Source organism: Rhizorhabdus phycosphaerae (genome assembly GCF_011044255.1).
In the GTDB taxonomy this organism is placed as follows: Bacteria; Pseudomonadota; Alphaproteobacteria; order Sphingomonadales; family Sphingomonadaceae; genus Rhizorhabdus; species Rhizorhabdus phycosphaerae.
In genome coordinates this window covers 2,344,090-2,564,739 of sequence record NZ_CP049107.1, presented here as the reverse complement: position 1 = coordinate 2,564,739, position 220,650 = coordinate 2,344,090, and the positions used below count along the sequence as shown (strand labels likewise).

At 66.9% G+C, this 220,650-nt stretch carries 231 protein-coding genes, 1 tRNA gene, 1 pseudogene and 2 riboswitches (2 of these 235 cut by a window edge); of the genes and pseudogenes, 111 read left to right on the top strand and 122 right to left on the bottom strand.

Annotation, left to right across the window (positions count from 1 at the left end; genetic code table 11):
• The 4 genes in view from G6P88_RS11850 to G6P88_RS11835 are tightly spaced (at most 52 nt apart) and all read left to right on the top strand, a layout consistent with a single transcriptional unit that may run on beyond the window.
• Positions 1–84 carry the end of a hypothetical protein gene (locus G6P88_RS11850; RefSeq protein ID WP_226946532.1) on the top strand. Its footprint begins 1,344 nt before the window's first position, so 84 of the gene's 1,428 nt are visible here — the last part of the coding sequence; its start codon lies off the left edge, out of view; it ends in the stop codon at positions 82–84.
• Between the two features lie 45 nt (positions 85–129).
• Positions 130–924, top strand: coding sequence for an SseB family protein (locus G6P88_RS11845; protein ID WP_165323346.1), 795 nt, complete (start codon positions 130–132; stop codon positions 922–924).
• 52 nt (positions 925–976) lie between these two features.
• Positions 977–1,978, top strand: coding sequence for a threonine aldolase family protein (locus tag G6P88_RS11840; protein WP_165323345.1), 1,002 nt, complete (start codon positions 977–979; stop codon positions 1,976–1,978).
• Complete coding sequence (locus tag G6P88_RS11835; RefSeq protein WP_226946531.1) at positions 1,975–2,907, top strand: DMT family transporter; 933 nt, start codon at positions 1,975–1,977, stop codon at positions 2,905–2,907. Before G6P88_RS11840 ends, G6P88_RS11835 begins: the two co-directional genes overlap by 4 nt.
• On the opposite strand, the gene G6P88_RS11830 is transcribed toward G6P88_RS11835, so the two are convergent.
• Entirely contained in the window at positions 2,904–3,695 is a 792-nt protein-coding gene (locus tag G6P88_RS11830; protein WP_165323344.1) for a Rossmann-fold NAD(P)-binding domain-containing protein, read from the bottom strand. The two genes, G6P88_RS11835 and G6P88_RS11830, sit on opposite strands and share 4 nt — an antisense overlap.
• A gap of 72 nt (positions 3,696–3,767) precedes the next feature.
• Here G6P88_RS11830 and pepN point away from each other — a divergent pair, with 72 nt between their 5' ends.
• Positions 3,768–6,365, top strand: a complete 2,598-nt coding sequence (pepN, locus tag G6P88_RS11825; protein WP_165323343.1) for an aminopeptidase N — start codon at positions 3,768–3,770, stop codon at positions 6,363–6,365.
• Between the two features lie 64 nt (positions 6,366–6,429).
• On the opposite strand, the gene G6P88_RS11820 is transcribed toward pepN, so the two are convergent.
• The 5 genes from G6P88_RS11820 to G6P88_RS11800 form a co-directional block, all read right to left on the bottom strand.
• Positions 6,430–6,993: a hypothetical protein gene (locus tag G6P88_RS11820; protein ID WP_165323342.1), complete on the bottom strand. Its 564-nt coding sequence runs from the start codon at positions 6,991–6,993 to the stop codon at positions 6,430–6,432.
• 120 nt (positions 6,994–7,113) lie between these two features.
• Positions 7,114–7,755 carry a guanylate kinase gene (gmk, locus tag G6P88_RS11815; protein WP_165323341.1) on the bottom strand — a complete coding sequence of 214 codons (642 nt, stop codon included), beginning with the start codon at positions 7,753–7,755 and terminating at the stop codon, positions 7,114–7,116.
• A gap of 90 nt (positions 7,756–7,845) precedes the next feature.
• On the bottom strand, positions 7,846–8,055 hold the full coding sequence (locus G6P88_RS11810; RefSeq protein WP_165323340.1) for a hypothetical protein: 210 nt from the start codon (positions 8,053–8,055) through the stop codon (positions 7,846–7,848).
• A gap of 68 nt (positions 8,056–8,123) precedes the next feature.
• The gene (fumC, locus tag G6P88_RS11805) at positions 8,124–9,518 is read right to left on the bottom strand and encodes a class II fumarate hydratase (RefSeq protein ID WP_165323339.1); all 1,395 of its coding nucleotides are present in this window, start codon (positions 9,516–9,518) and stop codon (positions 8,124–8,126) included.
• A gap of 88 nt (positions 9,519–9,606) precedes the next feature.
• On the bottom strand, positions 9,607–10,089 hold the full coding sequence (locus G6P88_RS11800; RefSeq protein WP_165323338.1) for an SspB family protein: 483 nt from the start codon (positions 10,087–10,089) through the stop codon (positions 9,607–9,609).
• A 118-nt stretch (positions 10,090–10,207) separates the two neighbouring features.
• On the opposite strand from G6P88_RS11800, the gene hisB reads away from it, so the two are divergent.
• From hisB to hisF, 4 genes are all read left to right on the top strand, one after another.
• A complete protein-coding gene (gene hisB, locus G6P88_RS11795) occupies positions 10,208–10,795 on the top strand; it encodes an imidazoleglycerol-phosphate dehydratase HisB (RefSeq protein ID WP_165323337.1) in 588 nt (195 codons plus the stop codon).
• Positions 10,764–11,411, top strand: a complete 648-nt coding sequence (gene hisH / locus G6P88_RS11790; RefSeq protein ID WP_165323336.1) for an imidazole glycerol phosphate synthase subunit HisH — start codon at positions 10,764–10,766, stop codon at positions 11,409–11,411. The genes hisB and hisH overlap by 32 nt, the downstream gene beginning before the upstream one ends.
• A gap of 130 nt (positions 11,412–11,541) precedes the next feature.
• Entirely contained in the window at positions 11,542–12,273 is a 732-nt protein-coding gene (gene hisA, locus G6P88_RS11785; RefSeq protein WP_165323335.1) for a 1-(5-phosphoribosyl)-5-[(5-phosphoribosylamino)methylideneamino]imidazole-4-carboxamide isomerase, read from the top strand.
• Complete coding sequence (hisF, locus tag G6P88_RS11780; protein WP_165323334.1) at positions 12,270–13,031, top strand: imidazole glycerol phosphate synthase subunit HisF; 762 nt, start codon at positions 12,270–12,272, stop codon at positions 13,029–13,031. Before hisA ends, hisF begins: the two co-directional genes overlap by 4 nt.
• 38 nt (positions 13,032–13,069) lie before the next feature.
• Here the strand turns inward: hisF and gor are convergent, their stop codons facing one another.
• On the bottom strand, positions 13,070–14,416 hold the full coding sequence (gene gor / locus G6P88_RS11775; RefSeq protein ID WP_165323333.1) for a glutathione-disulfide reductase: 1,347 nt from the start codon (positions 14,414–14,416) through the stop codon (positions 13,070–13,072).
• Between the two features lie 119 nt (positions 14,417–14,535).
• Positions 14,536–16,041, bottom strand: coding sequence for a glucose-6-phosphate isomerase (pgi, locus tag G6P88_RS11770; RefSeq protein ID WP_165323332.1), 1,506 nt, complete (start codon positions 16,039–16,041; stop codon positions 14,536–14,538).
• A gap of 169 nt (positions 16,042–16,210) precedes the next feature.
• Between pgi and G6P88_RS11765 the strand changes: the two genes are divergently transcribed.
• From G6P88_RS11765 to rsmD, 3 genes are all read left to right on the top strand, one after another.
• Positions 16,211–17,236 (top strand): cache domain-containing protein, encoded by a 1,026-nt coding sequence (locus tag G6P88_RS11765; protein ID WP_165323331.1) that lies wholly within the window; start codon positions 16,211–16,213, stop codon positions 17,234–17,236.
• 65 nt (positions 17,237–17,301) lie between these two features.
• Positions 17,302–18,186 carry a pseudouridine synthase gene (locus G6P88_RS11760; protein WP_165323330.1) on the top strand — a complete coding sequence of 295 codons (885 nt, stop codon included), beginning with the start codon at positions 17,302–17,304 and terminating at the stop codon, positions 18,184–18,186.
• A 10-nt stretch (positions 18,187–18,196) separates the two neighbouring features.
• The gene (gene rsmD, locus G6P88_RS11755) at positions 18,197–18,718 is read left to right on the top strand and encodes a 16S rRNA (guanine(966)-N(2))-methyltransferase RsmD (protein ID WP_165323329.1); all 522 of its coding nucleotides are present in this window, start codon (positions 18,197–18,199) and stop codon (positions 18,716–18,718) included.
• On the opposite strand, the gene G6P88_RS11750 is transcribed toward rsmD, so the two are convergent.
• Entirely contained in the window at positions 18,693–19,247 is a 555-nt protein-coding gene (locus G6P88_RS11750) for a TetR/AcrR family transcriptional regulator (protein ID WP_165323328.1), read from the bottom strand. The two genes, rsmD and G6P88_RS11750, sit on opposite strands and share 26 nt — an antisense overlap.
• 171 nt (positions 19,248–19,418) lie before the next feature.
• Here G6P88_RS11750 and G6P88_RS11745 point away from each other — a divergent pair, with 171 nt between their 5' ends.
• Complete coding sequence (locus tag G6P88_RS11745) at positions 19,419–19,790, top strand: c-type cytochrome (protein ID WP_206335750.1); 372 nt, start codon at positions 19,419–19,421, stop codon at positions 19,788–19,790.
• Between the two features lie 104 nt (positions 19,791–19,894).
• Entirely contained in the window at positions 19,895–22,111 is a 2,217-nt protein-coding gene (gene katG, locus G6P88_RS11740) for a catalase/peroxidase HPI (RefSeq protein WP_165323327.1), read from the top strand.
• A gap of 76 nt (positions 22,112–22,187) precedes the next feature.
• On the opposite strand, the gene G6P88_RS11735 is transcribed toward katG, so the two are convergent.
• From G6P88_RS11735 to G6P88_RS11705, 7 genes are all read right to left on the bottom strand, one after another.
• Positions 22,188–23,093 (bottom strand): hypothetical protein, encoded by a 906-nt coding sequence (locus G6P88_RS11735; RefSeq protein WP_165323326.1) that lies wholly within the window; start codon positions 23,091–23,093, stop codon positions 22,188–22,190.
• A 473-nt stretch (positions 23,094–23,566) separates the two neighbouring features.
• Positions 23,567–24,172 (bottom strand): DUF938 domain-containing protein, encoded by a 606-nt coding sequence (locus G6P88_RS11730; protein ID WP_165323325.1) that lies wholly within the window; start codon positions 24,170–24,172, stop codon positions 23,567–23,569.
• Positions 24,173–24,260: 88 nt separating this feature from the next.
• Positions 24,261–25,838, bottom strand: coding sequence for an aminomethyl-transferring glycine dehydrogenase subunit GcvPB (gcvPB, locus tag G6P88_RS11725; RefSeq protein ID WP_165323324.1), 1,578 nt, complete (start codon positions 25,836–25,838; stop codon positions 24,261–24,263).
• A complete protein-coding gene (gcvPA, locus tag G6P88_RS11720) occupies positions 25,835–27,205 on the bottom strand; it encodes an aminomethyl-transferring glycine dehydrogenase subunit GcvPA (protein ID WP_165323323.1) in 1,371 nt (456 codons plus the stop codon). Before gcvPA ends, gcvPB begins: the two co-directional genes overlap by 4 nt.
• A 77-nt stretch (positions 27,206–27,282) precedes the next feature.
• Complete coding sequence (gene gcvH, locus G6P88_RS11715) at positions 27,283–27,654, bottom strand: glycine cleavage system protein GcvH (RefSeq protein ID WP_165323322.1); 372 nt, start codon at positions 27,652–27,654, stop codon at positions 27,283–27,285.
• A gap of 4 nt (positions 27,655–27,658) precedes the next feature.
• On the bottom strand, positions 27,659–28,780 hold the full coding sequence (gene gcvT, locus G6P88_RS11710; protein ID WP_165323321.1) for a glycine cleavage system aminomethyltransferase GcvT: 1,122 nt from the start codon (positions 28,778–28,780) through the stop codon (positions 27,659–27,661).
• Positions 28,781–28,831: 51 nt separating this feature from the next.
• A riboswitch (glycine riboswitch) is annotated at positions 28,832–28,943 on the bottom strand.
• 1 nt (position 28,944) lies between these two features.
• Positions 28,945–29,035: riboswitch (glycine riboswitch) on the bottom strand.
• A 117-nt stretch (positions 29,036–29,152) separates the two neighbouring features.
• Positions 29,153–29,800 carry a hypothetical protein gene (locus G6P88_RS11705; RefSeq protein WP_226946529.1) on the bottom strand — a complete coding sequence of 216 codons (648 nt, stop codon included), beginning with the start codon at positions 29,798–29,800 and terminating at the stop codon, positions 29,153–29,155.
• Between the two features lie 196 nt (positions 29,801–29,996).
• On the opposite strand from G6P88_RS11705, the gene ispH reads away from it, so the two are divergent.
• From ispH to rnhA, 3 genes are read left to right on the top strand one after another with little or no spacing between them, the layout of a single operon-like run.
• Complete coding sequence (ispH, locus tag G6P88_RS11700) at positions 29,997–30,947, top strand: 4-hydroxy-3-methylbut-2-enyl diphosphate reductase (protein ID WP_165323319.1); 951 nt, start codon at positions 29,997–29,999, stop codon at positions 30,945–30,947.
• Positions 30,948–30,960: 13 nt separating this feature from the next.
• Positions 30,961–31,926, top strand: a complete 966-nt coding sequence (thrB, locus tag G6P88_RS11695) for a homoserine kinase (protein ID WP_165323318.1) — start codon at positions 30,961–30,963, stop codon at positions 31,924–31,926.
• 9 nt (positions 31,927–31,935) lie between these two features.
• A complete protein-coding gene (gene rnhA, locus G6P88_RS11690) occupies positions 31,936–32,376 on the top strand; it encodes a ribonuclease HI (RefSeq protein ID WP_165323317.1) in 441 nt (146 codons plus the stop codon).
• Between the two features lie 36 nt (positions 32,377–32,412).
• On the opposite strand, the gene G6P88_RS11685 is transcribed toward rnhA, so the two are convergent.
• The 3 genes from G6P88_RS11685 to secA form a co-directional block, all read right to left on the bottom strand.
• Positions 32,413–34,296, bottom strand: a complete 1,884-nt coding sequence (locus G6P88_RS11685) for a PAS domain-containing hybrid sensor histidine kinase/response regulator (RefSeq protein ID WP_226946835.1) — start codon at positions 34,294–34,296, stop codon at positions 32,413–32,415.
• A gap of 168 nt (positions 34,297–34,464) precedes the next feature.
• A complete protein-coding gene (locus G6P88_RS11680; RefSeq protein WP_165323315.1) occupies positions 34,465–34,836 on the bottom strand; it encodes a YbaN family protein in 372 nt (123 codons plus the stop codon).
• A 149-nt stretch (positions 34,837–34,985) separates the two neighbouring features.
• On the bottom strand, positions 34,986–37,718 hold the full coding sequence (gene secA / locus G6P88_RS11675) for a preprotein translocase subunit SecA (protein WP_165323314.1): 2,733 nt from the start codon (positions 37,716–37,718) through the stop codon (positions 34,986–34,988).
• Positions 37,719–37,952: 234 nt separating this feature from the next.
• Here secA and argJ point away from each other — a divergent pair, with 234 nt between their 5' ends.
• From argJ to G6P88_RS11660, 3 genes are read left to right on the top strand one after another with little or no spacing between them, the layout of a single operon-like run.
• Entirely contained in the window at positions 37,953–39,176 is a 1,224-nt protein-coding gene (gene argJ / locus G6P88_RS11670) for a bifunctional glutamate N-acetyltransferase/amino-acid acetyltransferase ArgJ (protein WP_165323313.1), read from the top strand.
• Positions 39,177–39,180: 4 nt separating this feature from the next.
• A complete protein-coding gene (locus G6P88_RS11665) occupies positions 39,181–39,792 on the top strand; it encodes a glutathione S-transferase family protein (protein WP_165323312.1) in 612 nt (203 codons plus the stop codon).
• On the top strand, positions 39,792–40,586 hold the full coding sequence (locus tag G6P88_RS11660; protein WP_165323311.1) for an inositol monophosphatase family protein: 795 nt from the start codon (positions 39,792–39,794) through the stop codon (positions 40,584–40,586). The genes G6P88_RS11665 and G6P88_RS11660 overlap by 1 nt, the downstream gene beginning before the upstream one ends.
• Before the next feature lie 39 nt (positions 40,587–40,625).
• Here the strand turns inward: G6P88_RS11660 and trxA are convergent, their stop codons facing one another.
• From trxA to G6P88_RS11615, 9 genes are all read right to left on the bottom strand, one after another.
• Complete coding sequence (gene trxA, locus G6P88_RS11655) at positions 40,626–40,946, bottom strand: thioredoxin TrxA (protein WP_165323310.1); 321 nt, start codon at positions 40,944–40,946, stop codon at positions 40,626–40,628.
• 57 nt (positions 40,947–41,003) lie between these two features.
• Positions 41,004–44,477, bottom strand: a complete 3,474-nt coding sequence (gene addA / locus G6P88_RS11650; protein WP_165323309.1) for a double-strand break repair helicase AddA — start codon at positions 44,475–44,477, stop codon at positions 41,004–41,006.
• A complete protein-coding gene (gene addB, locus G6P88_RS11645) occupies positions 44,474–47,464 on the bottom strand; it encodes a double-strand break repair protein AddB (RefSeq protein ID WP_165323308.1) in 2,991 nt (996 codons plus the stop codon). Before addB ends, addA begins: the two co-directional genes overlap by 4 nt.
• Before the next feature lie 71 nt (positions 47,465–47,535).
• On the bottom strand, positions 47,536–48,264 hold the full coding sequence (locus G6P88_RS11640; protein WP_165323307.1) for a nucleotidyltransferase family protein: 729 nt from the start codon (positions 48,262–48,264) through the stop codon (positions 47,536–47,538).
• Positions 48,261–49,220 carry an aminoglycoside phosphotransferase family protein gene (locus G6P88_RS11635; protein WP_165325144.1) on the bottom strand — a complete coding sequence of 320 codons (960 nt, stop codon included), beginning with the start codon at positions 49,218–49,220 and terminating at the stop codon, positions 48,261–48,263. Before G6P88_RS11635 ends, G6P88_RS11640 begins: the two co-directional genes overlap by 4 nt.
• On the bottom strand, positions 49,217–49,684 hold the full coding sequence (tsaE, locus tag G6P88_RS11630; RefSeq protein ID WP_165323306.1) for a tRNA (adenosine(37)-N6)-threonylcarbamoyltransferase complex ATPase subunit type 1 TsaE: 468 nt from the start codon (positions 49,682–49,684) through the stop codon (positions 49,217–49,219). Before tsaE ends, G6P88_RS11635 begins: the two co-directional genes overlap by 4 nt.
• On the bottom strand, positions 49,677–52,058 hold the full coding sequence (locus tag G6P88_RS11625; protein WP_165323305.1) for an ATP-binding protein: 2,382 nt from the start codon (positions 52,056–52,058) through the stop codon (positions 49,677–49,679). Before G6P88_RS11625 ends, tsaE begins: the two co-directional genes overlap by 8 nt.
• A gap of 154 nt (positions 52,059–52,212) precedes the next feature.
• Positions 52,213–53,625 (bottom strand): adenosylhomocysteinase, encoded by a 1,413-nt coding sequence (gene ahcY, locus G6P88_RS11620; protein WP_226946528.1) that lies wholly within the window; start codon positions 53,623–53,625, stop codon positions 52,213–52,215.
• A gap of 187 nt (positions 53,626–53,812) precedes the next feature.
• The gene (locus G6P88_RS11615) at positions 53,813–54,373 is read right to left on the bottom strand and encodes a YqgE/AlgH family protein (RefSeq protein WP_165323303.1); all 561 of its coding nucleotides are present in this window, start codon (positions 54,371–54,373) and stop codon (positions 53,813–53,815) included.
• Between the two features lie 71 nt (positions 54,374–54,444).
• On the opposite strand from G6P88_RS11615, the gene G6P88_RS11610 reads away from it, so the two are divergent.
• The 3 genes from G6P88_RS11610 to G6P88_RS11600 all read left to right on the top strand — a co-directional run bounded on the left by G6P88_RS11610 (position 54,445) and on the right by G6P88_RS11600 (position 57,443).
• Entirely contained in the window at positions 54,445–55,401 is a 957-nt protein-coding gene (locus G6P88_RS11610; RefSeq protein ID WP_165323302.1) for a glycosyltransferase family A protein, read from the top strand.
• Positions 55,402–55,483: 82 nt separating this feature from the next.
• Positions 55,484–55,966 carry a peroxiredoxin gene (locus tag G6P88_RS11605; protein ID WP_165323301.1) on the top strand — a complete coding sequence of 161 codons (483 nt, stop codon included), beginning with the start codon at positions 55,484–55,486 and terminating at the stop codon, positions 55,964–55,966.
• A 31-nt stretch (positions 55,967–55,997) separates the two neighbouring features.
• Positions 55,998–57,443 (top strand): AMP nucleosidase, encoded by a 1,446-nt coding sequence (locus G6P88_RS11600; protein WP_165323300.1) that lies wholly within the window; start codon positions 55,998–56,000, stop codon positions 57,441–57,443.
• A 16-nt stretch (positions 57,444–57,459) separates the two neighbouring features.
• Here the strand turns inward: G6P88_RS11600 and G6P88_RS11595 are convergent, their stop codons facing one another.
• Positions 57,460–58,650 carry a GGDEF domain-containing protein gene (locus G6P88_RS11595; protein WP_165323299.1) on the bottom strand — a complete coding sequence of 397 codons (1,191 nt, stop codon included), beginning with the start codon at positions 58,648–58,650 and terminating at the stop codon, positions 57,460–57,462.
• Positions 58,651–58,835: 185 nt separating this feature from the next.
• Positions 58,836–60,689: a M2 family metallopeptidase gene (locus tag G6P88_RS11590; RefSeq protein WP_165323298.1), complete on the bottom strand. Its 1,854-nt coding sequence runs from the start codon at positions 60,687–60,689 to the stop codon at positions 58,836–58,838.
• A gap of 169 nt (positions 60,690–60,858) precedes the next feature.
• Here G6P88_RS11590 and G6P88_RS11585 point away from each other — a divergent pair, with 169 nt between their 5' ends.
• Positions 60,859–61,161: an alkylphosphonate utilization protein gene (locus G6P88_RS11585; protein WP_165323297.1), complete on the top strand. Its 303-nt coding sequence runs from the start codon at positions 60,859–60,861 to the stop codon at positions 61,159–61,161.
• A gap of 13 nt (positions 61,162–61,174) precedes the next feature.
• Here the strand turns inward: G6P88_RS11585 and G6P88_RS11580 are convergent, their stop codons facing one another.
• From G6P88_RS11580 to G6P88_RS11525, 12 genes are all read right to left on the bottom strand, one after another.
• Positions 61,175–61,948 (bottom strand): alpha/beta fold hydrolase, encoded by a 774-nt coding sequence (locus G6P88_RS11580; RefSeq protein ID WP_165323296.1) that lies wholly within the window; start codon positions 61,946–61,948, stop codon positions 61,175–61,177.
• Entirely contained in the window at positions 61,929–62,372 is a 444-nt protein-coding gene (locus G6P88_RS11575; protein ID WP_165325143.1) for a GFA family protein, read from the bottom strand. Before G6P88_RS11575 ends, G6P88_RS11580 begins: the two co-directional genes overlap by 20 nt.
• Before the next feature lie 52 nt (positions 62,373–62,424).
• The gene (locus G6P88_RS11570) at positions 62,425–63,450 is read right to left on the bottom strand and encodes an aspartate-semialdehyde dehydrogenase (protein WP_165323295.1); all 1,026 of its coding nucleotides are present in this window, start codon (positions 63,448–63,450) and stop codon (positions 62,425–62,427) included.
• A gap of 194 nt (positions 63,451–63,644) precedes the next feature.
• A complete protein-coding gene (gene rplS / locus G6P88_RS11565; RefSeq protein ID WP_165325142.1) occupies positions 63,645–64,034 on the bottom strand; it encodes a 50S ribosomal protein L19 in 390 nt (129 codons plus the stop codon).
• A gap of 2 nt (positions 64,035–64,036) precedes the next feature.
• Positions 64,037–64,777 carry a tRNA (guanosine(37)-N1)-methyltransferase TrmD gene (gene trmD, locus G6P88_RS11560; protein ID WP_165323294.1) on the bottom strand — a complete coding sequence of 247 codons (741 nt, stop codon included), beginning with the start codon at positions 64,775–64,777 and terminating at the stop codon, positions 64,037–64,039.
• A gap of 106 nt (positions 64,778–64,883) precedes the next feature.
• The gene (locus tag G6P88_RS11555) at positions 64,884–65,258 is read right to left on the bottom strand and encodes a type II toxin-antitoxin system VapC family toxin (protein ID WP_165323293.1); all 375 of its coding nucleotides are present in this window, start codon (positions 65,256–65,258) and stop codon (positions 64,884–64,886) included.
• Positions 65,255–65,599 carry an AbrB/MazE/SpoVT family DNA-binding domain-containing protein gene (locus G6P88_RS11550; protein ID WP_226946527.1) on the bottom strand — a complete coding sequence of 115 codons (345 nt, stop codon included), beginning with the start codon at positions 65,597–65,599 and terminating at the stop codon, positions 65,255–65,257. The genes G6P88_RS11555 and G6P88_RS11550 overlap by 4 nt, the downstream gene beginning before the upstream one ends.
• Positions 65,600–65,632: 33 nt before the next feature.
• Positions 65,633–65,911: a hypothetical protein gene (locus G6P88_RS11545; RefSeq protein ID WP_165323292.1), complete on the bottom strand. Its 279-nt coding sequence runs from the start codon at positions 65,909–65,911 to the stop codon at positions 65,633–65,635.
• The gene (rimM, locus tag G6P88_RS11540; protein ID WP_165323291.1) at positions 65,908–66,381 is read right to left on the bottom strand and encodes a ribosome maturation factor RimM; all 474 of its coding nucleotides are present in this window, start codon (positions 66,379–66,381) and stop codon (positions 65,908–65,910) included. The genes G6P88_RS11545 and rimM overlap by 4 nt, the downstream gene beginning before the upstream one ends.
• A 148-nt stretch (positions 66,382–66,529) precedes the next feature.
• Complete coding sequence (gene rpsP, locus G6P88_RS11535) at positions 66,530–66,949, bottom strand: 30S ribosomal protein S16 (RefSeq protein WP_165323290.1); 420 nt, start codon at positions 66,947–66,949, stop codon at positions 66,530–66,532.
• Between the two features lie 42 nt (positions 66,950–66,991).
• Positions 66,992–68,470, bottom strand: coding sequence for a signal recognition particle protein (gene ffh / locus G6P88_RS11530; RefSeq protein WP_165323289.1), 1,479 nt, complete (start codon positions 68,468–68,470; stop codon positions 66,992–66,994).
• 270 nt (positions 68,471–68,740) lie between these two features.
• Positions 68,741–70,336 (bottom strand): isocitrate lyase, encoded by a 1,596-nt coding sequence (locus G6P88_RS11525; protein ID WP_165323288.1) that lies wholly within the window; start codon positions 70,334–70,336, stop codon positions 68,741–68,743.
• 252 nt (positions 70,337–70,588) lie between these two features.
• On the opposite strand from G6P88_RS11525, the gene G6P88_RS11520 reads away from it, so the two are divergent.
• The 6 genes from G6P88_RS11520 (at position 70,589) to G6P88_RS20380 (ending at position 77,318) form a co-directional block, all read left to right on the top strand.
• On the top strand, positions 70,589–72,232 hold the full coding sequence (locus G6P88_RS11520) for a putative bifunctional diguanylate cyclase/phosphodiesterase (protein ID WP_165323287.1): 1,644 nt from the start codon (positions 70,589–70,591) through the stop codon (positions 72,230–72,232).
• A gap of 64 nt (positions 72,233–72,296) precedes the next feature.
• Positions 72,297–73,112 carry a diaminopimelate epimerase gene (gene dapF / locus G6P88_RS11515; RefSeq protein ID WP_165323286.1) on the top strand — a complete coding sequence of 272 codons (816 nt, stop codon included), beginning with the start codon at positions 72,297–72,299 and terminating at the stop codon, positions 73,110–73,112.
• Positions 73,112–74,359 carry a tRNA (N(6)-L-threonylcarbamoyladenosine(37)-C(2))-methylthiotransferase MtaB gene (gene mtaB / locus G6P88_RS11510; protein WP_165323285.1) on the top strand — a complete coding sequence of 416 codons (1,248 nt, stop codon included), beginning with the start codon at positions 73,112–73,114 and terminating at the stop codon, positions 74,357–74,359. Before dapF ends, mtaB begins: the two co-directional genes overlap by 1 nt.
• Entirely contained in the window at positions 74,356–75,291 is a 936-nt protein-coding gene (ftsY, locus tag G6P88_RS11505; RefSeq protein ID WP_165323284.1) for a signal recognition particle-docking protein FtsY, read from the top strand. The genes mtaB and ftsY overlap by 4 nt, the downstream gene beginning before the upstream one ends.
• Positions 75,288–75,902, top strand: coding sequence for a septation protein A (locus G6P88_RS11500; protein WP_165323283.1), 615 nt, complete (start codon positions 75,288–75,290; stop codon positions 75,900–75,902). The genes ftsY and G6P88_RS11500 overlap by 4 nt, the downstream gene beginning before the upstream one ends.
• A gap of 108 nt (positions 75,903–76,010) precedes the next feature.
• A complete protein-coding gene (locus tag G6P88_RS20380; protein ID WP_228720434.1) occupies positions 76,011–77,318 on the top strand; it encodes a methyl-accepting chemotaxis protein in 1,308 nt (435 codons plus the stop codon).
• Positions 77,319–77,353: 35 nt separating this feature from the next.
• Here G6P88_RS20380 and G6P88_RS11490 read toward each other — a convergent pair whose 3' ends face one another.
• A complete protein-coding gene (locus tag G6P88_RS11490) occupies positions 77,354–77,983 on the bottom strand; it encodes a superoxide dismutase (protein ID WP_165323282.1) in 630 nt (209 codons plus the stop codon).
• 234 nt (positions 77,984–78,217) lie between these two features.
• On the opposite strand from G6P88_RS11490, the gene G6P88_RS11485 reads away from it, so the two are divergent.
• Positions 78,218–78,784, top strand: coding sequence for a urate hydroxylase PuuD (locus tag G6P88_RS11485; RefSeq protein WP_165323281.1), 567 nt, complete (start codon positions 78,218–78,220; stop codon positions 78,782–78,784).
• Positions 78,785–78,841: 57 nt separating this feature from the next.
• Here G6P88_RS11485 and G6P88_RS11480 read toward each other — a convergent pair whose 3' ends face one another.
• Complete coding sequence (locus tag G6P88_RS11480) at positions 78,842–79,585, bottom strand: glycosyltransferase family 25 protein (RefSeq protein WP_165323280.1); 744 nt, start codon at positions 79,583–79,585, stop codon at positions 78,842–78,844.
• Positions 79,582–80,637, bottom strand: a complete 1,056-nt coding sequence (gene pspF / locus G6P88_RS11475; protein ID WP_165323279.1) for a phage shock protein operon transcriptional activator — start codon at positions 80,635–80,637, stop codon at positions 79,582–79,584. Before pspF ends, G6P88_RS11480 begins: the two co-directional genes overlap by 4 nt.
• 170 nt (positions 80,638–80,807) lie before the next feature.
• On the opposite strand from pspF, the gene G6P88_RS11470 reads away from it, so the two are divergent.
• From G6P88_RS11470 to G6P88_RS11435, 8 genes are all read left to right on the top strand, one after another.
• Positions 80,808–80,954 (top strand): hypothetical protein, encoded by a 147-nt coding sequence (locus G6P88_RS11470; RefSeq protein WP_165323278.1) that lies wholly within the window; start codon positions 80,808–80,810, stop codon positions 80,952–80,954.
• Positions 80,955–81,042: 88 nt separating this feature from the next.
• A complete protein-coding gene (gene pspA / locus G6P88_RS11465) occupies positions 81,043–81,714 on the top strand; it encodes a phage shock protein PspA (protein ID WP_165323277.1) in 672 nt (223 codons plus the stop codon).
• 4 nt (positions 81,715–81,718) lie between these two features.
• Complete coding sequence (gene pspB / locus G6P88_RS11460) at positions 81,719–81,985, top strand: envelope stress response membrane protein PspB (protein ID WP_165323276.1); 267 nt, start codon at positions 81,719–81,721, stop codon at positions 81,983–81,985.
• Between the two features lie 42 nt (positions 81,986–82,027).
• Entirely contained in the window at positions 82,028–82,411 is a 384-nt protein-coding gene (gene pspC, locus G6P88_RS11455) for an envelope stress response membrane protein PspC (RefSeq protein ID WP_165323275.1), read from the top strand.
• A 142-nt stretch (positions 82,412–82,553) separates the two neighbouring features.
• Positions 82,554–82,868, top strand: a complete 315-nt coding sequence (locus G6P88_RS11450; RefSeq protein WP_165323274.1) for a hypothetical protein — start codon at positions 82,554–82,556, stop codon at positions 82,866–82,868.
• A gap of 10 nt (positions 82,869–82,878) precedes the next feature.
• The gene (locus G6P88_RS11445) at positions 82,879–83,136 is read left to right on the top strand and encodes a hypothetical protein (RefSeq protein WP_165323273.1); all 258 of its coding nucleotides are present in this window, start codon (positions 82,879–82,881) and stop codon (positions 83,134–83,136) included.
• A gap of 22 nt (positions 83,137–83,158) precedes the next feature.
• A complete protein-coding gene (locus G6P88_RS11440) occupies positions 83,159–83,407 on the top strand; it encodes a hypothetical protein (protein ID WP_165323272.1) in 249 nt (82 codons plus the stop codon).
• 22 nt (positions 83,408–83,429) lie between these two features.
• The gene (locus G6P88_RS11435) at positions 83,430–83,675 is read left to right on the top strand and encodes a hypothetical protein (RefSeq protein WP_165323271.1); all 246 of its coding nucleotides are present in this window, start codon (positions 83,430–83,432) and stop codon (positions 83,673–83,675) included.
• Positions 83,676–83,721: 46 nt separating this feature from the next.
• Here the strand turns inward: G6P88_RS11435 and G6P88_RS11430 are convergent, their stop codons facing one another.
• From G6P88_RS11430 to G6P88_RS11415, 4 genes are read right to left on the bottom strand one after another with little or no spacing between them, the layout of a single operon-like run.
• Entirely contained in the window at positions 83,722–84,309 is a 588-nt protein-coding gene (locus G6P88_RS11430; protein ID WP_165323270.1) for an ABC-type transport auxiliary lipoprotein family protein, read from the bottom strand.
• Between the two features lie 5 nt (positions 84,310–84,314).
• Complete coding sequence (locus G6P88_RS11425; RefSeq protein WP_165323269.1) at positions 84,315–85,262, bottom strand: MlaD family protein; 948 nt, start codon at positions 85,260–85,262, stop codon at positions 84,315–84,317.
• 7 nt (positions 85,263–85,269) lie between these two features.
• The gene (locus tag G6P88_RS11420) at positions 85,270–86,088 is read right to left on the bottom strand and encodes an ABC transporter ATP-binding protein (protein ID WP_165323268.1); all 819 of its coding nucleotides are present in this window, start codon (positions 86,086–86,088) and stop codon (positions 85,270–85,272) included.
• Entirely contained in the window at positions 86,088–87,185 is a 1,098-nt protein-coding gene (locus G6P88_RS11415) for an ABC transporter permease (RefSeq protein WP_165323267.1), read from the bottom strand. The genes G6P88_RS11420 and G6P88_RS11415 overlap by 1 nt, the downstream gene beginning before the upstream one ends.
• A gap of 104 nt (positions 87,186–87,289) precedes the next feature.
• Between G6P88_RS11415 and G6P88_RS11410 the strand changes: the two genes are divergently transcribed.
• Positions 87,290–87,961: an HAD family hydrolase gene (locus G6P88_RS11410; RefSeq protein WP_165323266.1), complete on the top strand. Its 672-nt coding sequence runs from the start codon at positions 87,290–87,292 to the stop codon at positions 87,959–87,961.
• A 44-nt stretch (positions 87,962–88,005) separates the two neighbouring features.
• On the opposite strand, the gene G6P88_RS11405 is transcribed toward G6P88_RS11410, so the two are convergent.
• Complete coding sequence (locus G6P88_RS11405) at positions 88,006–88,521, bottom strand: CHAP domain-containing protein (RefSeq protein WP_226946526.1); 516 nt, start codon at positions 88,519–88,521, stop codon at positions 88,006–88,008.
• A 201-nt stretch (positions 88,522–88,722) separates the two neighbouring features.
• On the bottom strand, positions 88,723–90,045 hold the full coding sequence (locus tag G6P88_RS11400) for a dihydroorotase (RefSeq protein ID WP_165325139.1): 1,323 nt from the start codon (positions 90,043–90,045) through the stop codon (positions 88,723–88,725).
• A 102-nt stretch (positions 90,046–90,147) separates the two neighbouring features.
• Here G6P88_RS11400 and ygfZ point away from each other — a divergent pair, with 102 nt between their 5' ends.
• From ygfZ to G6P88_RS11380, 4 genes are all read left to right on the top strand, one after another.
• The gene (ygfZ, locus tag G6P88_RS11395) at positions 90,148–90,828 is read left to right on the top strand and encodes a CAF17-like 4Fe-4S cluster assembly/insertion protein YgfZ (protein ID WP_165323265.1); all 681 of its coding nucleotides are present in this window, start codon (positions 90,148–90,150) and stop codon (positions 90,826–90,828) included.
• An 82-nt stretch (positions 90,829–90,910) separates the two neighbouring features.
• Positions 90,911–92,038, top strand: coding sequence for a zinc-binding dehydrogenase (locus tag G6P88_RS11390; protein WP_165323264.1), 1,128 nt, complete (start codon positions 90,911–90,913; stop codon positions 92,036–92,038).
• Positions 92,039–92,048: 10 nt separating this feature from the next.
• Positions 92,049–93,083 carry a catalase family peroxidase gene (locus G6P88_RS11385; RefSeq protein ID WP_165323263.1) on the top strand — a complete coding sequence of 345 codons (1,035 nt, stop codon included), beginning with the start codon at positions 92,049–92,051 and terminating at the stop codon, positions 93,081–93,083.
• Complete coding sequence (locus G6P88_RS11380; protein WP_165323262.1) at positions 93,080–93,610, top strand: cytochrome b; 531 nt, start codon at positions 93,080–93,082, stop codon at positions 93,608–93,610. The genes G6P88_RS11385 and G6P88_RS11380 overlap by 4 nt, the downstream gene beginning before the upstream one ends.
• A 9-nt stretch (positions 93,611–93,619) precedes the next feature.
• On the opposite strand, the gene G6P88_RS11375 is transcribed toward G6P88_RS11380, so the two are convergent.
• The 13 genes from G6P88_RS11375 to G6P88_RS11315 all read right to left on the bottom strand — a co-directional run bounded on the left by G6P88_RS11375 (position 93,620) and on the right by G6P88_RS11315 (position 107,445).
• Positions 93,620–94,951, bottom strand: coding sequence for an MFS transporter (locus G6P88_RS11375; protein ID WP_165323261.1), 1,332 nt, complete (start codon positions 94,949–94,951; stop codon positions 93,620–93,622).
• 87 nt (positions 94,952–95,038) lie between these two features.
• The gene (locus tag G6P88_RS11370) at positions 95,039–96,340 is read right to left on the bottom strand and encodes an Hsp70 family protein (RefSeq protein ID WP_165323260.1); all 1,302 of its coding nucleotides are present in this window, start codon (positions 96,338–96,340) and stop codon (positions 95,039–95,041) included.
• A 59-nt stretch (positions 96,341–96,399) separates the two neighbouring features.
• The gene (locus tag G6P88_RS11365) at positions 96,400–97,524 is read right to left on the bottom strand and encodes a hypothetical protein (RefSeq protein WP_165323259.1); all 1,125 of its coding nucleotides are present in this window, start codon (positions 97,522–97,524) and stop codon (positions 96,400–96,402) included.
• A gap of 114 nt (positions 97,525–97,638) precedes the next feature.
• Positions 97,639–100,323, bottom strand: coding sequence for an aconitate hydratase AcnA (gene acnA, locus G6P88_RS11360; protein WP_165323258.1), 2,685 nt, complete (start codon positions 100,321–100,323; stop codon positions 97,639–97,641).
• 101 nt (positions 100,324–100,424) lie between these two features.
• Positions 100,425–100,856: a DUF6628 family protein gene (locus G6P88_RS11355; protein ID WP_165325138.1), complete on the bottom strand. Its 432-nt coding sequence runs from the start codon at positions 100,854–100,856 to the stop codon at positions 100,425–100,427.
• A gap of 78 nt (positions 100,857–100,934) precedes the next feature.
• On the bottom strand, positions 100,935–102,260 hold the full coding sequence (locus G6P88_RS11350; protein WP_165323257.1) for a bifunctional folylpolyglutamate synthase/dihydrofolate synthase: 1,326 nt from the start codon (positions 102,258–102,260) through the stop codon (positions 100,935–100,937).
• Between the two features lie 45 nt (positions 102,261–102,305).
• Positions 102,306–103,160 (bottom strand): acetyl-CoA carboxylase, carboxyltransferase subunit beta, encoded by an 855-nt coding sequence (accD, locus tag G6P88_RS11345; RefSeq protein WP_165323256.1) that lies wholly within the window; start codon positions 103,158–103,160, stop codon positions 102,306–102,308.
• Positions 103,157–103,972, bottom strand: coding sequence for a tryptophan synthase subunit alpha (gene trpA, locus G6P88_RS11340; protein ID WP_165323255.1), 816 nt, complete (start codon positions 103,970–103,972; stop codon positions 103,157–103,159). The genes accD and trpA overlap by 4 nt, the downstream gene beginning before the upstream one ends.
• A gap of 34 nt (positions 103,973–104,006) precedes the next feature.
• On the bottom strand, positions 104,007–105,224 hold the full coding sequence (trpB, locus tag G6P88_RS11335) for a tryptophan synthase subunit beta (RefSeq protein WP_165323254.1): 1,218 nt from the start codon (positions 105,222–105,224) through the stop codon (positions 104,007–104,009).
• A complete protein-coding gene (locus G6P88_RS11330) occupies positions 105,221–105,865 on the bottom strand; it encodes a phosphoribosylanthranilate isomerase (RefSeq protein WP_165323253.1) in 645 nt (214 codons plus the stop codon). The genes trpB and G6P88_RS11330 overlap by 4 nt, the downstream gene beginning before the upstream one ends.
• A 74-nt stretch (positions 105,866–105,939) precedes the next feature.
• Positions 105,940–106,626 (bottom strand): Crp/Fnr family transcriptional regulator, encoded by a 687-nt coding sequence (locus G6P88_RS11325; RefSeq protein WP_165323252.1) that lies wholly within the window; start codon positions 106,624–106,626, stop codon positions 105,940–105,942.
• Positions 106,627–106,741: 115 nt separating this feature from the next.
• On the bottom strand, positions 106,742–107,188 hold the full coding sequence (locus G6P88_RS11320) for a cupin domain-containing protein (RefSeq protein WP_165323251.1): 447 nt from the start codon (positions 107,186–107,188) through the stop codon (positions 106,742–106,744).
• Positions 107,188–107,445, bottom strand: coding sequence for a hypothetical protein (locus G6P88_RS11315; protein WP_226946525.1), 258 nt, complete (start codon positions 107,443–107,445; stop codon positions 107,188–107,190). The genes G6P88_RS11320 and G6P88_RS11315 overlap by 1 nt, the downstream gene beginning before the upstream one ends.
• A gap of 52 nt (positions 107,446–107,497) precedes the next feature.
• On the opposite strand from G6P88_RS11315, the gene G6P88_RS11310 reads away from it, so the two are divergent.
• The 8 genes from G6P88_RS11310 to G6P88_RS11275 all read left to right on the top strand — a co-directional run bounded on the left by G6P88_RS11310 (position 107,498) and on the right by G6P88_RS11275 (position 112,944).
• Complete coding sequence (locus G6P88_RS11310) at positions 107,498–108,049, top strand: hypothetical protein (protein ID WP_165323249.1); 552 nt, start codon at positions 107,498–107,500, stop codon at positions 108,047–108,049.
• Positions 108,050–108,137: 88 nt separating this feature from the next.
• Positions 108,138–108,515, top strand: a complete 378-nt coding sequence (gene crcB / locus G6P88_RS11305) for a fluoride efflux transporter CrcB (protein ID WP_165323248.1) — start codon at positions 108,138–108,140, stop codon at positions 108,513–108,515.
• Positions 108,512–109,645, top strand: a complete 1,134-nt coding sequence (locus G6P88_RS11300; RefSeq protein WP_165323247.1) for an RluA family pseudouridine synthase — start codon at positions 108,512–108,514, stop codon at positions 109,643–109,645. The genes crcB and G6P88_RS11300 overlap by 4 nt, the downstream gene beginning before the upstream one ends.
• Positions 109,642–110,322: an HAD-IA family hydrolase gene (locus G6P88_RS11295; RefSeq protein WP_165323246.1), complete on the top strand. Its 681-nt coding sequence runs from the start codon at positions 109,642–109,644 to the stop codon at positions 110,320–110,322. The genes G6P88_RS11300 and G6P88_RS11295 overlap by 4 nt, the downstream gene beginning before the upstream one ends.
• Positions 110,319–111,029, top strand: a complete 711-nt coding sequence (locus G6P88_RS11290; protein ID WP_165323245.1) for an ATP12 family chaperone protein — start codon at positions 110,319–110,321, stop codon at positions 111,027–111,029. The genes G6P88_RS11295 and G6P88_RS11290 overlap by 4 nt, the downstream gene beginning before the upstream one ends.
• A 50-nt stretch (positions 111,030–111,079) precedes the next feature.
• On the top strand, positions 111,080–111,493 hold the full coding sequence (locus G6P88_RS11285; RefSeq protein WP_165323244.1) for a SufE family protein: 414 nt from the start codon (positions 111,080–111,082) through the stop codon (positions 111,491–111,493).
• Positions 111,490–111,909, top strand: a complete 420-nt coding sequence (locus tag G6P88_RS11280; RefSeq protein ID WP_165323243.1) for a SecDF P1 head subdomain-containing protein — start codon at positions 111,490–111,492, stop codon at positions 111,907–111,909. The genes G6P88_RS11285 and G6P88_RS11280 overlap by 4 nt, the downstream gene beginning before the upstream one ends.
• 39 nt (positions 111,910–111,948) lie before the next feature.
• Positions 111,949–112,944 (top strand): DNA topoisomerase IB, encoded by a 996-nt coding sequence (locus G6P88_RS11275; protein WP_226946524.1) that lies wholly within the window; start codon positions 111,949–111,951, stop codon positions 112,942–112,944.
• On the opposite strand, the gene G6P88_RS11270 is transcribed toward G6P88_RS11275, so the two are convergent.
• On the bottom strand, positions 112,945–113,472 hold the full coding sequence (locus G6P88_RS11270) for a J domain-containing protein (protein WP_165323241.1): 528 nt from the start codon (positions 113,470–113,472) through the stop codon (positions 112,945–112,947).
• A 217-nt stretch (positions 113,473–113,689) separates the two neighbouring features.
• On the opposite strand from G6P88_RS11270, the gene G6P88_RS11265 reads away from it, so the two are divergent.
• The 3 genes from G6P88_RS11265 to G6P88_RS11255 all read left to right on the top strand — a co-directional run bounded on the left by G6P88_RS11265 (position 113,690) and on the right by G6P88_RS11255 (position 115,888).
• Positions 113,690–114,364 (top strand): DUF6975 family protein, encoded by a 675-nt coding sequence (locus tag G6P88_RS11265; RefSeq protein WP_165323240.1) that lies wholly within the window; start codon positions 113,690–113,692, stop codon positions 114,362–114,364.
• Between the two features lie 93 nt (positions 114,365–114,457).
• Positions 114,458–115,303 carry an AAA family ATPase gene (locus G6P88_RS11260; protein WP_165323239.1) on the top strand — a complete coding sequence of 282 codons (846 nt, stop codon included), beginning with the start codon at positions 114,458–114,460 and terminating at the stop codon, positions 115,301–115,303.
• 120 nt (positions 115,304–115,423) lie between these two features.
• Positions 115,424–115,888, top strand: a complete 465-nt coding sequence (locus G6P88_RS11255; protein WP_165323238.1) for a hypothetical protein — start codon at positions 115,424–115,426, stop codon at positions 115,886–115,888.
• Positions 115,889–115,928: 40 nt separating this feature from the next.
• On the opposite strand, the gene G6P88_RS11250 is transcribed toward G6P88_RS11255, so the two are convergent.
• From G6P88_RS11250 to G6P88_RS11240, 3 genes are all read right to left on the bottom strand, one after another.
• Positions 115,929–117,050 carry a calcium-binding protein gene (locus tag G6P88_RS11250; protein ID WP_165323237.1) on the bottom strand — a complete coding sequence of 374 codons (1,122 nt, stop codon included), beginning with the start codon at positions 117,048–117,050 and terminating at the stop codon, positions 115,929–115,931.
• Positions 117,051–117,164: 114 nt separating this feature from the next.
• On the bottom strand, positions 117,165–117,827 hold the full coding sequence (locus G6P88_RS11245; protein WP_165323236.1) for an SOS response-associated peptidase family protein: 663 nt from the start codon (positions 117,825–117,827) through the stop codon (positions 117,165–117,167).
• A 76-nt stretch (positions 117,828–117,903) separates the two neighbouring features.
• Positions 117,904–118,050 (bottom strand): hypothetical protein, encoded by a 147-nt coding sequence (locus G6P88_RS11240; protein ID WP_165323235.1) that lies wholly within the window; start codon positions 118,048–118,050, stop codon positions 117,904–117,906.
• A gap of 77 nt (positions 118,051–118,127) precedes the next feature.
• On the opposite strand from G6P88_RS11240, the gene G6P88_RS11235 reads away from it, so the two are divergent.
• Positions 118,128–118,982, top strand: a complete 855-nt coding sequence (locus G6P88_RS11235) for a DUF817 domain-containing protein (RefSeq protein WP_425594448.1) — start codon at positions 118,128–118,130, stop codon at positions 118,980–118,982.
• Between the two features lie 57 nt (positions 118,983–119,039).
• Here the strand turns inward: G6P88_RS11235 and G6P88_RS11230 are convergent, their stop codons facing one another.
• Genes G6P88_RS11230 through uvrA form a run of 3 tightly spaced genes read right to left on the bottom strand, consistent with a single transcriptional unit; the run spans position 119,040 to position 122,801 of the window.
• Positions 119,040–119,231, bottom strand: a complete 192-nt coding sequence (locus G6P88_RS11230; protein ID WP_165323233.1) for a hypothetical protein — start codon at positions 119,229–119,231, stop codon at positions 119,040–119,042.
• A complete protein-coding gene (locus G6P88_RS11225) occupies positions 119,218–119,769 on the bottom strand; it encodes a hypothetical protein (protein WP_165323232.1) in 552 nt (183 codons plus the stop codon). The genes G6P88_RS11230 and G6P88_RS11225 overlap by 14 nt, the downstream gene beginning before the upstream one ends.
• Positions 119,766–122,801 (bottom strand): excinuclease ABC subunit UvrA, encoded by a 3,036-nt coding sequence (uvrA, locus tag G6P88_RS11220; RefSeq protein ID WP_165323231.1) that lies wholly within the window; start codon positions 122,799–122,801, stop codon positions 119,766–119,768. Before uvrA ends, G6P88_RS11225 begins: the two co-directional genes overlap by 4 nt.
• Positions 122,802–122,934: 133 nt before the next feature.
• Here uvrA and G6P88_RS20440 point away from each other — a divergent pair, with 133 nt between their 5' ends.
• Positions 122,935–123,069 (top strand): hypothetical protein, encoded by a 135-nt coding sequence (locus G6P88_RS20440; RefSeq protein ID WP_282097759.1) that lies wholly within the window; start codon positions 122,935–122,937, stop codon positions 123,067–123,069.
• 39 nt (positions 123,070–123,108) lie between these two features.
• Here the strand turns inward: G6P88_RS20440 and G6P88_RS11215 are convergent, their stop codons facing one another.
• Complete coding sequence (locus G6P88_RS11215) at positions 123,109–123,678, bottom strand: cob(I)yrinic acid a,c-diamide adenosyltransferase (RefSeq protein WP_165323230.1); 570 nt, start codon at positions 123,676–123,678, stop codon at positions 123,109–123,111.
• A gap of 13 nt (positions 123,679–123,691) precedes the next feature.
• Positions 123,692–123,916: a twin transmembrane helix small protein gene (locus G6P88_RS11210; protein ID WP_165323229.1), complete on the bottom strand. Its 225-nt coding sequence runs from the start codon at positions 123,914–123,916 to the stop codon at positions 123,692–123,694.
• A 209-nt stretch (positions 123,917–124,125) separates the two neighbouring features.
• Here G6P88_RS11210 and efp point away from each other — a divergent pair, with 209 nt between their 5' ends.
• From efp to G6P88_RS20320, 24 genes are all read left to right on the top strand, one after another.
• Positions 124,126–124,689 carry an elongation factor P gene (gene efp / locus G6P88_RS11205; RefSeq protein ID WP_056361879.1) on the top strand — a complete coding sequence of 188 codons (564 nt, stop codon included), beginning with the start codon at positions 124,126–124,128 and terminating at the stop codon, positions 124,687–124,689.
• A gap of 116 nt (positions 124,690–124,805) precedes the next feature.
• Positions 124,806–125,630, top strand: coding sequence for an inositol monophosphatase family protein (locus G6P88_RS11200; protein WP_165323228.1), 825 nt, complete (start codon positions 124,806–124,808; stop codon positions 125,628–125,630).
• Positions 125,631–125,823: 193 nt separating this feature from the next.
• Entirely contained in the window at positions 125,824–126,201 is a 378-nt protein-coding gene (ndhC, locus tag G6P88_RS11195) for an NADH-quinone oxidoreductase subunit A (protein ID WP_165323227.1), read from the top strand.
• Positions 126,192–126,758 (top strand): NuoB/complex I 20 kDa subunit family protein, encoded by a 567-nt coding sequence (locus tag G6P88_RS11190; RefSeq protein WP_165323226.1) that lies wholly within the window; start codon positions 126,192–126,194, stop codon positions 126,756–126,758. The genes ndhC and G6P88_RS11190 overlap by 10 nt, the downstream gene beginning before the upstream one ends.
• A complete protein-coding gene (locus G6P88_RS11185; protein ID WP_165323225.1) occupies positions 126,755–127,534 on the top strand; it encodes an NADH-quinone oxidoreductase subunit C in 780 nt (259 codons plus the stop codon). The genes G6P88_RS11190 and G6P88_RS11185 overlap by 4 nt, the downstream gene beginning before the upstream one ends.
• Positions 127,534–128,754 carry an NADH-quinone oxidoreductase subunit D gene (locus tag G6P88_RS11180; protein ID WP_165323224.1) on the top strand — a complete coding sequence of 407 codons (1,221 nt, stop codon included), beginning with the start codon at positions 127,534–127,536 and terminating at the stop codon, positions 128,752–128,754. The genes G6P88_RS11185 and G6P88_RS11180 overlap by 1 nt, the downstream gene beginning before the upstream one ends.
• Before the next feature lie 26 nt (positions 128,755–128,780).
• Positions 128,781–129,086 carry a nuclear transport factor 2 family protein gene (locus G6P88_RS11175; protein WP_165325137.1) on the top strand — a complete coding sequence of 102 codons (306 nt, stop codon included), beginning with the start codon at positions 128,781–128,783 and terminating at the stop codon, positions 129,084–129,086.
• The gene (locus tag G6P88_RS11170; RefSeq protein WP_165323223.1) at positions 129,086–129,763 is read left to right on the top strand and encodes a complex I 24 kDa subunit family protein; all 678 of its coding nucleotides are present in this window, start codon (positions 129,086–129,088) and stop codon (positions 129,761–129,763) included. The genes G6P88_RS11175 and G6P88_RS11170 overlap by 1 nt, the downstream gene beginning before the upstream one ends.
• Complete coding sequence (locus G6P88_RS11165; protein ID WP_165323222.1) at positions 129,760–129,909, top strand: hypothetical protein; 150 nt, start codon at positions 129,760–129,762, stop codon at positions 129,907–129,909. Before G6P88_RS11170 ends, G6P88_RS11165 begins: the two co-directional genes overlap by 4 nt.
• A gap of 99 nt (positions 129,910–130,008) precedes the next feature.
• Entirely contained in the window at positions 130,009–131,304 is a 1,296-nt protein-coding gene (gene nuoF / locus G6P88_RS11160; RefSeq protein WP_165323221.1) for an NADH-quinone oxidoreductase subunit NuoF, read from the top strand.
• Positions 131,301–131,993, top strand: a complete 693-nt coding sequence (locus G6P88_RS11155; protein ID WP_165323220.1) for a hypothetical protein — start codon at positions 131,301–131,303, stop codon at positions 131,991–131,993. Before nuoF ends, G6P88_RS11155 begins: the two co-directional genes overlap by 4 nt.
• A gap of 13 nt (positions 131,994–132,006) precedes the next feature.
• Positions 132,007–134,016, top strand: a complete 2,010-nt coding sequence (nuoG, locus tag G6P88_RS11150) for an NADH-quinone oxidoreductase subunit NuoG (RefSeq protein WP_165323219.1) — start codon at positions 132,007–132,009, stop codon at positions 134,014–134,016.
• Complete coding sequence (gene nuoH / locus G6P88_RS11145; RefSeq protein WP_165323218.1) at positions 134,013–135,059, top strand: NADH-quinone oxidoreductase subunit NuoH; 1,047 nt, start codon at positions 134,013–134,015, stop codon at positions 135,057–135,059. The genes nuoG and nuoH overlap by 4 nt, the downstream gene beginning before the upstream one ends.
• Positions 135,060–135,064: 5 nt before the next feature.
• Complete coding sequence (gene nuoI, locus G6P88_RS11140) at positions 135,065–135,550, top strand: NADH-quinone oxidoreductase subunit NuoI (RefSeq protein ID WP_165323217.1); 486 nt, start codon at positions 135,065–135,067, stop codon at positions 135,548–135,550.
• 172 nt (positions 135,551–135,722) lie between these two features.
• The gene (locus G6P88_RS11135; RefSeq protein ID WP_165323216.1) at positions 135,723–136,334 is read left to right on the top strand and encodes an NADH-quinone oxidoreductase subunit J; all 612 of its coding nucleotides are present in this window, start codon (positions 135,723–135,725) and stop codon (positions 136,332–136,334) included.
• On the top strand, positions 136,331–136,636 hold the full coding sequence (gene nuoK, locus G6P88_RS11130; protein ID WP_012049195.1) for an NADH-quinone oxidoreductase subunit NuoK: 306 nt from the start codon (positions 136,331–136,333) through the stop codon (positions 136,634–136,636). Before G6P88_RS11135 ends, nuoK begins: the two co-directional genes overlap by 4 nt.
• Positions 136,637–136,754: 118 nt before the next feature.
• Entirely contained in the window at positions 136,755–138,848 is a 2,094-nt protein-coding gene (gene nuoL, locus G6P88_RS11125; RefSeq protein ID WP_165323215.1) for an NADH-quinone oxidoreductase subunit L, read from the top strand.
• A gap of 4 nt (positions 138,849–138,852) precedes the next feature.
• The gene (locus tag G6P88_RS11120) at positions 138,853–140,379 is read left to right on the top strand and encodes an NADH-quinone oxidoreductase subunit M (RefSeq protein ID WP_165323214.1); all 1,527 of its coding nucleotides are present in this window, start codon (positions 138,853–138,855) and stop codon (positions 140,377–140,379) included.
• Positions 140,379–141,818 (top strand): NADH-quinone oxidoreductase subunit NuoN, encoded by a 1,440-nt coding sequence (nuoN, locus tag G6P88_RS11115; RefSeq protein ID WP_165323213.1) that lies wholly within the window; start codon positions 140,379–140,381, stop codon positions 141,816–141,818. Before G6P88_RS11120 ends, nuoN begins: the two co-directional genes overlap by 1 nt.
• Positions 141,819–141,909: 91 nt before the next feature.
• Complete coding sequence (locus G6P88_RS11110) at positions 141,910–142,620, top strand: biotin--[acetyl-CoA-carboxylase] ligase (protein ID WP_165323212.1); 711 nt, start codon at positions 141,910–141,912, stop codon at positions 142,618–142,620.
• A gap of 29 nt (positions 142,621–142,649) precedes the next feature.
• A complete protein-coding gene (locus G6P88_RS11105) occupies positions 142,650–143,432 on the top strand; it encodes a type III pantothenate kinase (protein WP_165323211.1) in 783 nt (260 codons plus the stop codon).
• A gap of 80 nt (positions 143,433–143,512) precedes the next feature.
• On the top strand, positions 143,513–145,093 hold the full coding sequence (locus G6P88_RS11100) for a ribonuclease J (protein ID WP_165325136.1): 1,581 nt from the start codon (positions 143,513–143,515) through the stop codon (positions 145,091–145,093).
• 24 nt (positions 145,094–145,117) lie between these two features.
• Positions 145,118–145,387, top strand: a complete 270-nt coding sequence (locus tag G6P88_RS11095; RefSeq protein WP_165323210.1) for a DUF1467 family protein — start codon at positions 145,118–145,120, stop codon at positions 145,385–145,387.
• 166 nt (positions 145,388–145,553) lie between these two features.
• Complete coding sequence (locus G6P88_RS20320; protein WP_165323209.1) at positions 145,554–146,354, top strand: PEPxxWA-CTERM sorting domain-containing protein; 801 nt, start codon at positions 145,554–145,556, stop codon at positions 146,352–146,354.
• On the opposite strand, the gene G6P88_RS11085 is transcribed toward G6P88_RS20320, so the two are convergent.
• Complete coding sequence (locus G6P88_RS11085) at positions 146,343–147,173, bottom strand: hypothetical protein (RefSeq protein WP_165323208.1); 831 nt, start codon at positions 147,171–147,173, stop codon at positions 146,343–146,345. The genes G6P88_RS20320 and G6P88_RS11085 overlap by 12 nt on opposite strands.
• On the bottom strand, positions 147,170–147,610 hold the full coding sequence (locus G6P88_RS11080; protein WP_165323207.1) for an ABA4-like family protein: 441 nt from the start codon (positions 147,608–147,610) through the stop codon (positions 147,170–147,172). The genes G6P88_RS11085 and G6P88_RS11080 overlap by 4 nt, the downstream gene beginning before the upstream one ends.
• Positions 147,611–147,646: 36 nt before the next feature.
• On the opposite strand from G6P88_RS11080, the gene G6P88_RS11075 reads away from it, so the two are divergent.
• The gene (locus G6P88_RS11075; RefSeq protein WP_165323206.1) at positions 147,647–148,267 is read left to right on the top strand and encodes a TetR/AcrR family transcriptional regulator; all 621 of its coding nucleotides are present in this window, start codon (positions 147,647–147,649) and stop codon (positions 148,265–148,267) included.
• Between the two features lie 3 nt (positions 148,268–148,270).
• On the opposite strand, the gene G6P88_RS11070 is transcribed toward G6P88_RS11075, so the two are convergent.
• Entirely contained in the window at positions 148,271–148,639 is a 369-nt protein-coding gene (locus tag G6P88_RS11070) for a hypothetical protein (RefSeq protein ID WP_165323205.1), read from the bottom strand.
• A gap of 126 nt (positions 148,640–148,765) precedes the next feature.
• Between G6P88_RS11070 and G6P88_RS11065 the strand changes: the two genes are divergently transcribed.
• Positions 148,766–149,767 (top strand): adenosine kinase, encoded by a 1,002-nt coding sequence (locus tag G6P88_RS11065; RefSeq protein ID WP_165323204.1) that lies wholly within the window; start codon positions 148,766–148,768, stop codon positions 149,765–149,767.
• A 54-nt stretch (positions 149,768–149,821) separates the two neighbouring features.
• On the opposite strand, the gene G6P88_RS11060 is transcribed toward G6P88_RS11065, so the two are convergent.
• Positions 149,822–151,345 carry an amino acid permease gene (locus G6P88_RS11060; protein ID WP_165325135.1) on the bottom strand — a complete coding sequence of 508 codons (1,524 nt, stop codon included), beginning with the start codon at positions 151,343–151,345 and terminating at the stop codon, positions 149,822–149,824.
• A gap of 186 nt (positions 151,346–151,531) precedes the next feature.
• Here G6P88_RS11060 and G6P88_RS11055 point away from each other — a divergent pair, with 186 nt between their 5' ends.
• Genes G6P88_RS11055 through G6P88_RS11030 form a run of 6 tightly spaced genes read left to right on the top strand, consistent with a single transcriptional unit; the run spans position 151,532 to position 158,991 of the window.
• Positions 151,532–152,206, top strand: coding sequence for a response regulator (locus tag G6P88_RS11055; RefSeq protein WP_165323203.1), 675 nt, complete (start codon positions 151,532–151,534; stop codon positions 152,204–152,206).
• Positions 152,206–153,222: a sensor histidine kinase gene (locus G6P88_RS11050; protein WP_165323202.1), complete on the top strand. Its 1,017-nt coding sequence runs from the start codon at positions 152,206–152,208 to the stop codon at positions 153,220–153,222. Before G6P88_RS11055 ends, G6P88_RS11050 begins: the two co-directional genes overlap by 1 nt.
• A 45-nt stretch (positions 153,223–153,267) precedes the next feature.
• Positions 153,268–154,383: an efflux RND transporter periplasmic adaptor subunit gene (locus G6P88_RS11045; RefSeq protein ID WP_165323201.1), complete on the top strand. Its 1,116-nt coding sequence runs from the start codon at positions 153,268–153,270 to the stop codon at positions 154,381–154,383.
• A 3-nt stretch (positions 154,384–154,386) separates the two neighbouring features.
• A complete protein-coding gene (locus tag G6P88_RS11040) occupies positions 154,387–157,458 on the top strand; it encodes an efflux RND transporter permease subunit (protein ID WP_165323200.1) in 3,072 nt (1,023 codons plus the stop codon).
• Positions 157,451–157,750 (top strand): P-II family nitrogen regulator, encoded by a 300-nt coding sequence (locus G6P88_RS11035; RefSeq protein WP_165323199.1) that lies wholly within the window; start codon positions 157,451–157,453, stop codon positions 157,748–157,750. The genes G6P88_RS11040 and G6P88_RS11035 overlap by 8 nt, the downstream gene beginning before the upstream one ends.
• Positions 157,747–158,991, top strand: coding sequence for a TolC family protein (locus G6P88_RS11030; RefSeq protein WP_165323198.1), 1,245 nt, complete (start codon positions 157,747–157,749; stop codon positions 158,989–158,991). The genes G6P88_RS11035 and G6P88_RS11030 overlap by 4 nt, the downstream gene beginning before the upstream one ends.
• A gap of 30 nt (positions 158,992–159,021) precedes the next feature.
• Here G6P88_RS11030 and G6P88_RS11025 read toward each other — a convergent pair whose 3' ends face one another.
• The 11 genes from G6P88_RS11025 to G6P88_RS10975 form a co-directional block, all read right to left on the bottom strand.
• Positions 159,022–159,399: a histidine triad nucleotide-binding protein gene (locus tag G6P88_RS11025; RefSeq protein ID WP_165323197.1), complete on the bottom strand. Its 378-nt coding sequence runs from the start codon at positions 159,397–159,399 to the stop codon at positions 159,022–159,024.
• Positions 159,400–159,415: 16 nt separating this feature from the next.
• On the bottom strand, positions 159,416–159,733 hold the full coding sequence (locus G6P88_RS11020; RefSeq protein WP_165323196.1) for a phosphoribosyl-ATP diphosphatase: 318 nt from the start codon (positions 159,731–159,733) through the stop codon (positions 159,416–159,418).
• A gap of 206 nt (positions 159,734–159,939) precedes the next feature.
• Entirely contained in the window at positions 159,940–160,134 is a 195-nt protein-coding gene (locus G6P88_RS11015) for a hypothetical protein (RefSeq protein ID WP_165323195.1), read from the bottom strand.
• A 222-nt stretch (positions 160,135–160,356) separates the two neighbouring features.
• A complete protein-coding gene (locus tag G6P88_RS11010) occupies positions 160,357–162,189 on the bottom strand; it encodes a methyl-accepting chemotaxis protein (protein WP_165323194.1) in 1,833 nt (610 codons plus the stop codon).
• 218 nt (positions 162,190–162,407) lie between these two features.
• Positions 162,408–163,106, bottom strand: coding sequence for a 50S ribosomal protein L1 (gene rplA / locus G6P88_RS11005; protein ID WP_165323193.1), 699 nt, complete (start codon positions 163,104–163,106; stop codon positions 162,408–162,410).
• Positions 163,107–163,110: 4 nt separating this feature from the next.
• Positions 163,111–163,542, bottom strand: a complete 432-nt coding sequence (gene rplK / locus G6P88_RS11000) for a 50S ribosomal protein L11 (protein WP_165323192.1) — start codon at positions 163,540–163,542, stop codon at positions 163,111–163,113.
• Positions 163,543–163,736: 194 nt separating this feature from the next.
• Complete coding sequence (nusG, locus tag G6P88_RS10995; RefSeq protein WP_165323191.1) at positions 163,737–164,276, bottom strand: transcription termination/antitermination protein NusG; 540 nt, start codon at positions 164,274–164,276, stop codon at positions 163,737–163,739.
• A 21-nt stretch (positions 164,277–164,297) separates the two neighbouring features.
• On the bottom strand, positions 164,298–164,495 hold the full coding sequence (secE, locus tag G6P88_RS10990; protein WP_165323190.1) for a preprotein translocase subunit SecE: 198 nt from the start codon (positions 164,493–164,495) through the stop codon (positions 164,298–164,300).
• Positions 164,496–164,643: 148 nt separating this feature from the next.
• Positions 164,644–164,719: transfer RNA gene (locus tag G6P88_RS10985), tRNA-Trp, on the bottom strand.
• A 91-nt stretch (positions 164,720–164,810) separates the two neighbouring features.
• Positions 164,811–165,530 (bottom strand): hypothetical protein, encoded by a 720-nt coding sequence (locus tag G6P88_RS10980; RefSeq protein ID WP_165323189.1) that lies wholly within the window; start codon positions 165,528–165,530, stop codon positions 164,811–164,813.
• A 106-nt stretch (positions 165,531–165,636) separates the two neighbouring features.
• Positions 165,637–167,361, bottom strand: coding sequence for a fatty acyl-AMP ligase (locus tag G6P88_RS10975; protein WP_165323188.1), 1,725 nt, complete (start codon positions 167,359–167,361; stop codon positions 165,637–165,639).
• A gap of 162 nt (positions 167,362–167,523) precedes the next feature.
• Here G6P88_RS10975 and G6P88_RS10970 point away from each other — a divergent pair, with 162 nt between their 5' ends.
• The 6 genes and pseudogenes from G6P88_RS10970 to G6P88_RS20395 form a co-directional block, all read left to right on the top strand.
• The gene (locus G6P88_RS10970; RefSeq protein WP_165323187.1) at positions 167,524–168,072 is read left to right on the top strand and encodes a regulatory protein RecX; all 549 of its coding nucleotides are present in this window, start codon (positions 167,524–167,526) and stop codon (positions 168,070–168,072) included.
• Between the two features lie 148 nt (positions 168,073–168,220).
• Positions 168,221–168,745 carry a cold-shock protein gene (locus G6P88_RS10965; RefSeq protein WP_165323186.1) on the top strand — a complete coding sequence of 175 codons (525 nt, stop codon included), beginning with the start codon at positions 168,221–168,223 and terminating at the stop codon, positions 168,743–168,745.
• 11 nt (positions 168,746–168,756) lie between these two features.
• Positions 168,757–169,227 carry a DUF192 domain-containing protein gene (locus tag G6P88_RS10960; RefSeq protein WP_206335747.1) on the top strand — a complete coding sequence of 157 codons (471 nt, stop codon included), beginning with the start codon at positions 168,757–168,759 and terminating at the stop codon, positions 169,225–169,227.
• A 98-nt stretch (positions 169,228–169,325) separates the two neighbouring features.
• Complete coding sequence (locus G6P88_RS10955) at positions 169,326–169,709, top strand: NADH:ubiquinone oxidoreductase subunit NDUFA12 (RefSeq protein ID WP_165323185.1); 384 nt, start codon at positions 169,326–169,328, stop codon at positions 169,707–169,709.
• Positions 169,710–169,712: 3 nt separating this feature from the next.
• Positions 169,713–170,207, top strand: a complete 495-nt coding sequence (gene mlaD / locus G6P88_RS10950; protein WP_165323184.1) for an outer membrane lipid asymmetry maintenance protein MlaD — start codon at positions 169,713–169,715, stop codon at positions 170,205–170,207.
• Positions 170,208–170,452: 245 nt separating this feature from the next.
• Positions 170,453–170,686: pseudogene (locus G6P88_RS20395) on the top strand (DUF2155 domain-containing protein); the annotation flags it as partial.
• A gap of 35 nt (positions 170,687–170,721) precedes the next feature.
• Here the strand turns inward: G6P88_RS20395 and aat are convergent.
• The 4 genes from aat to crtY all read right to left on the bottom strand — a co-directional run bounded on the left by aat (position 170,722) and on the right by crtY (position 173,793).
• Positions 170,722–171,459 (bottom strand): leucyl/phenylalanyl-tRNA--protein transferase, encoded by a 738-nt coding sequence (gene aat, locus G6P88_RS10940; protein ID WP_165323183.1) that lies wholly within the window; start codon positions 171,457–171,459, stop codon positions 170,722–170,724.
• Between the two features lie 97 nt (positions 171,460–171,556).
• Positions 171,557–171,970: a hypothetical protein gene (locus tag G6P88_RS10935; protein WP_165323182.1), complete on the bottom strand. Its 414-nt coding sequence runs from the start codon at positions 171,968–171,970 to the stop codon at positions 171,557–171,559.
• 53 nt (positions 171,971–172,023) lie between these two features.
• On the bottom strand, positions 172,024–172,611 hold the full coding sequence (locus G6P88_RS10930; RefSeq protein WP_165323181.1) for an LOG family protein: 588 nt from the start codon (positions 172,609–172,611) through the stop codon (positions 172,024–172,026).
• 27 nt (positions 172,612–172,638) lie between these two features.
• Positions 172,639–173,793, bottom strand: coding sequence for a lycopene beta-cyclase CrtY (gene crtY, locus G6P88_RS10925; RefSeq protein ID WP_226946523.1), 1,155 nt, complete (start codon positions 173,791–173,793; stop codon positions 172,639–172,641).
• Positions 173,794–174,045: 252 nt separating this feature from the next.
• On the opposite strand from crtY, the gene thiC reads away from it, so the two are divergent.
• The 4 genes from thiC (at position 174,046) to G6P88_RS10905 (ending at position 178,239) form a co-directional block, all read left to right on the top strand.
• Complete coding sequence (gene thiC, locus G6P88_RS10920) at positions 174,046–175,929, top strand: phosphomethylpyrimidine synthase ThiC (protein WP_425594446.1); 1,884 nt, start codon at positions 174,046–174,048, stop codon at positions 175,927–175,929.
• A gap of 150 nt (positions 175,930–176,079) precedes the next feature.
• Positions 176,080–177,234 (top strand): calcium-binding protein, encoded by a 1,155-nt coding sequence (locus G6P88_RS10915; protein WP_165323180.1) that lies wholly within the window; start codon positions 176,080–176,082, stop codon positions 177,232–177,234.
• Positions 177,235–177,302: 68 nt separating this feature from the next.
• Complete coding sequence (locus tag G6P88_RS10910; RefSeq protein ID WP_165323179.1) at positions 177,303–177,953, top strand: DUF2238 domain-containing protein; 651 nt, start codon at positions 177,303–177,305, stop codon at positions 177,951–177,953.
• Between the two features lie 31 nt (positions 177,954–177,984).
• Entirely contained in the window at positions 177,985–178,239 is a 255-nt protein-coding gene (locus G6P88_RS10905) for a hypothetical protein (protein WP_165323178.1), read from the top strand.
• Between the two features lie 91 nt (positions 178,240–178,330).
• Here the strand turns inward: G6P88_RS10905 and G6P88_RS10900 are convergent, their stop codons facing one another.
• From G6P88_RS10900 to G6P88_RS10880, 5 genes are all read right to left on the bottom strand, one after another.
• A complete protein-coding gene (locus G6P88_RS10900; RefSeq protein WP_206335746.1) occupies positions 178,331–178,741 on the bottom strand; it encodes a VOC family protein in 411 nt (136 codons plus the stop codon).
• Positions 178,742–178,935: 194 nt separating this feature from the next.
• A complete protein-coding gene (locus G6P88_RS10895) occupies positions 178,936–180,465 on the bottom strand; it encodes a sensor histidine kinase (RefSeq protein WP_206335745.1) in 1,530 nt (509 codons plus the stop codon).
• Entirely contained in the window at positions 180,462–181,646 is a 1,185-nt protein-coding gene (locus G6P88_RS10890) for a DUF2336 domain-containing protein (RefSeq protein ID WP_165323176.1), read from the bottom strand. The genes G6P88_RS10895 and G6P88_RS10890 overlap by 4 nt, the downstream gene beginning before the upstream one ends.
• Before the next feature lie 42 nt (positions 181,647–181,688).
• Positions 181,689–182,945 (bottom strand): hypothetical protein, encoded by a 1,257-nt coding sequence (locus tag G6P88_RS10885; RefSeq protein WP_165323175.1) that lies wholly within the window; start codon positions 182,943–182,945, stop codon positions 181,689–181,691.
• Between the two features lie 121 nt (positions 182,946–183,066).
• Positions 183,067–183,366: a hypothetical protein gene (locus G6P88_RS10880; RefSeq protein WP_165323174.1), complete on the bottom strand. Its 300-nt coding sequence runs from the start codon at positions 183,364–183,366 to the stop codon at positions 183,067–183,069.
• Between the two features lie 81 nt (positions 183,367–183,447).
• On the opposite strand from G6P88_RS10880, the gene G6P88_RS10875 reads away from it, so the two are divergent.
• From G6P88_RS10875 to G6P88_RS10865, 3 genes are all read left to right on the top strand, one after another.
• The gene (locus G6P88_RS10875; protein WP_165323173.1) at positions 183,448–185,901 is read left to right on the top strand and encodes a coiled-coil domain-containing protein; all 2,454 of its coding nucleotides are present in this window, start codon (positions 183,448–183,450) and stop codon (positions 185,899–185,901) included.
• 81 nt (positions 185,902–185,982) lie between these two features.
• Positions 185,983–186,681, top strand: coding sequence for a uracil-DNA glycosylase (ung, locus tag G6P88_RS10870; protein ID WP_165323172.1), 699 nt, complete (start codon positions 185,983–185,985; stop codon positions 186,679–186,681).
• 103 nt (positions 186,682–186,784) lie between these two features.
• Positions 186,785–188,074 (top strand): cation:proton antiporter, encoded by a 1,290-nt coding sequence (locus G6P88_RS10865; protein ID WP_165323171.1) that lies wholly within the window; start codon positions 186,785–186,787, stop codon positions 188,072–188,074.
• On the opposite strand, the gene G6P88_RS10860 is transcribed toward G6P88_RS10865, so the two are convergent.
• The 3 genes from G6P88_RS10860 to gltX form a co-directional block, all read right to left on the bottom strand.
• A complete protein-coding gene (locus tag G6P88_RS10860; RefSeq protein ID WP_226946522.1) occupies positions 188,071–188,667 on the bottom strand; it encodes a permease in 597 nt (198 codons plus the stop codon). The two genes, G6P88_RS10865 and G6P88_RS10860, sit on opposite strands and share 4 nt — an antisense overlap.
• 260 nt (positions 188,668–188,927) lie before the next feature.
• Positions 188,928–190,211, bottom strand: coding sequence for a citrate synthase (gltA, locus tag G6P88_RS10855; protein WP_165323170.1), 1,284 nt, complete (start codon positions 190,209–190,211; stop codon positions 188,928–188,930).
• A gap of 66 nt (positions 190,212–190,277) precedes the next feature.
• Entirely contained in the window at positions 190,278–191,702 is a 1,425-nt protein-coding gene (gltX, locus tag G6P88_RS10850; RefSeq protein ID WP_165323169.1) for a glutamate--tRNA ligase, read from the bottom strand.
• 218 nt (positions 191,703–191,920) lie between these two features.
• On the opposite strand from gltX, the gene G6P88_RS10845 reads away from it, so the two are divergent.
• The 4 genes from G6P88_RS10845 (at position 191,921) to G6P88_RS10830 (ending at position 195,449) form a co-directional block, all read left to right on the top strand.
• A complete protein-coding gene (locus G6P88_RS10845) occupies positions 191,921–192,367 on the top strand; it encodes a nuclear transport factor 2 family protein (RefSeq protein ID WP_165323168.1) in 447 nt (148 codons plus the stop codon).
• A gap of 28 nt (positions 192,368–192,395) precedes the next feature.
• On the top strand, positions 192,396–194,480 hold the full coding sequence (locus tag G6P88_RS20435; RefSeq protein WP_282097758.1) for a ComEC/Rec2 family competence protein: 2,085 nt from the start codon (positions 192,396–192,398) through the stop codon (positions 194,478–194,480).
• A 41-nt stretch (positions 194,481–194,521) separates the two neighbouring features.
• Positions 194,522–195,013, top strand: coding sequence for a GNAT family N-acetyltransferase (locus G6P88_RS10835; protein WP_345719154.1), 492 nt, complete (start codon positions 194,522–194,524; stop codon positions 195,011–195,013).
• 61 nt (positions 195,014–195,074) lie between these two features.
• Positions 195,075–195,449: a VOC family protein gene (locus G6P88_RS10830; protein WP_165323166.1), complete on the top strand. Its 375-nt coding sequence runs from the start codon at positions 195,075–195,077 to the stop codon at positions 195,447–195,449.
• A 47-nt stretch (positions 195,450–195,496) separates the two neighbouring features.
• Here G6P88_RS10830 and lexA read toward each other — a convergent pair whose 3' ends face one another.
• The 11 genes from lexA to G6P88_RS10775 form a co-directional block, all read right to left on the bottom strand.
• Positions 195,497–196,162: a transcriptional repressor LexA gene (gene lexA / locus G6P88_RS10825; RefSeq protein ID WP_165323165.1), complete on the bottom strand. Its 666-nt coding sequence runs from the start codon at positions 196,160–196,162 to the stop codon at positions 195,497–195,499.
• Positions 196,163–196,219: 57 nt separating this feature from the next.
• Complete coding sequence (locus tag G6P88_RS10820; protein WP_165323164.1) at positions 196,220–197,407, bottom strand: molybdopterin molybdotransferase MoeA; 1,188 nt, start codon at positions 197,405–197,407, stop codon at positions 196,220–196,222.
• Positions 197,407–197,880, bottom strand: a complete 474-nt coding sequence (moaC, locus tag G6P88_RS10815; protein WP_165323163.1) for a cyclic pyranopterin monophosphate synthase MoaC — start codon at positions 197,878–197,880, stop codon at positions 197,407–197,409. Before moaC ends, G6P88_RS10820 begins: the two co-directional genes overlap by 1 nt.
• On the bottom strand, positions 197,877–198,671 hold the full coding sequence (trpC, locus tag G6P88_RS10810; protein WP_165323162.1) for an indole-3-glycerol phosphate synthase TrpC: 795 nt from the start codon (positions 198,669–198,671) through the stop codon (positions 197,877–197,879). The genes moaC and trpC overlap by 4 nt, the downstream gene beginning before the upstream one ends.
• A 135-nt stretch (positions 198,672–198,806) precedes the next feature.
• Positions 198,807–199,217: a PilZ domain-containing protein gene (locus G6P88_RS10805; RefSeq protein WP_165323161.1), complete on the bottom strand. Its 411-nt coding sequence runs from the start codon at positions 199,215–199,217 to the stop codon at positions 198,807–198,809.
• A 62-nt stretch (positions 199,218–199,279) separates the two neighbouring features.
• Entirely contained in the window at positions 199,280–201,688 is a 2,409-nt protein-coding gene (locus tag G6P88_RS10800) for a TonB-dependent receptor (protein ID WP_165323160.1), read from the bottom strand.
• 333 nt (positions 201,689–202,021) lie between these two features.
• Positions 202,022–203,008, bottom strand: a complete 987-nt coding sequence (trpD, locus tag G6P88_RS10795) for an anthranilate phosphoribosyltransferase (protein WP_165323159.1) — start codon at positions 203,006–203,008, stop codon at positions 202,022–202,024.
• Between the two features lie 2 nt (positions 203,009–203,010).
• On the bottom strand, positions 203,011–203,604 hold the full coding sequence (locus G6P88_RS10790) for an anthranilate synthase component II (RefSeq protein WP_165323158.1): 594 nt from the start codon (positions 203,602–203,604) through the stop codon (positions 203,011–203,013).
• A gap of 65 nt (positions 203,605–203,669) precedes the next feature.
• On the bottom strand, positions 203,670–204,122 hold the full coding sequence (locus tag G6P88_RS10785) for a hypothetical protein (RefSeq protein ID WP_165323157.1): 453 nt from the start codon (positions 204,120–204,122) through the stop codon (positions 203,670–203,672).
• A 33-nt stretch (positions 204,123–204,155) separates the two neighbouring features.
• Positions 204,156–205,430 carry a DNA adenine methylase gene (locus G6P88_RS10780; protein ID WP_165323156.1) on the bottom strand — a complete coding sequence of 425 codons (1,275 nt, stop codon included), beginning with the start codon at positions 205,428–205,430 and terminating at the stop codon, positions 204,156–204,158.
• Between the two features lie 139 nt (positions 205,431–205,569).
• On the bottom strand, positions 205,570–206,187 hold the full coding sequence (locus G6P88_RS10775) for a DUF1826 domain-containing protein (protein ID WP_165323155.1): 618 nt from the start codon (positions 206,185–206,187) through the stop codon (positions 205,570–205,572).
• Between the two features lie 70 nt (positions 206,188–206,257).
• Here G6P88_RS10775 and G6P88_RS10770 point away from each other — a divergent pair, with 70 nt between their 5' ends.
• Entirely contained in the window at positions 206,258–206,692 is a 435-nt protein-coding gene (locus G6P88_RS10770) for a MerC domain-containing protein (protein ID WP_165323154.1), read from the top strand.
• 4 nt (positions 206,693–206,696) lie between these two features.
• Here G6P88_RS10770 and G6P88_RS10765 read toward each other — a convergent pair whose 3' ends face one another.
• The 8 genes from G6P88_RS10765 to hemN form a co-directional block, all read right to left on the bottom strand.
• On the bottom strand, positions 206,697–207,524 hold the full coding sequence (locus G6P88_RS10765; RefSeq protein WP_226946521.1) for an acid phosphatase: 828 nt from the start codon (positions 207,522–207,524) through the stop codon (positions 206,697–206,699).
• A gap of 75 nt (positions 207,525–207,599) precedes the next feature.
• Entirely contained in the window at positions 207,600–208,415 is an 816-nt protein-coding gene (locus G6P88_RS10760; RefSeq protein ID WP_226946832.1) for a choice-of-anchor A family protein, read from the bottom strand.
• Between the two features lie 103 nt (positions 208,416–208,518).
• Entirely contained in the window at positions 208,519–208,881 is a 363-nt protein-coding gene (locus G6P88_RS10755; protein ID WP_165323152.1) for a hypothetical protein, read from the bottom strand.
• A gap of 106 nt (positions 208,882–208,987) precedes the next feature.
• A complete protein-coding gene (locus G6P88_RS10750) occupies positions 208,988–210,658 on the bottom strand; it encodes an MFS transporter (RefSeq protein WP_425594494.1) in 1,671 nt (556 codons plus the stop codon).
• Positions 210,659–210,684: 26 nt separating this feature from the next.
• The gene (locus G6P88_RS10745; protein WP_226946520.1) at positions 210,685–212,019 is read right to left on the bottom strand and encodes a DcaP family trimeric outer membrane transporter; all 1,335 of its coding nucleotides are present in this window, start codon (positions 212,017–212,019) and stop codon (positions 210,685–210,687) included.
• Positions 212,020–212,111: 92 nt separating this feature from the next.
• Positions 212,112–212,636 carry a GNAT family N-acetyltransferase gene (locus G6P88_RS10740; protein WP_165323150.1) on the bottom strand — a complete coding sequence of 175 codons (525 nt, stop codon included), beginning with the start codon at positions 212,634–212,636 and terminating at the stop codon, positions 212,112–212,114.
• Positions 212,637–212,665: 29 nt separating this feature from the next.
• Complete coding sequence (locus G6P88_RS10735; protein WP_165323149.1) at positions 212,666–212,902, bottom strand: hypothetical protein; 237 nt, start codon at positions 212,900–212,902, stop codon at positions 212,666–212,668.
• Entirely contained in the window at positions 212,892–214,211 is a 1,320-nt protein-coding gene (gene hemN / locus G6P88_RS10730) for an oxygen-independent coproporphyrinogen III oxidase (protein ID WP_165323148.1), read from the bottom strand. The genes G6P88_RS10735 and hemN overlap by 11 nt, the downstream gene beginning before the upstream one ends.
• 127 nt (positions 214,212–214,338) lie before the next feature.
• Here hemN and G6P88_RS10725 point away from each other — a divergent pair, with 127 nt between their 5' ends.
• From G6P88_RS10725 to G6P88_RS10710, 4 genes are all read left to right on the top strand, one after another.
• Entirely contained in the window at positions 214,339–214,998 is a 660-nt protein-coding gene (locus tag G6P88_RS10725) for an OmpW/AlkL family protein (RefSeq protein WP_165323147.1), read from the top strand.
• Between the two features lie 110 nt (positions 214,999–215,108).
• Positions 215,109–215,321 (top strand): hypothetical protein, encoded by a 213-nt coding sequence (locus G6P88_RS10720; RefSeq protein WP_165323146.1) that lies wholly within the window; start codon positions 215,109–215,111, stop codon positions 215,319–215,321.
• Positions 215,322–215,545: 224 nt separating this feature from the next.
• Positions 215,546–216,526 carry a magnesium transporter CorA family protein gene (locus G6P88_RS10715; protein WP_165323145.1) on the top strand — a complete coding sequence of 327 codons (981 nt, stop codon included), beginning with the start codon at positions 215,546–215,548 and terminating at the stop codon, positions 216,524–216,526.
• A gap of 25 nt (positions 216,527–216,551) precedes the next feature.
• Positions 216,552–217,256: a hypothetical protein gene (locus G6P88_RS10710; RefSeq protein WP_165323144.1), complete on the top strand. Its 705-nt coding sequence runs from the start codon at positions 216,552–216,554 to the stop codon at positions 217,254–217,256.
• A gap of 9 nt (positions 217,257–217,265) precedes the next feature.
• Here G6P88_RS10710 and G6P88_RS10705 read toward each other — a convergent pair whose 3' ends face one another.
• From G6P88_RS10705 to G6P88_RS10695, 3 genes are all read right to left on the bottom strand, one after another.
• Positions 217,266–218,732, bottom strand: coding sequence for a porin (locus G6P88_RS10705; protein WP_165323143.1), 1,467 nt, complete (start codon positions 218,730–218,732; stop codon positions 217,266–217,268).
• A 119-nt stretch (positions 218,733–218,851) separates the two neighbouring features.
• Positions 218,852–219,019 (bottom strand): cbb3-type cytochrome oxidase assembly protein CcoS, encoded by a 168-nt coding sequence (gene ccoS / locus G6P88_RS10700; RefSeq protein ID WP_165323142.1) that lies wholly within the window; start codon positions 219,017–219,019, stop codon positions 218,852–218,854.
• Positions 219,016–220,650, bottom strand: partial view of a heavy metal translocating P-type ATPase gene (locus G6P88_RS10695; RefSeq protein ID WP_165323141.1) — the 3' portion only. 483 nt of this gene lie beyond the right edge of the window; only the last 1,635 of its 2,118 coding nucleotides appear in the window; its start codon lies beyond the right edge, outside the window; the stop codon is at positions 219,016–219,018. The genes ccoS and G6P88_RS10695 overlap by 4 nt, the downstream gene beginning before the upstream one ends.

Genomic DNA, 220,650 nt, shown 5'->3' with positions numbered 1-220,650 from the left:
GACCGGTGGAAGATGGCGCTGCTTCCTGCGATCCTCGTGATGAAGCTGGAGGTGATCGCGCTTCTCGTCGGTGCCATCGGCTGAACCAAGACCCTTGCCGCACCCGGCCGGGCTCGCCAAACAGGCATCATGCTCGACAGATTCTTCCGCAAGCGGGGCGAACCGCGCGATGTCGGCACCGATCCGGCGGCGGTCGCCGACGAGATCGTCTTCACCCCCGTCAATGCGATCGAGCAGGCGCTGGTCGCCGCCGTGATCGATGCCGGACAGCGGGCGGCGTTCAACCGGCTGCTGATCGACTCGACGCTCTATGCGGCCACCAACGAGCTTCCGGCGATGCGCGGCACGTTGCTGATCAATGCCGATGCGCTGATCCAGCTGCGGACCATCCCCGCACCCGACGGCACGCTGGTGCCCGCCATCTTCACCGCGCCCGAGCGTGTGGCCGAGCGCTTCGGGCGCATGGCCAGCTTCGTCGACATGCGGGTGGAGCGCCTGTTCGAACTCGTCTCGGCCGGCGGGGCCATCCTGAATCCGGGGCTGCCGATCAGCGTCCACTGGTCCCGCGACGACATCGCGGCGCTGCTCGGCCGCCCGGTCCATCACAGCGCGGTCGACGGGGTCCAGATCATCCTGGCGCCGCCCCGCGATGCGCCGCCCGCGCTGGTCAGCGACCTGCGGGCCACGCTCGCATCCGATGGTCGTACGGTGGGCGCCTGGCTCGCCCTGGCGCAATGGCCCGGCCGGAGCGAGCCGTCCTGGCTGCTCGACATCCGCAGCCATGCGAGCCGGGACGATGTGCGGCGCCTGCTTGAGCCCTGCTTCCGCCGGACCGATTTCGGGGGGCGGCGGCTGGAGCTGATTTTCGGCGATCCCGCCGCTGAGCCGGGCGTGGGACTAGCCCTGCTGCCGGCACCCCTCTGACTCCCCCCTAGCGCGGCATTGACTTCGCGGACGCGCCGTTCTCAATCGCGCCATGCGTTTCTTCTCCGACAATGCCGCCCGCGCCTGCCCCGAAGTCATGGCTGCGCTCGACCGCGCGAACAGGGCCGATACCGCTTATGACGGCGATGCCTTCAGCCAGCGGCTCGACGCGGCCTTCTCCGATCTGTTCGGGACCGAGGTCGCCGCGCTTTGGGTGTCGAGCGGCACGGCGGCGAACGGCCTCGCGCTTGCCGCGCTCGTCCAGTCGCACCAGTCGGTCCTGTGTCATGAGGAAGCCCATATCCAGGGCGACGAATGCGGGGCGCCGGAATTCTACACCGGCGGCGCCAAGCTGCTGCTGGCAAAGGGGGCGGGCGCCAAGCTGGATCCGGTGACGACCGCAGCGACGCTCGACGGCCTGCGCAAGGACGTCCACCAGGCGCAGCCCGCCGCGATCTCGATCACCAATGCAACCGAATATGGGCTCGTCTATCGGCCCGAGGAGGTCGCGGCGATCAGCGAGGTTGCGAAATTGCGAAATCTCGGTCTGCATATGGATGGCGCACGCTTCGCCAATGCCGTCGCGACGCTCGGCTGTGCGCCGTCCGACATCAGCTGGAAAGCCGGCGTCAACGCGCTCAGCTTCGGTTTCGTCAAAAATGGCGGCATGTTCGCCGAGGCGCTGATCTTCTTCGATCCGGCGCTAGCGGCTGCGACCCGCTATCGCCGCAAGCGCGCGGGCCATCTTCTGTCGAAGGGGCGTTTCGCTGCGGCCCAGATCCTGGCCATGCTCGACGGTGACGTCTGGCTGCGCAACGCGCGGGCGGCCAACGCCGCGGCCGCGCACATCGCCAATGCCGCGCAGGCCCGGCTGCTCCATCCGGTCGAGGCGAACGAGATCTTCGTGCGGCTCACGCCCGAAGAGGCGACCGCCCTGCGCGGACAGGGTTTCCAATTCTATGACTGGACGCCGGGCGTCGCACGGCTTGTGTGCAGCTGGGACCAGCCTGCCGACGAGGTGGAGGCGCTCGCGCGCGCCATTCGCGCGCTGTGACCGCAGCATCCGCGTCGCCGTGGCAGGGCGGCATGTCGCCGCGCGTCATCCTGATCTTCGCAATATTGGTGCTGATCTGGGGCTCGACCTGGACGGCGATCCGCTATCAGCTCGGCGTCGAGGCACCCGGCTGGTCGATCGCCTGGCGCTTCGTTGCCGCGTCGATCGCGATGGGCATCTATGCGCGGGTCGCGGGGGTGTCGCTGCGGCTCTCCCGACGCGACGTGCCGCTGCTCGCCGGTGTCGCGATGACGCAGTTCGTGCTCAACTTCCTGTTCGTCTACAATGCCGAGCGCTTCATCACCTCGGGTCTGGTCGCGATGATCTTCGCGCTCCTGATCGTGCCCAATGCCATTCTGGGGCGCATCTTCCTCAAACAGCGCGTCGGGCGCGCCTTTCTGGTTGGAACCATGCTGGCCGGGCTGGGCATGGTCCTGCTCTTCCAGCATGAGATTGCTCAGGCGGCGGGCGGCGGGTCGGCAGTCCTGCTGGGTATAGGCCTGTCGCTGTTCGGCATCCTGTCGGCCTCGGTCGGCAATCTCCTCCAAGCCAGCCAGCGTGCGAGTCATCTTCATGCGGCCCAGCTTCTCTTCTGGGCGATGGCGATCGGTGCGGTGGCGAACATGGTGATCGCGCTGCCCATGTCGGGGCTGCCGGTGATCGATCCGCGTCCCGAATATTGGCTGGCGACGCTCTGGCTCGCCTTTGTCGGCTCGGCGCTGACCTTTCCGCTCTACCTCCACGTCATGCGCGCGATCGGCCCGGCGCGGGCGGCCTATTCGAGCGTGCTGATCCCGATCGTGGCGATGCTCTTCTCGACCCTGCTCGAAGGCTATCGCTGGACCGGCACGGCGGTCGCCGGAGCGCTGTTGGCGGGCCTGGGCCTGGTCATCGCCCTGCGGGGCAAGGCAGCCCCGAAACGGGACTAGGCGCCTTCGGCCAGCAAAGCGGCGAGCCCTGCGCTGTAATCCGGGTAGCGCGGAACCCAGCCGAGCAGGCGCCGGGCCTTGCCGTTGGCAACCCGCCTGTTCTCCGCATAGAAGGCCCGCGCCATTGGCGAGAGGCCGGCCTGCTCGATCGGCAGCAGCGGGGGAGGGGCCATGCCCAGCAGGCGGCAGGCGGCCTCGATGACGCTGTTCTGGCTCGCGGGGCGGTCATCGGCGACATTGTAGGCGCCGGGCGGTCCGCGGTCGAAGCTGGCGATGACGGCACCGACGATGTCGTCGACATGGACGCGGCTGAAGACCTGGCCCGGCACGTCGACGCGGTGGGCCTGGCCGGCGCGGACCCGGTCGAGCGGCGATCGGCCCGGTCCGTAGATGCCGGGGAGGCGGAAGATGCGTGCTTGCGGATGCAGCGCCGCCCACTGCTGATCGGCTGCGGTACGAGCGGTCCGCCGGCCCCGACCGACCGGGGTGGATTCGTCGACCCAGGCGCCACCGGCATCGCCGTAAACGCCGGTCGAGGACAGATAGCCGATCCATGCCGCCCGCGCGCCGGCCAGCGCCTCGCCGTGCATGTTGAGCACCGGGTCGACATCACCCTCCGGCGGAACGGAGGAGAGGATGTGCGAGGCCCGGCGGATCGCCTCGCCAACGGCCTGTCGGTCCCGAAGCGCGGCGCGGCCGATGCGTTCGACCACGAAGCCGCAGCGCTGCGCCTCTGCGGCAATGCGCGAGGCGGTGTAGCCGGGGCCGAAGATAAGAAGCGTCGTCATGGCATCGATCTAGCGCGTCGCCCTGCGCTCGCCACCATTGTTTGTCGCCCACAGCGGGATTAGACCAACCGCATGCTCGACGCTCAATCCGCCGCCGCCGCCCCATCCGCCATCCGCCGCGAGGAGTATCGCCGGCCCGACTGGCTGGTGCCCGATGTCCACCTCGATTTCCGGCTGGATCCGGCGAAGACGCTTGTCACAGGCCGGCTCAGCGTCACGCGCAACGGCGAGCATGGCCGTCCGCTGCGCCTGAACGGCGACGGGCTCACCCCGCTCCAGCTTCTGATCGACGGAGAGCCGCAGGCCGACGCGTGGCGGATGGATGGGCCCGATCTGCTGATCGACCTTCCGGGAGACAGCCATGTCGTCGAGACTCAGGTCGAGATCGCGCCCGAAGCCAATTCGCAGCTGATGGGGCTCTATGCCTCGGGCGGCAATCTGTGCACCCAGTGCGAGCCCGAAGGCTTCCGCCGGATGATCTTCGCAGTCGACCGGCCCGATGTGCTCAGTCGCTATGTCGTGCGGCTCGAAGCCGATCGCGAGCGCTTTCCGGTGCTGCTGTCCAATGGCGACCTGACCGACAGCGGGTCCCTCGACGGCGGGCGTCATTACGCCGAATGGACCGATCCCTTCCCCAAGCCCAGCTATCTGTTCGCGCTGGTCGCGGCCAATCTCGCTGCGAACATTGACAGCTTCACGACGCGCAGCGGGCGTGAGGTCAAGCTTGCCATCTGGGTGGTCGAGAGCGACCTGCCCAAGACCGAGCATGCGATGCAGGCGCTCAAGGCGTCGATGGCCTGGGATGAAAAGGTCTATGGCCGCGAATATGATCTGGGTGAGTTCAACATCGTCGCCGTGTCCGATTTCAATTTCGGGGCGATGGAGAACAAGAGCCTCAACATCTTCAATTCGCGCTACATCCTCGCCGACCCGGAAACCGCGACCGACATCGATTATGATGGCGTGTCGGGGGTGGTCGCGCACGAATATTTCCACAACTGGTCGGGCAATCGCGTTACCTGCCGAGACTGGTTCCAGCTGTCGCTGAAGGAAGGCTTCACGGTCTTCCGCGACCAGTGCTTCACTGCGGACCAAGGGTCGGCGGCGGTCAAGCGGATTGAGGATGTGCGCCTGTTGCGCGCGGTGCAGTTTCCCGAGGATGCGGGGCCGCTCGCCCATCCGATCCGGCCGGAAAGCTATATCGAGATCTCGAACTTCTACACCGCGACGGTCTACAACAAGGGCGCCGAGATCATCCGGATGCTGCACACGATGCTGGGTCCGCAGAAGTTCCGGGCGGGTTCGGATCTCTATTTCTCGCGCCACGACGGCACCGCAGCCACCTGCGAGGATTTCGTGCTGGCGATGGAGGATGCTAGCGGAGCCGACCTGACGCAGTTCCGTCTCTGGTATTCGCAGGCCGGCACGCCGCGCGTGCGCGCCCGCCTGAGCCATGAGCCCGCCGGGGGGCGTGCTCTGTTGACGCTCGAGCAATCGGTCCCGCCGACGCCGGGCCAGCCCGACAAGCAGCCGATGCCGATCCCCCTGCGCATCGCGCTGTTCTGCGAGCGCTCGCAGCGCAAGTTCGAGGAGGAGCGGCTGGTCGTGCTCGACGGGGAGCGCCACGAAATATTGTTCGAGGGCATCGGCGAACGCCCGATCCTGTCGATCAATCGCGGCTTCTCCGCGCCGGTCGTGATCGAGTCCGACCGTTCCCCGGCCGACCTCGCCTTTCTCTCGGCACATGATGACGATCCCTTCGCCCGCTATGAGGCGATGCAGCAGTTGATGGTCGATACGCTGGTGTCGGCCGTCGCCACCGGAGAGGCGGACCATGGTCCGGTCGTCGACGCGGTGCGCAACACGCTGACCGATCCGTCGCTCGATGCGGCCTTCATCGGCGAGACCATGTTGCTGCCGTCCGAGTCCTTCATCGGCGACCAGATGCCGATGGTTGACCCCGAGGCGATCCACCAGGCGCGCGAGGCGCTGCGCCGTGCGCTGGGTCGCGAGCTGGAAGAGGCCTGGCGCGACGCCTATGCGCGCTCGCAGGCCGATCGTTTCGAGCTAACCCCCCAGGCCAAGGGCGCACGGCGCCTGCGCACGATCGCGCTCGGCTTCATCATGGCGAGCGGGGCGGAGGATGCGCCTGCGCTGGCGCTGGCGCAGTTCCGGGAGGCGACCAACATGACCGATCGCCAAGGCGCGTTCGGCGTGCTGGCGAACAGCATGGCGGCCGAGCGCGACATCGTCGTCGACGCCTTTTACGATCGCTTCCGCGGCAACGGCCTCGTCCTCGACAAATGGTTCTCGACCCAGGCTTTCTCGATCCGTCCCGACACGCTCGACCGGGTCGAGGCGCTGTCGCATCACCCCGACTTCACCCTGACCAACCCGAACCGGCTGCGGTCGCTGGTGGGGGCGATGGCGGGCAACCAGCTGATCTTCCACGAAGCCAGCGGGCGCGGTTATCGTTTCCTCGCCGACATGCTGCTCAAGGTCGACGCGCTCAATCCGCAGACCGCCGCGAAGCTCGTGCCCCCGCTCGGGCGCTGGCGCCGCTTCGACGAGGCGCGCGCCGCGCTGATGCGGGCCGAACTGCAGCGGCTGCTCGATTCGCCGGGCCTGTCGAAGGACATGTTCGAGCAGGTCTCTAAAAGCCTCGCCTGACGGCCACGGGGCGGCCCGGCCGCCCCGCACGGTTTCAGCTCTGTCGGACTTAGCTCTGCCGGACTCAGCTCTGGATGCCGCCGCGTGGCAGGAACCATCGCGCGATGATCAGGCCGGCGACAGACAGGCCGATGAAGTCGCTGAAGAACATGTAGATCCAGTAGCCATAGCCATAATGGTTGAACACCGGCTGGCCGATATCGATGTAGAGGGCGGCTGCCAGCGCGAAGCCGATCGCGATGCGCGCCCGGCTGATGAAGTCGGACACGCGTGCGCCCACCGCGCCGAGGGCGAGCGCCATCACGAACCCGGTGACGATGGCGAGGAGGAGGCCGGTGCCGAGCGACCCGGTGTCGACCACGGGAAAGCCGCCGCTGTTGAAGTGCACCGTGGCGATCGGCCCGCGCGCATAGAGCAGATCGCCCGCTGCAGTGCCCGTGGCGGGAATCAGATAGGTGCCGGTGCCGCTGGCAGTGAGCGTCTCGGCCATGGCCTGTTGCAGGGCTGCCGTCTGGGGCTCTTCCAGCCGGTTGAAGGCGAGCCGTGAGAGCGGTGTTCCCCAGAAGAGGAACCCGATCAGATAGAGCGCGACGCCGCCAAGCACGCCGCCGAACAAGGTTTTGGCCATTCCGGACCCTCCGCAGACTATGCCGTCACGCTATGGCAGCATGAGGATCGTGCAAGCCGAGAGTCGCCGGAGCGTTGTAATTGGCCCCCGGATGGTGGCGAAGGAGAGGCGAGATGCGGATCAGGATGCCGGGGTAGTCAGTTTCCGGATGAACCCGATCAGGCCCGTCTGGCGGTGGCGCTTGAGCCGCTCCGCCTCCAAAATGTGCTGAACCTCGCCGAAGCAGCGATCGATATCGTCGTTGAGCAGGACATAATCATAGCCGTCCCAGTGGCTCACCTCGGCGGCAGCACGCTGCATCCGGCCGGTGATGACCTCCTCGCTGTCTGTGCCGCGCGTGCGCAGGCGGTTCTCCAGCTCGGGCATCGATGGCGGCAGGATGAACACGCGCACAACATCCCCGCCACAGGTCTGGTAGAGTTGCTGGGCACCCTGCCAGTCGATGTCGAACAGCACGTCGAGGCCGGAGCTGAGCATCTCCTCGATCGGCCGGGCGGGGCTGCCATAGCGGTGGTTGAAGACATGCGCCCATTCGAGGAACTGGTGGTCGGCCACCATTTCGCGGAACTTCTCGAGATCAACGAAATGATAGTCGACGCCATCCACCTCGCCGGGGCGCATCGGTCGGGTCGTCGCCGAGACCGACATCTTCAGATTGGAATCGGATGCCAGCAGGCGTCGCGCGATCGTCGACTTGCCAGCCCCCGAGGGCGAGGAAAGGATGAACAGGACGCCGCGGCGCTTGAACGAACTATGAGCCATGGCGGCACTTGCCCCGCCATGGCCCGGCTCGTCAACGCCCGAATCGCCATCGACCCGGCGAATGCCCCGGGTCGATGGCGCGCGGTCGCGTCAGCTGCGCGGTGCGCCGGGCCGACCGGCCTTGCGCTTGTCGAACGCCTTCTTGGCGACATAGGCCCCGCCCAGCAGCAGTCCGAGCGGACCGGCACGCCGGATCGCGCCTGCTGCGACGGCCCCGATCACCGCGCCCTTGACGCCGCCGCGTCCGTCCCGCTTGTCGATCTTGCTGCCGATGAACGCGCCGAGAAGCTTGCCGAACATAGATGTCTCCTTGATCTGTCGGCGGGGAATCGCCCGACGGGTGGGGAAAGTTCCGGATGCAGGCCGAATCATCGGCCGACCATCGCTTCGGGCCGGACGATGCGATCGAAGCGCTCCGCATCGATCAGGCCGAGGGCGAGCCCTGCCTCCTTCAGCGTCATGCCGTGATGATGGGCGTGTTTGGCGATCTTCGCGGCATTGTCATAGCCGATCTCCGGCGCGAGCGCGGTCACCAGCATCAGCGACCGCCCGACGAGGTCGGAGATCCGCGTGCGGTCGGGCTCCAGGCCATCGAGTGTTCGTTCGGTGAAGCTCTGCATGCCCGTCGCCAGCAGCGAAATCGACCGCAGCACCCCTGCGCCGATCAGCGGCTTGAACACGTTGAGCTCGAGATGCCCCTGCAGGCCACCGATGGTGACCGCCTGATGATTGCCGATCACCTGCGCCGCGACCATCGTCAGCATCTCGCACTGGGTCGGATTGACCTTGCCCGGCATGATCGAGCTGCCCGGTTCGTTCTCGGGCAGGATGAGCTCGCCCAGGCCCGAGCGCGGGCCCGATCCCAGCAGGCGGATGTCGTTGGCGATCTTGGTGAGCGATACCGCCAGCGTCGCCAGCGCAGCCGACAGATGGACGAGTGCGTCGTTCGAGGCGAGCGCCTCGAACTTGTTGGGTGCGGTCACGAAGTCGAGGCCGGTCAGCGCCGCGATCCCCGCCGCCATGTCCTCGGCGAAGCCGGGCGCGGCGTTAAGGCCGGTGCCGACCGCGGTTCCGCCCTGTGCCAGCTTGACGATGCCGCCGTTGACGGCGCCCTCGATGCGGCGGCGGGCGGCGATGAGCTGCGCGGCATAGCCGGAGAATTCCTGGCCCAGCGTCAGCGGCGTCGCATCCTGCAAATGGGTTCGGCCGATCTTTACGATGTCTTCCCAGGCCTCGACCTTGGCGATCAGGGCGCTCTCCATCCGTTCGAGCGCGGGATAGAGGTCGCGATGGACGGCGATCGCCGCCGCGACATGCAGCGCCGTCGGAAAGCTGTCGTTCGACGACTGGCCCATGTTGACGTGATCGTTCGGATGGACCGGCGACTTGCCGCCGCGCGTGCCGGTCAGGATCTCGTTCGCCCGGCCGGCGATCACCTCGTTGACGTTCATATTGCTCTGGGTGCCGGAGCCGGTCTGCCAGATGACGAGCGGGAAATGCGCGTCGAGATGCCCGTCGATAACCTCGGCCGCGGCCCGGTCGATCGCGTCGGCCACGGCCGCGTCGAGGCCGTGTCGCCGGTTTATCCGCGCCGCCGCGCGCTTCACGATCGCCAGCGCATGGACGATGCCGATCGGCATGCGCTCTTCCGCGCCAAAGGGAAAATTTTCGATCGAGCGCTGGGTCTGCGCGCCCCAATAGGCGTGCCCGGGCACCGCGATGGGCCCGAAACTGTCGCTCTCGATACGGCTGTCGCTCGTCATCTCATTCTCCGGTGCCCCGGAGGAGATCTGGGGGCGGCACTCGGTATCGGCAATAGCCGCGAGGCCCGTCGCCTGCGGCCGGGTGCGACTATTTCTTGCGGGTGAAGTCGACCGAGACGACGTTGGAGCCGTCCTCGACCGGTTCGACGGGCGAATCATTGCCGGCCGAGCTATGCTCGGTGTCTTCCTCGGCGTCGTCGACCTGCGCCTGGAACTGCAGCGCGAAGTTGACCGCCGGATCGACGAACCCGGTGACCGCTGCGAACGGGATGATCAGCTTGGCCGGGACCTGGTTGAACGACAGGCCGACCTCGAATCCGTCGGGCTTTACCCGCAGTTCCCAGAAACGGTTCTGGATGACGATCGTCATCTCGTCCGGGAAGCGCTCGACCAGATGGCGAGGGATGTCGACGCCCGCACCTTGAGTCTTGAAGGTGATGTAGAAATGATGGTCGCCCGGCAGGCCGCCGGCCGCCTCGACCTCGCCCAGCACACGGCCCACGACGGCGCGCAGCGCCTCCTGGACGATCTCGTCATACGGAATCAGGCTGTCGGGCGCTTGGTCGCTCATGGCGCTTTGGTGGACGTGCGAAAGCGCCGGGTCAAGTCGTGCGTTGCAGCGCGGCGCAACCTCGCTATAGCGGCGCGCATTGCTGTGGAGCTTTTGCCACAGAGCAGAGGGATGGGCCATGCGGACCGCATCGATCGTGCGAAAGACCAGCGAAACCGACATTTCGGTCGAGCTGAACCTGGATGGGACCGGCACCTATGATGTGTCGACCGGCATCGGTTTCTTCGATCATATGCTCGAGCAGCTGTCGCGCCATTCGCTGATCGACCTCAAGGTGCGGATCGTCGGCGACCTCCACATCGACCAGCACCACACGACCGAGGATTGCGGCATCGCGATCGGCGAGGCGCTGGCCAAGGCGCTCGGCGACAAGAAGGGCATCACCCGCTACGGCCATGCCTATGCGCCGATGGACGAGACGCTGACCCGCGTCGCGCTCGACATTTCCGGGCGGCCCTATCTGGTGTGGAAGGTCGCGCTGGCCGGGCCGCGCCTGGGCGAATGGGACACCGAGCTGATCGAGCACTGGTTCCACAGCTTCGCCCAGGCGGCGGGGCTGACGCTGCATGTCGAGACGCTCTACGGGACCAACCAGCACCATATCGTCGAGAGCTGCTACAAGGGGCTGGCGCGCGCGCTGCGCACGGCGGTCGAGATCGATCCGCGCAAGGCCGATGCCATCCCGTCGACCAAGGGGATGCTCTGAGGTGCCGGAGACGATCGCGCTGATCGACTATGGTGCCGGCAATCTCCGTTCGGTCGACAATGCGCTGAAGGCCGCCGGTGGTGCGCCGACCGTGACCGCCGATCCCGATCTGATCGCGAAGGCCGACCGGATCGTGCTGCCCGGCGTCGGCGCCTTTGCGGCCTGCATGGCGGGGCTGTCGGCAGTTTCCGGCCTGATCGAGGCGATGGAGCAGGCAGTGCGCGGGCGTGGCGTACCCTTCCTGGGTGTCTGCGTGGGCATGCAGCTGCTCGCCGATGCCGGGCATGAACATGGCCGTACGCCGGGACTCGGCTGGATCGGCGGCGACGTGCGCCTGCTGACGCCTGGGCCGGCCTATAAGGTGCCGCATATGGGCTGGAACGACGTGCTGCCGGCCGGCGATCATCCGCTGATCGAGCGCGGCGAAGCTTATTATCTGCACAGCTATGCGTTCGACATCGCCGATCCGGCAGAGCGGCTCGCCACCACCGATCATGGTGGAGCGGTCACCGGCGCGGTCGGCCGCGCGAACATCGTCGGGGTCCAGTTCCATCCTGAGAAGAGCCAGGCTTACGGCCTGTCCTTCCTCGAGCGCTTCCTCGCATGGAAGCCATGATCGACCCGTTCATGATCCTCCCCGGTACGGGGAGGGGGACCATCCGCAGGATGGTGGAGGGGAGAGGGGGCTTAGACCCCTCCACCATGCTTCGCATGGTCCCCCTCCCCTTCAGGGAGGATTGAAGAATATGAGCATCATCGTCTTTCCCGCCATCGACCTGAAGGGCGGACAGGTCGTCCGCCTGGCCGAGGGCGACATGGACCGGGCGACCGTCTATGGCGACGATCCTGCCGCCCAGGCCCGCCGCTTCGCCGAGGCGGGAGCCGAATGGCTGCACGTCGTCGATCTCGACGGCGCCTTTGCCGGCCGTGCGGTCAATGCGGAAGCGGTCGAGGCGATCATCCGCGCCTTTCCGGGCAAGGTCGAGCTCGGCGGCGGCATCCGCGACCGTGCCGGGATCGATCGCTGGCTGGACCTGGGCGTCGAACGGGTCATCATCGGCACCGCCGCGCTGCAGAACCCGGATCTGGTGCGCGAAGCGGCGAAGGCGCTGCCCGGACGCATCGTCGTCGGCGTCGACGCGCGCGACGGCTTCGTCGCAACCCATGGCTGGGCAGAGGTATCGACCGTCAGCATCACAGATCTCGCCGACCGCTTCGCCGATGCGGGAGTCGCCTCGCTGCTCTTCACCGATGTCGGCCGCGACGGCCTGCTCAAGGGCTGCAATGTCGAGGCGACGGTCGCGCTCGCACGCCACGCCAGCATCCCGGTCATTGCGAGCGGCGGCGTGGCGAGCATCGCCGATATCGAGGCGCTGGTCCCCCATGCGGCGGACGGGATCGAGGGCGTGATCACGGGACGCGCGCTCTATGACGGGCGGCTCGACCTCGCCGAAGCGCTGCGGGTGGCGCGCGGATGACCGTTCGCGTCCGCGTCATACCCTGTCTCGACGTGGCCGGCGGCCGTGTGGTGAAGGGGGTCAACTTCGTCGATCTGGCGGATGCCGGCGACCCGGTCGAGCAGGCCCGCGTCTATGATGCGGCCGGCGCCGATGAACTGTGTTTCCTCGACATCACCGCCAGTCATGAGGGGCGCGGCACCATCCTCGACGTCGTCGCGCGCACGGCGGCGGTCTGCTTCATGCCGCTGACCGTCGGCGGCGGCGTGCGCAGCGCCGACGATGCCCGGGCGCTGCTGCTGGCCGGCGCCGACAAGGTCGCGGTCAATTCGGCGGCGGTGGCGCGGCCCGAACTGTGCGCCGACATGGCTGAACGTTTCGGCGCGCAATGCGTCGTCGGCGCGGTCGATGCGCGCAATGTCGGCCCCGGCAAATGGGAAATCTACACCCATGGCGGACGCAAGCCGACCGGCATCGATGCGGTGGAGCATGCGAAGCGCCTCGCCTCGCTGGGCGCTGGGGAAATTCTCCTGACGTCGATGGACCGCGACGGCACCCGCGACGGCTATGATCTCGCGCTGACCCGCGCGATCGCCGATGCCGTGCCGGTCCCGGTGATCGCCAGCGGCGGGGTCGGCAATCTCGACCATCTGGTCGAGGGCGTCACCAAGGGGGGGGCCAGTGCCGTGCTGGCCGCCTCGATCTTCCATTTCGGTCAGCATAGCGTGGCCGAAGCGCACGCGGCGCTGCGCGCGGCGGGACTTCCCGTCCGCGCCTAAGGCGTCGAGCGGCGGCCGGTCGAGACCGGCCGCACGGCTCATTTCATCAGGACGAGTTCCTCGGCCATCGACGGGTGCAGCGCGACGGTCTGGTCGAACTGCGCCTTGGTCAGGCCGGCGCGCACGGCAATCGCCGCCGCCTGCAGGATTTCGGGCGCATCGGGGCTGATCATGTGGACGCCCAGCACGACGTCGGTCTCGGGGTGGACGACCAGCTTGTAGAGCGACCGCTCGTTGCGTCCGGCGAGCACGTTGCGCATCGGCCGGAAATCCGAGGTGAAGATCTTGGCCGTGCCATGCTGCTCGCGCGCCTGGCGCTCGGTCAGGCCGACGCCGGCCATCGGCGGGCTGCTGAACACCGCATTTGGGATCATCTGATAATCGACGCGGTGCGGCTTGCCGCCGAACAGCGTGTCGGCAAAGGCCTGCCCCTCGCGGATCGCCACCGGCGTCAGCTGGACTCGATCGGTGACGTCGCCGACCGCATATATGGACGGCACGGTCGAGCGATTATCCTCGTCGACGACGATCGCGCCCTTCTCGTTCAGCTCGACGCCGACCGATTCGAGGCCCAGGCCGTCGGTCTTCGGCTTGCGGCCGATCGCGAACAGAAGCAGGTCGGTGTCGCAGCGCTCATGGTCCTTGAAATGCACGCAGAGCGACCCGTCCTCCGCCTTCTCGACCTTGTCGAAGGCGGCGTTGAAGACGAACTCGATGCCCTTCTGGGTCGAAATCTGGAGCAGGCGGTCGCGGATCTGCTCGTCATAGCCGCGCAAGATCTGGTCCGAGCGGTTGACCACCGTCACCTTGCTGCCGAGGCCGTGGAAGATGCCCGCGAACTCGTTGGCGATGTAGCCGGCACCGGCGATCACCACGCGCTTCGGCAGTTCGTCGATGTAGAACACCTCGTTCGAGGTGATGCCATGCTCCGCACCGGGCACGTCGGGGACGACCGGCCAGGCGCCCGTCGCGATCAGGATGAACTTCGCGCTGATCTTGCGCCCGCTTGCCAGCGTCACCTCGTTCGGCCCGCTGACGGTCGCGCGCTCGCGGAACAGCTCCACCTTGTTGTTGTCGAGCGTGTTCGCATAGAGGCCCTCGAGACGATCGACATCGGCGTTGACGTTGTCGCGCAGCGTCTTCCAGTCGAAGCGGGTTTCACCCAGCTCCCAGCCGAAGCGCGCGGCGTCGTGCAGATCCTCGGCGAAGTGCGAGCCATAGACGAGCATCTTCTTCGGCACGCAGCCGCGGATCACGCAGGTGCCACCAACGCGATGCTCCTCGGCCACGGCGACCCGGGCGCCGTGGGCGGCGGCCACGCGCGAGGCGCGCACCCCGCCGGAGCCGGCCCCGATCACGAACAGGTCATAGTCGAACTCGGCCATCGGCCAGTGATCCTTTCGAATGAGATGCCGCCGATATGGCGGCGGCCGGTCGATCGTGCAAACCGATCATGCAGATGACAGTGATCGAGTGGCTGATCGCTGGAGGAGGATGCTGGCCGTCAGCCCAGCGCGCGGGCGATCAACGCACGGGTCGACGGATCGAAGCGGTCGGTGCCCTCGGTCTCGATCGACTTGGCGATTTCCTTGCCTAGCTCCACGCCGAACTGGTCGAACGGGTTGATCCCGAGCAGCACGGCGTTGGCGAAGGTCCGATGCTCGTAAAAGGCCAGCAGCGCGCCGACGCGCGCGGGGTCGACCCGGTCGAGCAGGATCGTCGATGAGGGGCGGTCGCCCGGATAGGCGCGCGCCGGGTCGGCCTCGTTGGCGCGCCCGGCCATCAGCGCCGCGCCCTGGGCGAAGCAGTTGACCAGCAGCGTGCGATGATGAGCCTCGTCGAGGGCATGGTCGGGTTCGATCGCCGCGACGAACTCGACCGGTACGAGGCGGGTGCCCTGGTGGAGCAGCTGGAACACCGCATGCTGCGCATCGGTGCCGACACCGCCCCAGGTAATCGCGGCGGTCGGATGATCGACCGGCGTCCCGTCGGCCTTCACGCTCTTCCCATTCGACTCCATTTCGAGCTGCTGCAGATAGGAAGGCAGCAGCCGCAGCCGCTCGTCATAGGCGAAGGTCGCGCGGGTCTCGGCGCCGCGCACGACCGAATAATATTGATCTGCGAAGGCGGCGAGGAGGGGGGCGTTGCGCTCGGGCGGGGCCAGGCGGAAATGCCGGTCCATCGCCGCAGCGCCCTCAAGCAGCGTCTCGAATGCGTCCCAGCCCAGGCCGAGCGCTGCGGGAAAGCCGATCGACGACCACAGCGAATATCGGCCGCCGACGCTTTCGGCGAAGGGCAGGATGCGCGTCTCGTCCACGCCCCATTCGACCGCCTTGTCGGGAGCAGCGGTCAGCGCGATCACCCGCGAATAGGGATCCTCGACATTCTCTTCCTCCATCCAGGATAGCACGCTGCGGGCGTTGAGCATCGTCTCGGTGGTGGTGAAGGTCTTGGATGCGACGACCAGCAGGGTCGCCTGCGGATCGAAGCGGCGGAACACCTCGTCGAGCGCGGCGCCGTCGACGTTCGACACCACCGCGACATCATAGCGGTCGGCGTCGCGGCCGAGCGCATCCATCAACAGATCGGGACCGAGCGCCGAACCGCCGATGCCGACGTGCAGGATGTGGCGGACCGGCCCGAACAGTTCGGCTTCGATCGCGTCGATCAGACCGCGCATGCGCGCGTGGAGCTGGGCGGCGCGGGCGACGCTTTCGGGCGCGCCCTGGCCGCGCTCGGCGCTATGCTCGGCGGCACGCCCCTCGGTGACGTTGACCGGTTCTCCGGCAAACAGGGCATCGCGCTTGGCTACGAAGCCGCTCGCTTCCGCCAGCCGCGTGAAGCGCTCGACGAGATCGGCCGAGAGGTGCGTCTTGGAGAAGTCGAAGAGGATCCCACCCTCCTCGATCGTCATCCGACTGAGTCGGTCAGGCTCCGCTACGAAGAGCTCCGTCAGCGTCGGGACCGTCGTGGCTGCGACCTCCGCCCAGGCCGAGCGTGCATCCGTCATCTCGAATCTCCATATTGCGGTGCGGTAACCGACGCTTTCCTCAGGAAAACTACAAGGGGGTTACCAATTATTCACCATTTTCACCCAGCCTTTTCGCTGAAACGGCCCGGGATTGCCACCCGCAACCCGCCGCCGTGCCGCCAACCGGGAGCGATAGGGGTTACCGGACATGCAGGACGATATCTTGCGCCTGGCCTATGAGGTCTCGCGCATCACCGAGGACAAGGTCGACCGGATCGACCAGGTGATGAAGCAGACGGGCATGCTGGCGATCAATGCCCGGCTCGAAGCGGCGCGTGCCGGCGATGCAGGTCGGGCCTTCTCGGTCGTCGCCCAGGAACTGGGTACGGTCGCCAGCTCGATCTCCGCGATCGGCGGCGAGCTGCGCTCGGCGATCGCGTCCAACATCGCCTCGCTGCGCACCGTCGGCAGCAAGATGCTCGTCGATTTCAAGGGCACGCGTTACACCGATCTCGCGCGGTCCGCCGTCGAGATCGTCGATCGCAATCTCTACGAGCGTTCCTGCGACGTCCGCTGGTGGGCGACCGACAGTTCGGTGATCGACGTGCTCGAACGGCCGACATCGGCGAGCGTGGCCCATGCGACCGATCGTCTTGCCACGATCCTACGCTCCTACACCGTCTATCTCGACCTTTGGGTCGCCGATGCCCATGGCCGCGTAGTCGCGACGGGCCGGCCCGACCGCTACTCCCATGCGCTGGGCCTCGACGTGTCGGGCGAGCGCTGGTTCCGCGAGGCCATGGCGACGCATAGCGGCGAGGAATTCCGCGTCTGTGACATTGCGACCAATGCGATGCTCGGCGACGCCCAGGTGGCGACCTATTCCACCGCCGTACGCGCTGGCGGCACGACGCACGGGGCGCCATTGGGGGCGCTCGGAATCTTTTTCGACTGGGCACCGCAAGCCCGGGGCGTGCTCGACGGGATCGGGCTCTCGCCGGCGGAACGGGCCACGGCCCGGCTGATGCTGCTCGACGCGAGCCACCGCGTGATCGCCTCGTCGGACGGGAAGGGGCTGTGCTCGGAAATCTATCCGCTCGACACCGGGCGCAAGGAGAGCGGCTATTACCAGCGCGACGGCAAGCTGGTCGCCTTCGCGCTTACCCCCGGCTACGAAACCTATCGCGGCCTCGGCTGGCTCGGCTGCATCGAAAGCCGCTTTCTCGACGAATGAGGCGCCGGTACCTCTCGACGAAGCTATAACTGGCGGTAAGAGCTCCGGGGCGCTAAGCCGCAGCCATGCGTCCCCCTTCCAGATCCACGCCGGGCAAACCCCTCCCTGCGCCGCGTCGCGGCCGCCGCCAGGCGCGCACCGCCCAGTCGACGGCCTCCGCAAACCCGCATCCTGCGCGCGCCGGTGCGGCGCCCGGCCGTGAGCCGCAGCGCATCGCCAAGCTCCTCGCGCGGGCAGGCGTCGCTTCGCGCCGCGAGATCGAGCGGATGATCACCGATGGGCGCGTCGCGATCGACGGTGCCGTCATCGATACGCCGGCCACGCTGCTCCAGTCGCTGAAGGGGGTCACGGTCGACGGCAAGCCGGTGGCGCCGCCGGCCTATACGCGGCTGTTTCTCTACTATAAACCGCGCGGCCTGCTGACGACCGAACGCGATCCCAAGGGACGGCCGACGATCTACGACAAGCTGCCCGAAGGGCTGCCGCGGGTGATGCCGGTCGGTCGGCTCGACATGAACACCGAAGGCCTGCTGCTGCTCACGACCGACGGCGAGTTCAAGCGCCAGCTGGAACTGCCCTCGACCGGGGTCGAGCGCATCTACCGCGCACGCGCCTTCGGCAAGGTGACCCAGGAGCAGCTCGAAGCGCTCGCCGACGGGATCGAGATAGAAGGCGTTCGCTATGGCTCGATCGACGCCAATATAGAGCGGCGCACCGGCGCCAATGTCTGGATCGAGATGAAGCTGCGCGAGGGCAAGAATCGCGAAGTGCGGCGCGTGCTCGAATATCTGGGCCTCGAAGTCTCCCGCCTCATCCGTATCGCCTATGGCGCGTTCGAGCTCGGCGACCTTCAGCCGGGCGAGGTGGGCGAGATCGCCCAGCACCAGCTGGTCGCCTTCCGCCGGACGCTTAAGCCGGTAAAATCGTCGAAGCCCGGCGAAGGCGCGTGACGGAGGCGGCATGCGGATAATCGCCGGACGCTGGCGTGGCCGGGTGCTCGTGGCACCGCCGGGCGATGCGACGCGCCCCACCTCTGACCGCGCGCGCGAGGCGCTCTTCTCGATGCTGGTCAGCCGGCTCGGCACGCTCGAAGGCCTCAAGGTCGCCGACATCTGCGCGGGCACGGGCGCCCTGGGGCTCGAAGCTCTCTCGCGCGGGGCGGCGCACTGCACCTTCGTCGAACGCGATCGGGCAGCGATCGAGGCGTTGCGCCGTAATGTCGCAGCGCTCGGCGCCGAGGCCGATATCCGGCCGATCGCGGCGGAGAGCTTTGCCGGCGGGGCCTATGACCTCGTGCTGATGGACCCGCCCTATGGCACCGGTCTGGCGAACAAGGTGCTGCCGAAGGTCGGCTTTGCGCCGGGCGGCTGGGCCAGCGTCGAGACCGGACGGGACGAGCAGGTGGCGCCCGAGGGCTTCACCGTGGAGACCGAGCGCACCCACGGCAAGGCGCGGATCACGCTGCTGCGGTCTGCACTCTAGAGCGCGCGGCCATCGCCACGGCGGGCGCGGTCGAATCGAGCAGGGCGATGCCGTTGACGATCGCCAGCATCATCGCGGCGGCGTTGCGCGAGGCGACGCCGGCCGGGAAATGAACGCTGCGGACGATCCAGTCGGTCCAGCTTTCGGCGATTTCCTCCGCCGCCCCGGCATAGAGCGTTTCGCCGCGTGCCGCGCGTGCCGCAATCTCGAACCACAGGCCGACATAAGGCCGCGCATCGTCTTCGGCCATCAGCGTGACGGTGTGGCCGATCATTTGGTGCGGCGGGATGCGAATGCCGCGCGTCTTCTCCGCCAGCCAGTCGGCGAAGCGCCGCGACACGCAGGCGAGCACGTCCTGCATCAGCGCGGCCTTGGTCCCGAAATAGTAAAGCAGCATCCGGTCGCTGGTGCCCAGTTTCGCCGCCGCCGGCCGCAGCGCCAGCGCGTCCAGCCCGTCCGACAGAACGATGTCGGCAAGCGATTCGGTCAGCCGCTCCCGCTTGGCGGTGCGCGCGTCGATCATGGTCATGGCGAATCCCCCGATTCGCGGACTGGTGTAGCAGACGCTACGGCAACCGGCCACGCAGACGCTGCGACAGGCGGCCAATTTCTCCGTAATCTTCCTGATGGCGAGGGTGCCGCCGACCTGCGAACCCCGCCGCCGGACCGGGAGGAAGCCGTGGTGGGATTGAACAGGCCTATGATCGTCGTCATGGCCGCGCTGGCACCCCTGGCCGCGGCGGCGGCAGCAACCGGCGAAGGCGATGTCGGGCGCGGTCACGACCTTGCCCAGTCCCGGTGCGGCGCCTGCCACGCGGTGGAAGCAACGGGACGCAGCCCCCTCCGTAAGGCGCCCGCCTTCCGCACGCTCCACCGCCGCTATCCGGTCGAAAGCCTCGACGAAGCGCTGGCCGAAGGGATCGTCGCCGGACATCCCGACATGCCGTCCGATCCCTGGGAAGCGGGCGACATCGCCGATTTCATCGCCTATCTCGAATGGCTGGCGCCCTTCCGGTCCCAGCGCGACTGGAACGACCTGTCGTCGCCCAGAAACGAACAGGAAAAACGGTAGCGGAGTAAGTCAAAGCTCCGATCACTCTAATCAGAGTTTCCCATTTTCTTTCGTCCACCGCGATGCGTAGCTGTTGAGCCCTCAGACAACAGGAGGGGCTCTCCATGCTCAGATCCACTATCTCGTTCACCGCGCTGCTCGTCGCGGCGCTTTCGCCGGTCGTCGTGGCCGCCCCTGCGCGGGCCGAAGACAAGGTCATGACCAACAAGGATTGGTGGCCCAACAAGCTCGATCTGGCACCGCTGCGCCAGAACGATGCCGGCGCCAATCCCTATGGGGCCGACTTCAACTATGCCGCCGAGTTCGCGACGCTCGACCTGGCTGCGGTCAAGAAGGACATCGAGAAGGTCCTGACGACCTCGCAGCCCTGGTGGCCCGCCGACTATGGCAATTACGGGCCCTTCTTCATCCGCATGGCGTGGCACAGCGCCGGCACCTATCGCACCGCCGACGGTCGCGGCGGATCGGACGGCGGCGAGCAGCGCTTCGAGCCGCTCAACAGCTGGCCGGACAATGTCAGCCTCGACAAGGCCCGCCGCCTGGTGTGGCCGATCAAGCAGAAATATGGCCGCAAGCTCTCCTGGGGCGACCTGATGGTCCTCGCCGGCAATGTCGCGCTGGAGAATATGGGCTTCAAGACGGTCGGCTTCGCCGGCGGCCGCGTCGACGCCTGGGAGCCGGATCTGGTCTTCTGGGGACCCGAGACGAAGTTCCTCGCCGACAACCGTCGCGACGGCAAGGGCGGGCTCAAGGGGCCGCTCGCCGCGACCCAGATGGGCCTGATCTACGTCAATCCGGAAGGCCCGAACGGCAAGCCCGACCCGCTCGCCGCCGCGGCCGACATCCGCCTGGCCTTCGGCAATATGGCGATGTCCGACGAAGAGACGATCGCCCTGATCGCGGGCGGCCACACCTTCGGCAAGGCGCACGGCGCGCACAAGCCCGAGGAATGCGTCGGCGTCGATCCTTCGGCCGCTTCGACCGAGGCGCAGGGCTTCGGCTGGGCGAACAAGTGCGGCAAGGGCCATTCGGAAGATACGGTCAGCAGCGGCCTCGAGGGCGCCTGGTCGGCCAACCCGATCGCCTGGACCACACAGTATTTCGACAATCTGTTCGGCTTCGACTGGGTCCAGACGCGCAGCCCCGCAGGCGCGATCCAGTGGGTGCCCAAGGATCCGAACGCCGGCCAGCTGGTCCCCGACGCGCACATCGCCGACAAGCGTCACGCACCGATCATGTTCACGACCGACCTGGCGCTGAAGGAGGATCCCGGCTTCCGCAAGATCTCCGAGCGTTTCCACAAGGATCCGAACGAGTTCGCGCTCGCCTTCGCCCGCGCCTGGTTCAAGCTGACCCATCGCGACATGGGGCCGAGCGCGCGCTATCTCGGCCCGGACGCGCCTAAGGAAAGCTACTCCTGGCAGGATCCGCTGCCCAAGGCCGACTATGCGACGATCGACGCGGCCGATGTGGCCCTGCTCAAGGACCGGATCGCGGCGGCCGGCATCGGCGATCGCGAGCTGGTGAAGGCGGCCTGGGCTTCGGCCTCCACCTTCCGCGGCACCGACATGCGCGGCGGTGCCAATGGTGCGCGGGTCCGGCTCGCCCCGGCGAAGGACTGGGCGGCCAACGATCCGGCCGAACTGGCCAAGACGCTCGCGGCCCTCGGCAAGGTACAGCAGGACTTCAACCGCTCGGCCAAGGGCGGCAAGAAGGTCTCGATCGCCGACCTGATCATCCTGGGCGGCAACAGCGCGATCGAGCGCGCCGCGAAGAAGGCCGGCTACGACGTCACCGTCCCCTTCACCCCGGGCCGCGTCGACGCCAGCCAGGCGCAGACCGACGTGAAGTCCTATGACTATCTGAAGCCCAAGGCCGACGGCTTCCGCAACTACTACTCGGCGGACGCCGATCACGGCCCGGCCGAGATGCTCATCGACAAGGCGAGCACGCTCACGCTGACCGTGCCCGAGATGACCGTGCTGGTCGGCGGCCTACGGGCGCTTAACGCCAATGCCGGAGCGTCGACGGCGGGCGTGTTCACCGATCGTCCGGGAACGCTGAGCAACGACTTCTTCGTCAACCTGCTCGACATGTCGTACAAGTGGGCGAAGTCGGAGAAGACGCCGGGCCTCTACGAGGGTTCCGACCGCGCGACCGGCAAGCTGCGCTGGACCGCGACCCCGGTCGACCTCGCCTTCGGCTCCAACTCCGAGCTGCGCGCCGTGGCCGAGGTCTATGCCTCGGACGATGCCAAGGAGAAGTTCGTCCAGGACTTCGTCAAGGCCTGGACCAAGGTGACCAACCTCGACCGCTTCTGAGGCGCGGAAGAGCGGAAGACGGAAGGGGGGCGGTGCCGCAGGGCGCCGCCCTTTTTCGTTGCGCCGGACGGGCCGGTCACTTGCCTTCGCTCTGTGCCAGCAGCGCCAGCTGGGCGAGCGACGTTTCGAAGACATGGCTTCCGCTGTGGGTCAGTTGCATCCACGGGCACAGCCATATCTCCATCCCCGCATCCCGGACCCGGCGGCAGAAGGTGAAATCCTCTGAAATGAAGCCCTGGCCATAGGTTTTCATGCTCGCCCCCGGATCGGCCAGGAAGGCGCGGATGTCGTCATGGCTGGCGTCGGGCCGGCCATCGAGGAACAGCCGCAGTTCCTCGGCAATATTGCCCGCCTTGCTGTCGATCGCCGTGTCGAAATAGGCGAAAGGCCCCTCGGCCGTGCCCGCGCAGGCGAGGCCGGGATGCGCCTGCCGGAAGCGGTCGAACGTCGCGCGGCGGATCATCATGAAACCCGTGCCTGCCACTTTGGCCTGCACCGGGCGCGCGAGCGCGACGGGGACGTCGCTGTCGGGGTGGAACACGATCCGGCTCGCGACCTTGGCCAGAAGCGCGGGGTCCTCGTCCGCCACACCGGCCTTGGCGGCCTGGGCGACGATGTCCCACGCCATCTTCTTCTGCGGATAGGGCGCGGCGAGCACATCATGCCGGTCGCTGGAGTCGCCGGCTTGCAGCGCGAGCATCTGCAGGGCGTCCTCGGCCTCGAAGCCGATGTCCGCATCGATGAAGAGCAGATGGTCGCCATCGCTGCGCAGGAAGGTCTCGACGATCTCGTTGCGCGCCTTCATGACCAGCGCCTCGCCGCACAGAAAGTGAAAGCGCAGCCCTATCCCCAACTGCCCGCACAAGGCGGACAGCCGCGCGATCGAATAGGCGAACTCGACATGGCACTGCCCGCCATACATCGGCGTCCCGACGAAGAGGCTGCGGCCCTTGAGGCGTTGCAGAGTTGTGCCTTCCAACATGCTGTTTCCTCGCGACCCTAGATCCAGTCCTTCCCCAACGTCCTCCCCGGAACGGGGAGGGGGACCGCCAAAGGCGGTGGAGGGGAAGGCGCCGCGCCCCGCAGCGCGCCTCCAGCGGCCAGCACCAACCCCTCCCCCATCCTTCGGATGGTCCCCCTCCCCGTGCCGGGGAGGAACGGATGCGCCCGCTGCACAGACATCCTCATATCAAGGCCCTGCGCCGAACCGGCAGCGCTGCGAGCGTGCCTTATAGTCCGACGGCCTGGCGCAGCGCCTTGTTGATGCGGCTCTTCCCACCCGGGCCACCCCTCGCATTCCTCCCCGGGACGGGGAGGGGGACCGGCGGAGCCGGTGGAGGGGAGTCCGCCCTCAACTCCGTATGAATATCCCCGTGACCAGCGCTGCCCCTCCACCATCCTTCGGATGGTGCCGCTCCCCGTGCCGGGGAGGAATGGGAGGCGCTCGACCGCCTCTTATCCACCCATCCGCAGCACCACGATGAGGTTGTTCGCCGGCATCGCATGGACCGCCTCCATCCGCAGCCCGACGCCCTCGGCCAGCGCCACGACGTCCTCCAGCTGTCTTAGACCCCAGCGGCTGTCACGCATCTTAAGGCTCTCGTCGAACGCCAGATTGCTCGGCGCGGTCTCCACGCCCTGCTGGAGATAGGGACCGTAGAGGATCAGCGGGCCGCCCGGCGGCAGCAGCTTCGCGGCGCTCGCCATCAGGCCCACCGTCGCCTCCCAGGGCGAGATGTGGATCATGTTGATGCACAGGATCGCGTCGGCCCGTTCGACAGGCCAGCGGTCGGCCGAGGCGTCGAGCGTCAGCGGCGGGCGGAGGTTGGGGAGGCGGGCGGTTTCGGCCCAGCCGCGGATCGAGGCGATGGCGGCGGGGTCGGGGTCGCTCGGCTGCCAGGCGAGCTGCGGGAAGGCCCGGGCGAAGTGGATCGCATGTTCGCCGGTGCCGCTCGCGATCTCCAGCACCGTGCCGCGATCGGGCAGCACCATGCGCAGGATGTCGGCGATCGGCTCGCGGTTGCGTTCGGTGGCGGGGGCGTGGCGGCGGGCGTCGGTCATGCGACGCTTATAGCCGGACCGGGCTCTGTCGCCAGCGCGGCGGGCGGGGGCGGCGACCCGTAGGTTCGTGCCGCCCCCGCCCGGATCGTCACTCGGCCGCTTCGGGAAGCGCCGCGTCCTTCCACACCAGCACCGGCTTGCGCGCGGCCAGCGTCTCGTCGAGGCGGCGGCGCGGAGCGAAGGCGGGGGCCGCCTTGAGCGCCGGGTCGCCGGCCTTGGCGCGCTCGGCGACCGAGCGCAGCGCGCCGATGAACTGGTCGAGCGTCGCCTTGCCCTCGGTCTCGGTCGGCTCGATCAGCATCGCGCCATGGACGACCAGCGGGAAATACATCGTCATCGGGTGGAAGCCCTCGTCGATCAGGCCCTTGGCGATGTCGAGCGTTGTGAAGCCCTGTGCAAGGCCGTCGTCGCTGAACAGCGCCTCGTGCATGCACGGGCCGGCATGGCCGAAGGGCGCTTCGAGCAGGCCATCGAGGCTGCGCAGCACATAGTTCGCATTGAGCACCGCATCCTCGGCGACCTGCCGCAGGCCGTCGGCGCCATGGCTGAGGATATAGGTCAGCGCGCGGGTGAACATGCCCATCTGGCCGTGGAAGGCGGCCATGCGGCCGAAGCTGCCCGGATGGTCCTCATCGGCCGTCTCTTCCTCGACCAGGCGGAAGCCGCCATCGGCGAGCTTCGTCACGAACGGAAGAGGGGCATAGGGTGCAAGTGCCTCCGACAGGACAACCGGGCCCGAGCCGGGGCCGCCGCCGCCGTGCGGGGTCGAGAAGGTCTTGTGCAGGTTGATGTGCATCGCGTCGATGCCAAGGTCGCCGGGGCGCACCCGGCCGACGATCGCGTTGAAATTGGCGCCGTCGCAATAGACATAGCCGCCCGCCGCATGGACCGCGTCCGAGATGCGCTTCATGTCGCGCTCGAACAGGCCGCAGGTGTTGGGGTTGGTGATCATCACCCCCGCGACGTCGGGGCCGAGCCGGCCGGTCAGCGCGTCGAGATCGACGCGGCCGTCGGTGGTGGCCGGGATATTCTCGACGCGATAGCCGCAGAAGGCGGCGGTGGCGGGATTGGTGCCATGCGCCGATTCGGGCACGAGGATCACCGACCGGTCGCTGCCCTGCGCGTCATGCGCGGCGCGGATCGCCAGCAGGCCGCACAGCTCGCCATGCGCGCCGGCCTTGGGGCTCATCGCCACCGCCTGCATGCCGGTGAGCGTGACCAGCCAGTCCGACAGCTCGTGGATCACCGCCAGCGCGCCCTGCACCGTGTCGACGGGGGCGAGCGGGTGAACGTCGGCGAAGCCGGGCAGGCGGGCCATCTTCTCGTTCAGGCGCGGATTATGCTTCATCGTGCACGAACCCAGCGGGAACAGGCCCAGGTCGATGCCGTAATTCTGGCGGCTGAGGCGGGTATAGTGGCGCACCGCCTCGGGCTCGGGCAGGCCGGGCAGGCCGATCGCGCGGTTGCGCTCGAGCCCGCCGAGGCGGCTCTTGACGGCGGGCGCCTCGGGCAGGTCGACGCCCGAGCGGCCATAATCGTCGCGCTCGAAGATCAGTGCTTCCTCGAGCATCAGCGCGCGGTTGCCGGTGAAGCTGCGGGGGGCGGCGTCGGCCACGCTGCCGTCGGTCTCCGGGCGGGTCACCCGGCCTTCGCTGTTCATGCTCATGCCGCGATCTCCGCTTCGAGGGCCTGGGCCAGGGTTTCGACATCCTCCTCGCTCGCCGTCTCGGTCACCGCGACGACGAGGCCTCCGGCGAGGTCGGGCGCGTCGGGATAGAGCCGGCCGAGCGACACGCCGCCGAGAATGCCCTTGTCCGCCAGCGCGCGGACGACGGGGCGGGCCTCGACCGGCAGCTTGAGAGTGAACTCGTTGAAGAAGCTGTCGTTGAGCAGCTCGACCCCGGCGATGCGCGACAGGCGATCGGCGGCCGCGACCGCGCTGGCATGGTTGAGTGCTGCGAGCCTGCGCAGGCCGGTCTCGCCGAGCAGGGTCAGGTGGATCGAGAAGGCCAGCGCGCAGAGGCCCGCATTGGTGCAGATGTTCGAGGTCGCCTTTTCGCGGCGGATATGCTGCTCGCGGGTCGACAGGGTGAGCACGAAGCCGCGCTGACCCTCCGCGTCTTGGGTGACGCCGGCGAGACGGCCCGGCATCTGCCGGACATATTTCTCGTTGCAGGCGAACAAACCGACATAGGGGCCGCCGAAGTTGAGCCCGACGCCGAGCGACTGGCCCTCGCCGACGACGATGTCGGCGCCCATCTCGCCCGGCGAGCGGATCGCGCCGAGGGCGACCGGCTCGGTCACCACCGCGATCAGCAGCGCGCCCTTTTCGTGGCAGCGCGCGGCCAGTTCGGACAGGTCGGCGACATGGCCGAGGATGTTCGGATTCTGCACGACGACGCAGCTGGTATCGCCGTCGACGGCGGCCAGGACGCGCGCCATGTCGTCGCCGGGCGCGCCGGAGGTGAGCGTCGGCAGCGCGGTGTCCAGCTGGTCGCCGGTGAAGCGCGCCATGGTGCGCGCCAGCGAGACATAATGCGGGTGGAGGCCGGCCGACAGGATCGCCTTGCCGCGACGGGTCACGCGGCGGGCCATGGTGATCGCTTCCCAGCAGGCGGTCGAGCCGTCGTACATCGAGGCGTTGGCGACGTCGCAGCCATAGAGGCGCGCGACCTGCGTCTGGAACTCGAACAGCGCCTGCAGCGTGCCCTGTGCGATCTCGGGCTGATAGGGGGTGTAGCTGGTCAGGAACTCGCCGCGCTGGATCAGATGATCGACGCTGGCGGGAACATGATGGCGATAAGCGCCACAGCCGAGGAAGAAGGGCGCGTCGCCCGCGGTCAGGTTCTTGCGCGCGAGGCGGCTCATATGCCGTTCCACGGCCAGCTCGGACGCATGCATCGGCAGGCCCGCGATCGGACCCGCCAGACGTGCCTCGGCGGGGACGTCGACGAACAGGTCGTCGATCGAGGCGGCGCCGATCGTCGCCAGCATCGCGCTGCGGTCGGCATCAGTCAGGGGAAGATAACGCATCTCTGTCTCCAGGCGCGGGGCCGGTCTTCATCGTCGCGGAACGGCGGAGCGGCCGTTCAGGGCCGCTCCGCTATCGGTCAGAGGCTGTCGCAATAGGCCTTGTAGCCCTCTGCGTTCATCAGGCCTTCGAGCTCTGCGGCGTCGGCGAGGGTCAGCTTGAAGAACCAGCCATCGCCCTCGGGCGCGCTGTTGACGAGAGAGGGGTCACCTTCAAGCGCGCCATTGGCCTCGCTCACCGTGCCGGTGACCGGCGCGAACACGTCCGACGCGGCCTTGACCGATTCGACCACGGCCGCTTCGCCGCCCTTCGATACGGTGGTGCCGGGTGCCGGCAGCTCGACGAAGACGATGTCGCCCAGCTGCGCCTGCGCATAGTCGGTAATGCCGACGGTGGCGGTGCCGCCCTCGACGGAAATCCACTCATGGTCTTCGGTGTAATAGGTCGTCACGGGCTCAGCTCCCTTGGCGGACATAACGGTGTGGGACGAAAGGCATGGGGGCGACCACCGCGTCGAGCCGCTTGCCGCGGACCTCGATCTGCAGCGCGCGGTTGGTGTCGGCATGGCCGGCATCGACATAGCCCATCGCGATCGGCACCTGCAGCGAGGGCGAGAAGCCGCCCGAGGTGACCGTGCCGACCTTGACGCTGCCGTCGAAGATCTCGGCACCCTCGCGTGCCGGCTGGCGGCCGCTCAGGATCAGCCCGATGCGCTTGCGCGGCGCGCCCTCGGCGAGATGGCGGCAGACGGTCGTCGCACCGGGAAAGCCACCTTCGAGCCGGCGGCGCTTGGGCACCGCGAAGCCGAGGCCTGCCATCGCCGGATCGGTGTCGGTATCGAGGTCGTGGCCGTAGAGCGGGAGGCCGGCCTCGAGCCGCAGCGAATCGCGCGCGCCCAGACCGATCGGCTTCACTTCGGGCTGTGCGGCGAGCAGATTGGCGACCGCCTCGGCCGTCTCGCCGGGAATGGAAATCTCGAAGCCGTCCTCGCCGGTATAGCCCGAGCGGCTGATCCAAACCGGCGCGCCGGCCAGGGTGAAGGCCCCGCCGGACATGAAGGTCAGCGTCTCGACCCCAGGGCAGACCCGCGACAGCGCGTCGACCGCCTTCGGTCCCTGCAGCGCCAGCAGCGCATGTTCGTCGAGATGGTTGAGGACCAGCTCTTCGGGCAGGGTTTCGTGAAGATGGGCGATGTCGTCGGCCTTCATCGCGCCGTTGACGACCAGATAGAAGTCACCCGCGCGGCGGGTGACCATCAGATCGTCGAGAATGCCGCCCGCATCGTCGAGCAGCAGCGAATAGCGCATCCGGTCGGTGCCCAGATTGACGAAATCGCCGGGCATGACCGCTTCGAGCGCGGCGTCGACGCCGTCACCACCGACCAGCAGCTGGCCCATGTGCGACACGTCGAACAGACCGGCGGACTCGCGGGTCCACAGATGCTCGGCGATGATGCCCTCATATTGGATCGGCATCGAATAGCCGGCGAACGGGACCATCCTGGCGCCGCGGTCGCGATGCCAGCCGTCGAGCGGCAGGGTCTGGATGATGTCGGCGATGTCGTCTTCGTCGTTCACTCTGTTCTCCGTGACGGTCAATGACGGCCGGACGCACCGCGCCCGCCGGTCATTGCCCCCTCTGTCACGGAACCTGAGAGCTTTCGCCGGACCTGCGATGGTCCGGCTTACCCCTTCGGTGGGATGGCGCGGTTTCCCGCCCATCCGCTTTCCAGAGTGTCGATCCTTGCCACGCGGTCCTGTGACCTGAGAGATTCCGGGGCGGTTGCTCCTTCGGCGGCCGGGTCGAACCCGGCACTCTCCCGCATGGCCAGCACCGGTTGCCCGGCGACGACCTCGCCGCCTTGGCCCGGTGCCCGATTCAAGTCAACGCCCGAATGCGGCCTCGACGCAATTGGCTGTGGAGAAACAGCGGGCTACGGCCCGCCTGCCTCATCGCGCCGCGTTGTAGGCGAGCTGGCTTTCGCTGAGCTGGAAGCCGACCAGCAGCTCGAAATTGGCCTGGTTCACGGCTTCGCGAACGCTCGGCTCGTTCATCGGATCGAGCGCGGCGTCGGCATCGCCCGCCTTGCGCTTGCGGTTGATCTTTTCGAGCACTTCGGGCGGCAGCGTGGCCGCCGCGCGGTTCACCACGGCGGTGGCGGAGGCATGGGCCGATCCGCGCAGCTGCCCTGCCGGGAACTCGATCGTCACCGTGCCGAGCTGCTTGGCCTGGATCTCGGTGCCGGCGCGCAGCACCGTGGCGAAATAAGGCAGCGTCACCGTGCGGGCCGGGCCGGCGTTCGCGCGGCGCGCGAACACGTCGAAGTCGACCCGCAGCTGGACCTGCGCCGCACCGCGGCTGTCGGTGCAGGCGGATTTCAGATTGGCGATGGCGGCGCTCACGTCGATCGCCTCGACGCGGCGCTCGGCCGGCGGATCGAACAGCGTGATGTCGCCGGTATAGGTCGGGATCGCCGCCGCCGGGCAGGGCGAGCGCGCGATCTTGAAGCCGCCGCGCTCGTCGAATTCGGTGTCCGTCTTGCAGGCTGCGAGCGTCAGTGCGGCGAGGAGGATCGCGGAGGTCTTGGGGAATCGCACGGAGCAGGCATCCTTCACTTCGTCGGCCGAGGCGGATCGGGGGCGCCGCCCGGGTCGCGCATCCATAGAGCCAGTTCGGCGCAGGGGGAAGCGCTTTGCAAAGCGGCCGGCTCCGTCCGCCGCCCGCCACAGGCTTTTGGTCGGACCATGTCGAAGCGGCTTCCGCCCCGCCGCGCAATGGCCTATGCGCGAAACCATGACCGCATCGCCGCTGCCGCCGCTGAACCTGTTGATCGCCGCGCCGCGCGGCTTCTGCGCCGGGGTCGATCGTGCGATCCGCATCGTCGAGCTGACGCTCGAAAAATTCGGCCCGCCGGTCTATGTCCGGCACGAGATCGTCCACAACAAATATGTCGTCGGCGATCTGAAGGCCAAGGGCGCGATCTTCGTCGAGGATCTCGACGAGGTGCCCGATGGCGTGCCCGTGGTGTTTTCGGCGCATGGTGTGCCCAAGGCAGTCCCCGCCAAGGCGATCGAGCGCGGGCTCAACTTTCTCGACGCGACCTGCCCGCTGGTGTCCAAGGTGCACCGCCAGGCGGAGCGGCTGGTGCAAAGCGGGCATCATATCCTCTTCATCGGCCATCGCGGCCATCCCGAGGTCATCGGCACTTTCGGGCAGGTGCCCGAGGGCGTGATGACGCTGATCGAGACGGTGGAGGAGGCCGAGGCGGTCACGGTGCCCGAAGGCGCGCGGCTCGCCTTCCTCAGCCAGACGACGCTTTCTGTCGACGACACGGCGGACATCATCGCCGCGCTGCGACACCGTTTCCAGGAGATCGTGGCCCCCGGCAGCGACGACATCTGCTACGCTACCTCCAACCGGCAGGGCGCGGTCAAGGCGATGGCGGCGCGCTGCGACGCGATGCTGGTGATCGGGGCGCCGAACAGTTCCAACTCGCTCCGCCTCGTCGAAGTGGCCGAGCGCAGCGGGGTCAAGGCGCGGCTGATCCAGCGCGCGAACGAGATCGACTTCGCCTGGCTCGAAGGCGTCGCCACGCTGGGCATCACCGCCGGGGCCTCGGCGCCGGAAGTTCTCGTCCGCGAGGTCGTCGACCTGCTCGGCACGCGCTTCGCGGTCAGCGAGACCGAGGCCGAGACCGTGACCGAGGACATGCTGTTCAAGCTGCCGCGCGCGCTCGTAGCCTGAGGGAATATCGATCATGGCCGTCTACACGCAGGTCTCGACCGAGGCGATGAGCGACTTCCTGCGTCGGTACGACGTGGGCAGTCTGCTGTCGGCGAAGGGGATCGCCGAGGGTGTCGAGAACAGCAATTATCTGGTCGAGACGACCGGCGGGCGCTTCATCCTGACGCTGTACGAAAAGCGGGTCGATGCAGCCGACCTGCCGTTCTTCTGCGCGCTGACCGACCATCTCGCGTCGAAGGGGCTCAACATCCCCCGGATGCTGAGCGACCGGCGCGGCGAGCAGTTGCAGACGCTGGCCGGGCGGCCCGCCTGCCTGATCGAGTTTCTGCAGGGCGTCTCGGTCACCCATCCGACGCCGGCGCAGGCCTATGCCGCCGGTGGCGCGCTGGGCGACATGCACCGCGCGCTCGCCGATTTTCGCCTCGGTCGTCCCAACAGCCTCGACATTGTCGGCTGGCGCGGCCTGGCGGAGCGCTGCGAGGCCGATCTCGACCGCATTTCCCCCGGCCTGCGCGGTCGCGTGATGGCCGAGCTCGAATGGCTCGAAGCGAATTGGCCGCGCCATCTGCCGACCTCGGTGGTCCATGCCGACCTGTTTCCCGACAATGTGCTCATGCTCGGCGACGAGGTCAGCGGCGTCATCGATTTCTATTTTGCCTGCACCGACATCCGCGCCTGGGACGTCGCCGTGACGCACAGCGCCTGGTGCTTCGAAAGCGACGGCACCGGCTATCATGCCGATCTCGGCCGCTCGCTCATCGCAGGCTATGATCGCCGCTTCGGCCTGTCGACCGAGGAGCGCCTGGCTTTCCCGGTGCTCGCGCGCGGCTCCTGCCTCCGTTTCCTGCTGACGCGCGCCTGGGACTGGCTGAACACGCCGGCCGACGCGCTGGTCACGCGCAAGGATCCGATTGCCTTCCTGCGACGGCTCGACTTCTATGCCGAGGTCGATCCCGAAACGCTTCTTGCGTCGGCCTGAGCCACCGCGATGGACGAGCTTCCCTATGTCGAGATCGCGACCGATGGCGCGTGCAAGGGCAACCCCGGACCAGGCGGCTGGGGGGCGGTGCTGCGCTTCGGCGGGCGGGAGAAGGAGTTGTCGGGCGCGGAGAATCCGTCGACCAACAACCGTATGGAGCTGACCGCCGCGATCCGTGCGCTGCAGGCGCTCAACCGTCCCTGCCGGATCAAGCTTTCGACCGACAGCCGCTATGTCATGGACGGTCTGACCAAGTGGATCCACGGCTGGCGCCGCAACGGCTGGAAGACTGCGGACAAGAAGCCGGTCAAGAATGCCGAGCTGTGGCAGCAATTGCTCGACGCCTCGGCATCCCATCGGATCGAGTGGGTGTGGGTGAAGGGCCATGCCGGCCATCCGGACAACGAACGGGCCGACAAGCTGGCAAGCGACGCCGCGCTGGGGCTCTGACGGGGAACGAGCGCCGGATCGGCCGACGTCCCCTTCTCAGCCGAGGCTGGATTGCGGCTCCACGAGCACGCGGGCTGCCGGAGCGATCGCGGCCGGCGCCGATCCCATTTCCTGATCGAGCAGCACGGCCAGCGCCTTTGCCTGGTCGAACAGCTCGGCGACGACGGCGGGCTGGCATTCGTGCCTGCTGCACTGGCGGCCGATCGCCACCAGCAGTCGTGACAGGCTGAAATTCCCGAAGCTGTCGAGCATGGTGCGCAACGCATCCGCCTCGGACGCGGCGATCTCCCAGGCCTGGGCGCGAATCGCGGCGGCGATTCGCCGGGGGCGATCGCTCAGGTCCGCCAGCAGCGTTCGCATCAGCAGCGCCGCATCCTCATAGCCCGCGCGCTCGACCAGCAGATTGAGGCGCTCGCGGTCGAAGCGGTCCCCGCAGGATGCCCCGGCGGCGGGCCGGACCCGGCGCATGGTCCCGATCATCTCGAGCAACTGGCCCGAGACGATCGGCTTGGGCAGGAAGCTGTCGATACCCGCGTCGAAATAGATCCGGCGGCGTTCGGGGGCGGAATCGGCGCTGATCGCCAATATCGGCACATTCGCCGAGGGCGGATCGAGCGCGCGAATGGCGCGGGTGGCCTCGAGCCCGTCGAGCTCGGGCATCTGCATATCCATCAGGACCAGATCGAAGGGCTGCGTGGCAATCGCCGACAAGGCCTTGCGCCCATCCTCGACCGCCAGCACGTCATGACCCTCGCGCGTCAGCAGACCGGCCATCAGCCTGCGGTTGATCGGATTGTCCTCCGCCAGCAGGATGCGCATCGGTCCAGCGGTCTCATGCTCGGGGGAGAGCTGGAGGATGCCGTCGCTGCGCCGGAACGGGAGTTCTATCGAGAAGGTCGTTCCCTTGCCCGGTTCGCTCGATGCCGCGATCGAGCCGCCCATGGCCTCGGCCAGCTGCTGGCTGATCGCCAGACCCAGCCCGCTGCGACCGTGCAGGCGCAACCGGGCAGCATCGACCTGTTCGCCCCGTGCGAAGATCCGGCCGAGCACCTCCTGGTCGATTCCGTTGCCGCTGTCGCGGACGATCATCATCCACCAGTCGGTGTCTCCGTCCGATCGCGTCGGCGAAAGCGCGAGAGAGACCGTGCCCGACTCGGTATATTTGACCGCGTTACCGAGCAGGTTCGACAATATCTGCTGCAGCCGCGCCGGATCGCCCCGGACCGCGACCGGCTCACCCTCGAGGCCATGGCCCTCGATCGTCAGGCCTTTCGCCGCAGCGGCTCCGTTGAACAGGTCGGCCGTGGTCCGAACCAGCGCCCGCAGGTCGAAATTGATGCTTTCTATGACCACGCGCCCGGCGTCGACGCGGGTGAAGTCGAGCATCTCGTCGATGACGGCCATCACGCCGTCTGCGGCTTGTGCCAGGGCGGCGAGCTGGGAGGCGCGCTGCGCCTCGGACGGGCTGCGGCGCACGGCGTCGAGCGAGGACAGGAGCGACTGGATGGGGGCGCGCACCTCTCGCCGCAACAGCTCGAGCATCTCGGCCTTGCTGCGCTCGGTCGCGCGCACCTGGTCGCGCGCGGCGAGCAGGGCGCGCTCGGTCTCGACCTCTTGGGTGACGTCGCGCATGATCCCGATCATCTCGGTACCGCGATCGACCTGCCCTGCGACCTGGACGTGGATCGTCCGGCCGTCGGGCCGTATCCAGCGAAAACGGAAGGGAGCAAGGGCACCGGTGCGAATCGATTCCTGCATCGCAAGCGCGACCCGCTGCGCGTCGTCAGGATGATAATGGCTGCGAACCAGCTCGACCGTTGGCTGCGTTTCTGGGGCGAAGCCGAGGATGCGGTATATTTCCGGCGACCACAGGAACATGTTTCGCGAAGCGTCCGACCGCCAATGGCCCGCCCCCGCCAGCGATTCGGCGATGGTCAGCAGATGTACGGCCTCTGCTACGGTCTCCGGCGGAATGGGTCGTGCTCCTCAGGGGCCATCTGCCCCGGTCCTTCATAGATAGGCGAAAGCGATAAGGGAAAGGCGTGAATGCAAACTTTGGTTAATTCGTAAATGGCGTGTTGAGACGGCTCAGCCGTTCGGCCGCGTTGCGACGAAAAGCGCGCAGGATAGGAGGAGGAGCGCCACCAGCAGGTCGGCCCAGAGCGGCGGGGCGACCGTCAGGACCATGATCGCGAAGCCGCCGGCCATGCTGCCGATCGCGACGACCTTTGCCTTGAACGGAATCGCGCGATTCTCGCGCCAGCGGCGGATGGGGTCCCCGAACCAGCGGTGTTCGAGCAGCCAGCGCTCGAAGCGTGGGCTCGAATGGCTGAAGCAGGCTGCCGCGAGGATCAGGAAGATCGTCGTCGGCATCACCGGCAGCATCGCGCCGATGAAGCCGAGCGCGACCATCACCCAGCCCAGCAGGAACCAGCACCAGCGCTTTACCGAATCGCGCATTCGCCGATTACCCCCGCCGGGGCCGCGGGCCGATGCCGGCAGGCCGAAGAAAAGGGGGCATGGTCATGGTCCTCAACCGTCCCCTCGCAGCGACGGGACGATCATCGGATTCGCGACGGGCTTTTTCAAGGCCGCGTCGGAGATACCGTTCAGAGCGCGCCGTGGCAGTGCTTGTACTTCAGCCCCGATCCGCATGGGCAGGGGGAGTTGCGGCTGAGCGTCGCGGCCACGTCGGCGGGGATCTGGAAGTCGTCCCCTGCCAGCGCCGACAGCGCCTGTGGCAGGCGCGTGGTGACGAAGCCGTTTCCTGTGCCCGCGTCGCGATCGCGCGTATCGTCCTCGCCGGTCAGCGGGTCGATGTGGCTGGTGATGAAGTCGGGCATCGGCGGCAGCTCGGGCGGCGCCATCTCGAAGCGCGCCAGTGCCAGGATGCGGGTGACCTCTTCGCGGATCTCGACGAGCATACGCTCGAACAGCGCGAAGGCTTCCTGCTTATACTCGTTGATGGGCGTCTTCTGCGCATAGGCGCGCAGGTGGATCACCTGGCGCAGCGCGTCGAGCGTCGCCAGATGCTCCTTCCAGTGATGGTCGAGCGACTGGAGAAGGACATTCTTCTCCAGGCTGTGCCAATGCTCCTCGCCGATCGCCTCCTTCTTGGCGAGGATCACGGCTTCCGCCTCGGCCTGCACCTTCTCGAGCAGGATCTCGGGGTCGATGCCGTCCTGGGCCACCCATTCCTCGATCGGCGGCGATATGCCCAGCGTCGCTTCGATGCGCTCGCGGAGCGCTTCGACATTCCACTGCTCGGGATAGCTGTTCGGCGGGCAGCATTCCCCGACGATCGCATTGGCGGTCTCGACGCGCATGTCGGTCACGACGTCGTCGACCGTCTCGGCATCCATGATGTCCGCGCGCTGTTCGTAGATGACCTTGCGCTGGTCGTTCATCACGTCGTCATATTCGACGACCTGCTTGCGGATGTCGTAGTTGCGCGCCTCGACCTTCTTCTGCGCAGTCTCGATCGCCTTCGAAATCCACGGGCTGACGATCGCCTCGCCATCGGCGAGATTCTTGTTCATCATCCGCGCGAACATCGTCTGCGGACCGAAGATGCGCAGAAGATCGTCGTCGAGCGACAGGTAGAAGCGGCTGAGGCCCGGATCGCCCTGGCGGCCTGAGCGCCCGCGCAACTGGTTGTCGATGCGCCGGCTCTCATGCCGTTCGGTGCCCAGGACGAACAGACCGCCCGCCGCCAGCACACGCTCCTTCTCGGCGACGATCTCGCCACGGATGCGCTCGGCGACGGCGTCATATTCGGGTGTGCCCTCGACGAGCTCGGGATGCTCGTCGCGCATGCGGAATTCGAGGTTGCCGCCCAGCTGGATGTCGGTGCCGCGTCCGGCCATGTTGGTGGCGATGGTCACGGCGCCGAAGCGGCCGGCCTGTGCCACGATGGGCGCTTCCTGCTCGTGGTAGCGCGCGTTGAGCACATTGTGCGGCACGCCTTCGCGGGTCAGGAACTCGGACAGCAGCTCCGACTTCTCGATCGACACGGTGCCGACGAGAACGGGCTGCCCATGTTCCTTCGCCTCGCGGATCGCCTTGGTGATCGCGGCGAACTTGTCCTGCATGTTCTTGTAGAATTCGTCGTCCTGGTCGATCCGCTTGACCGGCAGGTTGGTCGGGATGGTGACGACGTTCATCTTGTAGATCTGGTAGAATTCGTGGGCCTCGGTGGCCGCCGTGCCCGTCATGCCGCCCAGCTTGGGGTACATGCGGAAATAATTCTGGAAGGTGATCGAGGCGAGCGTCTGGTTCTCGGGCTTGATCTCGACGCCTTCCTTGGCCTCCACCGCCTGGTGCAGGCCGTCGGACCAGCGGCGTCCGTCCATCATGCGGCCGGTGAACTCGTCGATGATGACGATTTCGCCGTCCTTGACGATATAGTCGATGTCCGCGCGGAAGGCGATGTTGGCACGCAGCGCCTGATTCAGGTGATGCACCACCTGCGTGTTCTCGAACGCGTAGAGATTGCCGCCCTCGAGGAGTCCGGCGGTTTCCAGCAGCCGCTCGATCCGCTCGGTGCCGTCCTCGGTCAGCACGACCGAACGCTGCTTCTCGTCGAACTCGTAATCCTCGGGGGTGACCTGCTTCACGATCGCGTCGACCGCCAGGTAGAGCTCGGTCTTGTCCTCGGTCGGGCCCGAAATGATCAACGGGGTGCGCGCCTCGTCGATCAGCACCGAGTCGACTTCGTCGACGACCGCATAGTTGAACGGCCGGTGCACCATCATCGCCCGGTCGTACTTCATGTTGTCGCGCAGATAGTCGAAGCCGAACTCGTTGTTCGTGCCGTAGGTGATGTCGCACGCATAAGCGTCGCGGCGCTCGGGATCGCTCAGATTGGGAACGATCACGCCGACCGTCAGGCCCAGGAAGCGATAGACCCGACCCATCCAGCCGGCGTCGCGGCTGGCGAGATAGTCGTTGACCGTGACGACGTGGACGCCCTTGCCCGGCAGCGCGTTGAGATAGGTCGCGAGGGTTGCGACCAGCGTCTTGCCCTCGCCGGTCCGCATCTCGGCGATCTCGCCGCGATGGAGGACGATGCCGCCGATCATCTGCACGTCATAATGCCGCTGTCCGAGCACGCGCCGTGCCGCTTCGCGCACCGTGGCGAACGCCTCGGGCAGCAGCGAATCGAGCGTCTCGCCGGCGTCGAGGCGCTGGCGGAACTTGACGGTCTGCGCCGCCAGCTCCTCGTCGTTCATGGCCTGGAGAGTCGGTTCGAACGAGGCGATGCGCTGGACGATCGGGCGCAGCGACTTCACATAGCGGTCGTTCGACGACCCGAAGATGGCTTTGGCGAGGCCGCCGAGCATGGGCATTCCTTGATACAGGGACATGCGCGCGGCCGTGGGACCGGCGCACAAATGATCAGGGTGCAGATAGGTTCCGTTCCCTGATACGTCAATTCGCAGGCCCAACGGCGCTCGGCGAAACTCGTTCCGCCCGCAATCGATAAATCGACGTCGCGCGCGAAGAATTGCGCGGAGCGATATTTGAAACGCCATCGGCGCCTCCTATAGCGCCCCCGACCCATATGGAGTTGCGCCATGGACCGTTCCCCGCTCGCCCCCGCCGCCTTCCCGGATCTGCCGCCCGTCGCGGGCGTCCGCGTCGCCGTGGCGCGCGCCGGATATAAGGCATGGGACCGCGCCGACCTGACCTTTGCGCTGTTCGACGAGGGCACCGCCGTGGCGGGCGTGACCACGCAAAGCAAATGCCCTTCGCCCGAAGTCGAATGGTGCCGCGCCGCGCTTCCGCTCGGCCGCGCACGCGCGCTCGTCGTCAACGCCGGAAACTCCAACGCCTTCACCGGCAACCGCGGTCGCGCCGCGGTCGAGGCGATCACCGCGCGCGTCGCCGGGGCGCTCGGCTGCCAGCCGTCGGACGTCTTCGTCGCCTCGACCGGGGTGATCGGTGTGCCGTTGCCGATCGACAAGGCCGAGGCCGGGATCGACGCGGTGCTGCGCGCGCCCGAGGCGGGCTGGGAACAGGCCGCAGCAACGATCATGACGACCGATACCTTTGCCAAGGGCGCGCGTGCGTCGGCGATCGTCGGCGGTGCGCGGGTCGAACTGGTCGGCATCATCAAGGGCTCGGGGATGATCGCCCCCGACATGGCGACGATGCTCGGCTTCGTCTTCACCGACGCGGCGATCGAGCCGGCGTTGCTCCAGGCGATGCTCGACCGCGCCAATCGGCGCAGCTTCTCCTGCATCACCGTCGATGGTGACACCTCTACCAGCGACACCGTGCTGGCCTTCGCGACCGGCAAGGCGGGCAATGCGCCGCTGGCCTCGATGGACGATGCCGGCGCCGACGCTTTCGAAGCTGCGCTCGCAGAGATCTGCCTCGATCTGGCGCAGCAGGTGGTTCGCGATGGCGAAGGCGCGTCGAAGTTCATCGAGATTCGCGTCGAGGGCGCGGTCGACGACGAGAGCGCGCACCGAATCGGCATGTCGATCGCCAATTCGCCGCTGGTGAAGACCGCTATCGCGGGCGAGGACGCCAATTGGGGCCGCGTCGTCATGGCGGTCGGCAAGGCGGGCGAGCCGGCCGAGCGCGACAAATTGTCGATCCGCTTCGGCGCGACCCAGGTCGCGACCGGCGGCCTCGCGGTCGAGGGCTATGACGAGGCGCCCGTCGCGGCGCATCTCAAGGGTCAGGACATCGAGATCGGGGTCGATATCGGCCTTGGCAACGGGCGGGCGACGCTGTGGACCTGCGACCTGACGCATGGCTATATCTCGATCAACGCCGACTATCGGAGCTGAGACCATGGCGATGATCCTCTGGGGCCGGCTCAACTCGCACAATGTGAAGAAGGTGGCGTGGCTCGCGATCGAGGCCGGCATCGACCATGAACGGCGCGACATCGGCGGCGCCTTCGGCTTCACCGAAGCCTATCTTGCGCTCAACCCCAACCGGTTGATCCCGACGATCGAGGATGATGGCTTCGTCCTGTGGGAGTCGAACGCGATCCTGCGCTATCTCGCCGCGCGCTACGCCCCCGCGCTGTGGCCGGCCGACCCGCAGGCGCGCGCGCTGGGCGACCGGTGGATGGACTGGCAGTTCGGCTTTGCCGATGCGCAGCGCGATGCCTTCCTGAGTCTGATCCGCCGCTCGCCGGCCGAACGCGATCAGGCGGCGATCGAGCGTTCTGCGGTCGAGACCGGAAAGCTCATGGCGATCCTCGATGCGGAGCTGGCGCGGCGGCCCTGGCTGTCGGGCGACGAATTCGGCATCGGCGACATTCCGATGGGGGTCTATGTGCACAGCTGGTTCAGCCTGCCGATCGACCGGCCCGATCGTCCGCATGTCGCGGCTTGGTATGAGCGGCTGAAGGTCCGCCCGGGCTATGCCGAAACCGTCATGATCCCGCTGACCTGATGCACGCGCTCTACCAGCCTGTCCTCGACCTGATGCGGACGGTCGCGTCCGACATCATGATGCCGCGTTTCCGCAGTCTCACGGCCGACCAGTTTTCGGAAAAGACGCCCGGCGATTATGTCACGATCGTCGACCGCGAGTCCGAGGCTTTTCTGGGTGAGGCGCTGGCCCGGCTTCTGCCCGAGGCGCGCATCGTCGGCGAGGAGGCCGCCGCGCTCGATCCCGGGGTGGTCGACCGGATCGGACAGGGCGTCGCCTGGATCATAGATCCGCTCGACGGCACCAACAATTTCACCGAGGGCCGTAGCCCCTTCGCGATCATGATAGGGCTAACGGTCGACGGCGCGCGCGAGGCGGGCTGGATCCTCGATCCGGTCAGCGGCCGGATCTGCCATGCGGCGCGGCGTAGCGGTTGCTACATCGATGGCGAAAAGGTGGTTTCGCGCCGTTCGGAAGGGGCTTTGCCCAAAGCGGCGATCGCGACCTATTTCATGCCCGAGGAGCGGCAGGCCGAGGTGCGTCGGCGGGCCGAGGGGCGGCTGGAGATCGTCGACATTCCGCGCTGCGCGGGGGAGCAATATCCGCGGCTGATCCTCGGCCAGAACGACATCGCCCTCTATGAGCGCACGCATCCCTGGGACCATGCGGCGGGCGCGCTGATGCTGGAGGAAGCGGGTGGCCGGATCGCGCGCAACGATGGCGCGGACTATCGGCTCGATGTTGCGGGGAAGGGGGCGATCGCCGCGAGCACGCCGGATCTGTGGGATATCGCCAAGACGGTGCTGTTCGACTGAGCGGCGACGGGCTTGCGCCCGCCGCCGGTCAGGCCGGGATCAGAGTTCGCCTTCGAGCCAGCCCTTGAGCGCGCTCTTCGGGGCGGCGCCGACCTTGGTCGCGGCCGGCTGGCCGTTCTTGAACAGAATCATCGTCGGGATGCCACGGACACCATACTGGCTGGGGGCGTCGGGATTGTCGTCGATGTTGATCTTGGCGATGGTGACCTTGTCGGCCAGCTCGTCCGCAATCTCCTCGAGGGCCGGGCCGATCATCTTGCACGGGCCGCACCACTCCGCCCAGAAGTCGACCAGCACCGGCTTGTCGGCCTGAAGCACGTCGCTCTGGAACGAGGAATCGCTGATCGCTTTGGTAGGCATCGGGGGGAAAACTCCTTGTCTCTTCGGCAGCAGATGTAAGCTGCGCTCGCGACAGTCTCAACGGCCTTGGGCGTGGTTTTGCTCCTCCGCCCTAAAGCCGGGCTTGTGCGCCTCGAGCAGCGCCTCGGGCACGGACAGCAAGATCGGGCCTGCCGTATAGAGCAGACCGACTTCGATCACCCGGTCCGGGAAGATGGTGCGAAGCGCCGCCGCATAGGCCGCCATCTGCCGGACATGGTGGATCGGCGCGTCCTCGACCCGTTCGGGCACCCGGCGGCCGGTCTTGAAGTCCACGACCAGAATCCGGTCGGGCTCGATCAGAAGCCGGTCGACGGTGCCCGCGACCACGATTCCGTCCACCACCGCGGCAACCGGCGCCTCGGCCAGTGCATCCGTACCGAACAGCGTGGAGAAGCGGGGGTCGTCGATGACGCGGCAGGCATCCTCCGCGAGCATCCGGGCCGTCTGTTCGTCCTCGATTCCGGCCGAGCCGGTCAGCCAGCCCGTCGCCGCGACCATGCGCCGTTCGGGCGCCACCGTCGGCAGCCGTTCGAACAGCGCGTGCAGCAGCGTGCCACGCCGCGCTGCCGCGCGCATCGCCTCGGAGGGCGGCGGATCGGGCACGTCGTCGATACCCAGCGACGAGGGGGCAAGCGGGCGGGGCGGGCGCGCCTCGACGGGGGCCGGGCGGTGCAGCCATTCGGGGCGTGCAAGCCGCGGCCGTTCGCGCCTGGGTTGCGTCGCACTGCGGCTTGCCCGCCTGTCGGGGGGCGAAAGCCCGAGAAAATGCCGTGCCTCGCCCCACAGATCGTCGGCCACGGGCTCGCAGCCCAGTCCGTCCATCGCGCGATGCACCGCATGGTACCAGCTCGCTTCGGGTGGGACGCCCCGCGCGCGGGGGCCCAGCGCGCCGCCGATCACCAGATGCTCGCGCGCCCGGGTCAGCGCGACATAGAGCAGCCGCCAATGCTCCTGCCGTTCGCGCCGCGCCAGCGCCTCGGCATCGGCGGCAATCTCCTCTACCAGCTCGTCCTTGCGGGGCCGGGGTATGGGTACGCCCGCGCTCTCGCCCCCCATCTGCCAGCGCAGGCTGCCGACCGGGGTCGCATCGGGATTGCCGGTCGCATCGGCCAGAATGACGATCGGCGCTTCCAGGCCCTTCGATCCGTGTACCGTCATCACGCGCACCGCATCGGCGGGGGCGGAGGGGTCGCGCGTGATCTCCACCTCGCCGCGATCGAACCAGTCGAGGAAACGCTGGAGCGAAGCGGTGGCCGTCCCCTCGAATTGCAGGGCGGCGCCGAGCAGCTCCTCGATCGGGTCGCGCGCTTCCTGTCCGAGCCGGTGGAGCAGCTTGCGGCGCCCTTGCAGCGGGCCGCTCAGCAGATGTTCGAGGAAGCGATAGGGGGTGGTGAAGTCGGCGCGACCAAGAATGTCGTCGAGCGCGGCTATGGTCTGCGCATCTCCGCGCTCGCGCACCGCGTCGATCAACGGGCGGCCCTTGCGGCCGAAACCTACGCGGTACAGATCCTCCTGGCTCCAGCCGAACAGCGGGGACACGAGCAGGCCCGCGAGGCTGAGGTCGTCCTGCCGCTGCACCGCGAAGCGCACCGCCGCCAGCAGGTCGCGGACCGCCAGCGGCGCGGTCAGCCGCAGCCGGTCGACACCCGCCACCGGCACGCCCTCGGCGTGAAGCCGCGCCACGATCAGCGAAGCGAGCTCGGCCCGCCGCCGGACCAGAATCAATATATCCTCGGGGCGGACAGGGCGCCCCGCGCCATGCAGCCACAGCGGCTCGTCGAGCCAGCGGCGTATCTGCGCGGCCAGCCGCGTGGCGAAGGCGCGGGTGGCATCGTCGACCCATTGTTCCTCGCCGGCATCCTCCTCGAGGCTGGCTATGCCGTCGACCGACAGCGGTTTCCACAGCGTGACGCGGCCGGGCAGGTCGGTCTTCCACGGGCGATGGCGCGGCGTGTCTTCGGTCAGGCCAAGCTGATCGGGTCCGAGATCGGCGACCACCTGATCGACGAGCTCGAGAACCGCCGGCGCGGAGCGGAAGCTCTGGTCGAGCGACAGCTGGTGGAACAGGCGCTTCTCGCCGTCGGGGAGTTCCTCCGATCCCGCTTCGGCCTGGCGCGCAAAGCCGATGCTGGCGGCGAGGAACGCGACCGGATCGGTCCCCTGAAAGCCGAAGATCGCCTGCTTGAAGTCGCCGACGCTGAACAGGGTCCGCCGCGCGGTGCCCCGGGCGCCCGCACCGGCAAAGAATTCCGACGCCAGCGACGCGACGATCGACCATTGGCGGGCATTGGTGTCCTGCGCCTCGTCGACCAGGATATGGTCGGTCGACCGGTCCAGCTTGTAGCGGACCCAGTCGCCCATGCCCGGCGTCTGCAGCAGGTCGACCGCAGCGCGGATCAGGTCGTCGAAATCGACCACCCCAGCGCTGCGCTTCGCCTGGACATAGGCCGCCGCATAGGCCTGGCCGGCGCGCAGGGCGGCACCGATCATCGCCGCCAGCGCCGCGCGCCGGCGCAGGCCGAGCAGATGACCGACCTGTTCGGCGAGGCGGGTGCAATGATCGCCATAGCCGGCGTCCGCCTTTGCCAGCCCGGCCGGTATCTTCCGGGACTCGCCGCTTTTGGTCAGCACGACATTGGCGACGGCATCGAGCATCGCCGCGCGAGCCTTCGGGCTGCCGGCAAGGAAAGCGGCGACAATGTCGGCGTCGCGCAGCCCGGTCGCGGTGCCCCAGGCAGCATTGGCACGCGCGATGGCGTGGAAGCAGTCGAGGTCGAGCGCGGCGCAGCCGGCTTCGACGGCGTCTTCCACATCGCCGGTCGGAGCGCCGAGCATCCGGCGGATTCGGGGCTCGATCGCATCGCGCAGTCCGAGCGCTTCCATCGCTTCGGGGCTGCGCGCGCATTCGACCAGATAGGATTCGGCGCGTGCCTCGCCGATGCGCAGGCTCAGCTGCTGGATGTCGCGCAACAGGCCGAGGTCGCCGCCCCGCTCTGCCCCATCGATCAGTTCGGAGAGCGTCCGCCGGGCGAGCGCCTGCTCCTCACGCCCTTCCAGCGGGCGAAAGCCCGGTATCAGCCCGGCTTCGGAGGGAAAGGCCCCGAGCAGCGTCTGGCAGAAGGCATGGATCGTCTGGATGCGCAGCCCGCCCCCCGGCGCATCGAGCACGCGCGCGAAGAGCCGCCGGGCCCGGCGAACCGCTTCAGGGCTGGCGTCCTCACCCAGCCGGTTCAGATCCTGGACGAGCTTGTGGTCGTCCTTGAGGCCGGCCCAGCGCGCCAGGCGCCGGTGAACGCGCTCGGCCATCTCGGCCGCGCCGGCCTTGGTGAAGGTCAGGCAGAGGATCGATTCGGGCGCCGCACCCGACAGCAGCAGGCGGAGGACGCGCGCCGTCAGGACGTGCGTCTTGCCGGTACCTGCCGACGCCGACAGCCAGATCAGCTCGCTGGGCTCCGACGCCAGCCGCTGCTGGTCGAGCAGCGGGTCGAGCGGCTTCAGGCGCGCGCTCATGCCGGCCTCGCTTCCGCGCCGATCGGCTCGCGCCCATACCATTCGTCGAGGCGCATCAGCTGGTCATAATCGGCATAAGGGGCATATTCGGGGGCGATCTTGGCCTCGAAGGGGGCATCGCCGGTCAGCCAGGTCTGGACCGCCTCGGTCAGGGTGCGCGCCGCAAGCGCGGTGAACCCGTCGGGGGCGATGCCGTTCCGACCTCCCACGGGGCTTGCGACATAGCCGAAGCCGCCGGTGCGCGCCTTCGCCAGCGACCAATATTCGAAGTCGACCGGAATGCCCTGTACGCCGTCGAAGCCGCCGCGTTCGGCGATCAGGCCGAGCAGGCCGAGCTGCATCGAAAAACCCTCGGCGACCTGCGCGGCGCTGGGCGGCATGCCCGTCTTATAGTCGACGATGGCAAGCTGGCCGTTCGAATCGGCGTCGATCCGGTCGACCTTGCCGGTCAGCCTGATGCCCGCGATCGCGATTTCGCCCTCGATCTCGGCCGCGAGCGGGCGTCGGCCTTCTGCGGTAAGTTCGGCCATCCTCCCGGCGATCCACTTCAGAGCCTCGAACAGCCGCGGCTCCCACAGCGCCCGCATCACGGGGTGCGCCGCCATGCCGTCGAGGAGCGTGTGCGCACGCGGGAGAAGTCGGTCCGGCGCGCATCCGTCCTCCAGCATCCAGGCCTCGAAGATCGCGTGGACTGCGGTGCCGCGCCAGGCGGGGGTGGGATCGGCGTCGACCGCATCCATGCGCCGGAGCTTGAGCATCGTGTCGGCATAGAAAGCGAAGGGATCCGCCTTCAGCCGGTCGAGCTTGGTAACGGCAATCAGCTTGGGCCGGTCCTCTACCGGCGGGCGGGGCGCCGGCCGTCCGGCCGGCCGCGGCGGTCCTTCGGGCCGGTCGATGTCGGCGGCCCAGGCCGGCAGGCGGTGCTCGCGCGTCAGTCCCCCCGTCATCGCCTCCAGCCGCAGCCAGAAGCGCGAGGCGATCGTCGGCGCGCGGCTGTCGCGGCGGGCGCGGGTGATGAGCACCTCGGGCGCACCGAGTGCCATTGCAAAATCATGCGCGGACAGGCCGACACGCGCATCCAGCCCGATCAGGCCCAGTTCGCTGCGGATGCGCGGGGCGAGCCAGGGGTCCGGGCTCGGCAGCGGCGGCCACACGCCCTCGTTCAGCCCGCCGAGCACCATCAGGTCGGCATGCTGCAACCGGGCTTCGAGCAGGCCCCAGATCGACAGGCGCGGATGGCCGCCCTGCGGCGGGCGCACCGCCACGCCGTCCATCATCAGGCGCAGCATCGGGGCGAGGCTTGCCACGGGAAAGTCCACCGGGCCGAGCGGTGCGGTCGCCTCCAGCGCGGCGATCAGCTCGGCGGCGGCGCGTCCGTCGGGGCCGGCCCAGCCGGCATCGCCGGCCAGCGTCGAGGCGGCCTCGCGGATCGCGGCGATCAGCGCGGGAAGCGCCGTGGCGGACCCGCGCGACAGCCCCTCCGCAAGCGGCTCCAGCAGCGGGCGAACGCCGTCCCACCAACCGATCGCCGGCGTCCGCGCGCGCCGGGCATGTTCGTCGCCGTCGCGCAGGAAGCGGGCGATGCCGTCGAGCCCCGCTGGGGGCCTCGGCCCGCGCAGGGCGACGTCGAGCCGGCGGACCCCGTCGAGCCAGGCGCCGCGTTCTTCGCCGCGCCGGACCAGCGGGTGCTTGAGCAAGGCGAGAAGCGGCACCGGAGCGAAGCCCTCGGCTCCCGCTTCGGCGATGGCCAGCAGCAGGGTGCCGGCCGGCGTCAGCGACAGCGGGGTGCCGGCCGAATCGTCGGCGACGATGCCCCACCGGGCGAGATGCGCGGTAACGCGCCGTGCGAGCGCCCGGTCCGGCGTGACGAGCGCGGCGGTTCGGCCGGGGGTCTCGATCGCCTCGCGCAGGGCGAGGGCGATCGTCTGCGCCTCCTCAGCCGGGTTGGCCAGCTCCACCGCCCTTACGCCCGACAGGCGCCGCTCCGTCGGTGGGAGGCGATACCATTTGTCGGTGAACATGGCGGGCGCCATCGCATTGGCGATCGCGCGGCCACGGACCGACCGGGCGTCGCGCCCGCCGCCCCAGCGCCAGCCACGCACCTCCGCCCGGCCGACGTTCATCCGGTCGAGCAGGCGCTTGAGCATATATTGCGGATGGCTCTCGATCGGACGGGCGGGCCGCTCGCCGTTCTCATCGGGCGCATGCGGCCCGAGTGCGTCCCACTCCTCGTCGCTGGAGAGCGTGTCGAGGCCCTGCAGGACCACCATGCCCTGCGGCAGGCGGGCGACCGTTGCGAGCAGCCCCGCGACGGCGGGCGTCGCGCTGCCGATGCCCGCCGCGATTACGGGGCCGGGCGGGGGTGTGGAACGCCAGCGCCGGGCGACGCGGTCGAGAAGCCGGTTGCGGCGTTCGGCCAGGTCGATCCGTCCGCGCCTTGCGAGTTCATCGGGCCATCGCCCGAGGATCGTCTCGAGCATCTCCAGCGACGCCTGCCAGTGGCGGGACAGCTCGGGAAGAGCGGCCAAGTCGCGCAGGCGCGCGGGTGCCACGCGTTCGATCAGCAACTGGTCGAGCGTGCGGCCCAGTTCGCCGGCGAGGCGAATCGCCTCGCCTCCGTCGATCGGCTCCCCCACTGCGGCGCGGGCCTCGGCGGTAAGCCGGGCGAGAATCATCTGCCGTTCGAGCGGCTCGATCGCCGGCGGGATCGGCTCCTCGTCCTCGGCACCGATGGGATCGAGCAGCCCGCCCAGCCTTTCGTCCAGCTCGGGATCGCCGATCGCGACCAGCCGGGGCAGCAGCAGCCCGCCTTCGGCGCGGCGCACGAAGGCGTCGCTGATCGCGCGTGCCGCCCGGTTATTGGGGACCAGCACGATCGCACGGGCCAGCCGCAGCGGATCGGGTCCGTGCAGCGCCATCAGCCCCGCTGCCAGGGCATCGGCAAAGGCGCGGTGCGCGGCAATGGTGAAGACGGCGGGGCGAGTCATGGATGTCACCTTAGCCGCAGAGCCGCCCGGCGGAAGCCGCCATCGGCGAGGCGCCTAATTCGGGCCCGGTTTCAGGCGAGGCCGAGCAGCATCTCGGTCCGGGCGATTGCCGGGGGTGTGCCGACGTCGAACCACAGGCCCTGGTGGACGAGGCCGAAGGCGCGCCGCTCGGCGATGGCCCGGTCCCACAGCAGGTTGAACGAGAAGGCCCCCTCGGGGAGGTCTCGGAACAGGCGTTTCGAGACGATCTGCACGCCGGTGAACACGAACGGCGCCACGCGCGACGGGCGGCGGCGGGCGATATGGCCGTCCCCGTCCATATGGAAATCGCCCAGGCCGCTATGGCAATTGGCGCGCGCCAGCGGGACGAGCAGCAGCAGCGCGTCCATCCTGCTGTCGTCCCAGCTCGAGGCGAGCAGCTCTATTGCGTCGACCGGCCCGTCGATCCACAGATTGTCGCTATTGGCGATCAGGAAAGGGTCGTCGTCGATCAGCGGCAACGCCTTGGCGACCCCGCCGCCCGTTTCCAGCAGCAGGCCGCGTTCATCGGATATCCGGACGTCGAGATCGGCCGCCTTGCGGGCGAGATGCGCCTCCAGCGCGTCGGCCAGATAATGGGCGTTGACGACCACCTTGCCTATTCTGGCGGAGCGTAGCCGATCGAGCACATGGTCGAGCAGCGCCTTGCCCGCCACCTCGACGAGGGGCTTCGGGCGGGTCGCGGTCAGCGGGCGCATCCGCTTGCCCAGCCCGGCGGCGAGCACCATCGCGGTGCCGATCGGTGCGTGCGGAGCGGTCATGCAGCGTGGTCCGCCCAGAAGGAGGCGCGGGCCTGCGCGGGCACATGCGCGTCGAACCAGGCACGTACGGGTGCCAGCGCCGGATGGGCGAGGTCGCGCTCCAGATAGCGCCAGACGCGCGGCTGGAAGGCGAGGTAGCGTGGCTTGCCGTCGCGCTTCCACAGCCGGGTGAAGATGCCGAGGATCTTCGCGTTGCGCTGGGCGCCGAGCAGCGCATAGGCGGCTTCGTCGAACGGGCGCCGCGCCGCATAGCGGTCGATCATCGCGCGTTCGAGCGCCGGGTCGACGTCGCGCCGGGCATCCTGCAGCAGCGAGACGAGGTCATAGGCGGCATGGCCCGCCAGTGCGTCCTGGAAGTCGAGCAGGCCAAGGCTGCCGTCGCCGAGAAGCATGATGTTCTCGGCATGATAGTCGCGCAGCACCGTGATCGACTGATCGTTTGCGATCGGCGCCAGCGCCGCGTCCCACGCGGCGGTATAGGCGTCGGCGTCGGCGGTCAGGCCGACGGCGGGCATATACCATTCGGGAAACAGCCCGGCCTCGCGCTGATAGACCGGCATGTCATAGGGCGGCAGCGTGCCGGCTGCGGCCCCATGGAGATCGGCCAGCAGGTCGATCGCCTGCCCATAGATGAGATGCTCGGCGGCGGGTTCGGCGTCGATCACCTCCTTCATCCGCGCGTCGCCGAAATCCTCGAGCAGGATCAGCCCCGCATCGAGATTCTCGGCGAGGATGCGCGGCGCCCGGAAGCCGATCGTCTCCAGATGGCGCGCGACGGCCAGGAAGGGGCGGCTGTCCTCATGCTGGGGCGGGGCATCCATCAGCACGGCGGTCTCGTCGCCGCGCATGACCCGGAAATAGCGTCGGAAGCTGGCGTCGCCGGCCAGAGGCAGAATCTCGGCGCCGGTCCAGCCGGCAGTGTCGAGAAAGGCGGGGGCGTGGGCGGGGGGGATCATCGGGGCGGCCATCGGCCCTCCCATGCCGCGGGCGCCGCCCAAGTCAAGCGGCGCGCATCCTCGCCTGCGGGTTCGATGTCGAGCCGCAGCGCATCCTGCCACAGCAGCCCGCCCATGCGTTCGGGCCACTCGATCAGCAGCGCGCTGTCCGCGCGGGCCTCGTCCAGGCCGAGTTCGTACAGCTCTTCGGGATCGTCGATGCGATAGAGGTCGACGTGCCACAGCGGGATCGTCAGCTCGGGCGGCGCATAGGGAATGACGATCGGAAAGCTCGGGCTGGGAACCTCGCCTTCGAAGCCGAGCGCCTGGAGCAGGCCGCGTGCGAGCGTGGTCTTTCCCGCGCCGAGATCGCCCGACAGCGCGACGACGTCCCCCGGCCGCAGCAGTGCGGCGAGGCGGGCACCGAGCGCCAGCGTATCGGCGGGGCCGTCGAGCCGCAGCGACCCGGATGCGGGATCAGACATTGACGCTCTCGCCCAGGCGGCGGGGGAGGTGGATCGTCACGGTCGTGCCCCGGCCAGGCTCGCTGTCGAGCGCGATCGAGCCGCCATGCGCCTCGACCAGCTGCCGGGTGAGCGGCAGCCCGATGCCAATCAGCTGCTTGCCCTCCTCGTTGCTCGCGTCGATGCGCGGATAGCTGTCGAAGATTCGTGCGCGCTGCGCCGGGTCCATGCCGGGCCCCGTGTCGGCGACCGTCCAGATGATCATGTCATCGTCGCCATGAACGCGGATCGTCACGCGGCCTTGCGGCGGGGTATAGGTGATGGCGTTGTTGAGCAGATGATCGGCGATCTGGCGCAGCCGGCGCGGATCGCCGCGCATCGTTCCGAGCTCGGGTTCCATGTCGACGATCAGGTTCAGCGGCTTGGCGTCCGCCGCCTTGCGGGCGGCCGCGACAGCCTCGCTCAGCACCTCGCCAAGATCGACCGGCTCTTCGGCGAGGGGCAGGCTGCCCGCCGCGCCCTGGGTCAGGTCGAGCACGTCCTCGACCAGCGAGCCGAGGCGTCCCACCGAAGAGAGGATCGCCTTGACATATTCGCCCGCGACCGGCGGCAGTTCGCCGGCATAGCCGCCGTCGAGCAGCTCCGCGAAGCCCGCGATGGAGGTCAGCGGCACGCGCAGCTCATAGCTCATATTGGCGACGAAGGCGGTCTTGAGCTTGTCGGCCTCCTCCAGCGCGTCGGCGCGGCCGCGCAACGCCTCCTCGATTCCGCGCGACGCGGTGATGTCGAGCAGGGTGAAGAGCGCGTTGCCGTCCGGCAGGGGCACGACCGCGAAGTCGAAATAGCGTCCGTCGGCGAGCGCCATCCGCCCGGTCCGCGCCTGGCGGTCGACGGTGGCGATGCGGACGAGATCGCGGAGCAGCTGCGCACGAGACGGGTCTGCCAGCTTGGCGCCGACGAGCTCGACCATCGCATCGACCCGCAGATTCTGCGCGAGATCGGCATCCGACAGGCCCCATATGTCGCGAAAGCTCTGGTTCCAGATATGCAGGCGGCCGTCTGCCGCAAAGACACCGATGGCCTCGAACAGATTCTCGAACGTGGCGGCACGCACCCGCAGCAGCGTGTCGCGTGCGCTCGACAGCTGCACCTGCTCGGTCCGGTCCTCGAAGAACAGCAGCAAGCCGCCATTGGGCAGCGGCTGGGCCACGACGCGAAGATGCTGCCCACCCGGCAGCGTCCAGGTTTCCTCGACCGCATCCACCGCGTTGAACCACGCCCGGCGCTCGTTGCGCCAGCCGGGGAAGTCGCGCACCTCGGGCAGGCGCTGTGCCTCGCGCAGCCTTTCGAGGATGCGGTCGAACTCGGGACGATCGGTCAGCCATTCGGGCGCGAGCGCGAAGAATTGCACGAAAGGCTGGTTGAAGAAGATCAGGCTGCGGTCGGCGCCGAACTGGGCGACGCCCGCCGACAGCCGGTCGAACAGCTCGCGCTGGACCTCCTGGAAGCGGCCGAGTTCGGCCCGCGTCTGCTCCAGATCCTGGATGTCGAACGCATAGCCGGCGACGCCATGCTCGCCCATCGGCACGTCGACGATGCGCATCGTGCGCCGCTGTCCGCTCAGGGTCACCGGCACGACCTGGGTGTTGATCCGGCCGGTATCGCGCGCGGTGAGAGCGGTCGCCCGCGGGGCGCGGCCGTCGGCGGCGTCGATCAGCTCGACCCCGCGTGTCACCACGTCTTCCGCGCTGTCGCCCTCGACCGCCTCGACATAGGCCGAGTTGACCAGCGCGAGCTTCAGGTCGGGGCCGCGGTGCCACATCGGGAAGGGTGCGGCCTCGATCAGTGCGAGGCAGCTGTCCAGCGCATCGCTGATCAGCCCGGTCTCATGCGAGAGACGGGCGATGGTGCGCTCCGCCTCGCTATTGTCGAACAGCCAGACGATCACCCCATCGCCGACGGCAACCGGTGCGGGACGCCCCCGTGCGAGCAGCACGCGATCGCTGCCGGCGAGGCGCAATATGCGTTCGAACGGCCTCCCGGCCTGATTTGCGGCCTGGACGTCGGCGGCGAGGCCTTCGGCGTCGACGACGGAGATTCCGCCCTCTCCGTGAGTCGCCATCGCATCGATCGTCGCGGGGACGTCGGTCAGACCGAGCCAGTGGGCCAGGCGGGTGTCGGCACCGATCCGGCCATCGAGCCCGACGCGGAAAGGCAGGGCGGGGCAACTGCCCAGCAGGGCGGCCTGGCGCTCGAGATCGCGCGCGCGCGCCTTGGCGATAGCGTCGCGCCGCAGCCCCATCACGATCGCCGCGACCGCCGCCGCCACCCACAGCGCGACGATGATCGCGAGCATCATGGCGGCGATCGGATCGAGCTGGATCATGTGCGACATGCGGTAGCTTCTAGAGTCATTTGCGCCTTCGGGGAATCACCCGCGATCCGCAATTCCATTGTTCGTTTCGGACGCAAAGGAAAAGGCCCCGGCATATGCCGGGGCCTTCCTGTCGCGAAGCGCGCGAATGGCGGGATTCTGCCCGCCGTCCGGCTCAGTAGCGATAGTGATCGGGCTTGAACGGCCCTTCGGTGGTGACGCCGATATAGGCGGCCTGCTTCGGGCTGAGCTTGGTCAGCTTGACGCCCAGCTTCTCGAGGTGGAGCGCGGCCACCTTCTCGTCGAGATGCTTCGGCAGGACGAACACCTTGTTGTCATATTCGCCCGGCTTGGTGAACAGTTCGATCTGCGCCAGCACCTGGTTGGTGAAGCTCGACGACATCACGAAGCTCGGATGGCCGGTGGCGCAGCCGAGGTTCACGAGGCGGCCCTTGGCGAGGATCAGGATCTGCTTGCCGTCGGGGAACTCGACCAGGTCGGTGCCCGGCTTGATCTCGGTCCACTTGTAGTTGCTCAGCGCCGCGATCTGGATCTCGCTGTCGAAGTGGCCGATGTTGCAGACGATCGACATCGGCTTCATCGCCTTCATATGCTCGGCGGTGATGACGTCCTCATTGCCGGTGGCGGTGACGAAGATGTCGGCGCGGGTCACCGCTTCCTCCATCGTCACGACCTCATAGCCTTCCATGGCGGCCTGCAGCGCGCAGATCGGATCGATCTCGGTCACGATCACGCGGGCGCCGCCGTTGCGCAGCGAGGCGGCCGAGCCCTTGCCGACATCGCCGAAACCGGCGACGCAGGCGACCTTGCCGGCCAGCATGACGTCGGTCGCGCGACGGATCGCGTCGACCAGCGATTCCTTGCAGCCATAGAGATTGTCGAATTTCGACTTGGTGACGCTGTCGTTGACGTTGATCGCGGGGAAGGGCAGCTCGCCCTTCTTGGCGATCTCATAGAGGCGGTGGACGCCGGTCGTGGTCTCTTCGGACACGCCGCGGATCGCCTTGACGCTCTCGGTCAGATAGCCGGGCTTGGCGGCGATATAGGCCTTGAGCGCGCGCTGGAACTCGACTTCCTCGGCATTGCCCGGCTCGCCGAGCGTCGCGCCGGCCTCGAGCTTGGCGCCCCACAGCGCGAACATCGTCGCGTCGCCGCCGTCGTCTAGGATCATGTTGGCGGTGGTGTCGTCGCCCCAGTCGAAGATGCGACCGACATAGTCCCAATAATCGGCCAGGCTCTCGCCCTTGACGGCGAAGACCGGGATGCCGCGCGCGGCGATGGCGGCGGCAGCATGGTCCTGGGTCGAGAAGATGTTGCAGGTCGCCCAGCGCACATCGGCGCCGAGTTCGACGAGGGTTTCGATCAGCACCGCCGTCTGGATAGTCATGTGCAGCGAGCCGGTGATGCGCGCGCCCTTGAGCGGCTTCGACGCGCCGAATTCCTCGCGGAGAGCCATCAGGCCGGGCATTTCGGTTTCGGCGATCTCGATCTCGCGACGGCCGAATTCGGCGAGGCTCAGATCGGCAATCACATAATCGTTGAAATCAGTCGCAACGGCGGTGGCCACCGGGCTTCTCCTTCGGGAACGGGCGTCGGTCGGCGACATGCCGACCGGTAGCTATGGCTGCGCCTTAGCGACGGAGCCTTAACAACGCAAATATAAAGATATCTTTATATGTCGTTCACGATGGTATTTGGCAGGCGGGACGGGGGCCCCGTGTCGCCCCGCAGGACCTTCCCGGTCCCTTCGCTTCTCAGGCCTGGCCGCTGCTGGAAGCGAGAAGACGGGGGTCGATGCCGGCGTCGCGCATCGCCTGCTCCCACCGCTCCGGAGCGTCATGCTCGAACAGCAGACGCTGCTCGCCCGGCGTTGCGAGCCAGCCGTGACGGCGCATCTCGTCGTCGAGCTGGCCTTCGCCCCAGCCGGCATAGCCGAGCGCGACCAGCCATTGCGCAGGGCCTTTCGCCTCCGCGATCGCCCGCAGCACGTCGAGCGTCGAGGTCAGCGCCCAGCGCCCGTCGACGTTCAGACTGTCCTCGCCCATCCAGTCGGTGCTGTGGAGGACGAAGCCGCGCTGCTGTTCCACCGGGCCGCCCAGATGGATCGCGCAATCGGGTGCCACGCCCGGTTCCAGGCCCAGTTGTTCATAGAGGCCGTGCAGCGTGATCCCGGGAACGATGCGGTCGACGCCGACGCCGAAAGCGCCCTGCGCGTCATGGCCGCACATCGCGATCACCGCCTTCTCGAAACGGGGATCGCCTATCCCCGGCATAGCCAGGAGATACTGGCCGCGAAGAGAGACTGGCGTATCCATGGCTTGCAATATAGTCCTCCGTCATGGCGACGCAAACAGGCGAACCGGGTGGGGCAGGGGACGAGCCCCAGATGTCTGTGTCCCCGGTGTCGGCGTCACCCATAGGCCCTGCCCTCACAGTCGTCATTCCGGCCTATGGTGTTGGTGAGATGCTCGGGGACGCGCTCGCTTCGGTCATCGCGCAGGATCGGCCCGACTGGCGGGCGATCGTGGTCGATGACGGCGACAGGCGCGTTCGCGTCCATGTCGAGCCCTATCTCGTCGACGCGCGGATCAGCCTTCTCGAAACCGACAATGGCGGCCTGCCGACCGCGCGCAACCGGGCCATCGCCCATTCGACCACACCCTATGTCGCCCTGCTCGACGGCGACGATATCCTGGAGCCGGACTTCGCCTCCTCGCTGATCGCCGTTCTGGAGGCCGATCCCGGGGCCGGTTTCGCCACCGGCGATGCGACCTTCTTTGGTGTCGACCGCGTCGGTGAGCTGTTTTCCGCTTATTGCCCGCAGGCCGGCCCGCCGACACTGGAGAAGCTCATCCGCCGTGAGTTCAACGTCTTCGGGCTGACGATGATGCGGCGTGAGGCGATCGAGGGCATCGGCGGCTTCGATACCAGCCTGCGATCGTCCGAAGATCTCGATGCCTGGATCCGGCTGATGGCTGCGGGCTGGCGGCTCGCTCATGTGCCGCGACCGCTCGCACGCTATCGCCGCCGCGCCGGCCAGATGTCGGGCAATACGCCGGTGATGCTCGAAACCGCGCATGCGGTGATGGACAAGGCGAGGCGGGAGCTTGGCGACAGGCCGGAGGCCGCTGCTGCGGCCGAGATGTGCCGGCGGATCGAGCGCGACATGGAGGTCGAGGAGGCCTTCGCCCATATCCGGGCGGGCGAATGCCGCGTGGGGGTGCAGATGCTGATCCGGCTGGGCGTCGGCGAGCGCAGCCCGCGCTGGCGCCGGGCGCTGGCGGTGATGCGGGTCGCGCCCTTCCTGGCGCCCCTGTTGTTGCGCCTGCGCGAGCATGTCTGAAGGGGAAGGCTCGCCTTTCGGCACCGGAAAATGCAACAATGAACGAGTATCGCCTGCGGGCTGCCTTCGAGGAGAGAATGCAATGACGATCAGCACCGGCGACAGGATCCCCGCGGTGACCTTCAAAGCGATGACCGACGAGGGGCCCGTCGACGTGGCGAGCGAGACGTTGTTCGCCGGGCGCAAGGTTGCGCTCTTCTCGGTGCCGGGGGCTTTTACCCCGACCTGCTCGGCGCGCCATCTGCCGGGCTTCGTCGACAAGGCCGACGAGATCAAGGCGAAGGGCGTCGACGAGATCGTCTGCACCGCCGTCAACGATGCTTTCGTGATGGGTGCGTGGGGCAAGTCTGCGGGCGCCGACGGGAAGGTATCGATGCTGGCCGACGGCAATGGCGATTTCGTCCGCGCGATCGGGCTCGAAATGGACGGCCGCGCATTCGGCCTCGGCATGCGCGGTCAGCGCTTCTCGATGATCGTCGAGGACGGGGTGGTCACGACGCTCAATGTCGAGCAGCCGCGCGATTATCAGGTGAGCAGCGCCGAGCATATGCTCGGCCAGCTCTGATCACATACCACGCAGGAAAAGGGAGCCGCATTTGCCGTCTCAAGGTCGCGACATCGTCGAACAGCTCGACACCATCTATCGGCAATCGGTTTCCCGCCTGCGGGCGGCGTTGACGCATTATATCCGCACGGGCGAGCGGCCCGATCCGGCGCTGCGCGCCAATGGCAGCTTCGCCTATCCCGAAGTCCGCCTCCATTATGAGGGCGGGCGCGATCCGGGCCCGCTCGGCCGGTCCTTCGGCCGGCTGCAGGAAGCGGGCGACTATGCCGTTGCGGTGACGCAGCCTGCGCTGTTCGGCCATTATCTGGAGCAGCAGATCGATCTGCTGATCGCGGACTATGGAGTAGAGGTCGAGGCGGGCCTGAGCTCGACCGAGATCCCCTATAACTATGTGCTCGACGCGGGCGACGATCTCGACCTGACCGGTGCATCGCCGGTCGAGCTGTCCCACATCTTCCCGTCGACCGAACTCGCCCAGATCGGCGACGAACTCGCCGACGGGCTGTGGCTTCAGGATGGCGATTCAGCCCGGCCGCTCGCGCTGTTCGACGCACCGCGCGTCGACTTCAGCCTTGCCCGGCTGCGCCACTATACCGGCACGCCGCCGAGCCATGTTCAGGACTATATCCTGTTCACCAACTATCACCGCTATGTCGACGAGTTCGTCCAGTGGGCGATCGAGCAGCTGAACAAGGACGATCGCTATACGATGCTCAGCGGTGCCGGCGGGGTGGAGATTCGCCGGGGCGATCCTGATCCGCGCGCCGCAATCGCCGACAGCGCATGGCGCAAGCACCAGATGCCCGCCTATCATCTGGTGGCACCTGACGGATCGGGGATCACGCTGGTCAATATCGGCGTCGGTCCATCCAACGCCAAGACGATCACCGACCATCTGGCGGTCATGCGCCCGGCGGCCTGGCTGATGATCGGCCATTGCGGCGGCCTGCGGCCCAGCCAGCGGATCGGCGACTATGTGCTCGCCCATGCCTATCTGCGCGACGACCATGTGCTGGACGCGGTGCTGCCGCCGGAGATCCCGATCCCGGCCATCGCCGAGGTTCAGCAGGCGCTGACGCGCGCGGCGGAGATCGTCTCCGGCCAGAGCATGGAGCAGTTGAAGCTGCGCATGCGCACCGGCACGGTCGTCACCTCGGACGACCGCAACTGGGAGCTGCGGTACACTGCCTCGGCGCTGCGCTTCAGCCAGAGCCGCGCGGTCGCGATCGACATGGAGTCGGCGACGCTGGCGGCGCAGGGCTACCGTTTCCGCGTACCCTATGGGACGCTGCTGTGCGTGTCGGACAAGCCGATCCACGGCGAGATAAAGCTGCCGGGGCAGGCGAACCGATTCTACGAACGAGCGATCGCCGAACATCTCCAGATCGGGATCGCTGCTGTCGACCAGCTGCGCGGGGAGGGTGCGCGCCTGCACAGCCGTAAGCTGCGCGCGTTCAACGAGCCGCCTTTCCGGTGATGCGAGGGCGGGGCGCCTAAACCCGGTCGTGGAGGATGGCGCGTGCCTCCTCCAGTTCGTCGGCATGGGTCACGCGGTCGCGGCCGTCCAGCTTCGACCGGTAGAGCGCGCGGTCGGCCCGCATCAGCAATTGCGCCAGCGACGTATCGCCGGGGCGGATCCCGGTTACGCCGAAGCTCGCGGTCATCATCAGCGAGCCGGCGCCGTGTACGGGGACCGAGGCGATGTCCCGGCGGACGCGCTCCACCACCTCGAGCGCATTGGCGTCGTGCGTGTTCATCAGCAGCAGCGCGAATTCTTCCCCACCGACGCGGCCCACAAGATCGCCGCGCCGGACGAGTCGTTCGAGACGCTGGGCGAAATGGCGGAGCGCGCAGTCGCCCGTGGCATGGCCGTAGCGGTCGTTGATGACCTTGAAATTGTCGATGTCCGCCAGGACCATTGCCAGCGGCTGGTGTTGCCGCTGGGCATTGACGATGGCGCGCTCGGCCGCTTCCTCGAAGCCGCGACGGTTGAGAATGCCGGTCAGCTGATCCGAGGTGGCAAGTCGTCGCATCGATTCGGCGAGGTCGGTCGCCACCAGGAAAACCGTGAACAGGCCGACGCCGGTGAAGGCTAGGGGATAGGCGATAACCAGGACCGTTCGGAACAGCGCATGGCCCGGACCCTCGCCATGCGCGCCCTGTCCGGGAGCCATCATCGCCAGGGAGAAGTCGACCAGTGCGAACAGCAGGAACATCGCGGCCACCGTTCGTTCGGGCAAGGAGGCCCGGCCGAGCGGGTGGGCGACGCAGGCCGCACAGATCATGAGCATCGATCCGGCGAAGGACAGCCAGAGGATATCACGCAGCGCCTGATGATCGTCCACGGCAACGATCGTCCCGATCAGTGTCGCAGTCGCGCACACCGCAAGGAGCGGGGGCAGACGCTGAGCGTCGGGCCGAAGGCGGACGTAACAGCCCACAGCCAGCAAGCCGTTCGCCAGGCAGCAGAGGCCATAGACGAAGCCCAGAAAGAGCTGGTTCTGAAACGCACTGACCCGCAGATAGATGTTGCACACCCATTCGAGCGAGGCCGCGCTATAGGATAGCGCCCAGATCAGCGCGTGCGTCGGGCGGCCGAAGCTGCGCCACGCGATCAGCATCATCCCGGCCAGAAGGGTCGAGACGAAAAACAGGGTAATGACGTTCACCACCGCAGCCGACATGGTCTTCCCCCCGGGCCCATGCAAGAATGACGTCCCGAATCCGCAGCGATGCCAGCAGGCCGATGGGCGGCGCCAGTGCAGCGAATCCGGGAGAAAGGCAATGCTGAACGCAGACGTTGCCGTCGCGATTTAGGACATTGCCACACAGAATGCGGGGCGTCCCCCCGAGCGCGCCCCGACTCCGGTCACCAGCCGCAGCGCTGGCCCTTGTTCTGCTGCTTCAGCCAGGTCATCAGCGGCTTGAAATAGGCGATCATCGCCGACCCGTCGATCTCGCGGGTGCCGGTGAAGGCCTCCAGCGCGTCGGGCCAGGGCTTGGACGCACCCATTTCCAGCATCGCATTCAGCTTCTCGCCCACCCGCTTGTCGCCATAGAAGGAGCAGCGGTGCAGCGGCCCCTTCCAGCCGACCTGGTCGCAGGCGGCCTTGTAGAACTGGAACTGCAGGATGCGGGCGAGGAAGTAGCGCGCATAGGGCGTGTTGCCGGGGATGTGATATTTGGCGCCCGGATCGAAGTCGCCCTCGTCGCGCGGCTCGGGCGCGACGACGCCCTGATAGCGCAGGCGGAGGTCGGTCCAGGCCTTGCTATACTGGCTGGCCGGGGTTTCGCCGCTGAACACGCCCCAGCGCCATTTGTCCATCAGCAGGCCGAACGGCAGGAAAGCGACCTTGTCCATCGCCTGCCGCAGCAGCAGGCCGATATCCTTGTCCGCGCTCGGCACCTTGGCCGCGTCTAGCAGGTCGATCTTCACCAGATAGTCGGGCGTCACCGACAGCGCGACGAAGTCGCCGATCGCCTCGTGGAAACCGTCATTGGCGCCGTTCAGATAGAGATAGGGCTGCTTGTTATAGGCGCGCTGGTAGAAATTATGGCCGAGTTCGTGATGGATCGTCACGAAGTCGTCGGCATTGACCTTGGTGCACATCTTGATGCGCAGATCGTCCTTGTTGTCGACGTCCCACGCCGAGGCGTGGCACACGACCTCGCGGTCGCGCGGCTTGGTGATCTGCGAGCGGGTCCAGAAGCTGTCGGGCAGCGGCGCGAAGCCGAGCGAGGTGTAGAAACGCTCGCCGGTCTTCACCATCCGGATCGCGTCATAGTCCTTCGCCTTCAGCAGTTCGCCGATATCATAGCCGATGTCGCCGGCGCCTGGAGGCGCGACGATGTCATAGATATTCCCCCATTCCTGCGCCCACATATTGCCGAGCAGGTCGGCGCGGATCGGGCCGGTCTTGGCCTGGACCGCATCGCCATATTTGGCGTTGAGCTTCGCGCGGGTGTAGCAATGGAGCGCGTCATAGAGCGGCTTCACCTGAATCCACAGCCGGTCCATCATCTTGGCGAAATCATCGGCGGGCATGTCATAGCCCGCGCGCCACATCGCGCCGACATCCTTGTAGCCCAGCTCCACCGCGCCCTTGTTTGCGATCTCGACGAGCTGCGCATAGTCGTCGCGCATCGGCTTGCCGACATTGTCATGCCAGCTGACCCACATCTCCTTCAGCTCGGCAGGGTTGCGGTTCTTCCCCATCGCCGCCTCGATGTCCGAGCCGGTGATCTCCTGGCCGCGCAGCGTCCCCCGGCCCTTGCCATAGGTGGACTGAAGGCGGGTCGCGAGGTCGTTGAGTTCCTTGGCTGCGCCCGGCGTAGACGGCGCGGGCAGGACGATCGCCTGCTTGAGGATGTCGAGCTTGCGCCGCGTGTCATAGCCGAGCCCGGCGACGCCGTCGAAGCGCGCGGCCTCCTTGGCGAGCCGCACCTGCAGTTCGGTATACTCGGCGCCTACGCGCGCCGCGACGGCATCGGTGTCGTCGGTGATATAGGTCGAATTGATCCAGGCGACCTGCGCGCCATAGATGCCGAGGTCGTTCAGCTGCTTTTCGGCGTCGGTTACGAAGGCGTCGGCTTCGGCGGCGGTGGGGGCTGCGCTCGCCACCATGGTGGTCGCCGATGTCGCATCGGCCGCCTTGGCCGGCGCACCGGCCAGCCAGACCGCCAGCGCCAGGGCGGAGGTCGCCGCCTTGATCGCAATTTTCATGGAAGAGGATCCTCGTCGATATTCTTGCTGACTAGACAGTCATCACGCCGATGCCGACCGGTCAACCCCGCGTGCCGGCCCGAGCAGATGGCTATCAGGGGCTTTCCGTGTCGCGCCGATCGTTGCGCTCGGCTAAGGCGGCCGCATCTTCTATTCTGGAGCCGGTACGATGAGCGATGACGATTATGTCTATGACGAGGACAGCGGCGAATGGGTGCCGGCGTCGGAGCTCGCCCAGCGTCGCGAGGCCGCGTCCCGCGTCGAGGTTCGCGACGCGGTCGGCAATCTGCTGGCCGATGGCGATCAGGTCACACTGATCAAGGATCTTGAGGTCAAGGGCGCGGGCCAGACGCTCAAGCGCGGCACACTGATCAAGTCGATCGCGCTGACCGGCGATCCGCAGGAGATCGACTGCAAGTTCGACGGTATCCGGGGCCTCGTCCTGCGCGCGGAGTTCGTCCGCAAGCGCTGATCGGGGGCGGCGGTCAGAACCAGTCGGCGATGGCGTCGCCCATGTCGGGCAGGGTGACCGCGCTCATATGGTTGCCCGGCACCTCGACATAGCCGGCATTGGGCAGCAACGCGGCGAGCGCCCGGGCCGAGCCATTGTCCTGATCCTCCGATCCCGTGAGGACGAGGATCGGCAGCGACAATTCGGTCAGCGACGCGCGTTGGATGCGCGGGAAATTGTCGAGCAGCAACAGCAGCGCCTTGGCGTCGCCGCCGGTGGTGCGCAGAAAGCCCTCCGCCATCCATTCGGGCGAGAATTTCTGGTGGGTACCGATCCCTTCGAGCACCTTGCGGAAGAAGGACACACGCCCGCCGAGATCGAGCAGTCCTTCTAGGCCCATGCCGGCGAGCATCGCCTTGCCCGGCCGCGCACCGCGCACCAGCATGCGTGCGGTGGTCCGCCCGCCGAGCGAATAGCCGCCCAGATCATAGTCGCCGGGCCCGAAGCCCAGTTGCTCGATCAGCGCGAGATTGTCGTCGGCGAGGATGTCGCTTGAATAGCCCGACGGATCGTGCGGCTTGGCGCTCTGCCCATGGGCGCGCAGGTCGGGCATGATCACCCGGCGACCCTTGGCGGCAAGCTTGGCGGCATGGCCGTAGCGCACCCAGTTGGTCTGGGCATTGGAGAAGAGTCCATGGATCAGGATGACCGGACGGCCATCCTCCGGTCCCATGCCGTGCCAGGCCATGGGCGCGCCATCGGCGCCTGCAAAGCTGTGGAGGGTGGTCTCAGTCGGGAAGTCTGCCAAGGGTCTTCATCCAGCGATCGACGAGCGTCTGGTGCTCGTCGGTCCGGTAGCGCGGCAACTGCGTCGTGTCGATCCACGCTTCGTGGAGGCTTTCCGCGCCAAAATGATGGGCTGGGCGGAAGCGGCCGGGCGCATCGAAACTGCCGACGGTCAGGTCGATCTTCTCACTGTCGGGATAGGCGAAGCCGAGCGGCGTACCACAGGTCGAGCAGAAGGGGCGCCGTGCGATTGCCGAGCTGGCATACCAGTCCGGTTCGCTGTCCCAGCGCAGCGCCGCCTTCTCCACGTTGACGAAGGCGATCGAAACGCCCCCCGTCGCGCGCTGGCACATGCGGCAATGGCAGAGATAGGCCTCGTCGGACTCGATCTCGACCGCATAGCGGATGCGACCGCACTGGCAGCCGCCGGTCATGGTCTCGCTCATCATCCTCTCCCGCCGCCCAGCATCGCCGGGACGGCGGGAAAAGGGAAGCGGCTTACGCCTTCTTCAGGTGGCGGCGGCCGAGCAGTTCCGCGATCTGGACCGCGTTGAGCGCGGCGCCCTTGCGGAGATTGTCCGAGACGCACCACAGCGCGAGGCCGTTTTCGACGGTCGGGTCCTCGCGGACGCGGCTGACGAAGGTCGCGAACTCGCCAACGCATTCGACCGGGGTGACGTATCCACCGTCCTCGCGCTTGTCGACGAGCATCACGCCGGGGGCCTCGCGCAGGATCTTCTGCGCGTCTTCGGCCGACAGCTCACGCTCGAGCTCGATGTTGATCGCTTCCGAATGGCCGACGAAGACGGGGACGCGGACGCAGGTCGCGGTGACCTTGATCTTCGGATCCATGATCTTCTTGGTCTCGACGACCATCTTCCACTCTTCCTTGGTGTAGCCGTCGTCGAGAAACTTATCGATGTGCGGGATCACGTTGAACGCGATCTGCTTGGTGAACTTCTTCGGTTCGGCCTGGTCACCGACGAAGATGTTGCGGCTCTGCTCGAACAGCTCGTCCATGCCCGCCTTGCCCGCACCGGAAACCGACTGATAGGTCGACACCACGACGCGCTTGATCGTCGCCGCATCGTGCAGCGGCTTGAGCGCGACGACCATCTGCGCGGTCGAGCAGTTCGGATTGGCGATGATGTTGCGCGCCTTGTAGCCGTCGATCGCCTCGGGGTTCACCTCGGGCACGATCAGCGGAACGTCGGGGTCCATCCGGTAGAGCGACGAATTGTCGATCACGGTGCAGCCGGCGGCGGCGGCGATCGGCGCGTAGATCTTGGTCGCGTCCGAGCCGATAGCGAACAGCGCGATGTCCCAGCCAGCCCAGTCGAAATTCTCGATATTCTGGACCTTGAGCTGTTTGCCGGTCTCGCCGAACTCGATCATGTCGCCCTGGCTGCGCGCGGAGGCGAGGACGGCAAGCTCCGCGATCGGGAATTCGCGCTCGGCCAGAATGTTCAGCATTTCGCGGCCCACATTGCCGGTGGCACCTGCGACGACGACACGATAGCCCATGGTCAGTTCCTTCTAGGCGGTCATTCCGTTCTGGCCGGGCGGGTTCGGACGGCGGAGCGTGAAGAGATCACGATCCGGCGGCGACGCTGCCCGGCGGGCGGGAATGACAGGGATGTAAACATCTCGGGATAAACAAACGGCCGGTCTCCCAGGGGAGCCGGCCGCTTGCGAGGTTTGGTTGGGAGAGCCCGGTCTCAGGCTTCCTGGGCCTCGGCGGCCGGCTTATTGTCACGACGCTCCGCAATACGCGCGGATTTGCCGCGGCGACCGCGAAGGTAATAGAGCTTGGCGCGACGGACGACGCCCTTGCGGACGACCTCGATCGACTCGACGTTCGGCGAGTAGAGCGGGAAGACGCGCTCGACGCCCTCACCGAACGAAATCTTGCGCACGGTGAAGGACGAACCCATGCCCTTGTTGGCGCGGGCGATGCAGACGCCCTCATAGGCCTGGACGCGGGTGCGCTCGCCTTCGACGACCTTCACGCCGACGCGCAGCGTGTCGCCGGGACGGAAATCGGGAATCGACTTGGTGGCCTTGAACTTGGCAATCTGCTCGGCTTCGAGCTGCTGGATGAGGTTCATGCTCATCGGTCCTTCTTCTGTCGCCGCGCGCCAGAGGGAGACTGGTCCCGAGCGCCCTCATGGCGCTCCCAAAGGTCCGGCCTCCTTAGCCTTGTATCGGTCTCGGCCATGGATTTGCGCCATGCCTCGATCCTCGCATGATCCCCAGATCGCAGCACTTCGGGGATCGTGCGCCCTTCCCATTCGACGGGTCGGGTATAATGCGGATATTCGAGAAGCCCCGTTTCGAAGCTCTCGTCATCGCCGCTATCGGGCGCGCCCATTACGCCGGGAAGCAGCCGAATGCAAGCGTCTAGCAGGGTCAAAGCGCCCATTTCCCCGCCCGAAAGTATATAGTCGCCGATCGAAACCGGCTCGATCGGACGCCCTTCGAACAGGCGCTCGTCGATTCCCTCGAATCGCCCGCACAGGATGGTGACGCCCGATCCCGCCGCGAGTTGCCGGACGCGCGCCTGGGTCAGCGGCGCGCCGCGCGGCGTCATCGCGAGCAGGGGGGCATCGGGCTGTTGTTCCAGCGCATAGTCGACCGCGCGTGCCAACACGTCCGCGCGCATCACCATCCCCGCGCCGCCGCCGGCCGGGGTATCGTCCACCGAGCGATGCTTGTCGGTGGCGAAATCGCGAATCTGGACCGGCTCGCACGCCCATTTCCCCTCCGCCAGCGCACGTCCCGCCAGCGAGATGCCAAGCGGCCCGGGGAACATCTCCGGGTAGAGGGTGAGGATGGTGGCTGTGAAGGTCATGTCAAAGAAGGTCCAGGCACGGTTCGATGACGAAGGCAGTCACGCCAATGTCCGAAGATTCGAAAGTGGTTGGTGCGGACAGAGCAAAGCCGAGGCGCCGACCCATTCAGATCGTCCAGTTCTCGACCTTGATGCCGGGGATATCGGAAAAATGCGACATATTGTCGGTGACGACGACGAGCCCGAGGGACAATGCGTGGGCTGCGATAAGCCGGTCATAGCTGGCGCGGCGAAAAGGAAGCGATGCATAGGCCAGTGCGGCCTCCACCCCGAAATCGAGAACGGGGACCTCTTCGAGGAAGGCGCGCAGCTGGTCCAAGGCCGGCGGTTTTCCCTGGACCGATCCATAGGCCACTTCGGCTAGTGCGATCGCCGATGTGACCATATCGCCTTCGTCGCATTCCGCCGCGCGGGCACGCAGCACCTCTCCCGATGCCATCGTCATGAGAATGATAATGTTGGAATCGAGGAGATATTTCACGGGCCTTCGGGGTCCGTGTCGGCGTAGCCCGCCAGCGGTCGTTCGTCGAAGAGCCTGTCGGCAGCCTTGATCGGCTGCAGGTTGGTCGCGGATCCCCATACCTTGTCGATCGCGAATTTGCGCTTGGGTGTTTCGACCGGGCTGAACGCATAATGCTGGCCGTCTTCGACCCGCAATTCCATCTCCATGCCCGGCTCGAGACCAAGTCCGGCGGGCAGTCGCAGAGCGAGCGAATTCCCCGACTTGAAGGTCCGCGCGCGATAGAATGCGACCTCTTTCACCTTCATGCCTCGGATCGAGCCGTAAATGCCCTCCAGGGAAATTTTCTTGGCCTCGGTCATGCAGCACCTGTCCGTATCTACGCCATGTATATACTACACCACCCGCCGCGCGACAATGTCGGTGCACAGTGCAAGGAAGAAGCCCGCCAGCGCCATCAGTCCGAGGAGCGGCAGCCAGGTCGCGAAGGTCTGTGCGTCGGCGGCATAGGCGAGAAAGGCGGCGATCGCCGCCGGAGGTACCGCCACCTGCAGCGCTGCGCTGACGATCCGCAGCTGCATCGGCAGACGGCGCTTGCGCGTCCGCACGATCCCATAGGCGACGATCGCCAGATAAAGCGAACCGATCAGCAGATAAGCGGTAACGGGATTCATTCGACGAACTCCGGATCGATCAGCAGCCGCTCGGGCTCGATCGTGACCGCCTTGGCGACGGGGACCATGAAGCGCTTGCCGTCGGGCTTCTCGATCTCGAGAACGTCGCCGGCCCCGAAATCCTCCACGAACACGGCCGTCCCGATCGGTTTGCCATCGGCGAGGCAGGGCAGGCCGATCAGGTCGACATGATAATATTCGCCCTCCGCGAGGGGCGGCAGGGCGGAGCGCGGAACGCTCAGCTCGGTGCCGCGCAGCGCCTCGGCGGCGTTGCGGTCGGCGACCTCGGCGAAGCGTGCAACGGCACCATTGGCTCCGGGACGCAGGGCCTTGAGGGTGAAGGTCTGCCCGGCGCCGTGCAGCGTCGGATAGGCGCTGAGATCTTCGCTGAACAGCTTCAGCCGAACCTCGCCCTGCAGGCCGTGGGCGCCGATGATCGCGGCGAGGACGATGGGCCTATCGCTGGTCATGCTGGTCTCCGTTCGACGGCTGCTGGCGAGGACAAGCGGCACTGTCCGGCTGAGAAATGGCGAGCCGCCCACCTACCGCTCCGCCGGTATGAACCAGCTGGGCGGCAGGGGGCGGCGTCACATCTTGTCGATCCCCGAAGGGAGCGGATCAGGCCTCGGCGGCCGCTTCTTCGGCGGGAGCCTCGGCAGCCGGGGCTTCCTCCACCGGAGCCTTGGCGGCTTCCTCGGCGGCGGCCAGCTTGGCGGCGCGCTCTTCGGCGCGCTCCTTGGCCTTCTCGCCCGGCTCGCCGCGCTTCGGGTTGTTGCGGGCGGCGCGTTCCTTCACGCCGGCGGCGTCGAGGAAGCGGGCGACGCGGTCGGTCGGCTGCGCACCGACCGAGAGCCAATGCTTGGCGCGCTCGGTGTCGAGCACGACGCGCTTGGGATCGTCCTTGGCGAGGAGCGGGTTATAGGCACCGATCTTCTCGATGAAGGCGCCGTCGCGCGGGCTGCGCGAGTTGGCGACGACGATGCGGTAATAAGGGCGCTTCTTGGCGCCGCCACGGGCGAGACGGATGGAGACGGACATGGAGACTTCCTTTCTGAAATCGTTCTTATCTGAATTAAGTGCTTATTTCTTCTTCAAGAAATTCTGGAAACCGGGGGGCAGGCCCTGCGGATTGGTCGGCATGCCAGGAAGGCCGGGAAGCCCGCCACCGCCCGGCATCGGAGGCATGCCGCCACCGCCGCCGAGCATGCCGCCAAGGCCACCGCCGCCGCCCAAAAGACCGGCGAGGCCCTTGAGACCGCCCATCTTCTTCATCTTCTTCATGACCGTCGCCATGTCCTGATGCATCTTCAGGAGCTTGTTGACGTCCTGCACGGTGGTGCCCGATCCCTTGGCGACGCGGATCTTCCGCTTCGCGTTGAGCAGTTCGGGCTTGGCGCGCTCCTTCGGAGTCATCGAACCGATGATCGCGTCCATGCGGACGAGCACGCGGTCGTCGGCGGCGCCGGACGCCATTGCCTGCTTGACCTGCTTGATCCCGGGCAGCATCGCAGCCAGGCCCGATAGCCCGCCCATGCGGCGCATCTGGTTGAGCTGGTTCCGCAGGTCGTTCATGTCGAACAGACCCTTGGCCATGCGCGCGGCGAGATGTTCGGCCTCCTCGGCCTTGATCGTCTCCGCGGCCTTCTCCACGAGGCTGACGACGTCGCCCATGCCCAAGATGCGGCCGGCGACGCGCGACGGCTGGAACAGCTCGATCCCGTCCAGCTTCTCACCCGTGCCGACGAACTTGATCGGCTTGCCGGTGACGGCGCGCATCGACAGCGCGGCACCGCCGCGGGCGTCGCCGTCCATCCGAGTGAGCACGACGCCGGTCAGCGCGACCTGATCGGAGAAGTTCTTCGCGACGTTGACCGCATCCTGGCCGGTCAGCGCGTCGACGACCAGCAGGATTTCCTCCGGGTCGGCGACGGCGGCGACCGCCTTCATCTCTTCCATCAGCGCCTGGTCGACGTGCAGACGACCGGCGGTGTCGAGCATCAGCACGTCGAAGCCCTGCAGCTTCGCGGCCTGCAGCGCGCGGCGGGCAATATCGACCGGCTGCTGACCGGCGACGATCGGCAGGGTCGCGACCGACGCCTGGGTGCCCAGCACCGCCAGCTGCTCCTGCGCGGCCGGGCGGTTGACGTCGAGCGACGCCATCAGGACCTTCTTGCGGCCCTTCTCGGTCAGGCGCTTGGCGATCTTGGCGGTGGTGGTCGTCTTGCCCGAGCCCTGCAGACCGACCATCATCACGATGGCGGGCGGGCTGACGTCGACGTTGAGGTCGGACGCCTCGGCGCCCAGCATCTCGACCAGCGCATCGTTGACGATCTTGACGACCTGCTGGCCCGGCGTGACCGAGCGCAGGACCTGCTGGCCGACGGCCTGTTCGGTGACCTTGTCGACGAAGGTACGGACGACCGGCAGCGCGACATCGGCCTCGAGCAGCGCGATGCGGACTTCGCGCATCGCCTCGCGCACGTCCGATTCGGCGAGCGCGCCACGGCCGCGCAGGCGGTCGAAGACCCCTCCCAGCCTTTCGCTCAGACTCTCGAACATGCGTTTCTCCAGCTGCGCCGAAGCGCGGAAATCCAGCCGTTCAGACCCGAAACGCAAAGCGCGCCGGCGGGCGAAACCTCGCCGGCCAGCGTGCGTCCGTGGACGCTTCCGATGCTTTTCCTGTCTGTAAGACGAGGCGGGCTCTACCCGCAAAAGGCGCGAAAGGCAATTTCTATATGGGATTGGGAGTCGGTTGGCCGATCACGCGAAGAAGGCCCGCCGCTCGCGCGACGGGCCCTCCCCATCCTCTCCGATTTCAATAGCGTCCGCTTATGCCGCGAACTGGTTCATCGTGTTGTGGACGCCACCGGCCTTGAGGGCGGCTTCGCCGGCGAAATATTCCTTATGGTCGTCGCCGATGTCCGAACCCGACATGTTCTGGTGCTTCACGCAGGCGATGCCCTGGCGGATTTCCTGGCGCTGTACGTTCAGCACATAGCCGAGCATGCCGGCATCGCCGAAATATTCCTTGGCGAGGTTGTCGGTCGACAGCGCCGCGGTGTGGTAGGTCGGCAGGGTGATCAGGTGGTGGAAGATGCCCGCCCGCTTTGCGGCGTCGCGCTGGAAGGTGCGGATCTTCTCGTCGGCCTCGTTGGCCAGGTCCGACCCGTCATAGTCGACGCTCATCAGGCGGTTGCGGTCATAGGGGGAGACGTCCTTGCCCTCCTGTTGCCAGCGGTCGAACACCTGCTGGCGGAAGTTGAGCGTCCAGTTGAACGAGGGGGAGTTGTTGTAGACCAGCTTGGCGCTCGGAATGACCTCGCGGATGCGGTCGACCATGCCCGCGATCTGCTCGATGTGCGGCTTCTCGGTCTCGATCCACAGCAGGTCCGCGCCGTTCTGGAGCGAGGTGATGCAGTCGAGCACGCAGCGGTCGGCGCCGGTGCCTTCGCGGAACTGGAACAGGTTGGAGCGCAGGCGCTTCGGGCGCATCAGCTTGCCGCTGCGGTTGATCACCACGTCGCCGTTGATCGTCGAAACGTCGGTGATCTCCTCGCAGTCGAGGAAGCTGTTATACTGGTCGCCGATATCGCCGGGCTCGGCCGAATAGGCGATCTGCTTGGTCAGGCCGGCGCCGAGCGAGTCGGTGCGCGCGACGATGATGCCGTCGGTGATGCCGAGTTCGAGGAAGGCATAGCGGCACGCGCGGATCTTCGCGAGGAAGTCCTCATGCGGTACCGTGACCTTGCCGTCCTGGTGACCGCACTGCTTTTCGTCCGACACCTGATTCTCGATCTGCAGCGCGCAGGCGCCGGCCTCGATCATCTTCTTGGCGAGCAGATAGGTAGCCTCGGCATTGCCGAAGCCGGCGTCGATGTCGGCGATGATCGGCACGACATGGGTCTGGTAATTGTCGATCGCGTGGATCAGGCGCTGTTCCTCGACCTGGTTGCCGGTCTCGCGCGCCTTGTCGAGTTCGCGGAACATCAGGCTGAGCTCGCGGGAGTCGGCCTGGCGCAGGAAGGTGTAGAGCTCCTCGATCAGCGCCGGCACGCTGGTCTTCTCATGCATCGACTGGTCGGGCAGCGGGCCGAAGTCCGAGCGCAGCGCGGCGACCATCCATCCCGAAAGATAGAGGTAGCGGCGCTTGGTCGTGCCGAAATGCTTCTTGATCGAGATCAGCTTCTGCTGGCCGATGAAGCCATGCCAGCAGCCCAGCGACTGGGTGTAGTTGGCGGGATCGGCGTCATAGGCGGCCATGTCCTCGCGCATGATCTTCGCGGTGTAGCGGGCGATGTCGAGCCCGGTCTGGAAGCGGTTCTGGAGGCGCATCCGGGCGACCGCCTCGGCGCCGATTCCGGCCCAGGGCGAGCCCTTCTGGCGGATCAGCTGTTCGGCTTGTGCGATTTCGTCCTGATAGCTCATCGTCTTTGTCCTGCTGTACAAGATATGCGGCCACAAACAGCGAAAAGGCCGGAATGTCAGCAGGAGTCATGCTCAAAAGAGGGTCGGTAGGTGGGGCTTATGCCGTTGATGCGTGAAAATATGTAAGAAGTTTACACATCCTGTGGCGCCGGCAAGCCTGCCCGGGTGAAAATATGCGCGTTCTGAGGCGCGTTAAAGGCTTGGCAACCAGCCACCCCTAGGGTTGGCCCATCCACTTAGCCGGAGACAGACATGCACGACAGGATGCTGGGGGAGGGCCCGTCCGCGCGCCCCGTCCGCGACCGTCGTGACATGCTTGCGGCAGGGGTCACGCTCTGCGCCGTGATCCTCGTGCTCATCTCGGCGCTCGGCGTCATCGGCTCGCTGTGGCGGTCGGACGGGCCCGCTCTCTCGGTCACCGACAATCTCACCATTTCCGTCCTGCTGCTCAACCTGGCACTGATGCTGCTGGGATGGCGTCGCTATCGCGCGCTCAAATATGAGGTGCATCTCCGCCGCGCCGCCGAAGAGCGCGCGAGCGAACTTGCCACCTGCGACCCGCTGACCGGCATGCTCAACCGCCGCGCCCTGGCCGAAGCGGGCGCGCGCATGATCGACCAGGTGCTGCCCCGCCGCGGCTCGCTCGCCATGCTCATGATCGACCTCGACCATTTCAAGTCGGTCAACGACATGCACGGCCATCTGGTGGGCGACCAGCTGCTGCGCGCGGCGTCCGAAGCCATCGTCGGGCCGTTGCCGCCCCATGCGCTGGCGGCCCGGCTGGGCGGCGACGAGTTCGCCTGTGCCTTCCCGTTCGATCCGGATGAGCCCGCGTCGGTCGAGAGCGTCGCCGATGCTATCCTTGCCCGCATGACCCAGCCTTTCGCGATCGGCGGCGTCCAGGCGCGGATCGGTGCGTCGGTGGGAATCGCCCGCACCGAGGCGGGCTGCCGCACGATCGACACGCTGATGCGGCGTTCCGATATTGCGCTCTATGCGGCCAAGCGCGCCGGGCGGAACCAGCGGGCCTGGTTCGACGCAAGCATGGAACGCGAGCTGGAGCTGCGTAACGAGATCGAGCTCGGCCTGCGCGCGGGCATACCCAGCGGCCAGATCGTCCCCTGGTTCGAGCCGCAGATCGATCTGGCGAGCGGCGCCATCCGGGGGTTCGAGGTGCTCGCACGCTGGGACCATCCCGACCATGGCCTGATCGAACCGGCCGCCTTCATCCCCGTCGCCGAGGAGTCGGGGCTGATCGGCGAATTGTCGATGTCGGTGATGCGCGCCGCGATCGAGGAGGCGCGCCACTGGGATCCCGCGCTGGTGCTGGCGGTGAACATCAGCCCGACCCAGATGCGCGACCCCTGGCTTCCGCAGAAGATCGTGAAGCTGCTCACCGAGCTCAACTTCCCTGCCGAGCGGCTGGAGATCGAGATTACCGAGGCGGCGCTTCTGGAGAATCAGGCGCTTGCGCTCGCGATCATCGCCAGCCTCAAGAATCAGGGGATCCGCGTCGCCCTGGACGATTTCGGCACAGGCTATTCCAGCCTGACCCATTTGCGGGCGATGCCGCTCGACCGGGTCAAGGTGGACCGCAGCTTCGTTCTCCGCATGGTGCAGGACGCCGATGCCGCCGCGCTGGTGCGGATGATCATCTCGCTCGCCGAAGGGCTGAACATCGAGGTGATCGCCGAGGGTGTCGAGAATGCCGAGATTGCGGCGCTGTTGCGCGAGATCGGCAATGTGACGGTACAGGGCTGGCATTTCGGGCGCGCCGCCCCCGCTCGAAACACGCGCGGTCTGCTCGCCGGCCGGGGCCAGCTGATCGCCGCGAGCCCCAGCGCTGTGGCCGGCGGCGTGGTCGCGATGCGCCAGGGTCGCAAGAAGCAGGCCTGATCGCTCGCACCGACCGGGGCCGCTTATGGACTTCGTCGCGTCGAAACCTTAAGTCGCGCGGGCCATGAAGCTTCGCTTTCACAAGATGCACGGACTCGGCAACGACTTCGTCGTGATCGACGCGCGCGATAGCGCGGTCGAGCTGGCGCCCGGCCGCGTTCGCGCGATCGCCGATCGCAAGACGGGCGTCGGCTGCGACCAGCTCATCCTGCTCCAGCGCTCCGATCATGCCGACGCGCGGATGCGCATCTTCAATGCCGACGGTGGCGAGGTCGAAGCCTGCGGCAATGCCACGCGCTGCGTCGTCAGCCTGCTCGGTGGCGCGGCGCGCCTGGAGACGCTCGGCGGCATGCTCGAAGGCCAGGCCGAAGGCGACGCGGTGGCGGTCGATCTGGTCGAGCCGCGCTTCGACTGGGACGCGATCCCGCTCGCTTATGCGATGGACACGCGCGCCATGCCTGTTGGTTGGGAAATGCTGGAGGCACCCGCGGCGGTCAATGTCGGCAACCCGCATGTCATCTTCTTCGTGGCCGAAACCGATGCGGTGCCGCTCGACCGGTTGGGCCCGGCGATCGAGACCGATCCGCTGTTCCCCGCGCGCATCAACGTCAACGTGGCCACCATCGACGACCGCGCCAATATCCGCCTGCGTGTATGGGAGCGCGGCGTCGGCCTGACCGATGCCTGCGGGACCGGCGCCTGCGCGACGGGGGTCGCGGCGATCCGCGCGGGTCTCGTCGATTCGCCGGTGCGGGTCACGCTTCCCGGCGGGCCGCTCACCATCGCCTGGGCGCCCGGCCAGGTCGTCCGCATGACCGGGCCCGCCACCCATGTCTTCACCGGCGAGCTCGACCTCGGGGCGGATTTGGACGCGCTCTGATGACCGGCCCCGAGCTGATCACGCTGGGCTGTCGGCTCAACATCGCCGAAAGCGAAGCGATGCGCACGGCTGCGGCCGATGATGATCGCCTGATCATCGTCAACAGCTGCGCGGTCACCAACGAAGCCGTCACCCGCACCCGCCAGGCGATCCGCCGCGCGGCGCGGCGCCGGCCCGATGCGCGGATCGTGGTCACCGGATGCGCGGCGCAGATCGATCCGGCGGCCTTCGCTGCGATGCCCGAGGTCGCACGCGTTATCGGCAACGCCGAAAAGGCCCGGCCGGATCTGCTCACCTTCGAACCGGGCCCTGTCGCGGACATCCATGTCTCCGACATCATGGCCCTTCGCGAGACTGCGGGGCATATGGCATCGGCCTTCGCCGGCCATGCGCGCGCCTTCGTCGAGGTGCAGAATGGCTGCGATCACCGCTGCACCTTCTGCGCGATCCCGCAGGGCCGCGGGAACAGCCGCTCGGTCCCCGCCGGGCTGGTCGTCGATCGGATCAGGGCGCTGGTCGATCAGGGCCATGAAGAGGTCGTGCTGACCGGGGTAGACCTCACCAGCTATGGCCCCGATCTGCCGGGCAGCCCGACCCTCGGCCAGCTGGTCGAGCGTATCCTGACGCATGTGCCCGGATTGCGGCGCTTGCGCCTCTCCTCGCTCGACTCGGTCGAGATCGACGATCGGTTGTTCGCGCTGCTGACCGGCGAGCCCCGGATCATGCCGCATCTCCATCTGTCGCTGCAGGCGGGGGACGACATGATCCTCAAGCGCATGAAACGCCGCCACGACCGTGCGCAGGCGGTGGCGATGGTACAGCGGCTCAAGGCCGCGCGCGGCGACGTCGCGATCGGCGCGGACCTGATCGCGGGCTTCCCGACCGAGGACGAGGCTATGGCGGCGAACACGGCCGCGCTGATCGACGATTGCGACATCGTCTTCGCGCATGTCTTTCCCTATTCGCCGCGCACGGGCACGCCTGCTGCGCGCATGCCCCAGCTTTCGCCGGCGGTGGTCCGTGCCCGCGCCGAGGCCCTGCGCGAGCGCGGCGATGCGCGGCGACGGCGCTGGCTCGCCAGCCTCGTCGGCACGCAGCAAAGCCTGCTGGTCGAGCGCGGCGGCATCGGCCACGCCCCCAATTTTGCGCGCGTCCGGATCGAAGGCCCCGTCCCGCGCGTAGGCAGCATCGCCGAGGCACATATCACCGGCCATGACGACCATGGCCTAACAGGCAGGATCGAATGAGCGAATTGCGCTGGCACGAAAAGCTGTTCGGGGGGTTCAGGAAGACCTCCGACCGGCTTGGCGAGAATCTGACCGGCCTGTTCGGCAAGGCTGCGCTCGACGAGGCCACGCTCGACGAGATCGAGGAGGCGCTGATCGCGTCGGACCTGGGCCCTGCAACCTCGCGGCGGATCCGCGACCGGCTAGCCGGCGAGATGTTCGAAAAGGGGCTCGACGAGCGCCGGCTGCGCGAGATCGTCGCGCAGGAGATCGAAAAGGTGCTCGCGCCCGCCGCCAAGCCGCTCGAGATCGAGGCCTTCCCCCGGCCGCAGGTGATCCTGGTGATCGGCGTCAACGGCTCGGGCAAGACGACCACGATCGCGAAGCTGGCGCACTGGCTGCAGGAGCAGGACTATGCGGTGATGCTCGTCGCCGGCGACACCTTCCGCGCGGCGGCGATCGGGCAGCTCAAGGTTTGGGCCGACCGCATCGGCGTGCCGATCATCAGCGGGCAGGAAGGTGGCGATGCGGCCAGCCTCGTCTTCGAGGGCGTCAAGCAAGGTACCGAAAAGGGCATCGACGTGCTGATCGTCGACACGGCGGGGCGGCTGCAGAACAAGACGGGCCTGATGGACGAACTCGCCAAGATCCGGCGCGTGCTCGGGCGGTTGAACCCTGCGGCCCCGCATGACGTGCTGCTCGTCCTCGACGCGACCACCGGCCAGAATGCGCTGAGCCAGATCGAGATCTTCAAGGAAACCGCCGGTGTCACCGGGCTCGTCATGACCAAGCTCGACGGGACGGCGCGCGGTGGCGTGCTGGTCGCGGCCGCCGAACGCTATGGCCTGCCGGTCCATGCGATCGGTCTCGGCGAGTCGATCGACGATCTCAAGCCCTTCGATCCTTCCGAGGTCGCACGCGCCATCGCAGGTCTCGAGAGGATCGCGAAATGAGCGCATCGCCGACCTCCACCGACCGGGAAGCCGGTTCGGGCCTCAAGCTGCTGATCGATCTCGGTCCGCTGGTCGTCTATCTGGCGGCCTGGTGGCTGACCAAGGACGTCGTTCGGGCGACCGCGATCTTCATGGGGGCGACCTTCGTCGCGATCGCGGCGTCGTGGATCAGGACGCGCCGCATTTCGCCCATGCTGCTCTTCTCGGGGGTGATGGTAGCGGTCTTCGGCGGCCTGACCGTCTGGCTGCACGACGCCACCTTCATCAAGATGAAGCCGACCGTCTATTATCTGATGGTCGCCGGCATTCTCGGCTTCGGCCTCTACACCGACCGGCCGACGCTGAAGCTGGTCCTCGGGCAGGCCTATCCCGGCCTCACCGATCTCGGCTGGACCAAGCTCACGCGCAACTGGGCGATCTTCTTCGTGGCAATGGCGGTCGCGAACGAGCTGGTCTGGCGCTCGACCAGCATGGACTTCTGGCTCGGCTACAAGCTTTGGGGCGCGCTTCCGGCGACGATCCTGTTCGCCATCGCCAATGTCCCGATGCTGACGCGGCATGGCTTGAACAGCGAAGCCGCCGAGGAGCCGGTGCTGCCGCCACAGGGCTGAATATGCCGGCTAAGCTGCTGTATTTCATATAAGTTTCACAGAAGTGTAACGCCCGGCTTACCTCTCCTTTACCAACGCCGCCTAGGAGGTTGGCCCAAGGAGGCGCCGATGAGCTGCGAAATGGCGGTCATGCCCGCGGGGGTGGACGAAAGTCTGCGTTCGGCGATGATCACGTGGTCCGTCGCTGCGGACGCCGGCATTCGCGAGGTCATCGCCTGCTACCGCGAACAGCCGGACCTCGAGGCGCTCCCCATCGTCGACGCCGAAGGGCGTCCGGCCGGCGCAGTCCTGGAACGTGACATCCGGCGGTTGCTGCTCAACCCTTTCGGTCATGCCCTGTTGTGCAACCACAGCCTGTATCGGCGTCTCGACGGCTTCGTCAGCGAAGTGCCTATGGCGGATGTGGATACCCCGCTCGGCGAGCTGTTCGCGCTGGTGTCGCAGGGAGGCGGCCATGACGCGATCATTCTCACGCTCGGCGGGCGCTTCGTTGGCGCGCTGAGCGGTCGCACGCTCCTGCGGCTGGCCGCCGACCGGGAAGCGGCGCTGGCCGCACGGCGGGCCGCAAGGCTGCGCTGGATCGGCGAAGCATCGAGCGCGATGCGCGCCGAGGCAGCGGCGCTGTCGAGTGGCATGATCGACGCCTCGGTGGCCCTCGAGGAAAGCGCTGGCCGCATGGGCGCCCGGGCGCGCGATGTCGGCGCCAAGGGCCTGTCGGTGATGACCGCTGCCGCACAGGCCGCCGACAATGTCGGTGCGGTGGCCGAACAGGGACAGGATCTCGTCGCCGCGCTCGGCCAGCTGGGCACCGAGGTGGCGGCGGCGCGGGCGTCGACACTGCATGTCGCCGGTATGATCGAGGAAGGCGGGCGGCGCGCCCGCCAGCTCGGCCAGACCACCGATGAGATCGGTGCCGTCGTCGAGACGATCGACGCGGTCGCGAGGCGCATCAACCTGCTGGCACTCAATGCGACGATCGAGGCGGCCCGGGCCGGCGAGGCGGGGCGCGGCTTCGCGGTGGTCGCATCGGAGGTGAAGGCGCTGGCACGACAGACGCGGGAGTCGGTGGGCCTGATCGCCGCCCGGATCGACAGCGTGCGCAGCGGCGTGGGAAGCGTGGCGGCCGCTCAGGCCGGCATCGAAGCGGCCATCGCGGCGCTCGACGGTCTTTCTGCCACGGTCGACGAAGCGGTCGAGCGCAACCGGATCGTCGGCGAGCTGGTCAGCGCCAATGTGCGCGATGCCGCCGGCGCCAACGACCATATAAGGCGGCAGGCCGCCGAGATCAGCGGCAGTGCGGGCGATGCGGCGACGGGTGCGGAGCAACTGTCCGACATCGCCAGGACGCTGACCGATGGCGCGGCCAGGCTGCGCTTGCGGCTTGGCCGTTTCCTCGACGAGATAGAAAGGGCGTAGCGCCCCCTCGATCGAGGGGGCGCCCTATGATGGCCTCAGGCCGGCGACAGATCCGCCACCGCGACCGCGTCGCCTTCGACGTTGCGTGAGACGAAGTCCCAGTTCACGACCTTGCCGAGGACCGATTCCGCGAATTTCGGCCGCGCGTTGCGGTAATCGATATAATAGGCGTGCTCCCACACATCGAGCGTGAGCAGCGGCTTGAGCTCGCTCTGGCTGAGCGGTGTTTCGCCGTCGTGGAGCGAGGTGATGACCAGCTTGTCGCCCGCCAGCGCGAGCCAGGCCCAGCCACTGCCGAAATGGCCGACCGCCTCGGCTGAGAGCTTCTTCACGAGGTCTTCCTGGCTGCCGAAGCTGGCTTCGATCATCTTCGCCAGCTTTTCCGAAGGCTTGGTCGAGCCTTCCGGGGCCAGGCACTGCCAGAAGAAATTGTGGTTCCAGATCTGGCCGGCATTGTTCGACAGCGGCTTGTCGCCCATGTCTTTCGCCAGCTTCACGATTTCCACCAGGGTCTTGCCCTTCAGGCCCTTCTCGTCGAGCCAGCCATTGACCTTGTCGACATAGGCCTGGTGATGCTTGCCATGGTGATAGTCGAAGCTTTCGGCCGACAGGACGGGCTCCAGCGCTGCGCGGTCGAAGGGAAGGGCGGGAAGCGAGAACGCCATCGTGAACTCCATAAGCCGGGGATGAAAAATACGGCTCCTCAACGATTTGGCGGGTGGGAAGGTCCATCTAAATGCGACCTCCCGTTTGTTTCGGGCGACGCGGCATCGCAGCAACCACCGAACGGCATCGCCCGTGCATCATAATGTGTGACAAAAGCGGAACGAATTTCTAAACTGTGCCCGGGAAGCGATCCGCGTTGCCAAGGGTGCGGACGCAACATGCAGGGGAACTCCATGGATAAATTTTTCGCCAATCTGCACCTCGTACTGGCCGTCGGCCTGGCCGCCGCGATCGCCCTGATCGCCTATGTGCATCCGGATCCGTCGCTGCTCGCCAACTATGTGCTCCGCTGGCTGCACGTGTTCTTCGGCATCGTGTGGATCGGCCTCCTCTATTATTTCAACTTCGTGCAGATCCCGACCATGCCGTCGGTGCCGGCAGAGCTGAAGCCGGGCGTTTCCAAGTATATCGCTCCCAAGGCACTGTTCTTCTTCCGCTACGGCGCGCTGCTGACGGTGCTTACCGGTCTGTCGGTTGCGCACGTCACCGGCTATCTGGTCGCCGCGCTGACCTTCGCCCCCGACTATCGCCTGATCGGTATCGGCATGTGGCTCGCGCTGATCATGGCGTTCAACGTTTGGTTCCTGATCTGGCCGGCGCAGAAGAAGGCTCTGGGCATCGTCGAGGCCGACGCCGACACCAAGGCAGCCGCCGCCAAGACCGCGATGATCTTCTCGCGCACCAACACGCTGCTCTCGATCCCGATGCTCTATGCGATGACCAACGCCAATTTCGGCTGAGGACATCGTCCGCACGGAATAAGGGGCCGGGGGAGCGATCCTCCGGCCCTTTTCTTGTCAGCGTCGCCTTTGCCAGGCGCGCCGCGCGCCGCGCGCGATCCGGCGCAGGGGCGCAGGCAGGCGGTCGAGCGGTCCCGGGCGCGATATGTCTGTGCGCGACGGCCGCTGATAGGCGATGGGCGGGAAGGCCAGGTGCGTCGGGCAGGCGGGGTGCGCCTGCCGGAACCAGTTATAGGCGCCGTCGACGTCCATCGGTCCGCCCTCGGGGCTTCCCGCCGGGCGTTCCAGCATTGCCGCGAGGAAGGTGGGCAGCGTCTCGATCGCCTCGCGTCCGAAGCCGAGGCAATGGGCGAGCCGGATGGTGAGCGCGGGCGGGGCATGCACCAGGCCGGAGCTGTCGGTGAGATCCAGGCCCCCATTGCCCTCGGGCAGTTCATGTCCTCCATAGAAGAGGCCCAGTCCGTCGGCGTCGAGGAGGTCGAGCAATGCCGGCAGGCGGTCGACCGCGGTCGATGCGAAGTCGCAATCATCCTCGAGCATCAGGATGGCCCGCAGGCCGTCCCGCCGCGCTTCGGACAGCACGGCCAACTGGCTGAGGAAAGCGCCGCGCGCGCCGATGCTGCGAAAGGGGCCAGCGTCGTCGGGACGGATCGCTTCGAACAGACGGACGCGGGGGTGGTCGTAGCCCAGCCCCAGCCGCGCGAGCTCGCCCGCCATTTCGCGCCGACGGTCGCTGCGTGTCGCGAGGTTGATCACATAGAGCCGCTCGAACGTCGCGAACAGGCGGTCGGCTGGGGTCATCCCTGCCGGTCGAGCAGATCGTGGCGCCGCAGCGCATGGCGCAGCTGGTCGTAGCTGAGCTTCAGGGCGAGCGCGGTCGCGCGCTGGTTGAAGCGGCAGCGGCGCAGTGCATCCTCCAGCAGCATCTTCTCATAGGTGAGAACGGCGTTGCGGAAATCCTCGCAGCTGCTCGGCGGCGTCATGGGCGCCGATGCCGGGCCGGCCGGCTGCGCTACCGCCGCCTCGCCAGCGACCGCCGCCGCCGGGCGTGGCTGCGATACGGTCGCCGTGACCGGGCGCCACGGGCTTTCGAACGGGTCGAACTGGATCTCGTCGATCGGCCGTTCCGGGTCGTCCCAGCGATAGACCGCCCGCTCCACCACGTTGCGCAGCTCGCGCACATTGCCAGGCCAAGCATGCTCGATCAGCGTGGTGCTCGCGCCGGCCGAAAAGCCGGGCCAGTGCGGCCAGCCCAGTTCGGAGGCCATGCGCCGACCGAAATGGTCGGCGAGGACCTGCACGTCGCCCTCGCGGACGCGGAGCGGAGGCAGGGTAATGACTTCGAACGACAGACGATCGAGCAGGTCGGCGCGGAATCGCCCGCGCTCGACCAGGTCGGGCAGATGCTCGTTGGTCGCAGCAACGATGCGCACGTCGACGCGCAGCGGACGCGACGCGCCGATCCGGGTAACCTCGCCATATTCGACTGCGCGCAGCAGCCGCTCCTGCGCGCCCGTCGAGAGTGTTGCGAGTTCGTCGAGGAAGAGCGTGCCGCCATGCGCCTCCTCGAACCGGCCCGCGCGCGCCTTGGTCGCCCCCGTGAAGGCACCCGCCTCGTGACCGAACAGCTCGGCCTCGATCAGCGTTTCGGGCAGGGCGGCGCAGTTCAGGGTGACGAGCGGGCCGTCCCAGCGCTGGGAAAGCCGGTGCAGGCGTTCCGCGACCAGTTCCTTGCCGGTGCCGCGCTCGCCGATCACGAGCACCGGGCGGTTGAGCGCGGCGGCACGGCTGGCCCGCTCGACCGAGTCGAGAAAGGCCAGCGACTGGCCGATGAACTGGGCTTCGCGTTCCATGCCATATGGTTGGCGTAAAATCCCAAGACTTGGCAACAGCTAATCGTCCCACCCAAACGCGCGACCGACCTATCACCATGAAAAGCGGCGATTTTATCAATTGGCACGGCTTCTGCATTGCTCGAGGTATACCGGCATTGCCGGAACCGGAACGACAGGGAAACAGGATAATGTTCGGTCTCGACAGCATCGATCTGCAGCGCATCACGGTCTCGGCCTTGGGGGCTGCGCTTCTTTCGCTGGTCTGCGTGCTGGGTGCGGTCGCACCTGCGCATGTCGGCCCCGCCGCCTTCCAGCAGGAAGGCAGCATCCGTTAACGCGTGCGTCGGCCGCCGGACGGGCTAGACTGCCCGGCGACCGCGCCCGCAACCGCCACGTATCGAGCGTAATCAAGGAGCCTGACAGATGGGAATTTTCTCCCGAACCCGCGATATCATCGCCGCCAACGTCACCGACCTTCTCGACAAGGCCGAGGACCCCGCGAAGATGATCCGCATGATCATCCTCGAAATGGAGGAGACGCTCGTCGAGGTTCGCGCATCGGCCGCGCGCACGATCGCCGACCAGAAGGAACTGCGTCGCCAGATCGCGAAGCTGGACACGGTCCAGGCCAACTGGCTGGAAAAGGCCGAGCTGGCGCTGTCGAAGGATCGCGAGGATCTGGCCAAGGCCGCGCTCGTCGAGAAGCAGAAGGCCGCCGATCTCGCCGGCCAGCTGCACGAGGAGATCGACCTGCTCGACGAGTCGCTCAAGGCCTCCGAGGCGGACATCGCCAAGCTGCAGGGCAAGCTGCGCGAGGCGCGTGCTCGCCAGAACAGCATCGTGACCCGGCTCGAGTCGGCCAACAACCGTGCCCGCATGCGGGAAATGTATGCCGGCCCGAAGATCGACGAGGCCTTCTCGCGCTTCGAACTGCTGGAGCGCCGCGTCGACTATGCCGAGGGCCGCGCCGAAGCTGCGGGCATGGGAGCTGCCCCCAAGTCGCTCGAGGAGGAGATCGCCGAGCTGCGCTCGTCCGACAAGGTCGATGCAGAGCTGGCCGCATTGAAGGCCAAGGCGCAGAGCAAGGGGGCCTGACGCGATGGAAGATATTCTCGTCCCGATCGGGGTTGTCGGGATCCTCTTTCTGGGCCTGCCCTGGCTGGTCTTCCACTATGTCACCCAGTGGAAGAAGAATGGCGGGCTGACGGTCGAGGACGAGAGGCTTCTCGACGAAATGCACGAAATGGCGCGCCGCCTGGACGACCGCGTCGCCACGCTGGAGCGGATCCTGGACAGCCAGGACCCCAGCTGGCGGCCCCGCCAGATCGCAGAGCGCAACCAGGACGATTGGCGCCGCGACAACTGATCGCCGGGACGCCGACAGGAAGACAGGAAGGGAAGGTTCGAAATGTCCGCTCGCCGCACAAAATTCTACGTCGACAAGCGCAACCGCAAATGGCTGGGCGTCTGCGCGGGGCTTGCCGACTATACCGGGATCGACGTCACGCTGATCCGTATCGGCACCGTGCTGCTGACGCTGCTGGGGGGCTTTCCCTGGACGCTCGTCGCCTATCTGCTGATCAACTGGCTGGTCGATGACAAGCCGCGCGAATTCTACGAGAGCAGCCGCGAGGAGCAGAAATTCTGGCAGACCGTCAGGGCTCGGCCAGGCGCCTCGGTCCGGGATGTCCGCGCCCGTTTCCGCGACATCGACCGCCGCATCGCCGACGTCGAGACGCATGTCACGAGCCACAACTCCGCCCTGGCGCGCGAGATCGACGCGCTGCGCTGAACGCGGCTGCGTCGACCCGCAAGGCTGGCGCGAGGCGGCACCGTCAACGGAATGACGTTTGTCGAACCGGGGATGACGTTCGTCGAAATACAGAACCGACAGCCATGTAAACAATGATGGCTGCCGGGTTAGGGGAAGACCGATGAATATTCCGATGGCAATATTGGTACCGGGTGCGACCATCGTCGCTGTCCTCGGTGTCGTCGGCTGGATCGTCACGACCTGGCTCAGGGTCAAGCATGGCTATCCGCTAGAGAACAGCTGGGGCAAGGCCGTCTATCCGCGCAGCAGCGACGAGACGATGGAGCGGGTCAAGCTCCTGTCCGGCGAGAATGCGCAGCTCCGCGCCGAGCTCTCGGCGGTGAAGGAGCGGCTGGCGACGGTCGAACGGATCGTGACCGACAGCAGCTTCCGCCTCGACCAGGAAATCAATGCCCTGCGCGGGCCCGCCAACTGAGGATCCACCGATGGCGAACCTCTTCTATTTCATGATCGGCAGCGCTCCGATCCTCGCGATCCTCGGCTGGGTCGCCACCGAGTGGATGTCGCTCCGCAAGAAGCAGATCGAAGCGATCTCGACCGAGGCGGCCGAGAAGGCAGCCCAATATGCGGCGAAGACCGAGCGGCTGGAGCAACGGGTAGCCGTGCTCGAGCGCATCCTCACCGACCGTTCGACCACGCTGGCCGTCGAGATCGACCGGCTGCGCGACCAACCCCTCAACTGACCTATCCGCGAGGAGAAGCAGGATGAACCCCTTTGAAATGGTCGTGCTGATCGTCGCGATCACCGCCATCGCCAGCATTTTTCGCGCCAAATATGGCGTGGTCACCAAGGGTGAAAAATGGGTCCGGCCCGATAACCGCGATGCCGAAAGGCTGCGCGAAGAGATCAAGGCGCTGAAGGAACGCGTTGCTGTTCTTGAGCGCATCGCAACCGAAAATGACCGCGGCATGGCGCTCGATCGCGAGATCGAGGCGCTACGCCGGGCGGACTAAACCTCAAGGAAGGACAGGGACGATGACTGACTCCACCTTCTGGCTCACCCTGAGCGGAGCGGGGCTGATCGGCCTCGGAGTCGTGGCCTGGGCAGCATTGACGGGCTGGCGCGGCTGGCTCGAGCTCGAAAGGCTTCGCCTGGAGCGCCGTATCCCGGCTACAAACGACGGCCCGACGGGCCCGTCGCCCGCCGCACGCATCGAACTGGCGGATCTCAAGGAACGTATTCGCAAGCTGGAGGCGATCGCTTCGGGCGTCGACCTCTGACCGCTTAACCGGCCGGCGCTGTCGGTCCGACCTTATCGGCGCAGGCTCAGTTCGGGCCGATCCAATCGGCTACGTCCGCCGCCACCTGATTGGCGGCCTGGTTCAGCCCTGCTGCCACGCTTGCGCTGTCTTCCCCGGCAACAGGCACGCGCGCTTCGAACCGCCGGGTCTTCACTTCGTCGCTGCCCGATTTTGCCAGTGTCGCGTCATAGGTGACCAGCACCTGATTCTGGCCGCCCAGCAACTGAAATGCCGTCAGCGTCCCCGCAAGGCGATTGTCGGGGGTGATCGAAGCGTTGCGATGATCGGGAACGAAGCGCCCGGTCTTGGCTTCGATCGTTTCGGCCAGCAGCGAGCGGAACAAGCCAGCCGGAGTATCGACCCAGGCGACTTTGGGCAGATAGGCGTAGCTGATGCCGGTCTGTACTGCGATGCGCTGGTTGCGAAGCTGCGAGGGCAGGGCGGGCACCGAAACGCTGATCGCCTGCGTGTCGCGGGCTACCTTGGCCGTGCCCGCCGGCACTGTCGCCTGCGCGGTCAGTCCAACGAGGCGCTCAGGTGGATCTTCGCCCAGGCTGACGCAGCCGGAAAGGGCGGCGGCGGCGGAGATGGCGATCAGCGAACGGCGCAGCATGGGCCTCAATTCCTCGGCTTGTAGTCGGGAAGCTTCGAACCGCCGAGGACGGCGCCGGCGCCGCCCCGGTCGAGCTTCGACGAAATGGCATTCAGCGAGTCCGACATCTCCGAGATGTTACGAACGAGCTGGTTGATCTGGGGCACGGTCTCCGACGAGAAGGCCTTGATGCCCGGCCTTGCATCGGTGATCGCGGCATCGAGCGTCTCCAGCGTATGCTGCGCCGATGCGGTGGCCTTGTTGAGGTTGGCCATCGCCGGACGCACGTCCGACTGCATCACGCCGTTGGTGGTCTGGGCCAGTTCGCCGACACGCTCGGCCGCGAGGCCGGCCTGCTCCATCGTCGCCTTGAGCTGGACGACGGCGGCCGCGATCTCCGGGCCGCGATTGGCGAGGTCGCCGGACAGGCGATCGACATTGGCGAGGATGCCGGTGATCGACTTCTGGTTCTTGTCGTTGAGCAGGTCGGTCAGCCGCGCCGTCAGCGTCGAAATGCGCTGCAGCAGTTCGGGGGCCGAGTTGAGCAGCTCGCCCAGCGCGCCCGGCTTGGTCGGGATCACCGGCACGCCATAGGGTCCGGGCTCGGTGATCGGCGGGGCATTCTTGACCGCGCCGTCGAGATTGACCTGGCTGACGCCGGTGAAGCCCACGCCGGCGATCGTGGCGGTCGTGCCCTGGAGGATCGGCGAGTCCTTCTCGATGGCGATCCGGACGCGGACGAATTCGGGGCTGTCGGGCATCAGCTTGATTTCCTCGACCTTGCCCACCGGCACGCCGGAGAAATTGACCGGCGATCCCTTGGCGAGGCCGTCGACCGAGGTCTTGAAGAAGATATCGTAGCGCTGAATGCTGACGGTGTTGAACCCCGCCAGCCAGACGATGAACGCCAGAAGGCCGACAAGCAGGGCCAGAACGACCCCGCCGACGAGCACATGATTAGACCGGGTCTCCATCAGTCCCTCATTCCCCGGCGCCCTTCGCAGCCGCCCGTTCGGCGGCATCGGCCGCCACTCGCCCACGTGGGCCGTTGAAATATTCCTGAATCCACGGATGGTCCAACGCCAATAGTTCCGGGATCGTTCCAACCGCGATCACGCGCTTGTCCGCCAGCACCGCTACGCGGTCGCAAATGGCGTAGAGCGTGTCCAGGTCGTGCGTGATCAGGAACACGGTCAGGCCGAGAGTCTTCTGCAGCGAACGGATCAGTTCGTCGAATGCGGCAGCACCGATCGGATCGAGGCCAGCGGTCGGTTCGTCCAGAAACAGAAGCTGCGGATCCAGCGCCAGCGCGCGAGCGAGCCCGGCGCGCTTCCTCATGCCGCCCGAAAGCTCCGACGGAAATTTCGGCCCGGCTTCGGCGGGCAGGCCGGTCATGGCGACCTTGTAGGCCGCGATCTCGTCGAGCAGCACCGGATCCAGTCCGGGATAATATTCGCGGATAGGGACCTGAACATTCTCGGCGACGGTAAGCGTCGAGAACAGTGCGCCGCCCTGAAAGAGCACGCCCCAGCGGCTGCGAACCTGCTTCGCTTCGCTTTCGTCGCGGTCGACCATCGATTCGCCGAACACCTCGACCATCCCGGTCTCGGGGCGCTGCAGGCCGATGATCGAGCGCATCAGGACCGATTTGCCCGTGCCCGAGCCGCCGACAACACCCAGAATCTCGCCGCGCTGCACATCGAGGTCGAGTCCTTCGTGAACCACTTGTTCGCCGAACGCGTTGCGCAGGCCGCGCACGCGGATGACCGTCTCTCCGTCCGCGATGTTGAGCCGGGCCATCAGATCCACCCGATCGAGCTGAAGAAGACGGCGAAGACGGCATCGAGGACGATGACGAGGAAGATCGCCTGTACCACCGAAGCGGTCGTGCGCAGGCCGACCTCCTCGGCATTGCCCTTGACCTGCATGCCCTGATAGCAGCCGCACATGGCGATCAGCAGACCGAAGACCGGCGCCTTGATCAGCCCGACCCACAGGTCGGTGATGGGCACGACCTCGCGGATTCGCTGCACGAAGGTGACCGGCGGGATATCCAGGTCGATCCAGCAGAATATGCCGCCGCCGACGATCGCAACGACCGCCGCATAGAAGCCCAGCAGGGGCATCAGCACGACGGTCGAGAGGACGCGCGGCAGGATAAGGGCCTCCATCGGCGATACGCCGATCGTCCGCATCGCGTCGATCTCTTCGGCCAGCTTCATCGATCCGAGCTGCGCGGCAAAGGCGCTGCCCGAGCGACCGGCCACCATGATGGCGGTCATGAGCACGCCGAGCTCGCGCAGCGTGATGCGGCCGATCAGGTTAACGGCGAACACCTCGGCGCCGAACTGGCGCAACTGCACGGACCCCTGCTGTGCGATGACGATGCCGATCAGGAAGCTCATCAAGCCGATGATCGCCAGCGCCTTGACCCCGACCACTTCGAACTGGCGCGCCATCGCATTGTAGCGGAAGCTACGCGGGTTCCGGATCAGGCTCCACAGACCGATCATCGTCGCGCCGAAGAAGCCGACCAGACCCTTCAGCGAGTCCAGCGACGCATAGACCGCTTCGCCGATCTCGCGCAGCACGCGCACGAAGGGCGGGCTCGAATCGGGGCGGATCTTGAGCGGTTTGTCGGCTGCAGCCAGCTGCTCGAGCAACTGGCAGACATCTTCGTCGGCTCCGATCACGCGGGCGCCGCAGCGTCGGACGATGCGATGGATCAGCCAGGCGCCGACCGTGTCCATCCGATCAACGTCCTTCAGGTCGATCTGCTCGGGGCTGGCATCCAGCGCGGCAAGGCGCGGCGAAAGGTCGCCTATCCGGGCGAGCGTGAGCTCTCCGGAAAAGCGCAAAATGCCCTGATCGAACTGAAAATCGGCGGGAGCGTTCATCGAATCCAGGAGTGGCGCAAAGACCGGAGATCGGCAAGCTTCCGAAATGAAATGTGCCGCCCGGCGATTTGTTCCTTGCCGTTTCTTCCTTATAGGGCGTGCCGATGACCGAACTTGCGATCTACGACATGGACCGGACGATCACCCGGACCGGTACCTTCACCCCGTTCATGATCCATGCCGCCATGCGGCTGGCGCCCTGGCGCCTCGTCTTCGTGCCGGCCGCGGCCGGGGTGATGCTGGCTTATGTGTGCAAGCTGATCGAGCGCAAGCGCGTCAAGGAGCTCAACCAGGCGATGCTGATCGGGCGCCGCATCCATGCGGACCGGCTGACTCCGATCGCCGAGAGTTTCGCCGATCATATCATGAAGCATAATGTCCGCCCCGGCGCGCTCGAGAGCCTGGCCGAAAATCGCGCGGCGGGGCGCCGGCTGGTGCTGGCGACAGCCTCCTCGCGCATCTGGGTGGAGCCGATCGCCCGGCGCCTGGGCATGGACGACGTCATTGCCACCGGTGCGATCCGGGGCATCGACGATTATGTCAGCCACAAGGTCGATGGTGATAATTGCTACGGGCCGGCCAAGCTACGCATGATCCAGGCCTGGATGGGGCTGGAAAAGCTCGATCGAGCCGCGTGCCGCATCCGCTTCTACTCCGACCATATCTCCGACGTGCCCGTGCTCGAATGGGCGGACGAGGCGATCGCGTCGAACCCGCATGCCGGACTGCGCGAGGAAGCGCGGCGCCGCGGGTGGACGATCGTCGACTGGCACTGAGCGGGGTATATGGTCGAGGGCGGTTGGGACCGCCCCCGGAAGGATCAGCCTTCGGCGCTCTGAACGGCCTGGACGGCCGCTGCGGTCGAGCGTTCGCTGTCCTTGTAGATGAAGCCGTTGACCGGATAGGCTTTGTTCCCGACCTTGCCGATCGGCGCGAACCAGACCTTCACCTGGCTCCAGTCGTTGGAAGGCGAAGCATCGACGACGGTCACGTCACGCTCGACCTGACCACGACGGCCGTTGATGACCGACCAGTTGGCATGGGTGATCTTGATGACGCGGTCGCTGACGACCTTGGTCACGGTGGCAACATGGCCCGAGCGCATCGAACCGATCGCCTTGAACACCATCACGGCGCCGGTCTGCGGAGTCGATCCGCGAAGATATTTGCCGACCGCCTGATTCCACCAGCTCGCGGCGGCGCCGAACAGCTGGATGCCGGAGAACATGCGGGCGAAGGGTGCGCACTGGATGGTCTGGGCCTGGGCGGCCGACGGAGCGATCACCATGCAGGCAAGCAGCATGGAACCAATCATCGCGCGCATCGTTCTGGTCATCTGGTAGATTCCCCAACCCGTCCCGTAGCCTGTGACTGGCAGCACAGACGGCGTTAGGAAAGACCATCACGGTTAAGCCAAGGCTCATATTCGGCGAGTCGTTTGCGCCGAGCGGTGACCTGCATCTTATCCACAGGCGTGGCACGGCGCCGCAACGATCGGCCGCAAGCGTGCCGTAGCGGCACCTTGCGAATCGTCGGATCAGGCCAGCGGCACGCTGTTGAAGCGAACCGGCTCACCGATCGCAGCAGCGGCCAGACTTCCCTCCCACATCACCCGATGGCCGCGGATGATCGTGCCCAGCGGCTTGCCGGTCAGTGCCATGCCAGTGAAGGGCGACCAGCCGCAGCGCGAGGCGAGCCAGCTCTCCTCGATCGTCCAGCGCGCCTTCAGGTCGACGATGGTGAAATCGGCGTCATATCCGAGCGCTATGCGTCCCTTGTTGCGCAGACCGAACACGCGCTGCGGACCGGACGAGGTCAGTTCGATCAGATGCTGGAGCGTCAGCCGCCCTTCGGCGACATGGTTGAGCATCAGCGGCAGCAGCGTCTGCACGCCCGGCATGCCGCTGGGCGTGGCAGGATAGGTCCGCGCCTTTTCCTCGATCGTATGCGGCGCATGGTCCGACCCCAGCACGTCGGGGACGCCCTGACGCAGATAATGCCACAGGCCGTCGCGGTGGGCGCCCGAACGGATCGGCGGGTTCATCTGCGCATAGGTGCCGAGGCGCGGATAGGCGTCCTCGCCGGCCAGGGTCAGATGCTGGGGCGTCACCTCGCAGGTGGCGATGTCCTTGTTCTGCGCGATCAGCGCCAGTTCGTCGGGCGTCGTGATGTGCAGGATGTGGATGCGGCGCCCCGTCTCGCGCGCGATGCGCAGGATGCGGCGGGTGGCGAGGATCGCGCTTTCGTCGTCGCGCCACACCGGGTGGCTCGACGGGTCGCCTTCGACCCGCTCGCCTTCGCGCGCGATCATCCGTTCCTCGTCCTCGGCGTGGATCGCCACGCGGCGGCTGCCCGAGCGCAGCACCCGGGCCAGATGTTCGTCCTCGGCGACGAGCAGGCTGCCCGTCGACGAGCCCATGAAAATCTTGACCCCGGCCGTGCCCGGCAGCCGCTCCAGCTCGGCGAGCGCTTCGGCATTCGCCGTCGTGGCGCCGACATAGAAGGCATGGTCGCACCACATCCGGTGGTGGGCGCGGGCGAGCTTGTCGGCGACCGCCTCGGCCGAATCGGTGTTCGGCTTGGTGTTGGGCATCTCGAACACGGCGGTCACGCCGCCGAGCACCGCCGAGCGGCTGCCGCTCTCCAGATCCTCTTTCGTCTCCAGGCCCGGCTCGCGGAAATGGACCTGGCTGTCGATCACGCCCGGCAGCACGTCGAGACCGGTGCAGTCGATCGTCTCGCCCGCGTCGCCCGTGACCCCGATGCCCGCGATGCGGCCGTCCTTCACGCCGACATCGGCCTCGATCGGCCCGCCGACGGTCCAAACCGTTCCGTTCTTGAGGATCAGGTCATAGGTCATGTGCAGCCACCATCGTTGCGCCGGCGGAAGCAGGGTCGCGATCGGCACCCCTCCGCATCGGCACGGGTTAACTTCCGGCGGAGATGCTCCTACCTTCTGCGCATGTCCGATACCACCCTCATCGATCGCGCCGTGATCCGTCTTTCCGGACAGGGCGTCCGCGACTTTCTCCAGGGCCTCGTCACGAACGATGTCGCCGGACCACTGCCGGTCTGGGCCGGCCTGCTGACGCCGCAGGGCAAGGCGCTGTTCGACTTCATCGTCTGGGCCGATCCAGCCGGGGGCGAGGAGGATCTGCTGATCGACTGCGAGGCGGCCCAAGCCGACGCACTGGTCCGGCGGCTGACCATCTACCGGCTGCGCCGACCGATCACGATTGCGCGAGACGAGGCGCTTGCCGTGCACTGGTCTCCGACGGGCAGCGAAGGCGTACCCGATCCGCGGCTCGCCGCGCTTGGCCGCCGCTGGCTGGCGCCTGCGGATGGTGCGGCGCAGGGCTGGCACGAGCACCGCAAGGCGCTGGGCGTTGCCGAAGGCGTGGCGGAGCTTGGCTCGGACAAGACGCTGTGGCTCGAATGCAATGCCGACCTGCTCAATGGGGTGAGCTTCACCAAGGGCTGCTATGTCGGGCAGGAGAACACCGCGCGGATGAACTGGCGGAACAAGGTCAACCGTCGGCTCGTCGTGCTCCCGGACGGCAGCGTCGAACGGCGACAGATGGACGGGCTCGATCCTGCGCTGGTGCCCGTCTGGATGACGGCGGAGGCCGGGCAGGGCGCCTGACCATCATGATTCGGAGCTTCGGCTCCATCGACTGAATAGCGAACCCGGTGCGGCTGCGCATCGGGCGCCAAGGAGAATGAAGATGAGTTTCACCGGACGCGAACTTCGATCGACCGTCAGCGAGGATGGCACGCTGCGGCTCACGCTGCAGGAGGTCACGCTCGATCCGCCGGCCGATGACGAGATCATCGTCCGGGTCGAGGCCGCACCGATCAACCCGTCCGATCTGGGCTTGCTTGTCGGGCCGGCCGATCTGTCCTCGATCCGAAGCGAAGGGAGCGCCGATCGTCCCGCCCTGGCCTTCGACGTGCCGAAGGAGCGGCTGCGCGCGGTCGCGGCCCGTGTCGGTCAGTCGCTGCCGGTAGGCAATGAGGGCGCGGGCACGGTGGTTGCCGCAGGCGGCTCGGTCAAGGCGCTCGAAGGGCGCAAGGTCGGTGCCTTCGGCGGCGCCATGTATGCCGATTATCGCAAGCTCAAGGCAGATGAGGTTCTGGCCCTTCCGGAAGGTGCGAGTGCGGCGGACGGGGCTGCGATGTTCGTAAACCCGTTGACCGCGCTGGGTTTCGTCGAGACGGCCCGCAGCGAGGGGCACAAGGCGATCGTCCACACCGCGGCTGCTTCCAACCTCGGTCAGATGCTGCAGAAGATCTGCCTTGCCGACGGCATCCCGCTGGTGAACATCGTCCGCTCGGAAGAGCAGGCGGCGATCCTGCGCGACATCGGCGCTACTCATGTCCTCGACAGCCGCGCACCCGACTTCCAGGCGCAGCTGCTGGCGGCGATCAGCGAGACCGAGGCGACGGTCGGCTTCGACGCGATCGGCGGCGGCCGCCTCGCCAGCGACATCCTGACCGCGATGGAGCAGGCGGCCAATGCGCGCTCGGGCGGGTATAACCGCTATGGCTCGGACGTCTTCAAGCAGATGTATCTCTATGGCGCGCTTGACCAGAGCCCGACCACGCTCAACCGCCTCGCCTTCGGTTTCCAGTGGGGCGTGTCGGCCTGGCTGCTGATGCCTTTCCTGCGCAAGGCGGGTCCTGAGGTGGCGGACCGGCTGCGTAAGCGCGTGGTCGACGAGCTGACGACGACCTTCGCCAGCCGCTACACCCGCACGATCAGCCTCGCCGAGGCCCTCGATCCCGCCATATTGCGCGCTTATGAGCGCAAGGCGACCGGCGAGAAATATCTGATCGACCCGAGCCGCGGCTGAGGACCACAGGATGACGACACCCAGGGAAAAGGCCTCGGCGGTGCGGCTGGCCGCGATCGTCGGCTTCATGCTGCTACTGCTGGCGGCGTTTCTCTGGGCGTCGGGGCGCCTCGGCGGGCGCGGGCTGACGACGCAAAAGTTGATCGACCGGATGCAGGGGGAGAAGGTCTTCGCCGGCTTCCGCCGCGCCCACGCCAAGGGCGTATGCCTGACGGGCAGCTTCCAGTCCTCCGGCGCGCTTGCGCCTTACAGCCGGTCGCCCCTGTTCGCGCGGGGCTCGACGCCGCTGCTCGGACGCTTCTCCCTCGGTGGAGGCAACCCGACCGCGCCCGATCTCAAGGCGCCGGTGCGCAGCCTGGCCTTCGTGCTGTCACAGCCCGATGGGCAGCAGTGGCGGTCGGCCATGAACACGCCGCCGGTGCTGGCGGTAGGAACCCCGCAGGCCTTTTTCGACCAGATCGGCGCGATGAAGCCCGATCCGGCGACGGGCAAGCCCGACCCGGCACGCATCGCCGCCTTTTTCGCAGCGCATCCCGAAAGTGCCCCCTTCCGTGCCTGGCAGGCGGCCTACAAGCCGAGCAGCAGCTGGGCGACCGAGCGCTACAACAGCATCAACGCCTTCTATCTGGTCGCGCCCGACGGCAGTCGCCGGGCGGTCCGGTGGCAGGCAGTGCCGAAGGCGGCGGCTATCCCCATGCAGGAGAGCGACGATCCGCTGGCGCTGCAGAAAGAACTGGCCGCGCGGCTTGCGCGCGGGCCGGTCGAGTTCGACCTGATGTTCACCTTCGCTGGCGCGGGTGACGATCCCGCCGATGCGACGAAGCCCTGGCCGGCGGGCCGGCAGCAACTGTCGGCCGGCGTGCTCAGCATCACCGCCATGCGCCCGCAGGCGGGCGGTGCGTGCAACGGGCTGACCTTCGATCCGCTCGTCCTGCCCGATGGCATCGCGGCCAGCGACGATCCGATCCTCCGCGCGCGCTCCTCGGCCTATGCCGAATCCTATCGCCGCCGTGCGCGCGAGACCGCGCTGGGAGAGGCTCGATGAGCAAGACGAGCTTTCCCGCCAGTGCGCGGCTTCTCCACTGGGTGATGGCCGCGCTGATCCTGTCGATGCTCTTTCTGGGCGTCTCGATGGTGACCAGCCTGTCGGGCTGGCACGATCCGGCCGTTCTGCTGCACAAGTCCTTCGGCATCGTCGTGCTGCTGCTCGCGGCGCTGCGCCTGATCAACCGGTTGCGCTTCACCGCGCCGCCGCTGCCGGCCGATCTGTCGCCGGCCCAGGCCTTGGCGGCCAAGGCGAGCCACTGGCTGCTCTATGCGGCGATGTTCGCGGTTCCGCTGTCGGGCTGGGCGATGCAGAGCGCAGCCGGAACGCCGGTGCGGCCCTTCGGGTTGTTCACCCTGCCGCCGCTGCTCGCGCCCGATCTCGCCTGCTATGGCTGGCTGCGCGAGGGGCATTTCCTGATGACCTGGGGCCTGTTCGCGCTGCTGCTGGTCCATATCGGGGCGGCGCTCCACCATGGCTGGGTGCGGCGCGACGGCGTCCTCCGTTCGATGCTGCGCGGCGACTGACCCTGCCGTTCAGGCGGTCGCTTCGCGGTCCGCTTGGTCGATCGCGAGCAGGGAGACGCCGCGCGTCTCGCGCATCACCAGCGCCGAGAGCAGGCTGATCGCGCCCGCGCCGAGGATGTAGAAGGCGATCGGCTCCCACCGGTCATAGGCGCGCAGCAGCCAGGTGCCGATCAGCGGCGCCCAGGAGCCGGCGACGATCGCCGTTACCTGATAGCCCAGCGACACCCCCGAATAGCGCATTCGCGTCGGGAACATCTCGGCCATGATCGCGGGCTGGGCCGCATACATGAAGGCATGGACGATCATGCCGAGCAGGATCGCCGACAGGATGATCCAGGCGCTGCCGGTGCCGAATAGCGGAAAGGCGACGAAGGGCCAGGCCATGGTGAGCGCCGCGCCGATCAGATAGACGGGCCGACGCCCGATCCGGTCGGCCAGAGCCCCGACCGCCGGGATCACGAAAACATGGAGGAGATGCGCGCAGAACAGCAGCGTCAGTATCTCGGTCGTGTCGACGCCGATATGGGCGAGATAGGTGATCGAGAAGGTGACCACCATATAATAGAGGATATTCTCGCCGACGCGCAGCCCCATCGCGTTGAACACGCCGCGCGGATAGCGGCGGAACACCTTGGTCAGGCCATAGCCGGCATCGGCTTTCTGCTCCGCCTCGGCCTTGGCCGCCTCGAAGATCGGGGAATCGGTGACCTGGGTGCGGATATAATAGCCGACCGCGACAATCACGACCGACAGCCAGAAGCCGATGCGCCAGCCCCAGCTCAGGAACTGGGCATCGTCGAGCGTCGCCGACAGCAGCAGCAGGACGATCGTCGCAAGGAGGTTGCCCATCGGCACGCCGGCCTGCGGGAAGCTGCCCCAGAAGGCGCGGCTGCGGTTTGGGCTGTGCTCCGCCACCAGCAGCACAGCGCCACCCCATTCGCCGCCCAGTGCGAAGCCCTGGACGAAGCGCAGGAAGACCAGCAGCGCGGGTGCCCAATAGCCGATCGTACCAAAGGTCGGCAGGCAACCCATCAGGAAGGTCGACAGGCCGATCAAGACCAGACTGAACTGGAGCAGCGACTTGCGGCCGATCTTGTCGCCGATATGGCCGAAGACGATCCCGCCCAGCGGCCGGGCGATGAAGCCTACTGCATAGGTGCCGAAGGCGGCGATGATGCCGTCGAGCTCATTGCCCGTCTGCGGGAAGAAAAGCTTGCCGAAGACGAGCGTTGCGGCGGTGCCATAGAGGAAGAATTCATACCATTCGACGACCGTCCCCGCCATCGACGCCCCCACCACCTTGCGGAGATAGGGAAGGTCTGCGGTCTGCTCGTGCTGCATGGCGGGTCGACACTCTCCAATGGCCGGTTATGTCGCTCTCATAGCGCGATGCGGCGCCGGTGCCACGCCGCTCTTTTGACAGGGGTCTCATACGGTCCAGTCGGCGATGTCCTCGGCCTGGCCGATCAGCGCGAGGCCATGCGCGATCGAGGTGAGCTCGCCGCCCGAGCCGAGCCGCTCCGCGCCGAAGCGGCGAGCGAACAAGGCTCGGATCGCAGGCAGCAGCGACGAACCGCCGGTCAGGAAGACGCGATCGACCCGGTCTGCGGTCATGCCCGCGCGCAGCAGCGCCTCGTCGACGGCGGCTTCGATCCGGGCGAGGTCCGGCGCGATCCAGCCTTCGAACTCGCTGCGGGTTACCGCGCGATCCAGGTCGAGCCCTCCACCGGCGAACTGGAACCGGGCGACATCCTGCTCCGACAGCTGGCGCTTCAGGCTCCCGACCGCATCGTAAAGCGCGTAGCCCAGCTCATGTTCGACCACGGCGATCATCCGGCCGATCGCTTCGGGGTCGAGCGCGCTCCGCCGCAGTTTCTCCAGCTCCTCCAGCGTCCGCCGGTTGCGCATCAGCGCGAGCCGCGACCAGTCGGAGAAGTCGGCGAAATAGCCGCCGGGAATTTCCAGGACCTTGTCGAAGGAGCGATAGCTGCCGCCCTTGCCGAGCAGCGGCAGCACAAGATTCTCGACGATGCGGCTGTCGAAGCGGTCCCCGGCGATGCCGATGCCCGATGATCCCAGCGGGGCGCAGCGCGGGCGCTCATGGGGTGCGCCCACGCGCACGAGCGAAAAGTCGCTGGTGCCGCCGCCGAAGTCGGCGACGAGCAGGGTGGTCGGCTCGCTCAGGCGCGAGGCATAGCTGAACGCCGCACCGAGCGGTTCGTAGACATAGTGGATCTCCGCGCCGAAGGCCGCGAACATCTTGTCATAGCGTTCGCGCGCCAGCGCGGCATCGGCACGCGCACCGGCATAAGTGACGGGTCGACCGACGACGATCCGGCGCCCGCGCGGGTCGAAGCCCGGACCGGCATGCTTTGCCAGCCGTTCGAGAAACAGCTCGCCGAGCTCCTCGAAGCGCAGCCGCTTGCCGAAGATCGATGCCTGGTCGAACAGCGGGCTAGCCGCGACCGACTTGAACGACTGGATGAAGCGGCTGCCCTGCGGATAGTCGAGATATTCGGCGATGGCCCAGGGCCCCGCTTCATGCGCGACCCCGCCGCGCACGTCGTCATCCTCCCAGAAGCAGAGCGCCGAGCGAAACACCGCACCGGTAGCCTTGTCGCCCGCGAAGGTCAGCAGATCGGCCGACCCATCGGCACGGGCCTGCGCGACGACACTGTTGGTGGTGCCGAAGTCGAGGCCGATGGCCTCGCCGGCGGCGGGAGCGGACATGCTGGGCTTCTCCATGGGGCCGGCGCCTATGGCAGCCGGGCCGCTCTGCTGCAAGCCCGTCAGCCTTCCGCCGTGCCCGTTTCGGCCTCTCGCGCCGCACGCCATTCGGCGAGCTTGCCCGCGATGATCTGCCCGTTGGGCCGCGCCTTCTGCGCATATTCCATCAGGCGGATGGCATCGTCGCGGGACAGGGGCGCGGCGCTTTCGTGCGTCATCGCGATGTCGCGCAGGATCACGCCGTCCGCCGGTGTGAGGGCGGAAGGAAAGACGCGTCGGATAAGAGACGCCTGTTCGGGCGACAGCATTTCTGCGGCGATGGGCGGCGGTGCGGGCGGCGCATCGAGATCGATCTGCTCAGCCTCGGGCAGGTGCAGGTTGAGGCGGTCAACCGCCGTACGATTGCGTTCGATCACTGCGCGGCGCAGCGCTTCGTCCAGCGGCGGCAGCTGCCCGTCGACATCGGGAAGTTCGTTGACGAGCGCGTCGGCGATCAGGCGGCCATAGTCGGCGCCGAAGATCTGGTTGACGAAGCGGACGAAGGCCAGTTCGGCCAGGGTCAGCGAGCGGTTGACCCGCCCGACCGTCGCGGCTTGCCCGCCTTCGACGATGGCGCGGACGCCGATATGATCGAGCAGGCGCGGAACGATCGCGTCGCGGATGACCGAATAGTTGAACAGGGTGAAGGCGACGCCCTGCCGTTCGAAGGCCGCGACGAGATCGGCGGCTATGCGCGTGCTGGTCTCATGTTCCGCGAAGCTGGCGATGCTGTCATGATAGCCACCACGTTTCACCGCCTGTTGATAGACCGAGGGCAGCGTCTCGATCGGGCTGCGCACGGCCAGCAGGATCTCGAAATCATATCGGTCTCGATAGCGCCCTTCGGCGGCGAGAAACTCATCCATCCGCCGGAACAGATGCTCGCTCGAAAAGATATAGGTGGCGTAGGCCGGCGCTGCGGCGACGATCGGGATCACCTGCCCCTCGAACCAGTTTTCGGGGTCGAGATTGCCCGACATCACATGGCCGGCGCGCGCCTGCTCGGCGCTTGGATGATCGGGGTAGAGGATGCCCCCGCCCTTCAGCAACTCATGGTTGCGCGCCAGCGCGGATTGCACGGCGGAGGTGCCGGTCTTGCCCTGGCCGATGTGCAGGACGATCTTGGGGCGGGCGTCTGACGCGATCATGGCGGAACCCTAGAGCGTCGTCGGCGCTGGCGGAAGCCGAATGGGCACGGCCGACAGGCACGAAAAAGGCCGGCCCGCAGGTGCGGACCGGCCCCATTCGTCAGCTGTTTCCGATCAGGCGGCGAGCTTGCGCAGCACGTACTGCAGGATGCCGCCATTGAGGAAATATTCGAGTTCGTTGACGGTATCGATCCGGCAGCGGGTCTCGAACGTCTCGGTCGAACCGTCGGCGCGCGTCATTTTGACGCTGACCGTCTGGCGCGGGCGGAGGCCGGCGACATTCTCGATCGAGAAGGTCTCGGTGCCGTCGAGCTTGAGCGTCGTGCGGTCGATGCCCTCGGCGAACTGCAGCGGCAGCACGCCCATGCCGACCAGGTTCGAGCGGTGGATGCGCTCGAAGCTCTCGGCGATGACGGCGCGGACGCCGAGCAGGTTGGTGCCCTTCGCCGCCCAGTCGCGCGACGATCCGGTGCCATATTCCTTGCCCGCGATGACGACGAGTGCGGTGCCCTCGTCCTTGTACTTCATCGCCGCGTCGTAGATCGCCAGCACTTCGCCGGACGGGATGTGCTTGGTCAGGCCGCCCTCGATGCCGGGGATCATCTGGTTCTTGATCCGGATGTTGGCGAAGGTGCCGCGCATCATCACGTCATGGTTGCCGCGACGCGCGCCATAGCTGTTGAAGTCCGCCTTCGACACCTGATGCTCGGTCAGATAGCGACCGGCCGGGCTGTCGAGCTTGATCGAACCGGCCGGGCTGATGTGGTCGGTGGTGATCGAGTCGGCGAAGATCGCGAGCGGACGGGCGTCGACGATGTCGCCGACCGGAGCCGGGGTCATCGACATGCCGTCGAAATAGGGCGGGTTGGCGACATAGGTCGATCCGGCACGCCAGGTGTAGGTGTCCGAACCTTCGACGTCGATCGCCTGCCAGTTCTTGTCGCCCAGATAGACATTGGCATAGCGCTTGCCGAACATGTCGGAGTCGATCGCCGAGGCGACCGTGTTCGCGACTTCTGCGGTGCTCGGCCAGATGTCCTTCAGATAGACGGGGTTGCCGTCCTTGGACGTGCCGATCGGCTCGCTGGTGATGTCCTTGGCGGTGGTGCCGAACAGCGCATAGGCGACGACCAGCGGCGGCGAGGCCAGATAGTTGGCGCGCACGTCGGGCGACACGCGGCCCTCGAAGTTGCGGTTGCCCGACAGGACCGCCGAGGCGACCAGGTCGTTGGCGTTGATCGCCTTCGAGATTGGTTCGGGCAGCGGGCCCGAATTGCCGATGCAGGTGGTGCAGCCATAGCCGACCAGGTTGAAGCCGATCGCGTCGAGGTCCTTCTGCAGGCCGGCCTTTTCGAGATAGTCGGTGACCACCTGCGATCCGGGTGCGAGCGAGGTCTTGACCCAGGGCTTCGACTTCAGGCCGAGCGCGTTCGCCTTGCGGGCGACCAGGCCGGCGGCGACGAGGACCGACGGGTTCGAGGTGTTGGTGCAGCTGGTGATCGCCGCGATGACGACGTCGCCATGGCCGATGTCGAAATCGGTGCCTTCCACGGCCACGCGCTTGTTCGCTTCGTCGCCCTTCTTGTAGCCGCTGGCGAGCTCGCCATTATAGCCGGCCGATACCTGGCTGAGCAGCACGCGGTCCTGCGGGCGGCGCGGACCGGCGAGCGAGGGCTCGACGGTCGACATGTCGAGTTCGAGCGTGTCGGTGAACACCGGATCCGGAGCACCGGCGACGCGCCAGAAGCCCTGCTCCTTGGCATAGGCCTCAACCAGCGCGACCGTCTCGGCCGAGCGGCCGGTGAGGCGCATATAGGTGATCGTCGCGTCGTCGATCGGGAAGAAGCCGCAGGTCGCGCCATATTCGGGCGCCATGTTGGCAATGGTGGCGCGGTCGGCGAGCGACAGCGCGTCGAGGCCCGGGCCATAGAATTCGACGAAGCGGCCGACGACGCCCTTGGCGCGCAGCATCTGCGTGACGGTCAGCACGAGGTCGGTGGCGGTGATGCCTTCCTTGAGCGTGCCGGTCAGCTTGAAGCCGACGACTTCCGGAATGAGCATCGAGACCGGCTGGCCGAGCATCGCGGCCTCGGCTTCGATACCGCCCACGCCCCAGCCGAGCACGCCTAGGCCGTTGACCATCGTGGTATGGCTGTCGGTGCCGACGCAGGTGTCGGGATAGGCGACGTCGACGCCCGAACCGTCGGGCGAGGCCCACACCGTCTGGGCGATATTCTCGAGATTGACCTGGTGGCAGATGCCGGTGCCCGGGGGCACGACCTTGAAATTGTTGAGCGCCTTGGAGCCCCAGCGGAGGAACTCGTAGCGCTCGCCATTGCGCTCATATTCGAGCGCGACGTTCTCGTCGAACGCCTTCGGCGTGCCGAAGCTGTCGACCATCACCGAGTGGTCGATGACGAGATGCACGGGAACGAGCGGGTTGATCTTCTGGGCGTCGCCGCCGAGCTTGCTGATCGCGTCGCGCATGGCGGCGAGGTCGACCACGCAGGGAACGCCGGTGAAGTCCTGCATCAGCACGCGGGCCGGGCGATACTGGATTTCCCGCTCGGAGGTCGGATTCTTCTGCCAGTCGACGATCGCCTGGACATCCTCGGTGGTGACGGTCACGCCGTCCTCGAAGCGCAGGAGATTTTCGAGCAGCACCTTCATCGAGAAAGGCAGGCGCGAAATGTCGCCGAGCCGCTCGGACGCCTTGGCGAGCGAGTAGTAGGCATAATGCTTGCCATCGACGTTGAGGGTGGAGCGGGTTTTGAGAGAGTCCTGACCGACGGCCGTCATTGGCTATGCCCCTATGCTGCAAATGCGAGAGTCGAGCGGGGCTATAGCGAGGGGGGCGCGCTAGGGAAAGGGGGAGCGGGCCGACGGCGCGGCCCATCGGATCAGCCGTCGAGCGGGCGTCCGAGATCGGCGAAGGCCTGGGCCACCGCCTGCGCGCTCGACAGTACGCCGATCGCGGTCTCGACGCCCAGCAACCGGCAAAAGGCGCGGTGCGCAGAACCGGGGGTGTCGAGCGATGCCGCAACCGCGTCGAGTAATATCGACTCCGCATCGGTCATTCGGCAGCAGCAGGACGGCGCGATCATGATCGTCCGTTGAGAGGCCCGGGCCAGCTCGGCCATGAGCGCGCGGACGAGGATGAGCGGTCGACGAAAGGACAGGCCGAAGCTTCCGATCAGCATCGATGCGGCATGCGCGTCGTTGAGCCCGCCCACGCCCATCCGGCGGACCGTCAAGAGGAGGAGCCGCGTCCCCGAGCGATCGGGTGCGCCATGGGGCAGGAGGTGGGCGGTCGAGGTCGCTTCGTTGGACATGGTCATCTCTCTCACCGTTGAAGCGAAAGAGAAGCATGGTAGCTATTGCGAGTCAATCGCAATAATGGAGGCAGGGCCTCAGTCGATCACGGTGCCATTGGCAGCGAGCGTCCTGCCGGCGAGGTAGAGAGATCCGCCGACAAGCACTGCAGGCGGCACAGTGCCGCTACCGGCCGCGATGCGCGCTAGAGCTCCCTCGACCGACGGCGCCGGATGCGCCACGAAACCGGCCAGCCGTGCGGTCTCTGCCAGATCTTCGGGTGCGTGATGCTCATGGCCCGGCACCGGCACCATGTGAAAGCTTGCCGACAGTCGCCCCATGGCGGCGAGAAAGCCGCCGGCGTCCTTGTTCGCCAGCAATCCCATGACGATATGGAGAGGACGGCCCGGCACCTGGTGCGACCGGAGGAAATCGCCGATCACGCGCCCGGCGGAGGGGTTGTGGCCCCCGTCGACCCACAATTCCGAGCCCGGGGGCAGCATTTCGACCAGCGCACCTCCGCGCAGATGCTGGAGCCGCGCGGGCCAGTCCGCCCAGCCCATGGCTGCACGCAGTGCGGACGCGGGGACGGGCAGGCGCTGCTGCCGGCGCAACATCGCCACCGCCAGCGCGGCATTCTGGGCCTGGTGGTGACCGGCGAGGCCGGGCAGCGGCAGATCCAGCTTGCCCTGACTGTCGCGATAGTGGAGCCGGCCCTGATAGGCGACGGCATCCCAGGAGCCGCCCTTGGCGTGCCATTCGCCACCCGCCGCACCGATCGCCTGACCGACGCGGTTGGCGACCTTGTCCGGATAATGGAGCGTCATGATCGGCACGCCCGGCTTGGCGATGCCCGCCTTCTCCGCGCCGATCGCCTCGATGGTGTCGCCGAGGAAGCTCTGATGGTCGAGCCCGAGCTGGGCGATGCCGCAGATCAGCGGCTCGGCGATAATGTTGGTCGCGTCGAGCCGTCCGCCCAGCCCAACCTCGACGATGCAGGCATCGGCCGGATGGCGCGAGAAGGCGAGGAACGCGGCCGCCGTCGTGACTTCGAAGAAGCTCGGCGCGATGCCCTCGGCGACGTCGAGCACTTCGGCGAGCAGCGCGGCGAGTTCCGCATCCTCGATCAGCGTGCCCCCGATGCGGATGCGTTCGTTGAAGCGGATCAGGTGCGGGCTGGTAAAGACATGCGCGGTCATCCCCGCCGCCTCGATCGCGGCGCGCAGATAGGCGCAGGTGGAGCCTTTGCCGTTGGTCCCGGCCACATGGAAAACGGGTGGCAGCTTGCGCTCGGGATGGCCGAGCCGCTCGCACAGCCGCGCTATCCGCTCCAGTCCGAGTATGTCGGCACCGGGCGACAGCAGCGACAACCGGTCGAGCTGTGCCTGGACGGCCGGGTCACTGGAAATCGCATGATCGGGCATCGTGTCTGCCGCCGTCGGCCGCATGGGCCGGATGCTGGGTCCGCCTCAGGCCGCCTTTTTGCCGGGGCAGAGATAATCGATCAGCCGGGCAAGCTCGGCGCGCAGATCGTGGCGTGAAACGACCATGTCGAGCATCCCGTGTTCCAGCAGATATTCCGCGCGCTGGAACCCTTCGGGCAGCTTCTCGCGGATCGTCTGCTCGATGACGCGCTGGCCGGCGAAACCGATCAGGGCTCCGGGTTCGGCGATCTGGATGTCGCCCAGCATGGCGTAGGAGGCGGTGACGCCGCCCGTCGTCGGATCGGTCATCACGACGATATAGGGCAGCCCGGCCTCGCGCAGCTTGGCGATGGCGACCGTCGTCTTAGGCATCTGCATCAACGAGAGGATGCCCTCCTGCATGCGTGCGCCGCCGGCAGCGGTGAATACGATATAGGGGCATTTGTCGGCGATGGCCGCCTCGGCGCCGGCCACGAAGGCCGCACCGACTGCCAGGCCCATCGATCCGCCCATGAAGGCGAAGTCCTGGACGCCGACGACGGCCTTGAAGCCCTCGATCGTGCCGCGCGCATTGGCATAGGCGTCCTGCGCGCCGGTCTTGGTGCGGGCTTCCTTGATGCGGTCGGTATAGCGCTTGGAGTCGCGGAATTTCAGCGGATCCTCGCGCACCTGGGGTGCGGGCAGCAGCGTATAGACGCCATTGTCGAACAGCTGGTCGAAGCGCGCGTCGGGGCCGATGCGGCCATGATGGCCGCATTTCGGGCAGACCGACAGATTGGCCTCATATTCCTTGGCAAACACCATCTGCTGGCAACTCGGGCATTTGTGCCACAGATTGTCGGGCGAATCCCGCTTGGTGATGAACGGGATCTTCTTGCGGACGCGGTCGAGCCAGCTCATGCGGCCTTCTCCTTCGCGGCGCGCCGGACGGCGGCGCTGAGGGTGGATGTGAAATCGCGGACGTGCGGCGCGGCGCCTGCGCCATGTTCGCCGATCAGGTCCACGATGACAGAACCGACAACGACGCCGTCGGCTACGCGACCGATCGCCTCGGCCTGCTCGGGGCCCCGGACGCCGAAGCCGACCGCGATCGGCAGATCGGTCGAGGCACGCAGCCGCTCGACCGCCGTCTCGATGCTCGCCTGGCCGGCCTGTTGCATACCGGTGATGCCGGCGACCGAGACATAGTAGACGAAGCCCGATGCTCCCTCCAGCACGGCGGGCAGACGCGCCGCGTCGGTCGTCGGGGTCGCGAGCCGGATCAGGTCGAGCCCCGCCGCGCGGAGCGCCGGGCCGAGCACCGAATCCTGTTCGGGCGGGATGTCGACGCAGATGACGCCGTCGACACCGGCCTTCGCGGCTTCGGTGGCGAACCAGTCGGCGCCCCGGCGGACCATCGGATTGGCATAGCCCATCAGCACCAGCGGCACCTGCGGGTGCCGTTCGCGGAAGGCGGCCGCGATGGCGAGCAGGTCGCCGGTCGTCGTGCCTGCGCCAAGCGCGCGCAGATTGGCGCGCTGGATCGATGGGCCGTCGGCCATCGGATCGGTAAAGGGCATGCCCAGCTCGATCACGTCGGCGCCGCCCTCGACCAGCGCGTCAAGCATCGCCGCGCTGTCGGCGGGGGTAGGGTCACCGCCGGTGATGAAGGCGACCAGCGCCGCGCGCCCTTCGGCACGGGTCCGGGCGAAGGTTTCGGACAGGCGGCTCATGCGTACGGCTCCGGTACAATCGTCGTGGCAGTGCTCACATCTTCACTCCGAGCGCCTCGGCGACGGTGAAGATATCCTTGTCGCCGCGGCCCGACAGGTTGAGCACGATGATCTTGTCCTTGCCCATGGTCGGCGCGATCTTCTCGATCGCCGACAAAGCGTGGGCGGTCTCGAGCGCAGGAATGATGCCTTCCAGCTTGGCAAGCCGCTGGAAGCTTTCGAGCGCCTCGGCGTCGGTGACCGGAATGTAGCGCGCGCGGCCGATCTCGTGCAGCCAGCTATGCTCGGGGCCGATGCCCGGATAGTCCAGGCCGGCCGAGATCGAATGCGCCTCGGTGATCTGGCCGTCGTCGTCCTGCAGCAGATAGGTGCGGTTGCCGTGGAGCACGCCCGGGGTGCCGCCGGCGAGACTCGATGCGTGCCGGCCCGTGGTGACGCCTTCGCCTGCGGCCTCGACCCCGATCATCTCGACATCGGGATCGTCGAGGAAGGGGTGGAACAGGCCGATCGCGTTCGATCCGCCGCCGACGCAGGCGACGAGCATGTCGGGCAGGCGGCCTTCGACCTTCATGATCTGCTCGCGCGTTTCGCGGCCGATCACCGACTGGAAGTCGCGGACCAGCTCCGGATAAGGGTGCGGACCGGCGGCGGTGCCGATGATGTAGAAGGTGTCGTGGACATTCGCGACCCAGTCGCGCAGGGCCTCGTTCATCGCATCCTTGAGCGTCTGCGCGCCCGAGGTGACAGGCTGGACCTCGGCACCGAGCAGCTTCATGCGGAACACGTTCGGCTGCTGCCGGGCGACGTCGACCGCACCCATGAAGATGGTGCAGGGAAGGCCGAAGCGGGCCGCCACGGTTGCCGTGGCGACGCCATGCTGGCCGGCTCCGGTCTCGGCGATGATCCGGGTCTTGCCCATGCGCCGGGCAAGCAGGATCTGCCCGATGCAGTTGTTGATCTTGTGCGCGCCGGTGTGGTTGAGCTCCTCACGCTTCAGATAGATCTTGGCGCCGCCCAGATGCTCGGTCAGCCGCTCGGCGAAATAGAGCGGGCTGGGACGACCGACGAAATTCGCCATCAGGTCGTCGAGTTCTGCCTGGAAGGCGGGATCCGCCTGCGCCGCGCGATATTCGCGCTCCAGGTCGAGGATCAGCGGCATCAGCGTCTCGCTGACATAGCGGCCCCCGAACTGGCCGAAATGGCCCTGCTCGTCCGGTCCGTTGCGCAGCGTGTTCGTAAGCGAAGCGGTCATAATGATGCGATCCGTTGGAGGAAGGTGGCGATCTTGTCCACAGACTTGATGCCGGGAGCGCTTTCCACGCCCGACGAAACGTCGATCAGGCGAGCGCCTGTCAGGCCGGCGGCGCGCTCGACATTGCCGGCGTCGATTCCGCCCGACAGCGCCCAGCGCTGAGGATGGACGAAGCCGTTCAGCAGCGTCCAGTCGAAACGCAGGCCCATGCCGCCAGGCAGCGTGCCCTCGGGCGTCTTGGCGTCGTACAGGATCAGGTCCGCGACGGAGCGATAGTGGCGAGCGGCCTCGAGGTCGGCGCGCGTCCTGACGGCGATCGCCTTCCACAAGGGGATGCCCGGATGCCGCTGGCGCAGCGCCACGAGCCGCTCGGGCGGCTCCTTGCCGTGCAGTTGCAGTGTATCGATGCCACCCACCCGGATCGCCGCGTCGATGACCTCGTCGTCCGCATCGACGAACACGCCGACCTTTCCGATCTGGGCGGGCGCACGCGCCGTCAGGGCGCGGGCCTGTTCGAACGCAAGGTTGCGCGGGCTTTTGGGGAAGAAGACGAAGCCCAGATGCGCTGCACCATGGCCGATGGCGGCATCGACCGTTTCGGGCGTGGACAGGCCGCAGATCTTGGCTGTGACGTCTGGCATGGCGCGGTCTCTCGGACTCTGCGCCGCTCGCGTCAACCTGTCTGTCCGATCAGCGCGATTCGATCCTCGCGCGCCTAGTCCGCCGCCTCGGCGATCTGGGTCAGATAGTCGGGATCGACGATCCGGATCTTGCCCTGCGTCAGCTCGATCACCCCTTCGCTCGCCCAGGCGGCGAGCTGCCGGTTGATATTCTCGCGGCTGATGCCGACGAAGCTGCCCAGTTCGGACTGGCTCAGGTCGCGGGTCAGGCGGGTGCCGTGCATCTTCTGGTCGGTCAGCCGCTTCAGATAGCGGGCCAGTCGAGGCGCAGTCGTGAAGGCGCGGTCGCTCTCGATCGTGCTGTCGGTCTCGCGCAGGCGTCGCGCCATTTCCTTGAGCAGGCGGATCGCCACCTTGGGATGCCGTTCGATGAAGCCGAAGAATTTGGCGCGGCTGATGCGGATCACGCGGCCCGGCCACATCGCGACTGCAGACGCGGTGCGCGGCTTGTCGTCGAGCACGGCGATCTCGCCCAGCACGGCGCCCGCCTCGGCATAGTCGAGAATGATCTCACGACCATTGGGCGTCACCATCGAGATGCGCACGACGCCATCAAGGACGATCACCAGCGACGTGCCCTCGTCGCCCTGGGTCAAAATCTCGTCATTGGTCCGGGTCGCCTGCAGCGTTCCGATCGACAGCAGGTCGGCCAGCTCGCTCTCGGCGCATTCCGCAAAGACGCTGCCCTTCGGCAAATGCGCCAGCAGTTCCGCTGGTGTCATCCCGGCCCCCGTTTACGCTGTACTCCGCCCGGCGGGCACCGTGCACGGCACGGCTCGATTCTGCAAGCGATCCTCCGGACGATTTCCCTGGGGTTGACGCTGCGGCAAATGCGGATCAGTTCGCCGGCGACCAATTCGGTGAGGCGAGTTCGAATCCCGCAAAGTCGAAGCCGGGCGCGACGATGCAACCGACCAGCGCCCAGCCCCTGCTGGCACGCGCCGCCTGCCACGCCCCTTTGGGGACGATGCCTTGCGGTTTTTCCCCGGCGGCTATGTCGGGGCCGATCCGGAGCGTCTCGGTCGGCCCCGCCGCATCGGGAGCGATCAGCAGGTCGAGCGCATGGCCGGCATGGAACATCCACAGCTCGGCGGCGTCGACCCGGTGCCAGTGCGACCGCTGTCCAGCCTCGAGCAGGAAATAGATGGCGGTGGCATGGCCCCGTGCAGGGGCGTCGTCGCCGCCTTCGCGCCAGGTTTCCCGATACCAGCCGCCCTCGGGATGCGGGGCAAGCTCCAGCGCTTCGACGATCCGCCGCGCATCGGGATCGGAAGGCAGGCTCATCAGAACAGCCCCCCGCCCATGATCAGCCGGACAATGCCGACGACCAGCACGAAGCTGTTGAGACGCCGGCCACTGTCGCTGTGCGACAGGATTCCGAAGGCCGCACCGATCAGCGCAACCGGCACCACCGCCCAGTTGAACCAGCCGAGGAACGGAAAGAAGCCGAGAATCGCGCCGCATAGCGCGACAAATCCGAAGCCGAGGGAAATGACGTTGAACATGGCGGGCAGCTTCCACCATGATCGACGGGATTGCAACTACTGTACTATTTTAATAATACAGCAGTAAGGATTCAAAGAGGAGCTGGGGATGCAAAAGTCGATCATCGTTGCGGCGCTGCCCTTGTTGCTGCTGGCCGCGTGCGAGGTGAAGGTCAACGATGATGCCAAGGGCGACGCGAATGCGAGTGCCGGCGACTCGGCGGCCATTTCGTTCGATGCAGGTGGCAATGTCGCCATGGCCTCCGCCGAGGAGCCGACCTCCCTGTCGGTGTCGATCCCGGGGATCGACGCCAAGATCAAGGTGCCGGGCATCGAACTGGGCGGCGAGGACATGAACATCGACGGGATGAAGCTTTATCCCGGGTCGAAGATGACCGGTGTCAACGTCACCGACAAGGATGGCGGCAATGGCAGGGTCGAGATTCGCTTCGTGAGTCCGGCCGCACCCGATGTCGTAGCGCGCTATTATGCCGATGCGGCGGGGCAGGCGGATTTCACGGGCGTGAAGCTGGCCAAGAACGGCGCGGCGTCGACCGTGACCGCCGTGAATGGCGAAGGCGATCCGATGACCATCACGCTCCAGCCGGCGAGCAAGGGCACGCAGGGCGTCATCCTGATGACCGACAAGTCGGCGAAATAGGCGCAGGCCGAGCCGTCGCGCCCGGTCCGTCGGGCGGCGGCGCGCAAAGCGCTTTCGCGCCGGGCGATCAGGCTCTAAAGGAGCCGATATGCCCCCATTGCTTCTTGTCATGTTCGGCGGCGCCATCGGCGCGGCCTTTCGCTTTCACATATCCTCGGTCGCGCTACGCCAGCTGGGTCCCGCCTTCCCTTATGGTACCTGGCTCGTGAACCTGCTCGGCGGACTGCTGATGGGGGTGCTTGCCGGCGTGGTGGCTCGCGCCCCGGTCGATGGTGAGCCTTTGCGGCTCTTCCTCGGCGTGGGCGTGCTCGGCGGCTTCACGACCTTCTCGGCCTTCAGCCTCGAGACGTTCAACATGCTGACCCGGGGTGAATATCTGATGGCCACCGCCTATGCCGTGTCCTCTGTCGCCGGATCGGTGCTGATGCTGTTCCTCGGCGTCGGCCTGTCGCGGGTGTTCGGATGAGCGAGACCCCGAAGGCCGAGGGCGGCGAAGGCCGCCAGTTTGTCGTCGGCTATGACGATGATGGCATCCGGCTCGATCGCTGGTTCAAGCGGCACATGCCCGAGACTAGCTTCAACATCGTTTCGCGCTGGGCCCGGACGGGCCAGCTGCGCGTCGACGGCCGCCGCGCGGCGCCGGGCGACCGGATCGAGGCTGGACAGACGATTCGCGTGCCTCCGGCCGAAATCGTCGCCGCTGCCGCCGCTACGGCAATCGCCGCCAAGGGCGCCCGCCCGCAGCGCCCGCGCGAGCCGCTGACACCCGACGAGATCGCCTTCGCGCAGAGCCTCGTCATCCATCGCGACCGGCAGGCGATCGTGATCAACAAGCCGCCGGGCCTGGCGACGCAGGGCGGGACCAAGACCGAGATGCATGTCGACCGGCTGCTCGACGCGCTCCAGTTCGACGCGGAGAGCCGGCCCAAGCTGGTTCATCGGCTCGACAAGGATACTTCCGGGGTGCTGCTGCTCGCGCGCACGTCGCGCGCTGCGGCGCACTTCGCCAAGGCGTTCAGCAGCCGCACCGCGCGCAAGGTCTATTGGGCGGTCTGCACCGAGGTTCCGTCGATCGAGGACGGCATGATCGAACTGCCGATCGGCAAGCAGCCGGGGACCGGCGGCGAGAAGATGTATGTCGACGAGAAGGAAGGTTCGCCCGCGCGGACCCGCTATCGGATGATCGACCGGGTCGGCAACCGCGCCTGCTGGCTCGAGCTCCAGCCCTATACCGGACGAACCCACCAGTTGCGCGTCCATCTGGCGGCGATCGGCCACCCGATCGTAGGCGACGGCAAATATGGCGGGCCGGAGGCCTTTCTGTCGGGCACGATCAGCCGCAAGATGCACCTCCATGCGCGCCGGCTGCGGGTCGATCATCCCGATGGCGGCCAGATCGACATCTTCGCCGAGCCGCCCGAGCATATTGCCGACACGCTGCGTAATCTGGGATTCCAGCAGTCCGAGGGCGACCTGCCGATCGACGAGGTGAAATTCTCCGAGACCGAGGAGGGCAAGCGCCGGATGGCGACCGCCCGGGCCAAGGACGCTCGCAAGGCGCGTCGCGGCGAGCGTCGCGGACGCAGTCGCGCATGACCGGGCCGAACCGGCTCGCCATCTTCGACTGCGACGGCACGCTGGTCGACAGCCAGGCCAATATCTGTCGCGCCATGGTCGAGGCATTCACCGCGGAAGGGCTGCCTCCTCCGCCCGAACCCGCGATACGGCGCGTGGTCGGGCTGAGCCTGACACAGGCGGTGGCCGGGCTCCTGCCCGATGCCGACCATGCTCTGCACGTCCAGCTCGCCGAGACCTATAAGCGCCGGTTTCAGGCGATGCGCGGTGCCGGCCAGGTCGACGAGCCGCTGTTCCCGGGCGTCGCCGAACTGCTGCACAGGCTCGACGCCGACGGCTGGATGCTGGCGGTGGCGACGGGCAAGTCCGATCGGGGCCTGAAGCACTGCCTGGAGGCGCATGGGCTGGAGCGGCTGTTCGTCTCGCTTCAGACCGCCGACCGTCACCCGTCGAAGCCGCACCCGTCGATGGCGCTTCTGGCCATGGCGGAGGCCGGCGCAGTGCCCGAGACGAGCGCGATGATCGGCGACACCAGCTTCGACATCGGCATGGGGATCAACGCCGGCTGTGCGGCGATCGGCGTCGCCTGGGGCTATCATGCGTCGGACGAACTGTTCGACGAGGGCGCGCATTTCGTCGCCGACCGGCCGGATCAGCTTCCCGAAATCCTGAAACTGGCGCTATCAGCGCGCGCATGAAGCGATTCTATCGACAGGCGGCGACCGAAGCGGTCGCCGGAGGTTACGGCGTCCGTCTAGATGGCCGTGCGGTGAAGACCCCGGCGCGCGCCGAACTGGTGGTGCCGACCGCCGCCCTGGCGGCGGCGATCGCAGGCGAGTGGAACGCGCAGGGCGAGGAGATCGACCCCGGCACAATGAAGCTGACCGGCCTTGCCAATGCGGCGCTGGACCGCGTCCTGGCCGATCCGGTCGCCTTTGCGCGAGGACTTTCGGCTTATGCCGAAAGCGACCTCACCTGCTACCGCGCCGAAGGCCCGTCCGAGCTGATCGCCCGCCAGTGCGAAGCCTGGGATCCGCTGCTCGACTGGGCGGGAGAGCGCTACGGCGTCGAGTTCGAGATCGCGACGGGGATCATGCACCTTCCCCAGCCGCAGGAGACGCTCGACCGTCTCGCGGCGGCCGTTCGTGACTATGACCCGTTCCGCATGGTGGCGCTCCATCCGCTCGTGACCATATCGGGCTCGCTGCTGATCGCGCTCGCGGTGGCGGAGGGCGAGATCGACGTCGATAGCGCCTTTGCCGCCGGGCAGCTCGACGAGCTGTGGCAGGTCGAGCAATGGGGCGAGGACGAACTCGCGCTGCGCGGGCGCGAGGTGAAGCGCGCCGATTTCCGGGCGGCGGCGCGTTTTCTCGCGTTGCTCGTCCGGCCGGACGGCGGCGCCTGACGCTTGCTGCAGGATGACGCAGGCCGTCTCCGGCATTAGGATGCACGATCATGACCGAAGCTGCACGACTGACCGACATTCTTGAGGAATATGAGTTTCTCGACGGAGATGATCGCTACCGCCTGCTGATCGACCTGGGGCGCGGACTGGAGCCGATGCCCGATGCCCTCAAGACCGACGCCACGCTGGTGCGCGGTTGTTCGGCGAGCGTGTGGGTCTACCCGACCGTGCTGGACGACGGACGCCTGCACTTCCTCGCCGACAGCAATGCGGCGATCACGAAGGGGATCATCGCGCTGGTGCTGCTGACGGTGCAGGACCGCGCACCTGCAGAGATACGCGCCGCGGACATCGAAGGCGCGCTTGCGCCATTCGACCTGCGCAACCAGCTCAGTTCCAACCGGACGCAGGGCATTCCGAACATGATCGCCCTGATTCGCTCGACTGCGGAGCGTTACGCATGACACGCTTATTGGCCCTGCTCCTGCTTGCGGCGTCGCCGCTGGCTGTTCCTGCCACCGCCGCCCATGCGGCCGTGACACCCTTCGCCACCGGCAAGCTGACCATCGGCGGCGAGGCCTTTGCACCTGCCGAGGTGCTCGACGCGCGCGCCTTGCCCGACATCAACGGCAAGGTCGGGGTGATGATCACGCTGACGCCCGAAGCCGCGAAGCGGCTGGAAGGGATCAGCGGCTCGATCGTCGGCAAGCCGCTGCTGATCGCGCTCGATGGGAAGAGCCTGGCGGCCGAGTTGGTCCGCAAGCCGATCCGTGATGGGGTGATCGAGCTGCCGGGCCGCTGGAGCCTGACTGACGGAGAAGCCCTGGCGCGGCGCATTTCCGGTCGCGATCCATTACCCGACGACCTCGCGTCCGAATAAGGGCAGCGCAGCGCGGCCGCACGCCGGATCGAACATGCCGTGCAGCGTTTCCCTGCCTGCGGCGTTTCAGCCGGCATGGAACATCGACCGATAGACCCCGCCGAACGGATCGACACCGCGCCGGGGATCACGCGCCTGCGACGCGGGCGCGGCTGGCGCTTCATCGGGCCCGACGGCACGACTGTGGCCGATGTCGAGCAGCGGATGCGAATTCTGGCCCTGGGCATACCCCCGGCCTGGCGGAAGGTCTGGATAAACCCCGATTCCGACGCGCCGGTGCAGGCGACCGGGATCGATGCCGCCGGGCGGCGCCAATATCGCTATCACGGCCGTTGGCGCGAAGAGCGCGACCAGGAAAAATTCGCCGCGCTGCCGGCCTTCGCCCAGCATCTGCCGCATCTGCGCGCGGTCGTCTGCAAGGCGCTCCGGAGCGACGATCCCTGGGAGAAGGCACGTGCCGCCGCAGTGCGGCTGCTCGACGGGTTCGCGATCCGCGTCGGCTCGTCCGATTCGGCCGCCCATGGCAGCTTCGGCGCCACCACCCTGCTCAATCGCCACGCCCGAATCCGTGACGACGAGATCCGACTCTGCTTCTACGGCAAACATGGCATCCGTGCCGATCTGTCGGCGAAGGATGCGGCGCTCGCCGCCGCGCTCGCCGAACTCAAGCGGGCGGGTTCGGGAGACCTTTTCGCGATGCGCTCCGGGCTGCGCGTCCGGGCCGCCGACGTCAACCAGTGGATCGCGGAACTGACCGACGGCACCGGCACCGCCAAGACCTTCCGCACATGGCGCGCCTGCGCAGTCGCGGCCGCCATGCTGTCGCGCGACCGGCGGACATCGGTGAAGACCTTGCTTGGCGAGGTGGCGACCCAACTCGGCAATACGCCGGCCGTGTGCCGCAAATCCTATGTCGCACCGGCCTTTGTCGACATGGCGAAAGCGGGGCGGTGGATCGAGAATATTCCGACCAAGCCCGCTCGCCTGCGTCGCAGCGAACGTGCCAGCCTGGCCGTGCTTACAGCCGCCGGCTGATCAGCGCGGGCGGCGTTCCTCGGCGCGTCGCAATATCTCGAATGCGGCCTGGACCGCCTGGAAGCGGACAGCCGCCTCGGAATCGCCGGGGCGGACATCGGGATGGTTAGCCTTGGCCAGCCGCCGCCACGCCGTCTTCACCTGTTCGAAGTCCGCATCCGATTCGAGTTCGAGCGTTTCGAAGGCGCGCAGTTCATCGCGGGTCCAGCGGCCGTCGCCCGGACCGCCCCAGGCATGATAGGCCTGTTCGGCATAGCCCGAAGCATCGCGCTTCTCATTCGCCTCCCGCTCAGCGGCTTCCTCCGCCGACAGGCCTGCGAAATAGTCCCAATTGCGGTTATACTCCTCGGCGTGGCGCGGGCAGAAATACCAGCGCTCGCGGCTGTTGGGAGATTTCGGGGCAGGGCAGTCGCCCGGCTGGTCGCAGCCGTGCCGGTCGCACATGCGCACCTTTGTCGCGCCGCGCTCGCTGCCATAGCCGCGCCAGCGGGGGAAGCCCCAGTCGTTTGTACGGGAAGATCGCGCCATAAGCCTTCCCTTGTAGCGTCGATGGGGTGAACGGGGAATTGATGTTTTGTCGCTTCACCATGGTGCAGGATCGCCCGCGATTGCAGAACATGCAGGCGGCAAAATAAATTTCGCGCCGTAAACGGGCCATTTACCGCAGTTGCGCTAGGAGGGTCTCGCGAGAGGCGGTGTCTTTGCCGATCGTGTGTGAACCGGTTGTATTCGGGACCTGTTGCGTATGGCGTATCAAGTACACAAGGAGGCCGCGTGTCCTGGCGCGGCCGAAGCGGTCGGCACGCTGCTTGCAGCCGACGGCGGCAAGACCCATCCCTATATCGCCTCCGCCATCTTTGCCCGTGGCCGGGAAGCGTCGCGCGACCTTGCCGATGCGGTGCACCTGATCTCCAGTCTTCACGGGAGCCACCCCGGCGTGGTCGATCTGGCGCAGGAGCGCCCGCCCGAGGAGGCGGTACGCGGCTGGCTCGACGCGGCGGCGGAGGGCTTTGCGGCGGAGCGCGCCTATCTGATGCAGACGGTGGTGGCCGCCGGCCCGCTTCCGAGCACCCCCGGCCATGCCGGTTGCGAGGCGGCGGTGGCCGGGCAGCGCCATGCGCTGGAGATGCTCGCACGCTCCGAACGGAGGGGATGCGCGCTCGGCGCAGCGGCGGCGCTGGTGCTCGACTGGCGGGCGATCCGCAATGTCGTCGATGCGGCCGCCCAGCGCTTCGGTGTCACGCTCACCCCGCCGGCGCTGCCTTCGATGCGCCAGACGATGGGCATGATGCAGACGATCGATTCGCCCGCCGTGGAAAGGGCGATGCTGTTCGGGGCCCAGCAACTGCTGATCCAGCATCGCGGCTTGTGGGATCTGCTCGAGGCCCGCTCGGGCGCACGGGTCGACGCGTTGCTCTGATCCGGCCCCTTCGGGCATCCGCACGGGGCTGGACAAGCGGCGCCATCGCACCTTATCGCCGGAAACAGCGGTTTTCCGGCGGGAGAGATTGGCGTGCGCTTCGAAGGTACGAGCAACTATGTGGCGACCGACGACCTGAAGGTGGCGGTCAACGCCGCCGTTACACTGCGCCGGCCGCTGCTGGTGAAGGGCGAGCCCGGCACCGGCAAGACCGTGCTCGCGCACGAAATCGCGGCCGCGACCGGCGCGCCGCTGATCCAGTGGCACATCAAGTCGACCACCAAGGCGCATCAGGGCCTGTACGAATATGATGCGGTCGCCCGCCTGCGCGACGGCCAGCTCGGCGACGAGCGCGTCCACGACATCGGCAATTATATCCGCAAGGGGAAGCTTTGGGAGGCGTTCACCGCGCCCAAGCTGCCTGTGCTGCTGATCGACGAGATCGACAAGGCCGACATCGAATTCCCGAACGATCTGCTTCAGGAACTCGATCGCATGTCGTTCGACGTCTACGAGACCGGCGAGACGGTCGCGGCGAAGGAGCGGCCGATCGTCGTCATCACCTCGAACAACGAGAAGGAACTGCCCGACGCCTTCCTGCGCCGCTGCTTCTTCCATTACATCAAATTCCCTGATCGCGAGACGATGCAGGCGATCGTCGACGTCCATTTTCCCGGCATCCAGAAGACGCTGCTGTCCCGCGCCATGGACATCTTCTACGAGATCCGCGAGGTCCCCGGCCTCAAGAAGAAGCCTTCGACGAGCGAGTTGCTCGACTGGCTGAAGCTTCTTCTGGTCGAGGATATGCCGCTCGAGGTGCTGCAGAATCGCGATCCCAAGAAGGCGATCCCGCCCCTGCACGGCGCGCTCCTCAAGAACGAGCAGGACATCATGCTGTTCGAGCGGCTGGCTTTCCTCGCTCGCCGTAGCGGCAACTGACGGGACGCACGCCACGAAGTTTATCTCCAAAATGGATAGGTATTTTACCGGGTCTGTCTCCGACTCGGTTGCTGCGTCAATTTCCCTCGTGAAGTCAGTCTGTTGCGAGGGCGTGTGGAGATGGAGCGACCGGATCGCGAAGCGTTCGACCTGCGGCAGCCGCCCGTTGCGGGGCGCTGGCTGGATATCGGGACGCAGGCGAACAGCGTGACGGCGGACGAGGTCCAAGGCCTGTGGACGCTGCGCTTCGGGCCCTTCGGCTGCCGCGACGACGAAACGCGCGGCGGGATGGTCCATGTCGATGGTGACCGCATGGCTGGCGGCGACGGCCATGTCATCTTCCATGGCGGCTTCCGGCTGGATGGCACCACCTTGCGGGCCGCGCTGACGATCGTGCGGCACGGCTTCGGCGGCGGCTATCAGCGCATGTTCGGAACGAACGAACCCATCTTCCGGCTGGAGGTCGTGGCAGAAGTGATCAGCCCCGACCTGTTCGAGGGCCGCATCGAGCGGCACGGCGAGCCCGACATTCGCGTGGTGATGCGCCGCCTGGAACCGATGACGAAGCGCAGCCAGATCGTCTGAACGCGGATCGGACCTCTGCCGGTCGTGCCAGCGGCGCGCCTCAGATGAAGTCGTCGAAGGCGAGCGATCCGGTTACGAACGATGTGCCCAGCCCCACGGCGGCGTTCACGATGCCGCCGCCATCCTGCGCCCAGAAAAGCACGGCGTCATTGGCACCGCTGAGCCGGATCAGCGCTACCTCGTGACTGCCCGCATGACCGTCGAACAGCGATTGGGCGAGCGCCTGTGCCTCGGCCAGCGAGGTCGAAACGCTGCCTTCCAGGATCGCTTCGGGACGAAAGCCGAGCGACAGAACATCGTTCACCGTCGAAAGATCAAGAATCCGATCGATCGCCTGGAGATCGGCACCGATCGGCGCGCTGTCGGGCCCGAACAGGAATATGTCGCTACCGCTGCCGCCCTCCAGCCGGTCGACGCCGCGGTCGCCGGTGATCAGGTCGTCGCCATCGCCGCCCTGAATGGTGTCGTCGTCCTGTCCGCCGCGCAAGGCGTCGTTCCCTGACCCGCCCTGAATGGAATCCCTGCCGCGATTGCCGTTGATGATGTCATGGCCCGCACCGCCGAGGATGCTGTCGTCGTCGGCGCCGCCCTGGATCCGGTCGGACCCGCTGCCGCCGTCGATCGTATCGCGCCCCGCATTGCCCTGCAGATAATCCGATCCGCCCCCGCCGTTGAGCAGATCCCCGCCGTCGGCCCCGCCACTCGGTGACTGTCCATAGATATGGTCGTTGCCGTTGCCGCCGGTCAGCGTGTCGCTGTCACCGCCGCCCATGATGACATTGTGACCGAAGACGTCGCGGATGACGTCGGCGAGCGCACCGCCACGAAACTCGTCATTGCCCGCGAGGAGCAGACTCAGCGGATCGTTTGGCGCATAGGTGAGCAGATAGAAAAGCGAGGCATCGACCGAGAAACCGCTCGCCTCGAAAAGGACGGTCGATCCTTGCGTGAAGCGAAACCCGGTGATCACGCCGCCGATCGGCTCGCCGAAGCCGTTGTAGCGGACGCCCGATCCGGTGAAGGCGTAGCGATAGCCGTCGACGTCGATCGCCAGCAGGCTGCTGGTCTGCGTCACGATGACCGAATCGAAATCGGTCAGCCGGTCGAAATTGAACAGGTCCATGCGCAGGCGCCCGGCGGCCGGTGCGGTGATGATCGCCATGTCGTTCCCCTTGTCGGGGATCAGTGGTGCCCGCTGCCCGGCGACGGGGTCAAGCGCGCTGGAGCCGGAGAATGATCGGAAACGGAGGCTATGGGAGCGGCAGGCCGCTCAGGACTAGAGCAGGCGCGCGTCTCCCGCCGGCTCGACGCTCAGCGTGCCGCCGGGCGTGGGACGCAGCAGCGCCTGCGCCGGAACCGATCCATCGAGCCAGCCTGCCCAGTCGGTGCGGTCGAGCAGCACCACCTGCCGGCCATGATAGGGGGCTATGTCGGGGCCGGGCTCGCAGGTCAGCAGGGTGAAGGCCTCACCCGCGGGATCGGGGATGGCGGGATCGCTCTTCCACAAGCCGGCGATGGCGAACCAGTCGCGCGCCTTCCATCGGAACAGCCATTTGTCCTTGCGCTTCGCGCGCGGATCGGCGGGCGCGGTGAACTCGTAGAAGCCATCGACGGGCACGAGACAGCGGCCCTGCCGCGCCGAATTGCGGAAATCGCGCCCTTCGCTGCGGTAGTTATAGACAGGTTTGCCGGAGGTGCCCGGCCAGCTCCAGCGCCGTGTGACCAGTTCGGCTGCCTGTACCTCGCCGAGGCTCTCACTGGGTTTCTCCACAGGCACATTGCGCGCGGCCCGGATGATCACCGTCCGGTCGGTGATCCGCACGCTCGGCAGCGGTGCCATGTTGGGCACACCCTCGCCGAACCGCAGCGGGATGCGCAACTCGGCGAAGTCTTGTCGTATCAGGCCCAGCTCGATCCGCCGGGCCACTTCGTTGCACATGCGCCATCACGCTCCGGGTGGGTCTGCTTCGAAAGTGAGGGAAGGCGACGGGCCTCGCAAGACCCCGCCGCCTGCGTCAGCCTGACTCTCCGGCCATGCGACGGCGATGGTCGGAGAAACGCTCCCCGTCGCGGCGCTCGGTGCGATGGCCGTTGCGCTTCCAGGATTTGCAATATTTGCAGCCCGCGCGCTGATTGCGGGGGCGCCGACGCTTGTGGTTCATCGTCCGGTCTCCGAGAAAAAAGGGTCGGCGGATAGCGGCATCGACAAGCTTCGGCAATGCAGGCTAGGTCCATGGCCGTGCACGACGAACGTCGATCATCGGAAGTAACCCGCTTCGCGGGCGTGCGCGCTCGGCTCGAGGCTGCTGCCCCGCAAAGCGGTTTTCCGGCATTGCTCTATGAGTTTCTGTTGTTCGGTTTCAAACAGGGCTGGGCCTGTCTGTTCGGTGGACTGATGCTGGCGCTGCTGCTCGCGACCCATTTCTGGTGGCCTGAGGAGGCGCCGGTCGCGCGATACGATTTCCTGACCGTGGCCGCACTGCTGATCCAGATCGCGATGCTGGCCTTCCGGCTCGAAAGCTGGAGCGAGGCAAGGGTGATATTCGCGTTCCACATCGTCGGCACCGTGATGGAGCTGTTCAAGACCGCGCATGGCAGCTGGGAGTATCGCGAAGCAGGCCTGCTGCGGATCGGCGACGTCCCTTTATTCTCGGGCTTCATGTATGCCGCCGTCGGCAGCTATCTCGCGCGCGTCTGGCGCATCTTCGACTTCCGCTTCTCGCATTACCCCCGGCGCGGCGCGACGATCGCGCTGGCGGTAGCGATCTATGTCAATTTCTTCGCCCACCACTGGCTTCCCGACATCCGCCTCGCACTATTCGCAGCGACCGCGCTGCTCTATCTGCGAACCTGGGTGTTCTTCCGGCCCTTTCGCGAGCATCGCCGGATGCCGCTTCTCCTGGGCTTCCTCCTCGTCGCGCTGTTCATCTGGTTCGCGGAGAATTTAGGCACCTTCGCCCACGCGTGGAGCTATCCGCATCAGCGCAGCGGCTGGGCGATGGTGTCGATCGGCAAGCTCGGGGCCTGGTATCTGCTGATGATCATCAGCTTCGTTCTGGTCGAGCGGCTGCATGATCGGCAGCACGGCCGCTGATACGGCTTTCACGCGGTGCTGACCAGCGATCCTCCCAAGTTTAGGGGCGTATGCAGATCACCAGCGCTTGCCCGTATTCTCGATCGCAGCAAGTAGCGCCTTCTTGCTGGGCGTGCGTCGCGCGCCGCTATTGCGCGGTATCACCAGATCCGCGCCGAGGGCGTCACGCCGCGCCGCCAACGCCTCCTTGAAGCTGACGAAATCTATTCTCTTTCCGGTCCAGTCGGCTGCGTCGTCAGTCTTGGACATTCTGGGCTCCGAGCAGTCCGGCAGTCTCATGGCGGACTCGGCGGTCAAGATAAACTAGATCGACGTCAGGGTGAAGTTTGAGTAGCGAACGAGCCTGTTCCCGCATTTCGGGAGCGCTGCCGGAAGCAAACTGACCCATACGATCGGCAATCAGGTCTTCGACTGCGATAACCGCTAACGACTGGCCCGGGCCAAGGTGCTCGACAAGAACGAGCTTATTCGGGTCTGTATGTCCATCCAAAAGAGCCGATCCAACGATTTCGAACCCCAACCCCAGCGCGGGATGTATCCATCCTCTGGTCGATTTACCCTGCCCCGATGGCCGGACGAACCCGCGCTTCTGCATCTCCTCCTCCAATTCCGACTGGCGAGGTGAGCAAAGATCGAAGTCGCCCGTATTGATGGCGCTCAGAGTGTAAAACTCCACGGCGGCACCGCCGACCAATATCGGTCGGGGCAGGCGGCGTTCCGCCATTGCAGCGCTGATTTCGGCAAGCATTCGAAGTGCATCTTCGAACTCCGGCCGATAAGCGCTCATTTTGCCGCAACCTGCGCGCCTGCCTCGAGCAGCGGCTTCAGATAATGGCCGGTGTAGCTGCGCGGCTCCTTCGCTACCTTCTCCGGTGTGCCCTCCGCGACGATCTCGCCGCCGCGGACGCCGCCTTCGGGGCCCAGGTCGATGATCCAGTCGGCGGTCTTGATGACCTCCAGATTATGCTCGATCACGACCACCGTATTGCCCTGTTCGACCAGCGCGTGGAGCACTTCGAGCAGCTTGCGGACATCCTCGAAATGGAGGCCGGTCGTCGGCTCGTCGAGGATGTAGAGGGTGTTGCCGGTCGACCGGCGTGACAGTTCCTTGGCCAGTTTGACGCGCTGCGCCTCGCCGCCCGACAAGGTCGTCGCCTGCTGCCCGACCTTGATATAGCCGAGGCCGACCTCGGCCAGCATCGCCATCTTGTCGCGGATCGGCGGCACCGCCTTGAAGAACTCGACCGCATCCTCGACCGTCATGTCGAGCACGTCGGCGATCGACTTGCCCTTGAACTTCACCTCCAGCGTCTCGCGGTTGTAGCGCGCGCCGTGGCACACGTCGCAGGTGACATAGACGTCGGGCAGGAAGTGCATCTCGATCTTGAGCACGCCGTCGCCCTGGCAGGCCTCGCAACGGCCACCCTTGACGTTAAAGCTGAAGCGGCCGGGCTTGTAGCCGCGCGCCTCGCTCTCCGGCAGCCCGGCGAACCAGTCGCGGATGTTGGTGAAGGCCCCGGTATAGGTCGCCGGATTGGAGCGTGGGGTGCGACCGATCGGCGACTGGTCGATGTCGATCACCTTGTCGCAATGGTCGAGGCCGCTAATCTTGTCATGCGCCCCGGCGACGACCCGCGCGCCGTTGAGCTGACGGGCCGCCGAGGCGTAGAGCGTGTCGATCGTGAAGCTCGACTTGCCCGATCCCGACACGCCGGTGATGCAGGTGAAAGTGCCCAGCGGAATCGACGCCGTCACGTCCTTCAGGTTGTTCGCGCGCGCGCCGTGGACGGTCAGCTTCTTGCCATTGCCCTTGCGCCGCTTCTTCGGAACGTCGACCATCCGGCGGCCCGACAGATAGGCGCCGGTCAGGCTGTCCTCATGCGCGAGGATCTGGTCGAGCGTGCCCGAGGCGACGACCTCGCCGCCATGGACGCCCGCGCCCGGCCCCATGTCGAGAATATAGTCGGCGGTGCGGATCGCGTCCTCGTCATGCTCGACGACGATCACCGTATTGCCCAGGTCGCGCAGCCGCCGCAGCGTGATCAGCAGCCGGTCATTGTCGCGCTGGTGGAGGCCGATCGACGGCTCGTCGAGGACGTAGAGCACGCCCGACAGGCCCGAGCCGATCTGCGAGGCGAGGCGGATGCGCTGGCTCTCGCCGCCCGACAGCGTGCCCGAGGTTCGGTCGAGGTTGAGATAGTCGAGCCCGACATTGTCGAGGAAGCCCAGCCGCTCGACGATCTCCTTGAGGATGCGCTCGGCGATAGCGCGCTGCTGCTCGTTGAGATGGTTGGGCATGTCGCGGAAGAAGGCGAGGGCGGGGCCGACCGCACGCCGCGTCGACATCGAAATGTCCTCGCCCGCGATTTTCACCGCCAGCGCTTCGGGCTTCAGCCGGGCGCCGCCGCACACCTCGCACGGGGCCGCGCTCTGATATTTGGACAGTTCCTCGCGCATCCAGGCGCTCTCGGTCGCGAGCATCCGGCGTTCGAGATTGTGGATCACGCCCTCGAACGGCTTCTGGACGTCATAGCTCTTGCGGCCGTCGATGAAGGTCAGCGTGATCGCCTTGCCCTTGGTGCCGTAGAGGACGACGTCGCGATATTCCTGGGGGATCTCGTTCCAGGGCGTCTCGAGCTTGAAGCCATAGGCGCGCGCGACCGAGCTCAGCACCTGCATATAATAGGGACTGGGCGGGTTCGACTTGGCCCAGGGCACGACCGCGCCCTGCTTGATCGACAGCGCCTCGTTCGGGACGACCAGCTGCGGATCGAAATAGAGCTTTTCGCCAAGGCCGTCGCAGGCCGGGCAGGCACCCTGCGGTGCGTTGAACGAGAAAAGGCGGGGCTCGATCTCGGCGATGGTGAAGCCCGAGACGGGGCAGGCGAATTTCTCGGAGAAGGTGATGCGGTTGGCGGGGATTCCCGTCTTCTTCATGCCGCCGGTCGTCTTGCCGGCGACGTCCGAAAGGGCCTCGCCATATTGGAAGGCGACAGGCATCTCGCGGACGGCGGCGGCCCCTCCACCAGCCTGCGGCTGGTCCCCCTCCCCGTTCCGGGGAGGATTGCTTGCCGCAGACACCGTCGCTTCGGCCACGGTCGTGTCGACCAGATCGGCAAAGGCCAGACCATCGGCAAGGCGGAGCGCGGTCTCCAAGCTCTGCGCCAGCCGGGTCTCGATACCTTCGCGCACCACCAGGCGGTCGACCACCACCTCGATGTCATGCTTGTACTTCTTGTCGAGCGCGGGCGCGTTCTCGATCTCGTAATTTTCGCCGTCGATGCGGACGCGGGTGAAGCCCGCCTTCTGCCATTCGGCCAGTTCCTTGCGATATTCGCCCTTGCGGCCGCGCACGACCGGCGCAAGCAGCAGGAAGCGCGTGCCCTCCTTCAGCTGCAGGATGCGGTCGACCATCTGGCTGATCGTCTGCGCGGCGATCGGCAGGCCGGTCGCGGGCGAATAGGGAACGCCGACGCGCGCCCACAGCAGGCGCATATAATCGTAGATCTCGGTGACCGTCGCAACGGTCGAGCGCGGGTTGCGGCTGGTCGTCTTCTGCTCGATCGAGATGGCCGGCGACAGGCCCTCGATATGGTCGACGTCGGGCTTCTGCATCAGTTCGAGGAACTGGCGCGCATAGGCCGACAGGCTCTCGACATAGCGGCGCTGGCCCTCGGCATAGATGGTGTCGAAGGCCAGGCTGGACTTGCCCGATCCCGACAGGCCGGTGATCACGATCAGCTTGTCGCGCGGCAGGTCGACGTCGACGCCCTTGAGGTTGTGTTCGCGCGCGCCGCGCACCGAGATATGTGTGAGCATGTCGGGAATGTTCCAGATTTGTTCGCCGCGCGCAAGGCGGTCCGTCGGCCTGGGATGTGGGCGGTGGTTAACCGATTCTCAACCCTGCATCGCCTAGAGGCGACGTGCTTTTCCGTTGGTGGAGGAGGTTGCGATGCTTGGCCTGATCAGTCGCCGGGAGCTTGTACAGTCGCTCCTGATCGCGGTGGTCTTCATGTCGGTGGGCTTCGTCCTGCTCGACCGGATGATCGGCGATCCCGGCGCGATGGTGGCGAGTTCGCACGTCTGAACGGCGCGGCTTTGCGCGCCGCCGGGCGTGCGAGCCCGTTCAGCGGGTTGCCCCCGGCTTCCACAAGATGTCGCCCTCTCCGGCCAGGTTGATCCAGCGGGCGAGCACGAACAGATGATCCGACAGCCGGTTTACATAAGCGAGGCCGACCGGATTCAGTCCCGCATCGCGGTCGGCTGCTACGGCCGATCGCTCCGCCCGTCGGCAGATCGCGCGTGCCAGATGGATGGCCGCAGAAGCCGGATGGCCGCCGGGCAGGATGAAGCTGCGCAGAGGCTCCAGCGCCTCGTTCATCTCGTCGATCTCGGCCTCGAGCCGCTCGACCTGCGACTCGACGATGCGGAGCACCATATCGGAGGGTGTGAAATCGGGACCCGGCGTGGCGAAGTCGGCACCAAGGTCGAACAGTTCGTTCTGGATTCGGGACAGCTTCGCCCCCGCCGCCGACGGCATGTTGTGCGTCAGGGCGATACCGATCGCCGAATTGAGTTCGTCGACGTCGCCGATCGCGGCCATGCGCGGGGCGCATTTGGGCAGGCGCGAGCCATCGACGAGGCCCGTCTCGCCCGCATCGCCCGTGCGGGTGTAGATCCTGTTCAGCCGAACCATCGTGTCGCGGAGCTCAGGGACGGCTCATGATAAGCAGCAGGATCACGAGGATCACCGCGATCGCCTGGAAGGCGATGCGCATCCGCATCATCTTGTTCTGCTGCAGCCCCGACCGGCTGACCGTTCCCGCCTTCAGATCCTCTTCGGTCGTCTTGAGGAAGGCGATGATCCCGCGCACGAGGGCGACGACGGTACCGATCACCGCCAGCAGGATGAGGATGAAGAAGAAGGTGTTCATCGCGACGATGTAGCGCGAACCGCCGGGCAGGTGAACCGCTATATGCCGGAGCCCGGCGCGCCTTCCCCTTCGTTCAGTTCCGGTCCGGCGCGGTCGCCCATTCCGCGCAGGGGCAAGGCAATGCCGCGCGAGGGAGTCGCCTTGCCCTTTTTCGGCGCTGCGGCTATGGCCGCCGCCGGCTCTTTCAAATCCTCAGTCTCAGGTGAACCATGAAGATCAGCGGCGTGGACATCCGTCCCGGCAACATCATCGAATATGAAGGCGGCATCTGGCGCGCCGTCAAGATCCAGCATACGCAGCCCGGCAAGGGCGGCGCCTATATGCAGGTCGAGATGAAGAATCTGATCGACGGACGCAAGAACAACGTCCGTTTCCGCTCGGCCGAGACGGTCGAGCGCGTTCGCCTCGACACCAAGGATTTCCAGTTCCTGTTCGCCGAGGGCGAGGACCTGACCTTCATGGACAAGGACAGCTACGAGCAGATCACGCTGCCGCGCGATCTGCTCGGCGACGCCGCGGCCTTCCTCAACGACGGCATGGACGTCGTGATGGAGCTTTATGACGAGCGCCCGATCTCGGTGCAGCTGCCCGACACCGTCGAGGCGCTGATCGTCGAGGCCGACGCCGTGGTTAAGGGACAGACCGCCTCGTCCAGCTACAAGCCTGCGCTGCTGGAAAACGGCGTCCGCGTGATGGTGCCGCCGCATATCGCCAGCGGCACCCGCATCGTCGTCGACGTCTACAGCCAGGAATATGTCCGCCGCGCGGACTGATCCCGTCTGATCGCGAGGCCGGCCCCTGGGGCCGGCCCGCCTATTTCGTTCCGCCAGTGCGCGGGACGCGTTTCGCGTAGACTGTGCCGCCCGCCCGGCACGAACGGAGAAGAATCTTGGTCAGCCATTCCGGCCTCATCACCGTCATGGATCGCGCCGCGCGCAAGGCCGCGCCGCGCCTGCGCCGCGACTTCAACGAGGTCCAGCAGCTTCAGGTGAGCCGCAAGGGCCCGGCCGACTTCGTGTCGATGGCCGACCAGCGCGCCGAGCAGACGCTGGTGGAAGAGCTCAAGCGCGCCCGCCCGGACTGGGGCTTCGTGCTCGAGGAAGGCGGCGAGATCGAGGGCGATCCCACCAAGCCGCGCTGGATCATCGATCCGCTCGACGGCACCACCAACTTTCTCCACGGCATCCCGCACTTCGCCATTTCGATCGCGGTCGAGGAGCCGGCCCGGCCGGGCCAGATGCGCGGCGACGTCAGCCATGGCCTGATCTATCAGCCGCTGACCGACGAGAGCTTCTGGGCGGAAAAGGGGCGGGGTGCCTGGTTGCAGGATCGTCGCCTGCGCGTGTCCGCCCGCCGCGACCTCGCCGATGCGCTGGTCGCGACCGGCATCCCCTTTCTCGGCCATGGCGATATCCGCAAGTGGAGCGCCATCTTCGCCCAGGTCGGCCCCGAGATCGCCGGTATCCGTCGCTTCGGCGCTGCGTCGCTCGACCTCGCCTGGGTCGCGGCCGGCCGCTTCGATGCCTTCTGGGAGTCGGAGCTGAAGATCTGGGACGTGGCGGCGGGCATCCTTCTGGTCCGCGAGGCGGGCGGTTTCGTCAGCGATTTCCGCGGCGGTGACCGGATGCACGAGCGCAACGAATATCTCGCCACCAATGACGGGCTGGCTACGCGGCTGCACAAGCTCGTCGCGCAGGGCGTCAAGGGGCTCTGAGGGCGTACGCCGCCGCCTTGCAACGGCGGCGGCAGCGCACGGCTGCACCAAGAGCCAGCTTCCCCGAAAGCTCCGGGAAACCGTGGACTTCTTGCGAGTCATTCTCACTCCCCGACACCTTGCTTCGCACATGCGGCGCGCCTAAAGGTCGCGCCAAAGGCCGGATTCCCGGCCCTCTGCTCGGAGCCTGTTCATGGCGTCAGTCGCCGCTGGATATCTACCGATCCTGATCTTCCTGGGGGTCGCTCTCGTTCTGTCGAGCGCGTTCGTGTTCCTGCCGATGCTCGTGTCGCGCGCGACCGGCTCGCACAAGCCGACCCCCGAGAAGCTCACCGAATATGAATGCGGCTTCCCGGCCTTCGAGGACAGCCGTGCGCAGTTCGACGTGCGCTTCTACCTGATCGCGATCCTGTTCATCATCTTCGACCTCGAAGCGGCCTTCCTCTATCCCTGGGCGGTCTCGCTCGGTGCGATCGGTTTCGCCGGCTGGGCCTCGATGATGATCTTCCTCGTCGAACTGACGATCGGTTACATCTACGCGTGGAAGAAGGGAGCCCTGGAATGGGAGTGACGCTCGATCCGGCGCGCAACCCGCACAAGCTGGAAGGCTTTGGCGGCGACATCGTCCAGCCTGACGCCGACTTCTTCAAGTCGCTGCAGGCCGAGGTCAACGACAAGGGTTTCCTGGTCACCTCCGCCGAGGAGCTGTTTCAGTGGGCCCGCACCGGCTCGCTGTGGTGGATGACCTTCGGTCTCGCCTGTTGCGCGGTCGAGATGATCCACGTCAACATGCCGCGCTATGATCTGGAGCGCTTCGGCGCCGCGCCGCGCGCCTCGCCGCGCCAGTCGGACGTGATGATCGTCGCGGGCACCCTCTGCAACAAGATGGCTCCCGCGCTGCGTCGCGTCTACGACCAGATGTCCGAGCCCAAATATGTGATCTCGATGGGCTCCTGCGCCAATGGCGGCGGCTATTATCACTATAGCTACTCGGTCGTGCGCGGCTGCGACCGGATCGTGCCGGTCGACATCTATGTGCCGGGCTGCCCGCCGACCGCCGAAGCGCTGCTCTACGGCATCATGCAGCTGCAGCGTAAGATCCGCCGCGTGGGGACGCTCGAGAGATGAGTGACACTTCGCTGACCTTCCCGCGTTTCGCGGCCAAAGACGGGTTTGCCGAGGCGGTGACGGCCGCCCTTGGCGCGCGCCTGATCGAGCTGCGCCAGTGCGTCGGCGAATATGCGCTGCACGTCGCCCGCGACAGCCTCGTCGAGACGATGACGATCCTGCGCGATCAGCTCGAATATCAGCAGCTGATGGAAATTGCGGGCGTCGACTATCCCGACCGTGCCGAGCGGTTCGAGGTCGTCTATTGCATGCTCAGCCTGACGCGGAACCATCGCATCCGCGTGCACGTCGCCGCCGACGAGGTCACCCCGGTGCCGTCGGTGACCGGGCTGTGGCCGGTCGCCGGCTGGCTCGAGCGCGAGGTCTTCGACATGTATGGCGTGTTGTTCGAGGGCAACCCGGACCTGCGCCGTATCCTGACCGACTATGGCTTCCGCGGCCATCCGCAGCGCAAGGACTTCCCGCTGACGGGCTATGTCGAGTTGCGCTATTCGGAACAGCACAAGCGCGTGGTCTATGAGCCGGTCAAGCTGGCGCAGGACTTCCGCAGCTTCGACTTCATGAGCCCGTGGGAGGGCGCCGACTATATCCTTCCCGGCGATGAGAAGGTCTCGGCGACGCAGCCGGGTGCACCGACGCCTGCGCCCGCGCCGGCCGGCACCGCGCCCAAGCCGGTCGAGGGCAAGGCGCCGCCGTCCACGCCCAAGACGACCGACCATGTGGGGCAGACCGGCGAAGGCAAGGCCGACCCGCTCGGCGACGGAGCGAAGAAGTAATGGCTTCGACCTATGACACGCTGACTCCCGAGGTCCAGAAGGGCGAGACGGAGATCCAGAACTACACGATCAACTTCGGCCCGCAGCATCCGGCCGCGCATGGCGTGCTCCGCATGGTGATGGAACTCGACGGCGAGATCGTCGAGCGCGTCGACCCGCATGTCGGCCTGCTCCATCGCGGCACCGAGAAGCTGATCGAGTACAAGACCTATCTGCAGGCGCTGCCCTATTTCGACCGGCTCGACTATTGTTCGCCGCTCGGAATGGAGCACAGCTATGTGCTGGCGATCGAGAAGCTGCTCCAGCTCGAAGTGCCGATCCGCGCGCAATATCTGCGCGTGCTGTTCGCCGAGCTGACCCGCATCTGCAACCACATGCTCAACATCGGCGCACACGTCATGGACGTCGGCGCGATGACCCCGAACCTGTGGCTGTTCGAGATTCGCGAGGATTGCCTCAACTTCTTCGAGCGGGCCTCGGGCGCGCGCATGCACTCGGCCTGGTTCCGTCCGGGCGGCGTGCACCAGGACGTGCCTCTGAAGCTGCTGACGGACATCGGCGATTGGCTCGACGACCGCATGCCGCGCCTGTTCGAGGACGCGGTCTCGCTGTTCGCCGACAACCGTATCTTCAAGCAGCGCAACGTCGACATCGGCGTGGTCAGCAAGGAAGACGCGATCGCCTGGGGGTTCTCCGGCCCGATGATCCGTGCCGCGGGCATCCCCTGGGATATCCGCAAGGCGCAGCCCTACGACGTCTATGATCGCATGGACTTCGAGGTTCCGGTGGGAACCAAGGGCGACTGCTACGACCGGATCATGGTCCGCATCGAGGAAGTCCGTCAGTCGGCGCGCATCATCAAGCAGTGCCTGCGCGAAATGCCCGAAGGGCCGATCGCCAGCCTCGACCGCAAGGTCGTGCCTCCGAAGCGCGGCGAGATGAAGCGCTCGATGGAAGCGCTGATCCACCATTTCAAGCTCTACACCGAGGGCTTCCACGTTCCCGAGGGCGACGTCTATGTCGCGACCGAGAGTCCCAAGGGCGAGTTCGGCGTCTATCTGGTCTCGGACGGCAGCAACAAGCCGTATCGCTGCAAGATCCGCCCGACCGCGTTCAGCCATCTCCAGGCGATGGACTTCATGATGAAGGGCCATATGCTCGCCGACACCACCGCCATCCTTTCGGCGATCGATGTCGTGTTCGGGGAGTGCGACCGGTGAGCAGCAAGCTATCGATCGCCGAGCAGATGATCGCGCATTACAATGCGCAGGACGCCGACGCCTATGTCGCGCTGATGACCGACGACGCGGCCGAGGCCGGCTATCGCGGCGCGGTGCTGCGCGACGGGCGCGAGGGCGTCCGCGAAGGGCTCAAGGCGATGTTCGCGCAGTTCCCCGAGAATCGCGCGGAAATCCTGTCCGGCCAGCAGCTCGGCGACTATGTCCTCCTTCATGAGAAGGTGTACCGGTCCAGCGATGCCGAGCCGTTCGAGGTGATGAGCATCTACAGTTTCGAAGGCGACAAGGTGTCGCGCGTGGAGTTCGTGCGCTGATGGCTGACGCAGCCCATATTCCCGACGAGGCGGAGACCCGCGCCCGCTGGGGCAATTTCGCCTGGACGGCGGAAAATGCCGAGCAGGCGAAGACAATCATCGCCCGCTATCCACCGGGCCGCCAGCAGTCGGCGGTGATGCCGCTGCTCGATCTGGCGCAGCGCCAGGTCGGCGCCGAGACCAATACCCAGGGCTGGCTGCCCGTGCCGGTGATGGAATATATCGGCAAGCAGCTCGACATGGCCTATATCCGCGTGTTCGAGGTCGCGACCTTCTACACCATGTACAATCTGGCGCCGGTCGGCCGCTATCATGTGCAGGTGTGCGGGACGACGCCGTGCATGCTGCGCGGCTCCGACGACGTCCTCGATGCCTGCTACAAGAAGGGCATGAAGAAGGGCGCGACGACCGCCGACGGGCTGTTCACCCTGACCGAGGTCGAATGCCTGGGCGCCTGCGCCAACGCGCCGATGGTTCAGATCAACGACGACAATTACGAGGATCTGACCTTCGACAGCATGACTGCGGTGCTCGACGCGCTGGCGCGCGGCGAACAGCCGAAGATCGGCCCGCAGATCGACCGCCAGACGAGCTGCCCCGAAGGCGGCCCGACGACGCTGCCTGAGATGGTCGGCGAGAATCATGACTATCGCGGACGCTGGGATGCGCCGGCATGAGTGCGCTGATCGCGATCATCGTCACGGTCGTGCTGGCGGTCATCCTCGTGAAGGTGACCTTCAAGCTGCTGGGCGTCGCGATTGCGATCGGTCTGGGCGTGCTCGCCTATTTCGTTGCCGACAAGCTGTTCGGAAAGAAGATCTGATGGCTGCTTTCGGCCTTTTCACCGCGCCGGTACCGACCGGCCTCTCCCTCGGTCATCCGGCCTGTGCCGGAGCCGCGCTTTCTGTTCGGGGTGCTCTCCATGCTTGACGACAAGGATCGCATCTTCACCAACGTCTACGGGTTCCAGTCCTGGAACCTCGAGGCGGCGCGCAAACGCGGCGACTGGGACAATACCAAGCAACTGCTCCAACGCGGGCCGGACCAGATCATCGAGGAGATCAAGGCCTCGGGTCTGCGCGGTCGCGGCGGCGCCGGCTTCCCGACCGGCATGAAGTGGAGCTTCATGCCCAAGGAGCCGAAGCCCGGTCGTCCTAGCTTTCTGGTGATCAACGCCGACGAATCCGAGCCGGGCTCGTGCAAGGACCGCGAGATCATCCGCCACGATCCGCATAAGCTGATCGAAGGCGCGCTCGTCGCGGGCTTCGCGATGCGCGCGCGGGCGGCCTATATCTATATCCGCGGCGAGTTCATCTACGAGGCGAAGGTGCTCTTCGCCGCCGTCGAGGAAGCCTATGCTGCCGGCCTGCTCGGCAAGAATGCCGCTGGATCGGGCTATGATTTCGACGTCTTCGTCCACCGTGGCGCAGGCGCCTATATCTGCGGCGAGGAAACCGCGCAGATCGAGAGCCTCGAGGGCAAGAAGGGCCAGCCGCGCCTGAAGCCGCCTTTCCCGGCGGGTGCTGGCCTCTATGGCTGCCCGACCACGGTGAACAACGTCGAATCGATCGCGGTTACCCCGACGATCCTGCGGCGCGGCGCCTCCTGGTTTTCGTCGATCGGACGCGAAGGCAATAAGGGCACCAAGCTCTTCCAGATCTCGGGCCATGTGAACAAGCCCTGCGTCGTCGAGGAAGCGATGGGGATCAGCTTCCGTGAGCTGATCGACAAGCATGCCGGCGGCATCCGCGGCGGCTGGGACAATCTTCTCGCGGTGATCCCGGGCGGTTCCTCGGTGCCGCTGGTGCCGGCCGCCCAGATCATGGACGCGCCGATGGATTTCGACGGCCTCAAGGGCGTCGGATCGGGCCTCGGCACGGCGGCGGTCATCGTCATGGACAAGTCGACCGACATCGTCCGCGCGATCAGCCGGCTCAGCTATTTCTACAAGCATGAGAGCTGCGGCCAGTGCACCCCCTGCCGCGAAGGCACGGGCTGGATGTGGCGCGTCATGGAGCGCCTGCGCACCGGCGATGCGGCGGTCGAGGAAATCGACATGCTGCTCGACGTCACCAAGCAGGTCGAAGGCCACACCATCTGCGCGCTCGGCGACGCGGCCGCCTGGCCGATCCAGGGCCTGCTCCGCCATTTCCGCCCCGAGGTCGAGCGCCGCATCGCGGAGCGCGGCGGCAGCCCGATGATGGAGGCGGCCGAATGAAGGCGGCTTCCACCCTGCTGATCGTTGCGGGCGCGCTCGTCGCTCAGTCTGTGTCGGCCGAGCCGCCGATCGGTTCGCGCCTCGGCGAGCGCACGCGCACGGTCAATCAGCGCATCGGCTATGACGCGCTGCGCACGGCGCATCGCACGGCAGAATGCCTCTATTTCAAGCGCGGCAGCGATGTGCGCGCCTTCTTGGCGGCCAGGAACGATGCCGACCTGCAGCGTTATGGCCGCGCCCTGAGCAAGAGCGTCGAATGCGCCCGCGCACAGCTGACCGATACGCCGAGCATCGAGGGCGCCGCTGTCATGGCGCCGGCCGACGTGATGCGGGGCATGTATGCCGAAGCCGCGCTGCTCAAGATGAAGACCGACGACGCGCTCCAGCCGCTGCCGGCCCAGCCGAGCTATGCGCGCGATTGGTTCGCAGTCACCGGCCGCCCTGCCGCGATCGACGAGATGGGCGCCTGCACGGCCGACCAGAACCCGGCCGGTATCCATGCGCTGCTGGCAACCGCGCCCGAAAGTGCCGAGGAAATCGCGGCGACGAAGGCGCTGGGCGCGACGCTCGGGCCGTGCCTGCCGCAGGGCGCCACGCTCAAGGCAAACCGCCAGTCGCTGCGTGCAGTGCTGGCCGAAGCTCTTTATCAGCGCGCGGTGGCTCCGCCGCCCGCTGACATCCAGGGATGACCGTCGAGGACCTATGCCGAAACTGACCGTAGACGGGATCGAAGTCGAAGTCCCCGCCGGCGCCACGGTGCTCCAGGCGTGCGAAGCCGCGGGCAAGGAAATCCCGCGCTTCTGCTACCATGAGCGGCTGTCGATCGCCGGCAATTGCCGCATGTGCCTCGTCGAGGTGAAGCCGGGGCCGCCCAAGCCCCAGGCCTCCTGCGCGCTGCCCGCCGCCGACAATCAGGAAATCCTGACCCAGTCGCCGATGGTGAAGAAGGCACGCGAAGGCGTGATGGAATTCCTGCTGATCAATCACCCGCTCGATTGCCCGATCTGCGATCAGGGCGGCGAGTGCGATCTGCAGGACCAGTCGATCGCTTATGGCCGCGGCCAGAGCCGTTTCGCCGAGAACAAGCGCGCGGTCACCGACAAATATATGGGCCCGATCGTCAAGACGACGATGACCCGTTGCATCCAGTGCACCCGCTGCGTCCGCTTCGCGGAAGAAGTGTCGGGGGTAGAGGAGATCGGCGCGGTCTATCGCGGCGAGAATATGCAGATCACCTCCTATCTCGAAAAGGCGGTGACGAGCGAGCTTTCGGGCAATGTCGTCGACCTGTGCCCGGTAGGTGCGCTCACCAGCAAGCCCTATGCGTTCGAGGCCCGTCCGTGGGAGCTCAAGAAGACGCTCGGCATCGACGTGATGGACGCGGTCGGCACCAATGTGCGTTTCGACAGCCGTGGCCGCCAGGTGCTGCGCGTGCTGCCCCGGATCAACGAGGACGTGAACGAGGAATGGGCGTCGGACAAGACGCGCCATGCCGTCGACGGTCTCGTCCGTCGGCGCCTCGACCGGCCCTTCGTACGCAAGGACGGCAAGCTCGTCGAGGCGAGCTGGGCCGATGCCTTCGCCGCGATAAAGGCGGTCGACGCGGGCGCATCGGTCGCCGCGATCGCGGGCGACCAGCTCGATTGCGAGACGATGTACGCCGCCAAGGCACTGCTCGGCGCGCTGGGCTCGACCCTGATCGAGGGTCGCCAGACCGGCATGGACTATGACACGTCCAGTCTCTCGGCAGTGAACCTCAATAGCACGATCGCCGGCCTCGAGACCGCCGACGTCATCCTGCTCGTCGGCTCAAACCTCCGCTGGGAAGCCCCGCTGATCAACACCCGCATCCGCAAGGCGGTGGTGAAGAAGCGCGCCAAGGTCTTCGCGATCGGCGAAGAGGTCGACCTGACCTATCCGGTCAGCTGGCTCGGCAACGACCTCGGCCTGCTCGGCAAGCTTCCGCAGGAGGTGCTCGACGCCTTCGCCAAGGCCGAACGGCCTGCGCTGATCGTCGGTGGCGGCGCGCTGAAGGCGGGTGCCCAGGGTGCGACCCTGGCGCTGGTCGAGCCGCTCGGCCTCGTGAAGGACGGCTGGAACGGCTATAACGTCGTGCATCTCGCCGCCGCGCGTATGGGCGGGCTGATGCTCGGCTATGCGCAGAAGGGTGGCATCGCCGACCTCGCTGCTGCGGCGCCCAAGCTGCTCTTCCTGCTCGGCGCGGACGATGTCGATCTGTCGCGCTTCGCCGAGAGCCTCAAGGTCTATGTCGGCCACCATGGTGACGTCGGCGCAGCGGGGGCGGACATCGTCCTTCCGGGCGCGGCCTATACCGAGAAGCCCGGCACCTATGTGAACACCGAAGGGCGCGTCCAGCGCAGCGACCGTGCGGTCTTCCCGCCCGGCGACGCCCGCGAGGACTGGGCGATCTTCCGGGCTCTGTCCGACGTGCTCGGCCACAAGCTTCCGTTCGACAATTTCGACCAGCTGCGGGCCGCAATGATTGCCGATGTTCCGGCACTCGGCGTCGAGGGCCTAGCGGACTATGGCTGGTCGGTGCCCGCCGGCCTCGTCGCCAGCGCGTCCGGTCCGGTCGGCTATCCGATCAAGGACTTCTATCTTACCAACCCGATCGCTCGCGCGAGCGACACGATGCAGCGCTGCTCGGCCGAGCTCATCCACGGCCAGAGCTTCGCGGAGGCCGCCGAATGACCGCGCTGTTCCAAAGCTGGGGCCTCGCCTTCGAATGGGCGTGGCTCGCCTCGACGATCATCGGCATCCTTGTCATCGCGCTGCCGCTGATGCTCGCGGTCGCGATGATCATCTATGCCGACCGCAAGATCTGGGCGGCCATGGCGCTGCGCCGTGGCCCGAACGTCGTCGGTCCCTGGGGCCTGCTGCAGAGCTTCGCCGACGGCGCGAAGGTCTTCCTGCAGGAAACGATCATCCCTGCGGCCGCGAACAAGGGCCTGTTCCTGCTCGCGCCGATCATCACCTTCACGGTCGCGCTGATCGTCTGGGCGGTGATCCCCTTCGCGCCGGGCGTGGTGCTTGCCGACATCAACATCGGCCTGCTCTATGTGCTCGCCGCCTCGTCGATCGGCGTCTATGGCGTGATCATCGCGGGCTGGGCGTCCAACTCCAAATATCCTTTCTACTCGGCACTGCGCGCCGCTGCGCAGATGGTCAGCTATGAAGTCTCGATCGGCTTCGTGCTCATATCGGTGGTGCTGTGGACCGGCAGCTTCAACATGTCGGCGATCGTCGAGGGGCAGCGCGCCCACATCTTCGGCTTCATCAACGGCTATGGCTTCAACCCGCTCCTGTTCCCGATGGCGGTGGTCTTCCTGATCTCGGCCATGGCCGAGACGGCCCGCGCCCCGTTCGACCTGACCGAGGCGGAATCGGAGCTGGTCGCCGGCTACCAGACCGAATATTCGTCAATGGCCTTCGCGCTCTACTGGCTCGGCGAATATGCGAACGTCATCCTGATGTGTGGCCTCAACGCGATCCTGTTCTGGGGCGGCTGGCTGCCCCCGGTCGATTGGGCGCCGCTCTACATGGTGCCGGGCATCGTCTGGTTCTTCGTCAAGCTGATGGTCTTCTTCTTCATCTTCTCCTGGGTGAAGGCGACGGTGCCGCGCTATCGCTATGACCAGCTGATGCGGCTGGGCTGGAAGGTGTTCCTGCCGCTGTCGCTGTTCTGGGTGTTCCTTGTCTCGGGGTGGCTGATGCTCACCCGCTACGGAGTTTGAGCTCGATGAGCCTCGGCTACATCATCAAGTCGTTCACGCTCTGGGAGTTCGTGAAGGCGCATTGGATGACCTTGAAGTATTTCTTCAAGCCCAAGGCGACGATCAACTACCCCTATGAGAAGAACCCGCTGTCGCCGCGCTTCCGGGGCGAACATGCGTTGCGCCGCTATCCGAACGGCGAGGAACGCTGCATCGCGTGCAAGCTGTGCGAGGCGGTGTGCCCGGCGCAGGCGATCACGATCGAGGCCGAGCCGCGCGACGACGGCTCGCGCCGCACGACGCGCTACGACATCGACATGACCAAGTGCATCTTCTGCGGCTTCTGCCAGGAAGCCTGCCCGGTCGACGCGATCGTCGAGGGTCCGAATTTCGAATATTCGACCGAGACGCGCGAGGAACTCATCTACGACAAGGCGAAGCTGCTTTCGAACGGGGACCGCTGGGAACCCGCGATCGCCGCCAACCTTGCCGCCGACGCGCCGTACCGGTAATGGCGCGCGTGATTTCGTTCCGGCGTCAGGGATGGCCCTCCTTCACCCCTCTCCTTCAGGGGAGGGGCCGGGGGTGGGGCCTATCCGCCAGCGCGTTCCTTGGGGTGAGACCCCACCCCAACCCCTCCCCTGAAGGGGAGGGGCTTGTCGGTCCAGGGGTTGAGGTTCAATCGTGATCCAGACCATCGCCTTTTACCTGTTCGCCTCGCTGGTGATCGCCTCCGGGACGCTCACCATCCTGGCGCGCAACCCGGTGCACAGCGTGCTGTGGCTGATCCTCGCCTTCTTCAACGCGGCCGGGCTCATGGTGCTCGTCGGCGCCGAGTTCATCGCGATGCTGCTCGTCATCGTTTATGTCGGTGCGGTCGCGGTGCTGTTCCTGTTCGTCGTCATGATGCTCGACATCGACTTCGCCGAACTGCGGGCCGGCTTCGCGCAGTATTTGCCCTTCGGCGTGCTGCTCGTGCTGGTGCTCGCGGCGGAGATGATCTTCGCGATCGGCGCCTGGAAGGCCGGTGGGGTCGACATGGCGTCGCGCATCGCGCCGACGCCGGGCGAAGTGCCGAACATCGAAGCGATCGGCACGCTGATCTACACGCGCTATCTCTACATCTTCGAGGGTGCGGGACTTGTCCTGCTCGTTGCACTGATCGGCGCGATCGTCCTCACCCACCGTACCCGTGGCGGCGTGAAGGCGCAGAACGTGGCCGCGCAGAACATGCGCCGTCCGGAAGATGCGGTGCGCAACGTCAAGCCGGCCGTGGGCCAGGGGGTGGATCTGTGATCGGGCTCCAGCATTATCTGGTCGTCTCGGCGATCCTGTTCGTGATGGGCGTGTTCGGCATCTTCCTGAACCGGAAGAATGTCATCATCATCCTGATGGCGATCGAGCTGATCCTGCTGTCGGTGAACATCAACCTCGTCGCCTTCTCCGCCTATCTGGGCGATCTGGTCGGTCAGGTCTTCGCGATGTTCGTCCTGACGGTCGCCGCCGGCGAGGCCGCCATCGGCCTGGCCATATTGGTCATCTATTTCCGTGGCCGCGGCACGATCGCGGTCGACGACATCAACCGGATGAAGGGGTAAGTCCGAGCATGTCCCTTTCCGCCATGCCGGCGCTGACCGGCAGCGCGCGCGTCCCCGCTACGCGCCGACAATCCGATAGCCCGGTTCGCGCCGGAACGACGCCCGGGAGCTTCGCGGCATGATTACCGCCATCGTCTTCCTGCCGCTGCTGGCCGCGATCGTCGCCGGTCTCGGCAACCGCATGCTCGGCAACACTGTCGCCAAGTGCATCACGACGGGCGCGCTGTTCGCGTCCTGCGCGCTCAGCTGGCCTGTGTTCATCGACTTCATGGCGGGCACTGCCACTGCGCATGTCGTGCCGGTCCTGACCTTCATCCAGTCGGGCGACCTCGCCGTCGACTGGGCGCTGCGCGTCGACACGCTGACGGCGGTCATGCTGGTCGTCGTCACGACCGTGTCGAGCCTCGTCCATCTGTATAGCTGGGGCTATATGGCCGAGGATCCGAGCCAGCCCCGCTTCTTCGCCTATCTGTCGCTGTTCACCTTCGCGATGCTGATGCTCGTGACCTCGGACAGCCTGGTACAGATGTTCTTCGGCTGGGAAGGCGTCGGTCTCGCCTCCTATCTGCTGATCGGCTTCTGGTACCACAAGAAATCCGCCTATCAGGCCGCGATCAAGGCGTTCGTCGTCAACCGCGTCGGCGATTTCGGATTCTCGCTCGGCATCTTCGCGACCTTTCTGGTGTTCGGCACCGTCTCGATCCCCGAGATTCTCGCGGCCGCGCCCGGCTATGCCAATGCCTCGATCGGCTTCCTCGGCGCACGCGTCGACCTGATGACGCTGATCTGCCTGCTGCTGTTCGTCGGTGCGATGGGCAAGTCGGCGCAGCTCGGCCTGCACACCTGGCTTCCCGACGCGATGGAAGGCCCGACCCCGGTGTCGGCGCTGATCCACGCCGCGACGATGGTCACCGCAGGCGTCTTCATGGTCTGCCGCCTGTCGCCGATGTTCGAGGTCAGCCAGACCGCGATGCATGTCGTCACCTATGTCGGTGCGGCCACCGCTTTGTTCGCGGCGACGGTCGGTACGACCCAGACCGACATCAAGCGCGTGATCGCCTATTCGACCTGCTCGCAGCTCGGCTACATGTTCATGGCGGCAGGCGTCGGCGCCTATGGCGCGGCGATGTTCCACCTGTTCACCCACGCCTTCTTCAAGGCGCTGCTGTTCCTCGGCGCGGGTTCGGTGATCCATGCGATGCACCATGAGCAGGACATGCGTTTCTATGGCGGCCTGCGGAAGCATATCCCGCTGACCTTCTTCGCCATGATGGCGGGTACGCTCGCCATCACAGGCGTCGGCGTCATCGGCATCTTCGGCTTTGCCGGTTTCTATTCGAAGGACGCGATCATCGAGGCGGCCTTCGCCAGCGGCACGGCATCGGGCGGCTTCGCCTTCGCCATCGCGGTGTTCGCGGCGCTGCTGACCAGCTTCTATTCCTGGCGCCTGGTCTTCCTGACCTTCTACGGCAAGCCGCGCTGGGCGGGCTCCGAGCATATCCAGCATGCGGTGCACGATGCGCATGGCCACGGCCATGACCACGACGCCCCTGCGCAGGAAGATGCCGGCCACGATCCGCACGCCCATGATGCGCACGGCGCCCATGGTCATGACGATCATGGTCATGGTCATGCGCTCGAGGGCGACGCCGGCTATCATCCGCACGAGAGCCCCTTCCCGATGCTGATCCCGCTCGTCGTTCTGACGCTCGGCGCGATCTTCGCGGGCTGGATCTGGGCGCCCTATTTCATCGAAGCCGAACATGGTGCCGCCTTCTGGGCCGGCAGCCTGATGTTCGACGAGCATCTGATGCATGCGATGCACCAGGTCCCGCTGTGGGTGAAGCTGTCGGCGACCGTCGTGATGGTCACCGGTTTCCTGATCGCGCTGTGGGCCTATATCCTCGACACGAGCGTTCCGGCGCGCTTCACCGCGCAGTTCCGGGTCCTCTACGACTTCCTGCTGCACAAATGGTATTTCGACGAACTCTACCACTATCTGTTCGTCGTACCGGCCTTCTGGCTCGGCCGCTTCTTCTGGAAGAAGGGCGACCAGGGCACGATCGACCGCTTCGGTCCCAACGGCGTCGCGGCGCTGGTGGTCCGCACCGGCACGATCGCGCGGGCGGCGCAGTCGGGCTACCTTTATACCTATGCACTGGTGATGCTGCTCGGCCTTGCGGCCGCGGCCACCTGGGCGATTGTGGGCTGACGCGATGGGCTTTCCGATCCTTTCCCTGATGATCGCGCTGCCGCTGGTGGCTGCGTTCGCCTGTCTGTTCGCCGGGGACAAGGGGGCGCGCTGGATCGCGCTCCTCGTGACCTTCGTCGATCTCGCGCTCGGCCTGCTGCTGTGGAACCAGTATGAGGTCGGCGGCGCCCAGTGGCAGTTTACCGAGCATGTCGCTCTGTTCGGGCGCTTCGCCTGGGCGCTCGGCATCGACGGCATCGCGCTGCTGCTGATCGTCCTGTCGGTCTTCCTGATGCCGATCTGCATCGCCGCCTCCTGGGAGGCGATCGAGAAGCGCGTGCCCGAATATATGGCCGCCTTCCTGCTCATGGAGACGCTGATGATCGGCGTCTTCGCGGCGCAGGACCTGTTCCTCTTCTACATCTTCTTCGAAGCCGGCCTGATCCCGATGTATCTGATCATCGGCATCTGGGGCGGCGCCGACCGGATCTACGCCAGCTACAAATTCTTCCTCTACACGCTGCTCGGATCGGTGCTGATGCTGATCGCGATGCTGTGGATGGTGAACGAGGCCAGCACGACCTTCATCCCGACGCTCATGGCCTATGACTTCCCGCCGGAAGCGCAGACCTGGCTGTTCCTCGCCTTCTTCGCCTCCTTCGCGGTGAAGATGCCGATGTGGCCGGTCCACACCTGGCTTCCCGACGCGCACGTCCAGGCACCGACCGCGGGTTCGGTCATCCTTGCCGGCGTGCTGCTGAAGATGGGCGGTTACGGTTTCGTCCGCTTCTCGCTGCCGATGTTCCCGGTAGCATCGGCCGAATTGATGTGGCTGGTGATGGGCCTCTCGATGGTCGCCGTGGTGGTCACCTCGCTGATCGCGCTGGTGCAGGAGGACATGAAGAAGCTGATCGCCTATTCGTCGGTCGCCCATATGGCCTTCGTTACGATCGGCCTGTTCGCCTTCAACCGCCAGGGCCTCGAAGGCGCGCTCATGGTCATGCTGGGCCACGGTCTCGTCTCGGGCGCGCTGTTCCTGTGCGTCGGCGTGATATACGATCGCATGCACACCCGTGAGATTTCCCGCTACGGCGGTCTCTCCGACAACATGCCCAAATATGCGATGCTGTTCCTGCTGTTCACCATGGCCTCGGTTGGCCTGCCCGGCACGAGCAATTTCGTCGGCGAATTCCTGTCGCTGGTCGGCGCCTACGAGATTTCGTCCTGGGTCGGCTTCGTCGCCACGACGGGCGTGATCCTTGGCGCCGCCTATATGCTCTACCTCTATGCGCGCATCGCCTATGGCTCGGCGCGGACGGCGGAAGCGGCGACCATGCCCGACCTGACCGCGCGCGAAATGGCGATCCTCGCCCCGCTCGCGGCAGCCACCCTCTGGATGGGCGTCTATCCGGAAAGCTTCCTCGCGCCGATGCGCAACGATGTCGGCGCGATTCTCGCCCGGCTCGCGCCCACGGCTCCCCATGGCGACGCCAAGGTCGTCGTCGGTCCTGTTCCAGCTCAAGCGTCGGCGCATGCGGAGGCGCACCACTGATGTCGATTACCGCCTCCCTCGCTCTCACTGTCCCCGAACTGATCCTGTCGATCGGGGCGATGCTGCTGCTCCTCGTCGGCGCCTTCGGTGGAGACGGCCTGTCCCGCGCGATCGGCTGGGGCGCGGTCGCGCTGTTCGGCGCAGCGGCCTTCTCGCTCACCGGTCCTGCCGGAAATGGCGGTCCGGGCTTCGACGGACTGTACATTGCCGACAGCTTTGCGGCCTTCGCCAAGCTTCTGATCTATATCGCGGCGGCGGTCTCGGTGCTGCTGGCCCCCGGCTTCTTCGCCCGGGCCGGCGGTTATCGCGCCGAATATCCGGTGCTGATCCTGCTGTCCGCAGTCGGCATGGGCATGATGGTCTCGGCGGGCGACCTGCTGACGCTGTATGTCGGTCTGGAACTCCAGTCGCTGTCGGCTTATGTCCTCGCCGGCTTCCTGCGCCGCGACACGCGCGCGGCTGAAGCCGCACTCAAATATTTCGTCCTCGGTGCGCTGGCGTCGGGCATCCTGCTCTACGGCATCTCGCTGCTCTATGGCTTCACCGGCACCACACTGTTCGCCGGCATCTCAGACGCCATGTCGAAGGGGATCGGTATCGGGACGATGTTCGGTCTCGTCTTCGTCCTCGCCGGCCTCGCCTTCAAGATTTCGGCGGTGCCGTTCCACATGTGGACGCCGGACGTCTATGAAGGCTCGCCGACGCCGGTCACCGCCTTCTTCGCCTCGGCGCCGAAGGTCGCCGCCATGGCGCTGCTGATGCGGGTCTCGGTCGAAGCGATGGGTTCGGCCACCGACCAGTGGCGCCAGATCGTCGTCTTCGCTGCACTTGCCTCCACGATCGTGGGCGGTGTCGCCGCGATCGGCCAGTCGAACATCAAGCGGCTGCTCGCCTATTCGTCGATCAACAATGTCGGCTTTGCCCTGTTCGGTCTTGCTGCGGGCACCGCCGACGGCATCGCCGCGACGCTCACCTATATGGCGGTCTATGTCGCCATGACGCTTGGCAGCTTCGCCTGCCTTCTGCAGATGCGCGATGCCGACGGTCGCCCGGTCGAAGCGATCGCCAGCCTCTCCGGCCTGTCGCGTACGCGGCCCGGCCTCGCCGCCGCCTTCGCCATCTTCATGTTCAGCCTCGCGGGCATTCCGCCGCTGTTCGGCTTCTGGCCGAAGTTCCTGGTGTTCGATGCGCTGGTCCGGGCCGGCTACTGGCCGCTTGCGATGATCGGTATCGCCACCTCGGTGATCGGAGCCTTCTATTATCTGAAGATCGTCAAGACGATCTACTTCGACGAGCCGGCCGAAGGCTATGCGCCGGCAGACTCGCGCCTCGAAGGTGGCATCATCGTCCTGACCGCCCTGGCCGTCTCTCCGCTCGGCTATCTTGCCATTCCGTTGCTCGACGCGACGAGCATGACGGCGGCACGCGCGCTATTCTGATCGACGCAGTAGCGGGCTGCCGAACAGGCGCGTGGCCAATGGCCGCGCGCTCTTCGGCTGTCTGGCCTGTGGTGGCGGAAGGCGCGGAATCATGACACCGAACATCCGCCACATCGCCGAGACCGGATCGACGAACGCAGACGCTGCCGCGCTGGCCCGTGCTGGTGCGCCCGAGGGGAGCTGGATTCGCGCAGACGCGCAGACCGGAGGGCGCGGGCGGCAGGGCCGTCCCTGGGTCTCGCCGCCGGGCAATTTCTACGGTTCGACATTCGTGCGCCGCTTGTCCGGCGATCCGCCCCCGTCGAGCCTCGCCTTCGTCGCGGCGGTCGCGCTCGACGCTCTGTTGCAGGCCTGGACCGGGCCGGAGCGACTCTCGATCAAATGGCCGAACGATCTGCTCGTCGACGGTGCCAAGCTGTCAGGCATATTGCTGGAGGGCGCGGATGACGCGGTCGTCGTAGGAATCGGGGTGAACCTCGCCCATCATCCGCTCGGGCTCGACCGCGCAACCACCAGCCTGGCCGGTCTTGGCCTCGCGCCGCCCTCGCCGGCGGACTTTGCCGAGGAACTCGCCAGCAGCTTCGCCGCGTGGCTCGGCCGCTGGCGCGGCGAAGGGCTGCCCGCGATCCTCGATCGCTGGCAGAGCCGAGCTCATCCGATCGGAACCGCACTTCGGGTCCAGGCACCCGATGGCGCGGTGGAAGGGTTGTTCGACGGCTTGAGCCCCGAAGGCGCGCTGAAGCTGCGCTGCCCCGACGGACATGTGCATCAGGTGCACGCAGGCGACGTTTTCCTGCTATAGGCGCCCCGAAGGAAGGACTCACACGCGCCATGCTGCTTGCGATCGACGCAGGAAATACCAACATCGTTTTCGCTCTGGTCGACGGCGACGCGATCAAGGCGCGCTGGCGTATCGCGACCGATCCTCGTCGCACGGCCGACGAATATGCGGTGTGGCTGCACCAGCTGCTCCAGCTCGAAGGCCATGACAGGTCGGTGGTCGATGCCGTGATCGTCGCGACCGTCGTCCCGCGCGCGCTGCACAATCTGGAGGTGCTCGCGAGCAAATATTTCGGCGTCACCGCCCTTGTCGCGGGGCGGCCGCCGGTCGACTGGGGCATCACCCTCGACGTCGACGAGCCGCAGAATGTCGGCGCCGACCGCGCGGTCAACGTCATCGCAGCGCATCGGCGCCACCCGGGCGACCTGATCGTAATCGATTTCGGCACCGCGACGACCTTCGACGTGGTCGACTATACCGGCGCCTACAAGGGCGGCATCATCGCGCCCGGCATCAATCTGTCGCTCGACGCGCTGGTCGGGGCCGCCGCGAAACTGCCGCGCATCGCGATCGAGGCGCCCGATAGCGCGAGCGTGATCGGCCGCACCACCACAAGCCAGATGCTGGTCGGCATCTATTTCGGCTATGTCTCGATGATCGAGGGGCTGGTCGGCCGCATGAAGGCCGAGGTCGGACGCCCCGTGAAGATCATCGCAACCGGCGGACTCGCGCCGCTGTTCGAACGCCATGTCAAATTGTTCGACAGCATCGAGCCCGACCTCACCATCCAGGGCCTCGGCATCATGTATGACCGGCTGAAGGCCCGGCTTTGACAGATTGGACAATTTTCTAAGTGACGAAACCCGGTAACGAACTGCTCTTCCTGGCGCTTGGCGGCTCCGGGGAGATCGGCATGAACGTCAATCTCTATGGAACCCAGGGTAAGTGGGTGATGGTCGATCTGGGCCTCACCTTCGCCGATCCCGGCTATCCCGGCGTCGAGCTGATCCTGCCCGATCTCGCCTTCATCGAGGAACGCGCCGACGATCTGCTCGGCATCGTCCTCACCCATGGGCATGAGGATCATATCGGCGCGATTCCCTATCTCGCTGCCGACCTTGGCGTCCCGCTCTATGCGACGAAGTTCACCGCCGAACTGATCCGGGGAAAGCTCGACGAAGAGGGTATCACCGACAAGGTCGAGCTCAACGTGATCGAGAATGAGGGAAGCTTTGCGCTCGGGCCGTTCGGCTTCACCTATGTTCCGCTCGCCCACTCGATCCCCGAGGGCAATGCGCTGCTGATCGACACGCCCTATGGGCGCATCTTCCACACCGGCGACTGGAAGATCGACGATGCACCGGTTCTGGGCATTCCCTCGACCGCCGAGGAGCTGACCGCGATCGGCGACAAGGGCGTGCTCGCCCTCGTCTGCGATTCGACCAATGTGTTCAACGCCGAGGCGTCGGGGTCCGAAGCCTCGGTGCGCAAGGGTCTCGACGAGGTCATCGGCGCGTGCAAGGCGCGGGTGCTGGTCACGACCTTCGCGTCGAACGCGGCCCGACTGCAGACTCTGGGCGAGGTAGCGAACGATACCGGGCGCAAGCTGTGCGTCGCGGGCCGCTCGCTCGACCGGATTATCCGTGTCGCCAAGTCGAGCGGCTATCTCAAGGATTTCCCGCCGCTGATCGATGTCGAGGATGCGATGCGGCTGCCCCCGCGCGAGGTGATGATCATCGCTACCGGCGGGCAGGGCGAGGCGCGCGCGGCTCTCTCGCGCATCGCCTTCGACAGTCATCCGGTCAAGCTGTCGGCGGGCGATACGGTGGTCTTTTCGTCCAAGCAGATCCCCGGCAATGAGATTGCGATCGGCCGGATTCAGAACGCGCTGGCCGCCAAGGGAATCGAGATGATCACCGAGCGCCAGGCCGACGTCCATGTCTCGGGCCATCCGGGACGGCCCGAGCTGGCGGCGATGTACGACTGGATTCGCCCGGAGATCATTCTGCCCGTCCATGGCGAACTGCGCCACATGGCCGAGCAGGCACGCTTCGCCAAGGCGCACGGCGTTCCCCATGGCATCGTCCAGCAGAATGGCACCGTCGTGCGGCTCGCGCCCGATGGGCCGAAGGCGATAGGGCAGGAACGCACCGGGCGCCTCGTCCTCGACGGCGACGTCATTCTGCCGGCCGACGGGGCGACGATGAACGAGCGCCGTCGCATCGCCCAATATGGTTTCGTCGGGGTGACGATCGTGCTCGACAAGGGCGATCGACTGCGCGGCGAACCGTCGCTGCAGATCCAGGGCCTGCCGGTCGAGGAGGATCGAGAGGCCTTCCTGTCGGACGCTGCCGATGCCGCCCAGGCCGCGATCCGCAAGGGTGCCCGGGACGAAGCCAAGATGCGCGAGGCCGTTCGCCTGGCCGTGCGCCGGCGGGCAACCGCGTGGACCGGCAAGAAGCCCATCGTCGATGTGTCGATCATCCGGCTCTGACGGGGCATTCGGGGAGACGAGGCCATGAAGATCACGTCGATCATCGCCATCTATCTGCTGTTCTGGTGGGGTTGCCTGTTCCTCGTCCTCCCGTTCCGGCTGCGCAGCAGCCCGGAGCCGGAGGCCGCCGTCCCCGGGCAGGTCGAAAGCGCCACGCCGCGCTTCTCCGTGCCGCGAACGCTCCTGTGGACGACGATCGTGTCGGCGACGGCCTTCGGTCTCTTCTACCTCAACTATGTGAATGGCTGGATCACCCCCGACCTGCTCGACCTCAGCCGCCTGCACGACCGCTGAGCAGCGCCGCTGGAAGGTCCGGCTTGTCGGAATATCTTACAGGCTGCGGCAGGCGCCGGCGAATCTTGCCGTGATTTCAATGGGCCGGGATATTGCCTGATTCTTGCTGGATCCACCGGTGAAACGAATTGGCCAGATCTGAAGGCCAAGTGGGGGATTCGATATCATGATGCGGCTGCGCGACCTTGCGCTAACCATGTTGCTCGCGGCGGCGGGGCTTTGCTCCGCTTCCGCTGCCTCGGCCGGTACGATCATCGCGACGCTCAACAGCGTCGGTTCGGGCGACACCATCACCATGCGGGGCATCCGCCCCAACGGCACGCCGTTTGCCAGCCAGATTCTCAACGGTCTGTCGACCCTCACCCGCACCGGTGGAACAGACACGCTGCAGCTGCAGGGATCGGGCAATAGTTTCTTCGCCTTCTGCGTCGAACCCTATGAGGACGCCGTTCTCAACAGCAGCTCGACCTATACCGTCGATCCGCTGGCGCAGGCAGGCAAAAGCAGCATTGCGGGAGGGATCGGCGTCGGCAAGGCGCTGCAGATCTCGCAGCTGTTCGGCCAGTTCGCGCCCAATCTCTCCGCACCGATGACCATGGTTCAGGCGTCGGCGCTGCAGATTGCCCTGTGGGAGATCGTCAGCGAGTCGTCGAGCAACCCGTTCGACGTGACCAGCGGCAACACCTATTTCACGACCCCGGCCTCGTCGAACTTCTCGCAGGTCATGGCGCAGGCGCAGACCTATCTGAACTATGTGAGCACGGCCAACGGGTCGGCGCCGCTGGCCCAGGGGCTGCAGGCCCTGACCGTTGCCGGCAAGCAGGACTTCCTCGTCCAGGCGGTGATCGTCGCCCCCGAACCGGGCACGTGGATGATGCTGATCCTCGGTTTCGGTCTGGTCGGCCATATGCTGCGCCGGCGGGGTCGCTCCGCACCGGGGAGCGTCACCGCGCCATCACATGGCTAGGGCGGGAAGGACGCTCAGGGCTTGGGCGAAGCTCGCCAGCGTGATGGCGACGTAGAGCGCGATCCCGCCGATCAGCAGCGTCCAGCCGGTTCGGCCATCGAGATCGCGGACGAGCAGCCCGAGCAGCGGGATTGCCTGCTGGGCGTGAATGCCGAGAAAATGCGCGACGCGCAGATCGCCGCCAAGGCGGTTCCATCCGAACAGGGGCAGGCCTTGCCCCTCGATGCCGACGGCGTGGCTCGTCTGCGCGCCCATGTAGAGCCCCAGGCCTCCGCCGAGGACGAAGGTCAGCACCAGGCCGGCGGCGACGGCGAAGACGAAGATCGGCCGCAGTCCGGCTGCCGGCCGCCGCAGCAGCTGAAGCGCGATCGGCAGCATCGCCGCCACCAGAAGCGTCGCCCCGATCCCCATCAGCGCATAGAGCGCGGCGTGGACAGGCGTGCCCCGGTTGAAATGCGATTCCTGGCCGAGCGCTGCCTGCAGGCAGATATAGATGAGCTCGAATGTCGCTGCGCCGACGATCAGGAGGCGATTGGCACGCAGCATCGGGGTCGAGCGGGCATCGGGCGCAATATAGCCGGTGAGCCAGGCCGTGGTCAGCGCGAACAGCCCGAGCGACAGCAGGAACTTCGCCGGCTTGACCCACGGGTCGACCCCGCCGGCCAGCAGGCGCGGATCGATCGGCTGCAGCAACAGGGCGATCGGGAACAGAGCCAGGAGGAGAAGTCCGTAGCGGGTGAGCAGCCGGTCGCGTTCCATCAGGTCGGCGATGATGCGTGCGTGCCGGCCCTGCACGCCAGATGCCAGAGCCGCAGTCATGCCGCGGTCCTCCGGCCGAGCAGCATCCGCAACAGCATATAGGCGAGCAGGCCTGTCGGGCCGAACAGGAAGCAGAGGATCAGGCAGGGCGGCAGCAGCCACCAGGGCAGCGATCGGCGCGCCGCGTCGCGTGCGATCCAGCCGCCGACGAACAGGTCGAAGGCAAGATAGTGAATCCAGCCGGCGGTCAGCATGGCATCGTCGGCGAACAGAGCCCTGACCTCGACGATCGAGCCGAAGCCACCGCCGTCTGGTGCGGGCCCTCCGCCCACCAGGAGCGCTGCATAGGCGAACGCGAGCAGCAGAGGCACCGCGATCGTGGCCAGCCGATTGGTTACCGGCCGAATCGACGGGAAAGGAAGGCTTGCCAGTAAGGCCAACCAGGCAATCATGGCCAGCAGGTTGGCGATCGAGAAGATCTGTGCAGGCAGGCCCATGTTGCAGCTCCCATCTTAACACTGTACAGATCGCCAATGACCGACAATGTTAACAGTGTCAAGATAGCGCGCAGAACCAGCTATCATCATGGCACCTTGCGCGATGCCCTGATCGAGGCCGCCCGCGCAGTGCTCGAGGAACGCGGACCCGATGCCTTTTCCTTGCGGGAAGCGGCGCGGCGCGCGGGCGTATCGCCGGCTGCGCCCGGCCATCATTTCGGCGATGCGCGCGGCCTGTTGACCGCACTGGCCACGGTGACAAGCCGGTCCTTCGGCGATGCTCTGGAGCAGGCCGATGTCGGTTGCGACCGCATCGCCCGCCTGCGCGCGCAGGGCATTGCCTATGTCCGCTTCGCGCTCGCGCATCGCCCTGCCTTCGACCTGATCTGGCGGCGGGGACTGGTGGACGCCGAGGATGCCGAACTGAAGGCCGCCAACCAGCGCGCTTTCCTGATTCTCGACCGGGTCGTGCGGGGCGAGGACGCCGCGGGCGCGAGCCCATGCGAGGCGGACGCTGCGGCGTCTCTCGCCGCCTGGGCCATGGTCCATGGCTTCGCGCAGCTGGCGCTCAGCGGGGTGTTCGGTGCCGGCGAGGGAGCAGCCGAAAGGGCAGTCGATGCCTTGTTGCCAGCCGTGCTCGATCGTCTGGCCTTGTAGGGATCAGCGCGCTTCGCGTCGGCGGCTCAGCGCGGCGATGCAGGAGGCTCGGTCGATGTCCTCGCCATTGGGCAGCCGTGCATCGACATGCGTCACCACGGCCTCCCGGCCCGCTGCCGGCGGATAGAGATAGGCGTCGAGGACGCACACGCCGCTGGCATATTGGAGCTTCCGGGCCGTGCCCTCGCGGACATCCTGGTTGGGCGTACCGAACAGAGCGATCAGCGCCCGGGCATCCCGGCCAAGCACCCGATCAAGCCCCGCTTCGTTCCGTACGACCGGGGCCGGGGTCAGCACGGGCGGCGGCGTGCCGGGGCCGCAGGCGGCGAGCAGGCCAAGGGGGATCGTCAGCGGGAGCAGGCGCATCGTCATGCGCGCCGATCAGCATCATTGGCGTCCACGCGCAAGACCGTTGCCGCGAAACATCCCGAAACCGGGTCGGACGCGGGCCATCGTCGCGCCCTTTTCACCCACCGCGTCTCGCACTAGGGGAGGCGCATGATTCCACCCCGCTATGATGTCGTCGCGATCGGCAATGCGCTGGTCGACGTGCTCTGCCACAAGGATGATCAGTTCGTGTTCGCGCAGGGCCTCCAGCGCGGGCTGATGCAGCCGATCGACCCTGATCGCGCGGTGATCCTGCATGAGGCGATGGGGCTGTGCGAGGAAGTCTGTGGCGGCTCCGCTGCGAACAGTATGGCGGCGCTTGCGCGGCTCGGCCTGCGGCTCGCTTTCGTCGGGCAGGTCGGCCGCGACCGGCTGGGCCTGCTCTTCGCGGGCGACATGACCGCCAGCGGGATCGATTTCCCGCTGCCGCCGATCGATACCCCCACCGGCCGCTGCCTGATCATCGTCAGCCCGGACGGGCACCGCACGATGAACACCGCGATCGGGGCGTCCGAATATCTGCCCGCCGCGGCCTTCGATGCCGGCATCGCGGCCGATACGGCCATCCTCTATGTCGAAGGCTATATGTGGCGCACCGACGAGCCGCGCGCCGCCTGCCGCGCCGCGCTCGACATGGCACGCCGCCATGGCCGTCGGACGGCCTTCACCCTGTCGTCCGAGTTCTGCGTCCGTGAGCATCATGACGATTTCGTCGCGCTGCTCGAGCAGCGCACGATCGACATATTGTTCGCCAATGAGGGTGAACTGGCCGAACTGAGCGGCCGGTCCGACTTCGAGGCGGGCCTTGCCTGGGCCGCGGCGCGCGTCCCGCTGCTGATCGCCACCTGCGGTGCCGAGGGCGCGATCGCGGTCGAGGACGGGCGGCGGGTGGCTGTGCCGGCCGAACCCTTCGGCCCGATCGTCGACACGACCGGCGCGGGGGACTTGTTCGCAGCCGGCGTTCTAGCCGGGCTGGCGCGTGGGCGCGATATCGAGACCTGCCTGCGCATGGGGTCGATCGCCGCAGGCCGCATCATCGCGCAGATGGGGCCGCGCCTGCCGATGGACGAGGATCTTGCCGGGCTGATCGCAAGCCGGCTCGACCAGCGCTGAAACGAAAGAAGCCCGGCTCTCGCCGGGCTTCTCGCATTTGTCGCATTGGGCCGATCAGTCGACCGGTGGCACCGGCAGGGGCGGTGCGTCGGCATCGGTCTCGTGGGTGTCGATGATCCCCCGACCGAGATTGCTCTTGCGATAGCCATAGCTGAAATAGACGACCAGGCCGACCGCGGCCCAGCCGAAGAACAGCGACACGGTGTAGACCGACAGGCTGAAGAACAGATAGACGCAGCCCAGCGCCGCGATCGGCGCCACCAGCATCACCGCCGGGGTCCGGAAGGGCCGCTTGCGGGTCGGGTCGGTCCGGCGCAGCACGAGCACCGCGATCGAAACCGCCGCGAAGGCGAACAGAGTGCCCGAGTTGGAGATGTCCGCCAGCGCGCCCACGGGGAACAGCGCGGCGAAGATCGACACGAACACGCCGGTCATGATCGTCACCACGTGCGGCGTCTTGTACTTCGGATGCACCCGCGAGAAGGCCGAGGGCAGCAGGCCGTCGCGGCTCATCACGAAGAAGATGCGGGTCTGGCCGAACATCATCATCAGGATGACCGAGGGCAGCGCCAGGCCGGCGGCAAGGCCGATCAGATTGCCCACCTGCGGCCAGCCGATTTCACGCAGCGTCCAGGCCAGTGCTTCCTTCGAGCAGACGACCTTCGCGTCGCCGATCGCCGAGCAGGCGGCGGCGAGTTCGGTCGAGCCGGTCGGCAGTGCGTTGCCGGCGCTGTCGAGCATCGGCTGGGCGCCCACGCCGCCGATCACGCCGGCGGCGACCAGCATGTAGAAGATGGTGCAGATGCCGAGCGAGCCGATCAGGCCGATCGGCATGTTGCGCTGCGGATTCTTCGTCTCCTCGGCTGCGGTCGAGACCGCGTCGAAGCCGACATAGGCGAAAAAGATCGATGCCGCCGCCGCCGAGATGCCGGCGAAGCCGAGCGGGGCGAAGGGGTCGAAATGCTGCAGGTTCATCACCGGCAGCGCGAGCACGACGAAGAGGGTCAGCGCAGCCACCTTGATCGCCACCAAAACGGCGTTGACCGTCGCGCTTTCCTTGGTGCCCAGGACGAGCAGCCAGGTCACCACCAGCGCGATTATCGCAGCCGGGATATTGATCAGGCCGCCATCGATCGGTCCCAAAATGAAGGTTTTGGGTATGGTTATGCCGGTCAGATGCTGGAACAGACCGACCACATAGCCGGACCAGCCGACCGAGACGGCGCCCGCCGCGATCGCATATTCCAGCACGAGCGCCCAGCCGACCATCCAGGCGACCAGCTCGCCCATCACGGCATAGCTATAGGTATAGGCGGAGCCCGAGACCGGCACCATGGCCGCCATCTCGGCGTAACAGAGCGCCGCTACGGCGCAGACGAAACCGGCGATAACGAAGGCGAGCATCATGCCCGGCCCCGCCTTCTGGGCGGCTTCTGCGGTGAGAACGAAGATGCCGGTGCCGATGATGCCGCCGATGCCCAGCATGGTCAGCTGGAAGGGGCCCAAGGACCGGTGCAGCGACTTCTTGGCTGCGGTAGCGAGAATGGCGTCGAGAGGCTTTACGCGCCCGAATATCATGCGGATGTCCCTTGTCTGGCCGGCTTCTGGTGCGCGGCCGGTCATGGGGAGCGCAGCCTAGCCCCTAATTTCCGCCGCGCAATAGAATTGCGCGAGCCCTTGCGTCAGGCTGAGGTCAGATTGCCTCGTCATGCTGGTCTGCTGTAGCGGGATCGGGTCGCGCCGCAGGGCGCGCGGGAGAAGTACGTGCGGCTGCTGATCGTCGAGGACAATGCGCGGCTCGCGGCGCTGACGGCCGAGGGGCTGGCCAGGCGGGGCCTTGCCTGCGACGTGGCCCGGTCGCTCGACGAAGCCGATGCCGCCATCGCCGCCGCGCGCTACGATGCGCTGATCCTCGATCTCGGCCTGCCCGACGGGGATGGCGTCGCCTGGCTCGCCGCGCGCCGCCGCGAGGGCGAAAGCGCACCCGCGCTCATCCTCACTGCACGCGGTTCGCTGGAGGAGCGCGTCGCCGGGCTCGACGCCGGCGCCGACGACTATGTCACCAAGCCTGCCGAGATCGATGAGATCGCAGCCCGGATCCGGGCGCTGCTCCGCCGGCCGGGCCCGCGCGCGAACAGCCTGCTCGAAAACGGCCCGTTGCGGTTCGACACCGCAAGCCGCAAGGCGAGCGTCGAGGGCAGGGCGCTCGACCTCGGCCGCCGGGAAGGCGATCTGCTCGAAATCCTCATGCGTCAGGCCGGCACGGTGGTTCGACGTTCCGCGATCGAAGACGCCCTGTACAGCTTCGCCGAGCCGGTCACCCCCAATGCGGTCGAGGCGATCGTCTCGCGTCTGCGCCGCCGCCTCGATCAGGCCGGTGCCGGGGGGATGCTGCACACCATCAGGGGGCTGGGCTATATGCTTCGCGCATCCGACTGATGCCGGCGCGGCGATCCGTCATCCGCCGGCTGGGGCTGGGCCTGTCGCTGATCGGCGCCGGCGGGACGGTGCTTCTGATGTTCGGCGTCTTGCTCGAATATGGCCTTTCCTTCCGTGACCTTGGTCCCGGACCGGCGCTCGATCTGGCGATCGAGGAAATGACAGAGCATGTCGGCCTGCCGGTGCTCGTGCTGGTGCTTCCGCTCGCCTTTGCGAGCCTCTGGGTGATCCGCCGCGCCTTCGCCCCGCTGGGCGATGCTGCACAGGAGATTGAAAGCGCGCAGGGGACGGAGCGCGGCATCCGGATAGACACCGGTCGCTTTCCCGCAGAGGCGCTGCCTTTCGCCCAGGCCGTGAACCGGCTGCTCGGCCGGCTCGACGATGCGGCGGCCCGGCATGAGGCCTTCGCCGCTGACGTGGCGCACGAATTGCGCACGCCGCTTGCCGTCCTGTCGCTCGAACTGGACCGCATCGATCATCCCGACGTGCCCCGGCTCAAGCGCGATCTCGCTGCCATGCGGAGGCTGATCGACCAGTTGATGCTGCTCGCGCAGGTCGATTCAGGCGCCGTTGCGGCGCAACCCCCTCGTGCGGTCATCCTGCCGGAAATCGCCGAGGAGGTCGTTGCGCTGATGGCGGCGCAGGCGATCGACGCCGGACGCAATATCGCGATCGAAACCGTGGGCGTGCCGCCCGTCGTCCATGGGCATCGCGAAGCGATTGCGGCAGCGCTGCGCAACCTCGTCGAAAATGCGATCCGCGCCACGCCCGAGGGCGCCGCGGTCACCGTCACGGCGGGCCCTGGCGCGACGCTGCGCGTCCGCGACGAAGGGGAGGGCCTCTCTCCCGAACGACTGGCCGTCCTCGTCCAGCGGCACAGCCGCGCCGACCATGCCAGTCGCACGGGCGCCGGACTGGGCCTGGCCATTGCCGACCGCATCATGGCGGCGGCCGGCGGGCGTCTGTCGACCGACCAGGGGCGGCGCGAGCTTATCCTCGATTTTCGGCCGAACTGACCGGCACGTCAGGCCGGTGTCAGCTTGGCGCTGTAATCGCTGCGCATGCGAAATTATCGGGGCTATGCGATCGGGGGACTTGCGGCGGCTGTCGCTGCGGGACTTCTGTGGTGGGGCATGGGGGGTGAGCCCATGCTCGAGGCGCAGCCGGACGGCGCCAATGCCGCCCCCGCCGCGCGATCCGATGTCCTCACGCTGACGCCCGAACAATTGAGTCGTCTCGCGATCAGGACTGCGCCTGCGACGGTCGCCGACAGCGCGCCGATCGCGCAGCTGCCGGCGGTGGTGGTGCCGCCGCCCGGCGCGCGCATCGCAGTCGCCGCCGCGTTGCCCGGCGTGGTCGTGCGCACGATGGCAGTCGAGGGCGACAGCGTTCGGCGCGGCCAGCCTCTGGCGATTATCTCCAGCCGCGACATCGTCTCGCTCAGCGGCGATCTCGCCCGCGCCAAAGCCCGGCTCGGCGTCGCCCATTCCAGCGCGCAACGCATGGCGCAGCTCCAGAAGGCCGGCGTCGTCGCCGGTGCGCGCCTGGACGAGGCACAGGCGCAGGCCGCCGAGGCGCGTGCCGACGTGGCCGAAAAGGCGCGCATCCTCAACCTGGTGAACGGGCAGGGTGGAAGCGGCACCTATACGCTGGTCGCGCCCATTGCTGGTCGGGTCACCAAGGCCGCCTTGCAGGCCGGCGACCCGGTGGATGGAAGCGGTGCCCCTTATGTCATCGACGCGGTCGACCGTTACGAGGTCGAGGCGCAGCTGCCCGAGCGGCTCGCGGGTCAGGCGCGACCCGGCATGGGCATCCGGCTCGGCACCGCGCGCGGCACGGTGACCTCGGTCGGGAGCACGATCGACCCCGCCACCCGCTCGATCATGCTCAAGGCGAAGCTGCCTGCGGCTCCGGGGGTGATCGCCGGGCGTGCGACCAGCGTGACGCTCGAAGGTCCGCCGCCCGCGGGCGCAGTTTCGGTGCCGGCAGGGGCGGTCACCAATTTGGACGGGCATGAGGTCGTCTTCGTCCGCACCCGCAGCGGCTTCCGCATCCGCACCGTCTCCAGTGGCGCGACCAGCGATGGACAGGCTCTGCTTCTCTCCGGCGTGAAGCCGGGCGAGCTGATCGCCGTAACCGGCACGAGCGCGCTCAAGGCGCTGGCTCTGGCGCGCTGATCGATGTTGCGGTCGCTCGTCGCGCAGGCGCTGTCCTATCGCCTGCTGGTCGTCATGCTGGCGCTCGCCACGGCGGGGCTCGGCGGCTGGGCCTTCTCGACCCTGCCGGTCGATGCCTATCCGGACATCGCGCAAACGCAGGTGAAGATCATCCTCAAGGCGCCCGGCATGACGCCGGAAGAGGTCGAGAGCCGCGTGATCGCGCCGATCGAGATGGAGATGCTCGGCATTCCGCGCCAGGCGGTCCTTCGGTCCACCGCCAAATATGCGATCGCCGACGTCACCATCGATTTCGTCGACGGCACCGACATCTATTGGGCACGCCAGCAGGTGGCGGAGCGGCTGGGCGGTGTCCTGGCCGACATGCCCGACGCTGTGAGCGGCGGTCTCGCGCCGATCTCCACCCCGCTGTCCGACGTCTACATGTTCACGATCGAGGGGCCGCTCGGTCTGCAGGAGAAGCGCGACCTGCTCGACTGGACGATCCGCCCTGCGCTTCGCACGGTACCGGGCGTCGCCGACGTCAATGCACTGGGCGGCTTCGTCCGCAGCTTCGAGGTGCGCCCCGACCCGGTCGCACTGGCGAGCGCCGGCCTGTCGATCGACGAGCTGCGCAGCGCTATCGAGCGCGGCAACCGCAATGACGGTGCGGGCCGGCTGACCAGCGGCGAGGAGGCGCTGATCGTGCGGTCGGTCGGCGCGATCGCTTCCGTGGAGGACTTGTCCTCGATGGTGGTCGCCAGCCGCAACGGCCGCATCGTGCGGCTGGGCGACGTTGCCTCGGTCGGTATGGGCAGTCTCACCCGCTATGGCGCGGTCACCAAAGATGGCAAGAACGAGGCGGTCCAGGGACTGGTGATCGCCCTGCGCGGAGCCGATGCACGGCAGGTGGTCGATGGCGTCCGCGCGCGGCTGGCCGAAGTCGAACGCGGCCTGCCCGCCGGTACGAACCTCGATGTCTTCTACGATCGTTCGGACCTGATCGGGCGCGCGGTCGGTACTGTCGAAAAGGCGCTGATCGAGGCGACGATCCTCGTCGTCATCCTCCTCATCCTGTTCCTCGGCGACTGGCGCGCGGCGGCGATCGTCGCGGTAACCTTGCCGATGGCGGCGCTGATCACCTTCCTGTTCATGCGCGGCATGGGCCTGTCCGCCAATCTTATGAGCCTCGGCGGGCTGGCTATAGCGATCGGCATGCTCGTCGATGGGGCGGTCGTGGTGGTCGAGAATATCGTCGAGCGACTGGGCCGCGACCATGAAGAGGGCCATCCGCGCCTCAATCTCGTCTTCCGGTCCACAGCCGAGGTGATCGTGCCCGTCACGGCGGGTATCGTCATCATCGCGCTGGTCTTCCTGCCGCTTCTGTCGTTGCAGGGTCTGGAAGGCAAGCTGTTCGCACCGGTTGCGCTCACCATCGTCTTCGCGCTCGCGGGTTCGCTGCTGCTGGCGCTGACATTGGTGCCGGTTCTCGCCTCCTATGGATTGAAGAGCGGCCACCATGGCGAACCCTGGATCATGCGCTGGCTCAACCCGCGTTACCATGCGCTGCTCGAGGCGGCCTTCGCTCGTCGGCGGCTCGTCTACGGCCTCTCGGCGGCGGGACTGGTCGTCGCGGGCATCGCTTATGGCGCGGTCGGCAAGACCTTCATGCCGACGATGGACGAGGGGTCGATGATCGTCCAGACGAGCAAGCTCCCCTCTATCAGCCTCGACCAGTCGGTGCGCGACGACCTGCTCGTCGGGCGTACGTTGAAAGCGATCCCCGAGGTCAGCGAAGTGATCGCGCGGGTCGGGTCCGACGAGATCGGGCTCGATCCGATGGGCCCCAACGAAACCGACAATTTCATCCGGCTCAAGCCGGCGTCCGAATGGCGCGGCGACAAGGACTTCGTCCTCGCCGAGATGCGCAAGGCGATGGAGGGGCTGCCCGGGATCGAGCCGACCTTCACCCAGCCGATCGAGATGCGCGTGTCGGAAATGCTGACCGGTGCCCGGGGCGATCTGGCGGTGAAGATCTTCGGCCCGGATCTCGCGACGCTCGCCGATCTGGCCGGGCAGGTGGAGCACGTTCTGTCGGGAATCGACGGCGCGTCCGAGGTGATGACCGTCGCCAATGCCAATGTCGACTATCTTCGCCTCGACATCGACCGTGCCGCTGCCGGCCGCTTCGGCATGCCGATCGATCAGCTGCAGGATTCGCTGCGCGCACAGGTCGAGGGCGTTCGCGCCGGGGTGGTCGCCGAGGGACAGAAGCGCGTTCCGATCCTGATCCGGGGCGACGAGAGTTTACGCGCCGATCCGGCCCGATTTGCCGACCTTCAACTGCACACGCCCGAGGGCACGCTTGCCCGTGTGAGCGATATGGCTCGGGTCGAGCGGGTGCAGGGTCCGGTCAAGCTCGATCATGAGAATGGATCGCGCTTCGCGCTCGTCCAGGCCTTCGTCTCGGGCCGCGACCTCGTCGGCTATGTCGACGACGCGCAGGCAGCGGTCGCGGCGAAAGTGACACTGCCGCACGGCTACCGCATCGTCTGGGGTGGCCAGTTCGAGAATCAGCGCCGCGCCTCTGCCCGGCTGGCGCTGGTCGTGCCTGGGGCGCTACTGCTAATCTTCGGGGTGCTGCTCGCCACGCTCCGCTCGCTCAGGGCGGCCGTGATCATCCTGCTCAACATCCCCTTCGCCATGGTCGGGGGTCTCGTCAGCCTGTGGATCTCGGGCCAATATCTTTCGGTTCCCGCGTCGGTCGGCTTCATCGCGCTGCTTGGCATCGCCGTTTTGAACGGCCTCGTCCTGGTCGCCTATTTTCGCCAGCTTCGCGACGAGGGGTTGCCGATGGCGCAGGCAGTCCGGCTCGGCGCGGAACGGCGCCTGCGCCCGGTGTTGATGACGGCGAGCATCACCGCCTTTGGCCTCGTGCCGCTGCTCTTCGCGACCGGACCGGGGTCCGAAATCCAGCGCCCGCTGGCGATCGTGGTAATCGGCGGGCTCGTGACCTCCACCCTCCTGACGCTGATCCTGCTGCCGATGCTCTACGAACGATTCGGCGAGAGCCGCACGGAGGCCGCCCGTGGCTGAGGTGCTGCTCTGCTTCCATTGCGCGTCCGCCGATGCCGAAGTGATCGCCGAGGCTCTGCGCGGCGTCGCGCAGGCCCCGGTCCACATACGCGACGAACGGGTGCTTGGCCGTGACTTCAGCGATGCCGGGACCGGCGAGCAGGTGCTGGCGACGCTCCGGCGCAGCGCGGTCGAACTGGTCGTCGACGAAGCGATGAGGGCTTCGCTGGTGGCGGCGGTCGAGTGCGCACGCCGTCGCTGGCCGGTTCGCTGGCTCGCGACCCCGGTGTCGGCGCGCGGGAGGATCGGATGAGGATCATGCTCCTTCTGGCATCCGCCTCGCTCATGGCCGCGGTGGCGGCTGCGCCGGCATATTCCGCTTCGAGTCTGCCGCCCACCCCCCAGGTTCTGGCCGCGCTCGACGGACATCCCACAGTTGCGGCGGCGCGCGCCCGACTGGAGGCAGCCCGCGCGCAGGGGGTCGGGCTTCGGCGTGGCGCACAGGAAACGGTCGTCAACGGCAGCTATATTCGCCGAAGCGTCGATCGTGAGGGTGGCTATGACGAATTTGACGTGACGGTCAGCCGCCCCTTCCGCCTGCCGGGCAAGGCGGGGCTCGACCGTGAAGCAGGCAATCTCGGCGTCGATGTCGCCGAGAACCGGATGGAGGATGTCCGCCACCAGACGGCGCTGGAGCTGGCGACGCTCTGGTTCGACTGGCTGACCGCAGGCGAACTCCATCGCAACGACCGCGACAGCGCGGGCCTCGCGCGCAAGGCGGTGGAGGCCGTCCGGCTGCGGCGGCGGCTCCGCGACGCATCGGACCTGGAGGTCGATCAGGCCGTTGCCGCGCTCGGCCAGATCGAGGCGCAGGCTGCGGCCTCGCTTGCCGAGCGCGAACAGGCACGCGCGAAGCTGGCGGCCAATTTCCCCGATCTGGTGATGGGCGAAGACCCGCCGCCGCTTGCGGCTCCTGTTCTGCCGGACGGTGGGCTCGACCGGCTACGCGACAAGGTGGTCGAGAACAGCCACGAGATCGTTGCCGCCGATCGCGAGGCGATGCGCATGGACGTGCTGGCCCGCCGTGCGCGTGCCGACCGGATGGCGGACCCGTCCTTCGGCGTGCGGATGTTCAGCGAACGGAGCGGGATGGAGCGTGGTGCCGGCGTGGTCGCGTCGATCCCGCTCGGCGGGGGCCATCGGCGGGCGCTGGCGGACCAGGCCGGGGCCGAAGCGGACGCCGCGCGCTTCGAATTATCGGCGGTACAGCGGTCGGTCGAGGCGACCGCCAGCGCGGATTTGTCGGGCGCACGCAGCCGCCACGCGGCCTGGATCGAGATGGAGAAGGCCGCCGCCGCTGCGGACGCTGCCGCAGGTCGGACCGAACAGGGCAATGCGCTGGGCCATATCGATCTGGCCGACCTGCTCTATGCGCGTCGCCAGGCGCGGGAAACGCGGCGGGCCGAGATAGAGGCCCGGGCGGAAGCGCATCGGGCCATCACGCGGCTGCGGATCGACGCCCATGCGTTGTGGCTCGACGAACATGTGCAATGAACCGGCCGCGCGACGGCCGGCGTCGACGGTTCATCGGGGCAGCATCGCGCCCATCTGACGGCCGCCGAAAATGTGGACGTGGAGGTGGGGGACCTCCTGATGGCCATGGCCGCCGATGTTCGCGAGCAGGCGATAGCCGGGAGCGGGCAGGCCGGCGTCGCGGGCGACCTTGCCAACCGCGCGAACGAAGCCCGCGATCTCGGCGTCGCTCGCCTGCTCGCTGAAATCGTCCCACGACACATAGCGTCCCTTAGGGATTACCAGGATGTGCACCGGCGCCTGCGGGTTGATGTCGTGAAAGGCGAGCGCCCACTCGTCCTCATAGACGGTCTTCGAAGGAAGTTCGCCGCGCAGGATACGGGCGAAGATGTTGCCGTCGTCATAGGGCTGGGTCGCGTCGATGGGCATGGAAGTCTCCGGTCGTTCAGGCCTTGCGGGCGGCTTTCTCGGCCAGACCGGACAGTCCCTCGCGTCGTTCCAGTTCGCTAAGGACGTCCGATAGGGGCACTCCGGCCTGGTTGAGCAGGACGAGCAGGTGGAACAGCAGGTCGGCGGCCTCGCCGGTCACGGCTTTGGGGTCGCCCTGCAGTGCCGCAATCACAGTCTCCACCGCTTCCTCGCCCAGCTTCTGCGCGATCTTGGGCAGGCCTTTCGCGAACAGCGAGGCGACATAGGAAGCCGACGGGTCGGCGCCGCGCCGCGCGGCGATGGTCGATTCGAGCGTGTGGAGTGTCGAGGTCATGCCGCGCTTCAAAGCCCGCCCGCCGCCTCAGGTCAATGTCGAAGCGCGGCAGGCCGAAACGACACGGCCCCCGTCTGCCGTTCGCCGAGAGCCTCGGAGAAGGGCGGACGGGGGCCGAACACGCCGCGCAACGCTACAGGGGAAAAAGCAAACTCGTACGCAAATCCACTCGACACTTTACTCGTCAAAGCTACCCGCAATTCGCTTCAGGGGTCGCGCCGCCGGCGGCTTGCAATGCGCCCCACCAGCACACCAGCGACCGCGACCAGAAGCAAAATCAACGCACTCGGCTGGGGCATGTTGCCCAGCCATTCCGAAACCGCCTCGACCTGGGCCATGGCGGGGAAAGCGAGAGCGACCCCTGCGAGCAGCGCAAAAACCCCCCGGACTGCGATACTCACGATCAATTCTCCTTCCCCCGCGCTGCCCTCGCGACGAGCCGAAACGGGTTCGTGAAATGTTAAGCCAGAACCGTGCCAAACCCAGAAAAGGTCGCTTTTCCGGGGCACGCGACATCGCCGCAGGTTAACGGCCAAACGATCCTGTCAAATATTCCGACACGAAAAAGGGCGGCCGGATCGCTCCGACCGCCCCCTCGGGAGGACGCCGTCTGGCCTACGGCGTCAGAAGCCGGCCCAATCCTGCTCGTCGCGCAGCGCGAGGTTGCCGCTCACCATCGGCCGGCTGGCGGCCGACTTTGGGGTGGAGCGCATGGCGGGGGCCATCGGGGTGACGATCCGGGCCTTCTTCTCAGCCTCGCGCAAGCGGAAGCGCGTGACGAGGGCTGCCAGATTATCCGCTTCGTCGGCAAGCTGACGGACCGACGCCGTGCTTTCTTCGACCATCGCCGCGTTCTGCTGGGTCACGCCGTCCATGCCGGCCATGACCTTGTTGCTGCTCGACAGCTTGGCGGCCTGATCGGCAGCGCTCTCGCTGATCTCGGAGACGATCGCGGTGATCTCGCGGATCCGCGAGCCGATGCTGTCGAAGGCGGTACCCGCCTGGCGGACCATCTCGACGCCCGACGCCACCTGGGTGACGCTGGTGTCGATCAGCGCGCGGATGTCCGCAGCCGAGTCGGCCGAGCGCTGGGCCAGCGCACGGACTTCGTTGGCGACGACCGCGAAGCCCTTGCCCGCCTCACCGGCACGGGCCGCCTCGACGCCCGCGTTGAGCGCCAGCAGGTTGGTCTGGAAGGTGATCGCATCGATCGCGGAGATGATCTGGCCGATTTCGGCGGTCGACTTCTCGATATTCGCCATGGCGCTGACAGCGCGCTGGACGACTTCGCTGCCGGCATCGGCTTCATGGACGGCAGAGCGCACGAACTCGTCCGCCTGAGCGGTGCGGGTCGAGGTGGCACCGACGGCAGCAGTCACGCCCGAGATCGTTTCGGCGGTTACTGCCAGCTCGGCGGCATGCTGCTCCGAACGCTGCGCGAGGTCGATGGTGGCGCGGCTGATTTCCGAGGAGCCGACATGGATCGACTCGGCCGAGCGGGCGACTTCCGACATGGCGTCGTGGAGGGCGCCGATGGTGCGGTTGAAGTCGTCGCGCAGCGTCTCATAGCCGGAGCCGAGCGGCGGCAGCACGACGCGCAGGTCGCCATCGGCCAGCTGGCGGAGATTGCCGCCCACGATGTCGAGCATGTTGCGCAGCGCCTGCTCCGCTTCATCCCGCTCGCGGCTGGCATCGCGCAGCCGGACTGCGGCCCGCGACAGGTCGCCGATCTCGTCGCCGCGCTCGCAGTGGCGCACGGTCACGTCATAGCGGCCATTGGTGATCTGCGTCATCGCGCCGCTCACCTCGCCAAGCTCCTCGCCCACGCTGGTGCGGATCGAGCGGGCGATCTTGTAACCCAGCCAGCCGCCGACAAGGGCGATCAGGGCGGTGAGGGCCATGGTCACGAAGGCGAGCGCCATCTGCTTCGCGGCGATGGCTTCGGCGCGGGCGATGATCGGGTTGCGGATCGCCTCGATCGCATCATCGACCTTGTTGCCGGCGGTCATGATCGCAGTGAGCTCGCCCGGATTGGGGCCGCCATTTTCCATCGATCCGTTGACGAGGCCGGCATATTTGGTTTGTGCGGCTGTGATCGCGTCGATCAGCGGCAGGTCGGCCTCGTCCGAGTCGGCGCGAACGGCGGCGATAGCCTTCGACATGTCGCCGAGATTGCCGACCACGTCGCCGCGGCTCTCTTCGGAATGGAGCAGGGCGTTCCTGAACACGTCGCGTTCGAGCGAAGCGAAGTCCTTTTCCAGCAGCGCCGAAGACAGCGCCTGATTCGACACATGGCTGTCCTGGCCGATCATCTGCAGGCTGAGAAGCGAGCCGCCGATGATCGCGACCATGATCAACAGGCTGGAGATCAGCGTTGCCCGCGTCTGCAGCGATAGCCGCTCACCCAGCGCCCTGCTGGTCACCCAGCCTTCGATTTTGCCCAAGTCCTGAGCCACGCACGTCTCCATCCACGCAAAATTGGGTGCCGCCGGGTACAGGGGAATACCCGGGCGGCTGCTATCGGAGTGGCACGAGCGCCCTTAAAACGGTGCTAATCGGCTAATTGGATTCGACGCCGTCTCTACGACGAAGGTCTAATGCGTGACGGCTGCACAACGAAAAAGGGGCCGGGATTGCTCCCGGCCCCTTTCGATTCGATCGGTATCGCTGGCGATCAGGCGCCCGCGACTTCCGTTACGTCGATCTTCACGCCCGGGCCCATCGTCGAGCTGACGGCGGCCTTGCGCAGATACTTGCCCTTGGCGCCCGACGGCTTCGCCTTGACGATGGCGTCGACGAAGGCGTCGAAGTTCGCGCGAAGGTCTTCGGCCGGGAAGCTGGCCTTACCGATACCCGAATGGATGATGCCGGCCTTCTCGACGCGGAACTCCACCTGACCGCCCTTGGCCGCCTTGACGGCTTCGGCGACGTTCATCGTGACGGTGCCCAGCTTAGGGTTCGGCATCAGGCCCTTCGGACCCAGGATCTTACCGAGACGACCGACGAGGCCCATCATGTCCGGGGTCGCGATGCAGCGGTCGAAATCGACCGTGCCGCCCTGGATCTGCTCGAGCAGATCTTCGGCGCCGACGACTTCCGCACCGGCGGCCTTGGCTTCATCGGCCTTGGCGCCACGAGCGAACACGCCGACGCGGACATCCTTGCCGGTGCCCTTCGGCAGCGTGACGACGCCGCGGACCATCTGGTCGGCGTGGCGCGGATCGACGCCCAGGTTCAGCGCGACTTCGATGGTCTCGTCGAACTTGGAGGTCGCGTTCTGCTTGGCGAGGGCGATTGCCTCATCGATGCCATACAGCTTCACGCTGTCGACCGACGCCTGCTGGTTCTTCTGCTTCTTGCTCAGCTTGGCCATGATCTCAGCCCTCCACCACTTCGAGGCCCATCGCGCGGGCCGAGCCTTCGATGATGCGGGTCGCCGCATCGATGTCGTTGGCGTTGAGATCCTTCATCTTGATCTGGGCGATCTCGGACAGCTGCGAGCGCTTGATCTTGCCGGCGGTTGCCTTGCCCGGCTCCTTCGAGCCCGACTTCAGGCCGACGGCCTTCTTGAGCAGATAGCTGGCCGGCGGCGTCTTGGTGACGAAGCTGAACGAACGATCCGCATAGACGGTGATGACCGTCGGAAGCGGCGTGCCGACTTCCTGGTCACCGGTCTGGGCGTTGAACGCCTTGCAGAAGTCCATGATGTTGACACCGCGCTGACCGAGTGCGGGGCCGATCGGCGGCGAGGGGTTCGCCTTTCCAGCGGGCACCTGGAGCTTGATGTAGCCCGTAATCTTTTTTGCCATGTCTCACTCACTCTGTCGTAGGTCGGGTCGCGTGCGGGGAAGATGCGTGCACCTATCCTGCGATCCGGCCGTTCAAGTTTAGCGGTTCCTGCGAAGGCCGGAGCCTTCTCCCGCGACGTGCGGCGCCTGAAAGGCGCCTTCCCGGATCGCTCCGGAATTGGTGAGTCGCCCCGGCGCGAGCCGGAGCGCCTGAATTATTTGACGCGTTCGACCTGCTCGAACTCGAGCTCGACCGGCGTTGCGCGGCCGAAGATCGACACCGAAACCTTGACGCGGCTGCGGTCGAAGTCGAGTTCCTCGACGACGCCGTTGAAGCTTGCGAAAGGACCGTCGAGCACCTTGACCTGGTCGCCGATCTCATAATCGACGCGCAGCTTGGTCTTCGGCGCGGCGGCCGCGGCCTCTTCCTTCGTGTTCAGGATGCGTGCGGCCTCGGCCTCGCTGATCGGCTGCGGCTTGCCCGACGAACCGAGAAAGCCCGTCACCTTCGGCGTGTTCTTCACCAGGTGATAGACGTCGTCGTTCATGCTCAGCTTCGCCAGCACATAGCCGGGGAAGAATTTGCGGTCCGAGGTGATCTTCTTGCCGCGGCGAACCTCGGTGATCTTCTCGGTCGGAACCTCGACGGCCTCGACGAGCTGCTCCAAGCCCAGACGGGCGGCGTCGGCCAGGATCGCTTCGCGGACCTTGTTCTCGAAGCCCGAATAGGCGTGAATGATGTACCAGCGCGCCATGAACGCCAACGTCTCCGTTTCTTAGCCCAGCAGGGACAGGAGGAACTTCACGATCGCCGAGAAGAACTGGTCGACCCCGAAGAAGAACAAGGCGAGGATCGTCGTCATGATGCCCACCATGATGGTGGTCGTCACGGTTTCTTTCCGGCTCGGCCAGACGACCTTGCGGGTCTCGGCCTTCACCTGATTGATGAACTCGACGGGAGAAGTCTTCGCCACGTTCCCAGCCTATCCTGCCCCGATCCGAAAATCCGGGAAAACACCAAAATAGCGACAAGAGGCCGCTGTCCGCTTATCCGGCCTTAACGACCGGCGGACCCGACCTCTTCTCGCACCTCGTACCCTTCGGCCAGCCGACCATTTTAAATGGCAGGAGTGGAGGGACTCGAACCCCCGGCCCTCGGTTTTGGAGACCGATGCTCTACCAACTGAGCTACACTCCTCCGGGTCCGAGAAGCGGGCACATAGCGGTGGGGTGGTGGAAGCGCAAGGGGTTGCAGCCACGAACCGCCGGCGGTCGCGTGGACCGATGGGTCAGTGCACGAACAGGACGCCGCCCCGATCCAGGTCCCAATAGGTACCACCGCTGCCATTGGTGCGGAAGCCGATCGGAATCGACAGGCGATGGCCACAAGGTTCGAACGTCCAGACCTCGTTCCACGAGCCTTTCAGCCTTATGCCATATTGGCTGGGGCTCAGGTCGGCGCTGCTGCCGGTGACCCTGACGCTGGTCGGTGTCAGGTCTTTCGGCGCACAGGCCGGGTCCTCCACCTTGAGCCGCTGGACAGCCATCGCGACCGTCGCGCGCAGCGCCTCGCGGGCAAGGGTAGGCCAGGCCAGCGTTTCGCCCTGGCCGGCAAATATCCCCTGGAGCGTGGTGCCGTCGGCGTCGCGCAGGATGAGAATGCGAATCGGGTCGCCGGGCGGGCAGTCCTCGAGCGTGACAGTACTGATCCAGCCATTCTCGATCTTGCCGGCAACGATCAGCCCGGTGACCATGCCGTCGAGCGTGACCGGAGCAAGCGGGCCGATCCGCAGCTTCTTGGGCTGGCAGCGTCCGCGCATCCGGGCATCGAAGGCCACGGCCTCGCCGACCGCCCGCGCGAGGGGCTCGCCGTCGGGGAGCGGTCTCCTGTTGATCTCCTCGACGTCCCGCCGGAACTGGTCGGGGTCGCCCAGCGGATCGAGCGGCAGCGCGGATGCCGTCGTCGCGGCCAGTGCGAGCAGTATCGGAGCGACGAATCGGAAGCGCATGGGCAATGGTCTCCGCACCGGCGGCGATCCGGGCGACCGGCCGAAGCCGGGACACCCTGATGCACCGCGGACCCGCGAATCAAGCGGCATCGCCGCCCGTCGCGCGTCAGGCGGCGATATCGTAGCCCTGGATCTCGCCCGCCAGATAGAGGTTGCGCGCCTTGGCGCGGCTGAGCTTGCCCGAGCTCGTCTTGGGCAGCGTGCGCGGCGGCACCAGTTCGACCACGCAATGCATGCCGGTGATCGAACGGACCTTGTCGCGGATCTGGTCGCGCAGGCGGGCGCGTTCGGCAGGATCGGAGGTGCGGCACTGGACCAGCACGGCCGGCGCCTCTTCGCCGCCGGGCGTCGTGATCGAGAAGGCGGCGATGTCGCCCGCCTTGAATCCCGGCAACTGCTCCACGGCCCACTCGATATCCTGCGGCCAGTGATTCTTGCCGTTGATGATGATCATGTCCTTGGCGCGGCCGACGATGTAGATATAGCCGTTCGAAATATAGGCCATGTCGCCGCTATCCAGCCATCCGTCGACCATGCAGGCGTCGGTCGCCTCCTGGTCGCGGAAATAGCCGGTCATGATCGACGGGCCCTTGGCCCACAGCTTGCCGATCATCTTCTCGGGCAGCGGCGATCCGTCCTCGTCGCGGATCTCGACCGTCATGTCGCGCACCGGCTTGCCGCAATTGACCACGGCCCGGAAGCGGCGCGGGCGATCCTGGCTATGCGCGCCGCCCGACAGCTGGGTTTCCTCGACCAGCTCGACGACGATGCCCTCGCCCGGCGGCATGATCGACACCGCCAGCGTTGCCTCGGCCAGGCCGTAGCTCGGCAGGAAGGCGCTGGCCTTGAAGCCTGCCTCGGCAAAGGCGTCGACGAAGGACTGCATCACGTCGGGGCGGATCATGTCGGCACCATTGCCCGCCAGCCGCCAGCGCGACAGGTCGAACCGGTCCGATGCCTTGGTCTGGCTCGACATGCGCCGCGCGCAGATATCGTAGCCGAAGGTCGGCGAATAGCTGATCGAGGTGCCCTCGTTACGGCTGATCAGGTCGAGCCAGGCGAGTGGCCGGCGCGCGAAATCCTCGGTCTTGAGATAGTCGGTCGAGACCTGGTTCGCGACCGGCGACAGGAAGCAGCCGACCAGCCCCATGTCATGATACCAGGGGAGCCAGCTGATGCAGCGATCCTGTGGTTCCAGCAGCATACCATGCGAATGGGCTGCCAGGTTGTTCAGCAGAGCACGATGCGTCACGGCGACGCCGTGCGGGAAGCGGGTCGAGCCGCTCGAATATTGCAGATAGGCGATGTCGTCGGGTGCGGACCCGGGCAGCGGCGCGTCCGGCGCGTCACGCATTTCGAAGCCTTCGTAGGTGAGGCCTTCGACCCCGCGCTGCGCGGCGGCCGCCGAAGCCATCTCGGACAGCTCCTCCGGATAGAACAGCATGCGCGGATCGGAGCTCGAAAGCTGCACGACCAGCTGGTCGATATAGCTGTCCTTGCCGCCGAACGAGGTCGGCAGCGGCAGCGGAACCGGCCAGGCGCCGGCATAGACCGCGCCGAAGAACAGTGCGGCGAAATGGGGGCCCGTCTCGGCCACCAGCGCAATGCGGTCGCCGGGCGCGATCCCGGCGGCGATCAGGCGCCGCGCATTGGCAAGGGCATCGACCCGCAGCTGCGCGAAGGGGTAGGGCGTGGTCAGCGTTCCACGAGCATCGTGGAAGTTCAGCCCGCGAACTCCGGTCGCGGCATAGTCGAGCGCCGCACTCAGCGTCTCGAAATCGGCGAAGCGGCGCGGCAGCGCATCGACTGTCGGCGTCGGCACCAATGCCATTCTCGTCTTGATCCCTTGTCTGTCAGAAATGATCTCGGCTCCATCCAGCATCGACGCACCTCCGTGGCGGCGGCCCGATCGCCGGACAGGCCTGTACAAGCTGGCAGCCTTCACCCAGCCGCGCGTTCAAAATCCGGCCCGACTGTGGCACAAAGATGGCGCATGGCCCGAACTCCCCCCCGTGAAGCCCGTCCCTATGACGCCCAGACGCTTGCGCGCGCAGCGCTCGATTACGCCGCGCGCTATGCAACGACGCGGGCAAAACTGGCCGCCTATCTGCGACGCAAGCTGAAGGAGCGGGGCTGGGCGGGGGAAGGCGATCCCGGGGTGGATGCGCTTGTCGCCCGATTTGCCGACCATGGCTATGTCGACGACCTGGCCTTTGCCGACGCCCGTGCCCAGTCGCTGTTGCGCCGCGGCTATGGCGCGCGACGCATTGCCGCATCGCTGCGCGCCGCCGGCATAGAGGCCGATACTGCCGAAAGTCTGCGCGACGAGATCGATTCCGGCGCGGAGGACGCCGCCCTGCGCTTCGCCCGCCGCCGCCGTATCGGCCCCTATGCCGATCATGTCCCGGACCGGGACGAACGCCGCCGCTGGGTGGCGGCGATGGCGCGGGCGGGGCATGCGATGGATACGGTCATGCGCGTGCTCGCGATGGACGCCGCCGAACTGGATATTGATGTCGGCGACGTAACGAGCCAAGGATGACGGTTCGGCACGTAAGAGCTTCGTTTCAGCGGGACGCTGTGATAGGCTGGTGCGTCAAGCAGCGGGTGTCTCGACAATGAATGATAAGTCAGTTGCGTCTGTGACGTTGCGCGATGTCAGCTTGGACAGCGGTCAGGAACGGCTATCGATGGCAGCAGGCGAGCCCGCCGAAACCGTGGTTGGCGCGGTCAAATGGTTCGACGCCACGCGCGGCTTCGGCTTCATCGCCACCGATGGCGATCGTGGCGACGTGCTGGTGCATTTCTCCGTCCTTCGCGATCATGGCCGCCGTACGCTTCCCGAGGGGGCACGCGTGGCGTGCGAGGTTGTCGCTCGCGACCGGGGCCTGCAGGCGCGCCGCATCCTTGCCATCGACCTTTCGACGGCGACCGGGCCCGATCCCGACCTTGTCGCGAAGCGCAATGCCGACCGCGTCGATCCCACCGCGTTGATCGATGCGGCCGGAGAGCCCGAGCCGGTCGTTGTCAAATGGTTCAACCGCCTCAAGGGCTATGGCTTCGTCGTCCGCGAGGGCGAGGTGCAGGATATTTTCGTGCACATGGAGACAGTCCGTCGCGCGGGTCTGGCCGATCTGCTGCCCGAGACGCGGATGCGCGCGCGCATCGCCGAGGGTCGCAAGGGGCCGCTCGCAGTCGAACTGATCGCCGACTGATCATGCAATCGATGCGTATTCCGGGCGCGTTCGCCGCCGCCCTTTTGCTTGCCGCCTGCGCCCCCGGGCCGGCCGGCGCGCGTGATGCGGCGGCCGGTGAAGCCGCCGCCGCGACGGTGCCGCTGAGCATCGCTACCAAGGCGGGCAAGATTGCCTTTCAGGTCGAGGTTGCCCGAACTTCAGAAGAACAGGCGCGGGGCCTGATGTACCGCACCAGCCTCGCCGAGGACCGCGGGATGATCTTTCCGATGGTTCCGCCACGCTTCGCCAGCTTCTGGATGAAGAATACCTATATCCCGCTCGACCTGATCTTCATCCGCACCGACGGCAGCATCGCGCGGATCGCCGCCAATGCTGTCCCCGAAGATCTGAGCCCGATCCCTTCGGGCGAGCCGGTCGCGGCCGTGCTCGAGATCGCCGGCGGCGGCGCGGCGCGCCACGGGATTGTCGAGGGCGATCGCGTTTCTTGGGCCGGTCAATGATCCAAAAGCCCGTCGGCGACGTTCAGCCCTGCGCAAGCTGGCCGGGTTCAGCGTCTAAACGGTTGCGCGGCATGGGCGGCAGAGGCTAAGCGAACGGCATGCTCAAGAAGATTTTCACCTGGTGGGACGGTGCCACGATCGGCACGCTCCGCTTCACCAAGAAGAACGGGACGCGGATCGGCGAGGATTCGCTGGGCAACGTCTATTATGAAGGCGGCAAGGCGACCGATGGCCGCCCCCGCCGCTGGGTGATCTATTCCGGCGCCAATGACGCCAGCCGGGTTCCGCCCGAATGGCATGGCTGGCTGCACCACAGCACCGACTTCACCCCCGACCAGTTGCCCGCGCCCCGCGCCTGGCAGCAGCCGGCGGTGCCGAACCTAACGGGAACCGAAGCGGCCTATCGGCCGTCTGGTGCCCTGGAGCGGGGCGGCGTCCGAGCGGCGGCGACCGGCGATTATGAGGCATGGAGCCCGAACTGAGTCATGAGACCGCTGTTGCGTGAAAATATCGGCGAAGCGCTGGTTGGCCTGTTCGTCATCCTGTTCGCCGGCTGGTTCGTGTGGTTCGCCTATGGCGCGACCGGCGGCGGCGCCAAGGCCGGGGCGATCCACGTCACCGCCTTCTTCCCCAACAGCACCGGCATCAACGTCGGCAGCGACGTTCGCGTCGCCGGCATGAAGGTCGGGACGGTCGCCGCACAGGCGCTCGATCCGCAAAGTTATCAGGTGAAGGTGAAGCTCGCGCTCGATCCGGCGGTGAAGCTGCCGGCCGACAGCAGCGCGGCGATCACCTCCGAAGGCTTTCTGGGCGCGACCTTCATTTCGCTGATCCCGGGCGGCGATACGGTTGCGCTGAAGGACGGCGACACGATCGCCGATACCCAGGGCGCGATGGACCTGATGGGCATGGTCGGCCAGTTCATCAACAAGTCCGGCGGCTCGTCGGGCGGCGGCAGCGACGAAGCGGCGAAACCGTGAAGCGGTTCCTGCTGGGCGCGGTCGCGCTCGGCGGCCTCGTCGCCATCGGCGCCTGGCAGGCGATCGGTCAGCAGCAGGCCCCGGTCGAGGCGCTCCCGTCCGAGGAACAGGCGGGAGCGGTTCCGCTCGATCCCGCCGGTGAGGTGAGCGAGAGTGCAGCGGCCGAGCCCGCCAATGCGACCCAGGCTGCGGTGCCCGTCGCCGATCCTATTCCCGACAAGCCGCTGACCACCGAAGGCACGCCCATGGGCAACCGCGTCGCGGTGCTCGGCCTGCTCAACAAGCGCAACGGCGAATCGCGCGAGTTGAAGATGCGTCCGGGGCAGGCGATTCGCGTCGGTGACGTGATCGTGCGGCTGCGCGCCTGCGAGACGACCGCGCCGTGGGAGGACCAGAAGCTGACCGGTGCCTTCGTGCAGACGGACGTGCGTGGGCGGGATGGCGCTTGGCGGCGGATATTCTCGGGCTGGTTGTTCAAGGAATCGCCGTCGCTCAACGCGGTCGAGGATCCGGTTTACGACGTCTGGCCCAAGAGCTGCACGATGGTGCACCCGGATATCGGGCCCGATACGGTGCGCCTGTCGGGGCGTGTCGCGTCGCCATCGAGCGCGAAGAAGTCGGGTGGAGACCAGCCCTCCGCGCCGGCGGTGCCGGCCGCGCCAGATCCCAAGCCGGCCACGCCCAGCGCGCCGTCCAGCAACGCCACATAATCGTCGCGGCTCACCTCGATCGCGCCGAGCGAGCGGAGGTGATCGGTGATGAACTGGCAATCGAGCAAGCGGAAGCGGCCCACTTTGAGTCGCGCGATCAGCCAGGCAAGCGCGACTTTCGACGCATTGCTCTCGCGGCTGAACATGCTCTCGCCGAAAAAGGCGCCACCCAGCCGCACGCCATACAGGCCACCGACCAGCCGGCCGTCGCGCCAGCACTCGACCGAATGGGCATGGCCGCGCCGGTGAAGATCGGCATAGGCCGATTCGATCGCGGTATTGATCCAGGTATCGGGCCGGTCGTCGGTCGATTCGGCGCATTGCGCCACGACCTCGGCGAAGGCGGTGTCGCAGGTCACGGTGAAGCGCTCCGACCGGATCGTCTTGGCTAGCGACCGCGACAGGCGGAACTGGTCGATCGGCAATATGCCGCGTTTCTTCGGCTCGACCCAGTAGACGTCGTCCGCGCCACGGCTGTCGGCCATCGGGAATACGCCGATCGAATAGGCTCTGAGGAGCAGGTCGGGGTCGATCGTCTTCATATATGTGCCGGATCCGGGGCAATCATAGCGCCCCCGGACCGATATCCCAAGCGGAGCTGCGCCGACGAACGCATTTCGTAGCGGAAACCGGTCGGGCCTATTGCTCTGCTTCGGCCTTCGCTGCGTCCCGCTCGGCGCGTGCGGCCTCGAGGAACTGGCGCATGCATCCGGTCTGGCCGCCGGTTCCCTCGGGCGAGCAGCTGTTCGGCAGGCCGCGCTTGCTGACCATATCGAGCGTGCGGACGCGCGAGGCCCAGCTCTGCGAGGGTATGTCGGTCTTGCGCTTGTTGCGCAGCTCCTTGGGGATGCGATAGCGCTCGCTCTCCGGCTGGCGGGCGCAGACGACGATTTCCTCGTCCGAGCTGCGCGGGCAGGGGTCGTCGCCGTAGACGACCAGCGTCGCGACGCGCGGCGGCGGGCTCGCATCGATCGGCTTGCGGTCGGCGGCGGCGGCCGGTGCCGCGCCGAGGACGGGCGCGAGCAGCAGGGCGAGGGGGAGCAGGGCTTTCATCGTCGCATCCTGGGCCGCCCGGGCTTTCCCCGCGGTGAATGGAGCGGACCAGCTCACCGCTGCTCGCGTCCGATCCACTTCTCGACGATCGGGGGCTCGTAGGTCTGCATCCGTGCGACCAGCGCGGCGGGATCGTCCTCGACCATGAGCATCGACCGGTGCGCCGAGCGCAGGAAGCCCGCGTCCACGACCTCGTCGATGAAGTCGACCAACCGGTCGTAGAAGCCGCCGACGTTGAGCAGGCCAACCGGCTTGCAATGATAGCCGAGTTGCCCCCAGGTCCACACTTCGAACAGCTCCTCGAAGGTCCCGATCCCGCCTGGCATGGCAATGAAGCCGCCCGAAAGATCCGCCATCATCGCCTTGCGTTCGTGCATCGATCCGACGACGTGCAGCATGGTCAGCCCGTGATGCGCCACCTCCAGCTCGTGCAGCGCCTGCGGGATCACGCCGGTCACGCGCCCGCCGCCCGCCAGCACCGCGTCGGCGACCATCCCCATCAGGCCGACATGCCCGCCGCCATAAACCAGATCGATACCCGCATCGGTCAGCGCGCCGCCCAGCGCGCGGGCGGCTTCGCCATGCACCGGGTCATGGCCGGGGCTGGAGCCGCAGAAGACGCACAGGGTGGAAATCGTCATGGCCGTCGGTCCGTCGCTGGAGAATGTCTATCGCTTGAGGAAGGCGGTGACCGGCATCGGCCCTTCGCCCAGGCTGAGCGCCATCCGGTCGGTGAAGCCCAGCTTCATTGCGTGGAAGCGCGCAATCAGATCGGCATCCATCGCATAGAGCGCCTCGAACATCTTGTAGCCCTGTGCCACCGGGGTCTCGCGCAGCATCTGCCGGGCGAAGCGACGATAATAGTCGCGCCGGGCCCAGTTTTTCGCGGCATGGTCGTGGAGCAACGCGTGGAGCGCGTCGCCCGACCAGTCGTCCGTCCCCGCCACCAGCTGCGCGGTCCGCGCTGCGTCGCCCAGCGAATTGCCCGATATCGGGTGGAACAGTCCCGATCGCAGGCCTGCCTTCGCCACGCCCTCGCCGCCCGATCGCCAGTAGCTTTCGAAATCGCCGCCCAGCACGATCGGCAATATGCCGGCCTGCCCCCGCGCGGAGCCGCGGATTCGCCAGCCGAAGCGCGCGGCGTGGTTGACGATTCGCGCGCCATGGTCGGTCATGTCGAGTTCGGGCCAGGCCTCGTAGCGTATGTCCTCGATGAACAACCGGTCGGTCTCGATTGGCAGCATCGTCATGAACTGGAAGCCCTCGGCCGGGTCGGCGGCGGCGTCGATGATCGTTGCACGGCGCACGCTGTGGGGCCCGTCCAGCGTCAGCTCATAGCCGACGAATTTGCGCCAGTGGAGGTCGAGCAGCGACAGGTCCCCGGGCCCTCGCGCGTCGATCACGCCCCGTGCGCGGATCGACGTCCCGTCCTCGAGCCGGACCTCGGTCGCGCTAGCCGCCACCGCCCTCCGCCCGGTCAGGATGCTCTCTGCCGGCATCGCCTCGCGTAGCGCCGCGTCGAATCGATCCGATCTTATGCTGTAGAGCGGGAATGGCAGGGCACGCTTGTAGAGCGGAAACACGACCGAGAATTCGCGCCAGCCATAGCTGACCAGCGGCTCGAGCAGCGCCTTGCCCTCTGCATCGACGTCGCTGTCGACGAAGGACCAGAGATGCGCGCCGCCCAGCGCAGGGGCCGCCTCGATCAGGATCACCCGCCGGTCGGGGCGCGCCCGCCGCGCGGCAAGCGCCAGCAGGCCGCCCGAAAGGCCTCCGCCGATGATCGCAAGGTCGCAACTGGGGCCATTCATCGGCTTCAGCATATAGGCGCCGCTGGCCCTTTAGCCAGCCTTGCAGACGGAGCTTTCGCCCGGGCGCAACATTCGTTACGATCGCGGCCATCCCCGGGGAGCCCCCGCCGGCCGGTTCGCGGCTGACGGACACAAGGGCTGAGAGGTGGTGCTGCGACGCCCACGACCCGCTGAACCTGATCCGGCTCGTACCGGCGTAGGGAGGGAATGCCGCACGCGGTCTCCCTTTTCCTGCCGGACGCGCTTTTGGAGGAGAGAGACGACATGGCCGACGCAGATCCGACCAACCCGTCCGCCGGCGGCGCACGCCCCGCCATGGCGGTCACCACCGGCCCCATCCGTGGATCGCGCAAGATCCATGTGGAAGGGCCGCAGGGCGTTCGCGTCGCCATGCGCGAGATTGCGCTGGAGCCTTCGGCCAATGAGCCTCCGGTGCGCGTCTATGACTGCTCCGGCCCCTATACTGATCCCAATGCGCAGATCGACATCCTGGCCGGCCTGCCTGCGCTCCGCCGCGACTGGATCCTCGGCCGCGGCGATGTGGAGGAGTATCAGGGTCGCGCGGTGAAGCCTGAGGACAATGGACTCAAGGGTCCCGATCGCTCGGGCGGCGTAACCCCCTTCCCGAATGTCGTGCAGCGCCCGCTGCGCGCCAAGGCGGGGATGAACGTCACCCAGATGCATTATGCCCGGCGCGGCATCATCACGCCCGAAATGGAATATGTGGCGATCCGCGAGAATGTCGGCCGCGCCGCGCTCAAGGAAAAGCTGCTGCGCGACGGCGAGGATTTCGGAGCGTCGATCCCCGATTTCGTCACCCCCGAATTCGTCCGTGACGAGGTCGCGCGCGGCCGCGCGATCATCCCGTCGAACATCAATCACCCCGAATCCGAGCCGATGGCGATCGGCCGGAATTTCCTGGTGAAGATCAACGCCAATATCGGCAATTCGGCGGTCGCCTCCGACGTCGCGGCCGAGGTCGACAAGATGGTCTGGTCGATCCGCTGGGGCGCCGACACCGTCATGGACCTGTCGACCGGCCGCAACATCCACGACACGCGCGAGTGGATCCTGCGCAACTCGCCCGTGCCGATCGGCACCGTGCCGATCTATCAGGCACTCGAGAAGGTCGGCGGCATCGCCGAGGACCTGACCTGGGAAATCTTCCGCGACACGCTGATCGAGCAGGCCGAGCAGGGCGTCGATTATTTCACCATCCATGCCGGCGTGCGCCTGCCTTTCATCCCTATGACGGCGAAGCGTGTGACCGGCATCGTCAGCCGCGGCGGCTCGATCATGGCGAAATGGTGCCTGGCGCACCACCGCGAGAGCTTCCTCTACGAGCGCTTCGATGAAATCTGCGAGATCATGAAGGCCTATGACGTCGCCTTCTCGCTGGGCGACGGCCTGCGCCCCGGATCGATCGCGGACGCGAATGACGAAGCGCAGTTCAGCGAGCTGAAGACACTGGGCGAGCTGACCCAGATCGCCTGGAAGCATGATTGCCAGGTGATGATCGAAGGCCCCGGCCATGTGCCGATGCACAAGATCAAGGCGAACATGGACAAGCAGCTCGAAGCCTGCGGCGAGGCACCCTTCTACACGCTCGGGCCGCTGACGACCGACATCGCGCCGGGCTACGACCACATCACCTCGGCGATCGGCGCCGCGATGATCGGCTGGTTCGGCACCGCGATGCTCTGCTACGTCACCCCGAAGGAGCATCTGGGCCTGCCCGATCGCGACGACGTGAAGGTGGGCGTGGTCACCTACAAGCTCGCGGCCCACGCCGCCGACCTCGCCAAGGGGCATCCCGCCGCCAAGCTGCGCGACGACGCGCTCAGCCGCGCCCGCTTCGAGTTCCGCTGGCGCGACCAGTTCCATCTGTCGCTCGATCCCGACACGGCCGAGCAATATCATGACCAGACGCTGCCGGCCGAAGGCGCGAAGACCGCGCATTTCTGCTCGATGTGCGGGCCGAAATTCTGCTCGATGAAGATCACGCAGGAAGTGCGCGACTTCGCCGCCACGAAGAATGCTCCCGCCGACCAGTTCATTGCCGCCGGCGAGGCCGAGGCCGGCATGCGCGCGATGAGCGACGTGTTCCGCGAGAAGGGCGGCGAGATCTACCTGCCTGCTGCGGAGTGACGGCAGGGGCGGCAGCCACCGTCCTACGATGAAAGGGGCTTGGCATTGTGCCGGGCCCCTTTTCATTTGTCCTCGCTCGCTCCGGACTGATCCCGCCATAATGGACCAGTCGCAAATTGACCCTTTCCAGCCGGCTTCATAGCCATGGGTATGGCAAGGATTACAGTCAGCGACGGCTTCTTCTACCGGGACTCCCGTCTGAGCCTCGCGCTCCCGTTCACCAGCACGATCGACTCGGCGCTTTCAACAGGCTTTGAATATGCGCCTGACGCAACGACGCGTATCCGCATGGCCGGAGAAGATTTTCGTTACGATGAGGGCGGGCGCCCTGCGTCAGGTCTGATTACAGCAATCTACGGCTATGTTGAGGGCAATCTCGCCTACAGCGTTACCGATGCAAGCCTGACCATCGCGCTGCTGCTCAGGATCACGCCCGACACACGTGCGCTGGGTGGCAAGATCAACCTCATGGACGGTAACGACAGCTTCTTCGGGGGCTCGCTGGGCGACATCTATAGTGGCTGGGGCGGGCATGACGTGATCATGGGAGGCGATGGCAGCGACTGGTTGAACGGCGATGACGGCAACGACCATCTCTATGGTCAGTCGCCTAATGGCGGACCGGATCGGGACGACACGATCTCCGGAGGTGCCGGTTCCGATTATATACAGGGCAATGCCGGATCCGACGACTTGAGCGGTGATGACGGTTCAGATCGCATCTTCGGCGGCGCTGGGAGCGATTTCATCTTCGGTGGGATCGGCAACGATACCGTTAACGGCAATCTTGGGGATGACTCCATAGACGGCTGGCATGGCGACGATTCTGTCCGGGGAGGGCAGGGCAATGACGTCATTACCGGCGGCTTTGGCTACAACGTCATCATGGGTGATCTGGGCAATGACACGATCAATGCCAACGGCGCCGATACCATTACCGGAGGCCAGGGCAGAGATCGCTTTGTCCTCTCGATAAGGAATGGCGATTACCCGGTGTTGGCAGCCCCGAGGTACGTCATCACAGACTTCACTGAGGGAGACGATATCATTGTATTGTCCTCGGCTACGGGGGCCAGGCCGAGCTCGGTTCTGACGGGGAGTGCCGATAGCTATCAGGCTGCGCTCACAACTGCTCAAGCACTTGTCGATGGCCACGAGGGCCTCCACGAAGTTGCTGCGATCCAGGTGGGAAGCGACACCTATCTCTTCTATGGCGGAATTGCGAATGAGGGCACGCTCAGCGTTTCCATCCTCGCGCAAGCGGTGTCAGCCACGACGTTCGAGTTGAATGATTTCGCCTTCTAGCGACGTCCAACCTCAGTCTTTCCATCGGCGCCTTCTCTGATAGCGTCTCCTGAAGGGAGTCCAAAAGGATGAAGGAATTGCAGTTTGTAGGGCAGCGAAAGGTGCTCTTCGCTGTCACTACGCTCTGGCTCGTCGCGCTCGTCTGGTCGGGCTGGCATCCTTATGACCGCACGACCTGGTGGATGGAGGTCGCGCCCGTGCTGATCTCGCTGCCGGTTCTCTGGATCTCCGCCGCGCGCTTTCCGCTGACGGGCCTCGCACTCGGCCTGATTGCGGTTCACGGCCTCATCCTGATCGTCGGCGGCGCCTATAGCTATGCGCGCGTGCCGATCGGCTTCGTCGTGCAGGACTGGCTCGATCTGGCGCGTAATCCCTATGACCGCCTCGGCCATTTCATGCAGGGTTTCGTCCCCGCGATCGTGCTGCGCGAACTGCTGATCCGCCTGGGCGGGATCGCGCCGGGCAAGTTGCTGAGCGCGATCGTCCTCGCCTGCTGCCTTGCCGTCAGCGCCAGCTATGAACTGATCGAGTTCACCGCCGCGATGCTCCTCGGCCAGGGCGCCGACGAGTTCCTCGGCACGCAGGGGGATGTGTGGGACACCCAGTGGGACATGCTGATGTGCCTGATCGGCGCGGCAGCGGCGCTCATGGGGTTGAGCGCGGTGCATGATCGGCAGATTGGTGAGCGTTCCGCTCGATCGGTCGACGAGAGGCCGTGACGGTGGGGGCGCTGACCATTATCAGCGCCTGATGGCGAGAAAGAAGCGCTACCTGACCGCAACCATGGCCGACGGCTATGTGAAGACGATCGGCCCCACCGCCGCGCCTTTCACGCATTTCTGGCGTATCGTAGCCATTCTCGAAAACGGAAAGACCGAGGTCTTCTGGGGCCATAGCAAGTCAGCCAGAGAGGCGGCAGCCAAGAGGGTGGCGACCGCAGAGGCAGCGAAGACCAGGGGCTGGAGGTCCTTCGCGTTCGAGATCGTGGAACTGAGCGAAAGCTGATCTGCGAGGCGCTTGGCCCATCACCCCGCGTCCGGCGACGCGAGGACGGCACGCGTGTCCGCCGGTCGGCGCCGAAGCTGCGACAGTCGCTCTAGTCGACGGGCGGCACACCCTCCGGATACCACGACACTTCGACGCGCAGACCATCCGGGTCCGGGATGAACAGGGCAACCGTACCATCGCCGAATGTCTGGAGGCGCGCTTCGTAGCCGGCGGTGGTCACGATTTTGTGCAAGGCCTCCACAAAGTCAGGCGATGGCGCGGTGAACCCGAAATGGTTCAGGCCGGGGCCATAACGCTCATAGTCGCGCGTATCGTCGTCTGCGGCCCGGAATTGTAGGTGCAGACCACTGGCGTTGCGCCAGATGCCGGGCTTCACCCGAGAAAAGCCAAGATGCGGAAGCAGCAGGCCATAAAATGCAGCGCCGGCTTCTTCCGAGCGCGAGACGATGGTCAGGTGATCGAGCGCCAAAGGCTGGGCGGAGTACTCTGAAGCGGACACTGCGGCGATCTGACCTATCGAGCGAGGGGTGAGGATGTCGGATCAGGAATGCCGGAATTCAACCCAGGCCGTGTGCACGTCTGCGCACCACCCGACATCGGCAACGGCGGTCATATCGCCGACAGAGTTTCATTTTCGGGCTGCAAAGCGGTTTCGGTTGCTCGCGCCGGGCCACAGGAGATCGGGCGCTGATCCTACTCGGCCACCGGCAGCGTGAGGACGAAGCGCGCGCCGTCGCCGGGTGCGCTGTCGACGCCCAGTTCGCCGCCCATCGCGCGGGCGAGGCGGCGGGAGATGTAGAGGCCGAGACCGCTGCCGGTGCCGTCGTGCAGGCCCAGCCGCTCGAACCGGTCGAAGATGCGCTCCTGATCGTCGGGCGCGATGCCGTCGCCCTGGTCCGCAACGATCACGGCGGCGATATCGCCTTCGCGCGCGCAGTCGATCCGCACGGTTCCGCCGGCGGGCGTGTGGCGGATCGCGTTGCTCAGAAGGTTGATCAGCACCTGCAGGATTCGGCGAAAATCGCCGCGCGCGACGATGGGCGACCGTGGCGCGCGGGGGATCGGACGCCAATGTGCCGCCATGCCGTCGGTCGGGTCGCCCAGGGTGGCGGAGGCGGCGGCGCCAGGGAGAGCCTGTGGGGCAAAGGCCGCGTCCGCGCTAGGCGTGCTACTGCCCAGCTGGCCCGCACCGCCCGTGCCCGTGGCGGGGCCGATGATGCGGACCTGGGCGATGTCGGCGCGCACCGCCAGCAGACCCGCCGCGCGGGCCGCCGCGTCGATCAGGTCGACGGGCTCGGCATCGGGGCGGAAGTCGGGGCGCTCGATCGTCTGCAGGTCGACCAGATCCTCGACCAGCGCGAGCAGGTGGCGTCCTGCGCCAGCAATGTCCTCGGCATAGCTCGCATAGGCGCGCCGCACCGGGCCGTCGCCCCGGTCGGAAATACTGTCGGCATGGGCGATGATCCGGTCGAGCGGCTCGCGCATCGCCCGGCCCAGCGCGGTGCCGAAGGCCGCGTCGAGCGGGGGCGGATCGGCGCGGCCGATCGCTCCGGCCGCGATGGATGCGGCAAGGCGCGGGGTCTCGCGCCGGCTGATCAGCAGCTGATAGCCCGAAAAGCCGTCGCTCGCACGGAACAGGGGGACGCCCGCCACATGCACCGCCACCCCGGGACCAAGCAGAAAGCGCGCCTCCGCATCCTCGAAGCGATCGGCGCGCATCGCCGCTGCCATGATCGAGGTGGCGCCAGCCTCGTCGCGCCCGAAGGCGAGCAGCGTCTCGACCGGTTCGCCGATCGTCGCCGGCAGGCTGGCGGGAGCGTGGGCAATTCGGAACAGCGCGTCGGTCTCGACGATCCAGTCGGCGGCAGCGCGGCTGAAATCGCGCCAGCGCATCGCCTCGATAGCCGGGGCGGGCTGGGAGGCGGCATTCTCCTGCCAGCCGGTGATCGCCAGCGCGACGCCGTCGCCGTCCTCGGCCGGCCGTACCGACACCCAAAGGGCGACGTCCTGATCGTCGCAGGCGGCGATCACCTGCCGTGCGATCGGTATGCCCAGCCGGCGCGACAGCCGCGCAATCTGTCCGAGCTGCGGAAGGGCCAGCGGGCCGCCGGCGACGCCCCCCGCCTTCTGCTGCAGGCGCAGCAGCGGGGGATCGGCCTCGGCCAGTCGGCCTTGCGCGTCGATCCGGCCGAACACCGGCCGCACCCCCTGTGGTGCGTTCATCGGCGGCGGCCGCCTTCGCCGATCTCGATCACCGCGCGGCGATAATTGGGGTCCAGCCGCCAGATCAGCACCGCCTCGGCGGCCTCGCGCCGGCCCAGTCGGTCGAACGCCTCGGCGCGGGCTACGATGATGTCCTCGGCCACGCCCTCGGCCGATCCGATGCGATAGAGCATCGTCACCGCCGCCTCGCGCGCGCAGTCGATCGCGCGCAGCACGGTGCCCAGCATCAGGCCACCGGGATCGGTCACCATCGACCAGACTCCCGAGGAATCCATCCCCGCGCGGGCGGCGATGGCGGCGGTGAACAGCGCCAGCCAGCCCTCCTCCAGCGCGTCGACCAGCAACCGGTCGTCGATCAGGTCGCGGGCGTCGAGCAGCTTAGCCAGAGCATCCGCCCGTGCCTCGAGCGTGTCGGCATCGTCATGCTCGGCCAACAGGCCGCGCACCGCGCTGGCCAGCAACAGGTCGGCGCGCGCCTCGGCCATGCCTTGTCCGACGACCAGATAATGGCGCAGCGCCGCCGCCACCGCCCAGAGCAGCTTGCGGTGGGGGCCGGGCTGCAGGTCGGTGCGGGCCAGCGCGGGGTCGCCGAACTGGTCGTAACGGCGGCTCTCGGCGATCAGCAGCGCCATCGTCGCCTCGGCGATCGCGGGGTCGCCGATGTCCAGCAGCCGCTGTGCCAGGTCGGCGACATGATAGGGCGAGTCGCGGCCCAGCATCAGCGCCAGCCGATGCTCGTCCACCCGGCGCAGCATCGCCGCGACAAGGTCGGGCTCGCGCAGCAGCGGGGTGGGTTCGAGCAGGGGCAGCGCGATCGGCGTCGCGGTGGACCCCAGCTGTGCGATCAGCGCGGCATCGGGGTGCGGGTGGGCCGCGCCTGGGGCGGGCGCAAGCGGTATCTCGGAGGGAAAGGCCCCATTTGTGGGCGGTTCTGCGGCTTCCAGCCCGGCGATCAGGCGGATGCGCAGCTCGTCCTCGATTGCGCCGATCAGCGCGCGGATCAGTTGCGCAATCTGGGCGCGGTGCTGGTCGGACAGGGTGACGGCGTCGTCGTGGAACAGATCGCTGGCGGCGCGGCCGATGCGGCTTTCGACGCTGTCGAGCGCGCGCGCGGCATCATGCAGCCATCGCGTCGCCGCGGACTGCCCTTCCGGCCGCCACTCGTCGTCCAACCCCATCATGCTTCGTTCGTATCGAAATGTCGTTAAATCGAAGCTAAGCGATCAATCGTCACAAAGGTTTGCGCTCTTCCACACCGCCCGGAAGCGTTCGAGGAAAGAGGCCCCCGCATAGACGGCGAGCGCGGCGATCGCCCAGCGCCACCCGCCCAGCACCGTCAGCGCGGGCGCCAGCCACAGTAGCGCATCGCCGCTCGCGGTCCAGAGCGGCGTCGGCGCAGCGCGCAGCGCGCGCGCGACCGGCTTCAGCGCGGCCATGCCGGCGAGCGCTGCGGGCACCAGTGCCGCGATCGTCCACCAGCCCCAGCCCCCGGTGGCCGCCTCCTGCCGAGCGAGCAGCCCCAGCACCGCCGCTGCCGACAGCATCCGTACCACGCCGGGCAGGAACTCCGCCGGCGCCTCGCCCCAGACCAGCCCCATGCGCCGCGCCAGCGCGCCCCCGGCGGCGGCGAGCGGCAGCAGCAGGACCGCGCCCCAGAACAGCCCAAACGCGGCCAGCAGCACGGCCAGCACCGCGACCGCCGCCGCGCCCCAGGCGACGTGCCGCTCGTCGATCCGCCGGACCATGACCTGCGGCAGCAGGGGCGCCGCGATCAGCCGGTGGAGGTGGCGCTCGGCCCAATTGCCCTCGCCGCGCTCGGCGCGCCTGAGCAGCAGATGCTCGATCGCCAGCGTCGCCGCCGGTCCGGTCGCGATCACCGGCGGCGGAAGCGGCGCGCCACCATCGGACGCGGGCCCGTCGGGGGCGAGGGCGGGAATGCGCAGCGCGTCTCCCTGCACCAGCCGCCGCAACAGGGTGGAGCTGAAATCCCAGTCGCCCAGCATGTTGGCGGTTTCGACCAGCATCGCCTTGTCCATCACCGCATAGCCCGCCCAGCGGTCCTCGGCGTCGATCCGTTCGAAGGCGGCATGGTCCTGCGTGTCGGGCAGCGCCAGCAGTGCGGGGCCGGCTGTGTCGACCAGCGCGTCGACCGCCGCCTGCGCCGCGACCACGCCGTCGGCGACCAGCAGCACGCGTTCCTCGGGATGGAAGCGGTCGACCGCATCGCCGACGCTGCGTGCGATTTCGATCCGCAGGCCGTCGCGCCGCAGCCGGTCGATCGACTGCGCAAGCGCGGCGGGAACGCGTTCGACGAGCACGACGACATGCGCGGCGCCGGCACGACGTGCCAGCCCGGCCTGATGTTCGATCAGCGTGCGACCGGCCAGCGGCAGGACTGCACGCAGCCCGTCACCCCGGTCGACCTGATCCTGCGCGGCAATCAGCGCGGCGAGCGGCAATGGACTCGTCCCCCTCGGCAAGCCGGTCGCAATAGGAGGAAAAGGACGATTCTGCAAAGCCGATCATGGCCCTGTCCGTCCCCTTTCGGGCCGGATCGAGGCGCGGTGTCGCCGGTCGGAATCCTGGCAGGCGAAGTGGGCGCTAGCGGCGGCAGTCGGCCAGGCTGCGCGCGAGCCGGTCGAGCAGCGTCGCGTCGGGCGCGGCTGCGGCTGCGGCCTCGGCGGCCTGTCCGGCCAGTTCGACCACGCCGAAGCTGGCGGCCAGCCCCTGCAAGCGAAGCGCCTCGTCGCGCCAGGCGGCGGGAGAGGCAGGCTGCGACATGGCGGCCAGATGCTGGGTGGCCGAGGCGAGGAACAGCGCCCGCAGATCGGCGGCAACCGCGCTGTCGGGGCCGACGGCGTCGGCAAGAAGGCGGTCGAGCGTTCCGGGGTCGATGGTCATGCCGCCATCAACGCCCGCAGGCGTAAAGATTTCGTTACTGCGGGCTATGCCGCGACTCGCGATTCCTGTAGGGATATGCCCATGGGGAAGGCACCGCATCCGCTGGATCGCTGGCGCGCCGCCAATGCGGCCGAGGCCGACGCCGTCCGTTCCGCAGCGACGCCGCTTTCCGGGGACGATGCCGATAGAGCAGCGGGCCACGAAATATCCGTCGACAACAGCGAGTTGATCCTGGGCGAAGGCGCGCGCGAGGACGCGCCCGCCTATGTCGATCCGGTCTCCACTATGCCCCGGCGTCGGGGCGCCGATATTGCGATAGGCGTGCTGTTCGGAACGCTCGCGACGGGCTGGGTCGCGCTGTGGATCGGGGGCGCCGCGCCCACGGCGATCGACCTGCCCGCGATCGCCAATGGCATCGCTTTGCTCAGCGGGCCGCTCGCCCTGCTCGGCATCCTCTATATCTTGCTTCAGCGCGGGTCGTTGCGTGAGGCGAAGCGCTTCGGCGACACCGCCCTGTCGCTGCGGGTCGAGGCACGCCGGCTGGAGGATGCGGTCGGCCGCATCACCGCCGTGCTCGACAATCGTCGCGCCGATCTCGCCGGCCACACCAGCGCACTGCTCGACGAGGGCAATCGCGCCGCTGAAAAGCTCCAGCAGATCAGCATGGACATGCGCGACGAGACCGATCTGCTCGCCCGCCAGACCGAGCTGCTGCAGAATGCGGCGGGTGGCGCGCGCTCGGACATGAGCGGCCTGATGCAGGATCTGCCGCGCTCGCTCGACATGGTGAAGGAAGTGGCCGAGCTGATCGGTTCGATCGGCGGCACTGCCAAGGACCATGCCGATGGCCTGTCCGAGGCGCTGTCGGCGATCGTGGCGCGCAGCCATGAGGCGGACGAGATGATCGGTACCGCCTCGGGCCGCCTCGCGACGCAGATTGGCCGGATCGAGACGCGCGCCGAGCGTACCGCGCGCACGATCGAGGAGGCCGCGGCGTCGCTTGGCCAGACGATCGACGGCACGCTCGACAAGGCGGTGCTGGCAATAGACCAGGTCGGATCGGGCATCGATGCCCAGCGCGAGGCGATGGCGGCGATGATCGACCATGGCCGCGCCGCGCTGGACGAAGCGGGCACCGCCGCCGCCGCCTCGATCGCGCAGCGCCTGACCGAAATGGGCGCGATGGCGAACGACCTTTCGCGCCAGCTGACCCGTCAGGACGAGGACGCCCGCCGGCTGGTCGCCAATCTCGAACATGCGCTGTCGGCGATCGAAAGCCGGTTCGAGGCGTTGGGCGCCACCAGCACCGAACAGACCGCCGATCTGGCCGAACTGGTCGTTACGCTCAGCGACCATGTCGACAATCTGGGCCAGGCCGTGACCAACAGCATGGCGGGCGCTCGCACGTTGACCGATCGGGCCAATGCGCTGCGCATCGCGTTCGATTCGATCATCGCCAATGTCGAGCGCGACCTGCCCCAGGTGATGCACCGGGTGGAGGCGGAGGCCGCACGCGGCGACGGCGTGATGCGCGCGATCACCGCCCAGGCCGAACAACTGACCCAGACGGTAGAACGCGCGACCGACCGGCTCGGCTCGGCCGACCTGCTGATCGACCGTCAGCGCGAGGCGATTGCAGGGCTGGGCGATCTCGCCGCCCGCCGCATGGCCGGCATCGCCGCCGATGGCGACGCGCTGCTCGAACGCCAGCGCGAACTGTCCGACGCCTTCGCCGAAGAGGCCAATGCCCGGCTGGAGGCGCTGCGCGACCATTCGAACGAGCTCGCCCGCCTCATCGCCGAGAGCGAGGGCAATATGCGCGCTCTGTCCGAACTGTCGGGCAGCAAGCTGGTCGACGCGATCCTCAAGGTCCGCGAAACCGCGAGCGAAGCGGCGCGCGGCGCACGCGAGGCGCTCGAATCGATCATCCCCGACGCCAGCGAGAAGCTGGCGCGCAGCGGCGCCGAGGCGATCGAGCGCACCTTCGGCGACCAGATCACCCAGCGCATCCACCTGATCTCCGACACCGCCGAGGCGGCGGTCGCCGCCGCCAACCAGGCGAGCGAGCGGCTGATGCAGCAGATGCTGTCGATCACCGAGGCCGCCGCAACGATGGAGAAGCGCGTCGCCGAGGCTGGCGCGAGCCAGGAAAAGACCGACCAGGAAGCGATCAGCCGCGAAGTCGCCGTCCTCGTCGAGCATCTGAACTCGGCCGCGATCGACGTCACCAAGCTGCTGTCGCACGATGTCCCCGACGGCGCGTGGAAGGCCTATCTCCACGGCGACCACGGCGCTTTCACCCGCGCCGCCGTCCGCCTGCTGCGGACCGAGGAAGCGCGGCGGATCGCGGCGCTCTACGACGCCGATGTCGATTTCCGCGGCCATGTAAACCGCTACATCCACGATTTCGAGGCGCTGCTGCGCCGCGTCCTCGCCAGCCGCGACGGCGGAGCGCTGGCGGTGACGATGCTGTCGTCCGACATGGGCAAGCTCTACGTCGCGCTGGCCCAGGCGATCGAACGCCTGCTCGTCTGACGCCCCCCTGCGTCGGGTGGCGCGGGTCCACTTTTCTCCGCCGCTCTTGTCCGCCCGCGCAAGCTGCGCCACACAGCGGCCATGGCCGATATCAAGCTGCACGAGAGCTGGAAGGGACCGCTCGCCCCCGAATTCGACGCCCCCTATATGGCGGCGCTCCGCCAGTATCTGATGGAGCAGCGCGCCGAGGGGAAGCGCATCTTCCCGGCGGCGAGCGAGTGGTTTCGGGCGCTCGATCTCACCCCGCTCGACAGGGTGCGCGTGGTGATCCTTGGGCAGGATCCCTATCATGGGCCGGGCCAGGCACACGGCCTGTGCTTCAGCGTCCGTCCCGGCGTCCCGCCGCCGCCCAGCCTCGTCAACATCTACAAGGAACTGCACAGCGACCTGGGGCTCGAACGCCCGGCGCACGGCTTCCTCGAACATTGGGCGAAACAGGGCGTGCTGCTGCTCAATTCGGTGCTGACCGTGGAAATGGCCCAGGCCGCCTCCCACCGCGACCGCGGCTGGGAAAAGTTCACCGACGCGGTGATCCGGCTGGTCAATGCGAAGACCGATCCGGTCGTCTTCCTGCTGTGGGGCAGCTATGCGCAGAAGAAGGCGGCCTTCGTCGACAGCACCGACAAGGGCGGCCGCCACCTCGTCCTGAAGGCCCCGCATCCCTCGCCGCTATCGGCCTATAACGGCTTCTTCGGCTGCCGGCATTTCTCGAAGGCCAACGCCTTTCTGGAGGCGCATGGGATGGCGCCGATCAATTGGGCGCTGCCGGCGGTGGAGTAACGAAGAGGGCAACCATCGGTGAGGCTTGTCCTTAGCCGGCCGCGGATGGGCGCGACCCGGTCAGCCCTCCTGAACTTAGGGTGGGGCGGCACGTTGGGGGATCATGCTCGGCTTCTCCTCCCCGGAACCCTATATTCTCTGGTTGACGGGGGTGGGGCTGCTGATCGCGCTGGTCGCCTGGTTGCCGCTCGCCCTGAAACGGCTTCCGCTGTCGCTGCCGATCATCTGCATCGCCATCGGCGCAGCGATCGTCCTGATCCCAGGCATGGCGTTCGAGCCGTCGCCTCTCGCCTATCCCGCGATCACCGAGCGCTTTACCGAGTTCGTCGTCATCGTCGCTCTGATGGGCGCGGGCCTCAAGCTCGATCGTCTCTTCAGCTGGCGGCGCTGGTGCGTCACCTGGCGGCTGCTCGCCATCACCATGCCGCTATCGATCCTGGCCATCACGGCCATCGGAGGGTGGGGTCTGGGCCTGTCCTGGACCGCGGCACTGCTTCTCGGTGCCAGCCTGGCGCCCACGGATCCGGTCCTCGCCGCGGATGTCCAGGTCGGCCCTCCGAAGACGGGCGAGGAAGATGAAGTGCGGTTCGGGCTGACCTCCGAAGCGGGTTTGAACGACGGCCTGGCATTTCCTTTCGTGAACCTAGCGATCGCGCTCAGCGTGGCGGCCGCCACCGGAGAGCCCTGGGTGCGCGACTGGGTGTTGCACGACGTGATCTGGGAGATCGGGGCCGGCGTCGTGGTGGGGTTCGTCATCGGCAAGCTGTTCGGCTGGCTGACCTTCCACGTGCCGGCAGAAACCAAGCTCGCCCAGACCGGTGACGGGCTGATCGCCATCGCGGCCACGCTGATCTCTTACGGCGTTACGGAGATCCTGGACTGCTACGGCTTTCTCGCGGTGTTCGTGACGGCCCTCAGCCTGCGCCGGTCGCATCGCGATCATGAGTTTCATCATGAAATGCACGCGATCACCGAGCAGGTCGAGCGCCTTGCCATGATGGTGCTGCTCCTCCTGTTCGGGGCTGCCCTTGCGGGCGGCCTGCTGGCCGCGCTTCAATGGCGGGACGTGCTTGCCGCTGCCGCGATCATCCTGCTAGTCCGTCCCGCCGCCGGGCTGGTGGGGCTGATCGGCTTTCCGGCGGCCCGGTCCGAAAAACTGACCCTCGCCTTTTTCGGGATAAGGGGCGTGGGCTCCTTTTATTATCTCGCCTATGGACTGAACCATGCGGAGTTCGGGCAAGCCGAGCGGCTATGGGCCATCGTCGCTCTGGTCGCGCTTTTCTCGATCGTGCTGCACGGACTGACGGTCACGCCCGTCATGCGCTCGCTCGACCGCCTGAACGGTCGAGACCCTGACGAAGGGGGTGCGGGCGCAGCTGGTTCCGGGCCTTAGGCCGCCCGATCCAGCAGCGGCCCCATCGCCACGATATCCCCCGCGCTGAAGATCATCTGGCCGGGGGTATCGCCTTCGATGCCGTGGAAGAAGAAGGGGGTGCCGAAGCTGCCGCCTTCGACTAGTGCGGCCGCCATGTCGGCGGCGACGGCCATGACGAGGTCCACTTGCGCGCTGCTGTCGGAAGGGGAGGTCGCGGTCAGCTTCCTGGCCATATAGGTCTCATACTCGGCCAGGGTCGTTTCCGGACGGTAGAGATAGTTGAGCTCGCGATAGGGCTCACCCGGCCAGGGATAGACGATGTAGCGCATCTCCAGCGCGCGAAAGCCCTTGGGGAATTGCTGGTGCACCACCTGGCACACCGCGCAGTCCTTGTTGGTGAACATGTAGCAGATGCCGTCGCTGGGCGCCTTTGTCGCGGGCTGGCGGATGCTGGGGAGCATCGCCAGCTGGTCCCAGAAGGGGGCCAGTTCCTTCTGGAAGGCCTCCTGTCCGGCGATCCCAGGCTTGCCCGCGCGGACACTGCCGGCGCGGGTCGCGAGGTAGAGGGCGGGCAGGGCCGCGAGCACGCCGCGTCTGTTCAGCTTCGTCATGTCGCGTACCCGTCGATGTTCATGGTGTCCGGTGCAGACTAGCGTGGATGCGCAAAGCTGAACAGCGGGTGACGGGAATCGTTGTCCCGGAGTGCTTCAGTTCCTCCCCGTCGACGCGGGTGGGAGGGGGGCACCTTCCCCTCCACCGGCTGCGCCGGTCTCCCTCCCCGTAGCCGGCAAGGAGCTTTTGCGCAGCGTTACGAAAAAGGGGCCGGTGCCTGGGCACCGACCCCCTGATCGTCAGACCTGTCAGAAACCGCTTAGCGCTGGCTGACGGGGATATAGTCGCGCTGCGTCGGGCCGGTGTAGAGCTGGCGCGGGCGGCCGATCTTCTGTTCGGGGTCGGAGATCATCTCGTTCCACTGCGCGACCCAGCCGACGGTGCGGGCGAGCGCGAAGAGGACGGTGAACATCGTCGTCGGGAAACCGATCGCCGACAGGATCACGCCCGAGTAGAAGTCGACATTCGGGTAAAGCTTCTTGTCGATGAAATACTGGTCGCTGAGCGCGATCCGCTCGAGCTCGCGGGCGGTGTCGAGGACCGGGTCGTTGATGCCCAGCTTGTCGAGCACCTCGGTCGCGGCCTTGCTGAGCACCTTAGCGCGCGGGTCGAAATTCTTGTACACGCGGTGGCCGAAGCCCATCAGGCGGAAGGGGTCGTCCTTGTTCTTCGCGCGGGCGATATACTCGGGAATGCGGTCCGGCGTGCCGATCTCGCGCAGCATGTTGAGCGCGGCCTCGTTCGCGCCGCCATGCGCCGGACCCCACAGGCAGGCGATGCCCGCTGCGATGCAAGCAAAGGGGTTGGCGCCCGACGAACCCGCCAGGCGGACGGTCGAGGTCGAGGCGTTCTGCTCATGGTCGGCATGCAGGATGAAGATCTTGTCCATCGCAGACACGATCACCGGATCCGCCTCATATTCCTCGGCCGGAACCCCGAAGGTCATGCGCAGGAAGTTGGCGGTGTAGCTGAGGTCGTTCTTCGGATAGACGAAGGGCTGACCCACCGAATATTTATAGGCCATCGCCGCGATCGTCGGGATCTTCGCGATCAAGCGGTGCGACGCGATCAGGCGCTGCTTCGGATCGTTGATGTCGGTCGAATCATGGTAGAAGGCCGACAGCGCGCCGACGACGCCGCACATGATCGCCATCGGGTGCGCATCGCGACGGAAGCCGCGGTAGAATTGTGCCAGCTGCTCGTGCAGCATCGTGTGGCGGCTGATCGTGTAGGTGAAATCGTCGAGGCCCTTGGCGCTCGGCAGTTCGCCGTTGAGCAGCAGATAGGCGACTTCCATGAAGCTCGACTGCTCGGCGAGCTGGTCGATGGGATAGCCGCGGTGGAGCAGGACGCCCTGGTCGCCGTCGATATAGGTCAGCGCCGACTGGCACGACGCAGTCGAGGTGAAACCCGGATCATAGGTGAAGGCGCCGGTGTTGGCGTAGAGCTTGCGGATGTCGACGACATCGGGACCGACGGAACCCGACAGGACCGGATATTCGGACGACTTTCCGCCGAGCTCCAGTTTCACAGAATCAGCCATGTTCAATCTCCTGTCGTTTGCCCCTGTGCCGGCAAGCCGGCTGGTTCATGCCAACTCGACCAGCTGTCAGCGCAGTTGGTCATCCAGTCGTCCCAGGCTCTCCTCGCGACCGAGGAGGGCCAGGACGTCGAATATGCCCGGGGAGGTCGTGCGTCCGGTGAGCGCCGCGCGAAGCGGTTGTGCCACCTTGCCGAGGCCGATCCCCCCTGATTCCGCCACCGACCGGACGGCCGCCTCGAGGGCGTCCGCGGACCAGTCGGCAGTGGCGCCGAGCGCTTCGCGGGCCTGGGCCAGCAACGCCTTGCCCGGCTCGTCTAGCAGCGATGCCGCCTTCTCGTCCATATCGAGCGGGCGGGTGCGAAACAGAAAGGCGGCGCCTTCCCGCAACTCGTTGAGATCCTTCGCCCTTACCTTCAGGTGGGGGATGCTGCGCAGCAGTAAGTCCTGCTCCGAAGGGCCGAGCTCGCACCCTGCCGCTGCCGCGACTCCGGGGGCGATGAGCGCGGCAAGGCGGGCGTCGTCGGCTTCGCGGATATAGTGGCCGTTGAGATTCTCGAGCTTCTTGAAATCGAAGCGCGAGGGCGAGCGGCCGACGCCCGCGAGGTCGAACCACTCGATCGCCTGTTCGCGGCTGATGATCTCGTCGTCGCCATGGCCCCAGCCGAGCCGCAGCAGATAATTGTTCACCGCCTCGGCCAACAGCCCCATCTCGTCGCGATAGGCATCGACGCCCAGCGCGCCGTGGCGCTTCGACAGCTTCGCGCCGTCAGCGCCGTGAATCAGCGGGATATGGGCATAGACCGGCTCCGGCCAGCCCATCGCGCGGATCAGCGCCAGCTGGCGGAAGGCGTTGTTGAGATGGTCGTCGCCGCGGATCACGTGGGTGACGCCCATGTCGTGATCGTCGACGACCACCGCGAGCATATAGGTGGGGGTGCCGTCCGACCGCAGCAGGATCATGTCGTCCAGCTCGGCATTCTGTACCGTGACCGGGCCCTGGACCTGGTCGTCGATCGTCACCTCGCCTTCGCGCGGGGCCTTCAGCCGGATGACGAAGGGCGCGCCGGCGGGCGCCTCGGAGGGATCGCGGTCGCGCCAGCGGCCGTCATAGCGCAGCGGCTGCTTGGCGGCGCGCTGCTGCTCGCGCAGCTCGGCCAGTTCTTCGGGCGTCGCATAGCAGCGATAGGCATGGCCCTTGTCGAGCAGCTCCTGCGCCACCTGCGCGTGGCGATCGGCGCGGGCGAACTGATAGACGACATCGCCGTCCCAGTTCAGGTCCAGCCACTGCATACCGTCCAAAATGGCGTCGATCGCGGGCTGCGTCGAACGCGCGCGATCGGTATCCTCGATCCGCAGCAGGAATTTGCCGCCATGGTGGCGCGCGAACAGCCAGTTGAACAGGGCGGTGCGGGCGCCGCCGATATGGAGGAATCCCGTGGGCGAGGGGGCGAAGCGGGTGACGACCGCCTTTGTGTCCGTCTGTGCGCTCAAGCGCCGATTCTCCGATAGCGGGGCGAAGGCCTGCGACTGTGCAGCGCCCCCTAAAGCATTTTCCGATCGGGTCAATTTGGCTGACGATGCTCAAAACGCAAATATGGCCCGATGGACCGCGGAAATGCCCCGGCTTGCGGCAATTGCCTGCCCTTGCCGGTGTCGGGCACGCGGCATAGACCTGTGCTCCGAGAGGATGACGCGGGGAGGACAGGCGCATGACGGATATCCGGGCGGTGGTGGAGCGCTGGTACGATTGCCTCGGGCGGATGGACGTCGAGGGTTTCGCCGCGACGATGCACGACGATGTCGTGCTCAATGTTGCGGGGCGGACGGCGGTCTCCGGCCGCTGCAACGGCAAGCGCCAGCTGTTCGAGGAGGTCTTCCCCAAGGTCATGGCCAATCTGGTGCCGGGCAAGGTCAATCTGGGCCGGCGCTATCGCATCTTCGCGGTCGACCCGCCGATCGTCGTCGGCATGATGGAGGGCGGTGCCGAGACGCTGGACGGCGAGCGATACGAGCAGACCTATTGCCAGGTCTTCCGCGTCGAGGGCGAGCAGATCGTCGAGCTGTGGGAATATTTCGACACCGTCCAGGCCGAGGCGCGGCTGTTCGGCAAGGCGATCGACGTCGGTGAGCCGCTCGCCGATCCTCTCCGCTTCTGATCCTGCCCCAGGTACGGGCGGCCCGCGGGTGGCTTTTCGCGGGCTGAACCCGCTTGCCGCGATCGAGCGGCGGCTGGAGGCGGAGCGCGACCAGATCGCCTTGTGGCTGCCGGTTGCACTGGGCGCCGGCATTGCCGCCTGGCTGGTCCTGCCCGACCGTTTCGCCTGGTTCGCGGCGATGGCGGGCTTTGCCGCGCTCGCCTTCGCGGGGTGCGCAATCGGCCTCGGTTCGCGGCTCGGGCGGATGATGGCGGTGGGCGGTGCGGTCGCGCTGTTCGGCGTCGTGCTGATCTGGACCCGCGCCGACTGGGTCGCCTCGCCGCGCATCGACCGGCCGGTGGTGGCGGTGGTTGCCGGGCGCGTCGCTGCGGTCGAGCGGCTGCCTGCGCGCGAGATCGTGCGGATCACGGTCGAAGATGTCGCCGCGCCGCTGCCGCCCCGGCTGCGCCTCAACATCGATCAGGCGCAGGTCGACGATCGGCTGTCCGTCGGTGATCGCATTGCTGTCCGCGCCCGGCTCATGCCGCCCGCGCCACCGCCGGTACCGGGCGCGCAGGACTTTGCGCGCACCGCCTGGTTCCAGAGGCTGGGCGCGACCGGCAAGGCGCTCGACAAGCCCGCGGTGACGCAAGGACGAGAGGGCGGCTGGCTGGGCTGGCTCGCCGACGGGCGCGCGGCGCTGTCCCGGCACATCGAAGCGCGGCTGCCGGGCAGCGAGGGCGGGGTAGCCGCCTCGCTCGCGACCGGCGATCAGGGCGCCATCGCGGAGGAGGATGCCGAGGCGCTACGTCGCGCGGGCCTCGCCCATCTGCTGTCGGTGTCGGGGCTCCATGTCTCGGCCGTGGTCGGGGGCGTGATGCTGCTGACCCTGCGGCTGCTGGCGCTCAGCCCGACGCTGGCGCTGCGCGCACCGTTGCTGCTGATCGCGGCAGGCGCGGGGGCGCTAGCCGGTGTCGTCTACACATTATTGTCGGGCGCGCAGGTGCCGACGATCCGGTCGTGTATCGCCGCGCTGCTCGTCCTCGCCGGCATCGCGATGGGGCGCGAGGCCATCACGCTGCGGCTGGTCGCAACCGGTGCGCTGGTGGTCCTGCTGCTGTGGCCCGAAGCGATAGCTGGGCCCAGCTTCCAGTTGAGCTTTGCAGCGGTGACCGCGCTCGTCGCGCTGCTCGACCATCCGCGCATCCGAGCCTTTGCCGCGCCGCGCGAGGAAGGCTGGATCATGCGACGCGGACGCGGGCTCGCGCTGCTGCTGCTCTCGGGCCTCGTGATCGAAGTGGCGCTCGCGCCTATCGCGCTGTTTCATTTCCACAAATCGGGCCTTTACGGCGCGCTCGCCAATATCGTCGCGATCCCCCTCACCACCTTCGTGATCATGCCGGGCGAGGCGCTGGCGCTGCTCTTCGACGCTGCGGGGCTGGGCGCCCCCTTCTGGTGGGTGGCGGGCAAGGCGCTGTCGGGGCTCCTATGGCTGGCGCGGACGGTCGCCGAGGCGCCGGGGGCGGTGACGATGCTGCCGACCATGGGGCGGCTGGCGTTCGGCCTGTTTCTGCTGGGTGGCCTGTGGCTTGCGCTGTGGCGGACCGGTCTGCGCCGCTGGGGGCTGCTGCCCTGCGCTGCGGGAGGGCTGCTCGCGCTGACCGCGTCGGCGCCCGACCTGCTGATTACCGGCGACGCGCGTCATGTCGCCTTCGTGCTGGGCGACGGGCGTGTCGCGCTTCTCAGGGAGCGTGCGGGCGATTATGTGCGCGGCATGCTGGGTGAGGCGGCGGGCCATGACGGCGACGCACTGCCGGTCGACGCGCTGATGCAGGCGCGCTGCTCGACCGATCTCTGCGTCACCGAGATTGCGCGCGGTGGGCGGCGCTGGCGGATCGCGGCGACGCGCAGTCCCTATCGGCTCGACTGGGCTCGCTTCACGCGGACCTGTGCGAGCGCCGACATCGTCATCAGCGATCGCCGTCTGCCGCGCGGTTGCAAGGCACGCTGGCTGACGATCGACCGTCGCCTGCTCGCACGCACCGGCGGCATGGCGATCGATCTCGACCGCGGCGGCGTGGCGACCGTCGCGGCGGAGGCGGGGCGCCATCCCTGGGTAAGGTTCGATCAATGAGCGGATGTGACGGGGGCAGGCCCTTATTGCGGACGGCTCGATTGCTGCTGCGGCCCGCGAGACCCGGCGATCTCGACGATCTTCATGCGATCCTCTCGGACGTTCGGTCGATGCGCTACTGGTCGACCCCGCCCCATGCCGAGATCGGGCAGACCGCCGACTGGCTGGCCGATACGATGGCGATCCCGCCCGAGGAGGGAGAGGACTTCGTCATCGAGCGCGAAGGCCGGGTAATCGGGAAGGCCGGGCTCTACCGCTTTCCCGAGATCGGCTTCATCCTGCACCCCGACCATTGGCGGCAGGGGCTGGCGCGAGAGGCTTTGGCTGCCGTGATACACCGCGCCTTCACGGTTCATCGCCTGCCGCGCATCCTCGCCGACGTCGATCCCGACAATGCGGCGTCGCTCGCTCTGTTGCGTGGGCTGGGCTTTCTGGAAACGGGGCGTGCCGAGCGGACCTGGCTCGTTGGTGGCCGCTGGTGCGACAGCGTCTATCTCGCGCTCGATGCCGGGGATCGGCGCGTCGGGCGCTAGACGGCATTGGCAGTCGCCCGGGGTCGCCCTATCACCCGCCCGACCGAACAAGAGGAGAGAGATGATGGAATTGCGCTACGTCACCGTGGGCACCAACGACATGGAAAAGGCGCTTGCCTTCTACGCCGATCTGCTGGCGACGCAGGGTGCGACGAAGATGTTCGACCATCCGAGTGGGGGCGCGGTGTTCGGCAAGGAGGGCAAGCCGATGCTGGGTCTCGTCCGTCCGTTCGACGGCAAGGATGCGACCGCCGGCAATGGCACGATGATCGCGTTCGAGCTGGAAAGCCGCGAGGCGGTCGACGCCTTCCATGCCAAGGCGCTGGCGCTGGGCGGGGCCGACGAAGGCGCGCCGGGCGAGCGTGGCCCGGGCTTCTACATGTCCTATTTCCGCGATCTCGACGGCAACAAATTCTCGGCCTGCAAATTCGGCTGAGCTGATGGGCGCCCGGTCCCATTGCGGGGCCGGGCCTGCCGATCGGATCAGTAGCGGCGCAGCAGTCCGGCGAGCTTGCCCTGGATCTGCACCTGATCCGGGCGATAACGCTGCGGATCATAGGAGCGGTTGGCCGGATCGAGCCGGACCATGCCGCCTTCGCGCCGGAAATATTTCAGCGTCGCTTCATGGTCGGCGATCAGCGCCACCACGATCTCGCCGTCGCGGGCAGTCTCCGCGCGGCGGATGAGCGCATAGTCGCCATCGAGAATGCCGGCCTCGACCATCGAGTCTCCCGACACCTCCAGCGCATAATGTTCGCCCGGGCCGAGCAACGCGGCGGGAACCGAGAGCGAGCTCTGTCCCTCCATCGCCTCGATCGGCAGGCCGGCGGCGATGCGGCCGTGCAGCGGAATCTCGAGCACATTCTCGTTCGCGGCCTGCGGCACGACAGCCGGAGCCTTCGCCTTGGCGGTGGACGCCGCGACCTTTCCCGACATTTCCGGCACACGCAGCACTTCCAGCGCGCGGGCGCGATTGGGCAGGCGGCGGATGAAATTGCGTTCCTCGAGCGCGCTGATCAGGCGGTGCACGCCCGACTTGGACTTGAGCTCCAGCGCTTCCTTCATTTCCTCGAAGGAAGGCGAGACCCCGGTCGCCGACAGGCGCTCCTGGATGAAGCAGAGCAGTTCATGTTGCTTGCGCGTGAGCATGGTCTTTGACCCCATCGGGAACGGACGGGGAACATTTAGGCAACTGTAGGAATCTTGTCAAGCGAAGGGCAGGATCTCCACCTCCGCGCCCTCGGGAAGGGGGGGGGCCTCGGCCTCGCGGATGATCAGCAGCTCGGCCTGAACAAGGGCTGCGAGCCCGGCGCTGTCCTGTCCGGACAGGGGCTCGACCGCGCCTTCGGCCCAGCGCGCGCGGACATATTCGGCGCGGTTGCCGGTCGAGGGAAGCGGTTTTGCGAGCCTCGCGGTCGCGGGCCTCGGCACGGGGCGGGCTGCGCCGAGAAGATGGGCGATGAGCGGTTTGGCGAACAGCATCGCGGTCACGAAGGCCGACACGGGATTGCCGGGCAGGCCCAGCACGATCGCGTCGCGCAATGTGCCGATCATGACCGGCTTTCCGGGCTTCATTTTCACCCGCCAGAAGTCGATCCTGGCTCCTACCTGTTCGAGCGCCGGCAGCACCAGGTCATGGTCACCGACCGAAGCGCCTCCGGTCGTGATGATGATGTCGCTTTCCGCCGCGAGTCGATCGAACGCCGCAGCGATCGCTTCACGATCGTCGCGGACGATGCCATGGTCGGTGACGATGCAGGCAGCGGTGCCCAGCAGCGCGGCGAGCATCGGTCCGTTGGACGCGGGCAGAAGCGCGCCCGGCGTGGGTTCCCCGGCCGGTACCAGCTCGTTGCCGGTCGACAGCAGCGCGACGCGCGGGCGCCGGTGGACGGGAAGGGTGCCATGCCCGCCGCTTGCGGCCAGCGCGATCGCGGCCGGGCCGATCGCGCTGCCTTGGGCGAGCAGCAGTGCGCCTTCGCGGAAATCGCCACCCGCGGGCCGGATATGGGCGCCGATCGCGGGCGGTCCTTCGCCGGTCATGGTCAATCGGTCGCCGTCGCGGGTCGCCTCCTCCTGCACGAGGATCGTGTCGGCGCCTGCGGGCACGGGGGCGCCGGTGAAGATGCGCGCCGCTTCGCCCGGCTGCAGCGCGCGGTCGAGCCCGCCACCCGCCGCGCTTTCGCCGACCACGGTCCAGGGACCTGGGCGCTCGGCGAAGCGGATCGCGTAGCCGTCCATTGCCGAGAGATCGGTCGCCGGCTGGGTCCGGCCCGCGAGGATGTCGTGCGCCGCATAGCGGCCCAGAGCTTCGACGAGCGCGACGCTTTCCCGAGGCAGCGGGCCGCGCAGGGCGAGCATCCGCGCCTGGGCTTCCGCGACCGGAATCAGCGCCATCAGCCGGCCTTCCAGTCGCCCGACTTGCCGCCGGCCTTCGACAACAGCCGGACATCGCCGATCCGCATGCCGCGATCGAGCGCCTTCGCCATGTCGTAGATGGTGAGCAGCGCGACCGAAACGGCGGTCAGCGCCTCCATCTCCACGCCGGTGCCATAGGTGGTCCCGACCGTAGCCGTGGCAAGGATCCCGTCGCTTTCGATGGTCAGGTCGAGCATCACCCCGGTGATCGGCAACGGATGGCACAGCGGGATCAGGTCGGCGGTCTTCTTTGCCGCCATGATGCCGGCGACGCGGGCGACCGCCAGCACGTCGCCCTTCTTGACCGCGCCGGCGCGGATCGCCTCCAGCGCGTCCGCAGCGATCAGGATGCGCCCTTCGGCGATTGCCTCCCGCTTCGTCCCGGCCTTCGCCGAAACGTCGACCATCCGCGCCGCGCCGTCCTTGTCGAGATGGGTGAGCCCGCCGCTCATGCGCCGGTGAGCAGGCGGCGGGTGGCGGCCGCGACGTCGGCCTCGCGCATCAGGCTTTCGCCGACCAGGAAGCAGCGCACGCCATGTTCGGCCATCGCATCGAGATCGGCCTTGGACCCGAGGCCGCTTTCGGCGACGAATGTGCAGCCGGCGGGGGCGCGGCCGACCAGCTCGTAGGTGCGGGCGAAGTCGACGGTGAAGTCGCGCAGGTCGCGGTTGTTGACCCCGATCAGGCGCGAGCGCAGCCGCGCCGCCCGCTCCAGTTCCTCGGCATCGTGGACCTCGATCAGCACGTCCATGCCCCAGTCGATGGCGGCGGCCTCGATCTCGGCCATCTGATCGTCGGATAGGGCCGCGACGATGATCAGGATCGCGTCGGCGCCCAGCGCGCGGGCTTCGGTGACCTGCCAGGGGTCGACCATGAAATCCTTGCGTAGCGCGGGCAGGGCACAGGCGGCGCGTGCCTGCACCAGATAATCGTCATGGCCCTGGAAATAGGGTTCGTCGGTCAGCACCGAAAGGCAGGCGGCGCCGGCCTCTTCATAGGCCCGCGCGTGGGCGGGCGGATCGAAGTCGGCGCGGATCAGGCCCTTGGAAGGCGAGGCCTTCTTGATCTCTGCGATCAGGCCATAGCCGCCGGCTGCAACCTTGGCATCGAGCGCGGCGCGGAAACCACGCGGGGCGGACGCCGCCCGGGCGCGGTCGGACAGATCGGAAAAGGCGATCGCGCTCTTGCGTTGCGCCACCAGCGCTCGCTTTGCGTCGCAGATTTCGGTCAGCTTGTTGCTCATCGTCGCGCGGCATAGCCTCGGACGCATTGCGGGTCCAGCATCGGCGCGTGATCAAAGGGGGCGGGCCGCCGTCCTCATCCTTTCGCGCGGTGCGGGGCCGTCAGCGGCCCTCGAGCCGGCGGGACGGGGACGGCGTCAGGCGTTTCCCTTGCGGAAGATGAACTCCAGTTCGTCGTCGGACAGCGGCTCGTTGAAGCGACATCCGGCCTCGAAATCCTTCGACCAGACGACGCGGGCGCCGAGCGCTTCGCTGTTGGGCAGCTTGAGCGTGATGCTCGTGGCGAGCGGCAGGTCGCAATAGACCTCCAGCCGGGCGCCATGTTTGGAGACGTCGATGATCCGGCACAGCGCACGTTCGGGATTGCCCGAGGCGCCGTAACGGGCGCGGATGTCGGCCGGCAGTCTTTCTTCGCGGCGGCGCGACGGTTTGACGACGGTGACTTCGGCAGAAAGCATCGATTTCCCTTTCGATCCGGGAAACATGGCTAACATGCCGTTGATTATGAATGCGTAAAGACCGCCCGAGTCGCGCGGCTCGCCAGCCATAAAGCCAAATCCGCCACCGGCAGGCCGGCGGCGGATTCATTTCTGCGCAAAGGCGCGATTGATCAGAAGCTGTAGTTCAGGCTGAACACCGCCTGCCGCGTCACGCCCGGCTGCGCCCAGCTGCCGTTGACGTTGGTGCGGACGGTCGTGACATATTTCTCGTTGGTGAAGTTCTGCACATTGACCTGTGCCTTCAGCTGGTCGCTGATCGGGTAGGACAGCATCAGGCGGTGAATGGTGTAGCTCGGCACGCGGTAGCCGACATAATTGCCGGCGGTCAGCTGCGCTACGGTCGGCTGGTTGAGCAGGAAGCTGCCCTGGTAGGTCAGGCCATAGCCAACCTCGAGCCCGAAATTGAAACGATAGGTGGTGAACAGGCTGCCCGAATGCTTCGGCGTGTTCGCGAGCTCATAGCCGCGCGTCGGATCCGGGAAGGCTGCGCTGTTGGCGCAGGCGGTGCTGGGATTGGCCAGGCAGAAGTCGGAGACGCCCTGGAGAATCTTCGACTTGAGGTACATGTAATTGGCCGAGATCGTCCAGTTGCTGGTGATCTGACCCGAGGCGCCGAGCGAAAGCCCTTCGACGCGCTGCTTGCCGTCGAGCGTCTGGTCGGGGAGGGTCGGGTCGTTCGAGTTGACCCGGATCGAGTTGCGCTCGTTGCGGAACAGCGCTGCGGTCAGCAGCAGCCTGGCATCGAACAGGTCGGCCTTGGCGCCGATCTCGTAATTATAGGTGGTCTCGGGCTTCAGGCGGCAATTGGCGTTGGTGCAGGCGCCGTCGACCGAGGCCTGCGAGGGCAGCTTCGAATTGCCATAGGCGACGTAGAGGCTGGTGTTCGGCGTCGGCTTGAACACCGCGCCCAGACGGTATGACAACAGATTGTCGCTGACGCGGAAGGGGCCTGTGGCGGTGCTGAGGTCGCCCAGATTGGCGGCACCCGCCGTGGTGACGTAGCTGAGCGTGCGGTTCGAGCCCTTGACATGCTCGTAGCGGACACCGCCGTTGAGTTCGAACCAGTCGGTGAACTTGGCGGTGTCGAACAGATAGGCGGCATAGCTCTTCTGCGTGCCGAAATTGCGGCTTGCCAGGATGAAGTTGATCGGACCGGTGTAGATGTTGCTGCCATAGGTGAAACCGGTCGGGCCCTGCACGACCGCGCCCGGGTTGGCGATGCTGACGAGCGGGAAGCTGGGCGTGGAGCCGTCGGCGTTGCGCGGCAGCGTGCCCTGCGTCTGGTGATAGTCCTGCCACAGAGCAGACACGCCGGCGACCAGCGAATGCTCGATCCCGCCGGTGGCGAATTCGGCCGTCAGGTCGGTCTGGGTATAGGCGGTCTCGTTGGTGATGAAGCGCTCCACGCCACGGCCCCCGGTCGGGAGATAATAGCCTGCGGGCACGGTCGCCGGGCAGGCAGCGCCCACGGTGGCGCCCGGCGCTGTCGGCTGGAGGCCGGTCGAGGCGAGGCAGAAGGTGCCCGTCGGCTGGCTGGTGACGGTGTGCTGGCGGATCTTCTCGTAGCGGGTCAGGTTGCGGACGCTCAGCGCATCGCTGAAGCGATGGCTGAAGATTCCCTGCATCGAATTGGTCTTCGAATCCTGCCGGTCGAGATTGGCGAAGCCATAATAGCCGCTGCGGTCGAAGTCCGACAGGAAGCCGCCGAGATTGGCGTAATAGCGCAGGCCATATTGCGGCATCGCCTTGTCGTCGAGATGCTCGAACTGCAGCGTCAGGCTGGTCGGGCCGTCGATGCCGATCGTGACCGAGGGGGCGACGCCCCAGCGCTTGTAATCCTCCACGTCGCGGCCCGGCACGTCATTTTCGTGATAGACGGCATTCAGGCGCACCGCGATCAGATCGCTGACGCGGCGGTTGGCGTCGAGCGTCGCGCGATAATAATTGTCGGTGCCGACCCCGGCGTCGACGACCGTCTGGTCGTCGCCCTGCGGCCGCTTGGTCACGAGGTTGATCGTGCCGGCGACCGATCCGCCGCCGTTCATGACCGAATTGGCGCCGTTCGACACCTCGATCTGCTCGATATTATAGACCTCGTTGCGGTTGAGGAAGGCCGCCGAGCGCACGCCGTCGACGGTGACGTCGTTCTTGGCGTCCTGGCCGCGCAGGATGATGCGGTCGCCATAGCCGAAGCCGCCTTCGCCGGCGCCGAAGGTGATGCCCGGGACGGTGCTGAGCACGTCGCGCAGGGTCAGCAGATTCTGCTGCTGGATCGTCGCCTTGTTGATCACGGTGATCGTCTGCGGCGTGTCGAGCAGGGGACGGGTATATTTGGGGGACTCCATGCGCTCGACCTTGGGCGTGTCCTCGTCGATCGTGGTCGAACTCACCGTCATGCCGCCGAGCCGCTTTTCCTCATCGGCCTTCGGTGCCGTCTGCGCCACAGCGGGCGCGCTCGCGATGAATCCTACGCAGGCCAGCGCCAGAAAGCCCGTGCCGGCTAAGTCCCTGTTCGTCATGCGGATCCCCTTAGATGTTGTGAAGGGCTGCTAACGATAGTGCGAACGATTCGCAATTGTATAAATGCGAATTTGTCGCAATAATTTCGGGCGCGGGCTGGGGGCAAGCGCTGGGCTTAGCCCATCTGCTGACGTTCGCTTGGTTTCGGGAGCGCCGATTGCCCCTCCACCATGCTCCGCATGGTCCCCCTCCCCGTTCCGGGGAGGAACTGCAGTGCGATGTGTTGCGAAGATCCTCCCCGGGACGGGGAGGGGGACCGCCGAAGGCGGTGGAGGGGAAAGCACGGAGCGGTTGTCCGCGAGCGCGCTCAGCAGCTCAACGTCGCCGTCGGATCAGAAAGCGATCCAGCGGGTCAGGAGCCGGCGTGCGGCTCCGCTGTCGATCGCTTCCGCTGCGAGGGCTACGCCATCGGTCCATCCCTCTGCACGACCTGCGACAATCAGTCCTGCGGCGGCGTTGAGCAGGACCGCATCACGATAGGCGCCCTGCTCGCCCTCGAGCAGCCGGCCCAGCGCGGCGGCATTATAAGCGGCGTCGCCGCCACGAATGGCTTCGAGCGGGTGACGCGAAAGGCCCGCATCGGCGGGCTCGAACCGCTCGAGACCATGGCCCACCGCGCCCAGGCGATAGATGCTGCTGGGCCCGCCGATCGACAGTTCGTCGAGTGGCTCGTCGCCCGACACCATCATCGCCGCGTCGCAGCCGATGCGTTCGAGTGCGCCGGCATAGATAGCCAGATAGTCGGGCCGCGCCACGCCGATCAGCTGGCGCGTCACGCCGGCCGGGTTGCAGATCGGCCCCAGCAGGTTGAAGATCGTGCGGCGGCCTATGCGCTTGCGGATCGGCCCGAGCGGCTTGAGCGCCGGGTGGTGCTTCTGCGCGAACAGGAAGCAGAGGCCGATCTCGTTGAGGCTCGCTTCGGCGCGATCCGAGGCGCGGTCGAGATCGAGGCCGAGCGCCTCGAGCGTATCGGCGGCGCCGGCCTTGGACGACGCTGCCCTGTTGCCGTGCTTGGCGACCGGCACGCCCGCGCCGGCGACGACGATCGCCACGGCGGTCGAGACGTTCAGGCTGTGCGCGCCGTCGCCGCCTGTACCGCAGACGTCGATCGCGCCCACCGGCGCCCGAACGGGCACGACGCGCTCGCGCATCGCCAGCGCCGCGCCGGCAATCTCCGCGCTCGTCTCGTCCCGTTCCGCCATGGCGGTCAGGAAGGCGACGAGCTCTTCTTCGCCGTGGCGGCCGTCGAGGATCGCCGAGAAGACGCTATGGGCCGTCTGCTGGTCGAACGGGACAAGAGGATCCGGCAGCGTCGGCAAGGTCAGATGCGGTCCTTCACCGCCAGACCGGCGGCGCGCAGGAAGTTCGCCAGCATCGCATGGCCATGCTCGGTGGCGATGCTCTCCGGGTGGAACTGCACCCCGTGAATCGGAAGCGTCACGTGGCGCACGCCCATGACCTGACCGTCCGGGGTGCGGGCGTTCACGTGGAGCGTGGCCGGCATCGTTTCCTCGGGCACGACAAGCGAATGATAGCGTGTCGCCGTAAAGGGCGAGGGCAGGCCCGCGAACAGGCCGGAGCCGTCATGGATGATCGGGCTCGTCTTGCCATGCATCAGCTGCGGTGCGCGCTCGACCCGCCCGCCGAAATACTGGCCGATCGACTGGTGGCCGAGACATACGCCCAGCAACGGGCGCCTGGCTTCGGCGCAGGCACCGACCAGCTCGAGCGAGATGCCCGCCTCTTTCGGCGTGCAGGGGCCGGGGGAAATCAGGAAGGCCTCGGCGCCGCTCGACATCGCCTGACCGACGCTGATCGCGTCGTTGCGGACGACCTCCACTCGGGCGCCCAGTTCCATCAGATAATGGACGAGGTTCCAGGTGAAGCTGTCATAATTGTCGATGACAAGGATCATGCCGCCGCCCTAACGGCTTTGGCGACGACAAGAAAGGCCGATCTGCGCGCGCTTTCCGGTGCCCTTCAGCCCGCCGGGTTCGACAGCATCGCATTCCATCGGTCGCGGTCGATGAATCGCTCGAGACCCTGCACCTCAATGCCGGTCGCCGGATTGGCCATGAGATCGCTGGCGGCAAGGCGCATCAGCGTCTCGAAGCTGAGCCGGATCGGGTCGCCTCCGGCCTGCTGGGCCCGGCGCGCTTCGGCGGGGCAGCGGCCGATCGCGACGTCGTCGATCAGCGCCGCGACCGATCGTGTGTTGGTCTCGCGTGCGGCGGACGTCACCGTGCCCATGTCGCGCAGCGCCGGATGCGCGGACAAGGAGGTGAATATCCAGCGCACGAGCAGGGTACGCTCCGCCGTGGTCACCGAGCGGGTCAGGCATTGCGCGAAGCGGTCTGTCTCGGGAGAGGCCGTCGCAGGCGAAGCCGGGGCAAGTACCGCCGCGAAGATTGCCGCCGTGGCTACCATGCGCATGTCGCCCGCCCCCTCTATTGCAGAGCTTCGGCTCTAGCAGCGCGGGACGGAAACGGCCATCGCGCCTTTCTCTTCGCCGTCGGCGAGTTCGGGATGGTTCCGCAGGGCGATGCGCTCGGCGGCGCGGATTTCCTCGCACAGCGCTTCGGCCGACTGGGTCCCGCGACGGGCGCCGTCGATCAGCAGCACGAACTCGGCGTTGACCGGCTTGGCGGAGAAGCGCTGGGCGCTGACCCGGTAGCGCTTATAGGGCTGGACGAAAGCGCGCGTTGCCCCGCGCTCGCAGCAAGCCTCGATCAACCGCTCCAGGGGCATGTTGCCGTCGGTCGAATAGCTGAGCGCGATCCAGCGGGCAGGCAGGCCGTCGAGGAGCGCGCGAAAGGCGTCGGGGGCAGTTCGCGTGCTGGTATAGGCGCTGCGCCGCTCGGACCGCCAGTCGTGGCGGATGGCCGATTTGTCACCGCGCCCGCTGATCTTGGGCGGTACCGCCGGTTTGTCCCACAACGCCACGCTGTTCAGGACATGATAGTTCGAGCCATAGGGATGCTGGTTATAGGGCGGATCGACATAGACGAAGTCGAACGGCCCGCCGACCTCCGCAGCGAAGCGCGCCGCATCGAGGCGCGTCACCCTGTTCACCAGACCATTGTCCAACAAGCGCGCGGGTTCGAGCCGCAGATCGCTGCAGATGCGATAGCGCGCGGTGCCGTTGCTGCCGCCCCAGCCCGCATGAAATCCCTTGAACACGCCGGAGGTGTTGCTCGTGTAACAGCATTGATAGAGCAGCGGGGCGAGAAGCGCGGCCATGCCGTCCGCGTCGATCGCGCCCGAGGCGCGCATCATGGCGATCTCCTCGCGGATCGCGTCGATGCGCATACCGTTCTTGCGCATGTAGAAGAGCCGATCGCGTCCCATGTCGAACGCTTCGTCGTCGTCGGGGCAGAGATGTCCCGTGACCCAGTCCACACGAGAAGGAAGCCCATTGAGCCGCTCGACAGCCGCAGCATAGTCCACGCCGTCGATGTGCGGGGCAGCGTTCAGCCCTATGTAGCAGCGGTTGATCTGTTCGGCATAGGGTTCCCAGTCGTTGCTGGTGACCCTGAAGCCCCGCATCTTCGCGTAGCGGCCGACAACGCCGCTGCCCGCGAACAGGTCGACGAAGTCGCCACCCGGCCCGATCCCGCTTGCATCGATGGCCTGGCCTATCAGAGGAAGCAGCTTCCGCTTGTTGCCGATATAGGGGATGAGCTGATGGAAGACATATTCATCGGTGCTGCGCGCGGCATGGCGGCTGCGGTCATAGTGCACAGGATGATTTCCTAACCATTCCGTAGCGATAGCGCCACGTTGCAGCACTGTCGACGCGGCTCCGCTTGCCGGCGTCACTCTCCGTTGCGCCCGCTGCGGATCAACGGGCGATCCTCGGGCCGAATGCTGGGTAATCGCTTCAGGCGATCCGGTGGCGGTCGGGCGTCACCGGATCGATCGCCAGCAACAGGCGGCTTTCCCCGGTTCCGCCGATCGGCGGCGACCGGTGGAGGATGCGGGGTTCGTCCGCCAGCAACCTGCCCTTGAAAATGGCGACGTCACCCGGCGCCATGGCGTGAACCTGATAGGGCCGGTCGGCGTGCTGCCATTCCGTCCCACGGCCGCAGAATGTCGTCAGGAGTCGGGCCGGGACATAGTCCATGTGGAATTTCCGGCAGGCGTCTGTTGCGATCACCTCAAGCCGGAAGCGCAGGACAGACGCCTGCATGATCGGCGCGAACAGCAAGGCAAGATTGGTAGCTTCCGCGATCAGCGCGGCGCGGACAGGGTCATAGCCCGCATCCCCGATAGCCTGCGCGATCCCGTTCTCGATGTCCGCGACCTCGATGTCGCAGTCAATATTCGAGATCGCGGTCCAGTCGAGGCTGTCGATCCCCGCCAGAGCCGCCGGGCGCGGCCGCTGCCACAGGGCGAGCTGCACGTTGCGGTCCTGTATGGCTCGAAGAACCGATGGCGCCTCGCCGATGGCGACCATGGGATCGACGGGCGCGGCGATCACGGAAAAGGGAGGCTGCACGAAACAATCCTTGAAAGTAATGTTACACCATAACATATCACGCGCCGAACATATGGAAAGAGGTAGAGCGATGAACGATGTCAGCAACAGCCGCCCGGCCCGGGTCGAGCGCATGTTCGACGGGTTCGCCGTCTGTGCCTCCTTCACCTGCATGGCGCATTGCCTGCTGCTTCCGCTGCTGCTGGCGGCGCTGCCAGCGCTCGCCGACCGTCTCGACCCCGGCGAGAGTTTTCACGTCGTCGTTCTCCTGCTCGCGGTGCCCACGAGCGCTTTCGCCCTGATCGGCGGATGGCGGCGGCATCGCGCTTCGGTGCCGCTGGCGGTAGGGGCTGCCGGGCTGGTTCTGATGGCGGCCGGCATCGCCTTTTCCAGCCGGGAGGCCATCGAGACGGCGTTGACCGTAGCCGGCAGTCTGTTGCTGGCGGGCGCGCATGTCGCGAACTGGCGCAATCGCGGCCTGTCGCGGATGGCCGTGCTGCCGAAGAGCGCTTCCCGCCCGGCGTGATCCGTCAGGGCTGCGGCGCGAGCGCGGCCTCTTCCTGCGTGCAGTTGCGCGACGGCGCGGTCGACCGGGCGGCGGCCGCCTCGGCCTTCGCGGCCTGCAGATCGGCCTGGAAGCCAGGATCGGCATGGAGGCGGGCGACGACCGCCGCCCCCATCAGCCGTCCCTGCTCGACGTCGCTCAGCCAGTGTACGTTGCAGATGCGACGGCTGTCCCCGAAGGCGACTCCGCGCGCCACCAGGCGAGCGGCGCGATCCGGCACGACTTCCGCCAGCATCAACCCCCAGCCGAATCCGATCGCGCTATGGCCGGAGGGGTAGGAGCCGTCCTTGCGGAGCATCTCGGTATAATCGGGAGAGCAGTTCGCCTCGCCATTCTCCATGAACGGACGCGCGCGCTTGTAGCGCTCCTTCACGCCATAGGTCGCAAGACCCAGATCCGGGAGGCTTCGGCGCATCAGGCGGTCGATCGCGGGCGTCGCCTGCGGGCTGATTTCGAAGCCTGCGGCGCAGGAGAAGGCGCCGGTCGCGGCCGGCGATCGCAAGTCCGCATCCGCGGTCGCAAGTGCCCAGCGCGCGCTCTTGCCGAGAGCGAGGCCGGCCTTCGACGCTTCCCGGTCGCGCGCCAGCGCGGCAGATCCTTCCGCAGGAGGCGCGGGCAGGATCGACAGGCTGTCGGGCAGTGCCTCCCGGGCCAGATAGCCCTGCGCCAGCAACGTATTGACAGGAGACGTCATGGCGGGCGGGCCGTCTGCGGCGACCACCGTTGCCCCTGCCAGCAGGAAGCCGGCCATGGTTCCCAAGCCGGCGGCATGCAGCGTGCGGGCCATCATCATCCCCTGTTTTCTGTATCTCGACTGAGAACCGGCATAGCATCGCGGGACTGTGTCGGAAAAGGCCTGCGCCTGGCTTTACGCGGTCGCCAGCGATCGGGATGGTCGGGGTCGCCGACGCAGGACCGCGCCGATGGCGCCGAAGCCGGTGAGAAGCAGAAACCAGTTCGATGGCTCCGGCGCGACGGACACCGTTTCCAGCCCGCCGCCACCGCCGATACCGACACCCTCTCCACCACCCGGTTCGCCGGTCGGCATATAGCTTCCCATTCTCAAGGCGCCGCGCTGATCGAGCGAGTCCGCGACCAGTGTGCCGGTGAAGGTTGCGTCGTTCCTTACGGACGCGAAGGGCGACAGGACCGTGCCGAAGAAGCTCTGATCGAACTCGATCTCGCGCGCTTCGTAGAAATTCCAGATCAGCTGGCTGTTCTTTCCGATGCCGTCGGCGTCGAACTTCGCATCGAGTTTGCCCGCCTCGCCCGCTACGTTGATCACGACCGAGGTACCGTCCGCGATGTCGACGCGGATCGTGTCGAAGCCCTTGAGATCGTCCAGCGACAGGTCGAAAACGCCGAGCTTCTCTCCGCTTCTGATGATCAGCGCGTCTTTCTCCGTGCCGACGCGATCGGTCGACGCGAGCGAGCGCAGATTCTCGCTCAGGCCCATCGTGGCCCGCAACAGCTCCGCGCCCTGCTTCGCCACCTCGTCGGTGACGTCCTTGCCCCCGCCGACGAAGGCCTTTCCTTCGATCGACTTGCGCGATTCGAGATCGTCGAAGACGATGAGATTCCAGTCGTAGAGGAAATCGGCTTCGGCAATCATCGTTGCCGTGGTCACCTGCCCGAGCGCGAGCAGCCAGCCGCCAAGCAGCAGTCGTAGACAAGCGATCCGCATCACGCCCTCGAACAGCCCTCTACCCCGATAGGCAGGCAGGTTCCGTAACGCTATCGCATCGAACGGTTTAAGCCAGACTAATTGTGGACGGACTTTCGGGAAGTCAGAGCGACTGGCAGCTCCACACGCGAAAGGAGAGCGGTCGTCCTTCCGGGCCGGTGATCGTCACATATTCCCCGGGGCGAAAGGGATGCGTCTCCAGGTGGAAGACGGTTTCGTCATCCTCTTCGCCCGGGCCGTAGGAAATGATCCAGCGATCGCGGACATGGGCGAGGTGCCCGGCTCGTTCGGGCTCGTCGGGCCAGGAGCGCAAGACCGTTGCCTCCTCCGGCTGGGCGTGCAGCCGGCGCTGGTCGACGAACCCGGCAGCGTTGAGCGGGAGCCGCAGCAGGTAGCAATGCTCGCGCGAGCCTTCCGGATGACCCGGCGCACGGGCGAGGTCGAGGCGGACGATGTTCCAGGGCATGGCGCCGAGCTAGGCAGGAGGCCGTGCCCCGCTCCATTCGTAAACATACGGATGGAAGAACAGGGCGGGCGGGGCGACTCTGTGGGGCCCCGCCCTGCCAGCCGCATCACTGGTCGATGTCGCGGCGGAAGGTCTCCGGAAGGAAGAAGAGGCCGATGACCACCGTCGCCGCAGCCACTATGATCGGGTACCACAGGCCGTAATAGATATCGCCCGTAGCGGCGACCATCGCGAAGACGATGGTCGGCAGGAAGCCGCCGAACCAGCCATTGCCGATATGATAGGGCAGCGACATCGAGGTGTAGCGGATCCGGCTCGGGAACAGCTCGACGAGCAGTGCCGCGATCGGCCCGTAGACCATCGTCACGAGCAGGACGAGCGCGGTCAGGATCGCCACGACCATGGGCTTGTCGATCGCGGCGGGATCGGCTGCGGGGGGATAGCCGGCGTCCTTGAGCGCCGCCTTCGCCTCCGTCTGGAAGGCCGCGACGGCGGTCTTTCGCTCTGCCCCGGTGACACGCGCGGGATCGGGTGCGTCGATCCGGCGGTCGCCGACGCGGATGCTGGCGATCGTGCCCGCCGGTGCTTCGACGTTGCGATAGCTGATGCCGCCCTTGGCGAGGAAGGTCTTGGCGATGTCGCAGCTGCGATCGTCAAAGCTGTTCTTGCCGATGGGATCGAACTGGATCGAACATTCCGCCGCATGGGCGATCACCTCGACCGGAGCCGAGGCCTGCGCGCGCGCCAGAGCAGGGTTGGCGGCGACGGTCAGCGCGTTGAACAGCGGGAAATAGCTGAGCGCGGCGATCGCGCACCCGGTCAGGATGATCGGCTTGCGCCCGATCCGGTCGGACAGCCATCCGAAGAAGACGAAGGCCGGGGTCGCGATGCCGAGTGCGATGGCGGTCAGGATGTTGGTCGTCGCGCCGTCGACCTTGAGCGTCTTTTCGAGGAAGAACAGCGCGTAGAATTGCCCCGTATACCAGACCACTGCCTGCCCGGCGACGGCACCGAACAGCGCGACGAGCACCCATTTGAGGTTGCCCCAGCGGGCGAAGGCTTCGGTCAGCGGCGCCTTGGATGTGGTCCCCTCGTCCTTCATCTTCTGGAAGACGGGGCTCTCCGCCAGTTGCAGCCGGATCCACATCGACACGGCCAGAAGCACCATCGAGACCAGAAAGGGCACACGCCAGCCCCAGTCGGCGAAACTGTCCTCACCCATCAGGAAGCGGACCCCGATCACGACCAGCAGCGCCGCGAACAGGCCGAGCGTCGCGGTGGTCTGGATCCAGCTCGTGTAGAGGCCGCGGCGATCGGTGGGGGCATGTTCGGCGACATAGGTCGCAGCCCCTCCATATTCGCCGCCGAGCGCGAGGCCCTGCAACAGGCGCAGCCCGACGAGGATGATCGGCGCGGCAACGCCGATCTGGTCATAAGAGGGCAGGCAGCCGACCGCGAAGGTCGACAGGCCCATGATCCCCATCGTGACGAGGAAGGTGTTCTTCCGCCCCACCAGATCGCCGATCCGGCCGAACACCAGCGCGCCGAACGGCCGGACCGCGAAACCTGCCGCAAAGGCGCCGAGGGCGAGGATGAAGCCGGTCGTCTCGTTGACGCCCGAGAAGAAGTGCGAGGTGATGGCGGTCGCGAGCAGGCCATAGAGGTAGAAATCATACCATTCGAACACGGTGCCGAGCGAGGAAGCGGCGATGACCAGCTTCTCGTTCTGCGTCGCCCCGTGATGCTTGGGCAATTCGCCCTGTCCCGCCCGTTCCATCATCCTCTCCCTTTTTGTCCTGCTTGTCAGAAGCCATATTTGGCTGAGAGCTCCAGCCGGTCCATCTGCCCGGAAGCGCCCGACACGATCCGGCGTTCACCATGTCGGATTTCCGCGCCCAGGTCCAAGCCCGGCATAGGCGTCCAGAACAGATTGGCGGCCACGCTCTGCGCGCGCGCATTGCTGCCCGGCGGGACCGCCGCTCCCGACGGATAATCGGCCTTCTGATAGCTCGCCATCAGCGTGGAGCGCAGCTTGTCGGTCCAGCCGATCCGGACCGCGACGAAGCCAGCGAGATTGCGCACGAGGTGGAGCTCGGCATCTCCCGCCGGATTGAAGATCACGTCGGGTGCGAAGTTGAGGCCGAGATAGCGGCCGATCCCCCGGCCATAGCTCAGCATGAAGCGCAGGTCGTGACGCCGTGCCGGGCCGAAGGCGATCTTCCCCGCGCCGCTGACGCCCCAGCCGATGGCGTGATCGGATACGCTGCCGCTTTCGATAGACAATTGCCGCACCAGGGCGGCGAGCGAGACCTCTCCTCCGTCCATCGACAGCAGCAGCCGTGCGGTCGCGTCGGGCAGGCGGTCGCTGTCATTCTCGACCATCAGCGGGGAGGCCGGTGTCTCGCTCGACGTCTCGGCATTTTCGGCCGACAGCGACAGAGCCAGTCTGGGCGAGAGCGCTATTGTGTAGCGCAGCTGCATCTGCCGCTCGAACACCGTACCCTCCGTCGTGCCGACGAAGTCGGTGGTCTCGGGCAGGGCCGCGACATATTGGAAATTGCTCCATTCCTGCCCGACCAGCCAGCGTCCATAGCGGACGAATCCCCGTCGCAGGGCAAGATTATAGCCGTTCGTGGTGCGCTGCGACCCTTGCGTTCCCGGCGCCGTCTGGAAGTCGAACTCCAGATGCGCGCGGATCATGTCGCCGCCCGCCGGGGTCTCGGTCGTCAGCCACAGCCTCGTCTGCTTGGCCTGTGCAGCGAAATCATGTCCGCGTCCCGTCCCGCCGACCGGGATGGTCTGGGGAAGATAGAAGTCCTTGCCGAGCGACCCGGGCGGAACCGTCCCGTCGTCGTAGCGCGATGCGCTCGCCACCGCCTTGATATAGCCGTTGAGCCGGACGCGCGTGCCGCCGGCCATGAAGCCGTCGGCGGGGGGCGTTGCCGGGCCGCTTGCGCGACTGGGCCGCGACGCCGGACTGCCGGACATCATCGCGGTCCTGGTCTCCGTCTCGATGGCGGCGGGCGCCGCCTGGCGCGTGGCGGCGAGTTCGGCCCGCAGCGCAGCGACCGCTTGCTCCAGCTCCGCCAGCCGCCTTTCCAGCGCGGCCTCGCGTGACTGGACGGGCTGTGCACCCACCGGATCCGCCCATAGCGGAGAGGGCAGTAAGCCCAGCGCCACCACCCCGCCTAGACTGCGGGAGAGAGGATGAAGGCGCCGCCAGCCCATGCCTATCCGCCGAAGTGAATTTCCAGCAGCATCAGGCTGGGATCATCCGGGCACTCGCGCGCCACGAAGCCCATTTCGCGCTCGAGCTCGATCGCAGAGTGATTGTCCCGGCTCTCGATCGACTGAAGCCGCTTGATCCCGCGCCCCCTGGCCTCGCGTGCGACATGCTCGAGCAGGGTCCAGCCGATGCCCTGTCCCTTCCGGTCGCGGCGGATGGCGATGGCCACCTCGGCGGTGTCGAAGGCAGCGTCGCAGCCGAGAACGGCGGTTGCCACCATCTCGCCCTGTGCGTCGAAGGCGAGGAAATTCTCGCTGCGCTGGTGATCGATGTCGACCATAGCCTCGATCTGTCCCGCCGGGACATGGTGGACGGCGCTCAGAAAGCGGAAGCGCAGATCCTCAGCCGAGACCTGTTCGAAGAAGCTCACGAGAAGCGGGGCGTCATCCGGCGCAGCGGGCCTGACGAACAGGCTTACGCCGCTGCGGGTGCGGAGCTCTATGGGCGCTGCGGTGGCAGTGGCTGACATGATCAGATCCTTGTGGGCAGTGTGAAGGGTCATGGCGCGGCTCTGCGGCGACGCGGATCGGCCGCGTGGCAGGCCGCGGTGCAGCCCTGGTCATGCGATCGGTCGCCCTTGCGCATGGGGAGGTCGATGGTTCTCGAAGAGCCACCGCTGCACAGTTCGACACGCAATGTGGTCGCGGAGGCCGCGGCGGGGATCGCGGTGCCGAGCATCGCGACGATCATGGCGGCCGAGGCGATCAGCTCGAGGGTACCCGGCTCAGATCGCATTGCTGAAACGCTTTTCGCCAAGCGGACGATGGCCGTCGAAACAGGCGGCGATCGACCGGGCATAGGGCAGGGCTTCGGCTGCGAGCTCTATATGGTCGTCGGCGATATGCACCAGATTCTCCTGGGCAAAGATGTCCAGAGCCGGCCGGGCCGCCTGCAGCAACTGGCGATCGGCGCGGGCGCGCCCGGCACAGAGCAGCTGCTCGATCACCCTGGCGCGGGCGATCTCGTGCCGGTCGCGGCCTATGCCGCGCGCGACCGGCAGGCGGCCTGCGACGATCGCCTCGCGATAGGGACCGGCATTTTTCTCATTCTGCACGAGGAGCGTCGGAAACTCGCTGATCGCGCTGGCCCCGAAGCCGATCAGGTGGCGGCTTCCGTCGTCGGTAAAACCCTGGAAGTTGCGCCGTAGTGTTCCGGCGCACGCAGCGATGGCGAGCGCGTCACCCGGCCGGGCGAAATGATCGAACCCCACGGGCACATATCCGGCGCCCACGAACAGCTCATGGCCCGTTGCCGCCTGCCGAAAGCGAAGGGCGGCGTCGGGCAGCGCGGTTGCGTCTATCCGGCGCTGGCGCGGGAACATGGCGGGGAGATGGGCATAGCCGAAGAGGGCGACGCGATCGGCTCCCAGCTCGACGCTGCGCGCGGCGGAATGCTCGATATCGGTGATCGTCTGCCCCGGCAGTCCGTACATCAGGTCGAAATTGATCGAAGCGACGCCCGCATCGCGGAAGCCGTCGACCGCGCGGGCGATCATGCTGTCGGGCTGGGGACGGCCGATCGCATGCTGGAGCGCGTCGTCGAAGGTCTGGACGCCCAGGCTGACACGCTGGACGCCGACGGTGCGCAGCGTGGCAAGCCAGGAGCGCTCGAGCGTACGCGGATCGATTTCGACCGAGATGACCGGAGCGGAGGCGCGGAAGCGCGTGGTCAGCCGGTCGACCAGCCGGACGAAGTCGAGCGGCGCGATGGCGTTGGGGCTGCCGCCGCCAAAGGCGATGCGGGACACCACGCCGCGCCCGGAGAGGTGGCCGGCGACCATGTCGATCTCGGCACCTAGGGCTTCCAGATAAGAGGCCAACCGGTGGCTGCGGTTCGCCCGGCCGGTGTTGCAGCCGCAATAGCTGCATATCTCATGGCAGTAGGGGATGTGGACGTAGAGCGAGAGCGGCGCACGCGCCGGAATCGCGTCGAGCGCTTCGACGAAGGCGGGCGTCCCGACATCGGCGCGGAACTCGGCCGCCGTCGGGTAGCTCGTATAGCGCGGAACCGGGCGTTCGAGCAAAGCGGGGTGATAGGGCCACATGCCTTGCTGGTCGCATGTCGGCCGAGCGCCGCCCTTGATCCGAATCAAGACGATGGTTGCGCAAGGTCAAGGGACCGGCGGAGCGGAGCGCGCATCAGGGCTCCGTCAACGCAAGGGATTACGAGACATGATGCGCAGTTTGATGATCGGAACCGCAGTCGCCGCCGCCATGCTGGCCGGTCCGGCGCGCGCCGAGCAAGGGGACCTCCTCATTCGCCTGCGCGGCATCGTCGTCGCGCCGAACGAGAAGTCGGGCTCCGTCCTTCCCGCCTTCCCGGGCGAGAAGGTCAAGGTGAACAACAGCTTCATGCCCGAAGTCGATTTCACCTATATGCTGACGAAGAATATCGGCACCGAGCTGATCCTCGCGACCACCAAGCATGATGCGAGCGGCCGTACGGGTACCACGGGATCGATCGGCAAGCTTGCCTCGACCTGGGTGCTGCCGCCGACGCTGACGCTGCAATATCATTTAGCGCCGGAAGGCCAGATCCGCCCCTATGTCGGTGCGGGCGTGAACTACACGATCTTCTATTCCGAAAAGGCGTCGAAGGGGCTCGTCGCGGCCGTCGGCAAGACCGACGTGTCGATGAAGTCGAGCTTCGGCTATGCGCTCCAGGCGGGCGTCGACATCCCGATCAGCAAGCGCGCCTTCTTCAATCTCGACGTCAAATATATCGACATCGACACCCGTGCGCGGCTCGACACGACCGCCGCCGCCACCCAGCGGGTCAAGCTGCACCTCGATCCTTTCGTGTTCGGTGCGGGCATCGGCATGCGTTTCTGAGACAAGTCCTCCTCTCCGACTTGCACCTCGGGGGAGCTTCGGCTCCCCCTTTTTTTGGAACCGCAGCGCGGGCAAGGCGTATCAGGCCCGCAACGAATGGAGACGACATCATGCTGAGTACCGCATTGGGCGCCCTGATCGGCAGCGCCATCGACGGCGCCGATGGCGAGGATTCGACCGCCGACGGTGCGATCATCGGCGCGGCGACCGCGACCGTGGTCCGGGCGATCGTCCCGCTAGTCTTCACCTATGCGGTCGGCTGGGCCGTGTTGAAGGGACTGGATTCCGCCAAGGACGCCATGTTCGGCAAGAGCGGCGACTGACCCCCCTTTTGCGCCGCGCCCGGATCCGGCCATGACGGCTTGACCCACGGCGCGAGCGGGAGCAAGGGCACCCCCGCCGGAGCCGACTCCGGCACACACCCAAGGACAGGACCAATGGACCCCGACAGTCGAAGTCGATCCTTCCGTCCGATGGTTTCGCCGGTCCGCGCCCGATAGGGGTGCCGCCTCCTGAGCCGTCGGCCGACAGCATCAGGAGAACAAGCATGTTCAACGCCTTTGCGCGCGAGGCCGACCGCCTCGTGCCGACCGATATCCTCGCGACCGCCGGCGCCGCGCCCTCGATCCTGTGGGCAGACATCGTCCGTCCCGGCGCCGCCGAGGCGCGCACCGCTTCGGCGCTGCTGGGGGTCGACATCCCCACGCTGCAGGAGATGGAGGAGATCGAGCTCTCGGCGCGCCTCTACGAGGAGGATGGCGCCCTGTTCATGACGGTCTCGCTGGTCACCGGCGCCGAGGGCGACGAGCCCCGCCTGACCCCCGTCACCTTCATCCTTGGACGGTCGAGCCTGGTGACGGTCCGTCACGACGATGCGCTGTCCTTCGACCAGCTGCGCGGCCGGCGGCTGCGGGGTACGGGGCGGGAGTCCGCACATTATCTGCTGATCGACCTGCTCGACACGACGGTCGACCAGGTCGCCGATGCGCTTGAGCGCAGCTCGTTGCGCTGCGACGCAATCTCGCGCGAAGTGTTCGGGGCGAAGACGGGCAAAAGGCCCGCTGCGGGAGACCCGTCGCGCGATCTCGAAGCGATGCTCGGCGCGATCGGCCGTCAGGGCGACCTGCTGACGAAGCTGCGCGAGTCGCTCGTCGGGATGGCTCGCCTGCTGTCCTATTACAGCGCGCGCCATCCCGATGCCGGGCGCGATGCGCGGACGCGCGTTCGGACGCTGCAGCGGGATGTGCAGGCGCTGACCGACCATGCGTCCTTCCTGTCGAGCAAGATCAATTTCCTGCTCGACGCGACGCTGGGCCTGATCAACCTCGAGCAGAACCAGATCATCAAGATCTTCACGGTTGCGTCGGTCGCGTTCCTGCCCCCGACGCTGATCGCTTCGATCTACGGCATGAATTTCGAGCTGATGCCCGAATTGCGCTGGAGCCTCGGCTATCCGGCGTCGATCGGGCTCATGCTCGTCTCGGCGGCCTTGCCGTTCCTCTACTTCCGTCGCCGCGGCTGGCTCTGACCATGGCTCGTGCAGGAGGCGGACGATGCGGCTCGGATCTGTCCGGGTCGCAGCGGCGGCGGCTTTCGCTGCCCTGACGCTGCTGGCGTGCTCGCCCGCCCTCGCGGCGGGCGGGGCGCATGTCGTCGATGATGCGGGCGTAGAGACGCCGGGGCATTGCCATGTCGAAAACTGGCTGAGCAGGAGCGCGGGCGGGGAAGGGGCGCTTCTGAACTTTGGTCCGGCCTGTACCCCGGCGGGGCTGCCCACGCTCGAGCTTGGCGCTGCGATCCAGAGAATCCGGGGCGTGGACGGCACGCACTGGCTTGCCGGACCGACGGTCAAATGGGCGATACGGCCCGGTGGTGGAGAGGGCGAGGGGGCCGGGATCGGCCTGGCCTTCGCCCTTCTGGCGGAACAGGGGGCGGGTCGCGTGGACAGTGCCGCGTTCACCCTTCCCCTCACGGTCGCGCTCGGCCCGCACGTCACCGCCAATCTCAATCTGGGCCTGATCGGGCAGCGGGGACGGGGCGTGCATGCCTTCCAGGGCGCGCAGCTGGTCTATGCCGCTGCGGACGATATCAGCCTGATGGCAGAGGTTTATTCGACCAGGGCGGGAGTGCCGGACGCGCAGGCGGGCCTGCGCTGGACGGTCGACGGCGGGCGGATCGATGTCGATCTGCTCGTCGCCCGGGCGGCCGGCGATGGCGATCGCCCGACGGTGACGCTCGGCTTCACCGTCAGGCGATGATCGGCCGGGTCAGTAGCTGAACTGGAGCTGCGTCCGGATCAGCTGCCCTTCGGCGCGCCCGGTGCGGCGCTCGTCGGCCTCGCTGCGCTTCATCGAGGCATAGGCAATGGTCAGCTCGAGCGGCTTGATGATCTGCCACTCGACGCCCAGCTCGAGCTCGTCTGTCTCCAGGCGCGGCGCGTTGGTCGATGCCTTCCATCCGCCGCGATAGCGCTGCCAGCGGGCATAGGGCATGATCGGACCGATCGGGCTTTCCTTGATCCGGTACATCGTCTGAACATAGCCGCCACTGAGCTTCTTCGACCGGATCGTCTGCGTGGCGGTGTCGAATTGCGGGCCCTTGCCCCAGTTCCATTCCGCCTGGAAGCCGAAGGGCTTGGGGTAGAGGATGAGGTGCGCCCCCGCGCGATTGTCGTCATAGGCGAGCGTGCTGACGCCGCCGGAGCGAACCTCCGGGCGCACCTTGTTGAGCATGCCCGAAGCGCCGACCTCGAGCACCTGACCTTCGAACATCTCGCCGAGACCATCCAGTTCGATCGGCCAGGTCGCCATCGCGACCTTCATCAGGTGCCGGTCCTGCTCGGTCTTGTTGATTCCCTGACCATTGTAGAGGGCGAGGCCGAAGGCGCCATAATTGCCGAACAGCTTCTGGCCGTCGTCGGCAAGGCGATCCCAGATCTTCTGGACGTGCGTCGGCGTGTAGAAGGCGACGATGCCCAGGTCGCGCTCGCCGGGAACCGCGCTGTTGATCGCGTCCGAGCGGTCGAGCGTCAGGCGATTCGACGAGGACTGGAGATTTTCCCAGCCATAAGGGACCTTCGACTGGCCGAAGCGCAGGTGGAATCGCTTTTCCTTGTCGAGGAAGAAGTCGGCATAGGCATCGCGCAGCTGGCCGAAGCCTTCGCGGCGCTCGGTGCCGGCCTGGTTGTTCACGGCTGTCGCGAAGTCGGGCTGGATGTAGATCGACAGCCGGTCGGTGACGTCGCCCTGCAATACGAGGCGAACCCGGCGCAGCGAGAAGCTGCCCTTGTCGGAGATCGACGAATCATGAACCGAGCGGAGGCGGGAGACCCCCGCAGGCGCTGTGTCGTCGCCCGACAGGAAGGCGTTGTACCGCATCTGGGTATAGCCGCGGATCATCAGCCGCTCGTACCAGGCCTTGGACTTGTGGAGCGGGACGGCGGCGGCCAGGACCGGCGGAGTGGACGGCGCGGCTGCCGCGGGCATGACGGCGGGGCTGGCGGCGACCGCGGTGGCCGGGACCGGGCTGCCGGCAGCCGCAGGGCTGGTCGCCGTGGCACTTTCGGCCGCGCGCGGGGTCGCGCTGGCGGCCTGCGCCGCCTGCAGGGCCTTCACCATGGTGCGCAGTTCGTCGATCTCGCGCTTCAGCTCTTCGATCGTCTGTGCGCCGGCCGGGCCGGGAAATGCGAGCAGGGTGCCCGCGATCAGCGCGGCCTTGAAGCTGCGTGCCATCATGATTGCCTTCGGGATTGCGGAAAACCAGCTCGCCCTAGGCGGGGTTGATGACAGTTCCGTGACATTTGTGACGTGTTGGTGACGAAATGGTGACATCCACCACTCGCGCCCGGCGGGCGTCACGCATCGGGCCGATCCGGTCCGACGGGCCCTTCGTCGAGGAGGATGCGGATGGCAGCGCCCTCGGGGTCGTCGAATTGTCCGGCGCGCAGGGCCCAATGAAAGCCAAACAGGCCGGCGAGACCCAGGCCCAGCGCAATCGGGATGAGGAAGGCTATGCCGTTCACGCCGCGATCCTCCGCAGCCGCAGCGCGTTGGCCACGACGATGATCGACGAGGTGGACATGGCGATCGCCGCCACCAGCGGGGTGACGAGTCCCGCCAGCGCCAGCGGCACCGCCAGAAGATTATAGCCGATTGCCAGGACGAAATTCTGCCGCACGACGCGCATCGTTCGGCGGGCGGCGTCGACGGCGATCGGCACCGGCGCCAGCGAATCGCCGAGGAATACCAGATCGGCTGCCGTCTGTCCGACGTCGCTGGCCGAGGCCGGCGCCATCGATACATGGCCGGCGGCGAGCGCGGGGCCGTCGTTCAGCCCGTCGCCGACCATCAGCACGCGGTGACCGATCGCCGCCTGGCGATGGATCGCATCGACCTTCTCGGTCGGAGAGAGTCCGACCGCAGCGGTCAGGCCGAGGTCCACCGCCACCGGTGCGACCGCCGCGCGCCGATCGCCCGACAGGATCGCGCATTCTAGGCCCTGTGCTTCCAGGCGACGCACGCTCGATGCCGCGTCGGGCCGGATCCGGTCGCTGAAGCTGAGCAACCGGGCATCACCGCCTTCGATCGCGAAGGCACAGGCCATGCCGTCGCCCGGTGCCGCGCAGCCAATCCAGGCGGGACTGCCCAGGCGCACCATCCTCCCGTCATGACGGGCCTCGACCCCCTTGCCCGGATATTCGACGATCCGGCCGAGATCGGCCGCCGCGACGCCCTCGCCCTCCAGCCGTCGGGCCAGTGCGATCGACAGCGGATGGCGGCTGGCGCGCGCCAGCGCGAGCGCCAGCGGGCGCTCTTCCGCTGTGAGCGACTCCTCGACGAGCTCGGGTCGGCCCAGTGTGAGTGTGCCGGTCTTGTCGAAACGGACGCTGTCGGCTTCGGCCAGCCGTTCCAGCGCGGAACCGTCCTTCACCAATATGCCACGCCGCATCATCGCGCCCGCAGCGACCACCTGCGCGACCGGAACCGCCAACCCGAGCGCGCAGGGGCAGGTGATGATCAGCACGGCGACGGCGATGAGCAATGACTGGTGCCAGCCGGCGCCCGCGATCATCCAGCCCGCGAAGCTGAGCGCCGCCAGGCAGTGGACCGCCGGGGCATAGAGGCGGGCCGCGCGGTCGGCGATGCGGACATAGCGCGACTTGCCCTGCCCGGCGGCCTCCATGAGCCGGGCCATGCCGGCGATCGCCGTGTCCGGGCCGGCCGCGGTGACGGTGATCTCGACGGGGGCGGCGAGATTGAGCGTGCCGGCAATGACGCGGTCGCCGACCGAGGCCGGAGCGGGCTCGCTTTCACCGGTGACGAGCGAAGCATCAATCCGGGTTTCGCCTTTCTCGATCCGCCCGTCGGCGCCGAAGCGCTCGCCGCTGGTGACGATCATGCGCATGCCGGGGGCAAGGTCGGCGGCGCGGACCCAGGCGCTGCTGCCGTCGGGATAGACCACGGTGCCTCCGGGCGCGGTCTGGCGCATCAGCGATGCAGCGCTGTCTCGCGCGCGATCGCGCATCGCGCTGTCGAGATAGCGCCCTGCCAGCAGAAAGAAGAGCAGCGACACGGCGCCGTCGAAATAGGCATGGGCGCCGCCGACGATCGTCTCGAACAGGCTCAGCAGCGTGGCGAGCAGCACCCCGATCGA

Bases quoted from the DNA above. Each gene is read 5' to 3' on its own strand.
- G6P88_RS11845 (WP_165323346.1), top strand. From the start codon at position 130: ATGCTCGACAGATTCTTCCGCAAGCGGGGCGAACCGCGCGATGTCGGC.
- G6P88_RS11840 (WP_165323345.1), top strand. From the start codon at position 977: ATGCGTTTCTTCTCCGACAATGCCGCCCGCGCCTGCCCCGAAGTCATG.
- G6P88_RS11830 (WP_165323344.1), bottom strand. From the start codon at position 3,695: ATGACGACGCTTCTTATCTTCGGCCCCGGCTACACCGCCTCGCGCATT.
- pepN (WP_165323343.1), top strand. From the start codon at position 3,768: ATGCTCGACGCTCAATCCGCCGCCGCCGCCCCATCCGCCATCCGCCGC.
- G6P88_RS11820 (WP_165323342.1), bottom strand. From the start codon at position 6,993: ATGGCCAAAACCTTGTTCGGCGGCGTGCTTGGCGGCGTCGCGCTCTAT.
- gmk (WP_165323341.1), bottom strand. From the start codon at position 7,755: ATGGCTCATAGTTCGTTCAAGCGCCGCGGCGTCCTGTTCATCCTTTCC.
- G6P88_RS11810 (WP_165323340.1), bottom strand. From the start codon at position 8,055: ATGTTCGGCAAGCTTCTCGGCGCGTTCATCGGCAGCAAGATCGACAAG.
- fumC (WP_165323339.1), bottom strand. From the start codon at position 9,518: ATGACGAGCGACAGCCGTATCGAGAGCGACAGTTTCGGGCCCATCGCG.
- G6P88_RS11800 (WP_165323338.1), bottom strand. From the start codon at position 10,089: ATGAGCGACCAAGCGCCCGACAGCCTGATTCCGTATGACGAGATCGTC.
- hisB (WP_165323337.1), top strand. From the start codon at position 10,208: ATGCGGACCGCATCGATCGTGCGAAAGACCAGCGAAACCGACATTTCG.
- hisH (WP_165323336.1), top strand. From the start codon at position 10,764: ATGCCATCCCGTCGACCAAGGGGATGCTCTGAGGTGCCGGAGACGATC.
- hisA (WP_165323335.1), top strand. From the start codon at position 11,542: ATGAGCATCATCGTCTTTCCCGCCATCGACCTGAAGGGCGGACAGGTC.
- hisF (WP_165323334.1), top strand. From the start codon at position 12,270: ATGACCGTTCGCGTCCGCGTCATACCCTGTCTCGACGTGGCCGGCGGC.
- gor (WP_165323333.1), bottom strand. From the start codon at position 14,416: ATGGCCGAGTTCGACTATGACCTGTTCGTGATCGGGGCCGGCTCCGGC.
- pgi (WP_165323332.1), bottom strand. From the start codon at position 16,041: ATGACGGATGCACGCTCGGCCTGGGCGGAGGTCGCAGCCACGACGGTC.
- G6P88_RS11765 (WP_165323331.1), top strand. From the start codon at position 16,211: ATGCAGGACGATATCTTGCGCCTGGCCTATGAGGTCTCGCGCATCACC.
- G6P88_RS11760 (WP_165323330.1), top strand. From the start codon at position 17,302: ATGCGTCCCCCTTCCAGATCCACGCCGGGCAAACCCCTCCCTGCGCCG.
- rsmD (WP_165323329.1), top strand. From the start codon at position 18,197: ATGCGGATAATCGCCGGACGCTGGCGTGGCCGGGTGCTCGTGGCACCG.
- G6P88_RS11750 (WP_165323328.1), bottom strand. From the start codon at position 19,247: ATGACCATGATCGACGCGCGCACCGCCAAGCGGGAGCGGCTGACCGAA.
- G6P88_RS11745 (WP_206335750.1), top strand. From the start codon at position 19,419: ATGATCGTCGTCATGGCCGCGCTGGCACCCCTGGCCGCGGCGGCGGCA.
- katG (WP_165323327.1), top strand. From the start codon at position 19,895: ATGCTCAGATCCACTATCTCGTTCACCGCGCTGCTCGTCGCGGCGCTT.
- G6P88_RS11735 (WP_165323326.1), bottom strand. From the start codon at position 23,093: ATGTTGGAAGGCACAACTCTGCAACGCCTCAAGGGCCGCAGCCTCTTC.
- G6P88_RS11730 (WP_165323325.1), bottom strand. From the start codon at position 24,172: ATGACCGACGCCCGCCGCCACGCCCCCGCCACCGAACGCAACCGCGAG.
- gcvPB (WP_165323324.1), bottom strand. From the start codon at position 25,838: ATGAGCATGAACAGCGAAGGCCGGGTGACCCGCCCGGAGACCGACGGC.
- gcvPA (WP_165323323.1), bottom strand. From the start codon at position 27,205: ATGCGTTATCTTCCCCTGACTGATGCCGACCGCAGCGCGATGCTGGCG.
- ispH (WP_165323319.1), top strand. From the start codon at position 29,997: ATGACCGCATCGCCGCTGCCGCCGCTGAACCTGTTGATCGCCGCGCCG.
- thrB (WP_165323318.1), top strand. From the start codon at position 30,961: ATGGCCGTCTACACGCAGGTCTCGACCGAGGCGATGAGCGACTTCCTG.
- rnhA (WP_165323317.1), top strand. From the start codon at position 31,936: ATGGACGAGCTTCCCTATGTCGAGATCGCGACCGATGGCGCGTGCAAG.
- G6P88_RS11680 (WP_165323315.1), bottom strand. From the start codon at position 34,836: ATGCGCGATTCGGTAAAGCGCTGGTGCTGGTTCCTGCTGGGCTGGGTG.
- secA (WP_165323314.1), bottom strand. From the start codon at position 37,718: ATGCTCGGCGGCCTCGCCAAAGCCATCTTCGGGTCGTCGAACGACCGC.
- argJ (WP_165323313.1), top strand. From the start codon at position 37,953: ATGGACCGTTCCCCGCTCGCCCCCGCCGCCTTCCCGGATCTGCCGCCC.
- G6P88_RS11665 (WP_165323312.1), top strand. From the start codon at position 39,181: ATGGCGATGATCCTCTGGGGCCGGCTCAACTCGCACAATGTGAAGAAG.
- G6P88_RS11660 (WP_165323311.1), top strand. From the start codon at position 39,792: ATGCACGCGCTCTACCAGCCTGTCCTCGACCTGATGCGGACGGTCGCG.
- trxA (WP_165323310.1), bottom strand. From the start codon at position 40,946: ATGCCTACCAAAGCGATCAGCGATTCCTCGTTCCAGAGCGACGTGCTT.
- addA (WP_165323309.1), bottom strand. From the start codon at position 44,477: ATGAGCGCGCGCCTGAAGCCGCTCGACCCGCTGCTCGACCAGCAGCGG.
- addB (WP_165323308.1), bottom strand. From the start codon at position 47,464: ATGACTCGCCCCGCCGTCTTCACCATTGCCGCGCACCGCGCCTTTGCC.
- G6P88_RS11640 (WP_165323307.1), bottom strand. From the start codon at position 48,264: ATGACCGCTCCGCACGCACCGATCGGCACCGCGATGGTGCTCGCCGCC.
- G6P88_RS11635 (WP_165325144.1), bottom strand. From the start codon at position 49,220: ATGATCCCCCCCGCCCACGCCCCCGCCTTTCTCGACACTGCCGGCTGG.
- tsaE (WP_165323306.1), bottom strand. From the start codon at position 49,684: ATGTCTGATCCCGCATCCGGGTCGCTGCGGCTCGACGGCCCCGCCGAT.
- G6P88_RS11625 (WP_165323305.1), bottom strand. From the start codon at position 52,058: ATGTCGCACATGATCCAGCTCGATCCGATCGCCGCCATGATGCTCGCG.
- G6P88_RS11615 (WP_165323303.1), bottom strand. From the start codon at position 54,373: ATGGATACGCCAGTCTCTCTTCGCGGCCAGTATCTCCTGGCTATGCCG.
- G6P88_RS11610 (WP_165323302.1), top strand. From the start codon at position 54,445: ATGTCTGTGTCCCCGGTGTCGGCGTCACCCATAGGCCCTGCCCTCACA.
- G6P88_RS11605 (WP_165323301.1), top strand. From the start codon at position 55,484: ATGACGATCAGCACCGGCGACAGGATCCCCGCGGTGACCTTCAAAGCG.
- G6P88_RS11595 (WP_165323299.1), bottom strand. From the start codon at position 58,650: ATGTCGGCTGCGGTGGTGAACGTCATTACCCTGTTTTTCGTCTCGACC.
- G6P88_RS11590 (WP_165323298.1), bottom strand. From the start codon at position 60,689: ATGAAAATTGCGATCAAGGCGGCGACCTCCGCCCTGGCGCTGGCGGTC.
- G6P88_RS11585 (WP_165323297.1), top strand. From the start codon at position 60,859: ATGAGCGATGACGATTATGTCTATGACGAGGACAGCGGCGAATGGGTG.
- G6P88_RS11575 (WP_165325143.1), bottom strand. From the start codon at position 62,372: ATGAGCGAGACCATGACCGGCGGCTGCCAGTGCGGTCGCATCCGCTAT.
- G6P88_RS11570 (WP_165323295.1), bottom strand. From the start codon at position 63,450: ATGGGCTATCGTGTCGTCGTCGCAGGTGCCACCGGCAATGTGGGCCGC.
- rplS (WP_165325142.1), bottom strand. From the start codon at position 64,034: ATGAACCTCATCCAGCAGCTCGAAGCCGAGCAGATTGCCAAGTTCAAG.
- trmD (WP_165323294.1), bottom strand. From the start codon at position 64,777: ATGACCTTCACAGCCACCATCCTCACCCTCTACCCGGAGATGTTCCCC.
- G6P88_RS11550 (WP_226946527.1), bottom strand. From the start codon at position 65,599: ATGACCGAGGCCAAGAAAATTTCCCTGGAGGGCATTTACGGCTCGATC.
- G6P88_RS11545 (WP_165323292.1), bottom strand. From the start codon at position 65,911: ATGAATCCCGTTACCGCTTATCTGCTGATCGGTTCGCTTTATCTGGCG.
- rimM (WP_165323291.1), bottom strand. From the start codon at position 66,381: ATGACCAGCGATAGGCCCATCGTCCTCGCCGCGATCATCGGCGCCCAC.
- rpsP (WP_165323290.1), bottom strand. From the start codon at position 66,949: ATGTCCGTCTCCATCCGTCTCGCCCGTGGCGGCGCCAAGAAGCGCCCT.
- ffh (WP_165323289.1), bottom strand. From the start codon at position 68,470: ATGTTCGAGAGTCTGAGCGAAAGGCTGGGAGGGGTCTTCGACCGCCTG.
- G6P88_RS11525 (WP_165323288.1), bottom strand. From the start codon at position 70,336: ATGAGCTATCAGGACGAAATCGCACAAGCCGAACAGCTGATCCGCCAG.
- G6P88_RS11520 (WP_165323287.1), top strand. From the start codon at position 70,589: ATGCACGACAGGATGCTGGGGGAGGGCCCGTCCGCGCGCCCCGTCCGC.
- dapF (WP_165323286.1), top strand. From the start codon at position 72,297: ATGAAGCTTCGCTTTCACAAGATGCACGGACTCGGCAACGACTTCGTC.
- mtaB (WP_165323285.1), top strand. From the start codon at position 73,112: ATGACCGGCCCCGAGCTGATCACGCTGGGCTGTCGGCTCAACATCGCC.
- ftsY (WP_165323284.1), top strand. From the start codon at position 74,356: ATGAGCGAATTGCGCTGGCACGAAAAGCTGTTCGGGGGGTTCAGGAAG.
- G6P88_RS11500 (WP_165323283.1), top strand. From the start codon at position 75,288: ATGAGCGCATCGCCGACCTCCACCGACCGGGAAGCCGGTTCGGGCCTC.
- G6P88_RS20380 (WP_228720434.1), top strand. From the start codon at position 76,011: ATGAGCTGCGAAATGGCGGTCATGCCCGCGGGGGTGGACGAAAGTCTG.
- G6P88_RS11490 (WP_165323282.1), bottom strand. From the start codon at position 77,983: ATGGCGTTCTCGCTTCCCGCCCTTCCCTTCGACCGCGCAGCGCTGGAG.
- G6P88_RS11485 (WP_165323281.1), top strand. From the start codon at position 78,218: ATGGATAAATTTTTCGCCAATCTGCACCTCGTACTGGCCGTCGGCCTG.
- G6P88_RS11480 (WP_165323280.1), bottom strand. From the start codon at position 79,585: ATGACCCCAGCCGACCGCCTGTTCGCGACGTTCGAGCGGCTCTATGTG.
- pspF (WP_165323279.1), bottom strand. From the start codon at position 80,637: ATGGAACGCGAAGCCCAGTTCATCGGCCAGTCGCTGGCCTTTCTCGAC.
- G6P88_RS11470 (WP_165323278.1), top strand. From the start codon at position 80,808: ATGTTCGGTCTCGACAGCATCGATCTGCAGCGCATCACGGTCTCGGCC.
- pspA (WP_165323277.1), top strand. From the start codon at position 81,043: ATGGGAATTTTCTCCCGAACCCGCGATATCATCGCCGCCAACGTCACC.
- pspB (WP_165323276.1), top strand. From the start codon at position 81,719: ATGGAAGATATTCTCGTCCCGATCGGGGTTGTCGGGATCCTCTTTCTG.
- pspC (WP_165323275.1), top strand. From the start codon at position 82,028: ATGTCCGCTCGCCGCACAAAATTCTACGTCGACAAGCGCAACCGCAAA.
- G6P88_RS11450 (WP_165323274.1), top strand. From the start codon at position 82,554: ATGAATATTCCGATGGCAATATTGGTACCGGGTGCGACCATCGTCGCT.
- G6P88_RS11445 (WP_165323273.1), top strand. From the start codon at position 82,879: ATGGCGAACCTCTTCTATTTCATGATCGGCAGCGCTCCGATCCTCGCG.
- G6P88_RS11440 (WP_165323272.1), top strand. From the start codon at position 83,159: ATGAACCCCTTTGAAATGGTCGTGCTGATCGTCGCGATCACCGCCATC.
- G6P88_RS11435 (WP_165323271.1), top strand. From the start codon at position 83,430: ATGACTGACTCCACCTTCTGGCTCACCCTGAGCGGAGCGGGGCTGATC.
- G6P88_RS11430 (WP_165323270.1), bottom strand. From the start codon at position 84,309: ATGCTGCGCCGTTCGCTGATCGCCATCTCCGCCGCCGCCGCCCTTTCC.
- G6P88_RS11425 (WP_165323269.1), bottom strand. From the start codon at position 85,262: ATGGAGACCCGGTCTAATCATGTGCTCGTCGGCGGGGTCGTTCTGGCC.
- G6P88_RS11420 (WP_165323268.1), bottom strand. From the start codon at position 86,088: ATGGCCCGGCTCAACATCGCGGACGGAGAGACGGTCATCCGCGTGCGC.
- G6P88_RS11415 (WP_165323267.1), bottom strand. From the start codon at position 87,185: ATGAACGCTCCCGCCGATTTTCAGTTCGATCAGGGCATTTTGCGCTTT.
- G6P88_RS11410 (WP_165323266.1), top strand. From the start codon at position 87,290: ATGACCGAACTTGCGATCTACGACATGGACCGGACGATCACCCGGACC.
- G6P88_RS11405 (WP_226946526.1), bottom strand. From the start codon at position 88,521: ATGACCAGAACGATGCGCGCGATGATTGGTTCCATGCTGCTTGCCTGC.
- G6P88_RS11400 (WP_165325139.1), bottom strand. From the start codon at position 90,045: ATGACCTATGACCTGATCCTCAAGAACGGAACGGTTTGGACCGTCGGC.
- ygfZ (WP_165323265.1), top strand. From the start codon at position 90,148: ATGTCCGATACCACCCTCATCGATCGCGCCGTGATCCGTCTTTCCGGA.
- G6P88_RS11390 (WP_165323264.1), top strand. From the start codon at position 90,911: ATGAGTTTCACCGGACGCGAACTTCGATCGACCGTCAGCGAGGATGGC.
- G6P88_RS11385 (WP_165323263.1), top strand. From the start codon at position 92,049: ATGACGACACCCAGGGAAAAGGCCTCGGCGGTGCGGCTGGCCGCGATC.
- G6P88_RS11380 (WP_165323262.1), top strand. From the start codon at position 93,080: ATGAGCAAGACGAGCTTTCCCGCCAGTGCGCGGCTTCTCCACTGGGTG.
- G6P88_RS11375 (WP_165323261.1), bottom strand. From the start codon at position 94,951: ATGCAGCACGAGCAGACCGCAGACCTTCCCTATCTCCGCAAGGTGGTG.
- G6P88_RS11370 (WP_165323260.1), bottom strand. From the start codon at position 96,340: ATGTCCGCTCCCGCCGCCGGCGAGGCCATCGGCCTCGACTTCGGCACC.
- G6P88_RS11365 (WP_165323259.1), bottom strand. From the start codon at position 97,524: ATGATCGCGTCAGACGCCCGCCCCAAGATCGTCCTGCACATCGGCCAG.
- acnA (WP_165323258.1), bottom strand. From the start codon at position 100,323: ATGACGGCCGTCGGTCAGGACTCTCTCAAAACCCGCTCCACCCTCAAC.
- G6P88_RS11355 (WP_165325138.1), bottom strand. From the start codon at position 100,856: ATGTCCAACGAAGCGACCTCGACCGCCCACCTCCTGCCCCATGGCGCA.
- G6P88_RS11350 (WP_165323257.1), bottom strand. From the start codon at position 102,260: ATGCCCGATCATGCGATTTCCAGTGACCCGGCCGTCCAGGCACAGCTC.
- accD (WP_165323256.1), bottom strand. From the start codon at position 103,160: ATGAGCTGGCTCGACCGCGTCCGCAAGAAGATCCCGTTCATCACCAAG.
- trpA (WP_165323255.1), bottom strand. From the start codon at position 103,972: ATGAGCCGCCTGTCCGAAACCTTCGCCCGGACCCGTGCCGAAGGGCGC.
- trpB (WP_165323254.1), bottom strand. From the start codon at position 105,224: ATGACCGCTTCGCTTACGAACACGCTGCGCAACGGACCGGACGAGCAG.
- G6P88_RS11330 (WP_165323253.1), bottom strand. From the start codon at position 105,865: ATGCCAGACGTCACAGCCAAGATCTGCGGCCTGTCCACGCCCGAAACG.
- G6P88_RS11325 (WP_165323252.1), bottom strand. From the start codon at position 106,626: ATGACACCAGCGGAACTGCTGGCGCATTTGCCGAAGGGCAGCGTCTTT.
- G6P88_RS11320 (WP_165323251.1), bottom strand. From the start codon at position 107,188: ATGAGCCTGCCTTCCGATCCCGATGCGCGGCGGATCGTCGAAGCGCTG.
- G6P88_RS11310 (WP_165323249.1), top strand. From the start codon at position 107,498: ATGCAAAAGTCGATCATCGTTGCGGCGCTGCCCTTGTTGCTGCTGGCC.
- crcB (WP_165323248.1), top strand. From the start codon at position 108,138: ATGCCCCCATTGCTTCTTGTCATGTTCGGCGGCGCCATCGGCGCGGCC.
- G6P88_RS11300 (WP_165323247.1), top strand. From the start codon at position 108,512: ATGAGCGAGACCCCGAAGGCCGAGGGCGGCGAAGGCCGCCAGTTTGTC.
- G6P88_RS11295 (WP_165323246.1), top strand. From the start codon at position 109,642: ATGACCGGGCCGAACCGGCTCGCCATCTTCGACTGCGACGGCACGCTG.
- G6P88_RS11290 (WP_165323245.1), top strand. From the start codon at position 110,319: ATGAAGCGATTCTATCGACAGGCGGCGACCGAAGCGGTCGCCGGAGGT.
- G6P88_RS11285 (WP_165323244.1), top strand. From the start codon at position 111,080: ATGACCGAAGCTGCACGACTGACCGACATTCTTGAGGAATATGAGTTT.
- G6P88_RS11280 (WP_165323243.1), top strand. From the start codon at position 111,490: ATGACACGCTTATTGGCCCTGCTCCTGCTTGCGGCGTCGCCGCTGGCT.
- G6P88_RS11270 (WP_165323241.1), bottom strand. From the start codon at position 113,472: ATGGCGCGATCTTCCCGTACAAACGACTGGGGCTTCCCCCGCTGGCGC.
- G6P88_RS11265 (WP_165323240.1), top strand. From the start codon at position 113,690: ATGGCGTATCAAGTACACAAGGAGGCCGCGTGTCCTGGCGCGGCCGAA.
- G6P88_RS11255 (WP_165323238.1), top strand. From the start codon at position 115,424: ATGGAGCGACCGGATCGCGAAGCGTTCGACCTGCGGCAGCCGCCCGTT.
- G6P88_RS11250 (WP_165323237.1), bottom strand. From the start codon at position 117,050: ATGGCGATCATCACCGCACCGGCCGCCGGGCGCCTGCGCATGGACCTG.
- G6P88_RS11245 (WP_165323236.1), bottom strand. From the start codon at position 117,827: ATGTGCAACGAAGTGGCCCGGCGGATCGAGCTGGGCCTGATACGACAA.
- G6P88_RS11240 (WP_165323235.1), bottom strand. From the start codon at position 118,050: ATGAACCACAAGCGTCGGCGCCCCCGCAATCAGCGCGCGGGCTGCAAA.
- G6P88_RS11230 (WP_165323233.1), bottom strand. From the start codon at position 119,231: ATGTCCAAGACTGACGACGCAGCCGACTGGACCGGAAAGAGAATAGAT.
- G6P88_RS11225 (WP_165323232.1), bottom strand. From the start codon at position 119,769: ATGAGCGCTTATCGGCCGGAGTTCGAAGATGCACTTCGAATGCTTGCC.
- uvrA (WP_165323231.1), bottom strand. From the start codon at position 122,801: ATGCTCACACATATCTCGGTGCGCGGCGCGCGCGAACACAACCTCAAG.
- G6P88_RS20440 (WP_282097759.1), top strand. From the start codon at position 122,935: ATGCTTGGCCTGATCAGTCGCCGGGAGCTTGTACAGTCGCTCCTGATC.
- G6P88_RS11215 (WP_165323230.1), bottom strand. From the start codon at position 123,678: ATGGTTCGGCTGAACAGGATCTACACCCGCACGGGCGATGCGGGCGAG.
- G6P88_RS11210 (WP_165323229.1), bottom strand. From the start codon at position 123,916: ATGAACACCTTCTTCTTCATCCTCATCCTGCTGGCGGTGATCGGTACC.
- efp (WP_056361879.1), top strand. From the start codon at position 124,126: ATGAAGATCAGCGGCGTGGACATCCGTCCCGGCAACATCATCGAATAT.
- ndhC (WP_165323227.1), top strand. From the start codon at position 125,824: ATGGCGTCAGTCGCCGCTGGATATCTACCGATCCTGATCTTCCTGGGG.
- G6P88_RS11190 (WP_165323226.1), top strand. From the start codon at position 126,192: ATGGGAGTGACGCTCGATCCGGCGCGCAACCCGCACAAGCTGGAAGGC.
- G6P88_RS11185 (WP_165323225.1), top strand. From the start codon at position 126,755: ATGAGTGACACTTCGCTGACCTTCCCGCGTTTCGCGGCCAAAGACGGG.
- G6P88_RS11180 (WP_165323224.1), top strand. From the start codon at position 127,534: ATGGCTTCGACCTATGACACGCTGACTCCCGAGGTCCAGAAGGGCGAG.
- G6P88_RS11175 (WP_165325137.1), top strand. From the start codon at position 128,781: ATGATCGCGCATTACAATGCGCAGGACGCCGACGCCTATGTCGCGCTG.
- G6P88_RS11170 (WP_165323223.1), top strand. From the start codon at position 129,086: ATGGCTGACGCAGCCCATATTCCCGACGAGGCGGAGACCCGCGCCCGC.
- G6P88_RS11165 (WP_165323222.1), top strand. From the start codon at position 129,760: ATGAGTGCGCTGATCGCGATCATCGTCACGGTCGTGCTGGCGGTCATC.
- nuoF (WP_165323221.1), top strand. From the start codon at position 130,009: ATGCTTGACGACAAGGATCGCATCTTCACCAACGTCTACGGGTTCCAG.
- G6P88_RS11155 (WP_165323220.1), top strand. From the start codon at position 131,301: ATGAAGGCGGCTTCCACCCTGCTGATCGTTGCGGGCGCGCTCGTCGCT.
- nuoG (WP_165323219.1), top strand. From the start codon at position 132,007: ATGCCGAAACTGACCGTAGACGGGATCGAAGTCGAAGTCCCCGCCGGC.
- nuoH (WP_165323218.1), top strand. From the start codon at position 134,013: ATGACCGCGCTGTTCCAAAGCTGGGGCCTCGCCTTCGAATGGGCGTGG.
- nuoI (WP_165323217.1), top strand. From the start codon at position 135,065: ATGAGCCTCGGCTACATCATCAAGTCGTTCACGCTCTGGGAGTTCGTG.
- nuoL (WP_165323215.1), top strand. From the start codon at position 136,755: ATGATTACCGCCATCGTCTTCCTGCCGCTGCTGGCCGCGATCGTCGCC.
- G6P88_RS11120 (WP_165323214.1), top strand. From the start codon at position 138,853: ATGGGCTTTCCGATCCTTTCCCTGATGATCGCGCTGCCGCTGGTGGCT.
- nuoN (WP_165323213.1), top strand. From the start codon at position 140,379: ATGTCGATTACCGCCTCCCTCGCTCTCACTGTCCCCGAACTGATCCTG.
- G6P88_RS11110 (WP_165323212.1), top strand. From the start codon at position 141,910: ATGACACCGAACATCCGCCACATCGCCGAGACCGGATCGACGAACGCA.
- G6P88_RS11105 (WP_165323211.1), top strand. From the start codon at position 142,650: ATGCTGCTTGCGATCGACGCAGGAAATACCAACATCGTTTTCGCTCTG.
- G6P88_RS11100 (WP_165325136.1), top strand. From the start codon at position 143,513: ATGAACGTCAATCTCTATGGAACCCAGGGTAAGTGGGTGATGGTCGAT.
- G6P88_RS11095 (WP_165323210.1), top strand. From the start codon at position 145,118: ATGAAGATCACGTCGATCATCGCCATCTATCTGCTGTTCTGGTGGGGT.
- G6P88_RS20320 (WP_165323209.1), top strand. From the start codon at position 145,554: ATGATGCGGCTGCGCGACCTTGCGCTAACCATGTTGCTCGCGGCGGCG.
- G6P88_RS11085 (WP_165323208.1), bottom strand. From the start codon at position 147,173: ATGACTGCGGCTCTGGCATCTGGCGTGCAGGGCCGGCACGCACGCATC.
- G6P88_RS11080 (WP_165323207.1), bottom strand. From the start codon at position 147,610: ATGGGCCTGCCTGCACAGATCTTCTCGATCGCCAACCTGCTGGCCATG.
- G6P88_RS11075 (WP_165323206.1), top strand. From the start codon at position 147,647: ATGACCGACAATGTTAACAGTGTCAAGATAGCGCGCAGAACCAGCTAT.
- G6P88_RS11070 (WP_165323205.1), bottom strand. From the start codon at position 148,639: ATGACGATGCGCCTGCTCCCGCTGACGATCCCCCTTGGCCTGCTCGCC.
- G6P88_RS11065 (WP_165323204.1), top strand. From the start codon at position 148,766: ATGATTCCACCCCGCTATGATGTCGTCGCGATCGGCAATGCGCTGGTC.
- G6P88_RS11060 (WP_165325135.1), bottom strand. From the start codon at position 151,345: ATGATATTCGGGCGCGTAAAGCCTCTCGACGCCATTCTCGCTACCGCA.
- G6P88_RS11050 (WP_165323202.1), top strand. From the start codon at position 152,206: ATGCCGGCGCGGCGATCCGTCATCCGCCGGCTGGGGCTGGGCCTGTCG.
- G6P88_RS11045 (WP_165323201.1), top strand. From the start codon at position 153,268: ATGCGAAATTATCGGGGCTATGCGATCGGGGGACTTGCGGCGGCTGTC.
- G6P88_RS11040 (WP_165323200.1), top strand. From the start codon at position 154,387: ATGTTGCGGTCGCTCGTCGCGCAGGCGCTGTCCTATCGCCTGCTGGTC.
- G6P88_RS11030 (WP_165323198.1), top strand. From the start codon at position 157,747: ATGAGGATCATGCTCCTTCTGGCATCCGCCTCGCTCATGGCCGCGGTG.
- G6P88_RS11025 (WP_165323197.1), bottom strand. From the start codon at position 159,399: ATGCCCATCGACGCGACCCAGCCCTATGACGACGGCAACATCTTCGCC.
- G6P88_RS11020 (WP_165323196.1), bottom strand. From the start codon at position 159,733: ATGACCTCGACACTCCACACGCTCGAATCGACCATCGCCGCGCGGCGC.
- rplA (WP_165323193.1), bottom strand. From the start codon at position 163,106: ATGGCCAAGCTGAGCAAGAAGCAGAAGAACCAGCAGGCGTCGGTCGAC.
- rplK (WP_165323192.1), bottom strand. From the start codon at position 163,542: ATGGCAAAAAAGATTACGGGCTACATCAAGCTCCAGGTGCCCGCTGGA.
- nusG (WP_165323191.1), bottom strand. From the start codon at position 164,276: ATGGCGCGCTGGTACATCATTCACGCCTATTCGGGCTTCGAGAACAAG.
- G6P88_RS10980 (WP_165323189.1), bottom strand. From the start codon at position 165,530: ATGCGCTTCCGATTCGTCGCTCCGATACTGCTCGCACTGGCCGCGACG.
- G6P88_RS10975 (WP_165323188.1), bottom strand. From the start codon at position 167,361: ATGGCATTGGTGCCGACGCCGACAGTCGATGCGCTGCCGCGCCGCTTC.
- G6P88_RS10970 (WP_165323187.1), top strand. From the start codon at position 167,524: ATGGCCCGAACTCCCCCCCGTGAAGCCCGTCCCTATGACGCCCAGACG.
- G6P88_RS10965 (WP_165323186.1), top strand. From the start codon at position 168,221: ATGGCAGCAGGCGAGCCCGCCGAAACCGTGGTTGGCGCGGTCAAATGG.
- G6P88_RS10960 (WP_206335747.1), top strand. From the start codon at position 168,757: ATGCGTATTCCGGGCGCGTTCGCCGCCGCCCTTTTGCTTGCCGCCTGC.
- G6P88_RS10955 (WP_165323185.1), top strand. From the start codon at position 169,326: ATGCTCAAGAAGATTTTCACCTGGTGGGACGGTGCCACGATCGGCACG.
- mlaD (WP_165323184.1), top strand. From the start codon at position 169,713: ATGAGACCGCTGTTGCGTGAAAATATCGGCGAAGCGCTGGTTGGCCTG.
- aat (WP_165323183.1), bottom strand. From the start codon at position 171,459: ATGAAGACGATCGACCCCGACCTGCTCCTCAGAGCCTATTCGATCGGC.
- G6P88_RS10935 (WP_165323182.1), bottom strand. From the start codon at position 171,970: ATGAAAGCCCTGCTCCCCCTCGCCCTGCTGCTCGCGCCCGTCCTCGGC.
- G6P88_RS10930 (WP_165323181.1), bottom strand. From the start codon at position 172,611: ATGACGATTTCCACCCTGTGCGTCTTCTGCGGCTCCAGCCCCGGCCAT.
- crtY (WP_226946523.1), bottom strand. From the start codon at position 173,793: ATGCTGAAGCCGATGAATGGCCCCAGTTGCGACCTTGCGATCATCGGC.
- thiC (WP_425594446.1), top strand. From the start codon at position 174,046: ATGGCCGACGCAGATCCGACCAACCCGTCCGCCGGCGGCGCACGCCCC.
- G6P88_RS10915 (WP_165323180.1), top strand. From the start codon at position 176,080: ATGGCAAGGATTACAGTCAGCGACGGCTTCTTCTACCGGGACTCCCGT.
- G6P88_RS10910 (WP_165323179.1), top strand. From the start codon at position 177,303: ATGAAGGAATTGCAGTTTGTAGGGCAGCGAAAGGTGCTCTTCGCTGTC.
- G6P88_RS10905 (WP_165323178.1), top strand. From the start codon at position 177,985: ATGGCGAGAAAGAAGCGCTACCTGACCGCAACCATGGCCGACGGCTAT.
- G6P88_RS10895 (WP_206335745.1), bottom strand. From the start codon at position 180,465: ATGAACGCACCACAGGGGGTGCGGCCGGTGTTCGGCCGGATCGACGCG.
- G6P88_RS10890 (WP_165323176.1), bottom strand. From the start codon at position 181,646: ATGATGGGGTTGGACGACGAGTGGCGGCCGGAAGGGCAGTCCGCGGCG.
- G6P88_RS10880 (WP_165323174.1), bottom strand. From the start codon at position 183,366: ATGACCATCGACCCCGGAACGCTCGACCGCCTTCTTGCCGACGCCGTC.
- G6P88_RS10875 (WP_165323173.1), top strand. From the start codon at position 183,448: ATGGGGAAGGCACCGCATCCGCTGGATCGCTGGCGCGCCGCCAATGCG.
- ung (WP_165323172.1), top strand. From the start codon at position 185,983: ATGGCCGATATCAAGCTGCACGAGAGCTGGAAGGGACCGCTCGCCCCC.
- G6P88_RS10865 (WP_165323171.1), top strand. From the start codon at position 186,785: ATGCTCGGCTTCTCCTCCCCGGAACCCTATATTCTCTGGTTGACGGGG.
- G6P88_RS10860 (WP_226946522.1), bottom strand. From the start codon at position 188,667: ATGACGAAGCTGAACAGACGCGGCGTGCTCGCGGCCCTGCCCGCCCTC.
- gltA (WP_165323170.1), bottom strand. From the start codon at position 190,211: ATGGCTGATTCTGTGAAACTGGAGCTCGGCGGAAAGTCGTCCGAATAT.
- G6P88_RS10845 (WP_165323168.1), top strand. From the start codon at position 191,921: ATGACGGATATCCGGGCGGTGGTGGAGCGCTGGTACGATTGCCTCGGG.
- G6P88_RS10830 (WP_165323166.1), top strand. From the start codon at position 195,075: ATGATGGAATTGCGCTACGTCACCGTGGGCACCAACGACATGGAAAAG.
- lexA (WP_165323165.1), bottom strand. From the start codon at position 196,162: ATGCTCACGCGCAAGCAACATGAACTGCTCTGCTTCATCCAGGAGCGC.
- G6P88_RS10820 (WP_165323164.1), bottom strand. From the start codon at position 197,407: ATGGCGCTGATTCCGGTCGCGGAAGCCCAGGCGCGGATGCTCGCCCTG.
- moaC (WP_165323163.1), bottom strand. From the start codon at position 197,880: ATGAGCGGCGGGCTCACCCATCTCGACAAGGACGGCGCGGCGCGGATG.
- trpC (WP_165323162.1), bottom strand. From the start codon at position 198,671: ATGAGCAACAAGCTGACCGAAATCTGCGACGCAAAGCGAGCGCTGGTG.
- G6P88_RS10805 (WP_165323161.1), bottom strand. From the start codon at position 199,217: ATGGCTGGCGAGCCGCGCGACTCGGGCGGTCTTTACGCATTCATAATC.
- G6P88_RS10800 (WP_165323160.1), bottom strand. From the start codon at position 201,688: ATGACGAACAGGGACTTAGCCGGCACGGGCTTTCTGGCGCTGGCCTGC.
- G6P88_RS10790 (WP_165323158.1), bottom strand. From the start codon at position 203,604: ATGATCCTTGTCATCGACAATTATGACAGCTTCACCTGGAACCTCGTC.
- G6P88_RS10785 (WP_165323157.1), bottom strand. From the start codon at position 204,122: ATGCGCATGGTAGCCACGGCGGCAATCTTCGCGGCGGTACTTGCCCCG.
- G6P88_RS10770 (WP_165323154.1), top strand. From the start codon at position 206,258: ATGAACGATGTCAGCAACAGCCGCCCGGCCCGGGTCGAGCGCATGTTC.
- G6P88_RS10765 (WP_226946521.1), bottom strand. From the start codon at position 207,524: ATGATGATGGCCCGCACGCTGCATGCCGCCGGCTTGGGAACCATGGCC.
- G6P88_RS10760 (WP_226946832.1), bottom strand. From the start codon at position 208,415: ATGCGGATCGCTTGTCTACGACTGCTGCTTGGCGGCTGGCTGCTCGCG.
- G6P88_RS10755 (WP_165323152.1), bottom strand. From the start codon at position 208,881: ATGCCCTGGAACATCGTCCGCCTCGACCTCGCCCGTGCGCCGGGTCAT.
- G6P88_RS10750 (WP_425594494.1), bottom strand. From the start codon at position 210,658: ATGGAACGGGCGGGACAGGGCGAATTGCCCAAGCATCACGGGGCGACG.
- G6P88_RS10740 (WP_165323150.1), bottom strand. From the start codon at position 212,636: ATGTCAGCCACTGCCACCGCAGCGCCCATAGAGCTCCGCACCCGCAGC.
- G6P88_RS10735 (WP_165323149.1), bottom strand. From the start codon at position 212,902: ATGCGATCTGAGCCGGGTACCCTCGAGCTGATCGCCTCGGCCGCCATG.
- hemN (WP_165323148.1), bottom strand. From the start codon at position 214,211: ATGTGGCCCTATCACCCCGCTTTGCTCGAACGCCCGGTTCCGCGCTAT.
- G6P88_RS10725 (WP_165323147.1), top strand. From the start codon at position 214,339: ATGATGCGCAGTTTGATGATCGGAACCGCAGTCGCCGCCGCCATGCTG.
- G6P88_RS10720 (WP_165323146.1), top strand. From the start codon at position 215,109: ATGCTGAGTACCGCATTGGGCGCCCTGATCGGCAGCGCCATCGACGGC.
- G6P88_RS10715 (WP_165323145.1), top strand. From the start codon at position 215,546: ATGTTCAACGCCTTTGCGCGCGAGGCCGACCGCCTCGTGCCGACCGAT.
- G6P88_RS10710 (WP_165323144.1), top strand. From the start codon at position 216,552: ATGCGGCTCGGATCTGTCCGGGTCGCAGCGGCGGCGGCTTTCGCTGCC.
- G6P88_RS10705 (WP_165323143.1), bottom strand. From the start codon at position 218,732: ATGATGGCACGCAGCTTCAAGGCCGCGCTGATCGCGGGCACCCTGCTC.